The 165,642-nt window shown below is 60.9% G+C and carries 151 protein-coding genes and 2 tRNA genes (1 of these 153 running past the window's edge); 83 read left to right on the forward strand and 70 right to left on the reverse strand.

Features of this window, described 5'->3' with window-relative positions; all coding sequences use genetic code 11:
* A protein-coding gene (locus TRM7557_RS17350) for an ABC transporter permease subunit (RefSeq protein WP_235811505.1) crosses the window boundary here: on the forward strand, positions 1-700 show its 3' portion. It extends 155 nt beyond the left edge of the window; only the last 700 of its 855 coding nucleotides appear in the window; the start codon falls outside the window, past its left edge; its stop codon occupies positions 698-700.
* Between the two features lie 17 nt (positions 701-717).
* Here TRM7557_RS17350 and TRM7557_RS17355 read toward each other — a convergent pair whose 3' ends face one another.
* Entirely contained in the window at positions 718-1,941 is a 1,224-nt protein-coding gene (locus TRM7557_RS17355) for a cytochrome b/b6 domain-containing protein (protein ID WP_058291467.1), read from the reverse strand.
* Between the two features lie 282 nt (positions 1,942-2,223).
* Here TRM7557_RS17355 and fabD point away from each other — a divergent pair, with 282 nt between their 5' ends.
* The 24 genes from fabD (at position 2,224) to TRM7557_RS17480 (ending at position 22,915) form a co-directional block, all read left to right on the forward strand.
* Positions 2,224-3,159 carry an ACP S-malonyltransferase gene (fabD, locus tag TRM7557_RS17365; RefSeq protein WP_058291469.1) on the forward strand — a complete coding sequence of 312 codons (936 nt, stop codon included), beginning with the start codon at positions 2,224-2,226 and terminating at the stop codon, positions 3,157-3,159.
* A gap of 17 nt (positions 3,160-3,176) precedes the next feature.
* The gene (gene fabG, locus TRM7557_RS17370) at positions 3,177-3,914 is read left to right on the forward strand and encodes a 3-oxoacyl-[acyl-carrier-protein] reductase (RefSeq protein ID WP_058291470.1); all 738 of its coding nucleotides are present in this window, start codon (positions 3,177-3,179) and stop codon (positions 3,912-3,914) included.
* A 407-nt stretch (positions 3,915-4,321) separates the two neighbouring features.
* A complete protein-coding gene (locus tag TRM7557_RS17375) occupies positions 4,322-4,555 on the forward strand; it encodes an acyl carrier protein (protein ID WP_058291471.1) in 234 nt (77 codons plus the stop codon).
* A 159-nt stretch (positions 4,556-4,714) separates the two neighbouring features.
* Entirely contained in the window at positions 4,715-5,458 is a 744-nt protein-coding gene (locus TRM7557_RS17380; protein ID WP_058291472.1) for a 1-(5-phosphoribosyl)-5-[(5-phosphoribosylamino)methylideneamino]imidazole-4-carboxamide isomerase, read from the forward strand.
* A 329-nt stretch (positions 5,459-5,787) separates the two neighbouring features.
* A complete protein-coding gene (gene fabF, locus TRM7557_RS17385) occupies positions 5,788-7,053 on the forward strand; it encodes a beta-ketoacyl-ACP synthase II (protein ID WP_058291473.1) in 1,266 nt (421 codons plus the stop codon).
* 1 nt (position 7,054) lies between these two features.
* Positions 7,055-8,209 (forward strand): endolytic transglycosylase MltG, encoded by a 1,155-nt coding sequence (gene mltG, locus TRM7557_RS17390; RefSeq protein WP_058291474.1) that lies wholly within the window; start codon positions 7,055-7,057, stop codon positions 8,207-8,209.
* 319 nt (positions 8,210-8,528) lie between these two features.
* A complete protein-coding gene (locus TRM7557_RS17395; RefSeq protein WP_058291475.1) occupies positions 8,529-8,885 on the forward strand; it encodes a hypothetical protein in 357 nt (118 codons plus the stop codon).
* Positions 8,860-10,155, forward strand: coding sequence for a DNA-packaging protein (locus TRM7557_RS17400; RefSeq protein ID WP_235811506.1), 1,296 nt, complete (start codon positions 8,860-8,862; stop codon positions 10,153-10,155). Before TRM7557_RS17395 ends, TRM7557_RS17400 begins: the two co-directional genes overlap by 26 nt.
* Positions 10,156-10,322: 167 nt before the next feature.
* Positions 10,323-11,537, forward strand: a complete 1,215-nt coding sequence (locus TRM7557_RS17405) for a phage portal protein (protein WP_058291476.1) — start codon at positions 10,323-10,325, stop codon at positions 11,535-11,537.
* Complete coding sequence (locus tag TRM7557_RS17410; protein WP_058291477.1) at positions 11,530-11,763, forward strand: GTA head formation protein, RCAP_rcc01685 family; 234 nt, start codon at positions 11,530-11,532, stop codon at positions 11,761-11,763. Before TRM7557_RS17405 ends, TRM7557_RS17410 begins: the two co-directional genes overlap by 8 nt.
* Before the next feature lie 20 nt (positions 11,764-11,783).
* Positions 11,784-12,338, forward strand: a complete 555-nt coding sequence (locus TRM7557_RS17415) for an HK97 family phage prohead protease (protein WP_058291640.1) — start codon at positions 11,784-11,786, stop codon at positions 12,336-12,338.
* A 24-nt stretch (positions 12,339-12,362) separates the two neighbouring features.
* Complete coding sequence (locus TRM7557_RS17420) at positions 12,363-13,538, forward strand: phage major capsid protein (protein ID WP_058291478.1); 1,176 nt, start codon at positions 12,363-12,365, stop codon at positions 13,536-13,538.
* Between the two features lie 155 nt (positions 13,539-13,693).
* The gene (locus TRM7557_RS17425; RefSeq protein WP_058291479.1) at positions 13,694-14,308 is read left to right on the forward strand and encodes a head-tail connector protein; all 615 of its coding nucleotides are present in this window, start codon (positions 13,694-13,696) and stop codon (positions 14,306-14,308) included.
* Positions 14,305-14,655, forward strand: a complete 351-nt coding sequence (locus tag TRM7557_RS17430; RefSeq protein ID WP_058291480.1) for a head-tail adaptor protein — start codon at positions 14,305-14,307, stop codon at positions 14,653-14,655. The genes TRM7557_RS17425 and TRM7557_RS17430 overlap by 4 nt, the downstream gene beginning before the upstream one ends.
* Complete coding sequence (locus tag TRM7557_RS17435; protein WP_058291481.1) at positions 14,652-15,056, forward strand: DUF3168 domain-containing protein; 405 nt, start codon at positions 14,652-14,654, stop codon at positions 15,054-15,056. Before TRM7557_RS17430 ends, TRM7557_RS17435 begins: the two co-directional genes overlap by 4 nt.
* A gap of 42 nt (positions 15,057-15,098) precedes the next feature.
* Positions 15,099-15,512: a phage major tail protein, TP901-1 family gene (locus tag TRM7557_RS17440; RefSeq protein ID WP_058291641.1), complete on the forward strand. Its 414-nt coding sequence runs from the start codon at positions 15,099-15,101 to the stop codon at positions 15,510-15,512.
* 4 nt (positions 15,513-15,516) lie between these two features.
* Entirely contained in the window at positions 15,517-15,855 is a 339-nt protein-coding gene (locus TRM7557_RS17445) for a gene transfer agent family protein (protein WP_058291482.1), read from the forward strand.
* A complete protein-coding gene (locus TRM7557_RS17450; protein WP_058291483.1) occupies positions 15,852-16,058 on the forward strand; it encodes a rcc01693 family protein in 207 nt (68 codons plus the stop codon). The genes TRM7557_RS17445 and TRM7557_RS17450 overlap by 4 nt, the downstream gene beginning before the upstream one ends.
* A 3-nt stretch (positions 16,059-16,061) precedes the next feature.
* A complete protein-coding gene (locus TRM7557_RS17455) occupies positions 16,062-16,718 on the forward strand; it encodes a phage tail tape measure protein (RefSeq protein ID WP_058291484.1) in 657 nt (218 codons plus the stop codon).
* Positions 16,719-16,755: 37 nt separating this feature from the next.
* Positions 16,756-17,388 (forward strand): DUF2460 domain-containing protein, encoded by a 633-nt coding sequence (locus TRM7557_RS17460; protein ID WP_058291485.1) that lies wholly within the window; start codon positions 16,756-16,758, stop codon positions 17,386-17,388.
* A complete protein-coding gene (locus TRM7557_RS17465; RefSeq protein ID WP_058291486.1) occupies positions 17,388-18,269 on the forward strand; it encodes a DUF2163 domain-containing protein in 882 nt (293 codons plus the stop codon). The genes TRM7557_RS17460 and TRM7557_RS17465 overlap by 1 nt, the downstream gene beginning before the upstream one ends.
* Complete coding sequence (locus tag TRM7557_RS17470) at positions 18,266-18,688, forward strand: NlpC/P60 family protein (protein ID WP_058291487.1); 423 nt, start codon at positions 18,266-18,268, stop codon at positions 18,686-18,688. The genes TRM7557_RS17465 and TRM7557_RS17470 overlap by 4 nt, the downstream gene beginning before the upstream one ends.
* 4 nt (positions 18,689-18,692) lie before the next feature.
* A complete protein-coding gene (locus TRM7557_RS17475) occupies positions 18,693-22,601 on the forward strand; it encodes a baseplate multidomain protein megatron (protein WP_058291488.1) in 3,909 nt (1,302 codons plus the stop codon).
* Positions 22,601-22,915, forward strand: coding sequence for a DUF7742 family protein (locus tag TRM7557_RS17480; RefSeq protein WP_058291489.1), 315 nt, complete (start codon positions 22,601-22,603; stop codon positions 22,913-22,915). Before TRM7557_RS17475 ends, TRM7557_RS17480 begins: the two co-directional genes overlap by 1 nt.
* Positions 22,916-22,955: 40 nt before the next feature.
* On the opposite strand, the gene TRM7557_RS17485 is transcribed toward TRM7557_RS17480, so the two are convergent.
* Positions 22,956-23,162: a cold-shock protein gene (locus TRM7557_RS17485; RefSeq protein ID WP_058291490.1), complete on the reverse strand. Its 207-nt coding sequence runs from the start codon at positions 23,160-23,162 to the stop codon at positions 22,956-22,958.
* A 424-nt stretch (positions 23,163-23,586) separates the two neighbouring features.
* On the opposite strand from TRM7557_RS17485, the gene cysE reads away from it, so the two are divergent.
* Positions 23,587-24,396 (forward strand): serine O-acetyltransferase, encoded by an 810-nt coding sequence (cysE, locus tag TRM7557_RS17490; RefSeq protein WP_058291491.1) that lies wholly within the window; start codon positions 23,587-23,589, stop codon positions 24,394-24,396.
* A gap of 66 nt (positions 24,397-24,462) precedes the next feature.
* On the opposite strand, the gene TRM7557_RS17495 is transcribed toward cysE, so the two are convergent.
* From TRM7557_RS17495 to TRM7557_RS17520, 6 genes are all read right to left on the reverse strand, one after another.
* Positions 24,463-26,223, reverse strand: coding sequence for a methyl-accepting chemotaxis protein (locus TRM7557_RS17495; protein WP_058291492.1), 1,761 nt, complete (start codon positions 26,221-26,223; stop codon positions 24,463-24,465).
* A gap of 268 nt (positions 26,224-26,491) precedes the next feature.
* On the reverse strand, positions 26,492-27,796 hold the full coding sequence (locus tag TRM7557_RS17500) for a pyruvate dehydrogenase complex dihydrolipoamide acetyltransferase (RefSeq protein ID WP_058291493.1): 1,305 nt from the start codon (positions 27,794-27,796) through the stop codon (positions 26,492-26,494).
* Between the two features lie 12 nt (positions 27,797-27,808).
* Positions 27,809-29,182: a pyruvate dehydrogenase complex E1 component subunit beta gene (locus tag TRM7557_RS17505; protein WP_058291494.1), complete on the reverse strand. Its 1,374-nt coding sequence runs from the start codon at positions 29,180-29,182 to the stop codon at positions 27,809-27,811.
* 22 nt (positions 29,183-29,204) lie between these two features.
* Positions 29,205-30,194 carry a pyruvate dehydrogenase (acetyl-transferring) E1 component subunit alpha gene (pdhA, locus tag TRM7557_RS17510; protein WP_058291495.1) on the reverse strand — a complete coding sequence of 330 codons (990 nt, stop codon included), beginning with the start codon at positions 30,192-30,194 and terminating at the stop codon, positions 29,205-29,207.
* 164 nt (positions 30,195-30,358) lie between these two features.
* Positions 30,359-30,658 (reverse strand): FtsB family cell division protein, encoded by a 300-nt coding sequence (locus TRM7557_RS17515; RefSeq protein WP_058291642.1) that lies wholly within the window; start codon positions 30,656-30,658, stop codon positions 30,359-30,361.
* 330 nt (positions 30,659-30,988) lie between these two features.
* Positions 30,989-32,179 carry a phosphoglycerate kinase gene (locus tag TRM7557_RS17520; RefSeq protein WP_058291496.1) on the reverse strand — a complete coding sequence of 397 codons (1,191 nt, stop codon included), beginning with the start codon at positions 32,177-32,179 and terminating at the stop codon, positions 30,989-30,991.
* Positions 32,180-32,345: 166 nt separating this feature from the next.
* On the opposite strand from TRM7557_RS17520, the gene TRM7557_RS17525 reads away from it, so the two are divergent.
* The 3 genes from TRM7557_RS17525 (at position 32,346) to TRM7557_RS17535 (ending at position 34,875) form a co-directional block, all read left to right on the forward strand.
* A complete protein-coding gene (locus TRM7557_RS17525) occupies positions 32,346-32,852 on the forward strand; it encodes a peptidylprolyl isomerase (protein ID WP_058291497.1) in 507 nt (168 codons plus the stop codon).
* Positions 32,845-33,426: a peptidylprolyl isomerase gene (locus tag TRM7557_RS17530; RefSeq protein ID WP_058291498.1), complete on the forward strand. Its 582-nt coding sequence runs from the start codon at positions 32,845-32,847 to the stop codon at positions 33,424-33,426. The genes TRM7557_RS17525 and TRM7557_RS17530 overlap by 8 nt, the downstream gene beginning before the upstream one ends.
* A 177-nt stretch (positions 33,427-33,603) precedes the next feature.
* Positions 33,604-34,875, forward strand: a complete 1,272-nt coding sequence (locus TRM7557_RS17535; protein ID WP_058291499.1) for a VPLPA-CTERM sorting domain-containing protein — start codon at positions 33,604-33,606, stop codon at positions 34,873-34,875.
* A 208-nt stretch (positions 34,876-35,083) separates the two neighbouring features.
* Here the strand turns inward: TRM7557_RS17535 and TRM7557_RS17540 are convergent, their stop codons facing one another.
* The 4 genes from TRM7557_RS17540 to TRM7557_RS17555 form a co-directional block, all read right to left on the reverse strand.
* Positions 35,084-35,584: a bactofilin family protein gene (locus TRM7557_RS17540; protein WP_058291500.1), complete on the reverse strand. Its 501-nt coding sequence runs from the start codon at positions 35,582-35,584 to the stop codon at positions 35,084-35,086.
* The gene (locus TRM7557_RS17545) at positions 35,574-36,905 is read right to left on the reverse strand and encodes a DUF5930 domain-containing protein (protein ID WP_058291501.1); all 1,332 of its coding nucleotides are present in this window, start codon (positions 36,903-36,905) and stop codon (positions 35,574-35,576) included. The genes TRM7557_RS17540 and TRM7557_RS17545 overlap by 11 nt, the downstream gene beginning before the upstream one ends.
* Positions 36,906-37,107: 202 nt before the next feature.
* Positions 37,108-37,938, reverse strand: a complete 831-nt coding sequence (locus tag TRM7557_RS17550) for a ferritin-like domain-containing protein (RefSeq protein ID WP_058291502.1) — start codon at positions 37,936-37,938, stop codon at positions 37,108-37,110.
* Between the two features lie 418 nt (positions 37,939-38,356).
* Complete coding sequence (locus TRM7557_RS17555) at positions 38,357-38,818, reverse strand: peroxiredoxin (RefSeq protein WP_058291503.1); 462 nt, start codon at positions 38,816-38,818, stop codon at positions 38,357-38,359.
* Between the two features lie 49 nt (positions 38,819-38,867).
* Here TRM7557_RS17555 and TRM7557_RS17560 point away from each other — a divergent pair, with 49 nt between their 5' ends.
* The 5 genes from TRM7557_RS17560 (at position 38,868) to lpdA (ending at position 47,363) form a co-directional block, all read left to right on the forward strand.
* Complete coding sequence (locus TRM7557_RS17560; RefSeq protein ID WP_110590798.1) at positions 38,868-42,410, forward strand: YhdP family protein; 3,543 nt, start codon at positions 38,868-38,870, stop codon at positions 42,408-42,410.
* A 73-nt stretch (positions 42,411-42,483) separates the two neighbouring features.
* A complete protein-coding gene (gene queA, locus TRM7557_RS17565; protein WP_058291504.1) occupies positions 42,484-43,536 on the forward strand; it encodes a tRNA preQ1(34) S-adenosylmethionine ribosyltransferase-isomerase QueA in 1,053 nt (350 codons plus the stop codon).
* Positions 43,537-43,718: 182 nt separating this feature from the next.
* Positions 43,719-44,993: an MFS transporter gene (locus TRM7557_RS17570; RefSeq protein WP_058291505.1), complete on the forward strand. Its 1,275-nt coding sequence runs from the start codon at positions 43,719-43,721 to the stop codon at positions 44,991-44,993.
* 149 nt (positions 44,994-45,142) lie between these two features.
* Positions 45,143-45,721 carry a DUF924 family protein gene (locus TRM7557_RS17575; RefSeq protein ID WP_058291506.1) on the forward strand — a complete coding sequence of 193 codons (579 nt, stop codon included), beginning with the start codon at positions 45,143-45,145 and terminating at the stop codon, positions 45,719-45,721.
* A gap of 235 nt (positions 45,722-45,956) precedes the next feature.
* Positions 45,957-47,363 (forward strand): dihydrolipoyl dehydrogenase, encoded by a 1,407-nt coding sequence (gene lpdA / locus TRM7557_RS17580; RefSeq protein WP_058291507.1) that lies wholly within the window; start codon positions 45,957-45,959, stop codon positions 47,361-47,363.
* 56 nt (positions 47,364-47,419) lie between these two features.
* Here lpdA and TRM7557_RS17585 read toward each other — a convergent pair whose 3' ends face one another.
* Complete coding sequence (locus TRM7557_RS17585) at positions 47,420-47,734, reverse strand: hypothetical protein (protein ID WP_058291508.1); 315 nt, start codon at positions 47,732-47,734, stop codon at positions 47,420-47,422.
* A gap of 3 nt (positions 47,735-47,737) precedes the next feature.
* Positions 47,738-48,124 (reverse strand): hypothetical protein, encoded by a 387-nt coding sequence (locus tag TRM7557_RS17590; protein ID WP_058291509.1) that lies wholly within the window; start codon positions 48,122-48,124, stop codon positions 47,738-47,740.
* 108 nt (positions 48,125-48,232) lie between these two features.
* On the opposite strand from TRM7557_RS17590, the gene TRM7557_RS17595 reads away from it, so the two are divergent.
* The 3 genes from TRM7557_RS17595 to uvrA all read left to right on the forward strand — a co-directional run bounded on the left by TRM7557_RS17595 (position 48,233) and on the right by uvrA (position 53,414).
* Complete coding sequence (locus TRM7557_RS17595) at positions 48,233-49,165, forward strand: LysR family transcriptional regulator (protein ID WP_058291510.1); 933 nt, start codon at positions 48,233-48,235, stop codon at positions 49,163-49,165.
* A 106-nt stretch (positions 49,166-49,271) separates the two neighbouring features.
* The gene (locus tag TRM7557_RS17600; protein WP_058291511.1) at positions 49,272-50,459 is read left to right on the forward strand and encodes an MFS transporter; all 1,188 of its coding nucleotides are present in this window, start codon (positions 49,272-49,274) and stop codon (positions 50,457-50,459) included.
* A 93-nt stretch (positions 50,460-50,552) separates the two neighbouring features.
* Entirely contained in the window at positions 50,553-53,414 is a 2,862-nt protein-coding gene (gene uvrA, locus TRM7557_RS17605; protein WP_058291512.1) for an excinuclease ABC subunit UvrA, read from the forward strand.
* Between the two features lie 100 nt (positions 53,415-53,514).
* Here the strand turns inward: uvrA and TRM7557_RS17610 are convergent, their stop codons facing one another.
* Complete coding sequence (locus TRM7557_RS17610; RefSeq protein ID WP_058291513.1) at positions 53,515-53,958, reverse strand: hypothetical protein; 444 nt, start codon at positions 53,956-53,958, stop codon at positions 53,515-53,517.
* Positions 53,959-54,084: 126 nt separating this feature from the next.
* Between TRM7557_RS17610 and TRM7557_RS17615 the strand changes: the two genes are divergently transcribed.
* A complete protein-coding gene (locus TRM7557_RS17615; RefSeq protein WP_058291514.1) occupies positions 54,085-54,846 on the forward strand; it encodes a helix-turn-helix domain-containing protein in 762 nt (253 codons plus the stop codon).
* On the opposite strand, the gene TRM7557_RS17620 is transcribed toward TRM7557_RS17615, so the two are convergent.
* The 4 genes from TRM7557_RS17620 to TRM7557_RS17635 form a co-directional block, all read right to left on the reverse strand.
* Positions 54,834-56,417, reverse strand: a complete 1,584-nt coding sequence (locus tag TRM7557_RS17620) for a Hint domain-containing protein (RefSeq protein WP_058291515.1) — start codon at positions 56,415-56,417, stop codon at positions 54,834-54,836. The two genes, TRM7557_RS17615 and TRM7557_RS17620, sit on opposite strands and share 13 nt — an antisense overlap.
* Before the next feature lie 168 nt (positions 56,418-56,585).
* Entirely contained in the window at positions 56,586-57,458 is an 873-nt protein-coding gene (mmsB, locus tag TRM7557_RS17625; RefSeq protein WP_058291516.1) for a 3-hydroxyisobutyrate dehydrogenase, read from the reverse strand.
* A 4-nt stretch (positions 57,459-57,462) separates the two neighbouring features.
* A complete protein-coding gene (locus TRM7557_RS17630; protein ID WP_058291517.1) occupies positions 57,463-58,506 on the reverse strand; it encodes an enoyl-CoA hydratase/isomerase family protein in 1,044 nt (347 codons plus the stop codon).
* Between the two features lie 10 nt (positions 58,507-58,516).
* Positions 58,517-59,659, reverse strand: coding sequence for an acyl-CoA dehydrogenase family protein (locus TRM7557_RS17635; RefSeq protein ID WP_058291518.1), 1,143 nt, complete (start codon positions 59,657-59,659; stop codon positions 58,517-58,519).
* A 218-nt stretch (positions 59,660-59,877) separates the two neighbouring features.
* Between TRM7557_RS17635 and TRM7557_RS17640 the strand changes: the two genes are divergently transcribed.
* A complete protein-coding gene (locus TRM7557_RS17640; RefSeq protein ID WP_058291519.1) occupies positions 59,878-61,722 on the forward strand; it encodes an O-linked N-acetylglucosamine transferase, SPINDLY family protein in 1,845 nt (614 codons plus the stop codon).
* Positions 61,723-61,780: 58 nt separating this feature from the next.
* Here the strand turns inward: TRM7557_RS17640 and TRM7557_RS17645 are convergent, their stop codons facing one another.
* Positions 61,781-62,413, reverse strand: coding sequence for a L,D-transpeptidase (locus tag TRM7557_RS17645; RefSeq protein ID WP_058291520.1), 633 nt, complete (start codon positions 62,411-62,413; stop codon positions 61,781-61,783).
* A gap of 164 nt (positions 62,414-62,577) precedes the next feature.
* On the reverse strand, positions 62,578-64,077 hold the full coding sequence (locus tag TRM7557_RS17650; RefSeq protein WP_058291521.1) for a CoA-acylating methylmalonate-semialdehyde dehydrogenase: 1,500 nt from the start codon (positions 64,075-64,077) through the stop codon (positions 62,578-62,580).
* 193 nt (positions 64,078-64,270) lie between these two features.
* Between TRM7557_RS17650 and TRM7557_RS17655 the strand changes: the two genes are divergently transcribed.
* From TRM7557_RS17655 to coaD, 3 genes are all read left to right on the forward strand, one after another.
* A complete protein-coding gene (locus TRM7557_RS17655) occupies positions 64,271-65,167 on the forward strand; it encodes a LysR family transcriptional regulator (RefSeq protein ID WP_058291522.1) in 897 nt (298 codons plus the stop codon).
* Positions 65,168-65,221: 54 nt separating this feature from the next.
* Complete coding sequence (locus TRM7557_RS17660; RefSeq protein WP_058291523.1) at positions 65,222-65,656, forward strand: CBS domain-containing protein; 435 nt, start codon at positions 65,222-65,224, stop codon at positions 65,654-65,656.
* A gap of 152 nt (positions 65,657-65,808) precedes the next feature.
* Positions 65,809-66,303, forward strand: coding sequence for a pantetheine-phosphate adenylyltransferase (gene coaD / locus TRM7557_RS17665; protein WP_058291524.1), 495 nt, complete (start codon positions 65,809-65,811; stop codon positions 66,301-66,303).
* Between the two features lie 78 nt (positions 66,304-66,381).
* Here coaD and TRM7557_RS20125 read toward each other — a convergent pair whose 3' ends face one another.
* On the reverse strand, positions 66,382-66,525 hold the full coding sequence (locus tag TRM7557_RS20125) for a hypothetical protein (RefSeq protein ID WP_058291525.1): 144 nt from the start codon (positions 66,523-66,525) through the stop codon (positions 66,382-66,384).
* Between the two features lie 78 nt (positions 66,526-66,603).
* Complete coding sequence (gap, locus tag TRM7557_RS17675; RefSeq protein ID WP_058291526.1) at positions 66,604-67,605, reverse strand: type I glyceraldehyde-3-phosphate dehydrogenase; 1,002 nt, start codon at positions 67,603-67,605, stop codon at positions 66,604-66,606.
* 285 nt (positions 67,606-67,890) lie between these two features.
* Between gap and TRM7557_RS17680 the strand changes: the two genes are divergently transcribed.
* On the forward strand, positions 67,891-68,868 hold the full coding sequence (locus TRM7557_RS17680; RefSeq protein WP_058291527.1) for a DUF808 domain-containing protein: 978 nt from the start codon (positions 67,891-67,893) through the stop codon (positions 68,866-68,868).
* A gap of 126 nt (positions 68,869-68,994) precedes the next feature.
* On the opposite strand, the gene tkt is transcribed toward TRM7557_RS17680, so the two are convergent.
* Positions 68,995-71,016, reverse strand: a complete 2,022-nt coding sequence (tkt, locus tag TRM7557_RS17685; RefSeq protein WP_058291528.1) for a transketolase — start codon at positions 71,014-71,016, stop codon at positions 68,995-68,997.
* Positions 71,017-71,259: 243 nt separating this feature from the next.
* Between tkt and TRM7557_RS17690 the strand changes: the two genes are divergently transcribed.
* The 3 genes from TRM7557_RS17690 to TRM7557_RS20440 all read left to right on the forward strand — a co-directional run bounded on the left by TRM7557_RS17690 (position 71,260) and on the right by TRM7557_RS20440 (position 73,967).
* Positions 71,260-72,297, forward strand: coding sequence for a coiled-coil domain-containing protein (locus TRM7557_RS17690; protein WP_058291529.1), 1,038 nt, complete (start codon positions 71,260-71,262; stop codon positions 72,295-72,297).
* Positions 72,297-72,734 carry a cell division protein ZapA gene (locus TRM7557_RS17695; RefSeq protein ID WP_058291644.1) on the forward strand — a complete coding sequence of 146 codons (438 nt, stop codon included), beginning with the start codon at positions 72,297-72,299 and terminating at the stop codon, positions 72,732-72,734. The genes TRM7557_RS17690 and TRM7557_RS17695 overlap by 1 nt, the downstream gene beginning before the upstream one ends.
* Positions 72,735-72,968: 234 nt before the next feature.
* A complete protein-coding gene (locus TRM7557_RS20440) occupies positions 72,969-73,967 on the forward strand; it encodes a calcium-binding protein (protein ID WP_058291530.1) in 999 nt (332 codons plus the stop codon).
* A 127-nt stretch (positions 73,968-74,094) separates the two neighbouring features.
* On the opposite strand, the gene grxD is transcribed toward TRM7557_RS20440, so the two are convergent.
* The 6 genes from grxD to TRM7557_RS17730 form a co-directional block, all read right to left on the reverse strand.
* Entirely contained in the window at positions 74,095-74,460 is a 366-nt protein-coding gene (gene grxD, locus TRM7557_RS17705) for a Grx4 family monothiol glutaredoxin (protein ID WP_058291531.1), read from the reverse strand.
* A 115-nt stretch (positions 74,461-74,575) separates the two neighbouring features.
* Complete coding sequence (locus TRM7557_RS17710) at positions 74,576-74,812, reverse strand: BolA/IbaG family iron-sulfur metabolism protein (RefSeq protein WP_058291532.1); 237 nt, start codon at positions 74,810-74,812, stop codon at positions 74,576-74,578.
* A gap of 64 nt (positions 74,813-74,876) precedes the next feature.
* A complete protein-coding gene (locus tag TRM7557_RS17715) occupies positions 74,877-75,416 on the reverse strand; it encodes a hypothetical protein (protein WP_082626646.1) in 540 nt (179 codons plus the stop codon).
* Between the two features lies 1 nt (position 75,417).
* Positions 75,418-77,583, reverse strand: a complete 2,166-nt coding sequence (gene purL, locus TRM7557_RS17720) for a phosphoribosylformylglycinamidine synthase subunit PurL (RefSeq protein WP_058291533.1) — start codon at positions 77,581-77,583, stop codon at positions 75,418-75,420.
* A gap of 629 nt (positions 77,584-78,212) precedes the next feature.
* Positions 78,213-78,824 (reverse strand): class I SAM-dependent DNA methyltransferase, encoded by a 612-nt coding sequence (locus tag TRM7557_RS17725; protein WP_058291646.1) that lies wholly within the window; start codon positions 78,822-78,824, stop codon positions 78,213-78,215.
* A gap of 121 nt (positions 78,825-78,945) precedes the next feature.
* Positions 78,946-79,851, reverse strand: a complete 906-nt coding sequence (locus TRM7557_RS17730) for a LysR family transcriptional regulator (RefSeq protein ID WP_058291534.1) — start codon at positions 79,849-79,851, stop codon at positions 78,946-78,948.
* Between the two features lie 165 nt (positions 79,852-80,016).
* On the opposite strand from TRM7557_RS17730, the gene TRM7557_RS17735 reads away from it, so the two are divergent.
* The 11 genes from TRM7557_RS17735 to TRM7557_RS17785 all read left to right on the forward strand — a co-directional run bounded on the left by TRM7557_RS17735 (position 80,017) and on the right by TRM7557_RS17785 (position 92,255).
* Positions 80,017-83,430 carry an indolepyruvate ferredoxin oxidoreductase family protein gene (locus TRM7557_RS17735; protein WP_058291535.1) on the forward strand — a complete coding sequence of 1,138 codons (3,414 nt, stop codon included), beginning with the start codon at positions 80,017-80,019 and terminating at the stop codon, positions 83,428-83,430.
* A gap of 180 nt (positions 83,431-83,610) precedes the next feature.
* Positions 83,611-84,489, forward strand: a complete 879-nt coding sequence (locus TRM7557_RS17740) for a lysophospholipid acyltransferase family protein (protein WP_058291647.1) — start codon at positions 83,611-83,613, stop codon at positions 84,487-84,489.
* 25 nt (positions 84,490-84,514) lie between these two features.
* On the forward strand, positions 84,515-85,324 hold the full coding sequence (gene murI / locus TRM7557_RS17745; protein ID WP_058291536.1) for a glutamate racemase: 810 nt from the start codon (positions 84,515-84,517) through the stop codon (positions 85,322-85,324).
* A gap of 57 nt (positions 85,325-85,381) precedes the next feature.
* Positions 85,382-86,410, forward strand: coding sequence for an N-acetyl-gamma-glutamyl-phosphate reductase (gene argC, locus TRM7557_RS17750; protein ID WP_058291537.1), 1,029 nt, complete (start codon positions 85,382-85,384; stop codon positions 86,408-86,410).
* Between the two features lie 30 nt (positions 86,411-86,440).
* Entirely contained in the window at positions 86,441-86,881 is a 441-nt protein-coding gene (ccmE, locus tag TRM7557_RS17755) for a cytochrome c maturation protein CcmE (protein ID WP_058291538.1), read from the forward strand.
* Between the two features lie 148 nt (positions 86,882-87,029).
* Complete coding sequence (locus TRM7557_RS17760; RefSeq protein WP_058291539.1) at positions 87,030-87,653, forward strand: holin-associated N-acetylmuramidase; 624 nt, start codon at positions 87,030-87,032, stop codon at positions 87,651-87,653.
* A 1-nt stretch (position 87,654) separates the two neighbouring features.
* On the forward strand, positions 87,655-88,185 hold the full coding sequence (locus tag TRM7557_RS17765) for a holin family protein (RefSeq protein WP_058291540.1): 531 nt from the start codon (positions 87,655-87,657) through the stop codon (positions 88,183-88,185).
* Between the two features lie 74 nt (positions 88,186-88,259).
* Complete coding sequence (locus TRM7557_RS17770) at positions 88,260-90,221, forward strand: heme lyase CcmF/NrfE family subunit (protein ID WP_058291541.1); 1,962 nt, start codon at positions 88,260-88,262, stop codon at positions 90,219-90,221.
* On the forward strand, positions 90,218-90,685 hold the full coding sequence (locus TRM7557_RS17775; RefSeq protein ID WP_058291542.1) for a cytochrome c-type biogenesis protein: 468 nt from the start codon (positions 90,218-90,220) through the stop codon (positions 90,683-90,685). The genes TRM7557_RS17770 and TRM7557_RS17775 overlap by 4 nt, the downstream gene beginning before the upstream one ends.
* 199 nt (positions 90,686-90,884) lie before the next feature.
* Positions 90,885-91,400, forward strand: a complete 516-nt coding sequence (locus TRM7557_RS17780) for a DUF2087 domain-containing protein (protein ID WP_058291543.1) — start codon at positions 90,885-90,887, stop codon at positions 91,398-91,400.
* Positions 91,401-91,469: 69 nt separating this feature from the next.
* The gene (locus TRM7557_RS17785; protein WP_058291544.1) at positions 91,470-92,255 is read left to right on the forward strand and encodes an enoyl-CoA hydratase-related protein; all 786 of its coding nucleotides are present in this window, start codon (positions 91,470-91,472) and stop codon (positions 92,253-92,255) included.
* Between the two features lie 138 nt (positions 92,256-92,393).
* On the opposite strand, the gene gltA is transcribed toward TRM7557_RS17785, so the two are convergent.
* A complete protein-coding gene (gltA, locus tag TRM7557_RS17790) occupies positions 92,394-93,689 on the reverse strand; it encodes a citrate synthase (protein WP_058291545.1) in 1,296 nt (431 codons plus the stop codon).
* A gap of 126 nt (positions 93,690-93,815) precedes the next feature.
* Positions 93,816-95,216: a glutamate--tRNA ligase gene (gltX, locus tag TRM7557_RS17795; protein WP_058291546.1), complete on the reverse strand. Its 1,401-nt coding sequence runs from the start codon at positions 95,214-95,216 to the stop codon at positions 93,816-93,818.
* Between the two features lie 78 nt (positions 95,217-95,294).
* On the opposite strand from gltX, the gene TRM7557_RS17800 reads away from it, so the two are divergent.
* Positions 95,295-97,367, forward strand: a complete 2,073-nt coding sequence (locus TRM7557_RS17800; RefSeq protein WP_058291547.1) for a ComEC/Rec2 family competence protein — start codon at positions 95,295-95,297, stop codon at positions 97,365-97,367.
* Between the two features lie 41 nt (positions 97,368-97,408).
* On the opposite strand, the gene lexA is transcribed toward TRM7557_RS17800, so the two are convergent.
* The 8 genes from lexA to TRM7557_RS17835 all read right to left on the reverse strand — a co-directional run bounded on the left by lexA (position 97,409) and on the right by TRM7557_RS17835 (position 103,379).
* Positions 97,409-98,110, reverse strand: a complete 702-nt coding sequence (gene lexA, locus TRM7557_RS17805; RefSeq protein ID WP_058291548.1) for a transcriptional repressor LexA — start codon at positions 98,108-98,110, stop codon at positions 97,409-97,411.
* Between the two features lie 125 nt (positions 98,111-98,235).
* A complete protein-coding gene (locus TRM7557_RS17810) occupies positions 98,236-99,408 on the reverse strand; it encodes a molybdopterin molybdotransferase MoeA (protein ID WP_058291549.1) in 1,173 nt (390 codons plus the stop codon).
* Positions 99,405-99,752: a DUF4357 domain-containing protein gene (locus tag TRM7557_RS19670; protein ID WP_074941829.1), complete on the reverse strand. Its 348-nt coding sequence runs from the start codon at positions 99,750-99,752 to the stop codon at positions 99,405-99,407. The genes TRM7557_RS17810 and TRM7557_RS19670 overlap by 4 nt, the downstream gene beginning before the upstream one ends.
* On the reverse strand, positions 99,753-100,223 hold the full coding sequence (gene moaC, locus TRM7557_RS17815; protein WP_058291550.1) for a cyclic pyranopterin monophosphate synthase MoaC: 471 nt from the start codon (positions 100,221-100,223) through the stop codon (positions 99,753-99,755).
* Between the two features lie 11 nt (positions 100,224-100,234).
* Entirely contained in the window at positions 100,235-101,047 is an 813-nt protein-coding gene (gene trpC, locus TRM7557_RS17820; protein ID WP_058291551.1) for an indole-3-glycerol phosphate synthase TrpC, read from the reverse strand.
* A gap of 60 nt (positions 101,048-101,107) precedes the next feature.
* Positions 101,108-101,758: a uracil-DNA glycosylase gene (locus TRM7557_RS17825; protein WP_058291552.1), complete on the reverse strand. Its 651-nt coding sequence runs from the start codon at positions 101,756-101,758 to the stop codon at positions 101,108-101,110.
* The gene (trpD, locus tag TRM7557_RS17830) at positions 101,755-102,801 is read right to left on the reverse strand and encodes an anthranilate phosphoribosyltransferase (RefSeq protein ID WP_058291553.1); all 1,047 of its coding nucleotides are present in this window, start codon (positions 102,799-102,801) and stop codon (positions 101,755-101,757) included. Before trpD ends, TRM7557_RS17825 begins: the two co-directional genes overlap by 4 nt.
* Positions 102,798-103,379, reverse strand: coding sequence for an anthranilate synthase component II (locus tag TRM7557_RS17835; RefSeq protein ID WP_058291554.1), 582 nt, complete (start codon positions 103,377-103,379; stop codon positions 102,798-102,800). Before TRM7557_RS17835 ends, trpD begins: the two co-directional genes overlap by 4 nt.
* A 254-nt stretch (positions 103,380-103,633) precedes the next feature.
* Here TRM7557_RS17835 and TRM7557_RS17840 point away from each other — a divergent pair, with 254 nt between their 5' ends.
* From TRM7557_RS17840 to TRM7557_RS17850, 3 genes are all read left to right on the forward strand, one after another.
* Positions 103,634-105,214 (forward strand): divergent polysaccharide deacetylase family protein, encoded by a 1,581-nt coding sequence (locus TRM7557_RS17840; protein ID WP_328586556.1) that lies wholly within the window; start codon positions 103,634-103,636, stop codon positions 105,212-105,214.
* A gap of 192 nt (positions 105,215-105,406) precedes the next feature.
* The gene (locus TRM7557_RS17845; RefSeq protein WP_058291556.1) at positions 105,407-107,299 is read left to right on the forward strand and encodes a PhoX family protein; all 1,893 of its coding nucleotides are present in this window, start codon (positions 105,407-105,409) and stop codon (positions 107,297-107,299) included.
* Positions 107,300-107,460: 161 nt separating this feature from the next.
* Positions 107,461-109,278 (forward strand): methyl-accepting chemotaxis protein, encoded by a 1,818-nt coding sequence (locus TRM7557_RS17850; protein WP_082626647.1) that lies wholly within the window; start codon positions 107,461-107,463, stop codon positions 109,276-109,278.
* A gap of 68 nt (positions 109,279-109,346) precedes the next feature.
* Here the strand turns inward: TRM7557_RS17850 and trpE are convergent, their stop codons facing one another.
* From trpE to fabI, 5 genes are all read right to left on the reverse strand, one after another.
* A complete protein-coding gene (trpE, locus tag TRM7557_RS17855; protein WP_058291558.1) occupies positions 109,347-110,858 on the reverse strand; it encodes an anthranilate synthase component I in 1,512 nt (503 codons plus the stop codon).
* A gap of 45 nt (positions 110,859-110,903) precedes the next feature.
* The gene (locus tag TRM7557_RS17860; protein ID WP_058291559.1) at positions 110,904-112,721 is read right to left on the reverse strand and encodes a peptidylprolyl isomerase; all 1,818 of its coding nucleotides are present in this window, start codon (positions 112,719-112,721) and stop codon (positions 110,904-110,906) included.
* Between the two features lie 191 nt (positions 112,722-112,912).
* The gene (locus tag TRM7557_RS17865; RefSeq protein ID WP_058291560.1) at positions 112,913-114,100 is read right to left on the reverse strand and encodes an aminotransferase; all 1,188 of its coding nucleotides are present in this window, start codon (positions 114,098-114,100) and stop codon (positions 112,913-112,915) included.
* 169 nt (positions 114,101-114,269) lie between these two features.
* Positions 114,270-114,797 carry a xanthine phosphoribosyltransferase gene (gene gpt, locus TRM7557_RS17870; RefSeq protein ID WP_058291561.1) on the reverse strand — a complete coding sequence of 176 codons (528 nt, stop codon included), beginning with the start codon at positions 114,795-114,797 and terminating at the stop codon, positions 114,270-114,272.
* Positions 114,798-114,812: 15 nt separating this feature from the next.
* A complete protein-coding gene (gene fabI / locus TRM7557_RS17875; protein WP_058291562.1) occupies positions 114,813-115,619 on the reverse strand; it encodes an enoyl-ACP reductase FabI in 807 nt (268 codons plus the stop codon).
* Positions 115,620-115,759: 140 nt separating this feature from the next.
* Here fabI and pdxH point away from each other — a divergent pair, with 140 nt between their 5' ends.
* The 5 genes from pdxH (at position 115,760) to TRM7557_RS17900 (ending at position 122,079) form a co-directional block, all read left to right on the forward strand.
* Positions 115,760-116,365, forward strand: coding sequence for a pyridoxamine 5'-phosphate oxidase (gene pdxH, locus TRM7557_RS17880; protein WP_058291563.1), 606 nt, complete (start codon positions 115,760-115,762; stop codon positions 116,363-116,365).
* A gap of 190 nt (positions 116,366-116,555) precedes the next feature.
* Entirely contained in the window at positions 116,556-117,092 is a 537-nt protein-coding gene (locus TRM7557_RS17885; protein WP_058291564.1) for a cold-shock protein, read from the forward strand.
* A 95-nt stretch (positions 117,093-117,187) separates the two neighbouring features.
* Complete coding sequence (locus TRM7557_RS17890) at positions 117,188-117,583, forward strand: DUF192 domain-containing protein (RefSeq protein WP_328586557.1); 396 nt, start codon at positions 117,188-117,190, stop codon at positions 117,581-117,583.
* Between the two features lie 44 nt (positions 117,584-117,627).
* Positions 117,628-117,704, forward strand: a tRNA-Pro gene (locus TRM7557_RS17895).
* Positions 117,705-118,440: 736 nt separating this feature from the next.
* Entirely contained in the window at positions 118,441-122,079 is a 3,639-nt protein-coding gene (locus TRM7557_RS17900; RefSeq protein WP_058291566.1) for a vitamin B12-dependent ribonucleotide reductase, read from the forward strand.
* Between the two features lie 288 nt (positions 122,080-122,367).
* Here the strand turns inward: TRM7557_RS17900 and TRM7557_RS17905 are convergent, their stop codons facing one another.
* On the reverse strand, positions 122,368-123,912 hold the full coding sequence (locus TRM7557_RS17905; protein WP_058291567.1) for a trimethylamine methyltransferase family protein: 1,545 nt from the start codon (positions 123,910-123,912) through the stop codon (positions 122,368-122,370).
* 506 nt (positions 123,913-124,418) lie between these two features.
* On the opposite strand from TRM7557_RS17905, the gene TRM7557_RS17910 reads away from it, so the two are divergent.
* From TRM7557_RS17910 to TRM7557_RS17925, 4 genes are all read left to right on the forward strand, one after another.
* On the forward strand, positions 124,419-125,000 hold the full coding sequence (locus TRM7557_RS17910) for a hypothetical protein (RefSeq protein WP_058291568.1): 582 nt from the start codon (positions 124,419-124,421) through the stop codon (positions 124,998-125,000).
* 285 nt (positions 125,001-125,285) lie between these two features.
* A complete protein-coding gene (cysS, locus tag TRM7557_RS17915; RefSeq protein ID WP_058291569.1) occupies positions 125,286-126,653 on the forward strand; it encodes a cysteine--tRNA ligase in 1,368 nt (455 codons plus the stop codon).
* Positions 126,653-128,266 (forward strand): citramalate synthase, encoded by a 1,614-nt coding sequence (cimA, locus tag TRM7557_RS17920; RefSeq protein ID WP_082626648.1) that lies wholly within the window; start codon positions 126,653-126,655, stop codon positions 128,264-128,266. The genes cysS and cimA overlap by 1 nt, the downstream gene beginning before the upstream one ends.
* Before the next feature lie 2 nt (positions 128,267-128,268).
* The gene (locus TRM7557_RS17925) at positions 128,269-129,045 is read left to right on the forward strand and encodes a squalene/phytoene synthase family protein (RefSeq protein WP_058291571.1); all 777 of its coding nucleotides are present in this window, start codon (positions 128,269-128,271) and stop codon (positions 129,043-129,045) included.
* A 36-nt stretch (positions 129,046-129,081) separates the two neighbouring features.
* Here the strand turns inward: TRM7557_RS17925 and TRM7557_RS17930 are convergent, their stop codons facing one another.
* Positions 129,082-130,308, reverse strand: coding sequence for an MFS transporter (locus tag TRM7557_RS17930; protein ID WP_058291572.1), 1,227 nt, complete (start codon positions 130,306-130,308; stop codon positions 129,082-129,084).
* 85 nt (positions 130,309-130,393) lie between these two features.
* On the opposite strand from TRM7557_RS17930, the gene TRM7557_RS17935 reads away from it, so the two are divergent.
* Both TRM7557_RS17935 and TRM7557_RS17940 read left to right on the forward strand, forming a co-directional pair.
* Complete coding sequence (locus tag TRM7557_RS17935) at positions 130,394-131,029, forward strand: DNA-3-methyladenine glycosylase family protein (protein ID WP_058291573.1); 636 nt, start codon at positions 130,394-130,396, stop codon at positions 131,027-131,029.
* Entirely contained in the window at positions 131,026-131,691 is a 666-nt protein-coding gene (locus tag TRM7557_RS17940; RefSeq protein WP_058291574.1) for an alpha/beta hydrolase, read from the forward strand. Before TRM7557_RS17935 ends, TRM7557_RS17940 begins: the two co-directional genes overlap by 4 nt.
* A gap of 15 nt (positions 131,692-131,706) precedes the next feature.
* Here the strand turns inward: TRM7557_RS17940 and TRM7557_RS17945 are convergent, their stop codons facing one another.
* Positions 131,707-132,129: a VOC family protein gene (locus tag TRM7557_RS17945; RefSeq protein ID WP_058291575.1), complete on the reverse strand. Its 423-nt coding sequence runs from the start codon at positions 132,127-132,129 to the stop codon at positions 131,707-131,709.
* A 9-nt stretch (positions 132,130-132,138) separates the two neighbouring features.
* A complete protein-coding gene (locus tag TRM7557_RS17950; RefSeq protein ID WP_058291576.1) occupies positions 132,139-132,831 on the reverse strand; it encodes a pseudouridine synthase in 693 nt (230 codons plus the stop codon).
* A gap of 234 nt (positions 132,832-133,065) precedes the next feature.
* Here TRM7557_RS17950 and TRM7557_RS17955 point away from each other — a divergent pair, with 234 nt between their 5' ends.
* Positions 133,066-133,653, forward strand: a complete 588-nt coding sequence (locus TRM7557_RS17955) for an HNH endonuclease (protein WP_058291577.1) — start codon at positions 133,066-133,068, stop codon at positions 133,651-133,653.
* 66 nt (positions 133,654-133,719) lie between these two features.
* Here TRM7557_RS17955 and TRM7557_RS17960 read toward each other — a convergent pair whose 3' ends face one another.
* Together TRM7557_RS17960 and rocF are read right to left on the reverse strand one after the other, a co-directional pair.
* Entirely contained in the window at positions 133,720-134,766 is a 1,047-nt protein-coding gene (locus TRM7557_RS17960; RefSeq protein WP_058291578.1) for an ornithine cyclodeaminase, read from the reverse strand.
* Positions 134,763-135,692 carry an arginase gene (gene rocF / locus TRM7557_RS17965; RefSeq protein ID WP_058291579.1) on the reverse strand — a complete coding sequence of 310 codons (930 nt, stop codon included), beginning with the start codon at positions 135,690-135,692 and terminating at the stop codon, positions 134,763-134,765. The genes TRM7557_RS17960 and rocF overlap by 4 nt, the downstream gene beginning before the upstream one ends.
* Positions 135,693-135,795: 103 nt before the next feature.
* Here rocF and TRM7557_RS17970 point away from each other — a divergent pair, with 103 nt between their 5' ends.
* Positions 135,796-136,227, forward strand: a complete 432-nt coding sequence (locus TRM7557_RS17970) for an Lrp/AsnC family transcriptional regulator (protein WP_058291580.1) — start codon at positions 135,796-135,798, stop codon at positions 136,225-136,227.
* 19 nt (positions 136,228-136,246) lie between these two features.
* Here the strand turns inward: TRM7557_RS17970 and TRM7557_RS17975 are convergent, their stop codons facing one another.
* Together TRM7557_RS17975 and TRM7557_RS17980 are read right to left on the reverse strand one after the other, a co-directional pair.
* Complete coding sequence (locus tag TRM7557_RS17975; protein ID WP_058291581.1) at positions 136,247-136,708, reverse strand: disulfide bond formation protein B; 462 nt, start codon at positions 136,706-136,708, stop codon at positions 136,247-136,249.
* Positions 136,709-136,771: 63 nt separating this feature from the next.
* Positions 136,772-137,398 carry an exopolysaccharide biosynthesis protein gene (locus TRM7557_RS17980; RefSeq protein WP_058291582.1) on the reverse strand — a complete coding sequence of 209 codons (627 nt, stop codon included), beginning with the start codon at positions 137,396-137,398 and terminating at the stop codon, positions 136,772-136,774.
* Between the two features lie 240 nt (positions 137,399-137,638).
* On the opposite strand from TRM7557_RS17980, the gene TRM7557_RS17985 reads away from it, so the two are divergent.
* Positions 137,639-137,724: transfer RNA gene (locus tag TRM7557_RS17985), tRNA-Leu, on the forward strand.
* A gap of 76 nt (positions 137,725-137,800) precedes the next feature.
* Here TRM7557_RS17985 and TRM7557_RS17990 read toward each other — a convergent pair.
* The 5 genes from TRM7557_RS17990 to TRM7557_RS18010 form a co-directional block, all read right to left on the reverse strand.
* The gene (locus TRM7557_RS17990) at positions 137,801-138,571 is read right to left on the reverse strand and encodes a class I SAM-dependent methyltransferase (protein WP_058291583.1); all 771 of its coding nucleotides are present in this window, start codon (positions 138,569-138,571) and stop codon (positions 137,801-137,803) included.
* Between the two features lie 140 nt (positions 138,572-138,711).
* Positions 138,712-139,761 carry a sn-glycerol-3-phosphate ABC transporter ATP-binding protein UgpC gene (gene ugpC, locus TRM7557_RS17995; protein ID WP_058291584.1) on the reverse strand — a complete coding sequence of 350 codons (1,050 nt, stop codon included), beginning with the start codon at positions 139,759-139,761 and terminating at the stop codon, positions 138,712-138,714.
* A 12-nt stretch (positions 139,762-139,773) separates the two neighbouring features.
* Positions 139,774-140,673 (reverse strand): ABC transporter permease subunit, encoded by a 900-nt coding sequence (locus TRM7557_RS18000; RefSeq protein WP_058291585.1) that lies wholly within the window; start codon positions 140,671-140,673, stop codon positions 139,774-139,776.
* A gap of 11 nt (positions 140,674-140,684) precedes the next feature.
* On the reverse strand, positions 140,685-141,566 hold the full coding sequence (locus tag TRM7557_RS18005; RefSeq protein WP_058291586.1) for an ABC transporter permease subunit: 882 nt from the start codon (positions 141,564-141,566) through the stop codon (positions 140,685-140,687).
* 124 nt (positions 141,567-141,690) lie between these two features.
* On the reverse strand, positions 141,691-142,992 hold the full coding sequence (locus TRM7557_RS18010; protein ID WP_058291587.1) for an extracellular solute-binding protein: 1,302 nt from the start codon (positions 142,990-142,992) through the stop codon (positions 141,691-141,693).
* Positions 142,993-143,256: 264 nt separating this feature from the next.
* Here TRM7557_RS18010 and TRM7557_RS18015 point away from each other — a divergent pair, with 264 nt between their 5' ends.
* The gene (locus tag TRM7557_RS18015; protein WP_058291588.1) at positions 143,257-144,285 is read left to right on the forward strand and encodes a LacI family DNA-binding transcriptional regulator; all 1,029 of its coding nucleotides are present in this window, start codon (positions 143,257-143,259) and stop codon (positions 144,283-144,285) included.
* Here TRM7557_RS18015 and TRM7557_RS18020 read toward each other — a convergent pair whose 3' ends face one another.
* From TRM7557_RS18020 to TRM7557_RS18030, 3 genes are read right to left on the reverse strand one after another with little or no spacing between them, the layout of a single operon-like run.
* Complete coding sequence (locus TRM7557_RS18020; RefSeq protein WP_058291589.1) at positions 144,286-145,344, reverse strand: lipocalin-like domain-containing protein; 1,059 nt, start codon at positions 145,342-145,344, stop codon at positions 144,286-144,288.
* On the reverse strand, positions 145,334-147,784 hold the full coding sequence (locus tag TRM7557_RS18025; RefSeq protein WP_058291590.1) for an FtsX-like permease family protein: 2,451 nt from the start codon (positions 147,782-147,784) through the stop codon (positions 145,334-145,336). The genes TRM7557_RS18020 and TRM7557_RS18025 overlap by 11 nt, the downstream gene beginning before the upstream one ends.
* Positions 147,781-148,467 carry an ABC transporter ATP-binding protein gene (locus TRM7557_RS18030; protein ID WP_058291591.1) on the reverse strand — a complete coding sequence of 229 codons (687 nt, stop codon included), beginning with the start codon at positions 148,465-148,467 and terminating at the stop codon, positions 147,781-147,783. Before TRM7557_RS18030 ends, TRM7557_RS18025 begins: the two co-directional genes overlap by 4 nt.
* A 131-nt stretch (positions 148,468-148,598) precedes the next feature.
* On the opposite strand from TRM7557_RS18030, the gene TRM7557_RS18035 reads away from it, so the two are divergent.
* The 3 genes from TRM7557_RS18035 to TRM7557_RS18045 all read left to right on the forward strand — a co-directional run bounded on the left by TRM7557_RS18035 (position 148,599) and on the right by TRM7557_RS18045 (position 150,276).
* A complete protein-coding gene (locus TRM7557_RS18035; RefSeq protein ID WP_074941832.1) occupies positions 148,599-149,090 on the forward strand; it encodes a potassium channel family protein in 492 nt (163 codons plus the stop codon).
* Between the two features lie 2 nt (positions 149,091-149,092).
* Complete coding sequence (locus TRM7557_RS18040; protein ID WP_058291592.1) at positions 149,093-149,944, forward strand: YihY/virulence factor BrkB family protein; 852 nt, start codon at positions 149,093-149,095, stop codon at positions 149,942-149,944.
* A 137-nt stretch (positions 149,945-150,081) separates the two neighbouring features.
* Complete coding sequence (locus TRM7557_RS18045) at positions 150,082-150,276, forward strand: hypothetical protein (protein ID WP_058291593.1); 195 nt, start codon at positions 150,082-150,084, stop codon at positions 150,274-150,276.
* A gap of 70 nt (positions 150,277-150,346) precedes the next feature.
* Here the strand turns inward: TRM7557_RS18045 and TRM7557_RS18050 are convergent, their stop codons facing one another.
* Positions 150,347-151,075 (reverse strand): RlmE family RNA methyltransferase, encoded by a 729-nt coding sequence (locus TRM7557_RS18050; protein WP_058291648.1) that lies wholly within the window; start codon positions 151,073-151,075, stop codon positions 150,347-150,349.
* 57 nt (positions 151,076-151,132) lie between these two features.
* Positions 151,133-152,245 (reverse strand): Ppx/GppA phosphatase family protein, encoded by a 1,113-nt coding sequence (locus tag TRM7557_RS18055; RefSeq protein WP_058291594.1) that lies wholly within the window; start codon positions 152,243-152,245, stop codon positions 151,133-151,135.
* A 359-nt stretch (positions 152,246-152,604) separates the two neighbouring features.
* Between TRM7557_RS18055 and TRM7557_RS18060 the strand changes: the two genes are divergently transcribed.
* From TRM7557_RS18060 to TRM7557_RS18075, 4 genes are all read left to right on the forward strand, one after another.
* On the forward strand, positions 152,605-152,901 hold the full coding sequence (locus TRM7557_RS18060) for a virulence factor (RefSeq protein ID WP_058291595.1): 297 nt from the start codon (positions 152,605-152,607) through the stop codon (positions 152,899-152,901).
* A 25-nt stretch (positions 152,902-152,926) separates the two neighbouring features.
* Entirely contained in the window at positions 152,927-153,859 is a 933-nt protein-coding gene (locus TRM7557_RS18065; RefSeq protein WP_058291596.1) for a methylenetetrahydrofolate reductase, read from the forward strand.
* Between the two features lie 3 nt (positions 153,860-153,862).
* On the forward strand, positions 153,863-154,921 hold the full coding sequence (locus TRM7557_RS18070; protein WP_058291597.1) for a methyltetrahydrofolate cobalamin methyltransferase: 1,059 nt from the start codon (positions 153,863-153,865) through the stop codon (positions 154,919-154,921).
* A gap of 274 nt (positions 154,922-155,195) precedes the next feature.
* Positions 155,196-156,200, forward strand: a complete 1,005-nt coding sequence (locus TRM7557_RS18075; RefSeq protein WP_058291598.1) for a GlxA family transcriptional regulator — start codon at positions 155,196-155,198, stop codon at positions 156,198-156,200.
* Positions 156,201-156,275: 75 nt separating this feature from the next.
* Here TRM7557_RS18075 and TRM7557_RS18080 read toward each other — a convergent pair whose 3' ends face one another.
* The 7 genes from TRM7557_RS18080 to TRM7557_RS18110 all read right to left on the reverse strand — a co-directional run.
* Positions 156,276-156,836, reverse strand: coding sequence for a sarcosine oxidase subunit gamma (locus tag TRM7557_RS18080; protein ID WP_058291599.1), 561 nt, complete (start codon positions 156,834-156,836; stop codon positions 156,276-156,278).
* Positions 156,829-159,780, reverse strand: coding sequence for a sarcosine oxidase subunit alpha family protein (locus TRM7557_RS18085; RefSeq protein ID WP_058291600.1), 2,952 nt, complete (start codon positions 159,778-159,780; stop codon positions 156,829-156,831). Before TRM7557_RS18085 ends, TRM7557_RS18080 begins: the two co-directional genes overlap by 8 nt.
* Entirely contained in the window at positions 159,777-160,067 is a 291-nt protein-coding gene (locus tag TRM7557_RS18090) for a sarcosine oxidase subunit delta (protein ID WP_058291601.1), read from the reverse strand. Before TRM7557_RS18090 ends, TRM7557_RS18085 begins: the two co-directional genes overlap by 4 nt.
* Before the next feature lie 13 nt (positions 160,068-160,080).
* On the reverse strand, positions 160,081-161,331 hold the full coding sequence (locus TRM7557_RS18095; protein WP_058291649.1) for a sarcosine oxidase subunit beta family protein: 1,251 nt from the start codon (positions 161,329-161,331) through the stop codon (positions 160,081-160,083).
* Positions 161,332-161,591: 260 nt separating this feature from the next.
* On the reverse strand, positions 161,592-162,017 hold the full coding sequence (locus TRM7557_RS18100; RefSeq protein WP_058291602.1) for a universal stress protein: 426 nt from the start codon (positions 162,015-162,017) through the stop codon (positions 161,592-161,594).
* Positions 162,014-164,617 (reverse strand): TRAP transporter permease, encoded by a 2,604-nt coding sequence (locus TRM7557_RS18105; RefSeq protein WP_058291603.1) that lies wholly within the window; start codon positions 164,615-164,617, stop codon positions 162,014-162,016. The genes TRM7557_RS18100 and TRM7557_RS18105 overlap by 4 nt, the downstream gene beginning before the upstream one ends.
* 111 nt (positions 164,618-164,728) lie before the next feature.
* On the reverse strand, positions 164,729-165,642 hold a 914-nt coding region (locus TRM7557_RS18110; RefSeq protein WP_058291604.1), incomplete at its 5' end, for a TAXI family TRAP transporter solute-binding subunit.

Below are 165,642 nucleotides of genomic sequence, written 5' to 3' on the forward strand. Positions count from 1 at the left end.
GTTGGTGGCAGGGCTGTCGATAGCGCAGATCGGGCAGACCTTTTTGGATCTGTGGCGCGACGGGCTGGGCAGCGTTGGGATCAGCGGTGCGGCCATGATGGCCAATTCGCTGGTGCTGGCCTTTGGGGTGGCGGTGGTCAAGCTGTGCCACGCGCTGCCTGCCGCCTATGCGCTGGTCTGGTTTCGCCTGCCAGCGCCGGGGCTGATCTATGGGGCGATCCTGATTGCCATGTTTTTCCCGGTGGAAACCCGCGTGCTGCCGACCTTTCTGGTCACCGCGAAACTCGGGCTTTTGAACAGCTACACGGGCATGATCCTGCCGGTTGCCGCCAGCGGTCTCGGCGTGCTGGTCTTTACCCAGTTTATGAAACAGCTGCCGCCCGCGCTGATCGAAGCCGCGCGTCTGGACGGGGCAGGGCCGTTGCGTATCTTGTGGGACATTGTCATCCCGATGAGCGCGCCAATGGCGGCCTCGCTGTTCACCGTGCTGTTTGTGCTTGGCTGGAACCAGTATCTGTGGCCCCTGATGGTGGCGACCACCAGTGTGGAACATGACACGCTGGTGCGCGGGATCTCTTATGCTGGGGCGGGCAGCCGGGCGGGGCTGGCGCTGGCGCTCTTGGCCATGCTGCCGCCGGTTCTGGTGCTGATCTGTGCGCAGCGCTGGATGCTGCGCGGATTGACGGTCGGGATCCACTGATCCCGACCGACGGGTCTCTACTCGGCCTTGCGCGCCTCAAGCTGCACCTGAATGGCCACCGCATAGGCCAGCGAGCTTTCGTCCTTTGTGCCAAGGCCCACGTGATATTCCATTCGGTTGACCTCCGCCGCGCCAGACATGCGCGCCAGATCCCCTTCCTGCTCCAGCGTGAACGGCAGGGTCAGCGGCAGGGTCTGGTCGCGAATGGTCAGCGTGCCGCGCGCCTCGTAGCCGTCGTCCAACTTGAAGATCTCGGCTTTGAACAGCGCCGTGGGCCAGGTTTCCGCGTCAAAGTAATCGGCTCCCATGGCCTGATCCGTGACCGAACCCAGCTCGAGCGAGGGGATCGAGATGGTCACTTCTACATTTCCCGCAGGGCCGGGGGCGGCGGGTTCCTCAAAATTGATGGCGGCAGACCAGTCGGTAAATTGCCCGCTCACATCCGCGCCCATCTGCACCACGGTGATGCCTAGCGTGCCGGTTTCAACCGCCCAGCCAGACCCTTCTGCCGTTTGGGCCACAGGGGCTTGGGAATGTGGTCCATGATCCACAACATAAAGCGCGCTCGCCCCGATCAGGGTCATCACCCAGACCGCAAAGGCGGTGACAAAGGGGATGGCCGAATGGCGCTGTGCGGGCGGTTGCGGCAGATTGCGGCTGCCCGGCAACATCCGCACCAGCGTGCTGTCATGGTCAATCACATGGTGCTTCACCGCGCCGCCCACATGGGCCAGAATGGTCAGGCCCAACAGGATCATCGCGTAGAAATGCACATAGCTGAACAGATGCGAGAGGTATTCTGATTTCGGCACCAGCGGCAGGTTTTGACCAAAAGGCCACCAGATCGGCGCAAAACCTTCGGAGGCCGCGTGGTGGATCCAGCCCGACAGCGGCACAATCAGCATCGCGCCATACAGCACCCAATGCGCGGTCTCTGCCGCCCAGGTTTCGAGCTTGCGGTCCGGGTGCAGCAGCCCCGGCTTGTCCTGGCGCAGCGCCCACAGGATGCGCAGAAGCGCGGTAAAGAAGGCGGCGACGCCAATGGTTTTATGCAGCGAGAACAGCAAAACCGCGCGGTCCAGCACCGCCTGCGATCCGTCAAACGCGGCGCTTTGAATGTACTGCGCTGTCTCTTGGGCAAAATATCCAACCGGGAAGGCCGTCAGGATCAACAACGCGGTGAGCCAGTGAAAGCTCTTGGTGATCGATCCGTAAGTCGTCTGTGTGTTCTGGAGGGGCATGGTGTCATGTCCTTGGGTGAAGTGGCTTTTCTCTTTGCTATCTTGTCTTAACACCCGAATACGCAATCTAATTCACATAAATCGACGTTCACATTCATTGTGCGTTTCTGCACTTTGAAGGGCCGGGCGGACGCAACGTCATCCAAGTGCTTGAACGCGCGGGCCACCCCGTCTAAAGACGCCGCAAACCGTACAGACCATAGGCCTTGCGCCATAAGGCTGGTAAACAGCCCCCTAAATTGGGTAAGTACGTCCAAACGACTTGAAAAGACGAGGACATCCATGTCGATCGCATTTGTGTTTCCGGGCCAGGGCGCCCAGACCATTGGAATGGGCAAGGCCCTTGCAGACAGTTACCCGGCGGCCAAAGCTGTCTTTGACGAGGTAGATGCGGCGCTGGGGGAAAAACTGTCGGACCTGATCTGGGAAGGCGATATTGAAACCCTGACCCTGACCCAGAACGCCCAGCCTGCGTTGATGGCGACGTCGATGGCGGCGATGGCGGCCTTGGCGGCCGAGGGCATCACCGTCGACAAAGCGGCGTTTGTGGCCGGTCACAGCCTTGGTGAATATTCCGCACTGGCCGCATCCGGCGCGCTGACGATTGGCGACACCGCGCGCCTGCTGCGCACCCGCGGCGAAGCCATGCAATCCGCTGTGCCGGTCGGCGTTGGCGCAATGGCGGCGCTGCTGGGGCTGGATTTTGCCACCGTCAAAGAGGTCGCGGCTGAGGCTGCTGCGGACGGCGAGGTGGTTCAGGCCGCAAATGACAATGACCCGACGCAAGTGGTGGTCTCTGGCCACAAGGCGGCCGTGGAACGCGCCGCTGAGATCGCCAAAGCCAAAGGCGCCAAGCGCGCGGTGATGCTGCCGGTGTCCGCGCCCTTCCACTGCGCCCTGATGCAGCCCGCCGCCGATGTGATGGCCGAAGCCCTCGCGGCGGTCGAAATCAAAGCGCCCGCCGTTCCGCTGATCGCCAATGTGCGCGCCGACGCCGTGACCGACCCGGCGCTGATCCGCGAGCTGCTGGTCGAACAAGTCACCGGCTCCGTGCGCTGGCGCGAAAGCGTCGCAGCCATGGCCGCCAAAGGCGTGACCGAGTTCTGGGAAATCGGCGCGGGCAAAGCACTTTCCGGCATGATCCGCAAAATTGACCGCTCGCTGGCCTCGCGCCAGGTGGGCACCGACGCGGACGTCAAAGCCGCGCTTGACGCATAAACAATAGGACCCTCATCATGTTTGATCTGACAGGTAAGAACGCGCTGATCACTGGCGCATCCGGTGGCATCGGTGGCGACATTGCGCGCGCGCTCCACGCAGCGGGCGCGACTGTTGCGCTTTCCGGCACCCGGCCTGACCCGCTGCACGCCCTCGCGGCAGAGCTTGGCGAACGGGCGCATGTTGTGACGTGCAACCTCTCTGACGCCGAAGCGGTCGAGGCCCTGCCGAAACAGGCGGCCGAGGTCATGGGCTCTGTTGATATTCTCATCAACAATGCGGGCATCACCAAAGACAACCTGTTCATGCGCATGAAAGACGAGGAATGGCAGAGCGTTCTGGACGTCAACCTGACCTCCACCATGCGCCTGTGCCGCGGCGTGCTGCGCGGCATGATGAAAGCCCGCTGGGGCCGCATTGTGAACATCTCTTCTGTTGTGGGCACCACCGGCAACCCCGGTCAGGGCAACTATGCCGCCTCCAAGGCAGGCATGATCGGCATGTCCAAATCGCTGGCCTATGAGGTCGCAAACCGTGGCATCACCGTCAACGCCGTGGCGCCGGGCTTTATTGCCACCGCCATGACTGAAAAACTGAACGACAAACAGAAAGAGGGCATCCTGACCCAGATCCCCGCAGGTCGCATGGGGGATTCGAAAGAAATCGCCGCTGCGGTGCTCTATCTGGCGTCCGATGAGGCGGCTTATGTCACCGGCACAACCCTGCATGTCAACGGCGGCATGGCTATGATCTGATAGGGCTCTGCCAAGTGGGGCAGCCCTTTCAAAAACCGCAGAAAGCCGCGCATAAAGCGCGGCTTTTTTCTTTTTTCGCTTGAACTATTGACCTTAGGGCAGTTTAAGCCGCGCCAAGACGGGGACCTTGGTGTTTGCCTGGGCTTTGCATCAGGACGGATAGAAATCGTTCAAATGCGACGCATCGGGCTTCTGCTTTAACCGAATGGAAAACATTTGCGTAAGCTTGCGACTGTGCTATAGGCCCCCCATCTTTGCTGTTGTGCGAACGGAAATTCGTTTGCGCACACATTTACCCCGTATCGCGCGGGGACCAACCGCTGCTACATACTGTGGTGGCAAAACCATCCTACCCCGCGCGGGCAAGGGCAGAAACGGGCAGTGGCCCTGAAAAACGAGGAAGAGATATGAGCGACGTCGCAGAGCGCGTGAAGAAGATCGTTGTTGAGCACCTGGGTGTTGAAGAAGAGAAAGTGACCGAGAGCGCGTCCTTCATCGACGATCTGGGCGCAGACAGCCTCGACACCGTCGAGCTGGTCATGGCTTTCGAAGAAGAGTTCGGCATCGAGATCCCGGACGACGCAGCCGAAACCATCCAGACCTTCGGCGACGCAGTGAAATTCATCACCGAAGCCTCCTAAGCTTTCGGCGGTGATCCGCTCGAAGCGGCGCTTTCCATCCGGAAAGCGCCGCTTTTTGTTTGATGACGCAGAATAGTCGTCAAAACCCTCCGGCTTTCCTTGACCCCGCATTGTCTCGCCGTGCTAGCCTGCTTCTACAACCAGAAGGAGGAACGCCCGATGATGATCTATCCGACAATGGAACTCCTGGATGGAAACTGCGTGACGCTCGACAAGGGCAACCTTGATGCGCCGCAGATCTGGCATGTAGACCCGATCGAGACCGCCCGGTCCTGGGCCGAAGCAGGCGCAGAATGGATGCACCTCACCGATTTCAACGCGGTGCAGGGCGACAGCAGAAACGCAGACCTTGTCGAAGACATTATTCGTCAGGTCGGCATTCCCGTCCAACTTGGCGGCGGCATGCGGTCACGCGAACAAATCGAACATTGGATCGGCCTCGGGGCAGGGCGCATCGTGGTGGGAACGCTCGCGGCCTATGATCCCGCACTGGTGTCCGAACTGGCCAAACTGCATCCCGACCAAATCGTCCTCTCTGTAGACGTCTGGCAGGGGCAGGTGATGACCGAAGGCTGGCGCAAAGCTGGCGCGATGGAGCCGGACCGCTTTATCAAGGCCTTTGATGACGTCCCATTGGCGGGGGTGATTGTCACCGATATTGACAGCGATATGGTCGATGTCGAAGCCCAGCTGGGGCTGATTTCGGGCCTGGCCGCAGATTGCCGCTGGCCGGTGACCGCTTCGGGTGTGGTGCGCAAGGGCGATGATATTTCGCGCCTCAAATATATCCCCAACATCGAAGGCGCGCTGGTCGGACGGGCGCTGTTCCGCAAGACAACCTCTTTGGAAGACGCGCTGGAACTGGCCAAAGCCGAAGCAGAACCGGTGGCTGAATTCCTCTGACCCGTGCCGTGACGCCTCCCGCTGCCAGGGGCGGGCCGTCCGGCTTTCATCTTTTTACAAATATCCTCGCCGAAGGCAGGCAGTGTCCCACAGGACGCTGCCTTTTTTACATCGCAGTTTTTCGCGGGTGCGTGCCATCGCGCCCCCCAGATCAGCACAGGGTAAGAAAATTCCCATGTGTCAAACCCCACGCAACGGCAAGCCCTTGCCGAAAGATGCCCCTTCAAAGGGCAGGGAAAACCCGCATCCAGTTAACCCGCACTTGAACCTGATGGTCTTTCCAAGCTATTTGGACAGATGATTTGCCAAAGGCTAAGGAGAGCAGAAAAATGCGTCGAGTAGTTGTTACCGGTCTGGGCCTCGTGACCCCGCTGGCCACCGGGGTCGAGGACAGCTGGTCCCGCCTTCTGGACGGTGAGTCCGGTGCAGGCCCGATCACGCGCTTTGATGCCGAAGCAAGCGGCGTGGCCACGACCTACGCCTGCGAAGTCAAACGCGGCGACGGCAGTGATGGCACCTTCAACCCTGATGACTGGATGGCCAAGAAAGACCAGAAAAAGGTCGATGATTTCATCCTCTACGGCGTTGCTGCGGCTGACCAGGCGGTCAAGGACTCTGGCTGGATGCCCGAAGATGACGAAGGCCGCGAACGCACCGGGGTGATGCTCGGCTCCGGCATCGGTGGTCTCAGCTCCATCGCCGACACTGCCGTGATGATCAAAGAAAAAGGCGTGCGTCGCGTATCGCCGTTCTTTATTCCCGGCGCGCTGATCAACCTGATCTCTGGTCAGGTGTCGATCCGCTATGGCTTCAAAGGTCCGAACCACGCGGTTGTGACTGCGTGCTCCACCGGCGCCCACGCCATTGGCGACGCGGCCCGTCTGATCAAATCCGGCGACGCTGATGTGATGATCGCAGGCGGCGCGGAATCCGCGATCTGCGAGATTGGCATTGCGGGCTTCAACGCCTGTAAGGCGCTGTCGACCAAACGCGCGGATGATCCGAAATCCGCCAGCCGCCCCTATGACGCCGACCGCGATGGCTTTGTCATGGGCGAAGGCGCAGGCGTTGTGGTGCTCGAAGACTATGAGCACGCAAAAGCACGCGGTGCAAAGATCTATGCCGAGGTGCTGGGCTATGGTCTGTCGGGCGACGCCTATCACATCACCGCCCCCTCCGAGGACGGCGAAGGCGGCGAACGCTCCATGAAAGCGGCGCTGAAAAACGCAGGTCTGGAGCCGTCGGCGATTGACTACATCAACGCACATGGCACCTCCACCATGGCCGATACCATTGAACTGGGCGCGGTTGAACGCCTGCTGGGCGACCACGCGGGCAATGTGACCATGTCCTCGACCAAATCCGCCACCGGCCACCTCTTGGGCGCTGCGGGCGCGATCGAGGCGATCTTCTCGATCCTCGCGATCCGCGACCAAGTTGTGCCGCCGACCATCAACCTCGACAACCCGGCTGTGGAAACCGCCGTGGATCTGGCGCCGAACGCGAAACGCGAACGCAAAGTCGAGGTCGCCCTGTCGAACTCCTTCGGCTTTGGCGGCACCAACGCCTCTGTGATCTTCGGCAAGGTCGACTGAGATGTGGCGTGCTTTGGCCTCGAACATGCTGACCTTTCTGGTGGTCGGGGCCTTTCTCTTTGCGGGGCTGCTCCTTTGGGGGCAGTCTCAGTACACCGGCAACGGGCCGCTGGCGCAGGCGATCTGCCTGCGGGTCGAGCGTGGCTCTAACATGAGCCGCGTCAGCCGCGATCTGGAAACCGAAGGCGCGATCTCCAATGGCGCCATTTTCCGCGCGGGCGTCAAATACAGTGAAAAAGCAGGCGACCTGAAAGCCGGCAGCTATCTGGTGGAACCGGGCAGCTCCATGGCGGGCATTGTCGATCAGATCACCCGTGGTGGGGCATCGACCTGCGGCACGGAAATCGTCTACCGCGTTGGTGTGACCCGCACCCGCGCGCAGGTGCGCGAACTGGACCCGGCCTCTAATACCTTTGTGGAGGCTGCGAATTTCGTCGTCGGCGAGGGCGAGGTGCCCGCCGCCTATACCGAAAAGCGCGGTGAAACTGACACCCGGTATCGCATTGCGGTGGCCGAAGGCGTGACCAGCTGGCAAGTGGTCGAAGCGCTTAAATCCATGGATGTGCTGGACGGCGACACCGGCGACCTCCCGGCCGAGGGCAGCCTTGCGCCGGACAGCTACGAGGTGCGCCCCGGCGACACCCGCCTGTCAGTCCTGACCGACATGCAGGCCCGTCAGGCAGAGCGGATCGCGGATGCGTGGGACGTGCGCAGCCCGGATGCAGCCGTGCAAAGCCCCGAGGAAATGCTGATCCTTGCCTCGATTATTGAGAAGGAAACCGCCCTCGCGGAGGAACGCGGCTTGGTGGCCTCGGTCTTTACCAACCGTCTGAACCGCGGCATGCGCCTGCAGACGGACCCCACCGTGATCTACGGTGTGACCGAAGGCAAAGGCGTGTTGGGTCGTGGCCTGCGGCAAAGCGAACTGCGCCGGGCAACCCCTTGGAACACCTATGTGATCGAAGGGCTGCCGCCGACCCCGATTGCCAATCCGGGCCTCGACAGTCTGATTGCTGCGGTGAACCCCGAAGACAGCAAGTTTGTGTTCTTCGTGGCAGATGGCACCGGCGGGCATGCGTTCGCGGAAACGCTGGCAGAGCATAACCGCAACGTGGCCAAGTGGCGCCAGATCGAAGCGGACCGTAACAACAACTAAACACATCTGAGGGGGGCGCTGCCCCCCTCGGTCTTTTTCAAAGCCCTTCACCCCCCGGAGTATTTGGGGCCAAAAGAAACATGGGGTCTCCCGCTTTTCTTTTGGCGCGAAATACTCCGGAGCACGAGGCAGAGCCTCGTTGAAAACATAGGCGTTGCCATAGCGCCGCGCGCTGCATTCTGTGAAGTTTAACGTCCGTGCGGCTATTCTCCATCTCGCAGCTGGAAAACGTGGAGGTGGGATGCGGAGCGCTCGGACGGGCCGCACCGATCCTCCTCCCGTTTCTCTTTCGGATTGTTTGAAAGAGGAGCTGCCAGACATGGCTTCCCCCAAAACACCCTCTGACATGCCTGCGACCTATGAAGGGCGCTTGGACCGGCTGCGATCGCTTTACGGCACGATCCAGCGCGCCCGGCGGTCGACAGAGGCCTATATCGACGAGCTTGAAGCCGAAGAGGAGGCCAATCCTGACACCACCCATCTGCGCGCCCGAATAAGCAAACTTGACGGCGTGCTGCGTGATTTTCAGAAATTGGAGAAGCTTCTTGACCCGGAAAACGCCGACGAACCGACCCGTGCCAAAGGCATCTTTGACCTCACCTCAGCGCGTGCCGAAATTGAACGCCGCCTGGCTGGCCTCGCAGAGCTGCTTGAGCCGGGAGATCCTGCTGAATGATCTGCCCGAACACGATCTGGCGGCCTGGCCGTGGATCTTTGACCATTGGGCGCTGCCGCATCAGGCGGCCCCTCCGGGGGACTGGCGCACATGGGTGATCCTCGGCGGGCGCGGGGCAGGCAAGACCCGTGCAGGCGCGGAATGGGTGCGTGCGCAGGTCGAAGGTGCGACGCCGCGCGCCGTGGGTCGGGCGCGGCGTGTGGCCTTGTTGGGCGAAACCTATGATCAGGTGCGCGATGTGATGATCCGGGGTGACAGCGGCATTCTGGCCTGCACCCCGCCGGATCGCCGTCCAGACTGGCGCGCGGGCGAACGGCGTCTGGTCTGGCCCAATGGCGCAGAAGCGCAGGCGTTTTCTGCCTCCGATCCCGAGGCCCTGCGCGGGCCGCAGTTCGACGCCGCCTGGGCGGATGAGCTGGCCAAATGGCGTCAGGGCCAAGAGGCTTGGGACATGCTGCAGTTTGCCCTGCGGCTGGGGCAGGAGCCGCGCGTCTGTGTCACCACCACGCCGCGCAATGTGGATGTGCTGCGCCGTCTGCTCGACAGTCCTTCGACCGTCATGACCCACGCCCCGACCGAGGCCAATCGCGCCAATCTTGCGCCATCTTATCTGGCCGAGGTCCGTGCCCGCTATGAAGGTACGCGGCTGGAACGCCAAGAACTGGATGGGGAGCTGTTGGGCGATGCCGACGGCGCGCTCTGGACCCTTGCGCAGCTTGAGGGGCTGAAAGGCGCGCCCTTCGACTTTGACCGGATCGTTGTCGGGGTCGACCCTTCGGTGTCTGCTACGGGGGATGCCTGCGGGATCGTGGTTGTGGGCGCACAGACGCGCGGGGTCATCACCAGTTGGCGCGCCCATGTGATTGCCGATTGCACGCTGCAAAAGGCCACGCCGCTGACTTGGGCCAAGGCGGTGGTTGCCGCCCGCGACCGCTTCCAGGCCCATCTGGTTGTGGCCGAGGTCAATCAGGGTGGCGGGCTGGTGCAGGACCTGTTGCGCCAGATCGACCCGACAATTCCATATCAGGGGGTGCATGCAGGCGCAGGCAAGGCGGCACGCGCCGAACCGGTGGCGGCGCTTTATGAACAGGGGCGTGTCACCCATGCGCAGGGGCTTGGTCGGCTGGAGGCGCAGATGGTGCAGATGACCGCGCAGCGGTACTGCGGCACCGGCAGCCCCGACCGGGTGGATGCGCTGGTTTGGGCGCTGTGGGCGCTGATACTGGAGCCAATGCAGCGCAACCGATGCCCCCGCGCACGGCAACTCTGACCCGCAAATGCCCGGCCCAAGTGCCGGGCATTTTTGTTTTTAAACAGAAGCTTGGAGCTGGTGTTGCATCCCCGCCGCGCGCTCTGGTCGGGGGCATTTAAATCTCCGGCGCGATACTGCTTCCCAACGACGAAACATGAACCCTCAGCTTTCAGAAGGTGACGCCCATGGTCCTGAATGTCCTGCGCCGCAAACCCGTGCCCCAGCCACAGGGTGCGGAGGTCAAGGTCTCTGCCGCTGCTCAAATTGCGAGCCGCGTTCTGCCCACCGGGGGTGCGCAGGCCGTGTGGGGTGCGCGCGATGGGGCGACGCTGACCCGGTCTGGCTTTCTGGGCAACCCCGTCGGCCATCGCACCGTCAAACTGATCGCAGAGGCCGCCGCGAGCCTGCCGCTGGTGTTGCAGGACGACGCACGCCGCTATGACAGCCATCCGCTGCTGCGGCTTCTGGCGCGTCCCAATGGCGCGCAGGGCCGGGCCGAGCTGCTGGAGGCGATCTATGCGCATCTGCTGCTGTCCGGCAACGCCTATATCGAGGCAGTCGCGGGGGACGCGGGCCTGCCGGTTGAACTGCATGTGCTGCGCCCGGACCGGATGCGGGTGGTGCCCGGTGCGGATGGCTGGCCCGTGGGCTATGACTATACTGTCGGGGCCAAATCGCACCGTTTCCCCAATGATCCCATGCGCCCGGCGGTCTGCCATCTGCGGGCCTTTCACCCGCTGGACGACCACTATGGCGCAGCGCCGCTGCAGGCGGCTGCCACTGCGGTCGAGGTGCATAATGCCGCCGCGCGCTGGTCGAAATCCCTGCTGGACAATGCGGCGCGGCCGTCCGGTGCCTTGGTCTGGCGCGGCAATGACAATCAGGGGCTGCTGGCGGACGATCAGTTCCGCCGCCTGAGCGAAGAGATCGAGGCCAATTTTCAAGGCGCGCGCAATGCCGGCCGTCCCATGGTTCTGGAAGGGGGCCTGGACTGGAAACCCATGGGCTTCAGCCCCTCGGATATGGAGTTTCACCGCACCAAGGAAAGCGCCGCGCGCGAGATCGCGCAGGCGTTTGGCGTGCCGCCCATGTTGCTCGGCATTCCGGGGGACGCGACCTATGCGAATTATCAGGAAGCCAACCGCGCCTTTTACCGCCTGACGGTGCTGCCCCTGGTGGCGCGGGTAACGGCGGCCCTTGCGGATTGGCTGACGCTCTATTCCGGCGAGGTGCTGGAGCTGAAACCCGATCTTGATCAGGTGCAGGCGCTGGCCAGTGAACGCGATGCGCAATGGCGCCGTGTGGCCGAGGCAGAGTTTCTGACCGTCGCCGAAAAACGCCGCCTTCTGGGCCTGCCTGCCTTGTCCGAGGACAGCACAGAGGGGGGCGCGGATGTCTGAGCTGCCGCCTTTTGCCCCGCCACCGTTTGACTGCGCGCCGGGGCTGCGACTGGCCGCCCATGAACGTGTGGCCGAGGCCCGCCGCGAGGCCATGCTGCGCCGTCTGGCGCGTCTGGAGGCCGCGCAGGAGCTGCTCGAACGGCGTCTCTGGCTGACCGTTTACGGCGTGGCAGCTGTGGTTCTGAGCCAAGCTGTGCAGGGCTTTCTTTCCACGCAAACACAATGAAACCAATGGGATGCAATCATATGTTAATCAAAGGTGAACCCGTGTTTGAACAGAAGTTCGCACGCTTCGGCAATGATCTTGCGCTGGAAGATGACGCCCGGATCGAAGGCTATGCCAGCCTGTTCAATGTGGCCGATGAAGGCGGCGATATTGTCCAGCCCGGCGCCTACAGCGCCTCTCTGGCGCGCCATGCGGCGCGGGGAACAGCGGTAAAAATGCTGTGGCAGCACCAGCCCGACCAGCCGATTGGCGTCTGGGACCGGGTCCTTGAGGACGAGCGCGGCCTGAAGGTCACTGGCCGGCTTCTGACCGAAACCAGACAGGGCGCAGAGGCCGCCGCACTGGTCAAGGCCGGCGCAATCGAGGGGCTGTCGATCGGCTACCGCACGGTCAAAGCCAGCCGTGACAGCCAGGGCCGCCGTTTGCTGACCGAGGTCAGCCTCTTCGAGGTCTCGCTGGTGACATTTCCCATGCTGCCCACCGCCCGCGTGGCCGCCAAGGCGGAGGCAACGGCCGACCCCGCAGCCCCGCTGCGCGCGCTGGTGGCAGAACTGCGCGCCGCCTGCCGCAGCTAACCCGACCCCTCCAGGAGACCCCAAATGACCGACCAACCAAACACCGAGGTTCCCCGCGAAGATCTGGCCCATGAGGTGAAACAAGCTGTTTCCGAATTCGTAAGCCACTTCAAAGGGTTCAAGGACGACGTCACCCTGAAACTGCAACAGAACGAAGAGCGTATGACCATGCTGGACCGTAAGACACACATCACCGCCCGCCCGCATCTTGCGGCATCTGAAACTGAAACCGCGCCGCATCAGAAGGCCTTTGATGCCTATCTGCGCTCTGGCGATGAAACCGCGCTGCGCGGCCTGGATCTGGAAGCCAAGGCGCTGAGCACGGCTGTGAACACGGATGGCGGCTTTCTGGTCGATCCGGTCACCTCGGACACGGTGAAATCGGTGCTGACCTCCACCGCGTCTCTGCGCGCTGTGGCCTCTGTGGTGTCGGTCGAGGCGACGTCCTATGACGTGCTGATCGACCACGGCGAATTGGGCGCAGGCTGGGCCACTGAGACCGGCAGCCTGACCGAAACCGCAACCCCGCAGATCGACCGGATTACCATCGCGCTGCACGAATTGTCGGCGCTGCCCAAGGCCTCGCAACGTCTGCTGGATGACAGTGCTTTTGATCTGGAAAGCTGGCTGGCAGGCCGGATTGCGGAAAAATTCGCCCGCTCCGAGGCGGCGGCCTTTATCAATGGCGACGGCATCGACAAGCCCATGGGCATGATGACCCATCCGGCGGTGGACAATGACAGCTGGACCTGGGGCAACCTTGGCTATGTGGCGACCGGCGTGGACGGCGGGATTTCCGGCGGTGATGCGATTGTTGATCTGGTCTATGCGCTGGGGGCGGAATACCGCGCCAATGCAACCTTTGTGATGAATTCCAAAACCGCAGGCGTGGTGCGCAAGCTCAAGGACGCCGATGGCCGCTTCCTGTGGTCCGATGGTCTGGCCGCGGGCGAACCTGCGCGCCTGATGGGCTATCCGGTGCTGGTGGCCGAAGACATGCCCGACGTGGCCTCGGACAGCTGTTCCATTGCCTTTGGCGATTTTGCCGCCGGCTACACCATTGCAGAACGCCCGGACCTGCGCGTGCTGCGCGATCCGTTCTCTGCGAAACCGCATGTGCTGTTTTATGCCTCCAAACGGGTCGGCGGAGATGTCAGCGACTTTGCGGCGATCAAACTGCTGAAATTCGCCACCAGCTAAGCGCTGTGTGACGGATGACGTGCCCGGCAGCCCGGGCGCGTCGGCGGGCACGCGCCAAACCAGCCTGTCGTCCAGCTGCTCCCTCCGTCCGAGCGGCAGGCCAGGCGCGTGCTCCCACCTGAGGGGGGAGAGGTTTTTCAAAGCGGAGAGTTGGCATGACCCTGACCGAGACGACCCAATTGCCCGATGCCGCCCTGCCGCTGGCGCCGTTTCGCGCGCATCTGCGCATGGGCACTGGCTTTGGCGATGACACCCTGCAGGACGAGGTTCTTCTGGCCTTTCTGCGCGCCAGTCTGGCCGCCATTGAGGCCCGCACCGGCAAAGTTCTGCTGGCCCGCGCGTTTCAGTGGCAGACCGAAAGCTGGGGGACCACCGCCCAGGCGGACGGCGCTTCCGCGCCGCTGCCGGTGGCGCCGGTCTCTGCTGTGTCGGAGCTGGCGATTGTGCCACTGACCGGCGCCGAGACCGTGGTGGATGTGGCGGCCTATCGGTTGGTGGCCGATGCGCAGGCACCGAAACTGGCCGCTGTGGGGGCGGCGTTGCCGGTGATCCCAACCGGCGGCGCGGCGCGGGTCACATTGACCGCTGGCATGGCTCCGGACTGGGAGGGGCTGCCTGCGGATCTGCGGCAGGCGGTGCTGATGTTGGCCGCGCATTACTATGAATACCGCGAGGATCGCGGGCTGGACGCGGGCTGCATGCCCTTTGGCGTATCCGCACTGCTGAGCCGCTATCGCCGCCTGCGGCTGAGCTTTGGGGGCGCGGCATGAGACGGTCCCGAGTGACACCGCGGTTGACCCGGCGTCTGCGGCTGGAAGAGGTGAACCGCGTGGCGGATGGCGCCGGAGGCTTTACCGAGGTCTGGGTGGAGAAAGGCCGGCTCTGGGCCGAGGTGCGCAGCCTGACGGGGCGCGAAACCACGCAAGGCGGCGTGCCGCTGTCGGTGCAGCGCTATCGGATCACCCTGCGCGCGGCCCCGGACGGCAGCCCCGAGCGGCCCCGCGCCGATCAGCGGTTTCGCGACGGCAGCCGGATCTTCCGCATCACCGCCGTGGGCGATGCCGACCCCGAGGGGCGGTTTCTGACGGCCCAGGCCACAGAGGAGACCGCCACATGACCTATGCATTGGCGTCCAGTTTTCAGACTGCAGTCTATCAATGTCTTCTCGGGGATGCGGAGGTTCAGGCGGCGGTCGGCACGGCGATCTATGACGCGCTGCCCACGGGCACGCTGCCGGACCTTTATGTGACGCTCGGCGCCGAAGAGGCGCTGGATCGGTCGGACAGCAGCGGGGCGGGCGCGCTGCATATGTTCACCGTGACGCTTCGGGCGGAAAGCGCGGGCTTTGCCCGTGCAAAGACAGCGGCGGCAGCCATTTGCGATGCGCTTCTGGCGGCGGATCTGACGCTGGAGCGGGGCCGGGTCGTGGGCCTGTGGTTTGACCGGGCCCGCGCCGAACGGATGAGCGATGGCACCCGGCGGATTGCCCTGCGGTTCACCGCGCGGCTCGAGGCGTAAGCAACAGCGTAAACCTAATCTTTCAAACGAATGGAGGCCAAGATGGCAGCCCAGAACGGCAAGGATCTGTTGATCAAAGTGGATATGACCGGTGGCGGCAGTTTCACCACCATTGCGGGGCTGCGCGCAACGCGGATCGCGTTCAACGCCGAAAGCGTCGATGTCACCAGCCTTGATAGCCAGGGGGGCTGGCGTGAACTGTTGGGCGGTGCGGGCATGCGGTCGGCCAATATCTCGGGCTCGGGCGTGTTTCGCGACGCCGACACCGATGAGCGCGCGCGTCAGTTGTTCTTTGATGGGCTGACGCCCGCCTTTCAGGTGGTGATCCCCGATTTTGGCACCGTGGAGGGGCCGTTTCAGGTCACCGCACTTGAGTATTCCGGCAGCTACAATGGCGAGGCGACCTATGAGCTGTCGCTGGCCAGCGCCGGTGCGCTGACCTTTACGGCGGCGTGATCCGATGGCGAACCCACATCGCGGCGAGGTGGCGCTGGTTCTGGATGGGGAAACCCATGTGCTGCGCCTGACATTGGGCGCGCTGGCCGAGCTGGAGGCCACGTTGGCCGAGGACAGCCTTGTGGCGCTGGTGGAACGGTTTGAAACCGGCGCGTTCTCCGCCCGCGATCTCTTGGCGCTGCTGGCCGCAGCGCTGAAAGGGGGCGGGTCCAGCGTCACGCCTGCGGCCCTGGCGGCGGCAGAAATCGCCGGCGGCGCGCAAGAGGCCGCCCGTGTGGCCGCGCGGCTGTTGGCGCTGAGTTTTGCAGGCGTCCCGGATCCCGCGCCTGTTTCACCGTCATGACCGGGTTCAACTGGCCCGTGCTGATGCGGGCGGGGATCGCCGGGCTGCGGCTGAGGCCGGATCAGTTCTGGGCGCTGACGCCTCATGAACTGCGGCTGATGCTGGGCCTGACTGAGACAGCCCAACAGGCAATGGATCGCAGCCGGCTGACCCAGCTGATGCGGGATTTCCCGGATGTGAGCGACCTCAAGGAAGGAAGTTAACCCATGGAAGAAGCAGATTTTTCGGCCCTTGATGCGGAAAGCGGATCGCTCGGCGATGCGCTGGGGACTGCCGCCGGAATGGCTGCGAGTTTCCGCGCAGAGCTGAGCCATCTGTCGCGCGGACTGGCCAGCACAAGCCAGGGCGCGGGGCGTCTGGAACGGGGGCTGAGCCGGGGGCTGAGCCGGGCTTTCACCGATCTGGTGGTCGACGGCGATGGTCTGTCGGATGTGCTCGAAGGGCTGGGCCGGTCGATGATCCGAAGCACCTATAACGCCGCCATTCGCCCGGTGGCGGATCAGGCCGGCAGCGCCCTTGCGAGCGGGCTGTCGGGGCTGGTGGGGGCGGTCCTGCCTTTTGCCGATGGGGCGGCGTTTTCGGCCGGGCGCGTTGTGCCCTTTGCCCGTGGTGGGGTGGTGAATGGCCCGACCCATTTCCCGATGCGCGGCGGTGTTGGGCTGATGGGCGAAGCCGGACCAGAGGCGATCATGCCGCTGGTGCGCGGCGCGGATGGTGCGCTTGGCGTGCGGTCGTCGGGCGGCGCGGCGCCAACCGTAGTGATGAATATCACGACCCCGGATGTGGCAGGATTTGCCCGCGCGCGTGGACAGATCGCCAACCAGATGAGCCGCGCCCTGTCGCGTGGCAACCGCAACCGCTGATCCCGGCGGTGGCGCCTGAATGAAAGAGGGCAAGCCTATGAATTTTCACGAAATCCGATTCCCTGAAACCCTGTCATTTGGATCTGTCGGCGGCCCCGAACGGCGCACCGATGTGGTCACGCTGGCCAATGGCCACGAGGAGCGCAATGCGCCCTGGGCCCATGCGCGCCGCCGCTATGATGCGGGGCTGGGGCTGCGGTCGCTGGACGATATTGCGGCCCTCATCGCGTTTTTTGAGGCCCGTCAGGGCCGGCTGTTTGGGTTTCGCTGGAAGGATTGGTCGGATTTTCGCAGCTGTCTGCCCTCGGGTCAGATCAGCTTTGAGGATCAGGTCATTGGTCTGGGCGATGGCGCGGCAACCGGATTTCAGCTGACCAAGACCTACCGGTCGGGGGCGCAGTCCTATGGCCGTCCGATTTCCAAACCTGTGGCAAGCACGGTTCAGGTCGGGATCGAACAGGAGATCCTGCAAGAGGGCGTGGATTATACGCTGGATGCCGCGACCGGCGTGGTGGAGCTGTCTTACGCGCCGGAAATCGGTCAGCGCGTGGTGGCGGGGTTTGAATTTGACGTGCCGGTGCGGTTTGACACCGACCGGATCCAGACCTCGGTGGCGTCTTTTCAGGCCGGTGAAGCGCCGAATGTGCCGGTGGTTGAGGTGCGGGTCTGATGGCAGAGCTTGACACAGCGCTGCAGGCGCATCTGGACAGTGGGGCCACAACGCTGGCGCGGGCCTGGGCGGTGACGCGGCGCGATGGGGTGACCTATGGGTTTACCGATCATGATTGCGACCTCAGCTTTGACGGCGTGACCTTTCGGGCAGGCACCGGCCTGACCGCGCGGGTGCTGGCGCAAAGCACAGGGCTGTCGGTCGACAACACCGAAGCGCTGGGTGCGCTGACGTCCTCTGCGGTGACAGAGGCCGATATTGACGCGGGCCGCTTTGATGGCGCCGAGGTGCTGGCCTGGCTGGTGAACTGGCAGGATGTCCGCCAGCGGGTGGTTCTGTTTCGGGGCAGTTTTGGCGAAATTCGCCGCAGCAATGGGGCCTTTGAGGCCGAACTGCGCGGGCTGACCGAGGCGCTGAACCGGCCGCTGGGGCGGATTTATCAGAAGGGCTGCACCGCCGTTCTGGGCGATGGAGCCTGCCGGTTTGATCTGAATACAACCGGCTATGCCGTTGAAACCCCATTTGAAATCATTGATGGCGACCGGCTGGAATTTGCCGCGCTAGCGGGGTTTGCCGAAGGCTGGTTCGCCCATGGCCGCCTTGAGGTGCTAAGCGGCGCGGGCGCGGGGCTTTGGGCGGCGGTCAAAGGCGACCGGGGCAGCAGCCCCCGCGTGCTGGACCTGTGGGCGCCGCTGCCGGCGTCTGTGCTGCCGGGGGATCTGCTGCGCCTGACGGCGGGCTGTGACAAACGGTTGGAAAGCTGCCGGTTGAAGTTCGACAATATTTTGAACTTTCAGGGTTTTCCGGACATTCCGGGCGAAGACTGGATGGTGGCGGTGCCCAAGTCCTCGGGGCGCAATGACGGCGGGAGCCTCAGATGAACGCGGTGGTGGAGGAGGCACGGCTGTGGCTGGGCACGCCCTATCGCCATCAGGGCGCGGTGCGCGGGGCGGGCTGTGACTGTTTGGGCCTGATCCGCGGCATTTGGCGCGCGCGCTATGGGGCAGAGCCGGAAGCCGTGCCCCCCTACAGCCGTGACTGGGCCGAACGGGGCGGCGAAGAACACCTGTGGCGCGCGGCGCTGCGCCATATGGCGCCGGGCACGGGCGCGGCCGGCGATGTTTTGCTGTTTCGGATGCGCAGGGGCGCGGTGGCAAAACACCTTGGTATCCAGTCCGACGACGGGCGGTTTATCCACGCAATGAGCGGTCAGGGCGTGGTGGAAAGCGCGCTGACCCCGCTGTGGCGGGCCCGGATTGTGGCGCGCTTTTCGTTTCCGTTGAATGGCTTAGGGAGTTAACTTCATGGCAACCATTGTGCTTGCAGCAGCGGGGTCTGCAATTGGCGGAGCGATCGGGGGAACCGTGGCGGGCCTGTCTGCGGCGGTGATTGGCCGCGCGGTGGGCGCGACGCTGGGCCGGGTGATCGATGCGCGCCTCATGGGGGGATCGGACGCGGTTGAAACCGGCCGCGTGGACCGGTTCCGCCTAACCCAGGGCAGCGAAGGCGAACCGGTGGCGCGGGTCTTTGGCCGCATGCGCATTGGCGGGCAGGTGATCTGGGCCAGCGATTTTCAGGAAACCCGCTCCACCACCCGGCAAGGCGGCAAAGGCAGCGCGCCGGGGCAGGATGTGACCTCTTACAGTTACACGGTGTCGCTGGCGGTGGCCTTATGCGAAGGGGAGATCACCCGTGTCGCCCGTGTCTGGGCGGATGGTGAGGAACTGGACCTGAGCAGTATTGCCATGACCACCTACCGTGGCAGCGCCGATCAGCTGCCCGATCCGCTGATCGAAGCCATTGAGGGCGCGGGTCAGGTGCCCGCCTATCGCGGCACCGCCTATGTGGTGTTTGAAGATCTGCCGCTGGGTCCGTTTGGCAATCGGGTGCCGCAGCTGTCCTTCGAGGTGCTGCGCGCAGAGGACACCGACAGCGGAACCCATGATGCGGATCTGGCGCAGATCGTCGAAGGCGTGGCGCTGATGCCGGGCACCGGGGAATATGCGCTTGCGGCCTCGCCTGTTTACATGAACCGGGGGCCGGGGGATGCACAGGCGGTGAACCTGTCGTCGGCGTCTGGTGGCAGCGATCTGCAGGCCTCGCTCGCGGCGCTGGAGGAAGAGCTGCCCAAGGCGCGCGCGGTGTCGCTGGTGGTCAGCTGGTTTGGCGATGATCTGCGCTGCGGCGACTGTCGCCTGCGGCCAAAGGTGGAACAGAAGCTGGCCGATGGATCGATGCCCTGGGAGGTGTCGGGCCTGACGCGGGCGGCGGCGCTTAAGGTGGCTGTGACTTCGGATGGGGACGAAGACGCCCCGGTCTATGGCGGCACCCCTGCGGATGCGGCGGTGGTCGAGGCGATCCGCGACATCCGCGACCGGGGCCAGCGGGTGATGTTCTACCCCTTTATTCTGATGGAGCAGCTGGCGGGCAATACGCTGCCCAACCCCTGGACGGGCGCGGAGGGCCAGCCGGTGCTGCCCTGGCGCGGGCGGATCACCACGTCCCTCGCGCCGGGGGTGGCGGGGTCGCCTGATGGCACCGCGCTGGCTGATGCAGAGGTCGCGGCGTTTCTGGGCACGGTTCAGGCCAGTGATTTCACCGTTTCGGATGGCACGGTGTCCTATACGGGCCCGGAGGAATGGAGCTTTTCGCGGTTCATTCTGCACTATGCGGCGCTCTGTGCGGCGGCGGGGGGCGTTGATGCGTTCTGCGTCGGCTCTGAACTGCGCGGGCTGACCCAGATCCGGGGCGCGGCTGGCTTTCCCATGGTGGCGGGCCTGCGGGCGCTCGCCGGTGAAGTGCGCGCGCTTTTAGGGCCAGATTGCGATCTGGGCTATGCGGCGGACTGGTCGGAATACTGGGGCTACCAAAGCCCCGAGGGCGACCGGTACTTCCACCTTGATCCCCTGTGGGCGGATGCGGAGATCGATTTCATTGGCATCGACAACTACATGCCGCTGAGCGACTGGCGCGAGGGCGAGGATCATCTGGACGCCGCTGCGGCGGATGCGATTTACGAGCTGGCGTATCTGCAATCCGGCATCGAAGGCGGCGAGGGCTTTGACTGGTTCTACCCCAGCCCAGAGGCCCGCGACGCGCAACGCCGCGAACCCATCACCGACGCCGCGCACGGGGAGCCGTGGATCTGGCGGTACAAAGACCTGCGCAGTTGGTGGGGATTGGAACATCACGAACGCATTGGCGGCATCCGGCAGGAGATGCCCACCGCATGGCAACCCGAAAGCAAGCCGATCTGGTTCACGGAACTGGGGTGTGCTGCGATTGACAAGGGCACCAACCAGCCAAATGTGTTTCTGGACCCAAAAAGCTCAGAGAGCTTTTTGCCATATTATTCAAACGGTTTGCGCGACGACCTGTTGCAGCAGCAATACTTGCGCGCGCAGCTGACCTATTGGTCGGACGACGCGCGCAATCCGGTGTCAGCCGTCTATGACGCGCCAATGCTGGATCTGTCGAACGCCTATGTCTGGGCCTGGGACGCGCGCCCCTATCCGGCTTTTCCGACGCGCGGCGATCTGTGGAGTGATGGCCCGAATTACCTGCGCGGCCATTGGCTGAACGGGCGCGTCGGGCAGCGCACGCTGGCTTCGGTCGTGGCGGAAATCTGCGCCGATGCGGGGCTGCGCGACATTGATGTCAGCGATCTGTGGGGCGTGGTGCGGGGCTATGGGCTGCGCGATGTGGACAGCGCGCGCGCCGCGCTGCAGCCGCTGATGCTGCGCCACGGGTTTGACACCATCGAACGCACGGGCCAGCTGGTGTTTCGCCCACACAAGGGCCTGGGCGCGGTGGATCTGGTCGAGGACCAAATGGCCGAGCACGAAGACCTTGAGGGCCGAATTGAACGGCTGCGCGACTCCGAGGCCGAGCTGTCGGGGCGGGTGCGCGTCAGTTTTGTTGAAGCAGGCGGTGATTTCGCAGTGCAAAGCGAAGAAGCCGTGCTGCCGGATGAAGCCACCCATGCGATCAGCCACTCGGATCTGCCCATGGCGCTGACCCGCGGCGAGGGCCGCCAAGTGGTGCATCGCTGGCTGGCAGAGGCTCGCGTCGGCCGGGACCGGATGCGCTTTGCCCTACCACCGTCGAAGCTGGGCCTTGGGGCCGGGGATATTGTGGCGGTAGATGGCGCGTCCTATAGGATCGATCGCGTAGACCTGGGCGCGGGCCAGCTGATTGAGGCTCAGCGGATCGAGGCCGGCGTTTATGACCCGGCGACCATGCCCGAAGACATGGCCGAGACACAGGCTTTTGCGGCGCCTTTGCCGGTTCTGCCGCTGTTTTTGGACCTGCCGCTGATCACCGGGGATGAGGTCGACCATGCCCCGCATCTGGCGGTGACGGCGGCCAGCTGGCCGGGCACGGTGGCGGTCTATGGCGCCGATCTGGGCGCGGAATTTGCGCTGGAAGAGATCATTGCGACGCGGGCAACACTGGGCCAGACGCTGGGCGATCTGCCCTCTGCGCCTGCGGGGCGCTGGGATCTGGGTGCGGATCTGGAGGTCCAGCTGATTGCCGGCGCGCTGGAGACGCTGGAGCCGGGCGCGGTTCTGGCGGGCGGCAATCGTCTGGCCATTGGCGATGGCAGCCCGGAAAACTGGGAGATTCTGCAGTTCCAGGAGGCAGAGCTGATCGGCCCCAATCGTTACCTGCTGCGCAACCGGCTGCGGGGGCAATATGGCACCGACGGGCTGATGCCCGAGGTCTGGCCTGCGGGGTCTTACGTGGTGCTGCTGGATGATCGGGTTGGCCAGATTGATCTGGCCGCCAGCCAGCGCCGTGTGGCGCGCAATTGGCGGATTGGCCCGGCGCGGCGGAGCTTTGAGGATCCGTCGTATGTGGCGATCGAAGCCGCGTTCGAGGGCGCGGGCCTGCGCCCCTATGCGCCTGCGCATCTGGCGGTTGATGGGGCGCTGGGGGGCGCGATGCAGTTCGACTGGATCCGCCGCACCCGCATTGACGGCGACGACTGGACCGCGCCCGAGGTGCCCTTGGGCGAGGAAAGCGAAAGCTATCTGCTGCGGGTGATCTCGGGCAGCACGGTGCTGCGCGAAGAAATTCTGACCACGGCGGCGTGGACCTATGACCCTGCCGCACAGAGCGCGGATGGGGTGGTGCCGGGCGACCGGGTGGAGGTGGCGCAGCTGTCGCGACGCTTTGGCGCGGGGCTTTTTGCTGCGGTGGCGCTGGTCTGATGCGCAGGCCGGTGCTGCCAAATGACATCATCACCTGCGCCCGCGCGCTGCTGGCCTGTCGGGCCGAAAAACGGGGGGCGCGGGCCAGAACCATTGCCCAAGGCGCGCGGCGGGCGGGCCGGTATGCGCAAGTGACCGGTCGTCTGCATCCGCGCTGGGGCGACGGATCGCTGGATGCCGCGGCGCGTCGGTTTGCGCTGGCTCCGGAGCCGTTCTGGGATGATCCAGAGTACATCGCCTGTCTTCAAACGGCCTTGGCGGTCGTTCAGCAGCAGCTGCCCAAGCGCATCATAGAAAAAGCCCCGGAAGCCTGAGGCATCCGGGGCTTCTGTAATCCTGACGGATCGGGGTCGATTATTCGACCACCAGATCCACTGCGGATTCGCGACCATCGCGGCCTTCACGCAGTTCGAAACTGACGGCTTGGCCATCGGCCAGACCGGTCAGGCCGGAACGCTCAACTGCAGAGATGTGCACGAATACATCGTTGGGGCGGCCTTCAACTTCAATGAAACCAAAGCCTTTTGTGGTGTTGAACCATTTCACGGTGCCTTTGGGCATGGTGGAAACTCCTGTCTTTCCGTAGTCCGTTGTGCCTGCCGCGGGACGCGGCGGAGCGCTATGTTCGCCGCCCGCGGTCGGGCCGGCCTGCAGCGTCGCGTCGAAAGCTGGTCTTAAGGAACAGGGTTTCGATGGTCAGATTGCAAGAGAATTGGTGGCACAGGTCTGGATCAAAACCAACAAAAATCGGAACTTTCTTTTGGGCAGGCGTTCTTAGCCCACGTTGATGTAACGTTCTGCCGCAAAATCGGCGCTTGTAGCGTCCGCAGACCTGACGTAAAGGGCAGGGCTTGCAGCGATCGAAAACTGCAATACATGCCATCACAGGATTGCGTTTGGCGAATGTGCACTTAGATGGGTAAGATGGGACTTACCGAGCGCAGCGACCCATAAATGTGGCGCGACGAGAGAAAGGGATAGCCCGATGCTGGACACGCATAAAGCTGTACGGAAGATCGACCCGGTCTGGGGTCAGATCACCGAAGAAGCCGAAGAAGCCGTTCACAAGCAGCCCCTGATGGGGGGGCTCATTCATTCCTGTATTCTGCACCATAAATCGCTGGACCGCGCGCTGAGCTATCGGATTTCGGCCAAGCTGTGTTCCAATGAAATGTCGATGGTGATCCTGCGCGAGATCGTCGATGCGGCCTATGAGGCCGCGCCCGATCTGGTTGAGGCCGCGCGCAGCGATCTGGTCGCGGTTTATGAACGCGATCCGGCCTGCCACCGTCTGCTGCAGCCGATCCTGTATTTCAAAGGCTATCAGGCCGTACAGGCCTATCGTGTTGGCCATTACCTGTGGGAACAGGGCGATTATGATCTGGCCTATTTCTTCCAGATGCGCGTCTCTGAAATCTTTGGCGTCGATATTCACCCGGCCGCAAAGATCGGCAAGGGCATTATGATCGACCACGCCCATTCCATTGTGATCGGCGAAACCGCCGTGGTGGGCGACAATGTGTCGATGCTGCATTCGGTGACGCTGGGCGGCACCGGCAAGGAAGAAGAAGACCGCCATCCGAAGATCGGCAATGGCGTGCTGATTGGCGCAGGCGCCAAGGTGCTGGGCAATATCAAAGTGGGCGATTGTTCGCGAATTGCGGCTGGGTCCGTGGTGCTGCAGGAAATCCCGCCGTGCAAGACCGTGGCCGGTGTGCCTGCAAAAATCGTCGGTGAGGCGGGCTGTGATCAGCCCTCGGTGTCGATGATCCAGGTGCTGGGCAAAGACGACTGAGCCGCAAAGACTGTTTCAATTCAAAAACACTCCGCCAGCGAACTGGCGGGGTGTTTTTTTTGATAATCACGCCGCGTCGCGGGTGTCGTCGATGCTGTGCGGGACTGCGTCGCCAAAGCTGAACTCCCCGACCAGCGCATTGAGCGACCCGGCATCGCCGCGCAGGGCCTCCACATCACTGACCTGACCCTGCAGGATCGTGGCATTGTTGCTGGTGGTCTGACCCAGCTCGCTCAGATCGCCGGTGAGCTGCGAAAGCTTCTGGCTGTCATGGGCAAAACTGGCGGCAGAGGCCTCGATCCGGCTGGAAATCTCGCCGAGAGAGGCAATGACATGGGTCAGCGCCGCGCCGGTGTTGTTGACCTCTTCAACGCCGTTCTGGATATGCGAGGTGGCATTGGTGATCAGCGCTTTGACCTCGGTGGCGGCGTCCGTCGTGCGCTGCGCTAGCGCCCGCACCTCGGAGGCGACAACGGCAAAGCCCGCACCGGCCTGACCGGCCCGCGCGGCCTCAACCCCTGCGTTCAGCGCCAGGAGGTTGGTCTGGAAGGCGATGTCGTCAATGACGGCAATAATGGTTTCAATTTTGCCGGCGCTTTCCTCGATCTCGGTCATGGCGGCGATGGCTTTTTCCACCACCTGTTCATTGTCGCGCGCATCCGTCACCGCGCGATGGGCGAGGTCATTGACATGGGTTGCGCCTTCGGCCGCGGCACTGACCGAGGCGGTCAGCTGGGTTAATGCGCCCGAGATCTGTTCGAGCGTTTCAGACTGGCTTTGAATACGGTCATTGAGGTTCCCGGCACCGCTTTCAATATTGGAAGATCGCGTCAGGATTTGACCCGCTGTGCCCAGCACCTTGTCCATCGCCTGCGCAATGGAGGCGATGGCAGAGTTGAAATCCGCCCGCAGCGGTTCGTAGGTGCCAGACAGACGGTGTTCGATCCGGGCCGACAGGTTCTGATCTGCCAGTTGCCCCAGTCCGGTGCGCAGAAGATCAATCGCATGGGCAAGCTCTGTCTGGTCGGCTTCGCGCTGCTGGCTGGCCTGTTGGCCGGTGCGCAGGGTGTCCTGCAGGGTGAGGATGCGTCGCGCCATACGGCCCAGTTCGTCGCGTCGGGACGACAGGGAAAGGCGGGTGTCATATTTGCCGCTGTCGATGCGTTCCAGCGCCTTGACCAGCTGCGCCATGGGATTGCCAAGCGAGCGTTTCAGAATGGCAAAGCAGATCCCGAGCGAGACCACCATCAGCCCCAATGCGATCAGCGCGTCCCGGATCAGCGCCCCGGTGACCTTGGCCTGCACCGGGGCAGGATCCCAGACCATGACCAGAACGCCGCGAATTTTGCCCTTTTTGGAGGTCACCGGCTGCACCAGCGAGAACCCATCCGCAGAGGCGTAGAATTCACCGGTTTCCAGGGCTTTGGCGGCCTCGGCCTCGAGCGTGGCTTTGGCACTGTCATCAAGCGTGCCCAGATCGGCCATGACCACACCATCGGATTTGATCACCTTGGTCCAGGCAAAGCTGTCGCCCGCGCGGTCTATGACATAGTTCAGGCGTTTTTCCACGGTGCCGGAAAAGCCGAGCTTCAGCGGCTGTTCCACCTGCGTGGCGGCAAGGTTTGTCAGTTCCAGCTGGAGGGTGCGCAGCGCATCCATGGACTGCACCTCGAGCCGCCCACCGGCCAAAATGCCAATGGGAAGGGCCACAATAAGAGAGAAGAGGGAAACCAGCGCCGCGATGCGGATGTTCATCGAAGCAAAGAACTCTTTCGACGTCACAGCAGAGACCCCAGGGGCAACCTGTTTGGGCTTGGATGTCGACATGTTGGATCCTGTATGTCGGGAGGGAGAAGAACTTTCGCCTCCCGTTTAGGATGTGAAGCTTTGCGAAAGGTAAATCCGCGTCTACGCAAAAGGCGAAAACTGCGGCCTTCAATAAAGATTTACAAAACTGTCACATTTGGACCCGTGGTCCCTTGGCGCAGCAGACGTCACCGCGGCCGGGGCGGTTGTGGGCGGCCAAAAAAAGAGGCCGGGATGATCCCGGCCTCCTTTCAACATTGATAAATAGACCCGTTCAGGGGCTGCCGGATCAGGCGAGCATCACCATCGGGTTTTCGAGGTTCTCGACAATTGCCTTCAGCAGATCTGCCCCCAGCGCGCCGTCGATGACACGGTGGTCGACGGACATGGTCACGCTCATCACGGTGGCGACGGTCAGTTCGCCATCCTCGCCCACAACCGGTTTCTTGACGCCAGAGCCGACGGCCAGAATACCGGCGTGCGGCGGGTTCACAATCGCGTCAAAGTTGTCGATGCCGAACATGCCGAGGTTGGAGATCGCGAAAGACCCGCCCTGGTATTCATGCGGCGCGAGCTTGCGGTCGCGGGCGCGTTTGGCCAGGTCTTTCATTTCCGCCGACAGCGCCGACAGCGATTTCAGGTCGCTGTCCTGCAGAACCGGGGTGAACAGGCCGCCCTCGATCGCGACGGCCACGGCCACATCCGAGGATTTCATCTTCAGCACCCGGTCGCCAGCCCAAACGGCATTGGCATCCGGCACCGCCTGCAGCGCCAGCGCCACCGCTTTGATGATGAAGTCATTGACCGACAGCTTCACGCCGCGCGGCTCCAGCTGCTTGTTCAGCTGCGAGCGGAACTTCAGCAGCGCGTCGAGCTTGATGTCGCGGCGCAGGTAGAAATGCGGGATGGTCTGCTTGGCCTCGGTCAGGCGGGCAGCGATGGTCTTGCGCATACCGTCGAGGGTGACTTCCTCGTAGTCGCGACCTTCGTACATCTTGGCAACCATATCGGCGGAAGGACCCGCAGGCGCGGCAGCGGCAGCTGCCGAGGCAGGTGCTGCGGCTTTCGGGGCCTCTTTCGGGGCGGCAGTTGCGTTTTCCACATCGACCTTGATGATGCGACCCTTGGGGCCGGAGCCTTTGATCGCGGAGAGGTCCAGACCCTTCTGCGCCGCAATGCGACGGGCGAGGGGGGAGGCAAAGATGCGCGACCCATCGGCCGCTGCCGGGGCGGCAGGCGCAGGCGCCGCCGCAGGGGCGGAAGCTGCCGCTTCAACGGCCGCAGGGGCCGCCTCAGCCGCAGCTGCGGCAGGCGCCGCGGTGGCACCTGTTGCGATGTCGTCGGCGCTTTCGCCGTCTTCCAAGAGGACCGCGATCAGGGAGTTGACTTTCACCCCTTCGGAGCCTTCGGGCACAACGATCTTGCCAACAACACCTTCGTCCACGGCTTCAAACTCCATGGTGGCTTTGTCGGTCTCAATCTCGGCAATCAGGTCGCCAGAGGAGACGGTGTCGCCTTCCTTGACGAGCCATTTGGCAAGGGTGCCCTCTTCCATCGTGGGCGAGAGGGCGGGCATGAGGACTTCAATAGGCATCAGGTCGCTTCCTTACCGGTAGGTCACTTGTTTAACGGCGGCGATCACTTCGTCGGTGGTGATCAGCGCGTGCTTTTCGAGGTTTGCGGCGTAAGGCATCGGCACGTCCTTGCCGGTGCAGACCGCAACCGGCGCATCCAGATAGTCAAACGCCTGTTGCATGACCTCGGAGGCGATGTAGGAGCCAACAGAGCCCTGCGGCCAGCCTTCTTCCACGGTCACCAGACGGTTGGTCTTCATCACCGATTTGATCACGGTCGGCAGGTCCATCGGGCGCAGGGTGCGCAGGTCGATGACCTCGGCGGAGATACCCTCTTCGGCGAGCTTGTCTGCCGCTTCGAGCGCATATTGCATGCCAATGCCGAAGGAGACGATGGTCACATCCTCACCGGCGCGCCAAATCTTTGCCTTGCCGAACGGCACGGTGTAATCATCCAGCTTCGGCACCTCGAACGAACGACCATACAGGATCTCGTTTTCGAGGAAGATCACCGGGTTGTTGTCGCGGATCGCGGTCTTCATCAGACCTTTGGCATCCGCCGCAGAGTAAGGCATTGCCACCTTCAAGCCGGGGATCTGCATGTACCAGGCGGCGTAGTCCTGAGAGTGCTGCGCGGCCACGCGGGCGGCAGCACCGTTGGGGCCACGGAAGACCATGGGCGCGCCCATCTGGCCGCCGGACATATAAAGCGTCTTCGCGGCAGAGTTGATGATCTGGTCAATCGCCTGCATGGCGAAGTTGAAGGTCATGAACTCCACAATCGGGCGCAGACCGCCAAAGGCCGCGCCGGTTGCGATGCCGGCAAAGCCGTGCTCGGTGATCGGGGTGTCGATCACGCGCTTGGAGCCGAACTCGTCCAGAAGGCCCTGGGAGATCTTGTAAGCGCCTTGGTATTCGGCGACTTCTTCCCCCATCAGGAAGACGTTTTCGTCACCGCGCATCTCTTCCGCCATAGCGTCGCGCAGGGCTTCGCGGACGGTGGTGGTGACCATTTCGGTGCCTGCGGGGTAGTCGGGGCTTTCGTCCACGACCGGCATGTCCGGGGCGGCGGCAGCAGCGGCGGGCGCTGTGGGCGCCGCAGGTGTCCCGGCGGCCGGCGCTTCCTCTGCGGCGGCAGGCGCGGCAGCGGCGTCATAGGTTTCGCCCTCTTCGACCAGCACGGCGATGGGGGTGTTTACTTTGACCCCTTCCGATCCTTCGGGGATCAGGATCGCGCCAACAATGCCTTCGTCCACGGCTTCAAATTCCATGGTGGCTTTGTCGGTTTCAATCTCGGCCATGATGTCGCCGGAGTTGACGGTGTCGCCTTCTTTGACCAGCCATTTGGCCAGCGTGCCTTCCTCCATGGTGGGGGACAGGGCGGGCATCAGAATTTCGGTTGCCATTGTCGTCTTTTCCCTTGTCAGATCAGGCGTAAATGTCGGTCCACAGCTCTTCCAGAGCCGGTTCCGGGCTGGTTTTGGCGAACTCGGCGCTTTCGTTGACGATCTCTTTGATCTCTTTGTCGATCGCTTTGAGGTCGTCTTCGGTGGCGTGTTTGCCGGTCAGCAGCATGTCGCGGACCTGTTCGATCGGATCACGTTCGTCGCGCATTTTCTGCACTTCGTCGCGGGTCCGGTATTTTGCCGGGTCAGACATGGAGTGGCCGCGGTAGCGGTAGGTCTTGACCTCGAGGATGTAGGGGCCTTTGCCTGCGCGGCAGTGGGCCACGGCGCGTTCGCCGGCTTCTTTGACAGAAAGGACGTTCATGCCGTCCACTTCTTCGCCTTTGATGCCATAGGCTTCGCCGCGCTTCCACAGCGCCGGGGATTTGGTCGACCGGGCGACCGAGGTGCCCATGGCGTATTGGTTGTTCTCGATGACGAAAACCACCGGCAGCTCCCAGAGCTGGGCCATGTTGTAGGTCTCGTAGACCTGACCCTGGTTTGCAGCACCGTCCCCAAAGTAGGCGAAGGTCACGCGGCCGTTGCCTTTGTATTTGTCGGCAAAAGCCAGACCGGCACCCAGCGGCACCTGCGCGCCCACGATGCCGTGGCCGCCGTAGAAATGCTTCTCCTTGGAGAACATGTGCATGGAGCCGCCTTTGCCTTTCGACAGGCCGCCCTCGCGACCGGTCAGTTCGGCCATGACGCCATTGGGGTCCATGCCGCAGGCCAGCATGTGGCCGTGGTCGCGGTAAGAGGTGATGCGTTTGTCACCCTCTTCGGCTGCGGCCTCGAGGCCAACAACAACAGCTTCCTGACCGATGTACAGGTGGCAGAAGCCGCCAATCAGACCCATACCATAGAGCTGACCCGCTTTTTCTTCGAATCGGCGGATAAGAAGCATTTCACGGTAGTACTCTGTGAGTTCCTCGGCAGAAACGTTTGGTTTCTGAGCGCTTTTTCTCGTAGCCATAGCGGCGGGCTCCCCCTTCAGGCCAAATAGTTTAGTGTTAAACTATCTTCTAAATCATTTTCTCGCCGCTGGCGAGACCTAATGTGACGCAAGGTTCAACACGCAAAAAAGCGCGCGTGAAAAATCACGACACGCTTTGTAAAAAGGCGATCTGTTGTGAAGATTTAGTGAATGACGATCTCATCGGCGCGGGCCAGCCCCAGTACCGAACGGGCCTGTTCGTCCAGCAGGTCCAGATCAAGATAGCTGTCCGACAGCCGGTGGGTCAGGTTTTCCATCTCGGCGATTTCATCGCGCAGGCGCTGAAGGTCTGCCATCAGAAGATCCGCTTCGGCCTGAATTTCCACGCGCCGGAATAAGCCAAAGTCGCCCTGAACGGCGGCAAAGGTGAAATACGCGCTGAGCAGGAAAGCGATCGCAAAGAACAAGATCGTGCCAAGGGAGGGTGTGGTGCTGCGTGTCACGTGCAAGCTGCCTGTGTTTGCCACCGCTGGGCGCACCTCAACTGTAAGGTGGATCATCGGGGGCGAGGTTAAAAGTCTGCTCAAGGTCTCGAACGAGCCGATTTGTTCGGCTTCTGTTAAGATGATGCCACAGCAACAGCGATGTGGGTATACCTAAAATTGTCTTCAAAGGGTGTTTAATTGCGGAAATCGACGGGGAAAATTCCCCAATGTTAACGCATTGTTAACCTTCGCGCCGCGGGAGGTGCGAAAACGCCCGACACTCAATCTATTCGAGTGCCGGGCGTCGCTTGGTCGTGAGGGGCCCTGGGGGGCGTGGGCAATCGGGTCTTAGCCTTGCAGCGCCGCGACGCCGGGCAGGGTTTTGCCCTCCATCCACTCCAGGAAGGCACCGCCAGCGGTGGAGATATAGGTGAAGGCCTCTGCAGCGCCGGCCTGGTTCAGCGCCGCGACGGTGTCACCGCCCCCCGCAACCGAAATCAGAGACCCCGCTTTGGTCAGCTCAGCCGCTTTTTGGGCCGCTGCATTGGTGGCGGCGTCAAAAGGCGTGATCTCAAAGGCGCCCATCGGACCGTTCCAGATCAGGGTTTTGCATTCCGCCAGTGTCTCGGACACCACGGCCACGGTTGCAGGCCCTGCATCCAGGATCATGGCGTCAGACGGGCAGGCGTCTGCGGCGACGGTTTCATTTGCGGCATTGGCTGCAAACTCGCGCGCCACAACGACGTCGGTGGGCAGGATGATCTTGCAGCCTTCGGTGTCGGCCTTGGCCATGATCTCGCGGGCGGTGTCGGCCATCTCGTGTTCACAGAGCGATTTGCCCACGTCGATGCCTTGGGCTGCGAGGAAGGTGTTGGCCATGCCGCCGCCAATGACCAGACGGTCCACTTTGCCGACCAGATTGCCCAGAAGGTCCAGCTTGGTCGACACTTTGGCGCCGCCAACAACGGCGACCACGGGGCGTTCGGGTTCGCCTAGTGCGCTTTCCAGCGCCGACAGCTCTGCCTGCATCAGACGACCTGCACAGGCGGGCAGTTTTTTGGCCAGACCTTCGGTCGAGGCATGGGCGCGGTGGGCGGCAGAGAACGCATCGTTGCAGTAGATGTCACCCAGCGCCGCCATCTCGGTTGCGAGGGCGTCGTCGTTTTTCTCTTCCCCGGCATGAAAGCGGGTGTTTTCGGCCAGCAGAACCGAACCTTCGGGCAGGGCGGCAACCGCAGCCTCTGCCGCCGGGCCGCGGCAGTCGGCGACAAAGACCACGGGCGCGCCAAGCGCGGCTTCGAGTGCAGGCACCAGCGGAGCCAGCGACATGTCCGCGACCACTTTGCCTTTGGGGCGGCCAAAATGGGCCAGCAGCACCGGCTTGCCGCCTTGGGCGAGGATGTCTTTGAGGGTGGGCACAATGCGCTGGATGCGGGTGTCATCGGTGACGCGACCGTCTTCCATTGGCACGTTAATATCGACGCGAGTCAGGACCGTTTTGCCTGCCAATTCCATATCGTCGAGTGTTTTCCAGCTCATCGCGAAACTCCATGTCATCGGCCGCGTCTTGTGCAGCCGCAGAAAATATCATCCGTTGTCTCGGCGGTTTTGGGCCATAGGTCAATGGGCTTGTGGCGATCTATGCTTGGCAATCTGAGGGATCTTCCTTAGGTATCTGCCCAATATCTAATGACAGGAGGGCCCTATGGCCGAGATCAAGGATCCCGAAAACACCATTATCGTTGAACTGAAGGACGGCAATGTCGTCATCGAGCTGCTGCCCGACGTGGCGCCGATGCACTGTGATCGGATGAAAGAGCTTGCCCGTGAAGGCCAGTACGACAACGTCGCCTTCCACCGTGTGATCGACGGTTTCATGGCGCAGACCGGCGACGTGCAGCATGGCGATATGGAAGACGGGTTCAACATCCGCATGGCGGGCACCGGTGGCTCTGACAAAAAAGACCTGCCGGCCGAATTCTCTGGCGTGCCCCACGACCGTGGCACCCTGGGTGCGGCGCGCTCTGCCAACCCGAACTCTGCGAATTCTCAGTTCTTCATCAACTTCAAAGACAACCACTTCCTGAACCGTCAGTACACCGTGTACGGCCGTGTGATCGAAGGCATGGAGCACGTCGATGCGATCACCCGTGGTGAGCCGCCTGCGAGCCCGGACCGCATGATCTCTGTCAAAGTGGCTGCTGATGCGTAAGGCGCTGGCAGCTCTGGCCCTGCTTGCCGCAGGGCCCGCTTTTGTTGTGCTGGGTGGCGCACCTGCTGGTGCGACTGGTCTGGAGATCCAGGTCGAGGGCGAGGGCGCCAATGGCACCATCAAGATCGACCTGCTGGAAGAGGTTGCACCGAAACATGTTGAGCAGATCACCGCGCTGGCGGCCGATGGCAAATATGACGGTGTGGTCTTTCACCGGGTGATCGATGGCTTTATGGCGCAGACGGGCGACGTGCAGTTTGGCCGTCTGGGTCAGGACATGCGCCGCGCGGGCATGGGCGGATCTGAGCTGGGCGATATTGACGCCGAGTTCTCGGATCTGCCGTTTGAACGTGGCGTTGTGGGCATGGCGCGCTCTGCCAACCTGAACTCTGCCAATTCGCAGTTCTTCATCATGTTTGAACCCGGTTATTTCCTGAACGGTCAATACACCGTTGTGGGCACCGTGACCGAGGGCATGGATGTGGTGGATGCGATCAAGAAGGGCTCTTCTGCGCGCAATGGCGCAATTGTCGGCCAGCCCGACGCGATGACCAAGGTCACCGTCACCGAGTGATCGCTTTGACATTGGTAAATTAGAAAGGGGCTGCCTATTTGGGCGGCCTCTTTTTTCGGCGCGTTCGATTTTACGCTGGTTTTCAGCCGATTTGTTCTTCTCCCTGCATCGTGTCGCTAAGGTTTTATCGAATTTTGGTCGAACGATTGTGATGTTTGTTTTGAGGGAGATTTACCAATGCAACGTCTATTTGTGTCTACGGCGATTGGTGCGTTGAGTTTAATGGTCACAGGTACTGCGCATGCGGATTGTGATGCCGTGACCGGCATTGCCGAATGGCAGTCTGTTACCTGCGATAGCACCAGTGTATTCGATGGCCCCGATGCGGTTGAAACGCGTGGGATAAGCGCTGAGAATGATGATATCTTCGTGCGGGTTACTCCTGGTGCTGTGATCAACACCCAGCAGTCCGGATCGAGCGCAATTGACCTTTCGGACAGTACGGGCGGGTTTGTGGAAAACGAGGGCGAAATACTTGCCGGGAGTCAGGGCATACAAGGCGGGTCCGTTTATGTTTTTAATTCGGGGGACATTGCCGCCGTAGAGCAGGCTATCCAGGCGAATGAGAGCGCGGCAGGCGTCTACAACAGCCAAAATTCGACAATTCAATCATCGACCAATAACGCAATCGAGGCTGAGGGATATGTGACTCTGGAAAACAGAGGGGCGGTTTTGGGGTTCGGCGGCGTGATTCAGGCTGAGGGCGCCGACATAGAAAACTATGGGCTGATCGAAAGCACGCAAACTGTTGAGGATCTTTCCTCAGGCCCTGCGATAGAGACACAAGATGCCATCAATCTTGACCATGGTAGAATCTACAACGAAGGAACCATCACTTCGACCACTGGATCCGCAATTGATATCGGTGCTGGTGTGTACTCAACACGGGTCCTCAACGAATTTGGGCTTATATCTGGCACAATTGGTATCGCAACTGATGCGGAGAACACTGCTCAGCAAGAAGTTGAGAATATCTTTGGCACCATCGCCGGTACTTCGGGCACCGCTCTTTCTTTGGGGCGGGGGGCTGATTGGTTGTTCCTCGTCGGCGGATCCATAATTGGCGATGTCGATATGGGGCAGGACGACGATTTATTAACAATCTACAACTTGTCTGAATACACGTTGAGCGGTGCAAATGAGATATATTTTTTTGGCGGTGAGGGATACGATACTTTGTGGCTGCAAGAATTACCACATCGTCCATTTTCGGAGTTTGACATTCGAGCACAGGGCGAGGATCTCTATTCCCTGAACTATGGCGGGGAGAGTACCCTGTTCTTTGGCGGTTTTGAGAGCATTCGGCTTAACGAAGGTGAGTTCAGCTTTCACGATTTCGCCATGTCTTCGGTGCCAGTGCCTGGCGCAGGTTTTTTGTTGTTGGGAGCTTTGGGCGCTGTTGCGGGGTTAAAGCGCAAGAAACGACGGCTTCGGATGTTGTTATGCTAACCAAAAGAGGTCGTTCCCTTGCGTGCGCCTCGGCGTCTTGCCCCGCCCCATGATGTGATGTTTGCCTTTGCCTTTCATGCTTTCTGGCCGGATGGGACATGGATGCTGGGGCAATAAGGATGCCTGATACCGCTTTGCCGTTCATATAAAAACGCCGCCGATGCGATCTGCACCGGCGGCGTTTTTAATCTGTTTTACGGTGTGACGATTAGCCAGCAACCGCCGGTTTCGGCGCGGCTTTGCCCGGGTTCAGCGGGTCATCCTGACGCTGAACGGAGCCTTCAAAATGGGCGCCGGATTCAATCGCGATGGTCTTGTGAATGATGTCGCCTTCCACCCGTGCGGTGGAGGTCAGGCGGACTTTCAGACCACGGACGCGGCCCACGATGCGGCCGTTGATCACGACGTCATCAGCGGTCACTTCGCCTTTGATGGTTGCGCTTTCGCCGATGGTCAGCAGATGCGCGCGGATGTCACCTTCGACGGTGCCCTCGACCTGGATGTCACCAGAGGTCTTGATGTTGCCGGTGATGGTCAGATCAGAGCTGATCAGAGAGGCAGCAGGTTTTGCTTTGGGGGCCGCAGGCTTCGGAGCTGCGGCTTGTGCCGGTGCAGACTGGGCCGGAGCGGCCGGTGCAGGGGCAGGGGAGGTCGAGGTGGCGTCGGTTTGCTTCGGGCCGGGCTCGTTGATTTTGCTCTTAGAAAACATTTCTCGCAGCCTTGATATAGATCATGGGGTTTACGGGTTTTCCGCCGACCCTAATCTCGTAATGGAGATGGGGGCCAGTGGACCGTCCTGTGCTACCCATATCAGCAATATGCTGACCGCGCGAGACCCTTTGACCGGCCTTTACGCGGTTGTTTGTATTATGGGCATATCGGGTTTCAATCCCGAAATCGTGCTGGATGATTACAATGCGGCCGTAGCCGGATTGCCATCCGGAAAAAGTGACAACGCCATCGGCGGTTGCAAAGATATCTGTGCCGGTGGGGCCTGCCAGATCAATCCCTTTGTGCATCCGACGGCCACCCGTGATCGGGTGGCGGCGATAGTCAAAAGGGGAAGACAGGCGCGCCGCCCCGCGCACCACCGGTTCCGAGAAGGGCGCATGTTCGGCGGCCACCCGGTAGGTGTTCAGTTCGCGCATCTGCGACAGCAGCGCATTGGCGCGCTGTTCATCCGCGCTGGGGCCGTCTCCGCGGGTGGAAAAGGGCAGAGGTTCCAGCGGGCCACCGCCCTGACCGTTATAGCCCCGGCGCACCTGTTCCAGAATGCGATCCGGCGGCAGACCTGCATTGCGGAACATTTTGGTCAGCGGTTCAACCGAGACTTTCATCGCCTCTTCCAGCTGGCGGAAGATCTGGTCATTGCGCTGTTCGGTCAGGCGCAGCTCCAGTTCGAGCGCGTCGCGCTGTTCCAATGCGTCGCGGGCGTCGGTTAGGATCTGGTCGCGTTCCTCGGCGGTATCGCTAAGCGCCTCGGCCAGAAGTTCAAACTGTTTCGGGTCGCTCAGATGCGATTGGCCTGCGCCGTTTTCGGCGTTTTCAGCCTCCATCGCGGCGAGCTTATTGCGCAGACTGTCACGTTCCTTCAGGCGGTCGCGCAGGTTGGACTGCACGATCTCGAGCCCGGTTTCCAATTCGCGCAGGCGCGTTTCAGAGGCCAGAAGTTCCGACTGCATGACCGAGATCTGTTCAAGCGCGGCATTGAAGCGCCCCTGAGCGGCCAGCGCTTCGCTGGCGCGGGCGTCGCGTTCGTCGGAGATCTGGTTCAGGCGGCTGCGATAAATGGCTTGATCACGCTTGGCCTGCTCGCGGAAATTGCCAGAGCCAATGCTGTCCATCAGCACGATCGAGGTGGCGACAATGGACCAGGAGACAAACAGACCCGCGCCCAGAATGGCGGCAAACTGGCTTTCCGGGGTCAGTCGGATAAAGCGCGTGTCGCTGTCAGATTTGAGAAAAACCCGGCGTTCCGGAAGCTTGCGCTCCAGAAAGGCATGAATCTTGATTGCCAGTCCCCGTCGCAAAGTGCCCAGTCCCGTTCCTTGCCGTTGCCATAGTGCAGCCTGAGATGGGTCTTTTGCAGAATGCAACGTGCCCCGGCCTTGATTGGAACAGGAAATACGCGTTGTGTGTCCTTCGAGCAACCCTAATCGGTTCGCTCGGCTGTAAGTCTCTGGTTTAGCGGTAGGATCGGCGATTTCCCGCCGATCTGCGGTTGAGTGAGCCTCAGCGCGCGTAGGCGGGGGCCTCGCCATCGGCAAGCGGCCAGTAGAAGTCTGGCGGAAGCCCCGCGTCTGCGCGCTTTTCTTCATTAAACGGTGGTTTCAGCGCGCCGTGGAAATAATGGGTCACAAGGCGGTGGAATTCGGCCTTAGGGTCAAGGTTGTCGCGTCCACAGAGGAAGTTGAACCATTTGGAGCCATAGGCGACATGGCCGACCTCTTCGGCATAGATCAGCTCCAGCGCGGCGACAGCGTCCTTGTTGTCGGCGCGTTTGAAAATCTCGATCATGCCGGGGGTGACATCCAGCCCGCGCGCTTCAAGCACCATGGGGACCACGGCGAGGCGCCCCATCAGGTCATCCACCGTGTCTTCCGCCGCGCGCCACATGCCTGCATGAGCCGGCAGAGCACCGTATTGCGAGCCGAGCGCTTCGAGGCAGTCGCACATCAGGTTGAAATGCTTGCTTTCTTCGTCGGCCGATTTGACCCAGTCGTCGTAAAACCCCAGCGGCATCGGCACATCGGTGAAGCGCGCAATAATGTCCCAGTGCAGATCCACGGCGTTGAGTTCGATATGGGCCACCGCATGCAGGAGCGCAATGCGCCCCTGCGGGGAGCCGGGCTTGCGTTTGGGCACGTCGCGCGGGTTCAGAAGTGCGGGGCTCTCGGGGCGGGCGGGATGCAGCGGCGGTGTGGCAGAGCCGACCTCAATTGCGGCGGCGTCCCCGCTGCGCGACGCGCGCCATTCGGCGGCATATTGGCGCGACAGTGCGGTCTTTTGGCGGCCATCTGCGGTGGTCAGAACATCAGTGGCCATTTCGGCAAGGGTTTTCATCAGCCGCTCCGCGCGTTTGGGGGCAAGGGTTTGGAGGTGCCGGTTCGATAGTCAAAGGCGGCCGGGTTCGCAAGGCTTCTCTGGGGCCACGCGCGGTTCGGTCTGGGTCCGTTCTGGGTCTGGGCCGGGTCGGGGCCGGGTCTGGGGCTGGCGCCCCGCGCCTGCGGCGGGCGGGCGGGCGGGCGGGGCTCCCGCAGGGGCCAGCGGCATCATAGATGCCACAGGTCCCTTTTGGGCCAAGCGCCCTGCTGCGCAGGCCGCGTCACCGCAGAACTGTGACCTGAACAGAAGCCGCAAACGGTGCCGCAGCGCGCCCCCACGCGGGGGCGCGCTGCCATGCCCAACAGGCCAGGTCGCATCTTTGATGCGGGCGCAGCCGGCGGGAGCGCCCCGCCCGCCGCAGGCGCAGCGTCCGGGCTCAGAGCGCTTTTACAGCCTCGAGCACCTCATCCACATGGCCGGGCACTTTGACCTTGCGCCAGATCCGGGCGATTTTGCCTTCGGCGTCGATCAGGAATGTGGAGCGTTCGATGCCCATGCTTTTCTTGCCGTACATGTTCTTTTCGACCCAGGTGCCGTAGGCCTCGCAGACCGTGGTTTCGCCATCGGACACCAGCGGCACGGTCAGCCCGTGTTTGGCGATGAATTTTTCATGCTTTGCGACCGTGTCGCGGGAAATGCCCACAACTTCGGCCCCTGTGGCCTTAAATGCATCAAGCGCTTCGGAAAATCCGATGGATTCCTTGGTGCATCCCGGCGTATCATCACGCGGGTAAAAGAACAGGACAACCGCCTTGCCGCGCAGAGCAGACAAAGACAATTCCGTTCCGCCATCGCGCGGCAGGGTGAAATCAGGGGCGAGGTCTTGCGGTTCCAGCATGTTTGGTCTCTCCGGTGGTTATCTTGTTCTCCCGAAACGTAAATAGCCCATGTCTGACAAAGTAAAGCCGGATAAGCCCGATCAATCGCCTGATCCTGCGGCGGCCGACCCTGCAACGGGCGGGGTCACCAGCGCTGCACAGGCCGTAGATGCACAGCCGGCAGATGCACAGGCGGCAGATGCAGAGGCGGGATCTGATGCGGGTTCTATTGCGGGGCTGGCGGTGTCAAAAGGGCGCGCCGGGGGGGCGGTGATCGGGATGCTGGGCTTTCTGGGCAAAGCCGCGATGCGATTGATCGGGTTTCTTTTGGCGCTGGCAGTTGCGGCTGCGGTGATGCTGTACCTGATGCTCGACCGTCAGGTGGACATGCCGGATTGGGTTCGGGGTGAAGTGGAGCGGCGGCTGGAACATAACCTTGGCGGTCTGCAGATCGACTTTGGGGAAATTTCGGTTCTTGTCAGCCAGGGGTGGCGGCCCAGCGTGTCGCTGCGCGATGTCACGCTGAGCTACCCGGATGGCACATCGGCGCTACAGGTGGCGGATGCGCAAGCGGCTCTTGCCATGCGGCCCCTTCTGAAGGGGCAGGTGCGGCCAAAAACCATTTCCCTCAGTGGGTTGTTTGCCATTCTTGAACGCGGCGAAAACGGCGCGGTGGCGTTGCGCTTTGGCGATGGCAACACGAATTTCCGTCAGGCGGACAGTTTTGCGCTGCTGATGGAGCAATGGGATCAACAGCTGACCCTGCCAATATTGTCGGCGCTGACACAGGTAGAGACCCATGCGCTGACGCTGCGGCTCGAGGATCTGCGGCTGGGGCGCGGCTGGACGCTGGACGGCGGTGCTGTCACGCTGTCGCGCAGCCAGGGCGATGTGGAGTTTGACGCAGGCTTCTCTGTCCTCAGCGGTCGCGACTTTGCCAGCACGGTCGAGGCCAACTACCGGTCGCGGATCGGCGACACGGCGGCGGAATTTGCGCTGGTGATCACCGAGGTCCCGGCCGAAGATGTGGCCGTGCAAAGTGCGGCGCTTGGCTGGCTGTCGGTTCTGCGTGCGCCGATTTCCGGCGCGGTGCGCGGGGCGGTGGACAGTGACGGAGGGCTGATGCCCCTGCAGGCGGCGCTGGAAATTGGCGAAGGCGTGATCCAGCCGGAAGAGGCCGCCAAACCCGTGCCGATCCGCGGCGCGCAGAGCTTTTTCACCTTTGATCCCGGCGGCGAAGAGCTGACCTTTGACAGTCTGAGCATCGACAGCGGCTGGGGCAGCGGCAATATGCAGGGCACCGCCTCTTTGGTTGGGGTAGAAAACGGTCAGCTGCGCGAACTGGTTGGGCAGCTGGCGTTTTCAGACCTGAAACTGAACCCGCGCGGGTTTTATGACCAACCGCTGGAGCTGACCGGGGTCAATGCGGATTTCATGATGGAGCTCAACCCCTTCCGGCTGCGTCTTGGGCAGATGCTGGTGGAACGGGACGGGATGCATATTCTGGCCAAAGGCGAGGCACGAGTGGGCGATGCGGGGTGGGATTACGACCTCAGCGTCAGCTCGGACCGCCTGAGCCCAGAGCTGATCAAGGCGCTCTGGCCCACCACAACCCCGCCCAGGCCACGCCAATGGGTGCAGGACAATGTGCTGCGGGGCACGATCTATGACGCCGAAGTGGGGCTGCGCGGGCGTGGCGGCCAAAAGCCCTTTGTGTCGGTGGATCTGAACTTCCGGGACGGGGAGGTCAAATATCACAGGACCCTGCCCAATGTGGTGCAGGCTGCGGGGCAGTTGTCCATTCACGGCCACCGTCTGGTTGTGACCGCGACCGAAGGTCTGCTGCTGCCGCCTGAAGGCGGGCCGCTGGATATGAGCGGCACCTCTTTTATTATCCCGGACACCTCGCTTCCGCCGGGCGAAGGCTTTGGCATTCTGCGCGCCGATGCAACGGGCGCGGCCACGGCGGCGCTGTCCCTTTTGAACCTGCCGCCGCTGTCGCTGATGGATAAGGTGGACCTGCCGGTGGCCCTTGGTGACGGGCAGGTGGCCGCACAAGGCACCATGACGATCCCGCTGCGGGACCATGTCGATGCCAGCGATATTGAATACCACTATACGGGCACGCTGGCGCAGCTGCACAGCGATAAACTGCTGCCCGGCCATGTGCTGGAGGCCGAGGCGCTGAGCCTGCGCGGCGATCAGAGCTTTGTCGAGATTTCCGGCCCCGGTCAGCTCAGCGGCATTCCCTTTGATGCGGTCTGGCGACAGGAGATCAACCCGGAGGATCCGCAGGCGGGCCGCGTGCGCGGCACGATCGAAATCAGCGACGCTACGGTCAAAACACTTGGCATCGGTCTGCCTGACCGCAGTGTTTTTGGCCGTGGCGAAGGGGTGTTCGATGTTACCCTGCCACCGGGCGGCGCGGCGCCGCGCCTGTCCTTTACCAGCGCGCTGGCAGGGGTTGGGCTTCGTCTGCCGGATCTGGCCTGGTCCAAGTCCGAACGGTCGCAGGGGCGTCTGCGCGTTGAAGCGCGCCTTGGCGACAGCCCCGTGGTCGAAGACCTGCAGCTCGAGGCGCCGGGCCTGGCCGCGCGGGGGCGGGTCACCACCAAAGCGGACGGCGGCCTGAACCGGGCAGAATTTTCCAGCGTATCCCTTGGCGGCTGGCTGCGCGGGGCGGTCACGCTGGAGGGGCGCGGCGCAGCGGCCCCGGCGGTTTTTGTCCGGGGCGGGCGTATTGATCTGCGCAATCTCCCCTTTGACAGCCAGTCCAGTGGCGCAGGCGGGTCCAGCAGCGGTGGCAATGTGCCGATTGATCTGCAACTGGATCAGCTGCAGGTCACCGATGGATTTGCGCTGAGCGGGTTTCAGGGGCGGTTTTCCACCCGTGGCGGTTTCAACGGAGAGTTTTCGGGCCGCCTGAACGGCAAGGCCCCGCTGACAGGCGTGGTGGTGCCGCAGCAGACGGGGCTGGGCATACGGCTGAAGGCCAAGGACGCCGGTGCGGTGCTGCGCGCGGCAGAGATTATCGACAACAGCTTTGGCGGTGATTTTGAAATGACCCTGCTGCCAACCGCGAAGCCCGGCGAATACACCGGTCAGGTGCGGGTTGGCCGCATTCGGGTCAAGCAGGGGTCGTTGATCACGGCGCTGCTGAACTCCATCAGTTTGGTGGGGCTGGTGAATGAGCTGGCGGGCCAGGGCATCCAGTTCAACTCGGCAGAGGCCGATTTCCGGCTGGGGCCGGAATATCTGACGCTGACAAATATGTCGGCGGTGGGCGCGTCTATTGGGATGTCGATGGAGGGGCTTTATAACCTCAGGACCGATGCGCTGGACATGCGCGGGGTGCTGACGCCGGTCTATGCGTTGAATGCCATTGGCAGTGTTCTGACGCGACGGGGCGAGGGGCTGTTTGCCTTTGCCTTCCGGCTGCGCGGAACCGGGGCGGATCCGGATGTCTCAGTCAATCCGCTGTCGGCGCTGGCGCCGGGGTTCCTGCGCGAAGTGTTCCGGGGCGAAAAGCCCTTGAAACCCGGCGAGCAGCGCAAACGCAAAACCGCAGAAGAGCTGCGGGAGGAGCGGCGCCAACGGATCGAGGACCGCTGAGTGCAGCCGTCGCCCGTGGGCTCTTGCTGTGGGCTCTGGTCTTGGCGTGCAAAGCGGTGTAAGGCCGCTCCCCATGAAGCTCAGTGATTTTGATTTCGACCTCCCCGATACCCTGATTGCGACCCGTCCTGCGGTGCCGCGGACCTCTGCGCGGCTGCTGGTGGCCGAAGGCGATGCGATCCATGATGCTCGCGTGGGGGATCTGCTGGACTGGCTGCGCCCCGGCGACCGGCTGGTGCTGAACGACACCAAAGTGATCCCCGCCCGGCTGAGCGGTCAGCGGCATCGCGACAGCGCGCAGGGGCCGGTGTCGGCCAAGATCGAGGTCACCCTGCTGGAGCCGCAGGCCGATGGGGCTTGGGCTGCGCTGCTAAAGCCGCTGAAGAAGATCAAAATTGGCGAAACCGTGGTGTTCAGCGACGATCTGTCCGCTGAGCTGGTCGAGATTGTGGACGGGCAGGGACGGTTGCAGTTCAACCTGTCCGGCGATGACTTTGACGCCGCGCTGAACGCAGCCGGCGCCATGCCGCTGCCGCCCTATATTGCCGCCAAACGCGCCGCGGATGAGCAGGACAAAACCGACTACCAAACGGTCTGGGCCAAAAATTCGGGCGCCGTTGCAGCGCCCACCGCGAGCCTGCATTTTGACGAACCGCTGCTGAAAGCGCTGGCCGAGAAGGGCGTGGACTTCACCCATGTGACCCTTCATGTGGGCGCGGGGACCTTCCTGCCGGTGAAGGTCGATGATGTGACCACCCATAAAATGCACGCCGAATGGGGCCGGGTGAGCGAAACCGCCGCAGCCGAGATTGCGGCGACCAAAGCCGCTGGGGGGCGGGTGATCCCCGTGGGCACCACGGCGCTGCGCCTGATCGAAAGCGCCGCACGTGTCGGCGCCATCGCCCCTTGGGAGGGCGAAACAGATATCTTTATCTATCCGGGCTTCACCTTCCATGTGGCCGATGCGCTGATGACCAACTTCCACCTGCCCAAGTCGACGCTCCTGATGCTGGTGTCAGCGCTGATGGGGCAGGACGAGATCCGCCGCGTGTATGACCACGCGGTGCGCACGGGCTATCGGTTCTTTTCTTATGGCGACGCATCGCTTCTGCTTCCCAAGCGGTAATTTTTCAGCCCACGGCCCGCTTTCTGCGGTCTGAAAACGACCACAAGTCGTTTCCGAGGTATCGCGCGAACGCGGCTCTGCTAGGGTCGCGAATGCGCGCTAGGGTGTCGTCAGGTGAACGGCAGAGAATCCTGCCCCATGAGAGAGGGCGCGCGAGGCTTTCTGCGAAGGAGACGCGTGCCATGTTTCAGGTTCTATCAAACGCCTGGGCCCTGTTGATGGGTGTCGGATTGCTGATGCTCGGCAATGGGTTGCAGGGCACGCTTTTGGGCGTGCGCGGATCGCTGGAAGGGTTTTCGACCTTTACCATGTCGATTGTCATGTCGGCCTATTTTGTCGGTCTTCTGCTGGGCAGTTACTTTGCGCCCGGAATGATCCGGCGTGTGGGGCATGTGCGGGTCTTTGCGGCGCTGGCCTCGTTGATTTCGGCGGTGATGATCCTCTATCCCGCACTGGCCAATCCGGTGGCTTGGGTCTTTGGCCGTCTGGTGGTGGGGTTCTGCTTCTCTGGCGTGTATGTCACGGCGGAAAGCTGGCTGAATGACGCAACCGACAATGAAAACCGTGGCAAGGCGCTGTCGCTTTATATGATCGTGATGACCCTGGGTCTGGTTGCGGCGCAGGGTTTCATTCTGATCGGCGATCCCGGCGACTACCTGCCGTTTGTGATTGCTTCGATTGCGGTTTCGATTTCTTTCGCGCCCATTTTGCTGTCGATTTCGCCCGTTCCAGCGTTTGAGACCTCTAAACGCATGGAGATGCGCGAGCTGTTCAAACTCTCGCCGCTGGGCTGTGTGGGCCTGTTCCTGCTGGGCGGGATCTTCTCGGCGCAGTTTGGTATGGCTTCGGTCTATGCGACGTCGGCGGGATTGGATATTCAGCAGATTTCCATGTTCACCGCCTCTTTTTATGTCGGCGCCTTGTTCCTGCAGTTCCCGATTGGCTGGCTGTCAGATCGGATGGAGCGTCGCCGTCTGATTATGTTTGTCGCACTGATTGGCGGTGGCGCCTGTATGGCGGCGATGATGCTGGGCGGGAACTTCTACCTGTTGCTCGCGTCGTCCTTCCTGACCGGTGGTCTGGTGAACCCGCTTTATGGTCTGCTGCTGGCCCATGCCAACGACTATTTGGAGCATGACGATATGGCGTCGGCGGCCGGGTCGCTGCTGTTCATCAACGGTCTGGGCGCATCGCTGGGCCCGGTGGTGATCGGCTGGATGATGTCGGACGCGGCCTTTGGTCCCTCTGGGTTCTTCCTGTTTATGGCCATTCTTCTGGGTCTGATGGCCTTCTATGCGGCCTATCGCGCGACTCAGCGGGCGGCGGTTCCGGTCGAAGAAACCGGCATTACCCCGGTTATGACCCCAACCGCGACCCCGGTCGCGGTGGAGTTTGCCCAAGAATACGCCATTGAATATGACCTCGAAGAGCAGGAAACCGCCGAAGGGAACGCATAAGAAACGGATGTTTCCGATAACGGCGCCATTCTTCACGGAAATGTCGCAACCGATACGAAATGTGACCGAAACTATCCTTGTGTTACCCCGCGTAACTAAGGTTCATTTAAGTGTCACATATTCAAACAACGCCCTTGGAGCGATTAGCTATGGCAGGCCCTGAAGAGATTCTTGAATTCTGGCTCGACACCGTCGAGGAGAAAGACTGGTATCTTCAAAACGATGCGCTGGATGCGCGGATCCGCGAGAAATTCCTCAAGACATGGGAGGAGGCTAGCGAAGGCGCCTATTCCATGTGGCTCACGTACCCAAGCGGCGCGCTGGCCTATATCATTCTGATGGATCAGTTCCCGCGGAACATGTTCCGCGGATCCGACAAGGCCTTTGCCACCGACCGTGCGGCGCTGGCAGCGGCCAAAGCGGCGGTGGATCGCAAGTGGGACCTGCGGATTGATGAACCGGCCCGCCAGTTCTTCTATCTGCCGATGATGCATTCCGAGAGCCTTGCGGATCAGGAACGCTGCGTGCGTCTGATCAAGGAACGCATGCCCAAATGCGGCGCCACCAACCTGCTGCACGCCCGTGCGCACCGCGAGGTGATCCGTCTGTTTGGCCGCTTCCCTTACCGCAACGAGGCGCTGCACCGCCCGTCGACCGGGCCGGAAATGGCCTATGTCCAGTCCGGTGGCTACGGCGAGACGGTGCGGGGCCTGCAGGCTGCCCGCTAAGGCAAAAACCTGCCAATCCCCGCATCTCGCGACGATTTATTGCGGCCCTTATGGGTAAAAACGGCTCCTGACCCTTGGGGGCCGTTTTTCTTTTGCGGGTTAAGAATCTGAAATACATGCGAAATATGATCGCCCTGCGGCGCTGTGCCCCTAGGTGAACTGTCTGATTGCAGTGCTGCGGAAATTAGTTTAACGGTAAACTAGTTTTTGGATCTTTGTTCGTGAGGGACCACACATGGCGGCGACTTCCTATGACGTGATTGTAATTGGTGCGGGGCCGGGCGGCTATGTGGCTGCCATCCGCGCAGCCCAGTTGGGCCTGAAGACCGTGGTGGTCGAACGTGAACATCTGGGCGGCATCTGCCTGAACTGGGGTTGTATTCCCACCAAAGCGCTGCTGCGGTCGTCGGAAGTGTTTCACCTGATGGAACGCGCCAAGGACTTTGGCCTGAAGGCAGACAACATCGGTTATGATCTGGATGCAGTTGTCAAACGCTCGCGCGGGGTGGCCAACCAGCTGTCCGGCGGCATTGGCCATCTGCTGAAAAAGAACAAGATCGACGTGGTCATGGGCGAGGCGACCATTCCCGCCAAGGGCAAGGTCACCGTGAAAACCGCCAAAGGCACGGAAGAGCTGACCGGCAAGAACATCGTTCTGGCCACCGGCGCCCGCGCCCGCGAACTGCCGGGTCTTGAGGCTGACGGTGATCTGGTCTGGACCTACAAACACGCGCTGCAGCCGTCGAAGATGCCCAAGAAGCTGCTGGTCATCGGCTCTGGTGCGATCGGCATTGAATTTGCCAGCTTCTACAACACACTGGGTGCCGAGACGACCGTCGTTGAAGTGATGGACCGCATCCTGCCGGTGGAAGACGCGGAAATTTCCGCATTTGCCAAGAAGCAGTTCGTGAAGCAGGGCATGAAGATCATGGAAAAAGCCATGGTCAAGCAGCTGGATCGCGAACCTTCTAAAAACGGCGGCAAAGTCACCGCTCATATCGAAGTGAACGGCAAGGTCGAAAAGCAAGAGTTCGACACCGTGATCTCTGCTGTCGGCATCGTTGGCAACGTCGAAGGGCTGAACCTCGAAGGTCTGGGCGTGAAAATCGACCGCACCCATGTTGTGACCGATGAATACTGCCGCACCGGTGTTGATGGGCTCTATGCGATTGGCGATATCGCCGGCGCACCGTGGCTGGCGCATAAAGCGTCCCACGAGGGTGTCATGGTGGCCGAGCTGATCGCAGGCAAACATGCGCATCCGGTGAAGCCCGAAAGCATTGCTGGCTGCACCTACTGCCACCCGCAGGTCGCATCGGTGGGCTATTCCGAGGCGAAAGCCAAAGAACTGGGTTACGAGATCAACGTGGGCCGCTTCCCCTTTGTCGGCAACGGCAAGGCGATTGCTTTGGGCGAACCCGAGGGCATGGTCAAAACCATCTTTGACGCCAAAACCGGCGAACTTCTGGGCGCGCATATGGTTGGCGCCGAGGTGACCGAGATGATCCAGGGCTATGTGGTTGGTCGCCAGCTGGAGACCACCGAAGAAGACCTGATGCACACCGTCTTCCCGCATCCGACCCTGTCGGAAATGATGCATGAAAGCGTGCTGGACGCCTACGACAAGGCCATCCACTTCTGATTTCTCAGCACTTTGCTGCAAAAGGGGGCCAATCGGCCCCCTTTTTGGGTTCACGGTCAGCTCATCCGCGCGGTCAGCAGGATTGTGGCCTGTTCCAGATCAAACAATTGATCCCGCCGCGCCATCTGGCTCTGATACTCCGGATCCTCTGACATCCCCTTGAGTGAACTCTCGGGGTCTGCGGTCTGAAACAGATTGACCAGATTGGCCGGAACCGCCCCCCGCAGGGCTTTTTCGGCGCGCAGGGGCTGGTCCAGACGTTGCAGCCCGTGGCGTTCAAACACTGGCTTTAACCCGTCGAAATAGGCCACGGCCTCTTCGAGCGTCGCGCCGGGCTTCAGGGGCAGGATGTCGACAAGAACAAAGCTCATGGCTCAGCCCTCTTTCCGTTCGGTGACCATAATGGTGGCCCGTTCCAGGTTGAAGATTTTGTCGCGGGTGGCGACGTATTGCAGGTAGTCTTCGTCCGAAAAGATGCCGTTGAAGGCCTTTTGCGGGTCGTCGGTCTGCCACAGGTTCACCACCTGCGCGTCGATCGTGCCGCGGACAATGTCCACCACCTGAAGCGGCTGATCTGATCGTGTCAGCCCATAGCGGGCAAAGATCGGCTCTACGTCAGTGAAATAGGCCTGCGCCTCGGCCGAGGTGCGGCCATGGTGCAGCGGCAGAATGTCGAGGATCAGGAAGTCTTCGGCCAGCGCGCTGAGCGGCAGGCTGTTGAACGCCACAAGAACAGTGGTCAGCAGGGTTTTGCGTAACATATGCGGTTTCCTTTGCAAATTTGGGCAAGGGCCTTTTGCCCTTGTGGCAAAAGATGGCGTATCGTAGCTGTGACACAATTGGCCGAAATGAGACATGGCGGTGCATGAATGGAACAAAGCTCTTGGGATGATGTGCGCCTGTTTCTGGCGCTGGTGCGTGGGGGCAGCATGCGGGCCGCCGCACAGGCGCTGGAGGTGAGCCATTCCACCGTCGCCCGCCGCATGGAGCAGCTTGAACGCCGGGCGGGCACGCAGCTGGTGGCACGGGTCGACGGGGCGCTGACGCTCAGCGATGCGGGGCAGGATCTGCTGGCGGTTGCGGAACGGATGGAGGGCGAGCTGCAGGCGCTGGAGCGGCGCAGCTTTGGGCGCGACCATGCGCTGTCCGGCCCATTGGTTCTGGCCATTCTTGATGCGCTGATGGTGCCGCCGGTGCTGGCGCTGCTGGCCGCGTTTCGCGCCAAACACCCGCAGGTCGAGCTGGAGCTGAAGGTCGGAATGGACCTGAGCGACCTTGAACGCCGCGAGGCGGATCTGGCGCTGCGGTTTGGCAATAGCCCGTCGGACGCGCTGGTGGGGCGCCGGATCGCAGAGACCGGGCGCGCCGTCTATGGGGCGGCAAGCTATGTTGCGGCGCATTGGCCTGATCCGGTGGCGCGGGGGGCAGGGTGGATCGGATTTACCCCGGTGGGCCAGGCCGAGACCTGGAAGCGGAAGACCGGGTTTGCCGCGCTGCCGACCCACTATAGGATGGCCGATATGCGCAGCCAGGTCACCGCCATGAAGGCGGGCATGGGGATCAGCCTGCTGCCGTGTTTCCTGTGTGATCCGGACCCGGATCTGCGGCGGATCAGCGCGGTGGATTTTCCCAGCTACCAACAGCTTTGGCTGCTGCGCCATGCGGATGCGCGCAACAATGCCCGCCTCAAGGCGCTGAGCGATCATCTGTACGACGGGTTTCGCGGGCTAGAGCCGCTGCTGCGCGGGCAGACGCAATCGCAGTTTGACCCGTCTGAACTGTCCGCGAACTGCGGCGGCTGACCTGCTTTACCTAGGGTGGATTGCCATTCGCCTCTTGCAGGTCTAACGAGGAAGCCTGGCCCCGTCTTTGGACTGAATTTGCACTTGGGGCCGAGGAGGCAGAGCGATGGCACAGGCACTTCAGCCCCGGACAAAGACCCTCTGGGGCGCGGTTCTTGCGGTTTGGGCTGCGGGCCTTGGCGCAGCGGCGCAATATGGCAAGATTTCGGTTGTGTTTGACCGCCTGCCTGAATTGTATCCCGAGGCCGGTGCCGGGCTGAGCTGGACCGTGTCGCTGGCCGGGGTTCTGGGCATCCTGCTGGGCGTGGTTGCCGGGCTGTTTGTGGCCTCCTTCGGCTTTCGCCGCACGCTTGTGTGGTCCCTGTGGCTGGGGGCGGCAATGTCGCTGTTGCAGATGCTGCATCTACCGTTTGGACTGTTCCTGACAACCCGGCTGATCGAAGGTCTGTCGCATCTTGGGATTGTGGTCGCCGCGCCGACGTTGATGGCGATGCTGGGCACCGATGACACGCGGGGGCTGCTTTTGACGATCTGGAGCACCTTCTTTGGCGTGTCCTTTGCGTTGCTCAGCTGGTTCGGCCTGCCGTTTGTCGCCTCGCAGGGGGTGCTGGCGCTGTTTGGTCTGCATGGGGTCATTATGGCCGCACTCGCCGTGGTGCTGGGAGTCGCCCTGCGCAATGTGCCTGTCCCGCCGCGCGCGCCTTTGCCGGGGCTGGGGGCGATGCCGGGGCTGCATCTGTCGATTTACCGCTCGCCGTTCAAAATGGCGCCGGCTGCGGGCTGGCTGTTTTACACCTGCTGCTTTGTGGCGATCCTGACCGTGCTGCCGCCTTTTGTCGCCGAGGAAAACCGCGCGCTGGTCATGGGCGCCATGCCGCTTGTCAGCATGGGCGTTTCGATGACCTTTGGCGTGGCGCTGTTGCGGCTGATGCCTGCGGTGCGTCTGGTGCAGCTGGGCTGCCTGCTGGGCGCGGGTGCAATGATGTGGCTTTGGGCGGCAGAGGCCGGTGCGGTGGCCTGTATTGCCGTGGCGGCGGCCTTTGGGCTGATCCAAGGGGCAAGCTTTGCATCGGTGCCGCAGCTGAACGCTGATCCCAGCGCTCAGGCCGAAGCCAATGGCGCGATGAGCCAAGCGGGCAATGCCGGCAATGTGATTGGCACCCCGCTTTTGGTGTCCATGCTGGCAGTGGGCGGCTTTGGCGGCATGGCCCTAACGGTGGCGGTGCTGCTGCTGTCGGCGCTATTGGTGCATGAAGTTCTGGCACAACTGCGCCGCCGCGCGCAGCGTGCTTGACGAAACTTGGGTTTGTTCCCTAAAAGTTCCTTAATTTTTCTTGGCGCATTTGCTCGGGGCACCTATGTCTAGGGCAACATCCCCGGGGGCAGTATGGCTGAGCTGAAAAACATCGAAGTGCGCGGTGCGCGCGAGCATAATCTCAAAGACATTGACGTGGACATTCCGCGCGACGAGCTGGTGGTGATCACCGGCCTGTCCGGCTCGGGCAAATCCTCACTGGCCTTTGACACCATCTATGCCGAGGGGCAGCGCCGCTATGTCGAAAGCCTGTCGGCCTATGCGCGCCAGTTCCTCGATATGATGGAAAAGCCCGATGTGGATCATATCTCGGGCCTGTCGCCCGCGATTTCCATTGAGCAGAAGACCACGTCGAAAAACCCGCGCTCGACCGTGGGCACGGTGACAGAGATTTACGACTATCTGCGTCTGCTGTTCGCCCGCGCAGGCACGCCCTATAGCCCGGCCACCGGCAAGCCGATCGAGGCGCAGCAGGTGCAGGATATGGTCGACCGGATCATGGATCTGGACGAGGGCACCCGTGGCTATTTGCTGGCGCCCATCGTGCGCGACCGCAAGGGCGAATACAAAAAGGAAATGCTGGAGCTGCGCAAGCAGGGCTTTCAGCGGGTGAAGATCGACGGGGCGTTCTATGAACTCGACGAGCCGCCGACGCTCGACAAGAAATACCGCCACGACATTGATGTGGTGGTGGACCGTCTGGTGGTGAAGGAAGGGATCGAGACCCGTCTGGCCGACAGTCTGCGCACCGCGCTGGATCTGGCCGATGGGATTGCCATCTTGGAAACTGCCCCCCGCGAAGGCGACCCGGAGCGGATCACCTTTTCCGAGAATTTTGCCTGCCCGGTCAGCGGTTTCACCATCCCCGAGATCGAGCCGCGCCTGTTTTCCTTTAACGCGCCCTTTGGGGCCTGTCCGTCCTGTGATGGTCTGGGCAAAGAGCTGTTCTTTGACGAACGTCTGGTGGTGCCGGATCAGTCCCTGAAGATTTACGACGGAGCCCTGGCGCCCTGGCGCAAGGGAAAATCGCCCTATTTCCTGCAAACGATCGAGGCGATTGCCAAGCATTACGAATTTGACAAGAACACCGCCTGGAAGGATCTGCCGAAACATGTGCAGCAGGTGTTCCTGCATGGCTCGGGTGATGAAGAAATCCCCTTCCGCTACGACGAAGGGGGCCGCGTCTATGAGGTGACGCGGGTGTTTGAAGGCGTGATCCCCAATATGGAGCGCCGCTATCGCGAGACCGATAGCAATTGGGTGCGCGAAGAGTTCGAAGCCTACCAGAACAATCGCCCCTGTGGTGACTGCGGCGGCTACCGCCTGCGCGAAGAGGCGCTGGCGGTCAAAATCGGCGGCATTCACATTGGGCAGGTGGTCGAAAAATCCATCCGCGAGGCGTTGGAATGGATCGAGGATGTACCGAACCATCTGACCGCCCAGAAACAGGAAATCGCCCGCGCCATTGTCAAAGAAATCCGCGAACGGCTTGGGTTCCTGAACAATGTGGGTCTGGAGTATCTGACCCTGTCGCGGAACTCCGGCACGCTGTCGGGCGGCGAAAGCCAGCGGATCCGTCTGGCGAGCCAGATTGGTTCGGGCCTCACCGGGGTTCTCTATGTTTTGGACGAGCCGTCCATTGGTCTGCACCAGCGCGACAATGACCGGCTGATCACCACGCTGAAAAACCTGCGCGATCAGGGCAATACGGTGATTGTGGTGGAACATGACGAGGACATGATCCGCCAGGCTGATTATGTCTTTGACATTGGGCCGGGCGCCGGGGTGCACGGTGGGCAAGTGGTCAGCCATGGCGTGCCCGGCGCTGTGCAGGCCGATGAGAATTCGGTGACCGGGCAGTATCTTGCGGGCACCCGCGAGATCCCAATTCCGGCCAAACGTCGCAAGGGCAATGGCAAGAAGATCAAAGTCACCAAAGCGACCGGCAACAATCTGAAGAACGTCACCGCTGAATTCCCGCTGGGGAAATTTGTCTGTGTGACCGGCGTGTCGGGGGGCGGTAAATCGACCCTGACGATTGAGACGCTGTTCAAGACGGCCTCCATGCGCCTGAATGGCGCGCGCCAGACCCCTGCGCCCTGCGAAAGCATCAAGGGGCTGGAGCATCTGGACAAGGTCATCGACATTGACCAGCGACCAATCGGTCGGACGCCGCGATCAAACCCCGCGACCTATACCGGCGCCTTTACCCCGATCCGCGACTGGTTTGCGGGTCTGCCCGAAGCCAAGACCCGCGGCTACAAGCCGGGCCGGTTTTCCTTCAACGTCAAAGGCGGGCGCTGCGAGGCCTGTCAGGGGGACGGGGTTCTGAAGGTGGAAATGCACTTCCTGCCGGATGTCTATGTCACCTGCGAGACCTGTAATGGCGCGCGCTACAACCGCGAAACGCTGGAGATCAAGTTCAAGGGCAAATCCATCGCCGATGTGCTGGATATGACGGTGGAGGACGCGCAGGAATTTTTTGCCGCCGTGCCGCCGATCCGGGACAAGATGGACGCGCTGATGCGGGTTGGTCTGGGCTATATCAAGGTTGGCCAGCAGGCGACGACGCTTTCGGGAGGGGAAGCGCAGCGGGTGAAATTGTCCAAGGAACTGGCGAAGCGATCGACCGGACGGACGCTCTATATTCTGGACGAGCCCACGACTGGCCTGCATTTTGAAGATGTGCGTAAACTGCTGGAAGTGCTGCACGAGTTGGTGGAGCAGGGCAACACGGTGGTGGTGATCGAGCACAATCTGGATGTGATCAAGACCGCCGACTGGATCATCGACATTGGCCCCGAAGGCGGCGATGGCGGTGGGGAGATTGTCGCGGTGGGCACGCCCGAGCAGGTTGCGGAAGAGCCGCGCAGCCATACCGGGCGGTATCTGAAGCCCATGCTGGACGCGGCGCGGAAAGTGGCGGCGGAATAGAGACCGGAGGGGCGCTGCCCCTCTGGCCCTCCGGGCCATTCACCCCGGAGTATTTCCGGCCAAAAGAAGAAGGCGGGCCGTTTGGCGCGCCTTTTTTGTTTTAACGCAGAGGGTTTTGCGCGGCGCGCAGGCGGGTCGCCCGGTACATCAGCGCCAGCGGCCACACCAGCAGCGCCAGAAAGCCTGTGTTCATCCCCACATTGAACCAGGCGCCAGACAGGTAAGAGCCAAGACTGTCGGGAATGTACCAGGCCAGCGCGCCGGTCAGCAGGATCTTTCCCACTGCCTGAGGGTGGCTGTGGCCAAAACAGGTTGCGAGGGCGGCAATGGTCATGCCCAGCCCACAACACAGGCCGCCCGCAATGGCGAGCAGCAGGTATTCCGTTTCAGTTGTGATGGGCTGTAACCCGTCCAGCGGCAGATGTGCGACGTCCAGAAAAACCGCAACCAGCGGTGCCAGGGGCGTGAAGGCGGCGAGCGCCAGAAGTAGACCAAAGGCCGCAAACCCATAGCCGACGGTTTTGAGAAGGGTGACGGGTGACATAGGAGAGCTCCTGTCGCTGTTGATGTCGGCGGTATTGTCGGGAGAAGCTGCGGCGTTTCAATTACCTGTGAGGTAAGTGACCTTGGGTGGTTTTGCCGTATTCTGAGGCGCAGAGGAGGACAGGCGATGCAGGCAGGCTTTGGGGCGGCGTTGAAAGAATGGCGCGGTTTACGACGGCTGAGCCAGATGGAGCTTGGGCTGGGGGCGGGCGTGTCTGCGCGGCATATTTCGTTTCTGGAAACCGGTCGGGCGCGGCCGTCGCGGGGTATGATCCTGCGGCTGTGCGAGGCGCTGCAGGTGCCCGGCGCGGGCCGCGATCAGATGCTGGCGGCGGCGGGGCTGGCGCGGTTTGGCGGTGTTGCCGCCGCAGAAGCGGCGCAGCTGCAGCCCCTGTGGGATGCAACAGCGCGGATGCTTGCGGGCCATATGCCCTATCCGGCGATGGCGCTGGACCGGCACTGGAAGATTGTGAAGATGAACCCGGCGGCGAGCGCCTTGCTTGCGGGCGCGGGTGTGGCAGAAGGCGACAGTGTTCTGGAGGCGCTGTTGGAAAACGCGGTGCTGCGCGACGCGCTGGTCAACCGCGTTGAGGTGGAGCAGCACATGCTGTCCCGGCTGCGGGCGGAGCAGGTGTATTTTGGCCAGGACGCTGTGCTAGAGGCCGCCATTGCCCGCTTGCAGGACCGTGGCCTCGACGCGTTGGAGGCCCCAACCGAGGCCGTGATTCCCGCCCGCTACCGGCTGGGCGATAAGGTCTGTTCGTTTTTTTCCACCATCACGCAGTTTGGCAGCACCACGGATGTGGCCCTGTCAGAGCTGAAGATTGAGATGTTCTTTCCCGCAGATGACCAGACCCGCGCGATTTTTGAAGGCGATCAGGCCAGATGAGAGGCCAGAACGCGGCCCTCATAAGCCTTGAGGGACAGGCGCGCGGCCGGGCCGTAGCCGCTTCCTGTGGTCAGATCCAGTTCCGGGAACATGTGCAGAAGCTCGTCCTGCGTGTCGGCATCAAAACCGGTCGCGGTCTCGGGTCCGGGTTGGTAGCTTTCGGTGAGCGCGCCATCTGACCAGAGGATTTCGTGGTCGCCGAACAGAAGGTGGAAATATTCGACCTCGGTCTGATCTGTTGCAGGGCGGATGGTCAGGTCATTGACCAGATCCTTGGCGCGCACCAGAACCTCGTCTTCGCCAAACAGAAGCTCGGCAAACTGGCCGGTGATCAGCATCCGGTGCTGCGGGGAGACCAGAAGATCCTTGTGATTGCCCAGCACGCCCTTGGCAAAGCGGATCGGGGTTGTGCGGGGATCACAGGCCATTTTGCGACGGCCCACCCACAAGAGTTTGCGCGGCCCATGGTCAAGCGTCATCACCGCCATGCCGGGGCGCAGGTCTTCGACGGCGCATTCACCACCAAGGGTGCGGATCAGGGTGCCACGGGTAAAACAGGGGGGCGTGATCGCATTGAACTCGACCAGTGCCGTGTCGCTGTGGCCGTCGTCATCGGTGACGGTGTAGTTGAAATAGGCGGTTTCAACATCGCCGTTGCCCTCAATATTCAGCGTGCCATCGTCATTCAGGGTAACAAACTGACCGCTGGCGAGTTCGACCGTATCGCCGGGATAGACGCGGACCTCGTTGATATGGGTGATGGTCAGCACGCCGGAGCCATCGCCATCATTGGACAGAACGTCCAGATTGCGCGCAGCGCCTGCGGGCATTTCGATTTCATCGTCCTGCGCCACAAAGGCCGACTGGACCGAACCGCCTGCGATCAGCAGGTTGGTGTCATAGGCTGCATCTGAGGTGTCCGCGACGCCGATCTTGATGGTGTTGATCTTGTCTCGTTCCACGGGGGCGACGAAGGTCAGGGTGATGGTGAACCCGTCCATCTCTGTGTTGAACTGGTCCTGGGTGTTGTCAACGTAGATGTTTTCGGAGCCCTGATTGATGTTCCCAATCGAAGCAGAGCCGTCGCCAATGGTCACTTCGGCCAGCTGGCCGTTGACCCAGACCCCCACCACGTCGTTGTACTGGCTGTTTGAAAATTCGGGGTATTCTTCCGAGGACAGGACAAAGTCGAGGGTGATGAAGTCGCCCTCGGGGATGAAGGTCATCTCCAGAAAGGCCGCGTCCTGAGTGTTGCCGGGAGTCAGGCTGTTGAAATCCACATCGCCGTCAATGCCATTGACATTATCCGTGGTCCGACCGCCCACCTGATTGGTGTTGGTGGTGCCATCGCTGTTGGTAAAGTCGACCGCGCGCCCGGTGGACAGGATCACACCGCTGTCCGCAGGGGCGACACCGGGGGTGGTGGTGTCCGCGCCGGAATAGATGCCAGAGGCCGCAGTGTCGCCGGAATAAGATGAGGTCAGAACCTGAATGCCATCGCCAAACAGCTCTGCGGCCATTTCATCCGCAGTGGCGTCTGTGTTGATGTTCAGCTCGTTTGCCGTTGCCATCTTCTGCTGTTCCCCATTTCACCCTTGTCCGGGCGTTTTCGACCTGTTGTCTCGAAATGGAGGTCAATTGGGGCAGAAATGAGGAGATGGTTAACAAAGCGTAAATGCCCAAGGGGAAGCTGTTGCAAATCTGCAATTGCCCCTTGGGGTCTGTTTGTTTGGAATGGCTTAGTCGCGGTTGCGCGCCTCGAACCGGGGCAGCATGGCTGAAAAATCGCGCCCAAGACCGTCTTCATCTTCGACAAAACGGGCATAAAGGGCTTCGGCCAGTTGCCCCATGGGGGTGTCGGCGTCGGCGCTGGTGGCGGCTTCCTGGCTCAGGCGCAGGTCCTTCAGCATCAGTTCTGCGGCAAAGCCGGGGGTATAGCCATTGTCAGCCGGGCTTTGCGGGCCGATGCCCGGCGCCGGGCAATAGGCGTTCATGGTCCAGCTGTAGCCCGAAGAGGTCGACACCACGTCAAACATCTTCTGCCGGTCCAGCCCCAGCTTATCGGCCAGCGCGAAAGCTTCGCAGGTGGCAATCATGGTCACGCCGAGGATCATATTGTTGCAGATTTTGGCGGCCTGACCCGCGCCCGCATCCCCGCAGTGCACGGCCTTCTGGCCCATAATGTCAAACAAGGGCGCAGCAATGGCGAACCCCTCTTCCGCGCCGCCGGCCATAAAGGTCAGCGTGCCCGCCGCCGCCCCCGTGATGCCGCCAGATACCGGCGCATCCACGGACAAAAGCCCCGCCGCAGCGGCATCCCCAGCCACCGCACGGGCGCTGTCGACGTCGACGGTGGAGCAGTCAATGTGACAGGCGCCTTTGGTCATGGCGGGCAGGATGTCTGCCGCGACAGAGCGCAGGATCGCGCCATTGGGCAGCATCGTGATGACGGCGTCGGCGCCGGTTGCGGCCTCCACTGCGGATCCCGCCAGGGTGACGCCTTCGACCGTGACATCTGCCATATCAAAGCCGGTGACGGTGTGACCTGCTTTGGCAAGGTTGGCCGCCATGGGCGCGCCCATATTTCCAAGGCCAATAAACCCGATTTTCATGTGACTACTCCTCCTCCTCAAAAGTCAGCCCTTTGGGGCCAAGCGGCGCAAGCAGCGCGTCGACCTCGGCCTTGGGGACTGGCACGCCTGCGTGTTTCCAGCGGGGTGCTTTGTCTTTGTCGATGATCAGGGCGCGAATGCCTTCGAGGAAATCCGCCTGTTCCTGCGCGCGGTAGGTAAAGCGGTATTCCAGCTTTAGCGCCGCGCGCAGATCGCCATCGGTGCGGCGCAGGTCGCGCAGGATGGCCAAAGTGGCCGCCATGGCGAGGGGGGATTTCTCGGACAGGGATGCCAGCGTCGCGGTTGCAAAATCACCGGGATCTGCGCGCAGGCTTGCGGTGATCGCTTCCAGATCATCAGACGCAAAATGCGCGGTGATGGAGTCGGCAAGGGCAGGGAGCTTGCCGTCGGGCGCTGGGATGGTGGCGCCGGCGAGGGCAGAGACATCGCCGGTTTCTTCCAGCGCAGAGATCAGCGCGGGCCATTGGGCTTCGGGGATGTAGTGATCGGCAAAGCCTGCAAGGATTGCATCCCCTGGACCCATGCGAAATCCGGTGAGGCCAAGGTAGTCGCCCAACAGCCCCGGCGCTGTGGCAAGAATATGCGACCCCCCCACATCCGGCACCAAGCCAATGCCGACCTCGGGCATGGCAATGCGGCTGGCTGCGCCGACAATGCGGTGGCTGCCGTGACAGCCAAGCCCGACACCGCCGCCCATGGTAAAGCCCTGCAGGAAGCTCACCACCGGTTTTGGGTATTCGGAAATGCGGGCGTTCATGCGGTATTCGTCGCGCCAGAAGTCCTGCCCATGGGCGAAATCTCCGGCGGTTCCACGCGCATAAAGTTCGGCAATGTCGCCGCCCGCACAGAAGGCTTTTTCGCCATCAGCATCCATGACAATGCAGGTGACGCGCGCGTCGTTGCGCCATGCTTTCAGCGCCGCGTCTACCGCCAGACACATGTCATGGGTCAGCGCGTTCAGTGCGCCTGCGCGGGTCAGGGTGATGCGGCCGGCATGGCCGATCACCCGAATGTCGATGTCAGACATATCCCTATCCTTACCGATCGTTCAGAAGGCTGCGCGCAACGATCACGCGCATGATTTCATTGGTTCCCTCAAGGATCTGATGCACCCGCAGGTCGCGGGCCAGTTTTTCGATCCCATAGTCGGCCAGATAGCCATAGCCTCCATGCAACTGCAGGCAGCCGTCAACAATTTTAGAGCCCGCCTCGGTCACAAATTTCTTGGCCATGGCGCAGTGTTTGGCGGCGTCCGGCGCGCCCTGATCCAGCTTCCACGCCGCCTGTCGCAGAAAGACGCGGGCGGCCTGCAGTTCGATCTCCATATCTGCCAGCCGGAACTGCAGCGCCTGAAACTGGTCGATGCTTTGGCCAAAGGCCTTGCGTTCGGACATATAGGTCAGGGTCTGGGTCAGTGCGGTTTGCGCAGCCCCCAGCGAACAGGCGGCAATGTTCAACCGGCCACCGTCCAGCCCCTTCATCGCATAGGTGAAACCGCGGCCTTCTTCGCCGACTAGATTGTCCGCCGGCACCGCGCAATTGTCGAACTGCACCTGCGTTGTTGGCTGGCTTTTCCAGCCCATTTTCTGCTCCAGCGCGCCAAAGCTGAGGCCGGGGGTGCCGTCCTCTATATAAAGGGTCGAAATCCCTTTGGGGCCGTCGTCCCCGGTGCGCACCATGCAGACATAGGCGTCCGAGTAGGAACCGCCTGAAATGAAGGCCTTGGTGCCGTTGACCAAATAGCCATCGCTCGTTTTCTCGGCCCGGCTGCGCAGGGCGGCGGCGTCTGAGCCTGATCCGGGTTCGGTCAGGCAGTAGCTCAGCACGGTGTCCATCGCCAGAACCTGCGACATGACACGGGCCTTCAAGGCGTCACTGCCAAACATATCCAGCATTTTGGCGCACATATTGTGGATCGACAGAAAGGCCGCGACCGATGGACAAGCCATCGACAGGGCCTCGAAGACCAGTGTTGCGTCCAGATGGCTGAGGCCTGCGCCGCCTGCGTCTTCGGACACATAGAGCCCGCCAAACCCCAGCGCGCCAACCTCGGGCCAGAGCGTTTTGGGGATGGTGCCTGCGGCCTCCCAATCGCGGGCATGGGGGGCAATGTGATCCTGGCCAAAGGCATGGGCCATGTCGAATATTGCCGTTTGTTCCTCGGTCAGGGCAAAATCCATCGGCTCCTCCTCGCGTGCGGATTTAATTGAACGTGTGTTTAATTATTGCCGACTGCGGCCGGTGTCGCAAGAAGATTTGCGATGAAATCAGCAGGTTTGCGCCGGTGTTCAGGGCTTCTTTACCACTGTCTGGCAAGACTGCAGCAAAGCCTGACCGGGAACCGGTCTGCCCGGAACAGGGCACGGGCAGAAGACAGCTTTGGAAGGAGCAGAAGGTCGTGACGCAGCAAAATGCCAATAACATCCTGTCACAGCGCAAGAAACAGGCGGGCGCCAACCCGGAATTTGCCGCCTTTGCGGATAAGGTTCAGGGGCAGAAAATGGCGCAGATAGCCTATGAGACCAAACATGGTCTGCGCAATCACAAATTTGCTGATGCTGATCCGAAAGAACAGGCTGCGAAGCTTCTGAAAGAATGTCGCAAGCTGTCCTTACGCGGCGAACGCAAACAGGCCATGGTTCTGCTGCGCAAAGCGATCGAGCTGGACGAAAAAAACGTCGAACTGCATCTGCAGATGGGCGATATGCTGGGCGACAAACCTGAAACCCGCGTTGAGGCGATGAAAAGCCTGATGATTGCGCTGCGGCTCGCCCCCAAGGACAGTAAGGTTTACCTGTCGCTGGGCAGTCTGCTGATGCAGATGGGCCGCGAAGCCGAAGCGATTGACTATTTTGAGCTGGCCGCGACCTTTAACCCCAAGAACGCGCTGGCGCTGTCGCGGATGATGCACCTGAAAGCGCACCGTCAGGACTGGAGCTTCTGGCCCAAGGTCAACCAGTATCTGAAGCCCTTCCGCGGCACCAAGCTGATTGCAGACCCTTTTGTGTTCCTGCCGCTGGTTGATGATGGCCAGTTCCAGAAGGAACGTTCGATTGCGCTGGCGAACTTCAGCTTTGACAACCGCAACACCACCAAGCTGGACCGTCCCGCGCGCGAACCGGGGGCGAAGATCCGGATTGGCTATTTCTCGAGCGATTTTTATGACCATGCGACCATGCACCTGATGGGTGGGATCTTTGAAAACCACGACCGCGATCAGTTCGAAATCTATGTCTATGACTATGGCTCCGCGTTCCGGGATGCGGAAAATCAGCGGGTTCGCGATACGGTCGATGTGTTCCGCGATGTGCGCAATGTGCCCGGCGAAACCATTGTCAGCCTCGCGCGCCGGGACATGCTGGACATTGCCATAGACCTCAAAGGTCACACGCGCGGCGGACGTCTTGAGATGTTCAACAAGCGCGTCGCCCCGGTGCAGATCGCCTATCTTGGCTATCCCGGCACCACAGGCGTGCGGGCGATGGATTACATGATTGGGGATGAGGTGACGATCCCCAACCGTCTGCAGAAACACTACTGCGAAAAAATCCTCTATATGCCGAACTGTTATCAGCCGACCGATGAAAACCGCTATATCGCGGAAACCGGCAAGACCCGCGCGGATCACGGCCTGCCGGAAGACGCCTTTGTCTTTGCCAGCTTTAACGGCGCCTATAAGGTGACGCCTGCGGAATTCGACATCTGGATGGAGCTGCTGAAAGAGGTCGAAAACTCTGTGCTGTGGTTCTATGTCGGGGAACGGGATCACTCCGACAGGCTGCGCGCGGAGGCCGAAAAGCGTGGCGTTGACGGATCGCGGATTATTGCAACGGGACGGTTTTCACCGGCCGAACACCTTGAACGGATGAAGCATGCGGATCTCTTCCTTGATGCGTTTGCCGTGAACGCGCACACAACCGCGTCTGAATCGCTGTGGGCTGGGGTGCCGATGGTCACCAAACTGGGCGATCAGTTCGCCGCGCGGGTTGCGGGCAGCGTCCTGACCGCTGCAGGACTTGAGGAACTGGTCGCCAAAACCCCACAGCAATACAAAGCGATTGCCCTGCGTCTGGCGACGGACCCGGATTATTTTGCCGAGGTGAAGGAAAAGCTGGAAACCTGCCCGCAGGACAGCGCGCTGTTTGACACGGTGGGATACACCCGCGATTTCGAGGCGCTTTTGGAGCAGGCCCATGAACGTCACATGGCCGGGAAATCCCCGCGCCACATGAGACTTAGCTAATTCCCCCAAAAACACGCACACACCCCGGGCCCTGATTGGACGCCGGGGTGTTTTGCCTTTACAGGATGCGCACCTGCGTGCCGATTTTCACCATGGGGAACAGGGCTTCAACGTGTTGATTGTAAAGCCCGATGCAGCCGGATGAGCTTTGGCGGCCGATCTTGCGTGTGTCATGGGTGCCGTGGATCAGATAGGCGGGCCAGGTCAGATACATGGCGCGGGTGCCCAGCGGATTGCCATGGGCGCCACCTTCGATGCGTTCCGGCAGGCTCGGGTCGCGTTCGCGCATGCTGGAGGTCGGGGTCCAGCTGGGATTCTCACGCTTGCGCACCACTTCGGTATAGCCGCGTTTCGTCAACTCTTCGTTCATCGGCACCGACGACGGGAACAGGCGATAGGTTTCACCGTCACCGCCCCAAAAGTGTAGCGCGCGGCTGTCAATATCGGCCAGCAGACAGCCAACACCCAGCGTTTCAAAATGGTCCTGCCAGTTCTGCTGACGGAAGGCCGAGGTGTTGCGCGTCACCGGAACCTGCGTGCGGATTGCGGGTTCGTTCTGCGGAAATGCGTCCGTGGATTGCGCCAGCAGCAGATTTGGGGCGGCCAGTGTTGCGCCAACGCCAGCGCCAAGGCCGGTCAGCAGGTGGCGACGCGACAGGGACGACAGCGCGGGTTTGGACGGGCGGGACATGGGAACTCCGGTCGAAAAATGAACACAGGCAACATATTGCCACCGGCTGCCCTTGGCCAGAGGGCGCGTTCTGACGGTTGCGTGATCAGCGGGTGAACGCGCAAACGGAAACGGGCCGCCCTAAACTGGACGGCCCGATGACTTTACCGATTTAGGGCAGGGGGTTAGTCCATCGCCTTGAAGTTGAACTCGCCACCGTCCTTAATGCCCGAGAACCAACGCGAGGTCACGGTCTTGGTGCGGGTGTAGAATTTGAAAGCATCGGGGCCGTATTGGTTCAGGTCGCCAAAGGCCGATTTCTTCCAGCCGCCAAAGGTGTGGTAGGACAGCGGCACCGGGATCGGGAAGTTGATGCCGACCATGCCGACGTTCACACGGTGGGCAAAGTCCCGCGCGGTGTCGCCATCAGCGGTATAGATCGCCGTGCCATTGCCATAAGCATTGTCCTTCACGAGGTTCAGCGCGTCCTCATAATTGTCCATGCGGACGGTGGACAGAACCGGACCAAAGATTTCCTCTTTGTAGATGTCCATGTCGGCGGTCACATCGTCAAACAGGGTCGGGCCCACGAAATAGCCGTTCTCGTAACCTTGCAGGGACAGGCCGCGACCGTCGGTAACCAGCGTTGCGCCTTGTTCGACACCGCTGTCGATCAGACCTTCGATGCGCGCCTTGGCTTGCGGGGTGATGACGGGGCCATAGTCGATGTCCTCACCAGCGGTGTAGGGGCCAACCTTCAGCTTCTCAATCCGCGGGATCAGGCGTTCGATCAGACCATCGGCGGTTTCTTTGCCCACGGGCACAGCCACCGAAATCGCCATGCAGCGTTCGCCAGCCGCGCCAAAGCCTGCGCCAACCAGCGCGTCTGCCGCTTTGTCGAGGTCCGCGTCGGGCATGATCAGCATGTGGTTTTTCGCACCGCCAAAGCACTGCGCGCGCTTGCCGTTGGTGGCCGCGCGACCATAGATGTACTGCGCGATGGGGGTGGAGCCGACAAAACCCACCGCCTGAATGGTTTCATTGTCGAGGATCGCATCCACGGCTTCTTTGTCGCCATTGACAACCTGCAAAACGCCGTCCGGCAGGCCTGCTTCTTTCAGCAGTTCTGCAAGATAAAGCGAGGTGGAGGGAACGCGTTCCGACGGCTTCAGGATCATCGCATTGCCGCAGGACAGGGCGGGGGCCATTTTCCACAGCGGGATCATCGCCGGGAAGTTGAAGGGCGTGATGCCTGCAACCACACCCAGCGGCTGGCGCATGGAGTAGAGGTCGATGCCCGGGCCACCTGCGTCGGTGTATTCGCCCTTGAGCATATGAGGCGCGCCCATGCAGACCTCGACCACTTCCAGACCGCGCTGCACGTCGCCGCGTGCGTCCGGCAGGGTCTTGCCGTGTTCACGGGCGACCAGCTCGGCCAGCTTGTCCATGTTCTCGTTGATGAGCGCGCCGAATTTCATCATCACGCGAGCGCGTTTCTGCGGGTTGGTGGCCGCCCAGATTTTCTGCGCCTCGGCCGCTTTGGCAATGGCGGCGTCCATTTCGTCCTTGGTGGCCAGCGGCACACGCGCTTGCACTTCGCCGGTGGCGGGGTTCAGAACGTCGGAAAAGCGGCCAGATGTGCCAGCAACCAGTTCGCCGTCGATGTAGTGGGATAGATCCTGCATGGGAAATCCTCCAAAAAGTAGTGACGTTGGCCCTAGCTTAGGCTTGCAAAAATCCCAGATGAACAGAAAAGTTCTCAAATGGGGTTTGCAAAAACGCAATGGCTAACGGCTCATTAACGAATTAAAGGCTAGGGTCGCGTTGTCTCGCAAAAGAGATGTCCGCTGAAGAATTTGGCAGGAGAGGTCCACGAAGATGGATGCACAATGGGATGATATGAAAGTTTTCCTCGCGGTTGCGCGGGAAAGCAGCCTGTCGGGGGCTGGGCGGATCCTGAAGATGGACCCCGCCACCGTGGGGCGCCGGGTGCAGCGGTTTGAAACCGCAATGGACACCACATTATTTGTGAAATCGCCGCAGGGCTACGCGCTCAGTGCGGCCGGGGACCGTCTGCTGGCCCATGCAGAGGCCGCCGAACAGGCCATGCGGGCCGGGCGCGAAGCGCTGAGCGGCCCGCGCGAAACCCTGTCAGGCCAGATCCGCCTTGGCGCACCGGATGGCTGTGCCAACTATCTGCTGCCACAGGTTTGTGCTGAAATTTCAAAGGCTAATCCGGATCTGGATATTCAGATTGTGGCGCTGCCGCGGATGATCAACCTCAGCCGTCGCGAGGCGGATATGGCCATCACCGTGTCGGCGCCAACGGCCGGCAAGCTGCTGGTGCAGAAGATCACCGACTACAAACTCCACCTCGCGGCCTCGCGGCACTACCTGCGTGAACGCCAGGAAATCACTCAGCTGGAACAGCTGAAAGATCACAAGATGATCGGTTATATCCCCGATATGATTTTTGACCGGGAGCTGGATTACCTGGCCGACCTCGGGGTGGAGCGGGTGCAACTGGCATCCAGTTCGGTCTCGGTGCAGGTGCGGATGGCGGCCGAGGGCGCAGGCCTCAGCGTGATGCACGATTTTGCGCTGCCTTCACACCGCGTGTTGCGCAAGGTGCTGAAAGATCAGGTAAGCTTAACCAGATCGTTTTACCTTGTCCGACACCAGGGGGATCAACGCAGCGAACGTCTCAACCGTTTTGCAACCGCTCTGACCCGCGGCATTCGCGACGAAGTGGCACGACTGGAAGGCTTGACTTGAGGGGATGTTGCGGCAACGCTTGGAATTGGGACATAAAATTTCAAAGGTGTGCTCATGCTCGTGAAGTCTATTCTGAATTCCAAGGCCATCGCCGAGATCGTCACGATCGAGGCCGGCGCCACCATCTCTGAGGCCGCAGCGCTGCTGGCCAAACATGGGATCGGCACCGTTGTGGTGTCCTCGGATGGTGTCAAAGCCGAAGGTATCCTGTCGGAGCGTGATATTGTCCGGCACCTCGCCAAGGTGGGATCTGCCTGTCTGGACAAGACCGTGGGCGATTACATGACCAAGAAGGTGATCACCTGCACCTCGGAATCCAATGCCGAAGCCGCGCTGCAAACCATGACGGACGGTCGGTTCCGCCACATGCCGGTGGTGGATGATGGCAAACTGGTGGGCCTGATTTCACTGGGCGATGTGGTCAAGGCGCAGCTCTCTGAGGTCGCGATGGAGAAATCCGCGCTTGAAGGCATGATTATGGGTCACTGACCGTCAATTTGGGGCAGGGGCGGTGGCCAATCCGCCCTGCTTCATTCTGACGCTGGGTCTCTTGTGAGCTTCCGTATTTTCACGTACTTGCAATAGACTGCGCAAAATGGTTGCGTGCAGCCCAGACAAATCTGAGCCAGGAGGGCGCCCATATGCGCACCGGTCTATACCCCGGAACCTTCGACCCGATCACATTGGGTCATGTCGATATTATCCGCCGCGCCGCGGCGCTGGTGGACAAGCTGGTGATCGGTGTTGCGATCAACCGCGATAAGGGGCCTTTGTTCACGCTGGAAGAACGCGTGGCGATGATCCAGGCCGAATGCGCCGAACTCAGCGCGCAGACGGGGACCGAGATTGTGGTGCACCCCTTTGAGAACCTGCTGATCGACTGTGCCCGCGATGTCGGGGCAAACATCATTATTCGCGGCCTGCGGGCTGTGGCGGATTTTGAATATGAATTCCAGATGGTTGGCATGAACCGCGCGCTCGACGCGGAGATCGAGACCGTGTTCCTGATGGCCGAAGCGCGCCATCAGGCGATTGCATCGAAGCTGGTGAAAGAAATTGCCAGACTGGGCGGGGATGTGTCCGGTTTTGTGACACCGCTGGTCGATGAAAAGCTGAAGGAACGTTTGCGCGGCTAAGCGTTGTGACAGCTCAAAGACAGTCAAAGCCGGGCAGTGTCCCGGCTTTTTGCTTTGATCGCAGGGCGGCCCCCTGCCTCAGCGCCAGAAGGCCACCCAGTGCAGCAGGTCAATGAACTTTTTGCCCAGAAACACAATGTGCTGGTCGCCAAACAGCAGCACATCCAGCGTGAGGGCAAGACAGAGGAAAAGGCCAATGCCGATTGCAATACGATTGGTCATATTCGTCCCGGAAAAGGAAAACGCCCGGTCAGATATGCCTGACCGGGCGAAAATTCTCAAGGCTTGTGGGGCTGATGATTAGTTCAGGCGGCCCATCGCGGCCGCAACGTCAGCCATCCGCACCGAGAAGCCCCATTCATTGTCGTACCACGACAGCACGCGGACCATGCGGCCTTCGACGACGCGGGTCTGGTCGGGCGCAAAGATAGAGCTTTCTTCCGAGTGGTTGAAATCAGTGGAGACCAGCGGCGCGGGCTCATAGCCCAGCACGCGGGACATATTGCCACCGGCGGCTTCGGCGACAATGGCGTTCACTTCCTCGGCGGTCACATCGCGCGCCGCACGGAAGGTCAGGTCCACGGCAGACACATTCGGGGTCGGCACACGAATAGCAGAGCCATCCAGACGGCCTTTCAGGTTCGGCAGCACCTCACCCAGCGCTTTGGCGGCACCAGTGGAGGTCGGGATCATCGACATCGCGGCCGAGCGCGCGCGGTAGAGATCGCTGTGGCGGCGGTCCAGCGTCGGCTGGTCACCGGTGTAGGCATGGATGGTGGTCATAATGCCGGATTCAATGCCGATGCCTTCGTCCAGAACCTTCGCCAGCGGCGCCAGGCAGTTGGTGGTGCAAGAGCCATTGGACACCATCTTGTCCTGCGCGGTCAGCTGGTCGTCGTTCACACCGTAAACAATGGTCTTATCGACGTTTTTGCCCGGCGCGGACAGCAGGACCTTGCCTGCGCCACGCTCGAGGTGTTTTTGGGCTTTCAGACCGTCATTGAATTTGCCGGTGCATTCCAGAACCACATCACAGCCTTCCCAGTCCAGCTGATCCATGTCGTAGGTGGAATACATCTGCATGTCACCGCGGCCCAGGTTCATGGTGTTTTCGGTGAAATCGACGGTGCCGGGAAAACGGCCGTGGACACTGTCGTATTTGATCAGATGCGCCGCGGTCTCGATCGGACCGGTTGCGTTTACCTTGATCACTTCGATGTCATTGCGCAGGGACCCTGCGATATGTGCCAATGTGCAACGGCCGATGCGACCAAATCCGTTGATGCCAACTTTGACGGTCATGTCTGAACCACTCCAAAAAAGATGTGTCTTAAGGGCAGCCTATAGTGATCCTTTAACGATTGAGAAAGGAAAAAAGATAGTAAACACAAACTGTTAGCGCAAAACATACATGTTGGCGTTAACGGATTGCGGGTGGTGGCGATAACAATTGCAGCTCCGCGCAAATGGTTGCGTTAACAGCGCAAGAGACGCCCCACGCGCAGAGTTCCCCCTGATCCGCCCTTGATCGCACCTGTGGCCTTGGGGCAGAAACAACGCGCGAACACTTTTAAGACGGGGAAAGATATGAGCGGTCTTCTGGCGCTTTTGGATGATGTGGCGGGGATCGCCAAAGTGGCGGCGGCCTCGGTTGACGATGTAGCGGCTCAGGCGCTGAAGGCGGGCTCCAAAGCCGCTGGCGCGGTGATTGATGATGCCGCGGTGACGCCCAAGTATCTGCAGGGGTTTGCACCCGCACGCGAGCTGCCGATTGTCTGGCGGATCGCGCGTGGGTCGATCAAGAACAAGCTGCTGTTTCTGCTGCCCGCAGCCTTGCTGCTGTCGTCTTTTGCGCCCTGGTTGATTGCGCCTTTGCTGATGCTGGGCGGCGCTTACCTGTGTTTTGAAGGTGCGGAAAAAATCGACCACGCGCTGTTTCCGGGCGAAGATCACGCGGCCCATCATGTTTTCCCCGAAGACGAAGACGGCGATCCGACCCATCTGGAGGAAAAGAAAGCCGCAGGTGCCATCAAGACCGATTTCATTCTCTCGGCCGAAATCATGACCATTGCGCTGGCCGCGATCCCAACGGGCAATATCTGGATGCAGGCGGCGGTTCTTGCCATGGTCGGCATTGGCATCACCGTTGCGGTCTATGGCGCGGTGGCGCTGATCGTGAAGGCAGATGATGTCGGTCTCTATCTGGCACAAAACGCCCGCACCGGCGCCATCAAAGGGCTGGGGCGCGGCATTGTGCGGTTCATGCCGTGGTTCATGAAAGCCCTGACCATTGTCGGTACGGCCGCCATGCTCTGGGTCGGCGGCGCGATCATTATCCATGGGCTGGCGGAAATGGCCTGGCACTGGCCGGAACATGTGGTTCATGACTTCCAGCACATTGCCCAGCATTATGTGCCGACCGCACTCTCTGGCTTTGGCGGCTGGCTGGCCAAAACCGTGGTGGAGGCAACCCTTGGCCTGATCTGCGGCCTGTTGCTGCTGCCGATCGTGGCAAAAATCATTGCGCCTCTGATCAGCCGCTTCACCGGCAAATCGGCGCATTAAACCGCTACACCGACCCACAACACTAAAAGGGAGCCCGCAAAGGCTCCCTTTTTCTGTTTCTTTTGGCTGTAAATACTCCGGGGGACGCCCGAAGGGCGGGGGCAGCGCCCCCAAACCCCGGCCGAATTAGCCCAGCAGGTCTTTGACGGTCGCCACGGTGTTGTCCGCAGTGATGCCGAACTTCTCGAACAGCTCGCCTGCGGGGGCCGAGGCACCAAAGCCTGCCATGCCCACAAAGCCCGCTTTCTTTTCCTGGCCGCGCTCGCCCATCAGCAGGCGATCCCAACCGCCGTCGCGGACAGCGGCTTCAATACCAACGCGCACGGGACCTGCGGGCAGGACCTTGCGGCGGTAGGCTTCGTCCTGCGCCAGGAACAGCTCCATGCAGGGCACAGACACAACGCGGGTGCCGATGCCTTGGGCTTCCAGCTTGTCCTTGGCGTCCATCGCAACAGAGACCTCAGACCCGGTCGCCAGCAGGATCACCTGACGCTTGCTCTCGGCCTCGGCCAGCACATAAGCGCCTTTCTCGGTCAGGTTCGACAGCTTGTGCTCGGTGCGCAGCGTCGGCAGGTTCTGACGGGTCAGGGCGATCACGGACGGCGTCTCTTTCGAGGTCAGGGCGATTTCCCAGGCTTCCGCGGTCTCTACCGCATCCGCCGGGCGGAAGGTGTAGGTGTTCGGGGTCGCGCGGCAGATGGCCAGATGCTCAACCGGCTGGTGGGTCGGGCCGTCTTCGCCAACACCGATAGAGTCGTGGGTCATCACAAACACGGTCGGCAGTTTCGACAGGGCCGCCAGACGCATGGCAGGACGCGCGTAGTCGGTGAAGCAGAAGAAGGTGCCGCCATAGGGGCGGATACCACCGTGCAGCGCCATGCCGTTCATTGCCGCCGCCATACCGTGCTCGCGGATGCCCCAGTACACGTAACGACCTTTGCGGTTGTCGGTGTCAAAGATGCCCAAATCACCGGTTTTGGTGTTGTTGGACCCCGTCAGGTCGGCAGAGCCACCCACGGTTTCCGGCATGATCGGGTTGATCGCCGCCAGCGCCATTTCAGAGGCTTTGCGGGTCGCAACAGAGGGTTTTTCCTCCGAAACCTGCTTTTTCAGCGCCTTGACGGTCGCAGACAGTTTCTTCGGGGCCTCCAGCGCAAAGGCGCGGTTGAAGCGGTCCTGCTTCTGGCTGGAGATCTCGGCGAAGCGGGCTTCCCATTCGGCGCGGGCTTCGGCGCCACGGCTGCCGATGGCTTCCCACTGGGCTTTGATGTCGGCGGGCACCTCATAGGGGGCGGCGGTCCAGCCATAGGCGGCTTTGGCGGCGGCCATCTGCTCCGCATCGGTCAGCGCGCCGTGACCTTTGGAGGTGTCCTGTGCCGCGTGACCCAGTGCGATATGGGTTTTGCAGGCGATCATGGACGGCTTCTTGGTCTTCTTCGCGGCCTCAATGGCGGCGTCGATCTCTGCCGGGTTGTGGCCGTCGATTTCCTGCACATGCCAGCCAGACGCTTTGAAACGCTGAACCTGGTTGGTGCGGTCGGACAGGTCAACCGTGCCGTCGATGGTGATGTTGTTGTTGTCCCAGAAGACAATCAGCTTGCCCAGCTGGTGACGACCGGCCAGACCGATCGCTTCCTGAGAGATCCCTTCCATCAGGCAGCCGTCGCCTGCGATCACATAGGTGTTGTGATCAACAATCTTGCGGCCGTATTGCGCGCGCAGCATTTCTTCGGCCATGGCAAAGCCAACCGCGTTGGAGATCCCCTGACCCAGCGGGCCGGTGGTCACTTCAACCGCGTCCAGCAGGAAGTTTTCCGGGTGGCCTGCGGTCAGCGCGCCGGACTGGCGGAAGTTCTTGATCTGGTCGTGGGTGACTTGCGCGTCTCCCATCAGGTAAAGAAGGGAATAGATCAGCATGGAGCCGTGGCCCGCCGACAGGATGAAGCGATCGCGGTCGGCCCATTTGGGGGCGTTGACGTCAAACTTCATGTGCTTTTCAAACAGCACGGTTGCGACGTCAGCCATGCCGATCGGCATGCCGGAGTGGCCGGAGTTCGCGCCAGCAACGGCATCCAGCGTCAGGGCGCGGATTGCCGCGGCTTTGTTCCAATGGTCGGGGTTTTCTGTGCGCAGGGCTGTCAGATCCACTGAACTGTTCCTCTTTGGGGTTTTGTGGTTTGCCGCTGAATAACAGCCTTGCCGCAATTATCAAGCACTGACGCGTTTCCTGAGGGGATCGAAGCGAAGACTCTTCCTCAGGTGGTTGAAAGCGCAATAGCGGTGTTTTAGTGCTTGATGAGCTAACATAGACCCGAAAAGGGCAGTGATTCGTCGTGGTAAAGCCCGGGTTCGAATTGCAAGTCGTTTCGAAAAGAGGCAAAGGTTGCGCCCATGGAGCAGATGGAAGAATTGCAGCGCCGCATTGAAGGCGCGCTAGAACGGATCGGATCCGGGGTCGGCACCTTGCAATCCGGTCAGGCCAGTGCCCTTGCGGCAGCCGAAGAGGCGCGCCAAGCTGCCGAGGCGGCGCTTGCGGACGCACAGGCGCAAGCGGCCGAGGGGCCCGAGGTCGATCCAGCCGAGCTTGCCGATTTGCGCGAGCAGCTGGAAGATGAACAAACCGCCAATGCGCAGCTGAGCGCCCGCAATGATCAATTGCATGGCCGTGTCACCGAGATGGAGCAGAAGGTTGCTGCCGTCGACAAGGTTGACCAGATCGTCGCCATGGAGGCCGAGCTGGAGCTGTTGCGCCATGAGGCAAACAAGGCGCCGGAACCGTCCCCCGAGGCCGAGGCCCTGCGTCAGGAAGTGGCCCGCCTGAAGTCCGACCAGGAAGTCGCGCTGAATCAGGCAGCTGCGGATCGCGACATTCAGCAGGACCGCATTGATGCGTTGGAAGCCAAGCTGCGCGAAGCGGAAGCTGCGATTGCTGAGGCAGCCTCTGCCGGTGAAGAAGCCCCCTCTGATGAGGGCGGAAATGAAATTCTTCTCAATGAAATCAGCGTCCTGCAGGAGCAACTTGCTGCGGCCAATGCCGCGGTTGAGGCCACGCAGGCAGACCCACAGGCGCAGCCTGTTGCAGATGCGGACCCGCTGCATTCAGAGGCGCTGGAAGCGAAGCTTTCGGCGCTCGATGGTGAACTGCAGGCACTGCGCGCGGCCAATGACCAGTTGCGCACCGCCAATGCGGCCTTGCGGGCGGCCAATGCCGAAGGGGTGGGTCAGCCAGAGCTGATCAATCAGGGCCTGGAGGCCGAACTCGAAGGTCTGCGCGCCGCACGTGCCGCCGACAAGGCCGAGGTCGACGCCGTGATTGCCCGGCTGTCGCCGCTGCTGCCCATCTCTGACGCGCCGCATGCGCTTGCGCCCGAAGGGGACACAGAGCTTGCCGCCGTCACCGAAGACCATTCCGCAGGGGAGACTGCATGATGCCGGAAGTAACGATCATGATCGGCGGGCGCGGGTTCGAAGTCTCCTGTCAGGAAGGCGAAGAAAGCTTCCTGCACATGGCGGCCAAGATGCTGGATGATGAGGCGCAGGTTCTCTCGGACCAGATCGGGCGCATGCCCGAAGCCCGGATGCTGTTGATGGCCGGTCTGATGCTGGCCGATAAAACCGCCGCAGTCGAAGACCGAATTCAACAGGTCGAGGCCCAGCTGGCCGAACGCGAGGCCGAAATCGCAGAGCTGCGCGCCGCACCGACACCCGAACCAGAACGGGTTGAAGTTGCGATTGTGCCACCGCAGGTGGAAGAGGCCCTGGCCGCGCTGGCCGAAAAGGCCGAAGCGCTGGCAGAGCAGATTGAGGCAGAGACCGCAGGCTCCCCATCCGCAGATGCCTCCGAAACGGCGGTTGAGTCGGCGTGATTCAGTCGCCGAGTTAGGCGATTTTCTGATCCTGCGCGACAAGTATTGTTTCCAAAATCAGGCCGATCGCAAACGCGGTCGGTCATTGTTTTTTTGACCAACGTCCGCAGCGCGTTAAACCGGTTGCCCCCTCAGAAACACTGACGAAAGCGGGATATATTCTATCGAAACTGTTTGAAGTCAGTTGGATTTGCGGCATATTTGCGGCAAAATTTTGTTAAAGGACTTTCAAATATGGGACCGCTTTTCTTCCTGAGCCTCGCGCTGATCGGCGCAGGCGTCGTAGCTGCAACCAATGATGATGAAGATACATCCAGTTCTGTAGACTCTTCTGATCCCTCAGCAGATCGCGACGTTCGACAGATCGAAGGCAGCAGCAACGCGGACTTTCTGGCAGGCACCGATGGCAGCGAGCGGATCGACGGGCGGCAGGGCCATGACACGATTGTTGCTGGGTGGGGGGACGACACCGTAAGCGGTGGTTTTGGTCAGGACCAATTGTTTGGCGGTGACGGCGACGACTGGCTGAATGGTGATGACTGGCATGACACGCTCGAAGGCGGCAACGGGGGCGACATTCTGGAAGGTGGGAACGGCAATGACTCTCTTCTGGGGGAAAGTGGTGACGATATCCTTTTGGGTGGCAATGGTCTCGACACACTGGAAGGTGGCTTTGGTGAAGATTTCCTCGAGGGGGGTGTTGGCGCTGATGTCTTGAATGGCGGCGAGGGTCGCGATTTTGTCTTCGGAGGCGCGGGCTCTGACACACTGAATGGTGGCGATGACCGGGATCTTCTCTTTGGTGGTGAAACGTTGCGTGAGCTGACGGTCGAAGAAATCAATAGCGTTATGGCCGGAGGTGACTTTCCCTTAGATGCAACCGAAAACCCCCTGGATACAACTCCGGACTCGTTGAACGGTGGGAATGGTGACGACGTGATGCTGCTGCAAATTGGGGATACAGCAACGGGTGGCGCAGGCAGTGACCTGTTTATAAGCACAATCAACGGGTCGCTCGAGGATCTGGAAGCGATTACCGTCACTGATTATAATGTGTCAGAAGACTTCATCCAGATCGTAATGGCATCGACAGACGTGGCCTCAGACTACACAATCGAGGCTGACGGAGCGACGGGTAATGCCAACGTTATCTTTGATGGTCAGGTGGTTATGGTTGTTGAAGGCGGTGCTGCGACACTCACCAATGTGGCGCAATTGAACCTGATCTATTGATCTGCTCAAGATGCCCCGGTTCCCCTAAAAAAGGGGGAAGATGGGGTGCTGATGAAACAAAGGCCCACCAATTTGGCGGGCCTTTTTCTGTTCTTCGAAGCGGTGTTTCAGGCCGCGTGCCTTTGCCTTACTGGGCGTTGGCTTCGCGGATTTTGTCAGCGGCGTCTTTGTTGAAAGCAACGCCATTGTCTTCGAACATGGTGTCCAGTTCGCCGGAGAGGGTCATCTCGGTGACAATATCGCAGCCGCCGACAAATTCGCCTTTGACGTAAAGCTGCGGGATGGTCGGCCAGTCGGAGTAGTCCTTGATGCCCTGGCGGATCTCTTCGTCGGCCAGAACGTTTACATCAGAGTAGTCCAGCCCGATGTAGTTCAGAACGCCAGCCACACGCGAGGAGAAGCCACATTGCGGCATGTCCTTGGTGCCCTTCATAAACAGCACAACATCAGCAGCTTTTACGATTTCGTCGATACGATTATTCACGTCGGTCATGTTCTTTCCTCTCGGTCTCGGCGCCGTTTTCTTTCGACCCGGATATAGGGGAGCAGTTTTAGAAATGTAAGCCCGGCAAGCAGAGCAATGGCAGTGATTGCCGTAAAGAAGTTGCTCATTCTGGCGCTTTGGTGGTCAGGGCCAGTGCGTGGAGCTCGCCATCCGAGCCGTCCATCTTGCCTTTGAGGGCTGCATAGACCGCACGCTGTTGTTGCACGCGGTTTTTGCCACGGAAGCTTTCATCCACCACAACGGCCGACATATGCACCCCGTCGGAGCCGCCGACCTGGATGTCTGCATCTGGGAAGGTTTCGCGCAGCAGCGCTTCGATTTCATGGGCCTGCATGGGCATCTGTTGTGTCCTTATAACTGGTTGGTCAAAATGTAGGGCCCATGCGCGGCCTCTGCAAGCCGGATTAGCGTGTGCGCGTCACGTAAGGGGCCAGTTGCGGGACGAACTCTGGCACGCGGGCCAGGGCGTCTTGCACCTCGGGTTCTTCAAAATCCCAGATCGAGCCATCCTCTTCCGGACACAGCGCCCGCATCAGCGCATGGCATTCTGCGCGCAAGTTATCGGGGATTGGCAGGCTTGCGGCCTCGCGCAGGATCAAGAGCGCCTCGTGGATGGGGCGCAGCACGCGCAGGGCGTGGGTCATATAGGTCAGGAGGTCTTCGTCCTCGCGCCAGGTTTCGCCGTCAAACAGCTCTTGGGTCACCCGCTGGCCAGCGCCAGCGCAGGAATAAGCCACGCAGCCGGAAAAACCGCGTTTGGTCAGGTCGCAGTGCTGGGAACAGCCAAAATCGGCGTCATTGAGATGCGGGCAGGGCGCGTCTGCATCTTTGTTGATGGCAAACTCGTCCCCTTTGTCAAAAGGGTAGGCCACGCAACACAGGCCCGCACAGCGGGCGCAGTCATGGGCCAGCTCGGGGAGATCCGGCTGGCCCAATGGTGTCATATCAGGCAACTGCAGCCTGGAAGCTCTGGCGGAAGATCTGGCTCAGCTCTTCCAGCGGGGCTTCAGAGGTGCCGAACTTCACCGCATCACCGCCGAACTTGCCGACTGTTGCGATGGTCACGCCCGCCTGACCGGCTGCGATCATCAGCGCTTCGGCCTGATCAAAGTTACAGGCCACAAGATAGCGCGCCTGATCTTCGCCAAACAGGGTGGGCGTGTCGCCTGCATCCAGCTGGACGCCAACGCCTGCGGCTTCGGCCATTTCAAAGGCCGCCAGCGCCAGACCGCCGTCACCAAGGTCGGTGCAGGCTTTGATGTTCTGGACGTTGTTACGGATGAAATCACCGTGCAGCTTCTCGGCCGCCAGATCGACGGCAGGTGCGTCACCTTCTTCGCGGTTGAACACCTCGGCCAGCAGGGCGGATTGACCCAGATGACCTTCGGTGGTGCCAACCAGCAGCGCCACGTGGCCGTCGCGGACCTCGCCCAGGATCGGCTCTTCGTCTGCCGCCACCAGACCCACGGCGCCAATGGTCGGGGTCGGCAGGATGCCTTTGCCGTCGGTCTCATTATACAGAGACACGTTGCCGGACACGATCGGCATGTCCAGCGCGGCCACGGCCTCACCAATGCCTTTCAGCGCGCCGACGAACTGGCCCATGATCTCGGGCTTCTCTGGGTTGCCAAAATTCAGGTTGTCGGTGGTCGCCAGCGGCTTTGCACCAACTGAAATCAGGTTGCGGTAGGCTTCGGCCACGGCCTGTTTGCCCCCCTCAACCGGGTTCGCCTTGACGTAGCGCGGGGTCACATCCGAGGTGAACGCCAGCTTTTTGTCGGTGCCATGGACGCGGATCATACCGCCGCCCAGACCGGGTCGGCGCGCGGTGTCGCCCATGACGGTGGTGTCATATTGTTCATAGACCCACTGTTTGGCGGCGTAGTTCGGCGTTGCGATCAGCGCCTTCAGACCGTCAATCGCATCAAGGCCCGGCACGGAGTCGGGATCCAGCGGCTCTTGCGCCGGGGTTTCGACCCAGGGGCGGTCGTATTCGGGCGCGGAGGAGGACAGCTTGGACAGCGGCAGGTCGGCTTTGACCTCGCCATTGTGGACGATCAGGAAGCGGTCTTCGGCAATGGTTTCACCGACGATGGCGAAATCCAGATCCCATTTGACAAACACGGCCTTGGCTTCGGCTTCGAGTTCCGGCTTCAGAACCATCAGCATGCGTTCCTGAGATTCCGACAGCATCATCTCGTAAGCTGTCATGTTCTCTTCGCGCTGCGGCACGTCTTCGAGGTTCAGCTTGACGCCCAGACCGCCTTTGTCGCCCATTTCCACGGCCGAGCAGGTCAGACCTGCGGCGCCCATGTCCTGGATCGAGATCACAGCGCCGGTCTGCATCAGCTCCAGCGTGGCTTCCATCAGGCGTTTTTCCGTGAAGGGGTCACCAACCTGAACGGTGGGGCGTTTTTCCTCGATGGTGTCGTCAAATTCTGCCGACGCCATAGTCGCACCACCCACGCCGTCACGGCCGGTTTTGGCGCCAAGGTAGACCACCGGCATGCCAACGCCGCTTGCGGCCGAGTAGAAGATGCTATCGGTTTTTGCCAGACCCGCCGCAAAGGCGTTGACCAGACAGTTGCCATTGTAGGCCTCGTGGAAGCGCACTTCGCCACCGACGCAAGGCACACCAAAGCAGTTGCCATAGCCGCCGACACCTTCGACCACGCCGTTCACAAGCTGGCGGGTCTTATGGTGCTCGGGCACGCCGAACGACAAAGAGTTCATGGAGGCCACGGGACGTGCGCCCATGGTGAACACATCACGCAAAATGCCGCCAACACCGGTGGCGGCACCTTGGTAGGGTTCAATGTAGGAGGGGTGGTTGTGGCTTTCCATCTTGAAGACGACCGCGTCGCCATCGCCGATATCCACGATGCCTGCGTTCTCGCCCGGACCACAAATAACCTGCGGGCCATCGGTCGGCAGAGTGCGCAGCCATTTCTTGGACGACTTATAGGAACAATGTTCGTTCCACATAGCCGAGAAAATACCGAGCTCGGTGAAGGTCGGTTCGCGACCAATAATATCGAGAATGAGCTGGTATTCATCGGGTTTCAGCCCGTGATTTTCAATCAGCTCGGGCGTGATGGCTGGATCCTGCATGGCGCTTGGCGGCCCCCTGGTAATTTGGGATGTCGTTGGTGACATCGCTTGATACGTGCGCGCCTTCTAGAGGAAAGATGCCCGCGGGGGAAGATGGTTTGAAAAACCTATGTGACAGTAAGGGGTTGATTTGCGTTTCGCCTGAAATTTGATCATTTGCGTGGTATTTGCGCACTTCTACCAAATGGTAAGGCCGGAAACCCGCTCTTTACGCAGGGGGAGGTCAATTTTCTGGGGCGATGTGCTTGCGCCCCGCAGCCTGTATCGGTTTTGTGACACCGAACAGCGGCCCCTTTGGTTTTGCCACAGAAAAACAACGCGCCCGTGACATCAGTCCGCAAGCGCGCAATAGGCAAAAAAAAGGCCGAGCACTAAGCTCGGCCGAAGTCCAACAGGGAGGTATGAAGAGCAGCGCTAGCTGCCGTCTTCAAAAATGCATTTAGGCATTCCCTTTGCGCCTCGCAAGGTTTTCCAGCCCATGAACGCGTCATTCCTGCTATGCGTTCTGCGCATGGCACACGTGGGGCAGCCCAGCATTGGCTGCATGGCTGCGGCCGAGGCGCGTGCTTGTGGGCGTGAGACCCGCTCGGAACGGCAGCGTGCGCCTTCTTTTGTGTCCGGCAATTGCGTCAGGTGGTATTGGTCGATCGCGCAAGCCACACCGTGGCGCCGCCACAGCGCGCATCTTCGACCACGTGCTGGACAACCTCGAAGCCGTATCGGTGCAATAAAGATCGGTATTCGGCGGCATCAAGGCTGGCGTGGTACAGGGGCTCTCCTGCCAGGTCTCCGATGGCCTCGCCCTGTGCTGGGCCGCTGGTGAACATCAATGCAGCGCCCGGTGCGGCGTGTTGCGCAAAGACGTCAAACATCCGCCGCTGGTCGTCTGGGGTAAGGTGAAAGAAGCTGTGCCAGGCAAGGACGCCATCAAATCGCCGATCCAGCCGCAGGGTGCGCATGTCCGCGATCAGCCATTGCGCATCGGGGAGCGTGGTGCCTGCGATTGCGATGAGCTCTGGTGACGTGTCGACCCCAGTTACACAGGCCCCTTGCCCTGACAGATATTCCGCCATCGGAGAACCGGACCCGCAGCCGATGTCCAAAACCGAAGGAGAGGGCGGCAGGAGGTCCAGAAAGGGCGCAAGCCAAACACGTTCCCAAAGCGACGTGCCACGTTGGCCGACCCATGTCAGCGCGTGGGTCTGGTACAGTTCAATGATACGGTCAGCGTCTTTCGTCATGGTTTGGTCCATGCGATGAGGCTGCGCAACCGGTCAAAGGATCCACGACAGGCTCCGCGAAACAGCGCCGCCCACCAACAGATCGAAACGCAACTCTGTGATCGAGGGGAAAAGGGGAAGATCAGATCTTCCCCAGTTCTTTCATATGCTTGCGGTGTGCGATGATTTCGTTTTGCACAAAATCCCGGAACGCGGCGATGCGCTGTGAATGGCGCAGCTCTTCTGGGTAGGCCAGATAGACCGGCACCGGGTTGGTGTCCTCTTCGGGGAAAACCTGAACCAGATCCGGGAAATCTTCGGTCACATAATCGGGCAGAACGCCAATGCCGAGGTCATGGATGACCCCCTGAAGCACGCCGAAATAGTTGTTCACCGACAGAACCGACCCCGGTTTGTGGGTCATCAGCTTCTGCACCAAGGTCGAGGCAGACCCCACCTGCGCGGCCTGAAGGCTCTGGCTGATCAGGCGGTGGTTTTTGATTTCCTCGACGTCCTGCGGATGGCCATGCTTGTCCAGATAATCCTTGGACGCATAAAGGCGCATCTGCACGGTCATCAGCCGCTTGCGGATCAGGTCCGCCTGGCTGGGTTCCTTCATGCGGATCGCCACATCGGCCTCGCGCATGGGCAGGTCCAGCACCCGTTCTTCCAGCATCAGATCGATTTTCAGATGCGGGTATTGTTCATAAAGCTTGGTCAGGCGCGGGGCCAGCCATAGCGTGCCAAAGCCGGTTGTTGTAGTCACACGCAGTTCGCCAAACACACCTTCTTCGCTGTCGCGAATACGGGCAGAGGCGCTTTCCAGCCGTTTGGACATGGTCTGGGTGGCCTCGAACAACAGCTCGCCCTGTTCGGTCAGGATCAGACCGCGCGCATGGCGATGGAACAGGGTGGCGTTGAGGCTTTCCTCAAGTCCCCTGATTTGGCGACTCACCGCCGATTGCGACAAGTTCAACTTGTCGCCTGCATGAGTGAGGCTACCCGCGTCCGCCACCGCGTGGAAAATCCTCAGCTTGTCCCAATCCATCTCTGCCTCTTTTGCTGCTTGGATCAAAGTATATGATTTTCATGTAAACTTTCAAACCCAACCGGCGCTTTGACGCGCGTCAGGAGAGAATTTTCTAGACAGGTCAACAATTGTGACCCATATTGGATCCAATATAGCGCGCACATCACGGCAGAGGAGGGCCCGATGAGCAAGCCAGAGATTACACTCAATGACCGATATGATTTAGGCAAAGACCATATTTTGCTGAACGGCACGCAGGCGCTGGTGCGCTTGATGTTGATGCAGAAGGCCCGCGACGTGGCCGCCGGGCTGGACACCGCAGGGCTGGTGACCGGCTATCGCGGATCGCCGCTGGGTGCGGTGGACATGCAGATGCAGCGGGCCCAAAAGCAGCTGACAGCGTCCAATGTCACTTTTCAGTACGGGCTGAACGAAGACCTTGCCGTCACCTCGATCTGGGGGGCGCAGCAGGCGGAAATCCGCGGCGAGGGCAAACACGACGGGGTTTTTGGCCTGTGGTATGGCAAGGGGCCGGGCGTGGACCGATCCGGCGATGCGCTGCGCCATGCGAATATGGCGGGCTCGTCCAGACACGGCGGCGTGCTGGTTGCGATGGGCGATGACCACACCGGCGAAAGCTCTACGGTTTTGCACCAATCCGAATGGTCGCTTCTGGATTGCTATTTGCCGATCCTCAGCCCCGCTGGGGTGCAGGAAATTTTGGACTACGGCATCTATGGCTATGCTTTGTCTCGGTTTTCCGGGCTTTGGGTTGGGCTGAAGACGATGAAAGACACGGTGGAGGTCACATCCGTTGTCGATGGCCGCCCGGACCGGGTTGAGCTGGTCACGCCGGAATTTGACATGCCCGAAGACGGGCTGAACATTCGTCTGGACGATGACCGCTTCCGACAGGAAGCCCGCATTATCGATTACAAACGCTTTGCAGCCGAAGCCTTCAGCCATGCCAATAAGATGGACAAACGCGTCTGGGGCAAGCCCGGTGCCAAGATCGGTTTTGTGGCGGCGGGCAAGAACTGGCTGGATCTGGTTCACGCGCTAAGCCTTTTGAACATCGACGAAAACATGGCCGAACGTCTGGGCATTACCACCTATAAGGTGGGTCAGACCTGGCCGATGGACATGAAGGGCTTCCACGACTGGGCCGAGGGGCTCGATCTGATTGTGGTGGTCGAAGAAAAGCGTAAATTGATCGAGATCCAGATCAAAGAAGCCATCTTTGATGACCGCCGCGGCCGCCGGGTCTATGGCTGGTACAAAGGCGGCGCGGGGGCCATGCACCGCGAGGAACTGTTCCCAACCAAATACGCGCTCGACCCCATTATGATCGCTGAAAAATTGGGCGGCATCCTCATCGAGGAAGGCCGCGACAGCGAGGCGATCCAGGCCGGGCTTGCGAAACTCTCCGAGGCGCGCCGCGCCGACAATGCCGAAGAAATCGCCGCGCGGATGCCGCATTTCTGTTCGGGCTGTCCGCATAATTCCTCGACGCGCCTGCCGGAGGGCAGCCGCGCCTATGCGGGGATTGGCTGTCATTTCATGGTCCAGTGGATGGACCGCGACACGGTGGGCTGCACCCATATGGGGGGCGAGGGCGTCAATTGGGTCGGCGAAGCGCCGTTTTCCAAACGCAAACATGTGTTCCAGAACCTCGGGGACGGGACCTACAACCACTCGGGCGTTCAGGCCATTCGGGCCGCTTTGGCCGAAGGCACGAATATCACATACAAAATCCTGTTTAATGACGCGGTTGCCATGACCGGCGGGCAGGGCAATGAGGGCGGGCTGACCGCTGACCGGATTGCCCGCGAACTCAAAGCGATGGGCGTTGCCCATCTGACCGTAGTCTACGACGAAAAAGAAGACATCGATCAGACGCAGTTCCCCAGCGGTGTGCCGTTCAAAGAACGCGCCGATATGCTGTCGGTCCAGCGCGAGATGGAGCAGGTGGAGGGCGTGTCCGTCATTCTCTATATCCAGACCTGCGCGGCCGAAAAACGCCGCCGGCGTCGCAAGGGGCTGTTCCCGGACCCCGACCAGCGCGTGTTTATCAACACGGACGTCTGCGAGGGCTGTGGCGATTGCGGGGTGCAGTCGAACTGCGTGTCGATTGTCCCCAAAGAAACCGAACTGGGCACCAAACGGGCCATTGATCAATCCAGCTGCAACAAGGATTTCTCCTGCGTCAACGGGTTTTGCCCCTCGTTCCTAACGGTAGAGGGGGCGAAGGTGCGCAAGGAAGCCACGGCAAGCCTTGACCTGCCAGAGATGCCAGAACCCACCCTACCGACGATCACTGGCACCCATAATGTTGTGCTGACCGGCGTGGGCGGCACGGGCGTTGTGACCATTGGTGCGGTGCTCGCGCAGGCCGCACAGATTGACGGCAAAGGTGTCGGCATGATGGAGATGGCTGGCCTTGCCCAAAAGGGCGGCGCGGTGCACATCCATTGCCGCATTGCCAATGCGCCCGAAGACATCAGCGCCATTCGCGTGGCCACCGGAGAGGCGCACGCGCTGATCGGTGGGGATCTGGTGGTAAGCGCAGGGGCCAAGACCATCGGCCTGATGGCCACCGGCCAGACGGGGGCTGTGGTGAACAGCCATGAAATCATCACCGGCGAATTTACCCGCAACCGTGATTTCTCTTTGCCGAGCGACCGTTTGCAGCTGGCGCTTCAGGCGCGGCTGCGCGATCGGCTGGCTATGTTTGATGCGTCGGAACTGGCCCGGATCACCATGGGCGACAGCATCTTTTCCAATATGATGATCTTTGGCGCGGCCTGGCAGCAGGGGCTGGTGCCTGTCACCGGCGACGCCATCCGCGACGCGATCACTTTGAATGGTGCTGCTGTAGATCGCAATCTGCGCGCCTTTGAGATCGGTCGCTGGGCGGTGCTTTACCCAGAAGAGGCGGCAAAAGTGCTGGCGCCGTCAGTGCTGGAGTTGCCCAAAACCATTGATGACCAGATCGCCTTCCGCCGGGATCAGCTGATCCAATACCAGGGGGGCGGGCTTGCCCGTCGCTTTGACAGGCTGCTGGCCAAAGTCAGCGACCCGGATCTGCGTCTGTCCGTGGCAAAAGGCTACCACAAGCTGTTGACCTATAAGGATGAATACGAGGTCGCGCGCCTGCTTCTGAGCAGCCGTGAAAAGGCTGAGGCGGAATTTGAGGGGGATCTGAAAATCTCTTTCAACCTTGCGCCGCCGATGCTGGGGGGCAAGGACGCCAATGGGCGGCCGAAAAAGCGCCGCTTTGGTCCGCGCACGGAAACCCTGTTCAAACTGCTGGCGCGCCTCAAGGGGCTACGGGGCACGCCGCTTGATATTTTCGGCTACACTCAGGAACGCAAGATGGAGCGCGCGCTGATCAAACAGTTCGAGGCCGACATGCAGGAATGGCTGGACAAGGCCAAAGATCCCGAGGCCTTGAAAGCGCTGGCAGAACTGCCGCTGCAGATCCGTGGTTTTGGCCCGGTCAAACAGGCGTCGGAACTGGAAGCCGCCAAACGTCGTGAGGAAATTCTGCTGCGTTTGCGAACACCTGCCAACCCCTTGCAGGAGGCCGCAGAATAACAAATTGGGACCCCAAAGGTTAAGGGTCCGGTCTGGTGGGATTGTGGACTTCCCATAGTGTCATCTTTATATTACATGGACCGGAAAGCGCCGCCGCCTGTGCTGTTTGTGCGGGCGGCGCATGCCATTACCTCGGTTGGTTCCACCGTGTGCCGCCGCCTTTACGGAGACAACATCCAGATGCCTTCGGGTCGCCAGATCGCTCGCGAAATCTCATATGCTCACTCCGCCGCAACCCGGCCCGGGCGTTTCATGATCCGCCTGATGGAGAACTCCACCGGGCGTCTGCGTCTTATCAAACGGGCCAGAGGCTATGAAAAAGAGGTCGCGGAAGGCGGGGATTTCTGGGAAATCATCATTCGCCGCTATGGTCTGACACTGGATGTGATCGGCGGCAGCCTTGACAATATCCCCAAGGACAAGCCGGTCATTCTGATCGCAAACCACCCTTATGGGATTTTGGATGGCATGATGCTGGGCTATATTCTGTCCAAGACCCGCCCTGATTTCCGCATTCTGGCGCATCAGGTGTTTCGCAAGGCCGAAGACCTGAACAAGGTGATCCTGCCGATCTCTTTTGATGAGACCAAAGAAGCCATGCGCACCAACCTTGCCACCCGCAAGGAGGCGCTGAACTATCTGGCCGATGGCGGCGCGATCGGGATCTTTCCGGGCGGCACGGTGTCGACCGCGGCCAAGCCGTTTTCGCATCCGATGGATCCGGGCTGGCGTGGCTTTACCGCGCGGATGGTTGGCAAATCGGATGCCGTTGTGGTGCCGCTGTTCTTTGAAGGGCACACCTCGCGCCTGTTCCAGATCGCCTCGCATCTGCATTCGACCCTGCGCATGGGTCTTCTGATCAAAGAGTTCAAAAAACGCGTCGACACCCCGGTCAAAGTGGTGGTGGGCGAGCCCATCGGCCGTGACGTTTTGGACCCGCTGGCCAAGGACAGCAAACAGATGATGGATTTCCTGCGCAAAGCGACGTATGACCTGTCCCCGAAACCGCTCAAATCCTATGACTACGGATACGAGTTCGAGGACAAGCACCGCGCCTGAGGCGGGGCTTCTGAAGGCAGATAAAATGGCAGTTGGTATTTTTGATTCCGGCCTCGGGGGGCTTACGGTCCTCGACGCGGCCCAGAAACATCTCCCGGATGTGGATTTCCTCTATTACGGGGACAATGCCCGCGCGCCTTACGGGGTGCGGGACGCCGAAGACGTGTTCCAGCTGACCAACCAAGCCGTGCATCAAATGTGGGACATGGGTGCCAATCTGGTGATCCTGGCCTGCAACACCGCCTCTGCCGCCGCCCTGCGCCGGATGCAGGAAGCCGGCGTGCCCGAAGGCAAGCGGGTTCTGGGGGTGTTTGTGCCCCTGATCGAGGCGCTCACCGAGCGCAACTGGGGCGACAACTCCCCCCCGCGCGAGGTCGAGGTCAAACATGTGGCGCTGTTTGCCACACCGGCAACCGTGTCCAGCCGGGCGTTCCAGCGCGAACTGGCGTTCCGCGCCATTGGCGTGGACGTCGAAGCCCAGGCCTGCGGTGGTCTGGTGGATGCCATTGAAGATGGCGATATGATCCTGGCCGAAGCGCTGGTCAAAAGCCATGTGGACGCGCTGCTGCGCAAGATGCCAAAACCGCAGGCGGCCATTCTTGGCTGCACCCATTACCCGCTGATGGAAGAGGCCTTCCAGAACGCCCTGGGCGACGACGTCAAAGTGTTCTCGCAGGGCAACCTCGTGGCCCAAAGCCTTGGCGATTACCTCAAACGCCACCCCAACATGCTGGGCACCGGCGAAGCAGGCTATTACACCACCGGTGACCCGACCCGGGTCAGCACCCGCGCGACCCAGTTTCTGCGACGAGAAATCACCTTTAAGAAAGCCTGAATAAGGCCCTTTAAGGACCTGATTTTGAACGATATTCCCTCAAGTGAGGATCCCGATATGACCCATAATGTGGCAATCCTTGGCGCTTCTGGCTACACCGGCGCTGAACTGGTGCGGCTGATCAGCCAGCATCCCGACATCCAAATCGCAGCGCTGGCCGCAGAACGTAAAGCGGGCATGGAAATGGCCGATGTCTTCCCGCATCTGCGCCACCTGAGCCTGCCGACCCTGTGCAAAATCGGTGAGATTGATTTCTCCACGATCGATCTGTGTTTCTGCGCGCTGCCGCATAAGACCAGCCAAGAGGTCATTTCGGCCCTGCCTGCGGATCTGAAGATCGTCGATCTGTCCGCCGATTTCCGTCTTTCCGACCCCGAGGAATACGAGAAATGGTACGGCAACCCGCATTCCGCAGTCGAGATGCAGAAAGAAGCCGTCTACGGTCTGACCGAGTTTAACCGCGAGGCCATCGCCAATGCACGTCTGGTGGCGGGCACCGGCTGTAATGCGGCCACCGGTCAGTTCGTGCTGCGCCCGCTGATTGCAGCGGATGTGATTGATCTGGATGACATTATCCTCGACATGAAATGCGCCGTCTCTGGCGCCGGCCGCGCGCTCAAGGAAAACCTTCTGCACGCCGAACTGAGCGAAGGCTACAACGCCTATGCGCTTGGCAGCACGCACCGGCATCTGGGTGAATTTGACGAACAGTTTTCTGCGATTGCCGGCCGCCCGGTAAAGGTGCAGTTCACCCCGCATCTGCTGCCGGTGAACCGGGGCATTCTGGCGACCACCTATGTCAAAGGCGACGCCAAGGCGATCTATGCGGCGCTGGAAGCGGCCTACAAAGACGAACCCTTTGTGGAACTGCTGCCCTTTGGTCAGGGCCCCAGCACCCATAATGTGCGCGGATCGAACTTTGTCCACATTGGGGTGGCTGAAGACCGGCTCGAGGGCCGCGCGATTGTTATTGCGGCGCTGGACAACCTGACAAAAGGTAGCAGCGGTCAGGCCTTGCAGAACGCAAACCTGATGTTAGGTCTAGAAGAGACCGCGGGCCTGATGATGGCGCCGCTGTTCCCCTAAACCCGCATCAGCCAGCGAAAGGCGCGCCAGATGAAGACCCTCAAAAAGCAACGCCGCATTCAGGTTCTGGCTTTGACAGCGGTGGCGCTGGTCACGGCGACGGTTCTGATCGGCTATGCCATGCGGGACGGCATCAACTTCTTCCGCTCGCCCTCTCAGGTGATGGAAGAAGCGCCGCAGCCAAACGAGGTCTTCCGCCTGGGCGGTCTGGTTGAGGAAGGTTCGATCATTCGCGGGCAGGGCGAAACCGTGTCTTTCTCTGTCACCGATGGTGGGGCGACGGTTGCGGTGACCTTTACCGGCGTGCTGCCCGATCTCTTTGCCGAAAACCAGGGCATGATCGGCACGGGGCGCTATGTGAATGGTGTCTTTGAGGCGACCGAGATCCTCGCCAAACATGACGAGACCTATATGCCCAAAGAGGTCGCGGACGCGTTGAAAGAACAAGGCGTGTTCAAGCCCGATAGCTAATCGCCATCTCAGCTACACTTCGGCGCCTCGCACATTGCGGGGCGTTTTGCGTTTTGACGTGTTGCGGGGGCAGCGCGCGGGCTGGTGACGGGGCTTAAGGCGGAATTTGGCAGACTGCCGGGCAGGGAGCCTGTCAGGAGCCAAACAGATGTCAAACCCCATAGACCCACGCCAGATCGCACAGGAGATCATTGCCCGTGAAGGTGGCTATGTGAACGACCCCGATGATCCGGGCGGGGCGACCAACCACGGCGTGACCATTCACACGATGCGGCGGCTGGGTCTGGATCTGACGCGCGACGGTCAAATCGATGCGCGCGACGTGCGGCGTCTGACCCGCAAACAGGCCGAGGAGATTTTTCTGCGTGACTATTTCTTTGCGCCGCGTCTCGACCTGTTGCCAGAACCGCTGCAAGCGACGGTGTTTGACATGCAGGTCAACGCAGGTCGCCAAGCGGTGCGGCTGCTCCAGCGATTGTTGCGCGACATGGGCTATGACCTTGCGATTGATGGCCAGATGGGTCCGCAGACCGCGCGCGCTGCCCATGCAGCGGCAGGGGTGGATGCGATGGCTTTGGTGGATGCCTATGGGATTGCCCGGCGGAACTATTACTTTGACCTCGCCGACCGGCGCCCGCCGATGCGCAAATACGCCCGCAGCCGGTCCGGGGGCAAAGGGGGCTGGATTACGCGTGCGGAAAGCTTCATCTCCGACCGCTATCACCTGAGCAAGCCCGCCTTTGATCAACGCGTCCGCAAATGGGGAAGTTAACATGTTGTCAATGATTTGGAAGGCGTTCTTGGGGCAGGAGGCGCAGGGTTTGCGCCAGACCATTGAGGTCTTTCGTGAAAACGCCGAACAGGCCGCCGGTCGCGATCATGCCCTGCAACAAGCCGCGCTTGCGCAGCTGGCGGCAGAGTTCACCCACCCCCGCAAAGGCTGGTTTGAACGGCTGATGGACGGCATAAATCGTCTGCCGCGTCCGATGATGGCGCTGGGAACGCTGGGGTTGATGGTGGCCGCGATGGGCGACCCGCATTGGTTTGCCAGCCGTATGCAGGGTCTTGCCTTGGTGCCAGAGCCGCTGTGGTGGTTGCTGGGTATCGTGGTGTCGTTTTACTTTGGCGCGCGGGTACAGGTGAAATCACAGGAATTTCACCGCAGCATGGCCGCCGATCTGGCGCGGGCACCCCGGGTTCTCGCGCAGATTTCACAGGCGCAAGAGAACCGCAGAGCTGTGTCAGAACCTACGCAAAACCCCGCGCTAGAGGACTGGAAAACGGCAGCCGGGGAAAGCCATTAAAAGACACCCCTGCGGCTGCAGGACGCAAGCAATTGCCATTGGCGGTCTTGGCCCAACGGGATATATCTCGATTTATGATTACAGAATTCGGTCACTTCGCCCTCATCCTCGCCTTTATCATTGCGATTGTGCAAATGGTCGTTCCAATGGTCGGCGCGCAGATGCGCTGGCCCGGCTGGATGGCTGTGGCCGAACCGGCGGCCCAAGCGCAGTTCCTGTTCACCGCCTTTGCCTTTGGCGCGTTGATGTGGGCCTTTGTCACCTCGGATTTCTCGGTGCAGCTGGTGGTGCTGAACAGCCATTCGGCCAAGCCGATGCTTTACAAGATCTCTGGCACATGGGGCAATCACGAGGGCTCCATGCTCTTGTGGGTGCTGATTGTCAGCCTGTTTGGCGCAGCCGCCGCCATGACCGGGGGCGGTTTGCCGCCGCGCCTGAAAGCGCGCGTGCTGAGCGTGCAGGCCGCAATTGGCGTGGCGTTTTTTGCCTTTATCCTGTTCACCTCCAATCCCTTTGTGCGCGTGGATGTGCCGCCCTTTGACGGTCAAGATCTGAACCCGCTGTTGCAGGACCCCGGTTTGGCCTTCCATCCGCCGTTTCTGTATCTGGGGTATGTCGGGCTTTCGATGGCGTTCTCTTTTGCCGTGGCCGCCTTGATCGAAGGCCGTGTGGACGCCGCTTGGGGCCGTTGGGTGCGCCCGTGGACGCTGGCGGCCTGGGTGTTTCTGACCATCGGTATCGCGCTGGGGTCGTGGTGGGCCTATTACGAGCTGGGCTGGGGCGGGTTCTGGTTCTGGGACCCGGTCGAAAACGCCTCTTTCATGCCCTGGCTTCTGGCCGCTGCGCTGCTGCATTCGGCGATTGTGGTGGAAAAACGCGAAGCCCTCAAAAGCTGGACCATTCTGCTGGCGATCCTCGCCTTTGGCTTTTCGTTGATCGGCACGTTTATTGTGCGGTCGGGTCTGCTGACCTCGGTCCACGCCTTTGCCAATGACCCGGAACGGGGGATTGTTATTCTGGTGATCCTCGCCGTCTTTACCGGCGGGGCGCTGACCCTGTTTGCCATGCGCGCACAGGCGATGGAGGCCAAGGGCGTCTTTGGCATGGTCAGCCGCGAAAGCGCGCTGGTGGCCAATAACCTGCTGCTGGCCGTCAGCTGCTTTGTGGTCTTTGTTGGCACGCTCTGGCCGGTGGTGGCGGAAATGGCCTTTGGCCGCAAACTGTCGGTGGGCGCGCCGTTCTTTGATGCGGCGTTCACACCCTTCATGGTGCTGCTCGGTCTGCTGTTGCCGGTTGGGGCAATGATCCCGTGGAAACGCGGCAAGCTGGGGCAGACCGCGTGGAAGCTGCGCTATGGCTTTATGCTGGCGCTGGCGCTTGCGGGTCTGGCTTGGGCGATGCAGTCGGGCCGCAGCCTGCTGGGGCCTGTGGGCCTGTTTCTTGGAGCTTGGGTGACCTTTGGCGCGCTGCTGGATCTGTGGAGCCGCACCGGAAAATCCGGTGCCGCGCGTCTGCTGCGTCTGCCGCGTGCCGACTGGGGCAAAGCCACCGCGCATATTGGCCTTGGCGTCACCATCTTTGCCATTGCGGGCCTGACCGCCTGGCAGCAAGAGGACATCCGCGTCGCCATGCCGGGTGAACCGTTCGAGGTCGGCGGTTATCAGATGACCCTGCGCGATGTGGTGCAGGAACGCGGGCCGAACTATTTCTCGACCAAGGGGATTGTTGAGGTCACGCGAGGAGGGCGCGAGGTGGCGGTTCTGACCCCCGAAAAGCGCGTCTACCCGGTGGCGCAGATGCCCACCACCGAGGCCGCGATTGATTATCGCTTTAGCCGCGACCTTTACGTGGTGATCGGGGATGCGCAGGACAACGGCGGCTGGACCATGCGCACCTATATCAAACCCTTTGCCAACTGGATCTGGGGTGGATGCGCGCTGATGGCGCTTGGGGGCTTCCTGAGCCTCAGCGACCGCCGCTTTCGCGTTGCCGCTGGTGCGCGCAAAACATCGGCCAAAGGGGTGCCTGCGGAATGAAACGCTTTGTACAAACGTTTACCCTCACCCTCACCATGGGGCTGAGCGTGGCCATGCCGGCCTTCGCGGTGCAGCCCGATGAGGTGCTGGCGGATCCCGCACTGGAAGCCCGCGCGCGCGATCTGTCCAAAGACCTGCGCTGTCTGGTCTGCCGCAATGAGAGCATCGACGAAAGCAACGCAGAACTGGCGCGTGACCTGCGCCTGCTGGTGCGCGAACGTCTGGTGGCCGGGGACAGCAATGACGAGGCGATGGCGTTCATTGTCGACCGCTACGGCGAATATGTGCTGCTGCGGCCAACCACCGGTGGCGCCAACTGGATCCTTTGGGCGGCAGGCCCTGCCATGCTGCTGCTGTCTTTGGGTGTGGCCGGGGCCTATCTGCGTGGGCGCTCCAAACCGGAGGGGGCAGCTGGGCTCAGCACGGAAGAAGAAGACCGGCTCAAAGAAATTCTCGACCGGTAAACCTTTTTTGTGTTACGTGGGCCTTGGTCCGCAGTTCACCAAGGCTCCGCCACGGGATGTCCCGATGCTAAACCTGCGATTGAGACGTATCGACTTCGGATTTCATCCTGACGGATACCGGAGGACAACGGCGGGCATCCCGCACGCGGCCGTGGTTTAAGGTCTGCGTGTCATGGTATCCGACAAAGGAGAAAATCCTATGTCTCGTGACGTGTTGCGTTTGACCATTGACGACCTGTCCCAGTTCACCAAAACCCTGCGCGGGGCGCTGCCCGCGGCGCCAGGGCAAAGCGAAATGCTGGGCCATATTGCCCGCGCGGCGGGCTATCGAAACTATCAGCATCTGAAATCCCGCCTGACACCGGAACCGGCGGCGGACCAGAAACGTGTGGCCCGCGCGCTGCGCTATTTTGCCCCTGACGGACGTTGGGAAAACTGGCCGCTGAAACGCGGTGTGCGCGAGCTGTGTCTGTGGGTGATCTGGTCCCGACTTCCAGCGCGCGACGTGCTGACAGAGCGCCAGATCAGCGCGGTGATTGACGAAGAAACCGTGTTCCGCGACCCCGCGCAGATCCGCAGGTCATTGGTGGAAATGCAGTTGCTGACCCGCAATATCGATGGCAGCGCCTATGAACGGCTGGAACGTCCAATGCCGCCCGATGCCCAGGCCCTGCTGCGGGCGATCAAAGAACGCGCCCAAACCCCGAAATCTTGACGCGGCGTTTGCCTTTCCTGCGGGCACGGCTTGGGCCAATGTGCGCAGGACAGGCGCCCGGAGGACCCCATGGAATATCGCGACATTCAATACACCGTCGAAAACGGCCTGGCCGTTGTGACGCTCAACCGTCCAAAGGCGATGAATGCGCTGACCGGGCAAATGCGCGCCGAAATGGCCCATGCGATGAAGCGCGCAGGCCAAGAGGCACGCTGTGTGGTGATCACTGGCGCAGGTGCGGCTTTTTGCACCGGGCAGGATTTGAAGGACGCCTCCAGCGCGGGCACTGACCGGCCGCTGGATCTGGAACGCACCCTGCGCGAAGAATACGCGCCCATGCTCGAGGCGATTTATGACTGCCCGGTGCCCACCATTGCCGCCGTCAACGGCCCGGCAGCAGGGGCAGGCGCAAACCTTGCGCTGTGTGCAGATGTGGTGATCGCCACGGAAAGCGCCTATTTCCTGCAGGCGTTTTCGCGTATTGGCCTGATGCCGGATGCGGGCGGCACCTGGTTCCTGCCGCGCAAAATCGGTCTGGCCAAGGCCATGGGCGCGGCACTTTTTGCGGAAAAACTGACAGCCCGCGATGCGGAAAAACTGGGTCTGATCTGGGAAGTCGCGGCCGACGCAGAGTTTGAGGCCACCTGGCGGGCGCGCGCGACCTATCTGGCCGAGGGGCCGACCAAAGCTTTTGCTGCGATCAAGACCTCGCTGCGCCAGAGCCTTGATAATTCGCTGAGCGAACAGCTGTCGCTTGAGGCGCACAAACAGGGCGAGCTCGGCCGTAGCCGCGACTTCATGGAAGGGGTCACGGCCTTTGTCGCCAAGCGCCCGGCCAAGTTCGAGGGGCGGTAAGCCCCTTTATCTTTGTAATATTCAAAAGCCGTCTCAGTCCTGAGGCGGCGTTTTTTGTGGTCCTATGCCCACCCGATAAGGCAAAAGAAAACCCCCGCACATCGCTGTGCAGGGGTCTTTTTGTCAATGTGCCGTGGATCAGCGGTTCTCAATGTCCACGTAGTCGCGCAGCGCAGCACCGGTGTAGAGCTGGCGCGGACGGCCGATTTTCATGCCCGGATCAGAGATCATCTCTTTCCACTGCGAAATCCAGCCGACGGTGCGCGACAGCGCGAAGATCGGGGTGAACATCGAGGTCGGGAAGCCCATCGCTTCCAGGATGATGCCAGAGTAGAAGTCAACGTTCGGGAACAGTTTCTTCTCAATGAAGTAGGGGTCGTTCAGGGCGGTCTGTTCCAGCTCTTTTGCGACCTGCAGCAGCGGGTTGTCTTCGACGCCCAGCAGCTCCAGAACTTCATCCGCGGATTGCTTCAGCACAGTCGCGCGCGGGTCGGTGTTTTTGTAGACGCGGTGACCAAAGCCCATCAGACGGAAGGGATCTTCCTTGTCTTTGGCGCGGGCGATGAATTCCGGAATACGGTCGACGGTACCGATTTCCTTCAGCATCTCCAGGCACGCCTGGTTTGCACCACCATGTGCCGGACCCCACAGACATGCGATGCCAGCGGCAATACAGGCAAATGGGTTTGCACCGGAAGAAGACGCCAGACGCACGGTCGAGGTCGATGCGTTCTGTTCGTGGTCTGCGTGCAGGGTGAAGATACGGTCCATTGCGCGGGACAGGATCGGGTTCACTTCGTATTTCTCTGCCGGAACAGAGAAGCACATGTGCAGGAAGTTTGCGGCATAATCCAGATCGTTGCGCGGATACACAAACGGCTGACCGATGGAGTACTTATAGGCCATCGCGGCGATGGTCGGCAGTTTTGCGATCAGACGGATCGCCGCCACTTCGCGCTGCCACGGGTCAGAGATGTCGGTGGAGTCATGGTAGAACGCAGACATTGCGCCAACCACGCCAACCATCGTCGCCATCGGGTGGGCGTCGCGACGGAAACCACGGAAGAAGTTGTGCATCTGCTCGTGAACCATGGTGTGGTTGGTCACGCGCGATTCAAAGTCTTCGAGCTGTGCTGCGGTCGGCAGTTCACCGTAGAGAAGCAGGTAGCAGACTTCGAGATAATGGGATTTGCCAGCCAGCTGGTCGATCGGGTAACCACGGTGCAGCAGTTCGCCCTTGCCACCGTCAATGAAGGTGATGGTGCTGTCACAGCTTGCGGTAGAGGTGAAGCCCGGATCGTAAGTAAAGACGCCCGCCTGGCCGTAGAGTTTGCGGATGTCCAGAACATCAGGCCCGGCGGTCGGCGAGAAAATGGGAAGCTCGTAAGTTTCGCCATTCAGGCTGAGCTGGGCTGTTTTCTGAGAGTCGGTCATAGATGTCCCTTCCTGTTACAGGCGCGAGGTGATGTTTCCACCCCGCGCACGGGGCGCCTGTGCCACCACTGGCGGCGCAGGCGTAGTGCTAGCGGATCAGGCTTACCTACAACTTAACGTCGCAGGTCAGCCCGTCACGTCTTTGAGCCGGGCCAGAGTTTCCTCGCGGCCCAGAATGATCATCATGTCAAAGACCGAGGGCGTGACCGCTCGGCCCGACAGCACGGCCCGCAAGGGGCCTGCTAGTTTGCCAAATTTGGTGTCCTGCGCGGCTGCAAAATCATTCAGCACGGCCTCAAGATCTTCTCGGGTCCAGCTAGCATTTTGCAACTGCGGCGTCAATTCATTCAGTATACCTTGGGATACAGAATTAAGCGCTTTTTCCGCCTTTTCGTCGCGATCCAGCGGACGTGACGCAAGGGCAAAGCGCGCCTTTTCGATCAGTTGCGGATAGGTGCGGGCCGACCCCTTGAGGCAATAGAGTGCACCTTCAAGCGCCTTGGCTTGCCCCTCGGACAGCGCCGGTTCGCCTGCGGCGTCAAGATAGCCCGCGACTTCGCGCATGATCTCGGAATCTTCTGTGATCGCAATATGTTGGCCGCAGATGTTTTCCAACTTTTTGAAGTCAAAACGCGCCGGGCTTTTGCCAATTCCACCCAGATCAAACCACTCACGCGCCTGCGCATCGGTGAAGAATTCATCGTCCCCGTGGGACCAGCCAAGGCGCGCCAGATAGTTGCGCATGCCTGCCGAAGGGTAGCCCATCGCCTGATATTCTTCGGCGCCGGTTGCACCGTGACGTTTCGACAGTTTTTTACCGTCCGATCCAAAAATCAACGGAATGTGAGCGTAAACAGGGACCGGCCAGCCCATTGCCTCGTAGATCACCATCTGACGCGCCGCATTGTTAAGGTGATCATCGCCCCGGATCACATGGGTCACCCCCATGTCGTGGTCGTCCACCACCACGGCCAGCATGTAGACCGGCGTGCCATCCGAGCGCAGCAGAACCATGTCGTCGAGCTGCTCATTTTTGATGGAAACTTCACCCTGAACTTCGTCGCGGATCACCGTTGTGCCGGACTGCGGCGCCTTGATGCGCACCACATAAGGTGCATCGGGGTGGGTGTCCGCTGAAGCATTGCGCCAAGGGGAACGATAGAGGGTGGATTTGCCTTCGGCTTTGGCGGCCTCGCGGAAGGCTGCGATCTCATCCTGGGTGGCAAAACACTTGTAGGCTTTGCCCTCAGCCAGCAGCTGGTGGGCCACTTCCGCGTGGCGGTCTGCGCGCTCGAACTGGCTGATGACGTCGCCATCATGATCCAGACCCAGCCATGCCATGCCTTTCAGGATCGCATCTGTGGCCTCGGGGGTCGACCGCTCGCGGTCTGTGTCCTCAATGCGCAGCAGGAATTTGCCGCCACGGCCGCGGGCATACAGCCAGTTGAACAGCGCGGTGCGGGCGCCTCCGATGTGGAGATAGCCTGTGGGCGAGGGGGCAAAGCGGGTGACGACCGGTTGGGACATGGGTGGATTTACCTTTTGGAAACCATTGCTGGCATAGATTTGATGCCTGTCTACCGAGCCAGAAGGCGAGGAGCAAGCATGCGCATTTCCAAGACCCTTTATGGGATGGTGCATGACCTGGTGGAACGCCAGCGCGGCCATCTGTTTTCCTGGGTGCCGGTCTGTTTCGGGACCGGCATTGGGGTCTATTTTGCATTGAAGTTTGAACCTGAGACGACAGTTTACGCGCTGTGCTGTCTGGTCTCGATGGTGGCCCTGTTGATCTATATGCGGTTTCGCGAGGGTCTGGCGATCCTTTGTGCGGGGCTTGCCATTTGTTTGCTGGGGTTTTGCCATATGGGCCTGCGCAGCCAGATGCTGGCGGGGCCCGTGCTGGAGTTTCGGTATTACGGCGTGGTCGAAGGCCGGGTGATCGCCACGGATCGGTCGGCCAGCGACCGGATGCGGATCACGCTGGATCAGGTTCGGCTGGATGGCGTGCGAAACCCGCCCGCACAGGTGCGCCTGTCGTTGGAGGGGGACGTGCCGGACATTGGCGCTCGGGTGATGACAACCGCCCACCTCATGCCGCCCCAAGGCCCGGTAGAACCCGGCGGTTTTGATTTTCGACGGCATATGTATTTCCTGCAGATCGGCGCAAGCGGTTATACAAACGTGCCGATTTTACATCGGGCAGAGGGTGCCGCGCCCTGGCTGGCCGCGCTGCGCGCGCGGGTGTCCGACCATGTGCGATCCGCGCTGCCTCCCCGCAGCGCCGGGGTTGCGGCTGCTTTGGTTGTCGGGGACCGGGCCCATGTGTCGACGGACGTGCTGCAGAACCTGCGTGACAGCAATCTGGCGCATCTTCTGGCGATTTCGGGCCTGCACATGGGGTTGTTCACCGGCGTGGTGTTTTCCCTGCTGCGGCTGGTTCTGAACCTGATCCCCGCCTGGCGCCTGCATGTTCCGGTGAAAAAGATCGCGGCCCTCGGCGCGCTTGCGGCAGGGTTTGCCTATCTGCTGCTGTCGGGCGCGGGCATTGCCACCGAACGGGCCTTTGTCATGGTGGCGGTGATGCTGGGGGCGGTGCTGCTGGACCGTCAGGCGATTTCCCTGCGCGCGCTTGCGCTTGCGGCGCTGATTGTGCTGATCCGACGCCCTGAAAGCCTGCTGAGCCCCGGCTTTCAGATGAGCTTTGCGGCCACATTGGCGCTGGTGGTGTGCTTTGCCGCCCTGCGCGGATGGCGTGGGTACTGGCACCACCCGGCGTGGCTGCGCTGGTGTGCTGGCTTGGTGCTGTCTTCGCTGGTGGCTGGGCTTGCCACCGCGCCTTTTGGGGCGGCGCATTTCAATACCGTGTCGCACTATGGTCTGATCGCCAATCTTCTGGCGGTTCCGGTGATGGGCTTTGTGGTTGCGCCTGCGGCGGTGTTGATCCTGTGTCTGGAGCCGGTGGGGCTGGGTTGGATCGGTTATTGGATCGTGGACCTTGGTCTTGCGCACATCTTGGGCGTGGCAGACTGGGTGTCCCATTGGCCGGGGGCCAAGGCTGTTGTGGTCATGCCTGCGACGCATGTTCTGGGGATCCTTGCCTTCGGTGGGCTGTGGATCTGTTTGTGGCAGGGGCGCGGGCGTCTGGGCGGGCTTGTTCCGATCATCTGTGCGCTGTGGATTTGGGGCCAGACCGACCGGCCGCTGGCCCTGATCTCGCAGGGAGGGGGGCTGGTCGGCGTGCTGACAGAGAAGGGACGCGCGCTGTCCCGTGACACAGCCCGTGGGTTTGTCGCCCGCAATTGGCTGGCCCATGACGGTGACAGCGCCCATCAAGCCGAAGCCGCCGGTCGCTGGCCCGCAGGAGATCACGCGCGGATCTTTACGGCGCATGTTGAAACCACAGCTGGTGCCCTGAAAATCCAGCATGTGATTGGCAAAACGGGGCAGGCCAGTTTGACCTCTTGTTCGCCGGGAACGGTGTTGGTGTTCAGTGTCGCCGCCGGGGATTTGGGCGATCGCCTGCGCGCCGGTGGCTGCACGGTCTATGACCCCAGAACGCTGCGCGATCTGGGCAGCCTGTCGATTGATCGGGAGGGGGCGGTGACCTCGGTGCGTCAGGTCACCGGCGCCAGACTGTGGAGCGGCGCGCCCCCAATAAACAGGCAGGCACGGTTCTAGGCGCGGAGTCCAGGCGCGGAGCGCGCCCGCGCCAAACCGCCTTAGTAGGTACGGATCAGACCGACCAGAACCCCTTGGACCTCCACCTTGCCAACAGGGAAGCTGCGGGTTGGGAAATCGGGATTGGCGGCTTCCAGCTCGACCGTATTGGCCTTGCGGAAGTAACGTTTCAGCGTGGCTTCATAGCCGTCTACCATGGCCACGACGATTTCGCCATTCTGCGCGGTGCTGGTTTCGCGGATCACCACAACGTCGCCATCGTTGATGCCCGCTTCGATCATAGAGTCACCCTTGACCTCCAGCGCGTAATGCTGCCCCTGCGAGGCCAGCATCGCATTGGGCACCGACACATGCTGCGCCCCTTCGCCAATGGCCTCAATCGGGATACCTGCCGCAATGCGACCCATGACTTCCAGATCAATTGCGCCACTGCTCAGCGGGGTGGGGGGCTCTTCGGTGTCAGTCTCGGCTTTGCCGCCGGGGATGACCTTGGGGGTAAAGCCCGCAGCCTCGGACGTGCCGCCCATGCTTTCGGGAAGTTTCACAATTTCGATCGCGCGGGCGCGGTGCGCAAGGCGGCGGATAAAGCCGCGTTCTTCCAATGCGGTGATCAGGCGGTGAATGCCGGATTTGGACCGCAAATCCAGCGCCACTTTCATTTCATCAAAGCTGGGCGGAACACCGTCCGCCTGAAGACGTGCATGAATAAATTCCAGAAGTTGCAACTGCTTCTTGGTCAGCATGACCTGTCCCCTTTTCTGAACGGAGTGCGCCCATCGGGGCGCCTACCTTTCTTTTCGTTCTAATTCTGTTCCCGTTTTGTGTCAACGGCAGAACAAGGGGGGAACGTCAGGAAAACAAAAAAACTTCAGATCGGCAGGAACTGCACCAAGGCCCCGGCCTCAAGCGCGTCATCATGGGGCGGGCGCACCAACAGGGCATTGGCGTCGGCCAGAACGGTCAGAAGCGAACTGTCCTGGCTTTCAAAGGCGCGGATGCCGTCGGCTGTGACCTGCGCGCGCATGTAATGTTCGCGCGGTCCGTTTTTGGCCAGCGGCGCGATCAGGCGGGCGCTCTGCAAAGGCGGTTGTTCTGCGGACAGACCCAGCATTTTACGGATCATGGGCAGCAGAAAGATCTGGCCGCAGACCATCGAGGACACCGGATTGCCGGGCAGGCCCACCATGGCCATGTCGCCCATGCGACCTGCCATCAGCGGTTTTCCGGGGCGCATGGCGACCTTGTAGAATGACCGCTCCATCCCCAAAGACACCGCCACATCGCCGACCAGATCATGGTCACCGACCGAGGCACCGCCAATGGTCACCACCAGATCGGCGCCTTTGGCCAGTTCAAACGCGGTGGTCAGGGACTGCACCGTGTCCTGCGCGATGGGCAGCATGCGCACCTCGGCGCCAGCGGCCTCGCACATGGCTTTCAGGCCAAAACTGTTGGAGGCAATGATCTGATCGGGTCCGGGTGTTTCGCCGGGCATGACCAATTCGTCACCGGTGGACATCACCGCCACAACGGGACGGCGCGCGACGGGCACTTGCGCGATGTTCATCGACGCAAGCAGCGCCACATCCGCCGGGGTGAGGGTGCGCGGGGCAGAGACCGTGTCGCCAATGGCAAAGTCGCCGCCTTTGGGGCGGATGTTTGAATTGGCGCCCGGCTCGTCCAGAATGGTGATCAGATTGCCTTTGCGGTCGACGTCTTCCTGAATGACCACAAAATCCGCACCTTCGGGTACCGGTGCACCTGTGAAAATGCGCACCGCTTGGCCTGCGCCGACCTTGCCGTCAAACCCGTGGCCTGCGGCGGCTTCGCCGATGACCTTGAACATAGCGTGCAACTCGACCTCGGTGGCATTCACCGCATAGCCATCCATGGCCGAGGCCGAAAACGGCGGCTGGTCGCGCCGGGCCGAGACGGGGTCTGCCAGAACACGTCCAGCGGACTGCGCCAGTGGCACGGTTTCAGACGCAAGCGGGTCAACCAGCGCCAGCAGCGCGGCGCGGGCGTCAGAGACGGAGATCACTTAACGTCTCCTAGTTGTTCGTCGAGCCATGTTCTTAGTGTTTTAGTGGAACCGCAGACTTTCCAAGCTTGCGTACCGCTAGTTGGGTGTCCATTCACAACATCGGCAGCGGGAGTAGGCTTGTTAAATTCATAGTCTTTTGAAAACACGTAGCAAGCCTCGCTTTGAGAAAGCTCTAGGTCACCATTTCGTATCATGACGTTTCTTATGTTGATGCTGTTGCTTCGGTCTGTAGTTGAATTAGTGGTCGCCCAAGTAAGGCTTGCTTTTGAACCTGCTAGCACAACAAACTTGTCGCCTCGGAAACAGGCGCGCGCGTCTTTCAACACAAAAATCTCGCTCATTTAAGCCTCATACCGGCCGGATTTGCCGCCGTCTTTCAGGATCACACGGATGCCGCCGATCTCCATCGCCTTGTCCACGGCTTTTGCCATGTCATAGACGGTCAGCGCGGCGGTGGAGACGGCGGTCAGCGCCTCCATCTCGACGCCGGTCTGGCCGGTGGTCTTCACGGTGCCCTCAATGCGCACGCCGGGCAGGTCCGGGTCCAGCGTCAGTTCAACGGCGACCTTGGTGATCGGCAGCGGGTGACACAGCGGGATCAGATTGGCGGTGTGTTTGGCCCCCATAATGCCCGCAAGGCGGGCCACGGACAGCACGTCGCCTTTTTTGGCGCGGCCTTCTGCGATGATCGCATAGGTTTCAGCCGCCATTTTCACATGGCCTTCGGCAACGGCAATGCGGGAGGTGACGTCCTTGTCCGAGACATCCACCATATGGGCGTCGCCCTTTTGGTCAAAATGCGTGAGGCTCATCTTGGGTGTCCTTACATCGCGCCGGGGATCAGCGGGTTGGCCAGCAGGTCGTGGGTTGCTTTGGCCACATCGTCCTGCCGCATCAGGCTTTCGCCGATCAGGAAGGTGCGCGACCCGTAACGGGCCATATCGGCCAGATCATCAGGGGTGAACAGACCGCTTTCACAGACAATCATCCGACCCGCAGGCACCATGCGCGACAGGTCGCGGGTGGTGTCGAGCGTGACCTCAAAGGTTTTGAGGTTGCGGTTGTTGATGCCCATCAGCGGCGACTTCAGATGGCTTGCGCGCTCCAGCTCTTCGGCGTCGTGCACCTCGAGCAGCACATCCATGCCCCATTCAAAGGCACAGGCTTCCAGTTCTTGCGCCTGCGCGTCCGAGACAGAGGCCATGATGATCAGGATGCAGTCCGCCCCCAGCGCGCGGGCTTCGGCCACCTGATAGGTGTCATACATAAAATCCTTGCGCAGCGCGGGCAGGCTGCAGGCGGCGCGGGCTTGGACCAGGAATTCCTTGGCCCCTTGGAAGGACGGGGTGTCGGTCAGCACAGAGAGGCAGGTGGCACCGCCGGTCTCGTAGGCCTTGGCCAGTTCCGCCGGGTTGAAGTCTTCGCGGATGAGACCTTTGGAGGGGGAGGCTTTCTTGATCTCGGCGATCAGGCCATAACCATCGCGCGACGCCAGCTTCAGCGCATTGGCAAAGCCACGCGGGGCAGAGGAGGCGCGGGCCTCTTCTTCGACGTCATGGAGGGATTTGACGGTCTTGTCGGCCGCCACTTCCTCGAGCTTATAGGCCTTGATGCGGTCCAGAACGTTTTCAGCCATGGCTGCGCCTTTCTTTATTCTTGTGTCGGGCCGCAGGACCCGAAGGGAAAAACCCCGGATTTATGCCCAAATGATCGGTGTTTCGCCGCGCGATGTAAGCCAATCATTGACCTTTGAGAAGGGGCGCGAGCCAAAGAACCCGCGATTGGCCGAGAGCGGCGAGGGATGCGCTGTTTTCAGGATCAGATGATCGCCAGCGGTGATGTATTTTTCAAGCGCCTGTGCCTGACGCCCCCAGAGCACAAAAGCGGTGGGCTGTTCTGACGCCTTGGTGACGACCTGATGGGTCAGCGCCTGCCAGCCAAAGGTTTTGTGCCCATTGGCTTCGCCTTCTGGCACCGACAGAACCGTGTTCAGCAACAGCACACCCTGTTTTGCCCAGGGGCGCAGGTCGGCGGTGTCGGGCGCGGTGCCAATATCGTCGCGCAACTCGCGGTAGATATTATAGAGCGACCGGGGCAGGGGCTGCACATGGGGTTCAGCGGAAAAGGCCAGCCCATGGGCGTGGCCTTCGGTGGGATAGGGGTCCTGACCAAGGATCACCACCCGCGTCGCATCCGGCTGCGTCAGCTCCAGCGCCGCATAGCGCTGGTGGTCCGGCGGCAGGATTGTGCGGCTGTCCTCGGCGATCTTGGCCTCAATCGCGGCAAGGCTGCCGTCCTGAAAGAACGGCAGCTCTGCCCAGGCCCCCAATCCCTCCGGTAGGCTCATCCAGCAGCCTCATTCGTGGCGGCGGCGGCTTCGGTGGTGATGCGGGCGACGGTGTCCAGCTTGGCTTTGGCCGCGCCGGTGTCGATTGCTTCTGCTGCACGCGCAACACCGGCTTTCAGATCGTCCACACGACCGGCCACCAGCAGTGCCGCGGCGGCGTTCAATAGAACCGCATCGCGATACGCCGAAGGCTTCCCATCCATCACCGCGCGGAAGGCGGTGGCGTTTTCTGCCGGCGTGCCGCCGGTGATATCGGCAAAGGAATGGGTCGGCAGCCCTGCGTCATCGGGGTGGACCTCGAATTCCGACACGGTGCCGTCCTCATTCAGCGCAGCCACCCAGGACACGCCGGTAATGGTCAGCTCATCCGTGCCGTCAGAGCCATGCACCAGCCATGCCTTTTCAGAGCCAAGCTTGCCGAGCGTTTCCGCCATTGGGCGGATCAGGTCGCGAGAGAACGCGCCGGTCAGCTGGCGTTTGACGCCGGCCGGGTTGGTCAGCGGACCAAGAATGTTGAAGATCGTGCGCGTGCCCAGCTCCTGACGGGTGGGCATCACATGTGCAATCGCCGGGTGATGCATCGGCGCCATCATAAACCCCATGCCGGCCTCGGACAGGGATTTTTCAACCACCTCGGGGCCGACCATGGTCTGCACACCCAGTTCCCCCAAAGCATCAGCCGAGCCAGAGTTCGACGACAGTTTGCGGTTGCCGTGTTTCGCGACCGGCACGCCACAGGCCGCCACCACAAAGGCCGCCGCGGTGGAGATGTTCAGGGTTTTCTTGCCAGAGCCGCCGGTGCCCACAATGTCCATCGCGCCCGCAGGTGCGGTGACGGGTTTGCATTTGGACCGCATCACCGCAGCGGCGGCGGCGTATTCATCCACCGTTTCACCGCGCGTGCGCAGGGCCATGAGCAAACCGCCGATCTGGCTGGGTGTGGCGGCGCCGTCAAACAACACGCCAAAGGCCGCTTCGGCCTCTTCGCGGGTCAGCGGGCGATCTGCGGCAGCGCCGATCAGCGGCTTCAGCGCGTCGCTCATGCGTCCACCTTCATCACGTCGAGGAAGTTTTTCAACAGCGCGTGCCCGTGCTGCGAGGCAATGCTTTCGGGGTGAAACTGCACGCCGTGAATGGGCAGCTCTTTGTGCTGCAGGCCCATGATGGTGCCATCTTCCAGTTCAGCGGTGACTTCCAGACAGTCGGGCAGGGTTTCGCGTTCCACGATCAGCGAATGATAGCGGGTCGCTTCAAACGGGGTGGGCAGCCCGGCAAAGACGCCTTTGTCCTTGTGATGCATCAGCCCCATCTTGCCGTGCACAATTTCGTGGCAGCGGATCACATTGCCGCCAAAGGCCTGACCAATGGTCTGGTGACCAAGGCAGACGCCCATCAGCGGGGTTTTGGTCTCAGCCGCGGCTTCGGTCAGGGCGAGGCAAATGCCCGCCTGCGCCGGATCACAGGGCCCGGGAGACAGCAGAATACCGGCGGGGTTCATCGCCATGGCCTCTTGCACGTCTATGGCGTCATTGCGGCGCACTTCGATCTCGGCGCCCAGCTCTCCGAGGTAGTGCACGAGGTTGTAGGTGAAGGAGTCGTAGTTGTCGATTAGCAGCAACATCTTGGCAGGCTCTTTTAAGGGCTGGTGGCGCAGGGCGCCGCCGCAGTATAGTGGTCGCAACATACATGTTCAGGGATGATGGGCAGCGTCAAGAGCAGTTCGGCCAATTGCGCTGGTCAAAGCCCTGCGACAGTGACAAACATAGCCAATAATTCGGCGATAAACGCACGAAACTCCTCGGTCGGGCCGGGGCGGCAGAAACAGGACAGAGACGGGGCAAGAAGCGGATGCGAGGTTTCCTTGGTGGAGTGAGCGTGGGCGCATTGGTGGCCATGGGCGGGGCGGCAATGGTGTCCCTGTCGGTGCCCCTGCCGAAATCGGTCGAGGTCAGCGACATCAAAGCGCCGCAAACGCCGGTTGAACTGGAGGCGGGTGCGCAGCCGGAAACGGATGGCACGCCGGATGCCGATCTGGTGGAAACCGCCCCCCGCAGCCCGGCAGGCGACAGCGCCGCAGGGGCCGACCAACCGGCGGAATTCGACACCACAGCGGTCAATAAACCCGCAGCCGGAACCGAAGCCTCGGCTCTGGAGGGTGGCGACAGCGCCACCGCCGTTCAAAGTCCTGACTTGCAAGACACCGTGCAAGACACTGGGCAGGATACTGGGCAGGACACCGCAAACGCTGGCGCGCCAGACAGCGCGCTACAGCCGCTGCCCGAACCTGCCTCAGAGGCCGTGCCAACGGTGAACACCGACACCGCAGCGCCTGTCCCCCTGCCAGAGGCACCCGCCACCACACAGGAAACCACACAGGCGCCTGTCTCTGCCGAAGTCCAGTCGCCGCAGATCCCGCAGATCAGCGACGACAGTGGCACCGGGCTGACGGATGTGGCGGCGCTGCCGGATGCGCCTTCCGCACCGGACAGCGGCCTTGGCAATGATGCGACCCAGCCGACACCGCTTCCAGAGGTGTCAGATCTGACCCCGGAAGAAGATAGCATTGCAGCGCCCTCCGAAACCCCGGCGCCCACCGCCGCCGATCTGGGCGATGGTTCTGGCGACGGCGTGCGCATGGCAGACCTGCCTCAGGCCGGGGCGCAGGAAGAAGAAGACACCACCACCGTGACACCACGCCTGGGCACGCCGGTGAAACCGCTGACCGAACGCGACACCGCAGAAAGCGCCGCGCCGACTGTTGCGGGAACCGACAGCCTGCTGCCGCCGTTTGAGGCCAATTCTGCGCCCTCGAAACTGGTCGAGGGCCAGCCCTATATGTCGATCATTCTGATCGAGGAAGAGGGCTCTGTTGGGGCCGAAGCGCTGGCCGATTTCCCCTATCCGCTGACCTTTGCCATCGACCCCGCCCTGCCAGACGCGGCAGAGCGGATGGCGGCGCGGCGGGCGGCCGGGTTTGAGGTCATGGTCCTTGCGGATCTGCCACGCTCTGCCTCGGCGCAGGATGCGGAAACCGCACTGCCGGTCTGGCTGGGGGAATTGCCCGGCGCCATGGGGATCCTTGAAGGGGTCGAAACCGGCGTGCAGGGGAACCGCCCGCTGGCCAGTCAGGTGGCCGCGCTGGCCCGCGACATGGGCTATGGTCTGGTGATGCAGGACAAGGGGCTCAATACCGTGCAAAAGCTGGCCCACCGCGAAGGCGTGCCGTCTGGCGTGGTGTTCCGCGATTTTGATGGCGCAGGACAGGATCCGCGCGCGATCCGGCGTTTCCTGGACCAGGCGGCGTTTCGTGCCGGGCAGGAAGGGGCGGTTCTGATGCTGGGTCGCCTGAAACCAGACACCATTTCGGCGCTGCTGATGTGGGGTCTGCAGGACCGGGCCAGCCGCGTGGCGCTGATGCCGACCTCTGCCAGCCTGCGGCTGCTTCTGACCCGCTGACGCTGCTGCTGTCGCAAAACCTACAGGAATTGACGCCCTGGAATGGATGCTGGCGCGTTGATCAAGAAAGCCTGACAAAGCGGCCAAAATTTGCCCGCTCTGTCGCATGTCTGTCATACCCGTAGACTACCTGCTGCCGCGTATTAACCTTCGACACAATATCGAAGGAATGTCAGCTTAGGGAGCCAGCACATGACTGATAATCGCACTGACCTGTCTTGGGATGAATGGGACGAACTTCACGATCCTCGCCCGTCTGAAAATGATTTTGACCGCGTGGTCGAGAGCGCTCTGTCGCGTCGTGGCTTCCTCAGCGGCCTTGTGGCCTTTGGTTCTGGCGCAGCGGCCATGGGCACTGGCGCCACCGCAGCGCTGATGTCCTCTGCCGCCTCGGTCGAGGCCGCAACCACCAAGCGTTTCGCGTTTTCTCCGATCGAAATCGCCACCGACGCAACCGTGCATGTGCCCGAAGGCTACACCTGGGAGATCCTCGCACGTTGGGGTGATCCGCTGTTCTCTGACGCGCCGGAATTCAGCCACGAGACCGGTGGCGACGCCGTGTCCGACCGTATCTTTGGCGAAAACACCGACGGTATGGAGCTGTTCGAGGTGGGCGACAAGCAGCTGATCGCTGTGAACCACGAATACCTGAACCCCAAGCTGAACCTGCCGCAGAACGAAGATGGCAAGCCGACATCCGCGGCTGACGTTCTGAAAATGCAGAACCTGCAAGGCGTGTCCGTGATGGAAGTCGCCGAGGGCGAAAACGGCTGGAACATCGTCGTCGACAGCCCCTTTAACCGCCGCATCCACCACAACACCCCGATGCGCATTGCAGGCCCGGCCGCCGGTCACGACCTGCTGAAAACCGCAGCCGACCCGGCCGGTGTTGAGGTTCTGGGCACCATGAACAACTGTGGGTCCGGTAAAACGCCCTGGGGCACCTATCTGACCTGCGAAGAAAACTTCAACGGCTACTTTGGCTCCACCGACGCGGCGTTTGAACAGACCCCGGGCTTCAAGCGTTATGGCATCAAAGGCGAAAGCCGCTACGACTACGAGAAGTTCGACGACCGTTACGACCTGTCGAAAAACCCCAACGAGCCGAACCGTTTTGGCTACATCGTTGAGATCGACCCGACCGACCCGGAAAGCAAGCCGGTCAAGCGCACCGCGCTGGGTCGCTTCAAGCACGAAAACGCCGAAGTTGTGATCGCCAAAGACGGCCGTGTTGTTGTCTTCCTCGGCGATGACGAGCGCGGCGAATACCTGTACCGCTATGTTTCCAACGGCGTGTATCAGCCGGGTGGCGACACTGAAAACCTGCTGAACGAAGGTACGCTTTATGCCGCCAAGTTCAACGCAGACGGTCGCGGCGAATGGCTGGCGCTGACGCCGGAAACCACCGGCATGGACGAGATCGAAATCTACGTTCACACCCGTATGGCCGCTTCCGCTGTTGGCGCGACCACCATGGACCGTCCCGAGTGGGTCGCCGCCAACCCGATCGCGGTTGAGGCTTACTGTGCGCTGACCAACAACAAAAACCGCGGCGTCAAGCCGAACGCCGGTGGCGATGACACCGCGGCCAATGCGGTCAACCCGCGTGACGCGAACAACTACGGTCAGATCGTGCGCTGGCGCCCGGCAAACGAAGACTACACCGCCATCGGGTTCGACTGGGACCTCTATGTGATGTGCGGCAACCCCAATGTTCACAACGACGAATACGCGGGCTCTTCCAATGTGCATCCGGGCAATATGTTCAACAGCCCCGATGGCATGGCCTTCGACACCTCTGGTCTCTTGTGGATCCAGACCGACGGCAATTACAAAAACGAAGGCGACTTCGAAGGTCAGGGCAACAACCAGATGCTGGTTGGCGATCCTGTGACCGGCGAAATCGTCCGCTTCATGACTGTGCCTTACGGCGCAGAGGTCACCGGCCTGTGCTGGTCTGCGGACCGTCGTTCGATGTTTGTTGGCATCCAGCACCCCAAAGCGCCGTTCCCCGATGGCGAAGGCAAACTGGCGCGCTCTGCGGTTGTGGTCGTCAAACGCGAAGACGGTGGCATCATCGGCTAAGCCGACACCTATAAGTTTTGATAGGGCGTCCCATTTTTGGGGCGCCTTTTTCATAATTATCAAAAAAAAGCCGAAAAAATGTGGAATTGGCGGTGTAGGTTTTGGTCTCGTTAATAAGTGTAGCCACAACCTGAGGGGGATTTTCGCAGCGAGAGTTCCCAATGTTCAGAACCGTCCCCATGAAGTTCCGGCTGAATTTTGCCGCTTTCATCTCCATCTTCACCGTGAGTGTGATGGCCTGTCTGTGCGTCTACAGCCTCTGGCAGAGCGAGCTGGAACTGGAACGGCAGATCCACATCACCAATGTCCTGAAACAGGAAATGACTGTGGACATGATGCATGACGCGGTCGAAGCAGGTGTGGTCTATGCGCTGCTTCTGGGCGAAGGGGCAGATCCGGAAAAACGTCAAAAGATCGAAACTAAGATGGACAAGGACGCGACCCGTTTCCGCGAGGCCATCAAAACGCTGCACGATCTGGAACTGCCAGCCGAGGTGGCGCAGGCCCGCGCCGTTGTTGAACCCATTGGCGAGGCATATATCGCATCTGCCGAAATCCTCATGGTCGAGGCCTTCACTGACGCGCAACTGGCAGCGCAGGATTTCCCGCATTTCATCGACGTCTACGATCAGTTGGAAGCAGCCCTAGAGCCTCTGGAACACGCGATTGTCTCCCTTGCAGAGGAAACCGCGGAGGCCGCGCGGGCGCATGACATTCAGCTGCTTTACACCAACCTGGCTTTTTCCTTTGTGTCGATTGTTGTGGTCGCGCTCAGCTCTCGCAGTGTCACGCGCACGATCTTTAACCCAATCGCACGGCTTCGCGAGCAGCTGCGTCTGGTGGCCGAGGGCGACTTTGGCATCAAAATCGCCGACCGCATGCGGGCCGATGATTTTGGCGAAATTGCCCGCGACATTGATGCGGTGTCTGAACGGGTGGTGATCGCCCTGCAGGAACAGAACGCACTGCGCGAAGAAGGCGAGAAAGTCATTGAACGCCTGCGCAAGGGGCTGACCCAATTGGCCTCTGGCGACCTGACCGAACGGATTGAGACACGGTTTAACGAAGACTACGAACCGCTGCGGGAAAACTACAATGAAACCGTGGACCGTCTGAATGCGCTGCTGAGCGATGTGGTCCTTGCCTGTGGCAAGATCCAGCACAAGTCTGGCGAAATCAATCAAGCGTCCAATGATCTGGCGACCCGGTCCGAAGGGCAGGCGGCGACCCTGGAAGAAACCGCAGCGGCGCTGGAGGAAATGACCCGCAGCGTGAATACCACGGCCAAAAACGCTCAAAGCATCGAAGACGCTGTGAATGTTGCCCGCCGCAATGTCGATGAAAGTGGCCGGGTTGTGGAAAATGCGATTGCCGCCATGACCGAGATTGAATCAAGCTCCAACCAGATTTCGCAGATCATTTCCGTGATCGACGACATTGCCTTCCAGACAAACCTTCTGGCGCTGAACGCCGGTGTCGAAGCTGCGCGGGCGGGTTCTGTGGGTAAAGGCTTTGCTGTGGTTGCACAGGAAGTCGGGGTGCTGGCGCAGCGCTCCTCGCAGGCGGCCAATGAGATCAAATCTCTGATCACCGGAAGTGTGGAACATGTCAAAGACGGGGTGGAACGCGTCGGCGGCGCGGGTCGGGCATTGACCGAGGTGGTCGCCAACGTCAATGAAATCTCGACCATGATCGAAGGGATCTCGCGCGAAACCGGCGAACAGGCGCGGGGGCTGAACGAGGTCAATCTGGGTGTGTCGCAGCTGGATAAGGTCACCCAGCAGAACGTGTCGATGGTCGAAGAGTCGAGCCGCTCGATTGAAACGCTCAACAGCGAAACCAACGGGATGACCGATCTTCTGGGCCAGTTCACCCTGCGCTCCGGCGGCGGAGCACCCGCAGCGGTGGCCCCGCCGCCGCAAGAGGTTCACGCCGATTTCGACAGCTTTGATGAGCAGCCGCTAGAACAGGCCAGCTGATCCACCGACCAAAAAAAGGGGGAGCGATCAAACGCTCCCCCTTTGTCACGTCTTGAGGGGTAAACCCGTTAGCGGTTGCCATTGCCTGTGAAGCGGGCCGCATCTGCCGCCGCACGGCGGATGGCATTGGATTTGTGGACGGTCTCCATATACTCGGCCTGCGGGTCGCTGTCATAGACCACGCCGCCACCGGCTTGGATATAAAGCTTTTGATCCTGCACAATTGCCGTGCGCAGGGCGATACACATATCCATGTCGCCGCCGGCGCTGAAGTAGCCCACACCGCCGCCATACACGCCGCGTTTTTCCGGCTCCAGCTCGTCGATGATCTCCATCGCGCGGACCTTGGGCGCGCCAGAAACGGTGCCTGCGGGCATGCCGGCAAAGAAGGCATCCAGCGCGTCTTTGTCCTCGTGCAGTTCGCCCACCACATTGGACACAATATGCATCACATGGCTGTAGCGTTCGATAATGAATTCTTCGGTCGGTTTTACCGTGCCGATCTTGGCGACGCGACCGACGTCATTGCGGCCCAGATCCAACAGCATCAGATGCTCTGCCAGCTCTTTCTTGTCGGCCAGCAGATCCAGTTCATTGGCTTTGTCTTCTTCGGGCGTCGCACCGCGCGGGCGGGTGCCGGCGATCGGGCGAATGGTGACCTCCTGGCCAAAGACACGCACCAGAATTTCCGGCGACGCCCCGATCACCTGAAACCCGCCGAAGTTGAAATAGAACATGAACGGCGAGGGGTTGGTGCGACGCAGCGACCGGTACAGCGCAAAAGGCGGCAGCGGAAAATCCTGCGTCCAGCGCTGTGCGGGTACGACCTGAAAGATATCGCCTGCGCGGATGTAGTCCTTGGCCTTCTCAACAGCCGCTTTGTAGCCTTCGTGGGTGAAGTTCGAGGTTGGCTCGCCGATCTCATGGGCCTCGCCCAGATCACGGCTTTCGCCCGGCATGGCGCGTTCCAGATCACGGACCGCATCCATCACCCGCTCAGCCGCCTGCGCATAGGCCGCTTTGGCGGTCTGGCCGTCATTGGCCCAGACGGGGGACACAACGGTCACCTCGCCCTTGACCCCATCCAGAACCGCAATCACCGACGGGCGCATCATCATCGCATCCGGCAGGCCCAGCGGGTCCGGGTTCACATCGGGCAGATGTTCCACCAGACGGATCATGTCATAGCCAAGATAGCCAAACAGACCGGCAGAGGCCTGCGGCAGGTCCTCTGGCAGATCAATGCGGCTTTCGGCCAGCAGCGCGCGCAGATTGTCCAGCGGTGCGCCGGGCTGCGGCTCAAACCCGTCGGCGTCAAACCGTGCCGCGCGGTTCAGTTCGGATTGTTCACCGCGGCAGCGCCAGATCAGATCGGGTTTCATCCCGATAATAGAGTAGCGACCGCGCACTTCGCCGCCGGTCACACTTTCCAGTATGAAGGCATCCTTCTGCGCGCCGGTGAGTTTCAGCATCAGGGACACGGGCGTGTCCAGATCCGCCGCAAGACGGGTATAGACCACCTGGTTTTGCCCAGCGTCATAGGCGCGGGCGAAGGTGTCAAATTCGGGTGTCAGAGCCATTGTTCGGGCTTTCGTAATCTTGTCGGTTCCGCCGTTTCGGGCGACTTAGTGGAAAGAGGCATGGACCGCTTCGACGGCCTGGCCATTGACCTGCGGCGGGGTCTTGGCGCGCAGCGCTTCGACGTAGACCTGAAACAGTTCGGTCGCGAGGCTTTGGTTCAACTGCTCAGACAGCGCATCCGCCAGGAAGGTCATTTCTTCGTTTGCTTCCGGGGCCAGAATTTCGTCCAGACGCACGACAACGGTGGCGTCGCGATCAGAGACAACGCGCAGGTCGCCCAGGTCCATTTCGAACACCGCGTTCAGCAACTCGGCCGGGGTTTCGTCAATATAGGCGGTGCGGCGCAGGCCGGTTTCAACGCGCGCATCTTTGGCGGCTGTGAAAGCGGTGTCATTGGCAAGCGCTTGGGCGGCGGCAAAAATGGCCTGATCCAGCTGATCCGCCTTGAAGGCTGCAACAACCGCCGTGCGGGCGTCCTCAAAGGCTTCGGGGCGGGGCGGCAGCACGGCGTTCAGGCGCAGCGCAAACAACGAACCATCCTCGAGGAAGGCCACTTGCGGGAAATCATCGACAGTCACAGCTGTCGCGGCTTCGCGGAACCCCTGATAGGCGGCGATCTCATCGGTGCTTTCGCTGTTCCAGTCGATCTGACCCAGCTCCAGCTCTTGTTCTTCGGCCAGTTCTTCCAGCGTGGCGCCCCCCGCCAGCAGGTCATCAATGTCCTCTGCGCGCGCTTCAATAACGCGGCGGGCACGGTCTGCGGCCAGCTCGTCACGCAGCTCTGCTTCGGCTTCCTCAAGAGAGGTCGCACGGGCGTCCAGAATACCGTTCACACGGAACAGGGCAGGGCCAAATTCGGACGGGAGCGGGCCAACAACGCTGCCCACTTCGGCGGCGAACACCGCGTCGCCGGCCTCGCCCAGACCGTCGATCGCCAGATCGCCAAGGTCAATATCGCCAAGGCTCAGGCCACGTTCGGTGACCAGTGCCTCAAAGGTGGTGTCGCCTGCATCCAGCTTCGCCATGGCGCTTTGTGCGGCGTCTTCGGATGGGAACACCAGACGCTCTACCAGACGGCGGGCGGGAACCTGATATTGATCCGCGCGGTCCTCATACAGCGCGCGCAGAGCCTCGGCGTCGACGTCTACGCTGTCCAGCAGGGCTTCGGGGCGCAGGATCACATAGGTGATTTCCTTGGTTTCAGGCAGGGTGAAGGCGGCGATATTGGCGTCGTAGAAGGCCTTGAGCTCTGCATCTGTCGGCTCAACCGTGGCAAGGGCCACATCTGCGTCCGTCACCGGCACATAGGTAAAGCTGCGGCGCGCGCCGATATAGTCGGTCATGGTTTTGCCCAGCGTTGCGGGCATTTCCGCACCGGTCATGATCGCGCCCTGTGCCAGAATACGGGCCGCTTCCTGACGCATGTCACGTTCAAATTCCGCCTCGGAGAGGTTTGCGTTCTGCAGGGCAAAGGCATAGGCCTCGCGGTCGAATTTGCCCGAGATATCCTGAAACGCCTGAATCTGGGCGATCTGGCTCAGCAGGGCTTCGTCGCCAATGGACAGGCCGACGTTTGCCATTTCATTGTCCAGCGCCGCAGTGGTCACCAGGCGGGACAGAACCGCACGGTCCAGACCCAGCGCAACCAGCTGCTGCAGGGGCAGGGCCTGACCGCTCTGGGCCTGCAGGGCGCGTTGCTCCTGCTGCAGGGCGCGGCCGTAATCCTCTACAGTGACGGTGCTGTCGCCGACGCTGGCAACAGTGCGGTTGGCGCCCGAGCCGCTCACTACACCAAAGCCGGCCAAGCCGACGATGAGCAGCGCCATCAGGATCCAGATAAAGCTCTTCGAGAGGTTCTTCATGCCGTAGGGCCCTTATGTCTTGTGCAGGCTGGCGCCCTTTGCCGGGCGTATGGGCCGGGGCGCGGGGCGCAGTCTGCGGAAATCTTCCTGAGAGTGCATAGGACACACGAGGGGGCGGGGCAAGTTCTGTCGCAGCGACCAAGGGCTGTGATTGCCCAATGCGCCCATCAATCCCGCGTGTTCCTTTGAGATTAAGGGGTGAAGTCGGCGAGGCGACGCAGCACCTCTTGGATGCCTGCGCGGTCCACATTGGCAAAGGCAATGCGGAACTGGCGTGGGGCATCGGCGTCATCGCGCGGGGCAAACATCGCGCCGGGCAACATCAGCACGCCGACCTCGTTCAGCAACCTGCGGGCAAGGGCGGTGGAATTGTGGTGGAACGGGTGTTCGACATAGGCGAAATAGGCGCCAGCCCCCAACAGCCGCCAGCCGCGCGCTGCCAATGGGGCAAAGCCTGACTCGATCGCGGCGCGACGGGCGAGAATTTCGTCCCGCTCACCGGCCAGCCAGTCGCCAAGGTGTTCCAGCCCCCATTCCGCGCCAATCTGACCCAGCTGCGACGGGCAGATGGTGACCGTGTCGAGGAATTTTTCAATCTCCAGCAACCGCGCGGGCGCAGTTGCAATGGCGCCGACGCGATGCCCGGTCAGGCGATAGGCCTTGGAGAACGAATAAAGATGCACCAGCGTGTTGTCCCACCCAGGGCGAGCGAACAACTGATGCGGCGGGCCAGAGCGGCTGTCGAAATCGCGGTAGGTTTCATCCACAATCAGCGTCAGGCCGCGCGCCGCCGCAAGGTCATAGAACTGCGCAAGCAGCCCGTCCGGGTATTCCACGCCGCAGGGGTTGTTCGGCGTCACCAGCACAATCGCCCGCGTGCGGTCGGTGATCAGCGCCGCGCAGCTTTCGACATTGGGCAGCATATTGTCCTGCACCTTGAGCGGAACCGTATTGATCCCCTGCATGTCGAGCCACATTTTGTGGTTGAAATACCAAGGGGTTGGAAGGATCACCTCATCCCCTTCGGTGCAGAGGCTGGACAGGGTTGCGGCAAAGGCCTGATTGCAGCCCGAGGTGATGGCCACCTGATCCGAGGAAACCTCAGCCGCGTAATGTTTGGTCATCTGCCGCGCCAGCGCCGCGCGCAGGGGCATTCGGCCCAGAACCGCGCCATAAAGATGGGCGTTGGGTTGGTTCATCGCAGCCTCTGCCAGCGCCCGGCGCAGCCCTTCGGGCGGCGGGTCGGCGGGGGCGGCCTGGCTGAGGTTCAACAGCGCCAGCCCCTCGGGCAGTTGGGCCTCCTGCAGCCAGCGGCGGCTCTCCACAATCGGGGAGGCAAAGGTGGCTTCGGTGCGGGACGTGGGGCGCGGCGCGGACATGTCTGGAAATCCTGTCTGTTGCAACCTGAGAAAGCGACTGCCCGCATTAGGTCGCGAAACCTGCCCGCTGGCAAGCCGGATTTCACCAGGGCCGCCCACAAGCCTCGAGCCACGCACAAAAAAACGCGCCCCGACCGGAGCGCGTCTTTCAAATCACATCGCGTGGACCTTAGTCCTTGCCGCGGTAGGGCTCTACGTATTGCAGGGCCATATCCCAGGGGAAGAAGATCCAGGTGTCCTGGCTGACGCCGGTGATAAAGGTATCAACCTGCGGCTCGCCCTGTGGTTTGGCATAGACGGTGGCCAGATGCGCGTTCGGATACAGCTCGCGCACCAGTTCCAGCGTTTTGCCGGAATCGACCAGATCGTCGATGATCAGAACGCCAGTGCCGTCGCCCATCAGATCCGCATCCGGGCTTTTCAGCACTTCGGCTTCGCGGCGCTGGTCTGCGGCACCACCACCCGAATGGTAGGATTTGACCGAGATGGTGTCGACGGTGCGCACATCCAGTTCGCGCGCAACGATCATCGCAGGCGCCATGCCGCCACGGGTGATGGCGACGATTGCGCGCCAGGCGCCATCATCGGGGCCTTTGCCATCCAGACGCCATGCCAGGGCACGGCTGTCACGGTGGATCTGGTCCCAAGAGATGTGAAAGCCCTTCTCATGGGGCAGGCGGGTGTCTTTAGAGCTCATAACGCGTGTTCCCTCTTAGCCTTTGTCGATATCAGGCGCATCGACCGCCTTCATGCCAACAATATGATAGCCCGAATCCACGTGGACATTTTCGCCGGTGACACCCGAGGACAGGTCAGACAGCAGATAAAGCGCGGATTTGCCCACATCGTCGATGGTCACATTGCGACGCAGCGGCGAGTTGTATTCGTTCCACTTCATAATGTAGCGGAAATCGCCAATGCCAGAGGCCGCCAGTGTCTTGATCGGACCGGCCGAGATCGCGTTGACGCGAATGCCGTCTTTGCCCAGATCTTCGGCCAGGTATTTGACCGACGCCTCAAGCGCCGCCTTTGCCACGCCCATGACATTATAATGCGGCATCACCTGCTCGGCACCATAATAGGTGAGGGTCAAGAGCGAGCCGCCTTCGCTCATCATCTTCTCTGCGCGCTGTGCAACCGCGGTGAACGAGAACACGGAAATATCCATGGTCATCGCAAAGTTGTCGCGGCTGGTGTCGACGTAACGGCCACGCAGCTCGTTCTTGTCCGAGAAGCCAATGGCGTGAACAACAAAGTCCAGCTTGCCCCATTTTTCCTCGAGCGACGCAAACAGCGCATCAATAGAGGTCTCGTCGGACACATCGCAAGGCAGGACGATTTCGCTGCCCAGTTTTGCTGCCAGCGGGTCCACACGTTTCTTCAGTGCGTCGCCCTGGTAAGAAAACGCCAGCTCTGCGCCCGCGTCGGCACAAGCCTTGGCAATGCCCCAGGCAATCGATTTGTCATTGGCCAGGCCCATGATAAGGCCACGTTTGCCAGCCATGAGTTGACTAGTCATGCAGGTTCTCCGCCTGTGATCGGTTAATTTAAGCTCCTTTAGTACGCCCAGTAAATTGCTTCAAGGGCAGAGGGGCTTGTTGTGGCCGCTTTGGCGCACTAGCTTGCGGAAAAGTCGACATTCTAGTTGAAAGAGGCCCAATGTCAGAGCGTGACGGAATTTTTGCAGGCGATGACCCTTTTGTCATCGCACGCCGCTGGCTGGAAGAGGCCCGCGAAACTGAAATCAACGACCCCGATGCCATTGCCCTGTCCACCGTGGACGCGCACGGCATGCCCAATGCGCGGATGGTTCTTCTGAAAGACATCGAAGACGCGGCCTTTGTGTTCTACACCAACTACACCAGCGCCAAGGCACAAGAGCTCGACAGTGCTGGCGCGGCGGCCTTTGTGATGCACTGGAAATCTCTGCGTCGGCAGGTACGGGTACGCGGCCATGTGACCCGCGAGGACGGGCCGCAGGCGGATGCCTATTTTGCCAGCCGGTCGCTGAAAAGCAGACTTGGCGCTTGGGCGTCGCAGCAGTCGCAGCCGCTGTCCAGTCGTGGCGCGCTGATGGCAGAAGTGGCCAAAGTGACCGCGCAGCAGGGCCCAAACCCCAAACGCCCGCCGTTTTGGGGCGGTTTCCGCATTGTGCCCACCGAGATCGAGTTTTGGGCCGATGGGGCGTTTCGCCTGCATGATCGCTTTCGCTGGACGCGACCCGACGTCACTGCGACGTGGGACGTTGTCCGGCTTAACCCGTAAAAAATAGAATTACAGATCATAAAAGGTGCAAAAAGTGGCAAGCCATACGCAAAAGCCTTTGCTATTGTTTATGTACGACATAGATTTTGGATTTCCTGATGCATCTTGTCGTTTTTTGCTCTTGAACTACCTATACAAAATCGCGCAGGTAGTGGCATCACGAAGAAAAAGAATACGGTGGTAATCGCAAGTGGCGGAAGATCTGAGCAGTTTGCAACACATCCGTGGACAAGTGAAATGGTTCGACCCTGCGAAAGGGTATGGCTTCATTCTGTCCGATTTGGGCGGTCCAGACATCCTGTTGCACGTTAATGTGCTGCGTAATTTTGGACAAAGCTCTGTTGCGGATGGTGCGGGCATTGAAGTTGTGACCCATCGTACGGATCGCGGCGTACAGGCGGTTGAAATCATCTCGATTACGCCGCCCGAACGCGACGACACACCTGTGTTGTCCGATCTTGCCGATCTGGATATCGAAGACCTGGATTCCCCGCTGGAACCGGCGCGCGTGAAGTGGTTTGACAAGGCCAAGGGTTTTGGTTTTGCGAATATCTTCGGCAGCGACGATGATGTGTTCCTGCACGTTGAAGTGCTGCGTCAGTCCGGCCTGTCCGACCTGCAATCGGGCGAGGCGCTGGCCATGCGGGTGATCGATGGCAAACGCGGACGTCTTGCCGTGGAAGTCCACGCATGGGAAGCGGCGGTCGACGAAGAATACGAGGATTGATGCTGCGGCGTCTCCGACATACGGGGTGGCGCAGCCTCCTCGCGACAGCCCTCTTCATGAGCGGCGCATCAGGGGCCTTTGCGGGCCCCTGTTCTGTGTCCAAAGTCTCGGTTCGGGGCGATTTTGGCGAACTTCAGTTCAATGTTGAAATCGCCGACACCTTCGATGAACGCGCGCAGGGGCTGATGCATCGCGCCAGCATGCCGCGCATGGCGGGCATGTTGTTTGTCTATGAAACCCCGCAGCCGGTGTCGTTCTGGATGAAGAACACATTGATCCCGTTGGATATGTTGTTTGTTGATGTCCGGGGTGAGGTGGTCCGCATCCACGAAAATGCCGTTCCCGGTGATTTGACCGCCATTCCGGGCGGCGACAACATCTTTGCGGTGCTCGAAATCAATGGCGGATTGAGCAAAGATTTCGGCATTCGGGCCGGTGCGCAGATGCGGCACAAAAGTTTTCCTCAAAATCATGCAATTTGGCCATGTTAGGGCTTTTCATTCCCGAACGAACTGTCTAATACCACGCCATGGTCCGGGGCGTGGCGCAGTCTGGTAGCGCACCTGTTTTGGGTACAGGGGGTCGTGAGTTCGAATCTCGCCGCCCCGACCATCTCCACACAAGTTGGCAGTAACGGCAGTGCGACGCGAGTCGCGGCCGCTTTGCCTGTGGGGGATGTCAGGCGGGGCATGGCGCGAAATCGCGCCGAAGTCTTAAGATCACGAGACCCCCAAGATCTAGCGTTAAGACCTTCGCAACCATTGTTAACACGGCGGCGGCGTTCTGATGTGTCTTTGCCGGGGGTCCGATGGATTTTTACGCAGTGATTTGCGATGTGCTTGCGCCGTGACCAAACGTCAACGCGACGCGTTATTTCAACGAACGTTGAAAGATAAAACCCGCAAGACCGCCGGGCGGCCGGCAAAGAGTTCCAACCAACTGCTTGCAAGCACAGCCAATTTTTGAGAAGAGCACGCAGCGCCAGCCGATCCGGGTTCGACAATCTGTTTTTGGGGGCTTTTGCGCGCAAACCCATGCGACACCTCGATTTCCCGAGGTCAACAAAAAATAACGGGATAAAAGACAAAATTTGGCGTTGACCGTATATGGTCAGATACGTCAAATTGTAGATGCTCACGGGGATCACACAACATCTTGTATGTAGTTGCGTGAAAACCCCAAGGCCGAGATCAAAAAATCAAGCGAAACAAACCCTTAGATAGGGCACGTTGTCTGGCGCATGCCATGCGTCGACACGCGGAAGTTTTTGTCCTTGGTCTAACGGGCAAAGCAGCGCCAAAACGGGGCCTGCGGGATAAAAACGGGACAGCCAAGGAATAGCGTTGCTATGAAAATCGAACGCAAATTTACCAAAGCCGGGCAGGACGCCTATGCCTCTCTCACTTTTGTTGAGGCGACATCGGAAATCCGAAACCCCGACGGTACAATTGTGTTCCACCAGGACGGCATTGAAGTTCCCGAAACCTGGAGCCAGGTCGCAAGCGATGTGATCGCGCAGAAATATTTCCGCAAGGCTGGTATCCCGTCCAGCCTGAAGAAAGTGCGCGAAAAAGGCGTTCCCGAATTCCTGTGGCGCTCTGTTCCGGCCGACGGTTCGGTCGAGATCGGCGGCGAGACCTCCTCGAAGCAGGTGTTTGATCGTCTGGCCGGCGCCTGGGCCTATTGGGGCTGGAAGGGCGGTTACTTCACCACCGAAGAAGACGCGCGCGCCTACTATGATGAAATGCGCTTTATGCTGGCGGCGCAGATGGCCGCACCCAATTCGCCGCAGTGGTTCAACACCGGCATCCACTGGGCCTATGGCATTGATGGCCCGGCGCAGGGCCACCATTTTGTGGACTACAAGACCGGCAAGCTGACCAAATCCAACAGCGCCTATGAACACCCGCAGCCCCATGCCTGCTTTATCCAGTCCGTTGAGGATGATCTGGTCAATGAGGGCGGCATTATGGACCTTTGGGTCCGCGAGGCGCGTCTGTTCAAATATGGTTCTGGCACCGGCACCAATTTCTCGCATCTGCGCGGGGAGGGCGAAAGCCTGTCTGGCGGCGGCAAATCTTCGGGCCTGATGGGATTCCTGAAGATCGGCGACCGGGCAGCCGGCGCGATCAAATCCGGCGGCACCACGCGCCGCGCGGCAAAGATGGTCATTGTCGACGCCGATCACCCGGACATCGAGGACTTCATTCAGTGGAAAGTGCTGGAAGAGCAGAAAGTGGCGTCCATCGTCGCGGGCTCCAAAATGCACGAGAAGATGCTGAACGGAATTTTCGAGGCGATCCGGTCCTGGGATGGTCTGGCTGAGGACGCCTATGATCCCAGCGAAAACGACTCGCTGAAGAAGGCGGTGCGCGAAGCCAAAAAGGTCGCAATCCCCGAGACTTATATTAAACGCGTGCTGGATTATGCCCGTCAGGGATATGACAGCATCGAATTCCCCACCTATGACACTGATTGGGACAGTGAGGCCTATTCCTCGGTGTCTGGTCAGAACTCCAACAACTCCATCCGGGTGACCAATGCCTTCCTGCATGCGGTCGAAAAGGATGCGGATTGGGAGCTGACCAACCGCGTGGATGGTTCGATTGCAAAGACCGTAAAGGCGCGCGATCTGTGGGAAAAGGTCGGCCACGCCGCGTGGGCCTGCGCTGATCCGGGCATTCAATTCCACGACACCGTCAATGAATGGCACACCTGCCCGGCAGATGGGGAAATCCGCGGATCGAACCCGTGCTCGGAATATATGTTCCTTGATGACACGGCCTGTAACCTTGCCTCGCTCAACCTGCTGACCTTCCTGCAGGACGGCCAGTTTCAGGCGCAAGACTTTGTCCACGCCAGCCGTCTGTGGACGCTGACGCTGGAAATCTCGGTGCTGATGGCGCAGTTCCCGTCCAAGGAAATCGCGCAGCGGTCCTATGACTACCGCACGCTGGGTCTGGGCTTTGCCAACATCGGCGGGTTGTTGATGAACCTGGGCTTTGGTTATGACAGTGACGAAGGCCGCGCGCTCTGTGGTGCGATCAGCGCCATTATGACCGGTGAGGCCTATGCAACTTCGGCCGAGATCGCCAGCGAGCTGGGCGCGTTTCCGGGCTATGCCAACAACGCCGACCACATGCTGCGCGTCATGCGCAACCACCGCACTGCCGCCTATGGTGAGGCAGAGGGCTATGAGGGTCTGACCGTCACCCCCGTTCCGCTGGATCAGGTGAACTGCCCGGATCTGTCGCTGACCGAGCTGGCCAAAACCACTTGGGACAAGGCCGTCGCCCTGGGCGAAGAACACGGCTATCGCAACGCGCAGGCCACGGTGATTGCGCCGACCGGCACCATTGGTCTGGTGATGGACTGCGACACGACGGGGATCGAGCCTGACTTTGCACTGGTGAAGTTCAAGAAGCTTGCGGGCGGTGGCTATTTCAAAATCATCAACCGCTCGGTGCCTGCCGCGCTCGAAGGGTTGGGCTATGGCCCCGCAGAGATCGCCGAGATCGTGTCTTACGCGGTCGGCCATGGTTCCATCGGCAATGCGCCGGGGATCAACCACACCTCGCTGACCGGCCACGGCTTTGGCCCCGAAGAGCTGTCGAAAATCGACGCCGCACTGGAGAGCGCCTTTGACGTGCGCTTTGTCTTTAACCAGTGGACGCTGGGCGAAGAGTTCTGCACCGGGGTTCTGGGCATCCCGTCCGAGAAACTGATGGACCCGACCTTTGACCTGCTGCGCCACCTTGGGTTCACCAAGCAGGACATCGAGGCGACCAACGACCACGTCTGCGGCACCATGACCCTCGAGGGCGCGCCGCATCTGAAGCCCGAGCACTACAAAATCTTTGACTGCGCCAACCCCTGCGGCAAAAAAGGCAAACGTTATCTGAGCGTTGACAGCCATATCCGCATGATGGCGGCGGCACAGTCGTTTATCTCGGGGGCGATCTCCAAGACCATCAATATGCCCAATGACGCCTCGATCGAGGATTGCCAGAAAGCATACGAGCTGTCCTGGTCGCTGGGGGTGAAGGCCAATGCGCTCTATCGCGATGGCTCGAAACTCAGCCAGCCGCTGGCCGCAGCTCTGGTCGAAGACGACGATGAGGCCGCAGAAATTCTAGAGACCGGATCGGTCCCCGAAAAGGCCGCAGTGATCGCCGAGAAAGTGATCGAGAAGGTCATCGTCAAAGAAATCGTTCGCAGCCACCGCGAAAAGATGCCGCAACGGCGCAAGGGCTACACGCAAAAGGCCCAAGTGGGTGGTCACAAGGTGTACCTGCGTACCGGTGAATACTCCGACGGCACGCTGGGCGAGATTTTCATCGACATGCACAAGGAAGGCGCGGGCTTCCGCGCGATGATGAACAACTTCGCCATCGCCGTGTCCGTAGGCCTGCAATACGGTGTGCCGCTCGAGGAATTTGTCGATGCCTTCACCTTCACCAAGTTCGAACCGGCCGGCATGGTGCAGGGCAATGACTCGATCAAGAACGCGACCTCGATCCTGGATTACGTGTTCCGCGAACTGGCCGTGTCCTATCTGGACCGCACCGATCTGGCCCATGTGAAACCCGAAGGCGCCAGCTTTGATGATCTGGGCCGCGGCGAAGAAGAAGGTCTCGCCAACCTCTCCGAGGTCAGCGACAGCGCGGCGACAAAATCGCTGCATGTGCTCAAGCAGATTTCCTCCACCGGCTATCTGCGCAAGCGTCTGCCGCAGGACCTGATGGTGCTGCAAGGCGGGCAAGGCAACCTTGATGTACCCACAAACGGCACCGATCCGGTGCAAGCGCTACAAACCCTGGTCCCCGAAACCAACGAACCAGCGCCCACCGGAATGGATGCCCGCACCAAGGCCAAAATGCAGGGATACGAAGGCGATCCGTGTGGCGAATGTGGGAACTACACGCTGGTGCGCAATGGCACCTGCATGAAGTGCAACACCTGCGGCGCGACCTCGGGCTGTAGCTAAGGCATGTCGGCGCAAGGGGATACCACCCCTGCGCCGATCCAGAACCGCGCCTAAGACGGGGCGCGTAGGGAGGGCGGCCCGCAACGCCACCTCCCGACGATATCGGAAGCCGTCCACTGTCGGGCGGGCCTTCTGAACCAAGTCTGGGGCGGGTGCGCTTGCCCCATACGCCGTGAAGGACCAGGCAAAAAAACGTAGGGCAGTCAACGAGAACGAGCCTGATCGGCGAAACTAAAACCCCCTCGAGTCCCCGAGGGGGTTTTTTTCTGTCTGCAAATCCTTGGGCCGCTATTGCGGCAGGTGGATATTGAACTTTGCCCGCAGCTGCGCATCCAGATCAGCGGGGAACCGGGCAGGCGACCGTTTCGCCAGCAGCTCTTCCTTCAGCGCGCGGGCCTTTGGCAGCAGCTCCTGCTTGCCTTTCTCCTCCCATTCCTTTGGAGAAGAGCGGCTTCCGAGCGTGGGATAGACAAAATCCTTCTGCATCCGCGCCAAGGTCTGTTCGGTGCCCAGATAATGGCCGGTGCCCGACAGGCAGACATCGGCGATTTCCTTGACCGAAAGGGTTTCGTCGTTGACCTCAATGCCGCGCACGCAGCGCTGGACCTGACCCAGCATATCATTGCCCAAAATCAGGCTCTCGTGGCAGAACCCCAAAAGCGACGCATGCATGCCTGCGGCCTCATAGACCATATTCAGCCCCGAAAGCCCGGCCATGACATTGGAACACATCTGTTCCCAACCGGCCTGCATGTCGGGCAGCTTGCTGTCGGAAATCCCAGCCGCCGCGCCGCCGGGCAGATCATAGAAGCGGTGCATCTGCGCGCAACCCGCGGTCAGCAGCGCCTGTTCACCCGATCCACCTGTCATTGCCCCGGTCCGCAGGTCCAGACCAAAGGGCCAGGTGCCAAAGACCGCCGGATGCCCCGGGCGCAATGCATTGACATAAACCAGCCCGGCCAGACATTCCGCCACCGACTGCACAATCGCCCCGGCAATGGTCGACGGCGCGGTTGCACCGGCCATACCAGCCGACAGCAGCAGAACCGGCATGCCGCCACGGATGCATTCCTCCATGACCTCGCAGGCTTCGGTGGCAAAGCGCATCGGGGGCACCACAAAGCAGTTGGTATTGGAGACAAAGGGGCGGTCGCGCCAGGCATCCTCGCCGCCGGCAATCATATGCAGCATCTCTAGCGCCGGGGCCACATGATGCGGTTCGGTGAAAGAGGTTCCAATGTGTTTATGGGTGCCCGCACAGCAAGCGTAGACGGTATTGAGGTCCATCTCTAGGTTGTCGTGCACATCGCGGGCCACCATTGGGCGCTGGACAAAATGGATGTTTTCAAGCGCCTCGCACAGGCGCGCGGCGTCATGAAGATCCTGCAAGGTGCTGTCACGATAGGTTTTTCCGTCGACCTCGACCATATGCACAGCGGCGCCAGCCGTGCCGAAATGAACTCGTGTGCCGGACAAATCGAGGTCGTTTTTGGGATCCCGCCCGCAGAGCACGGGCGTGCGGTTGGCAATCGCCAGCGTGTCTTCAACCAGCGAGGGCGGGAACCGCAGACGCCCGTCTTCATAGGTGCAGCCCTTGGCGGTCAGCAGGTCCACGCCAGACTGCGGCGCGCCGGACAGGCCCACGGTTTCCAACAGCTCCAGCGCGGCATGGTGAATGGACTGGACTTCGCTGTCGCTCAGCGGGCGGTAAAGCCCACCCTGAAGGCCGGGCGAAATAGGGGATTGTTCGGGTGCAGGCGCAGCCTGACGCGCAACGCGACGGGCAGTGCGTCCGCCTTTGCGCGTGCGCGCAGCAGGAGAGGCATCGGTCATGAATAAGGGAATCCTAAAGTTGAGTGAAAACTGATGTTCAGCGGGTTTCACTCTGACTTGGTCGACCTCGGGCCGCACGGCCGCGCATCGCACCGATGGTGCGTAGAACGATCACGACAGTGCACTCCACGTTCTGCATGCAGCTCCTCCTTGCGTATAGGTTCGCCGCGAGTCGCTGTTCTGTCCCGCTCAAAACCGACTTTTTGTCGAAAAGCGACATTTTTCATTCGAAAGTCGCCAAGATTCATCCCAGATACGCCTTTGCGCCTGCAAATTTTCCGCTGGCGGAGCGGGGGGTAACAAGATGGTTAAAATACTCCCTAAAACTTGATTAAAAATTCTCAAGAACTTGGCGCAAAGTTCTGTTTTAAATCATAAAATCAGCATTCTCAAATTAACCAAAAGGAGGCAATCTCTCTTGTAGATTGCGGTTATGCAAAATGCAGAGCCGGGTTCGGGGGCGAATGAACCGCGCTGAAGGCGCAGAAGTCTAAAGGACGTGAACTATGTCGATCTCTGGTGAAACTTTGGGGGCGCCCACTCTCGCCCCTGCAAGCAGAGGCCGCTCTGGCAAACAATTTGCCGGTCTTGCCGTGGCGGCCGCATGTGTGGTTGCACCGCTCAGCAATAGCCCGGCTGAGGCCGAAGGCTGGGGCCGGGCCTGGCTTGGCGAATTTGGCGCGCTGGCCCTCAATCCATCGTCACAGGTTTCAGACTTTCAAAACACGCTGGCGCAAACCCCGCTGATAAATGACACACCGCAGGCCGATCCGGACGCCGATTATGGTGTTTTCCAAAATGAGGCACGGGTGTTCAATCAACGCCCCGTCGCCCAGACGCGCAGCCTGCGGCTTTGGATCGGCAACAGCACCTTCTATGACGATGACGCAGCTTCCCACGACAGCGACTATTTCCATGTCACCACCCAGACGCTTGAGCAGGAACCCATGACCCTTGGCGTTGGCTTTCAGGTGCCACTGGGGGAGGGCATGGACCTCAGCGGTGCGCTTTTGCGGGGGGAGGCAGACGGCCACAGCAACCTTGGGCGCGACAACCGTGTGACCCTTCGGGCCGCCTTTCGGTTCTGAGGCGCAAGCCTGCCTGATTTAACATCCCGGCCAAAAGCGGTTTTCTGCGGCAAAGCCCTTGGCCGGGTCGCTGCTTCGTGCTAGTCAGGCGCCATGAAACGGATCGAAAACCAGATTTCCCTCTGCATTATTTGCTGTATTACCTGCTGACACGTTCAGCGGGCTGCGCCTTTCGTCGTTTTACACTCCGAGACAAGCTGCTAAGCCCGCTGCGCAAGCGCAGGGCAGGCGTGCGCCCATACCAAGTCGCGCCGGGAGATCACACAGTCGTCGACAGGAGCTGATATGACGATCAAACTGCACAACACGGCAACCCGTCAAAAGGATGTCTTTACGCCGATCGACCCCAAGAATGTGCGGATGTACGTCTGTGGCCCAACCGTTTACGACCGCGCCCATCTTGGCAATGCGCGCCCCGTCGTGGTGTTTGATATCCTCTATCGTCTGCTGCGCGAAACCTATGGGGCGGATCACGTCACCTATGCGCGCAACTTCACCGACGTCGATGACAAGATCAACGCCCGCGCCGCAGAAACGGGCCGCGAAATCAGCGAGATCACCGAACAGACCATTGGCTGGTTCCTCGAGGACATGGGCGCGCTTGGCGCGCTGGAACCCAATGTGATGCCGCGCGCGACCCACTACATCACCCAGATGATCGACATGATCGAAGTGCTGATGGCGAAGGGCCACGCCTATGAGGCCGAAGGCCATGTGCTGTTCTCGGTCGACAGCTGGCGCGAAGACTACGGCAAACTGTCCGGCCGTTCGGTCGATGACATGATTGCTGGCGCCCGTGTCGAGGTTGCGCCCTATAAAAAGAACCCGATGGATTTTGTCCTCTGGAAGCCCTCGACGCCGGATCTGCCCGGTTGGGACAGCCCCTGGGGCCGCGGGCGTCCGGGCTGGCACATTGAATGCTCGGCCATGAGCACCGAACTGCTGGGCCAGTCCTTTGACATTCACGGCGGCGGCAACGACCTGATGTTCCCGCACCATGAGAACGAGATCGCCCAGAGCCGTTGCGCCAATCCGGATGGCAATTTTGCCAAGTTCTGGATCCACAACGAAATGCTGCAGGTCGAAGGCAAGAAAATGTCCAAATCGCTGGGCAATTTCTTCACCGTGCGCGATTTGCTGGATCAGGGCTATCCGGGCGAGGTGGTGCGACTGGTGTTCCTGCAGACCCATTACCGCAAGCCGATGGACTGGACCGACAAAAAAGCCAAAGAGGCCGAAGCAACCCTGCGCAAGTGGCGGGCGTTGACAGAGGGCGTCGAACCCTCTGCCACCGCGGCTGCCGCGGTCCTAGACGCGCTGTCTGATGACCTCAACACGGCCGGTGCGATCACTGAGCTGCACAAAATGGCCAGCGAAGGCGACGCCGCAGGTCTGTTGGCGGCGGCCAATCTGCTGGGGCTTCTGACCCCGGAACTGGGCGCATGGGCCGAAGGCCCCAATGTCGATCTGTCCGGGTTTGAAGCGCAACTGTTTGCCGCCCGTCAGGCCGCCATGGAAAGCAAAGACTTCTCCGAGGTCGACCGCCTGAAAGCCGCCTTCACAGACGCAGGGCTCGAGGTGCGCATGTCCAAAACCGGGGTCGAACTGGTGCCCGGTGCGGGCTTTGATATGGCGAAACTGGACGCGCTTTGATGGAGCGACTGTACCTATATGACACCACGCTCCGCGACGGGCAGCAGACCCAGGGCGTGCAGTTCTCGACCGACGAAAAGAAGGTCATTGCCCAGGCGCTTGACGACCTAGGTGTGGACTATATCGAAGGGGGTTGGCCCGGCGCCAACCCCACCGACAGCGCGTTTTTTGAAACAGCCCCTCAGACGCGGGCGACGCTCACCGCCTTTGGGATGACCAAACGCGCCGGGCGGTCGGCAGAAAATGACGAGGTGCTGGCGGCGGTGCTGAATGCAGGCACACCTTCGGTCTGTCTGGTTGGCAAATCCCATGACTACCATGTGACCGCCGCGCTTGGCATCACGCTCGAAGAGAACCTCGACAATATCCGCGCCTCTATCGCACATATCCGCGCGCAGGGGCGCGAGGCGCTGTTTGATGCGGAGCATTTCTTTGACGGCTACAAGGACAATGCCGACTATGCCGTGTCCTGCTGCCGCACGGCGCTCGAGGCGGGCGCCCGTTGGATTGTCCTGTGTGACACCAATGGCGGCACCATGCCATCCGAGGTATCGCGGATTGTGGCAGAGGTGATCGCGGCCGGCATTCCCGGCGCAAACCTGGGCATTCACACGCATAATGACACGGAAATGGCGGTGGCCTGTTCGCTGGCCGCTGTGGAGGCTGGCGCGCGCCAAATTCAGGGCACGCTGAACGGCCTGGGCGAGCGGTGCGGCAACGCGAACCTCACCACGCTGATCCCGACACTGTTGCTGAAAGAGCCCTACAAAAGCCAGTTTGAGACCGGCGTAAAGCCCGAGGCGCTGACCGGTCTGACGCAGCTCAGCCGCACGCTGGACGACATTCTGAACCGGGTGCCGACCAAACAGGCGCCCTATGTGGGCGCATCCGCCTTTGCCCATAAGGCCGGTCTGCACGCCAGCGCGATCCTCAAGGATCCGTCGACCTATGAACACATCGATCCGGGCGAGGTCGGCAATGCGCGCATTATCCCCATGTCCAATCAGGCCGGTCAGTCGAACCTGATCAAACGTCTGAAAGAAGCGGGACTGAGCGTCGAAAAGGGCAACCCCGCACTGGCGCGCATTCTGGATCAGATCAAAGAGCGCGAGGCACAGGGTTACGCCTATGACACCGCGCAGGCCTCTTTTGAACTGCTGGCGCGCGAAGAGCTGAACCTGTGTCCTTCGTTCTTTGATATTGAACGCTACAAGGTCACGGTGGAACGGCGCAAAGGCGCCAGCGGCCAGTATTACACCCAGTCCGAGGCGGTGGTTGTTGTCTATGTGGACGGCGAAAAACACATGTCGGTCAGTGAATCGCTGGACGAGGACCGCAACGATCGCGGCCCCGTCAACGCGCTGTCGCGCGCGTTGATCAAGGATCTGGGGCGATACTCCAGCGTTCTGGAGGACATGCGTCTGGTCGACTTCAAGGTGCGCATCACGCAAGGCGGCACAGAGGCGATCACCCGCGTCATTATCGACAGCGAAGACAATCATGGCCGCCGCTGGTCCACCGTCGGTGTCAGTGCAAACATCATTGATGCCTCGTTCGAGGCACTGCTGGATGCGATCCGTTGGAAACTTCTGCACGACAGCACCGAGGCCTGAGCGTGCAGTTTGACGACGACCTGATCGCCTGCGCCGAAGCCGTCCAGAAAGGCGATGCGGACCGGTTTCAATCCGTGATGGCCGCACCGGTTCAGGCGCGTCCGTTTCTGTTTGCGCTTTATGCCTTCAACCTCGAACTGTCGCGCGCGCCCTGGGCCAGTCAGGAAAGCATGATCGCCGAAATGCGGGTGCAGTGGTGGCGCGATGTGGGTGCGGAAATCGCAGAACAGCGTCCCGTCCGACGGCACTTTGTTGCAACGCCGCTGGGGCGTTTGCTGCCTGCGGCGGCAGCGTCGTGCATTGATGCAATGGCCGAGGCACGCCGCTGGGACATCTACCGCGACCCGCATACGGATGAAGCCGCCTTTGACGCCTATATCGACGCGACCTCTGGCGGGCTGATGTGGATGGCGGCAGCGGGTCTGGGCAGGGCTGAAGAATCCGTCGTGCGCGATTTTGCCTATGGGGCAGGGGTGGCACGCTATCTGGCGGCAATCCCCGAGCTGGAAGCCCAGCACCGCGTGCCGCTGTTGGATGGGTCACCTGATGACGTCCGCGCCCTTGCGGCCAAAGCCCGCGTCCGGCTCCGCGCGGCCCGCAGACGGCGCGCGGATATCTCGCCCGAGGCCCGCCCTGCGCTCTTTGCCGGCTGGCAGGCTGACGCCATTCTGGCGCAGGCCGAACGCGAACCACAGCGCGTGGCCGAAGGTGCATTGGGACTGAGCGAGTTTCGAAAACGCAGCAGCCTTTTGCTGCGCAGCACATTTGGACGTTGGTAAACAAAAAGGGGCCTCAGGAGGCCCCTTTTTCGTTGGTTAGGCGCGGCTTTCCTGCGGGCGCAGAACCAGCCAGATCAGGGCACCGCCCGACAGCATCAGGAAGGGCGCCATCGCCATATTGACGGCGGTCCAGCCCTCGATCGGCGACCCACCAGAACAGTTCATCAGACCTCCCGAAGCCAGCGACGCAACGGTCACGCCGCCAAAGACAAACAGGTCGTTCATCCCCTGAATACGGCCGCGTTCTTCGGGCGTGTGGGCGCTGGCCAGCATGGTTGTTGCGCCAATAAAGCCAAAGTTCCAGCCCAGCCCCAACAGGATCAGGGCGGCAAAGAAATTCGCCAGATCCACCCCCTGCAGCGCGACAGCGCCCGCAGCGCCGAGGATCAGAATGCCCGCGCCCATGATCTTTTCCACGCCAAAGCGCGCGATCAGATGGCCGGTAAAGAACGAGGGCACAAACATCGCCAACACGTGGAAGGTCACCACATCCGCCGCATTGCCTTGGGTGAAGCCGCAGCCAACCACCGCCAGCGGGGTTGAGGTCATCACCAGGTTCATCAACGCATAAGCCACCATGCCGCAGATAATCGCCACGGCAATGCGCGGGGTTCTCAGCATTTCTGTCCGGCTGCGCCCTTTGGGGGCATCCGCGCCCGGTGCCGCAGGCGCGGGGATGCGCAGGAAAGCAAACAACAGGGCGCCGACCACATTGATTACCACCACCGCCAGATAACTGCCAAAGAAGGGGATCACATAGGCATCCGTCGTGGCCTTGACCAGCTGCGGGCCAATGATCGCGCTGATAAGCCCCCCGGCCATCACATAGGAAATCGCCTTGGGCCGGAAATCTTCGGAGGCGGTGTCGGCAGCCGCAAAGCGGAAAAACCCCTGCGAACACATATAGATACCAGTGAAAAAACTGCCCAGAAGGAACACCGGGAAGGAATTTAAATATAGTCCATAAGCCCCGATAATCCCACCAAGCGCGCCGCCCATGGCGCCAATGACAAAGCCCACGGTGCGGCCCCAGCGCTGCATAATCGCGGACAGGGGCGTGGCCGACACCATAGACCCCGCCACAATCAGCGAAATCGGCAAGGTCGCCCAGCAGGGGTTCGACGCCAGCGATTGCCCGGCAAGCCCGGCAATGGTGAACAGCATCGGCATCTGCGCGCCCAGAAAGGCCTGCGCCAGAACAAGGATGGCAACATTGCGGGTGGCCGTACGATCATCGGGTGTGGGGGCGTCAACTGTGGTCATAGGCAAAGCGGTAATTGCGCCGGAGGCTTACGGCAAGCATGATGTTCGTAACCGTACAATTCGTGATGAGGCACAGCAGAACAGAATGTCCAGGATTGGCAGAATTATAGAAACCCCCGACTGCGTGGCCGAAGGGGCAGCATGGCTGGCAAACCACGAGCCCCGCTTTGCCCAAGCGCTGGCGCTGACCGGTCCTTTGCCGCTGCGCCGCAAACCCGACGGCTTTGCCGAACTTTTGAGTGCGATCGTCAGCCAGCAGGTCAGCGTTGCCTCGGCGGCCGCGATCTGGGGCCGGATGCAGGACGCAGGGCTGACCACGCCTCAGGCCATTACGGCCGCTACCGATGACGATCTGCGCGGCGCGGGCTTGAGCCGCCAAAAGATGAAATACGCCCGCGCACTGGCAGGTGAAGGCATTGATTTCAATGCCTTGCGCGACATGGCTGATGCAGAGATCATGAAGACCCTGACCAAAGTTTCAGGCATCGGCATTTGGACCGCCGAGATCTATGCGATGTTCTCTTTGGGCCGCGCCGACGTCTTTGCCCCCGGCGATCTGGCCTTGCAGGAATCGGCGCGGATCCTCTTTGATCTGCCCGAACGCCCCAAAGAACGCGCGCTGCGCCAGATGGCCGAAGACTGGAGCCCTTGGAGGTCGGTTGCAGCGCGTGCGCTCTGGGCCTATTACCGGGTGGCAAAGGACAGGGAAGGGATCCGATGACACGTGTTTTGACCGCCGGGCGCAAAGAGCCGCTCTCCGGCGATACCCGCTCTATTGTGGTGTTTCTGCATGGCTATGGCGCCAATGGCGCTGACCTGCTGGGGCTGGCCGACCCGCTGGCCGAACATCTGCCCGATACGCTTTTTGTCGCCCCCGATGCGCCCGAGGCCTGTGCCGGCGCGCCGATGGGCTATCAGTGGTTCCCGATCCCGTGGATCGATGGATCGTCAGAGGAAGAAAGCATGCGCGGCATGAACGCCGCCGTCGAAGACCTGAACGCCTTCCTCGATGCGCTGATGGTGGACGAAGATGTGCTGCCCGAACAGGTGGTTCTGTTTGGCTTCTCGCAGGGCACAATGATGAGTCTGCATGTCGCCCCGCGCCGCGAAGATCCGATTGCGGGCATTGTTGCCTTCTCGGGCCGTCTGCTGTCGCCCGACACGTTCAAGGACGACGTGGTCAGCAAAATGCCGATCCTGCTGGTGCATGGCGACCAAGACGATGTGGTGCCGCCGCAATCGCTGCCCGAGGCCGCAGAGACCCTGCAAGAGGCAGGCTTCCGCGATGTCTTTGCCCATATTATGAAGGGCACCGGCCACGGCATTGACCCCGATGGGCTGGGCGTGGCGCTGGCCTTTATGCGCGATAAGTTGAGCCTGTAAGGTTCTGTTAACGCGTTAGAAATCCCACAGCCGCGGCTCTGCGATCTCGACCGAGTTTCCCGCAGGGTCGCGGACATAAACCGATCTGGCCCCATTGGGCCAGTCGAACTCTGCTTCGATCTCAATGCCCATCGCGATCAGATGATCCCGCATGGCCATCAGGTCATCCCGTGTTTGCGAAAAACACAAATGCCCCGGACCTCGCGCCCCATGGGGCGGCACCGGCAGCGCCGGGTTGCCCGGTGGCTTCACGGTCTCATCCGCGTTGAACAGCAGCAAAACGGATGGCCCGACGCGGTAGAAGATATGCCGGTTGCCAACGCGCTGGATCTGCGAAAACCCCAAGACACCGCCATAAAAAGCCGCCGCCGCGTCAAGGTCATCGACATAAAGCGCGGCTTCTAGGACGCCGGTTGGAGAGGATGGTTTGCTATTCATCCCTCAAACTTACTTGTGGCGTGGCTTCCTGTCACCTTTTGCAGGGGCTTTGGCCGCACCATCCTGCGCGCGCGGCTTGCGCGGCGTCTTGGGGCGGCGCGGGGGTTTGTTTGACGGCTTGGGCGGACCGGGCACGCGCGGCGGCTCCAGATCATCCCATTTGCCCTGCGCCAGCCCGTCCAGGGTCCAGGAGCCGATGGCATAGCGGATCAGCCGCAGGGTCGGACAGCCCACCGCAGCCGTCATCCGGCGCACCTGTCGGTTTTTGCCTTCGGTGATTTGCAGCTCTAGCCAAGTGGTGGGGATCGCCTTGCGTTCGCGGATTGGCGGGGTGCGCGCCCAGAGCCCTTCGGGCGTGTCGATAATGCGCGCTTTGGCCGGGCGGGTCAGCCCGTCCTTCAGCTCCACCCCCTGACGCAAGGCGGTTAGGGCTGTGTCATCCGGCACCCCTTCGACCTGCACCCAATATGTCTTGGCCAGCTTGTGTTTCGGGTCCGAAATCCACGCCTGCAACCGTCCAGTGTTGGTCAATAGCATCAAACCTTCGCTGTCGCGGTCCAGACGGCCGGCCGGGTAGACGCCGGGACAGTCGATGAAATTCGAAAGCGTCGGACGCGGGTTTCCCTCCATGCTGCGGTCGGTGAACTGCGGCAGGACGTCAAAGGGTTTGTTAAATCGGATCAATCTGGGCGCGGATGTCATGACCCTGCCTTAGGGGCTGGGGCCAGTGTTGGCAATATGCAGCGCAAGCCCCCCGCGCGCGGCCCCCTTGTGGATAAATGTTACGCACTTGTCATGGAATCATCCTATCCCCACAGCATCTGGTGGCGCCTTGGGGCTTGTCAGGCGTCGACCACGATATATAGTTGTATATAAGTTGGGGCGGGTTCCCCGCTCTGACCTCACTTGAGGATAGCAGGGCGAGGAAGACGTTCCATGGACGGAGACTTTAGGACTGAATTTGTGCGCGAACCAAGCGCACTGAAACAACACCCGGCGCTGGTGCTGAACGCGGATTACCGCCCCTTGTCCTATTATCCTCTATCTCTATGGCCCTGGCAGGACGCGGTGAAAGCGGCCTGGCTGGATCGGGTGGCCATTGTGGCAGAGTATGATGAGGTTGTGCGCAGCCCCTCGACAGAGATCCGAATACCCTCTGTTGTTGTACTGAAAGACTATGTGAAACCTCAAAAGCGCGTGGCCTTCACGCGCTTTAATTTGTTTTTGCGGGATGAATTCAGCTGCCAGTACTGCGGCGCCAAGGGCGATCTGACCTTTGACCATGTGGTGCCCCGCGCGGCGGGTGGCATCACCAGCTGGGAAAACGTGGTGGCGGCCTGTTCCAAATGTAACCTGAAAAAAGGGTCCAAATCGCTGCACCGCGCAGGCATGTCGCTGCGCAAACCCCCCCGTCGGCCCGCCGCCGAAGAGCTGCGCAATATGGGCCGGAAGTTCCCGCCAAACCATCTGCACGAAAGCTGGATGGATTATCTCTATTGGGACAGCGAGCTGGACGAAATCTGAGTTTTCTGACCTGAAATCAAAGACAAAGCGCGCCCTGTTCAGGCGCGCTTTACGTCTTCTGCCCGTTTAGCCGGCCCGTTGTAGCATGCCGAACAGATCGCGCGGATCATCGGGGTCGGCAAGCATATCCAACTCTTCATAGAAGGCGGTTTCGCGGATCTGATCGCGAATATAGCGCAGCGCGCTGAAGTCCTCGATCGCAAAGCCGACGCTGTCGAACAGGGTGATCTGCTGCGCGCTGGTGCGTCCCTCGGCCGCGCCCGTCAACACCTGCCACAGTTCGGTCACCGGAAACTCCGGATCCATCTGCTGGATTTCACCTTCGATCCGGGTCTGTTCGGGAAACTCCACAAACACGTCGGCGCGGTCCAGAATGCCCTTGGCCAGTTCGGTCTTTCCGGGACAGTCGCCGCCAATGGCATTGATGTGGACCCCGCTGCCAACCATATTGTCAGTCAGGATTGTGGCCAGTTGCTTGTCCGCTGTGCAGGTGGTCAGGATCTGCGCGCCCTCAATCGCGGCTTCGGGCGTGCGGCAGGTTACCACCTCAACCCCTTGATTTTGCAAATTTCTTGCGCATTTCGTGGTGGCCTCTGGGTCGACATCAAACAGGCGCACCTGCTTCAGGCCAAGGATCGCTTTCATCGCCAGAGTCTGAAATTCGGACTGCGCGCCATTGCCGATCATGGCCATGGTGTCAGCCCCGCGAGGCGCCAAGGCCCGCGCCGCCATGGCCGAGGTCGCCGCCGTGCGCAGCGCCGTCAGCAGGGTCATTTCGGTCAGCAGCACCGGATAGCCAGTATAGACATCGGCCAGCAGCCCAAAGGCGGTGACGGTCTGCAAGCCTTCGGACGTGTTTTTGGGATGCCCGTTCACATATTTGAACCCATAGGCTTCGCCGTCCGAGGTGGGCATCAGTTCGATCACGCCGACCTCCGAATGGCTGGCGACGCGCGGGGTTTTGTCAAAGCGCTCCCAGCGTTTGAAATCCGCCTCAATATAGGCGGTCAGGTCGCGCAGCATGGTCTCGAGGCCAATGTGATGAACCAGCCGCATCATATTGTTAACACTTACAAAAGGCACCAAAGCTTTGTCGGATGGGGGCAGGGTCATGAAAAGCTCCTTGTGGGGCGGTCAAAGACGCGGCGACCCAGCGCCGAGGCACAAAGATCCACCATCAGCGACGCCGTGCGGCCGCGTTCATCGAGAAAGGGGTTCAGTTCAACCAGATCAAGCGAGGTCAAAAGCCCACTGTCATGCAGGATCTCGCAGACCAGATGCGCCTCTCGCACGGTGGCGCCGCCGGGCACGGTGGTGCCCACAGCCGGGGCCACGGCGGGATCCAGAAAATCCACATCCAGCGACACATGCAGCATGCCATTGTTGGCGGCCACGTCCTGCAAAAACGCCTGCAAGGGGCGCGCAATCCCATGTTCATCAATGTCGCGCATATCGTGACGGCGGATACGCGACGCCTCCAGTGCCACCCGCTCGGCCCCATCCACCGACCGCAGCCCGATCATGCAGATATTGTCCGCCGGAACGGGCGCTGTGACCTCGGGAAAGCCGTCGAACCCCGCATGCCCCGTGACATAGGCCACGGGCGTTCCATGCAGATTGCCGGTCTCCGTGCTGTCGAGTGTGTGAAAATCGCTATGGGCATCCAGCCACAGAACATAAAGCGGGCGGCCCTGCGATTTGGCATAATTGGCCACACCCCGCACGGTTCCCAGCGCCAGCGCATGATCGCCGCCCATAAAGACAGGCAGCCCCTGCGCCATGGCCGCCTCTGCCGCATCCGACAGCGTTTCCACCCAGGAAATCACCTCATTGCGCGCATGGATCTTGTCGCCCGCTGGCTCCTGCGGGTATGCACGCGGGGCAAGGTTGCCTAGATCGGTGACGCTGTGACCAAGACCCGCAAAGGCCTCTGCAATGCCGGCGGTGCGATAGGCATCGGGCCCCATCAAACAGCCCCGTCGTCGCTTGCCACAGTCCATCGGCACGCCAAGAAGGACCATATGTTCAGATTGGTTCATCCTGCTCTCCTAGATATTTTCTCTAGTTAGGTTCCAATTTGGGATGGAATCCAGCAGGCATTTTGGTCAATAAGAGCAGTGACTGAACATAACGGAGGCAAATATGGACCAAACGGATCAAAAGCTGATCGCAGCCCTGCGCCATGACGCACGGGCGTCGCATTCTGATCTGGCCACCAGCCTCGGGTTGTCACGGACCACCGTGCGCAGCCGGATTGAACGTCTGCAGGACCGCGGCGATATTCTGGGATTTACCGTTGTGCTGAAAGAAGACGTGCTGCGCGATCCGGTGCGCGGCATGATGACCATCGCCATCGAAGGGCGCGGCACCAATCGCATTATCCGCCAGCTCACCGGTCTGGCCGAAGTCCGCGCCGTGCATTCGACCAATGGCCGCTGGGATCTGATTATTGAACTAGGGACAGAGACGCTCGAGGATCTGGATGACGCGCTGTCCAAGATCCGCCTGTTCGAAGGGGTTGTTTCCTCGGAAACCAGCCTGTTGCTGGCCACAAAGAAAGACAGCCGCAGCTGAAGCGCTGCGGCTGTTGAAATTAACGTGTCGCGCTACGGGCGGCGGCTATCCAGATCGCAGCCAAGCCCAGCGACACCACCGCGTTCCAGCCCGCCATGGACAGGCCGAACATCTCCCACGGGATGTCATCGCAGCGCACCACTGGGGCCGACAGGATCTGGTTCAGCAGCTCATCCGCGCTGAGCCCTTCGATCGACTGCGAGGTACAGGTGGTTGGACCTTCCCAGATCCCCTGTTCAACGCCTGCGTGGAAAATCCCAATGCCTGCGGTGACCAGCAGCGCCAGCGCGCCCAGATAGGGCAGGATCGCACCGGGGATCATCAGCGCCAGAAGACCAATTCCCACAGCCGCCACATGCGGATAACGCTGCCAGTAACACATCTTACAGGGCGGCATGTCGCCAATGTACTGAAACCCCAGCGCCCCCAGCAGCAAGGCGGCAGACCCGGCTGCGGCAATGGCGGTCAAAAGCTTGCTCATGTCGTGATCCTCAAAAAGTCTTTGCGCCAACTAAAGCGCCGCGCGGCTCGATTTCAACCGCGCTCAAAGCCCGAGCCAGGCTTTGATCAGACTGGCCAGCGTGGCGCCCGCAAACAGCAGCGTGCCGATCCAGGCGGTGCCGATGACAGAGCCGGCAATCACCAGCAACCCATCGCGCTGCAACAACCCCATGGCAACAACCACAACGGCAAAGCCGGGCACAGTGTTGGTGCCGGGTAGGGGCACCAGAATCGACGCGCTGAACAGAACCAATGCCGCGCCGAGCAGACGATCGGCGGGCGGTTTGGTCAGAAAACTCAGCCGCGGCCGGCTGACGGCTTCGATCCGACGCAGCCAAGGGCCTGCGCGATCAGACAGGCCCCGAAGGCCGGTCGCGGCGACAGTCCGCGCGCCCAGGTTTTGCGGCAACCAGGGCACCCGTCGCCCGATCAGGATCTGCGCTGAAACAAACATCAACGGCAAGGCCACGATCTGCGGAATGCCGTACAGAAACGGAATGCAGCAAGGCAGCGCAAGGATCAGAAGGAACAGGCCAAAAGCCCGTTCATGCAGACGTTCGAGGATCCAATGCAACGAAACACTCTCGGCATTGGCGTCCGAAACCAGCTGCTCCAAACGATCAGAAATCGCCATATCTTCATGTGTTTCAGGGGATGTGGTCGCGGTCATTCTGTGGTTTCCTTGCCCAACTGCGATGTGGTTTTGCCTGTCTTCGGGTATCAAGTCCCGCGCCTTCGCGCCAGCGTTATAGCGGCTCGGGTGGGGGATAAGATGCGGGTGGGGCAGGCACTGACCCAGAAAATGGGCGACTTCCGGCGCAAGCGTCCTAGGGCCTTGGAAAATATCCGCAAATAAGTGCAACTTCCGCCCTTGTCCTTCCCGAAATACTTGGATAAATAACCCGAACGTGCCCAAGTGGCGGAATGGTAGACGCAGGGGATTCAAAATCCCCCGACCGCGAGGTCATGTCGGTTCGAGTCCGACCTTGGGTACCACACCGCAAATCCCGTAATTTTCAAAATGCCACCCGACCTAACCGGTAAACTGGCGTTATGCCGGTTAGCTAACCGTCTAAAGCGGCTTTTGCAGGTGCCAGACCTGTTCCATCGGGTAGGACTTGGCCCAGTCGGCCGGGATGGCGGCGCGCACACCTTCGGCCCAATCGGGGGCATAGAGTTCCTGATAGCGCTCCACTGTAAATCCAATCTGCAAAAACAGCGCCATCCAATCCGCCATGGTCAGATTGAAACAGATGCCGCTGGGTTCAAATTCCACCTCGGTCCAATCCGCGCCCCACATCCCCCGATAAGGGCGATGCAGCGTGTCATCGCAGGGCGCGCCGCTGGGGGGCGAACAGATCAGCGACAGCGGGTGATTGCCCAGAAACACCAGACGCCCACCGGGGCGCAGCAGGCGAAAGGCCTCTGCCAACCAGAGCGAAGGGCGGCACCAGATCGCTGCGCCATATTCCGAGATGGCGAAATCAAAGCTCTGATCGGGCAGGGCGGTGTCCTCGGCATTGGCCTCAAGGAACTGCACATCCGCGCCGTGTTCCTGCGCAAAACGGCGGGCCGATTTCAGCTGTTCGGCCGAGACATCAATCCCTGTGACCCGCGCCCCGCGCTTTGCCATCCAGCCCGAAACATAGCCGGTGCCGCAGCCCAGCTCGATCGCATCCAGATCGGACATGTCTTCGGGCAGCAGGCCCAGCCCGTCGTCGGCGTTGTTCCAATTGCCCCAAACCGGTTCCGGGCTGGCCCAAAGGCGCGCGCCAATCTCCGCCCAGTCGGCGGCCTCCGCATTCCAGAGATCGCGGTTGATGGTCACATAGTCCTTGGTCATCTGATGCCCCTTCCGGTGTCCGGTTTGACGCCACCATAGACCGGGACACCAAAGGGCCCGAACAAAAAAGACCCCCGCACGGACGATGCCTGTGCGGGGGTTCGATCTTGGGGGATCGTAAAGTGCGGCTGTCTTCCGATTTAAATCCGGGTGCCGCGGTCCGGATGGAAGTAGTGCACGCGATCACGCGGCAGCGTGACCGGTTGCGCGCCCAGTTCGCAGTGGGTGTCTTTGCCAACAGCGATCGAGAAGGCCTGACCGCCGAAGGTGCCGTGCAGCAGACGCTGGGCGCCCAGTTCTTCGATGATCTGCACATCAAAGACCTCAGAGCCATCGCCACCGATCTGCACGTCCTCGGGGCGGAAGCCGACGAGAACGGTTTTGGTGCCAACTTCGGGCGCTTTGAAGGCAATGGAGGTCTCTGCATCTAGGTGCAGCGCGTCGTCTTTGACCTCGGCTGTCAGAATGTTCATCGGCGGGGCGCCCATGAAGCTTGCCACAAAGGTCGACGCGGGCGCCTCGTAGATTTCCGCCGGAGAGCCGACCTGCTCAATACGACCCGCGTTCAACACGATAATGCGGTCCGCCATGGTCATGGCCTCGACCTGATCGTGGGTCACATACATAGAGGTCACGCCCAGACGACGCTGCAGGGCGCGGATTTCGATGCGCATCTGGTTGCGCAGTTTTGCGTCCAAGTTCGACAGCGGTTCGTCAAAGAGGAACAGATCGGGGTTGCGCACAATCGCACGGCCCATGGCCACACGCTGACGCTGCCCCCCAGAGAGCTGGCTGGGGCGCCGTTCGAGATAGTCTTCGAGGTTCAGAATGCGCGCGGCTTCTTTCACCTTCTCTTCGATCTCGGCCTTGGAGGCGCCACGGTTTTTCAGGCCGTAGCCCATGTTTTTTGCAACGGTCATATGCGGATAGAGCGCATAGTTCTGGAAAACCATTGCGATATTGCGGTCCGCCGGGTCCAGATCATTGACGACATTTGCGCCAATGCTGAGGTTGCCGTCGGTGATGTCCTCGAGACCCGCAACCATCCGCAGAAGTGTGGATTTGCCGCAGCCAGAGGGGCCAACCAGCACCACGAATTCGCCATCGGGGATGTCCAGAGAGCAGGGCTGCACCGCTTCAAAACCGTTTGCGTACGTCTTGCGGACCTGGTCCAGTTTTACCTGTGCCATGATTTAAATTCCTTATTTATCGGATTCCGTGAGGCCCTTAACGAACCAGTTCTGGAAGAAGATCACGATGGCCACCGGCGGTGTCATTGCGATGATTGCGAGCGACATGGCGACGCCATAGTCGGGGATGTTTGCGCCAATCCAGACCTGCATGATCTGTTTGATGCCGCGCACCAGGGTGAACATGCTTTCATCCGTGGTCATCAGCGTCGGCCAGAGATACTGGTTCCAACCGTAGACAAACATGATGATGAACATCGCCGCGATCATGGTGCGGCTGAGCGGCACAAGGATGTCGATGAAGAATTTCACCGGACCTGCACCGTCAATACGCGCCGCTTCCAAGAGCTCTTCGGGCACCGCGCGGAAGAACTGGCGGAAGTAGAAGGTGCCAGTGGCCGAGGCGATCAGCGGGATGATCAGGCCAGCGTAGGTGTTCAGCATGCCCAGGGACTGCACCACCTCGTAGGACGGCAGAATGCGCACCTCGAGCGGCAGCAGCAGGGTGGTGAAGATCATCCAAAACGCGATGGTGCCAAAGCGGAAGCGGAAGTAGACAATCGCATAGGCCGCCATCATGGCGATGACGATCTTGCCGACCGCAAAGCCAATGCCAAGGATCAGGGAGTTCATCAGCATTTTAAAGCCATCGACGGTCTGGGTGAAACCGCCTTTTTCAAACATCGCCCGGTTGTAGTTTTCAGCGAGTTGGTCGCCAAAGAACCACTGGATGCCTTCTTTGTGGATGGTCACATTGTCATAGCTTGATGTGGTCAGCGTCAGCATGACCGGCAGCAGCATGAACAGCGCGCCCGCGATCAGGATCGCATGATCGCCAACGGCGCGCCATTTGATCTTGCGAGGGCGGCGGGCTGTGGCCGTGGATGCGGAAGAGATCTGTACGTCAGTCATCTCAGAACCCCTTAGGTGTAGTGAACGCGGCGTTCCATCATGCGGAACTGCACCACGGTCAGGCCAAGGACGAGGATCATCAGGATCACGGATTGCGCAGAGGAGCCACCCAGGTCATTGCCGCGGAACCCATCGAGGAACACCTTGTAGACAAGGGTCGTCGGGTTGTTGCCGGGCTCGCCTTTGAACATGATGTCAAAGATGCCGAAGGTGTCAAACAGCGCATAGGTGATATTGATGATCAGCAGGAAGAACGCGGTCGGGGCCAAAAGCGGCAGGGTCACGGTGAAGAACCGGCTGATGCCCGACGGGTTGTCGATCAGGGCCGCCTCGCGCACGCTGCGCGGGATGGACTGAAGACCTGCGAGGAAGAAGATGAAGTTGATCGGGATCTGTTTCCAGACCGACACGATCACAATTGCGGTGGTGGTGTCGTAGTAGTTCACACCCAGTTTGAAGTCATGGCCGAAGAGCGCCATCAGATGGGTGAACGGGCCAAGGCTTTGGTCAAACAGCAAGATGCCCATCAGACCGGCCACCGGCGGGGCAATCGCATAGACCCACATCAGCAGGACACGGTAGGTTTTTGCACCTTTCAGGACCGCATCGGCCTTGATCGCCAGCAAGAGCGACAGCGACAGCGACAGGAAGGCCACAAGCGCCGTGAACCAGACGGTGAAGGTCGCCACATTGACGTATTCCGAACTGGTCACCGCATCGCGGTAGTTGTCGAGGCCCACGAAGGTAGAACCAAAGCCAAACGGATCTTCGAGAAAGAACGAAGACCGGATCGCCTCGGCGGCGGGCCAGTAGAAGAAGACGGCGATAATCGACAGCTGCGGTATCAACAACAGATACGGAAACAGCGGCCGCGAGAACTGCACTTTTTTCATGCTTATGTGTCCTTGCAGGTCAAAGAGACCAAAGTGATCGGCGTGGTGGGGAGGAACCAGGCGTTCTAAAGAGCGACGACGGGCCCCGGTGAGAGGCCCGCCATCCTAAGATTATATCACAGGATTAGCCCTGAGTTTTTGCGAAGCGCGCCAGCAGTTTGTTGGCGTCGGATTCGATGGTTTCGAAGGCTTTTTCTACAGTGGTTTCGCCGGACATGATCTTGCCGTACTCGCGGCTCATGACGTCACGGATCTGTACGTAGAAGCCCATGCGGTAACCTTTGGTCCAGTCACCACCCGGCAGGTTCAGCTGCTGGATGCCAACTTCGGCCGCCGGGGAACGCTCGTAGTAGCCGTCTTCCTTCGCCATTTCGTAAGCGGCGTTGGTGATCGGAACGTAACCGGTTTCTTTGTGCCAGAAGTACTGAACCTCGGCAGAGGACAGGAACTTGAAGAATTCGGCAGTTGCCTTGTTTTCTTCAGCAGATTTGCCGGACATCGCGAACAGCGCTGCGCCACCGATGAAGGTGTTGGTCGGCTCGGGGTTTACGCTTTCCCAGTATGGCAGGTAAGTCGCAGAGAAGGGGAAGTCGACGGTTGCGGTCAGACCACCGAAGGAGCCGGAAGACCCCAGCCACATTGCGACTTCTTTCTGCTCGAACGGCTTCTGGTTGTCGGACCAGCCGGAGCCGTAGTAACCGAACATGCCGCCATCGATCCAGTCTTTGACAGCAGAGAAGTGCGCCTTGATGCCGTCGTTGTTGATCAGGATCTTGGTTTCGCCTTCGGCGTAGCCGTTGTCATTGGTTGCGAACTGGATGTTGTGACGCGAGAAGAAGTTCTCGGTGAAGATCCAGGGCAGGTGGGACTGGGACATCGGGGTGTAGCCCGCTTCCTTCAGTGCCGGTGCGGTGACGGACTGGAACTCTTCCCATGTCTTCGGCGGGGTCACGCCTGCTTTGGCCAGCGCGTCCTCGTTGTAGTACATGATGGGGGTGGAAGAGTTGAACGGCATGCCGATCATCTTGCCTTCGGTGTCAGCATAGAAGTTGCGAACGCCGGCAATGTAGTCGTTTGCGTCAAACGCAACGCCATTGTCGATCAGCAGGTCCTGTGCCGGAACAACAGCACCTTTGGCGCTGATGATGGTTGCGGCGCCAGCGTCAAACACCTGGATGATGTCGGGCTGTTCGCCACCACGGAAGGCTGCGATACCCGCGGTCAGGGTCTCTTCGTAGTTGCCTTTGTAGACCGGGGTCAGCTTGTAGTCGTCCTGAGACGCGTTGAAGTCTTCGGCGATTTTGTTGACGGTTTCGCCCAGCTGGCCGCCCATCGCGTGCCAAAGGGTGATTTCGGTTTCTGCATAGGCAGCGCCTGCCATCAGGGCAATTGCAGCCACGGTGGTGGTGAGTTTGGCGGTGTTCATTTTCAACTCCGGTTGTCAGAGGCCCTGTTGGGCAAATTTGATTTGGCCGCGCGCAACATCTGGAATCTTCTCCTCCCATAGATGCGTCACAGTTGAGCAATGACTTGACGTCAGCTCATGACACGAGAGAGACAATCACATGAAGTTTCCACATTTGTCACGCGCTTTCTGCACACGTGTTCACATAGGGGTTTTTCATGACAGTTCTGTGTAGGTTTTATTGGAATCTTGACAAAATTGGCCCCGCTATAAAAGAGATAGGGCGTGACTGATGAAAACAATATACCCGCCAAACCGCGCCGCAGAGTGACGGCAAAGGCCGTAGCAGAACGCGCAGGTGTGTCGCGGTCCGCTGTCAGCCGTGCCTTTACCAAAGGGGCCTATCTGGACCAGGAAAAGAAGGCCCGGATCCTCGAGGTGGCAGAAGAATTAGGCTATCGTCCCAATGTCTTCGCGGCCTCTCTTCAAGCGGAGAGCACCAATATTGTTGCGGTTCTGACCGGCAATATGAAGTCCCATTTTGACACCGAATTGGTCGAAGAACTGCTGGGGCGTCTGACCGCTGAAGGCAAGTGGCCAATTGTGGTCAATGGCGAGAAGGTCGCCAATGCGTCCTCGATCGAAGGCCTGTTTGGATTTCCTGTAGATGCGATGATCCTGCGCGGTGGCAGCATGGATAAATATGTAGTCGAGTCCTGCGCCAAACTGCATATTCCGCTGATCGTTTCCGGGGTCACGGTGAAATCGGAGCGGGTGGATTCCGTGGCCTGCCGCAACGCTGACGGCACCTATGCGCTGACGCAACTGCTGCTGGAAAAGGGGCGTCGGCGGTTTGCCTGGATCGATGGTCCGACGCGGGTCGTCACCCAAGAGGCGCACCGCCGCGAACGCCGTCAGGGCGTGGAGCGCGCGCTGGCAGAGCGGGGGCTCGAGATCATCGCGACGCGCGATTCGGATTACACCTACGAAGGCGGCCTTGCCGCGGCCGAGGCGATTTTGCGCGAACAGGATGTGGATGCGCTGCTCTGTGCCAATGATGCGATGGCGGCCGGCGCCTTGTCTTATGTCCGGGAGAACCTGGGGCTGAAGGTGCCGGAAGATCTGGCGGTGACCGGCTTTGATGACATCGACATGGCGTCCTGGCCCTGCTTTAACCTGACCACCGTGCAGAACCCCAAAAGCGAGATTGTCGATCATATCATCCGTCTGCTGCATGAACGGCTGGCCAATCCCGCAAAGGCCGGAGAGGTGGTGCTGGTCGGCGCCGATCTGGTGCCGCGCGGCACTCACTGATCACTCGGACGTGTTGCGCCCGGTCATTTCCAGATAGCCGACCCCATGATGGCTGCCCGACACGCGCACGGGGCCTTCCCAATAGCTGAACGACAGGTCCATCCATGCTGCTGGGTTCAGGACCTCGACCTCCAGATCCACCGAAAATTCAGGCACCTTTACGCGCCAGAGGGCGGGAATGTCGCCCTTGTCTGTCGGGACCGTGCGGAGCGGCTCTGCGGTGAAGGCGCCATTGGCGAGCGGCGTTGCCGCGCCATCTGCGGTAATCCAGGTGCCAGAGGTGAAATCCTCTGTCGCGCCGCGTAGAACAAAGCCCATCAGCTGATCGCCGCTGTCAAAGCTGAGCGAGAACCAGTCCCAGCCCGCCTGATCCGCCGCCAGAGGTTGGCTGGACCATTCGCGATCCAGCCAGGCGGTGCCGGTGACGGTCACCGGGCCTTCGGGCAGTCTGAGCGTGCCTGCGACCTCGTATTTCGGCTGCGAGTAGTAGTGACTGGCCTGACCGGCGCTGGATTTGACGGAATAGCCACGATCGCCATGAAACACCAAAGGCCCCTGCGCCGTGAGGGTCAGGTCATAGGAAAATTCATCGGTTTCGGCGGCAAGATTCAATTTATCGAACCCTGCGACGGGCTCTTGGGCTGCCAGTTGCCAGCTGTCGATCCAGGCGGCAAAGGGGGCGGCCGTGACGCCTGCTTGCCCGATGCCGCCCCGCGCAAACTTTTCGGCTGCGATGTGAAAGGACTGCCCGGTCACAGCCGCGTGGGCCATCCAGATTTGCGGGCTGTTCCAGCCGCTGGCGGTTTGCGGTGCGAGAGCCGAGCGAAACAGCGTCCATTGAATCCCAAAGGGGCGGCCAGCGGCGTCCTGAAGGTTTGCCGTGATATACCACCATTCGATCCGGTAATCGGGATGGGCCCCGTGGTCGCGGGGAAAGCTCAACTCATATGTGGGTTCAGGCACCGCGAAGCCTTCGGCCTCGGATCCCAAACCGGCATAGCCCTGACCCAGTACCGGCGTGGCCAGTGCAAGAAACACCCCACAAAGCCTAGCGATCATTCCCAAAACTCCCCAGAAGTGCAGCAGGTGAGACGCGCAGCAGGCGCAGCGCCGGCAGAAGGGCGGCCAGAAGGGCCGCGACCAGACACAGCCCCCAGACTCGCAGGATCAGCAGCGGAAAGACCTCCATCGGCAGGCGCCAGCCAAAGGCTTCGAGGTTCACCACCCGCAGCAGCACCCACGCCAGCACCAGACCAAGGGGCAGAGCGGCGAGGGCGACAAGACCCGCAACCAGCGCGCTGCGGATCAGATCCAGTGCGGCCAGACGCCGACGGGACAGGCCCATTGCCCATAGGGGCGCAAGCTGGGGCAGGCGGTGGCGCCATTGGGTCAGGAAACTGGTCAACAGGGCAAAGCCCGCCACGCCTAGGGTCAGGATGTTCAGCGCCCCGGTGATGACAAAGGTTTTTTCAAACACCGACAAAGCCACCTGACGAATATCTTGCGGGCGCACCAGCCTGTCGGCGGTCAGGCCGAACTCTGCCTCCAGCTGTGGGCGCAGGGCTTGCGGATCAGGGGTCAGCACTGCGATCTGACGTGGCCAGGCCTCGGGTGCAAGGCGTTGAAACGGCGTCTCTGACAGCAGAACCTGCCCGGTTGGATTGCCGTAATCGGCAAAGACACCCGCGATCACAGGCGCAAACCCATCGCCCAAGGGCAGCAGATCGCCCGGCCCAAGGGTCAGGCGATGGGACAGCTGTTCATTGATCATCACGCCTGTGTCGTCAAACACCTGCTGCCAGCCAGCCTGCGGCGGTCCCAATGCCGCGCTCAGCGGCCAGCTTTCCGGCTGTCGGGTTCCCGGTGCCACACTGCGCAGGGTGGCAGGCAGCCCGCCAATGGTGGCCTCTGCCCGCAGGACCGGCGCCGCAACCGCCCCGTGTTCACGCAGCCAGTGCTGGATGTCACCGGCCATTGTCGCATCCGACGGGCTGACGTAAAGATCCGCCGCCAATCGCTGGTCAAGCCAGCCTTCAAACGTTGTCCGAAAGCTGGCCACCATCGTGCCAACGCCGATGTTTGTGGCCACCGCAAGGAACAGCGCCATCAGCGACAGGGACAAGCCCGGCAATTGCGACCGCAGGTCCGACAGCAGCAGAACGGCTGTGGTGCCATCGCGGATCCAATGCGTGACGCAGACTTGGGCGAAGGCAAGCGCGCGGGTTAGCACGATCGGCAGCATCAGCGCAGACCCCAGCATCACGCCGCCCAAAAGCACGTAGCCCCCCTGCAATCCGGGATCAGGGGATAGCAGAAACACCGCTGTGGCGGCACCGATCAGCGCCAGCCCAACACCTGCCAAAAGCTGCTCGGGCGCGTTGCGCATCCGCGGGGCTGTGCGCCCGAACCGGGTCAGGGCGCCGGTCGCCTGATGCAGCTTGAGAAACGCATGCAGGCTGGCAAGACCCGCCCCCAGCAGGGACATCGCAAGACCAGACAGCACCCAGGACGAGCGCAGTTGCAATCCGCCCGGCACCTCTGCCCCATATAGCCCGGCCAGCGTCAGGCTCACATCCTCCAGCAGCGCCGCCGCCACCACATAGCCAAGCGCCAAACCGAGGCCAGCAGACAGGACCGACAGAACCAGCACCTCGAGAAACAGGGCGGCAAAGACATCCCGGCGGCTGGCCCCGATCAGCCGAAGCGTGCGAATGGCGCCATTGCGCTGCTCGACTCCCAGCGCGAGGCTGCCCTGAACAATGAACAGACCCACCGCAAAGGACAGAAAGCCAAAGGCCGTAAGGTTCATATGGAAACTGTCCGTGAGCTGGCCGACGTCCCCGGTCAGCAGGGCACCGGCGGGCACCTGTTGCAGGCGAGGCGCAAGGGTCGACAAGGCCAGCGTCGGGTTGGGTGCATTTGGCGGCGGGGCGATCACCAGCAAGCGGCTGAGATGCGCCGGGGCCTTCAGCAGCTGCGCGGCAAAGGACAGATCGGCAAACAGCGTGCCGCGCGGCAGCTGGGGTGTGGCGACGACCTCCCAGTCTGGCATGGCGGCAGAAAGAGCCGGGACGGTCTCCGGATGCGCCCAGACAAGGGCAGCGCCGGTCAATGCGTCCAGCGGCGCGGCGTTCACATCTTCGGTCCCGCTGGGAAGTTCCGCGAGCAAGGGCGAGCTGAGCAGGTCAAAACCAATGACGGTCAGGCTCAGGTCGTTCGCACGCCAGCGCCCCTCCAGCACCGGTGACAGATTCCAACCGGCCCGGCGCAGGCGCACATAGGTCTCCACTGGAATCACGCCGTCCGGGGCCACCAGCCGGTCAAAGTCGCGCTGGCTGAGGCTATCGGCGGCTTCGGCATAGGCGATCCGGGCCTGACCGTTGATCGCCTGAACCGCGGACCAGAGCGCTGTCGCCAGACTGAGGCCAAGGATCATCAGCACCAGCTGCAACGGATGCAGGCGCCAGTGCGACAGCAGGGTTGTCAGGGCGATCCTCACTCTGCGACCTCGGGGCGGTCAGCGCGGGACAGCTCAGTGACGACGCCAGACTGCAAATGAAGATGGCGATCCAATTGCCCTGCGATCTGGGTGGAATGGGTGACCAACAACAGCCCGCTGCCTGCATCGCCCACCAGACCGAGCATCAGCCGCAGGACGTCCTGACTGGCCTTTTCATCCAGATTTCCGGTGGGTTCATCCGCCAGCAACAGCGGCGGGCGCAGGGCCAGCGCGCGGGCGATTGCCACCCGTTGCTGCTGCCCGCCAGAGAGTTCTTCGGGAAACCGGTCCAGAAACTCCGACAGGCCGAGGTTCTGGATCAGATGGCTGGTCCATGTGGCATCCAAGCGCTGGCCCAGTTTGGCATGAAGGTCAATGTTCTGACGCACGGACAGCGAAGGGATCAAGTTGAACTGCTGGAACACCAGGGCGACCTGCCGGCGCCGCAACTGGCTGGCGTTGCGGTCATCGAGGTCCGACAGCGACAGGTCATTGACCAGCACGCGTCCGGCATCCGCCTGGTCGAGGGCTGCCGCAAGATGCAGAAGGGTGCTCTTGCCGGATCCGCTTTCGCCGGTCAGCGCCACGGTTTCGCCCGGCGCGACAGAGAAACTGACCTCCGTCAGGACCGGCCGGGCCTGTCCGGAGTAGCGTTTGGAGACGTTTTCAAAAGAAAGCAGCATCACAGGTCATGGGTTAACTGGACTTGGGTTAAGGGCGAAGGGTTTTCGCGGTTGGGCGTCACACATCGATTGCATGTCGGCGGGCGCATTTCTAATCTGATCCTCAAAGAGAGTTTGAGCAGGCCACGATTATGACCCTCCCACAACAACTGATATGGGGCAGCCTTTTCCTTGGTGGCAGCCTTCTTCTGGAAACTGCAATACTTTTGTGGTGCGTCAAGACCCTGCGTCGGCATGAACGCAAGCTCTTGCGGCATGGGCATAACTTTGGCCATCTGCTGGTGCTGCTGATCGCCATCGGCTTTACCGTGCTGGGCCATACCTGCCAGATCTGGATCTGGGCCGCCGCGCTTATGGGCCACGAGATTTTTGCCGATTGGAACACGGCGATCTACTTCTCGCTCGCGACCTATACGACGCTGGGCTATGGCGACATTATACTTGAACCGGACCTGCGCATCTTTGCGGCCTTTGCGGCGATCACAGGCATGCTGGCCTTTGGGGTGTCGACGGCGTTCCTGATCGCGGTGATGCGGCCAATGTTCCCCACCAGCCTGTCCGAGGTGCAGCAGCCGTCGGAAACCACCGAACGGGTGCTGAAACGAAAACCCGAAGATTTCTGACCATGCGCCGGATATTCAAAAACCTGTGGGCAGTGCTGCGCATTGCGGTTGGCAGTTTTAACCGGAAATCGTCCTGGGTTTTGTCGAGCCACATTGCCATGTCGATGATGCTGGCGCTGTTTCCCTTTGTGCTGTTCACTGTTGCCCTTGGCGGTGCAGTGGCGGATATGTTCACCGACCAGCTGGACATGGGAGAGCTGATTGACCTGATCTTTGCCGCCTGGCCACAGAATGTCGCAGCGCCGATCAAGGACGAAGCCTTTGCCGTGCTGAGCCAGTCCGGGGGCGGTTTGATCACGCTGGGCGCGTTGCTGGCGCTGTATTTTGCCTCCAATGGGGTGGATGCGATCCGGGTGGCGATGGTTGCGGCCTATGGGCAGGAGGAAACACGGCCCTTCTGGCAGCGCAAAATGATCTGTTTTGCGCTGGTGATCTTGGGCGGGCTGGGGCTGTTGACGGTGGCAGTTTTTGAACTGCTGCTGCCGCTGGGGGCGCTGTTTGTGGCGCGATATCTGCCGGACAATCTGATCCTGACACAATGGCAAAGCGGGATGAATGGCCTTTTGGTTGCCTCTGTGCCATTGGCTGCGGTGGTCCTCTACCATCTGGTATTGCCGGTGCGCCGTTTGCGCCTGCAGGACATCTGGCCCGGCATCCTGATCACCTTGGTCGGCTGGTGGGGGCTCGCCTTTGGATTTGCACTCTATATCGGCCAGTTTGCCAGCTATTCCGCCACCTATGCCGGGCTTGCCGGCGCGATGGCGGCGCTGGTGTTCCTGTACCTCAATGCGGCGCTCCTGATCTTTGGAGCAGAGGTCAATGGCGCCATCATCAAAAGGCGAGGAAGGCCCTGACCCTTTGGTGAAAAATGTATACAAAACAGAAATTTATAGCACCCAATTGCGGCGAACCTGCCCAAATTCCGCCGTGCATCAGCCCCGGAGTTCCCGCAGGTTGAGGACATTCAGTTAACTCAGTGGGAGTGGTCCTCATGTGCTATATTAAGAATGTCTCTCGTCACTTTAAGGTCGACGAAACTGCCGCAAAGAATACTGATCCTGAAACTGTGCGTCTGGAAGATAAACTTCTGTTTGCCCGCACCGACACCCGGATCGAAGACCCGCTTTTTGCGAAATCAAAGGCTGTTATTCACGCCGAGGCGCTGCTGCCGCGCGATCAGATCTAAGCCCTCTCCGCAGCGCAGAACAATGATCAAAGGTCGCCACATCCGGCGACCTTTGATCGTTTTGAAGGGATCATTCCGCGTCGTTGCCACGGAAGCCTGTGGCGACCACGAATTTCTCGGAACTGTCCGACCGCGAGCTTGGCGGCTTCATGTTCGCAACCTTGGTGAACTTCTGCTTCAGCAGCTTCTGCAGTTCCCCTTCGGCGCCACCGGCCAGAACCTTGGCGACAAAGGTGCCGCCTTCTTCCAGCACATCAAAGGCGAAATAGGCCGCGGTTTCACACAGCGAAATGATCCGCAGGTGGTCGGTCTGTTTGTGACCCGAAGAGGCCGCTGCCATGTCGGACATGACCACATCGGCCTTACCGCCCAGCCAGCCTTTGACCAGATCATCAGCGCCTTCGTCCAGAAAGTTCAGCTGATGAAATTCCGCACCCGGAAGCGGTTCGACTTCCTGCAGGTCGACGCCAATAATACGGCCGACGTCTTTGCCCTTTTTCTCACCCAGCGCATTGATGCGGGGGACGGCGACCTGGCACCAGCCACCCGGCGCGCAGCCCAAGTCAACGACACGGGCGCCCGGAACGAGGAAGCGATATTTATCGTCCAGCTCCATGATCTTGAACGCCGCACGCCCGCGATAGCCTTCGGCCTGCGCGCGTTTGACATAAGGGTCGTTCAGCTGCCGCTGCAACCAGCGGGTCGAGGACAGCCTCCGCCCACGGGCGGTTTTCACTTTCACTGTCAGGTCGCGCTGACCGCGGCCCGACGTGTTTTTTCCGGTCGGTTTCTTCGCCATGTCGTCACCATGTCGCGCCAACGTCCGGCGCTGTCATTTCCTGTGTCTAATGCGGCCTTAGAACGGGCCGTCTTCGAGAACGCCGTCGGCGCTCATCTGTGAATACAAAAGCCCCTCGCGCAGGCCACGATCCGCAACCGAAAGCCGGTCGGTGGGCCAGCAGCGCAACAGGGCCTGAAGGATGGCAGCGCCGGACATAATAAGCGCCTGGCGGTCTTCGCCAATGCGCGGGTCCTGTCGGCGCCCCTGAGGGCCGAGTTCTAGATAAGAACGTATGACTTTGTCAATCTGATCCGACGTCATCCGCAAACCGTCCACTTTGGTCCGGTCATAGCGTTTGAGCCCCAGATGCGAGGCGGCCACCGTGGTCACCGTGCCCGAGGTGCCAATGATCTGGAACCCGGCGCGGGCCTGTTCGTCTTTGTAGGGGGCAAAATCCGCGAGGTTTTCTTCGAAATACCAGCTCATCAGGGCAAAACGCGCCGCGTCGTCTTCCACGTCCGAGAACTGGTCGCGCAGGGTTGCGACCCCAAGGGGAACGGAGATCCAGTCCACAACCTTGGCCGAAGGGAAGGGGGTGTCATCACCCTGAAAACCGGTGCGCAGCCGCATAATCGCGGCCGGGCGATCACGGCGCGGCACCGACGACAGGTCGATCCAGACCAGTTCGGTCGACCCCCCGCCAATATCCACCACCAGAAGCTGTTCGGTTTTGGTCGACACCAGCGGCGCGCAGGAGACCACGGCCAGACGGGCTTCTTCCTCGGGCTGGATGATTTCCATCGAGAGACCCGTTTCGCGGCGGATCTGGCGCATGAAATCGCGGCCGTTTTTGGCGCGGCGGCAGGCTTCGGTTGCGACCAGACGCATCCGGCGCACGCGGTTTCGCTGAATTTTCTGCTGACAGATCCGAAGCGCCTGAATGGTTCGGCTCATGGACGACCGGGACAAACGCCCCGTGCGTTCTAAACCCGACCCAAGCTGGACGGATTTGGAAAAGCTGTCCAGCACATGGAAGCCGCTGCCCTTGGGTTGGGCAATCAGCATCCGGCAACTGTTTGTGCCAAGATCCAGCGCCGCATAAAGCGCATCAGGATCCGGCCGGGCTGGCGCCGCTGTCTCTACCGCTCGGGGAAACGCGCGTGCACCTTTCGAACGCCTGGGCGCCATAGTTTCACGCCCTCCGATTATCGTGTTACCTTGCACATTAAGGACAGGGGTCGGCCGACGCAAGGGAACAACCGCGCAGTTGCGAAGTTATCCTGTCCCCCCAAGGACAAAGACCAAACGGCGGGGCCCGCGCGCCGGAGTGGTCCCCAGTGCGCGCCCGGTTTGTTCATCATGTTGTTGAGAATTTCGAAGGTCGCCGAACCTAGCCGTCCCCTCCAATAGGGCGTAAACCCTGTGCCACGTGCCCGCGACGGGCTGCCGCACGTCGCTGTGGCGCCATGGCGTGTCGAAAATCGACAGTTCTATGCCGCATAGGCACACTAAGAATTACTTTACGACAGGTTCAGGAAGGAGGACCCATGCCCGACGTCACCATCGTTTATTGGCGCGACATTCCCGCACAGGTTATTGTGGGGAAGGGACGCCGCGGCGCGAAACGCCAGCTCGAGGAACGCTTTGAGCAGGCCATTGATCGCGCGGCCATGAAGGTCAACGCAAAGGACGCGGACGCTTATCTCGCCGAATGGCGCAAAGCGGCCCCTTATGCGGTGGACGGTGATGCGGGCGAGGTTGCCGAAGCAGAAGCCCTGCGCCTGGAACGAGAATACGATCAGGACAAACTCAAACACCTGATTGCAAATGACGGCTGGGCGTAACGTCCAACGACTATTGGAGGCTGCTATGGCTTTGCTTAACTTCAAAAAACGCGACGCGGATACCCCGACGACCGCGACGCCCGAAATGGAAGCCTTTCTCAAAGGTTATTCCATTGAGGTCATGCCGCGCACAGCCGCCAAGGTTGACGATTTCCGCGCGCTTCTGCCCGAAGGCACGCGCGTCTACATTGCCCATATCGAGGGCACCCCAATCGAAGAAATGGTCGCCACCGCCAAACGTCTGAACGACGAAGGCTATCCGGTGATGCCGCATTTCCCGGCGCGGATCATCAAGGATGAGGCAACCCTGAACGATTGGATCAACCGCTATCAGGGCGAAGCCGACGTCAAACAGGCGCTGCTTCTGGCCGGCGGTGTCGATAAACCCCACGGCGATTACCACTGCTCCATGCAGCTCTTGGAAACCGGGCTGTTCGACAAGGCGGGGTTCACCAATCTGCACGTTGCAGGCCACCCCGAAGGCAACAAAGACATCGACCCCGATGGGTCCTACAAGAATGTCAACGAAGCCCTTCAGTGGAAACAGAAATTCTCTGAGCGCACGGATGCGCAAATGGCACTGGCCACCCAGTTCGCCTTTGAAGCGAAGCCGATCATCGAATGGGCCAATGGTTTGAAAGAGGCGGGCATTGATATTCCCGTGCACATTGGTATCGCCGGTCCTGCGAAACTGCAGACCCTGATCAAATTCGCCATTGCCTGCGGCGTTGGGCCTTCCCTGAAAGTGCTGCAAAAGCGCGCAATGGATGTTACCAAGCTGCTGCTGCCCTATGAACCAACCGAGGTGCTGACCGAACTGGCCGCCCACAAAGCTGCCAACCCGGACTTCAATATCACCAACGTTCACTTCTTCCCGCTGGGCGGCATCAAAACAAACGCCAACTGGGCGATCAACAATGGCGGCGCTTCTGCGCAGCCCAAGTCTCAACAAGGATAAGCCATGACCCGTACAGTCGTAGAATCTAAGACAAAAACAGCCGTACTGGGATTTGACGAACCCTTCTGCGTGATTGGCGAGCGGATCAACCCCACCGGCCGCAAGAAGCTCGCCGCCGAGCTGGAAGCAGGCGATTTCTCCACCGTGGAGAAAGACGCGCTGGCGCAGGTGATGGCGGGGGCAGATATCCTCGATATCAATGCGGGTGTTGTCTATAACTCCAACCCGAACCCGAACGAAACAGAGCCGCCCTTGATGACCAAGATCGTCGAGCTGGTGCAGGGCCTGACCGACACGCCGCTGTGCATCGACAGTTCGGTGCCGGGGGCGCTGGAAGCGGGTCTTCAGGCCGCTGAAGGCCGTCCGCTCCTGAACTCTGTCACCGGGGAAGAAGAGCGTCTTGAACACGTTCTGCCGCTGGTGAAGAAGTACAATGTTCCGGTTGTGGCGATCTCCAACGATGACACCGGCATCTCGGAAGATCCCGATGTGCGTTTTGCGGTGGCCAAGAAGATCGTGGAACGCGCCGCGGACTTTGGCATTCCGGCCCATGACATCGTGGTTGACCCGCTGGTGATGCCGATCGGTGCGATGGCAACCGCCGGTCAGCAGGTGTTCGCCCTGGTGCGTCGTCTGCGCGAAGAGCTGGGCGTCAACACCACCTGTGGTGCGTCCAACGTGTCCTTTGGCCTGCCGAACCGTCATGGCATCAACAATGCCTTCCTGCCGATGGCCATGGGCGCGGGCATGACCAGCGCGATCATGAACCCGGTGGCGCTGCCGGTGACGCAGAAGGCAATTGCCGCCAAGAAAGAGCAAGTCACCGCTGCTGGCATTATCCTGCCCGAGGGCATCGATGACGAGACCTTCGTGACCCTGTTTGGTCTGGGCTCGACCAAGCCGCGTCCGGGCAAGGAAATGGAAGCCATCCGCGCGGCCAACCTGTTGACCAACAATGACCCGCACGGCGGGGCTTGGATCCAGTTCAACAAGGCGCCGGATGCGGCTGGCGAAGGCGAAGGCCGGGGCCGTCGCGGGGGTGGTCGCCGCCGCCGCGCCTAAGGGCGAGTGATTCGTTTCTGGCAAAGCCGGGCACCTTTGGTGTCCGGCTTTTTCATATGACCTTGCGTGTTTTTGGTCAAAAATGTCGCAAATGAGGCTTCACATGATCTCAGATCAACCCTGCCCGAAGCGGGGTAAGTCAACGGTTGAATAAGTGCGGCAAAAGCCGAAATGCGCTATTATTCGGGATTGTGATTTTAAGGCACATGCCCTTTATTGCCCCATCGTAAATCGCATATGCACTAACTTTGGTGCGCCGTTATAGGATGGGATCATGTCCTCCGTCACGCCTGTTCACCTTGGGTTTCTTGTGTTTCCCGGCTTTCCGATGGCCGCTTTGACCTCGGCCATTGAACCGTTGCGGGCCGCCAATGAGATTGCTGGTAAAACGGCGTTCAGCTGGACCGTCATTGGCGAAGAAGACGGGCCGCTGAACGCGAGTGCCAATGTTGTCTTCCAACCCGATCAGATCCTCGATGACGCCGAGGGGCTGGACTATATCTTCCTGCTCTCGAGCCCGCAGGGCGGCTTTGAAAACCCACGCAAAGGCAATGGCCGTCTGCGCCATCTGGTGCGCCATGGGTCGGCAATTGGCGCGGTCAGCGGCGGGATTTTCCCGCTGGCAGCTTCCGGACTGATGGATGACCGGCTGACGTCGACCCATTGGTGTTACAAGGCGGCTTTCCAGACCGAGTTTCCGGAACTGGAATGCAGTGACGATGTGCTGGTCATTGACCGCGGCCGATACACCGCATCCGGTGCGGCGGCCATGTTTGATATGATGCTGAAGCTGATTGACGAACAGCTGGGATCTTCGGTGATGACCGAGGTGGCCTGCTGGTTCCAGCACCCGCTGGTGCGGGCCGAGGGCGTGCAGCAGAGCGTGCCCGCCTTCAAGACCGATGGTCTGGCCCAGGACACCCCGCGCCCCATTGCGCGGGCAATCACGCTGTTTTCTGAGAACCTTGAAAACCCGCTGCCGATCGGCGACGTGGCAGCCGAGGTCGGCGTGTCCGTGCGCCAGCTGGAGCGCGGCTTCCGGCAGGTTCTGAACCAAAGCCCGCTGCAGTACTATCGCACCCTGCGGATGAATGCGGCGCGGCAGATGGTGATCTATTCGCGTGACAGCCTGACCGAAATTGCACAGTCCGTGGGCTATGTCAGCTCCTCGACTTTGGCGCGGCACTACCGCGAGGCTTTTGGGGTCACCCCAAACGAAGAACGCCGTCGCGCCAACCGCTTCCGGGTCGAAGACAACCGGCCGCTGCCGTCGGTCTGACGGGATTTCAACGCACCAAAGTACAAAGGGCCGGGAAATTTCCCGGCCCTTGTGGTTTTTACGACGCTGACGGGGTCAGGCGACGGAATAGGCCGCCTCAATCAGCGCATGATGCAGCGACCGCGCAGAAGAGCGCGGGCCAAAGACGCTGGCGCCTGCGTCTGTACGCACCACAAGGCAGCCCAGATGGTGGATGGTGGTGCGGTTGGCCTGACCCGGCTGCATCTGGGCAAAATCCAGCGCGCACAGGCGTTCAAACGCGGCCACCAGCTGTTCGCCTTCTACATCAAAGCAGCACCAGCCGTCGGTCTGTTCAGTGACGGACCCGGCATCACCCACGATGGCTTTCAGGTCCGACGCCAGCAGCGCATGGGTGCCGTATTCGGCATTGACCATCCACTGATCCGGGCCAAGCCAGATCGCCGCATAATCTCCGGCTGCTGCCCAATGAGCAGGAGCGAGCAGGGACAGCGACAGTGCGTCCTTCAGGCGGGCCGCCACGGTGTCGCCAGCCCCGTGACGCGCAGCCACAGAGGCCAGCGCGAGATCAGGGTTTTCGCGGATGGTGAGCGTTGCGATGGTGTCCACCGCAGCGCTGTCACCGTTCAGGGCGGTGATGGGTTTCAGATCAGTCACGCAGGCGTCCTCCCTCGGGATCGACGAAATGGGCCGAGACAACTTCGGCCAGAAGTTCAGTGCCCTCAAGCGGGTTCACCATGCGCAGGGTCTCGCCCATACGGTTGGCGCCATCCTTGAGGAAGCCCAGAGCAATATAGCTCTCGAGGCTGGGCGAATAGCAGGCAGAGGTCACATAGCCCTGATCGCTTGCCGCATCGACGGACCCGGTCTGCGACATCATATGCGCGCCCGCCGGGATCATCTTTTGCGCCTCTTTCGGTTTCAGGCCGACCAGACGGTAATCGCCCTCGCGGTTCAGACCGTCGCGTTCGGACAGGGTGTTGCCGATGCAGTCCTTCTTCTTGGACACCATCCGCGCCATGCCAAGGTTCGCAGCCGTGGTTGTGCCGTTCAGCTCATTGCCGACCGCGTGGCCCTTTTCAATCCGCATCACGCCGAGCGCCTCAGTCCCATAGGGGGTGACGTTGAACTCTTCACCTTCCGCCATCAGGCGACGGATCAGCGCATCACCATAGCGGGTTGGCACGGCGATCTCGTAAGCCAGTTCGCCCGAGAAAGAGATCCGGAACAGACGCGCGCGCAGGCCACCGCAGACGGTGATTTCGCGACAGCCCATGAAGGGAAAGGCCTCGTTCGAGATATCAAACTCAGGGTCCACGATCTTTTGCAGCAGTTTGCGCGAATTGGGACCGGCAACCGCATATTGCGCCCAGGCTTCGGTGGTGGAGATGATCTGCACGTCCAGCCCCGGGAACAGGCACTGGCGTGCAAATTCCATATTGCGATAGACCAGAACCGCATTGGCAGTGGTGGTGGTCACGACAAAATGGTCCTCGGCCAGACGGGCGGCGGTGCCGTCGTCATAGGCAATGCCATCTTCACGCAGCATCACACCATAGCGCACCTTGCCAACGGCCAGTTTCGCAAAGCCATTGATATAAAGCTTGTTGAGGAATTCTGCCGCATCCGGGCCTTGGACGTCGATCTTGCCCAGCGTGGTCACGTCACAGACGCCAACGGATTGACGCGTGGCGGTGACTTCGCGGTCGACGGAGTCTCGCCATGTGGTTTCGCCCGCCTTGGGGAACCACTGCGCGCGCAGCCAGTTGCCGACCTCGACGAAAACCGCGCCCTGTTCTTCGGCCCATTTGTGGCTGGGGGTCAGGCGGGTCGGGTGGAATTCCTTGCCCACAGACCGGCCAGCCAGCGTGCCCATCGCGACGGGAACATAAGGCGGGCGGTAGATGGTGGTGCCGGTTTCGGGGATCGATTTGCCGGTCAGTTCGGCCATCACAGCCAGACCGGTGACATTCGATGTTTTGCCCTGATCGGTGGCCATGCCCAATGTGGTGTAGCGTTTCAGGTGTTCGACCGCGCGGAAGCCTTCCTGATGCGACAGCTTCACATCCTTGACGGTGACGTCGTTCTGGAAATCGACCCAAGCGCGTTTGGCGCCTTTGACGTGCCAGAAGGGGGTCATCGCCCGCGGGGCGTCTTCCGCCTTGGGCAGGTCACCGACAGAGGCAGTGATGCCCAGATCCGCCAGCGCCGCAACGGCCTGTTCTGCGCCGGTGGTCAGCGCCGCATGGGTGCTGAACTGGCCCGCAGCCGCGCCCGCGACCAGCTGGCCAACCGGCAGATCGGCGCCGGGGACAAAGGCGTGGATATGGTCATTCCAGGTCGGACGACCGCGCTGATGGCAGGTCAGACCCAGGTTCGGGTTCCAACCGCCAGAGTTCGCAACCGCACCACAGGCGATGGAGCGGGTCTGACCGTTCGCCAGACGCACGGTGACGGATGTCACGCCAAGCCGGCCTTTGGTGTCGATGATCTGCGCGCCTGCCAGAACCTCGGTTCCGGGCAGGGCGGGGGCGTCGGCCCGGATATCAACAATCGCCGGAACCTCGATGCCTTTGGCCATCAGATCGGCGGCGGTCTTGTGGCCATCATCGCTGTTGGCAAAGACGACAACAGACTGCGCAGGCGTCACCGCCCAACGGTTGGCATAGGCACGGGTGGCCCCGGCCAGCATCACGCCGGGGCGGTCGTTGTTTTCAAAGGCGATCGGGCGTTCCAGCGCACCGGCACAGACCAGCGCCCGTTTGGAATAAATCCGCCAGAAACACTGGCGCGGCTTGCCGGCTTCGGGCACGGCCAAGTGATCGCTGACCCGTTCAACCGCGCCGTAGATGCCGTGGTCATAGGCCCCCGCAACCGTGGTGCGCGGCATAATGCGGACATTGTCCATCGCAGACAGTTCGGCCTGTGCCTGTGTGACCCAACCCAGACCGGATTGATCTTCCAGACCGGAGGTCTCGGCCAGCAGGCGACCGCCCAGCAGGAAATCCTCTTCCGCGAGGATCACACGGGCGCCGGCACGGCCCGCAGTCAGCGCCGCCGCCAGACCCGCAGGGCCTGCGCCGATCACCAGCAGGTCGCAATGCAGGAAGCCCTTGTCATAAAGATCCGGGTCATCTTCAAACGACACAGAGCCCAGACCGGCGGCATTGCGGATGATGGGTTCGTAGATCTTTTCCCAGAAGGCGCGCGGCCACATGAAGGTCTTGTAATAGAACCCTGCCGACAGGAAGTTTGCGAACAGGTCGTTCACTCCCATCAGGTCGCGTTCGAGCGAGCCAATGCGGTTCTGGCTGTTGGCGGTCAGACCGTCAAACAGCTCTACCGTGGTGGCGCGGGTGTTGGGTTCCTGACGGCCCCCTTCGCGCAGTTCGACCAATGCGTTTGGCTCTTCCGAGCCGGCGGTCATCACACCACGGGGACGGTGGTATTTGAACGACCGGCCCATCAGGCGGCGGCCATTGGCCAAAAGCGCAGAGGCCAGCGTGTCGCCTGCCAGACCCTGATAGGTCTTGCCGTCGAAGGTAAAGTTCAGCGGCGCGCCGTGGTCAACAAGGCCGCCTTTCAATCGATTGATGGTCATTCTTTGCCTCTCCCACGTGCGAGGGCCACATCGCGGGCCAGCTCAACGGAGGTGATCTCATGCGTCAGCGTATTACGGGTCACCACCAGCCAGGAGCGGTCGCCCTGTTCGTGGAACCACAGCTCGCGGTGCAGACCTGCGGGGTTGTCGCGCAGGTAAAGATAGTCGTGAAAGGCCTCGGCTGCGTCGTCGGCCTGCCAGTTGGGGCGGTCGATCAGGGCAGCGTCGCCCAGATAGGTAAACTCGGCCGCATCCCGCGGCCCGAGGATCGGGTGGTTGATCAGCATATCTCGGATCCCCTCAGTGCAGGTTGGGCTGGGCGCCCTGGCCTTTTTCGTCGATGATCAGACCGCTGCGGAAGCGATCCAGGCGATAGGCGGTTGCGGTTTCATGGGGCGTGTCGGTGGCCAGAAGATGCGCCAGGCACCAGCCCGCGGCGGGGGTGGCCTTGAACCCGCCATAGCACCAGCCGCCATTGAAATAGAGGCCTTCGATATGGGTCTTATCGATAAAGGGCGAGCCGTCCATGGACATGTCCATAATGCCACCCCAGCTGCGCAGCAGGCGCACGCGACCCAGCGCCGGGATCAGCGACACGCCGCTTTCGATCACGTCTTCGACCACCGGCAGGTTGCCGCGTTGGGCATAGGTGTTGTAGCCGTCGATATCGCCGCCAAAAACCAGACCGCCCTTGTCGGACTGGCTGCAGTAGAAGTGACCCGCACCATAGGTGATGACGCCCGGAATGGTGGGTTTCAGACCCTCAGACACAAACGCCTGCAGCACGTGGCTTTCGATTGGCAAGCGCATGCCGGCCATACTCATCACCCGCGAGGACGAGCCTGCCACTGACGAGGCAACCTTCTTGGCGCCGATGTAGCCACGGGTGGTCTCAACGCCTTTGATCTTGCCGCCGTCAATACGGAAACCGGTGACTTCGCAGTTCTGGATAATATCGACGCCGTGTTGGTCCGCGCCGCGTGCGTAACCCCAAGCGACCGCATCGTGGCGCACGGTGCCGCCGCGACGGTGCAGCAGGCCGCCTTTGATCGGAAAACGCGCATTGTCGAAGTTGAGGAACGGATACATCTTGCGCACGCCGTCTGCATCCAGCAGCTCTGCGTCTGATCCGTTCAGGATCATCGCATTGCCCCGCCGCCGCGCCGCATCGCGCTGCGCATCGGTGTGGACGAGGTTCAGAATACCGCGCTGCGAAACCATCGCATTGTAGTTCAGCTCCTGCTCCAGATTTTCCCAGAGCTTCAGCGAGAACTCGTAGAAGGGCTCATTGCCATCCAGCAGATAGTTAGAGCGGATAATGGTGGTGTTGCGACCCACATTGCCACCGCCAATCCAGCCTTTTTCCAGCACCGCGATTTTCTTACCGCCGAATTGTTTTGCCAGATAATAAGCCGCCGCTAGACCGTGGCCGCCGCCGCCGATAATGACATAGTCATATTCGGCCTGAGGCGCCACATCGCGCCAAGCGGGTTTCCACCCACGGTGGCCGGTCAGGGCTTCCTTAATCACTCGAAATCCGCTGTAGCGCATTTTATCCTCGTTCGTTTGCGACAAATAGAGCCGAAAACCCCCGTATTTCCGAGGTGCAGAATGGACAAAGGCTGCGCCATTTCCGTCAAATGCAGGGGCGATTTCCGCCGGCATTGGCACCAAATGCGCCATGTGCGCGCATGGATCGCGACAGTTGACTGTCGTCGAAGTGTTGCGGAATGTCGAAAAAGCACCCTCCTAAAGATGAAAAAACGCGCCCCGAAGGGCGCGTTTGGCGATTTCAGACCTGTGGCGCAGGCTTACCGCGCGATCAGCACCGAACATTTTGCATGACGCGCCACGCGCGCCGCGTTCGGCCCCATGAGGTAATCGGCCAGATCGGGGCGGTGTGCCCCCACCACGATCAGATCCGCGCCCAGCTCTTTGGCGGTCTGCAGGACTTCTTCGTAGACATTGCCCATGCGCACGATGTGTTTCACATCATCGTCATGGCCAAGGGTCTCCAGTACAAAGGCATGCAGCGCCTTGCGGGTCTCTTCGGCCATGTCATGGGTGTGCTGGTCGGAAAAGAAGGTGCTGACCATGCTCATCTTGAAGTCGGGCAGGACGGTGACCACGGCAAGCGTGGCCCCATCCAGATCCGCCATCTGTTCCGCCCGCTTCAGCAGCGCGGCCTGATCTTCGCGGTGGGCCAGATCGACGGCGACAAGAACCGTTTTGGTCATGCGGGCACCCCTTCGATCACAGCGTCCTCTTTCGTTTTGCGGCGACGCTGGATGCCCCAGACACCCGCCAGCAACAACAGAGCCGGGATGTAGAAGATCTCTTGCGGCGGGCGCTGTGCCGCCACGTCGATTTCTACCACTTCCCAGTCAAAGTCGATCTTCAGCTGTTCGGCGGGGCCGCCAAAGTTGAGGTTGTCGACATAAAGCTTGCCGTCTTCATCACGGAACTCAATACCCGCGCCCTCCAGAAGACGGGTTTCGCCATCTGCACCTGCAGTGCCCAGCGGCAGCAGGTAGCGTGCATCGACAATATCCCCTTCGAGGTTTTCCCCAGACAAGCGCACCCGCAGGCTTGCATTGTCGTCGCCCGCAGCCGCCAGCGCATAAATCTCGGACGCGGGGCGCGCCTCGAACTCATCCGCGAGCTGGTTGAGGAAGAAGTCGGGGCGGAACAGGATAAAGGCACAGAGCACCAGCGCCGCACTTTCCCAGATCTTCGAGCGGGTCACAAAGTAACCCATGGTACCGGCTGCAAACAGCAGCATCGCGATCAGCGCGGTGATAAAGACCAGAACCGCCTGATAGGGGCCCACGTCAATCAGCAACAGATCGGTGTTGAAGATGAACAGGAACGGCAACAACGCGGTGCGGATCGAATAGAAGAACGCCTGGAAACCGGTGCGCAGCGGATCCCCTTTGGAGATCGCCGCCGCTGCAAAGCTCGCCAGTCCCACAGGTGGCGTCACATCCGCCATAATCCCGAAGTAGAAGCAGAACATATGCACAGCCACCAGTGGCACGATCAGACCGTTCTGCGCGCCCAGCTCCACCACAACGCCCGCCATCAAAGACGACACAACGATGTAGTTTGCGGTGGTCGGCAGACCCATGCCCAGCACGATCGAAATCAGCGCCACAAAGAACAGCATCAGGATCAGGCTACCACCGGACAGGAATTCGACGAACTCTGCCATCACCTGACCAATGCCGGTCAGCGTCACGGAGCCAACAACAATGCCCGCCAGGCCCATGGCAGCGGCCAGACCGATCATATTGCGCGCACCAATGATCATCCCATCCAGCGTCTGCGCGACCGAGAATTTGAAGGCGGCCGTGATTTTGTCCTGCTGACGGAACATCGCCTTCAGAACGTCCTGCGTCAGCAGCACCATCAGCATGAACATCGACGACCAGAAGGCCGACAGACCGGGCGATTTACGCTCGATCATCAACAGATACATCAGCAGGAAAATCGGCAGCAGATAATGCAGGCCGGTCTTCAGGATCACCCCTGCGGGCGGCAGGTTTTCCATGCTCTCGAGGCTATTGTCCAGATCCGGGTGCAGCGCTGCGTAGTAGACGGCGGCGACATAGGCCGCCAGCAGACCAGCAACCAGAACCGGTGTGGACATCGGCCCCACCAGACCTTCGGTCAGCTGCACCAGCTGGCCCACGCCCCACAGGGTGCCGCCACCAATGACGATGGAGCTTGCGATAATGAAGATCGCGCCCAGCATGAATTTGACCGGGTGCATGCGGGACGTGCCCTTCATGCCCATTTTCAGCGCTTCGAGGTGAACGATGTAAACCAGCGCCATGTAGGAAATCGCTGCCGGAATGATCGCGGTTTTGACAACTTCCACATAAGAGATGCCGACATATTCAGTCATCAGAAACGCAACAGCGCCCATAACGGGCGGGGTCAGAACACCATTGATCGAGGACGAGACCTCAACCGCGCCTGCTTTGGCCGGCGAAAAGCCCACCTTCTTCATCAGCGGAATGGTGAAGGTGCCGGTGGTCACCACGTTGGCAATCGCCGAACCCGAAATCAGGCCGGTCGCCGCCGACGCAATCACCGCGGCCTTCGCCGGACCACCGCGCAGGTGCCCCAGCGCCGAAAACGCCAGTTGCAGGAAGTAGTTGCCCGCACCCGCCTGGTTCAGCAGAGCGCCAAACAGCACGAACAGGAATACAAACCCCGAAGACACGCCAAGCGCCACGCCAAACACACCTTCGGTGGTCAGCATCAGGTGGCTCATCGCTTTATTAAAGGACGCACCCTTCCATTGCAGCATTTCTGGCAGACCCGACCAGGACCCAAAGAAAACATAGGCGAGGAAGAACAGCGCCACGCCCATCAACGGGAACCCCAGCGATCGGCGCGCGGCCTCCATCAGCAATACCATGCCCAGACCCGCCATGATCAGGTCGGTCTGACTCGGCGCGCCAGTGCGATAGGAGACACCGGCATAGTCCCACGCCATATAAGAGGCCGCAATCGCGCCGGCGATTGCAATCAGCCAGGTCAGCGCAGGCACACGGTCGCGCGGGCTGGAGCGGAAGGCGGGGAAGGCCACAAAGGCGAGGAACACCGCAAAGCCAAGGTGCACAGCGCGGGTTTGCGTGTCATTCCAGACGCCAACGCCCAGCATATACGGCAGGGGGGACGCGATCCAGAGTTGGTAGATCGACCAAAGAAGGGGGGTCAGCCACAGGATGGATTTAGCCAGACCGTTCGTCGGCGCGCGGGCACCGGTGTCGGTCTCGGCGACAATATCATCCAAATCGCCAGTGGCGGTATTTTGGGAAGTTGTCATAGTCGCGGAGCTACTCATTTTGCAACCCAGACGGGATGCGGGGTTCATAAATCAGAAGCGCTCACCCGAGGACCGGGTGAGCGCCAATTTTAAAGAAACCAAGAGTTTGGATTACATCCAGCCTTGCTCTTTGTAGTATTTGACCGCACCGGGGTGCAGGGGCGCGGAGAGACCGTCTTTGACCATCTCTTCCTGGGTCAGACGACCAAAGGCCGGGTGCAGCTTTTTGAAGTCGTCGAAGTTTTCAAAGATGGATTTCACCAGCACATAGACCACTTCATCAGAGGCACCCGCATCGGTCACGAAGGTCGCTTTCGGACCCCAGGAGGCAATGTCGCCCTCGTTGCCCGGGTACAGGCCGCCGGGGATGGTGGCCGCGGCGTAGGCGGTGTTTTCCGCCAGAACCTTGTCGGTGCCCGAGGTGGTCAGGTCCAGAACTTTGACGTCGCAGGTGGAGGTCGCTTCCATGGTGGAGCCATTGGGCAGGCCCGCCGCCCAGATCGCCGCGTCGATTTTGCCGTCACACAGCGCTGCGGCCTGCTCAGAGGACTTCAGCTCAGCGGCCAGACCAAAATCATCCGGGGTCACGCCAGCGGCATCCATCAGAACATTGGCCAGAACGCGGGTGCCGGAACCGGGGTTGCCGATGTTGACGCGTTTGCCCTTCATGTCCGCGACAGAGTTGATGCCCGCATCCGCGCGCACCATCACGTGCAGCGGCTCGGGGTGGACGGAGAAGACAGAGCGCAGGCCGTCATAAGGCGCGTCGTCTTTGAAGGACCGCTGAGAATTCATCGCCTGAACCTGCACGTCGGACTGCACAACACCAAAGTCCAGCTCGCCTTCGCGGATGGTGCGGGTGTTGTAGACGGAGCCGCCGGTGGATTCCACAGAGCAGCGCACGCCATGTTCTTTGCGGCCCTTGTTCACCAGACGGCAGATCGCGCCGCCGGTCGGGTAATAAACGCCGGTCACACCGCCAGTGCCGATGGTGATAAAGGTCTGGTCCGCAGCTTGTGCTGCAC

The sequence above is a fragment of the Tritonibacter multivorans genome, from assembly GCF_001458415.1.
In the GTDB taxonomy this organism is placed as follows: Bacteria; Pseudomonadota; Alphaproteobacteria; order Rhodobacterales; family Rhodobacteraceae; genus Epibacterium; species Epibacterium multivorans.

What these genes read in the sequence shown, in the direction of transcription:
- TRM7557_RS17355 (WP_058291467.1), bottom strand. Translation starts at nt 1,941, where the DNA reads ATGCCCCTCCAGAACACACAGACGACTTACGGATCGATCACCAAGAGC.
- fabD (WP_058291469.1), top strand. Translation starts at nt 2,224, where the DNA reads ATGTCGATCGCATTTGTGTTTCCGGGCCAGGGCGCCCAGACCATTGGA.
- fabG (WP_058291470.1), top strand. Translation starts at nt 3,177, where the DNA reads ATGTTTGATCTGACAGGTAAGAACGCGCTGATCACTGGCGCATCCGGT.
- TRM7557_RS17375 (WP_058291471.1), top strand. Translation starts at nt 4,322, where the DNA reads ATGAGCGACGTCGCAGAGCGCGTGAAGAAGATCGTTGTTGAGCACCTG.
- TRM7557_RS17380 (WP_058291472.1), top strand. Translation starts at nt 4,715, where the DNA reads ATGATGATCTATCCGACAATGGAACTCCTGGATGGAAACTGCGTGACG.
- fabF (WP_058291473.1), top strand. Translation starts at nt 5,788, where the DNA reads ATGCGTCGAGTAGTTGTTACCGGTCTGGGCCTCGTGACCCCGCTGGCC.
- mltG (WP_058291474.1), top strand. Translation starts at nt 7,055, where the DNA reads ATGTGGCGTGCTTTGGCCTCGAACATGCTGACCTTTCTGGTGGTCGGG.
- TRM7557_RS17395 (WP_058291475.1), top strand. Translation starts at nt 8,529, where the DNA reads ATGGCTTCCCCCAAAACACCCTCTGACATGCCTGCGACCTATGAAGGG.
- TRM7557_RS17405 (WP_058291476.1), top strand. Translation starts at nt 10,323, where the DNA reads ATGGTCCTGAATGTCCTGCGCCGCAAACCCGTGCCCCAGCCACAGGGT.
- TRM7557_RS17410 (WP_058291477.1), top strand. Translation starts at nt 11,530, where the DNA reads ATGTCTGAGCTGCCGCCTTTTGCCCCGCCACCGTTTGACTGCGCGCCG.
- TRM7557_RS17415 (WP_058291640.1), top strand. Translation starts at nt 11,784, where the DNA reads ATGTTAATCAAAGGTGAACCCGTGTTTGAACAGAAGTTCGCACGCTTC.
- TRM7557_RS17420 (WP_058291478.1), top strand. Translation starts at nt 12,363, where the DNA reads ATGACCGACCAACCAAACACCGAGGTTCCCCGCGAAGATCTGGCCCAT.
- TRM7557_RS17425 (WP_058291479.1), top strand. Translation starts at nt 13,694, where the DNA reads ATGACCCTGACCGAGACGACCCAATTGCCCGATGCCGCCCTGCCGCTG.
- TRM7557_RS17430 (WP_058291480.1), top strand. Translation starts at nt 14,305, where the DNA reads ATGAGACGGTCCCGAGTGACACCGCGGTTGACCCGGCGTCTGCGGCTG.
- TRM7557_RS17435 (WP_058291481.1), top strand. Translation starts at nt 14,652, where the DNA reads ATGACCTATGCATTGGCGTCCAGTTTTCAGACTGCAGTCTATCAATGT.
- TRM7557_RS17440 (WP_058291641.1), top strand. Translation starts at nt 15,099, where the DNA reads ATGGCAGCCCAGAACGGCAAGGATCTGTTGATCAAAGTGGATATGACC.
- TRM7557_RS17445 (WP_058291482.1), top strand. Translation starts at nt 15,517, where the DNA reads ATGGCGAACCCACATCGCGGCGAGGTGGCGCTGGTTCTGGATGGGGAA.
- TRM7557_RS17450 (WP_058291483.1), top strand. Translation starts at nt 15,852, where the DNA reads ATGACCGGGTTCAACTGGCCCGTGCTGATGCGGGCGGGGATCGCCGGG.
- TRM7557_RS17455 (WP_058291484.1), top strand. Translation starts at nt 16,062, where the DNA reads ATGGAAGAAGCAGATTTTTCGGCCCTTGATGCGGAAAGCGGATCGCTC.
- TRM7557_RS17460 (WP_058291485.1), top strand. Translation starts at nt 16,756, where the DNA reads ATGAATTTTCACGAAATCCGATTCCCTGAAACCCTGTCATTTGGATCT.
- TRM7557_RS17465 (WP_058291486.1), top strand. Translation starts at nt 17,388, where the DNA reads ATGGCAGAGCTTGACACAGCGCTGCAGGCGCATCTGGACAGTGGGGCC.
- TRM7557_RS17470 (WP_058291487.1), top strand. Translation starts at nt 18,266, where the DNA reads ATGAACGCGGTGGTGGAGGAGGCACGGCTGTGGCTGGGCACGCCCTAT.
- TRM7557_RS17475 (WP_058291488.1), top strand. Translation starts at nt 18,693, where the DNA reads ATGGCAACCATTGTGCTTGCAGCAGCGGGGTCTGCAATTGGCGGAGCG.
- TRM7557_RS17480 (WP_058291489.1), top strand. Translation starts at nt 22,601, where the DNA reads ATGCGCAGGCCGGTGCTGCCAAATGACATCATCACCTGCGCCCGCGCG.
- TRM7557_RS17485 (WP_058291490.1), bottom strand. Translation starts at nt 23,162, where the DNA reads ATGCCCAAAGGCACCGTGAAATGGTTCAACACCACAAAAGGCTTTGGT.
- cysE (WP_058291491.1), top strand. Translation starts at nt 23,587, where the DNA reads ATGCTGGACACGCATAAAGCTGTACGGAAGATCGACCCGGTCTGGGGT.
- TRM7557_RS17495 (WP_058291492.1), bottom strand. Translation starts at nt 26,223, where the DNA reads ATGTCGACATCCAAGCCCAAACAGGTTGCCCCTGGGGTCTCTGCTGTG.
- TRM7557_RS17500 (WP_058291493.1), bottom strand. Translation starts at nt 27,796, where the DNA reads ATGCCTATTGAAGTCCTCATGCCCGCCCTCTCGCCCACGATGGAAGAG.
- TRM7557_RS17505 (WP_058291494.1), bottom strand. Translation starts at nt 29,182, where the DNA reads ATGGCAACCGAAATTCTGATGCCCGCCCTGTCCCCCACCATGGAGGAA.
- pdhA (WP_058291495.1), bottom strand. Translation starts at nt 30,194, where the DNA reads ATGGCTACGAGAAAAAGCGCTCAGAAACCAAACGTTTCTGCCGAGGAA.
- TRM7557_RS17520 (WP_058291496.1), bottom strand. Translation starts at nt 32,179, where the DNA reads ATGAGCTGGAAAACACTCGACGATATGGAATTGGCAGGCAAAACGGTC.
- TRM7557_RS17525 (WP_058291497.1), top strand. Translation starts at nt 32,346, where the DNA reads ATGGCCGAGATCAAGGATCCCGAAAACACCATTATCGTTGAACTGAAG.
- TRM7557_RS17530 (WP_058291498.1), top strand. Translation starts at nt 32,845, where the DNA reads ATGCGTAAGGCGCTGGCAGCTCTGGCCCTGCTTGCCGCAGGGCCCGCT.
- TRM7557_RS17535 (WP_058291499.1), top strand. Translation starts at nt 33,604, where the DNA reads ATGCAACGTCTATTTGTGTCTACGGCGATTGGTGCGTTGAGTTTAATG.
- TRM7557_RS17540 (WP_058291500.1), bottom strand. Translation starts at nt 35,584, where the DNA reads ATGTTTTCTAAGAGCAAAATCAACGAGCCCGGCCCGAAGCAAACCGAC.
- TRM7557_RS17550 (WP_058291502.1), bottom strand. Translation starts at nt 37,938, where the DNA reads ATGAAAACCCTTGCCGAAATGGCCACTGATGTTCTGACCACCGCAGAT.
- TRM7557_RS17555 (WP_058291503.1), bottom strand. Translation starts at nt 38,818, where the DNA reads ATGCTGGAACCGCAAGACCTCGCCCCTGATTTCACCCTGCCGCGCGAT.
- TRM7557_RS17560 (WP_110590798.1), top strand. Translation starts at nt 38,868, where the DNA reads ATGTCTGACAAAGTAAAGCCGGATAAGCCCGATCAATCGCCTGATCCT.
- queA (WP_058291504.1), top strand. Translation starts at nt 42,484, where the DNA reads ATGAAGCTCAGTGATTTTGATTTCGACCTCCCCGATACCCTGATTGCG.
- TRM7557_RS17570 (WP_058291505.1), top strand. Translation starts at nt 43,719, where the DNA reads ATGTTTCAGGTTCTATCAAACGCCTGGGCCCTGTTGATGGGTGTCGGA.
- TRM7557_RS17575 (WP_058291506.1), top strand. Translation starts at nt 45,143, where the DNA reads ATGGCAGGCCCTGAAGAGATTCTTGAATTCTGGCTCGACACCGTCGAG.
- lpdA (WP_058291507.1), top strand. Translation starts at nt 45,957, where the DNA reads ATGGCGGCGACTTCCTATGACGTGATTGTAATTGGTGCGGGGCCGGGC.
- TRM7557_RS17585 (WP_058291508.1), bottom strand. Translation starts at nt 47,734, where the DNA reads ATGAGCTTTGTTCTTGTCGACATCCTGCCCCTGAAGCCCGGCGCGACG.
- TRM7557_RS17590 (WP_058291509.1), bottom strand. Translation starts at nt 48,124, where the DNA reads ATGTTACGCAAAACCCTGCTGACCACTGTTCTTGTGGCGTTCAACAGC.
- TRM7557_RS17595 (WP_058291510.1), top strand. Translation starts at nt 48,233, where the DNA reads ATGGAACAAAGCTCTTGGGATGATGTGCGCCTGTTTCTGGCGCTGGTG.
- TRM7557_RS17600 (WP_058291511.1), top strand. Translation starts at nt 49,272, where the DNA reads ATGGCACAGGCACTTCAGCCCCGGACAAAGACCCTCTGGGGCGCGGTT.
- uvrA (WP_058291512.1), top strand. Translation starts at nt 50,553, where the DNA reads ATGGCTGAGCTGAAAAACATCGAAGTGCGCGGTGCGCGCGAGCATAAT.
- TRM7557_RS17610 (WP_058291513.1), bottom strand. Translation starts at nt 53,958, where the DNA reads ATGTCACCCGTCACCCTTCTCAAAACCGTCGGCTATGGGTTTGCGGCC.
- TRM7557_RS17615 (WP_058291514.1), top strand. Translation starts at nt 54,085, where the DNA reads ATGCAGGCAGGCTTTGGGGCGGCGTTGAAAGAATGGCGCGGTTTACGA.
- TRM7557_RS17620 (WP_058291515.1), bottom strand. Translation starts at nt 56,417, where the DNA reads ATGGCAACGGCAAACGAGCTGAACATCAACACAGACGCCACTGCGGAT.
- mmsB (WP_058291516.1), bottom strand. Translation starts at nt 57,458, where the DNA reads ATGAAAATCGGGTTTATTGGCCTTGGAAATATGGGCGCGCCCATGGCG.
- TRM7557_RS17630 (WP_058291517.1), bottom strand. Translation starts at nt 58,506, where the DNA reads ATGTCTGACATCGACATTCGGGTGATCGGCCATGCCGGCCGCATCACC.
- TRM7557_RS17635 (WP_058291518.1), bottom strand. Translation starts at nt 59,659, where the DNA reads ATGGATTTTGCCCTGACCGAGGAACAAACGGCAATATTCGACATGGCC.
- TRM7557_RS17645 (WP_058291520.1), bottom strand. Translation starts at nt 62,413, where the DNA reads ATGTCCCGCCCGTCCAAACCCGCGCTGTCGTCCCTGTCGCGTCGCCAC.
- TRM7557_RS17650 (WP_058291521.1), bottom strand. Translation starts at nt 64,077, where the DNA reads ATGCAGGATCTATCCCACTACATCGACGGCGAACTGGTTGCTGGCACA.
- TRM7557_RS17655 (WP_058291522.1), top strand. Translation starts at nt 64,271, where the DNA reads ATGGATGCACAATGGGATGATATGAAAGTTTTCCTCGCGGTTGCGCGG.
- TRM7557_RS17660 (WP_058291523.1), top strand. Translation starts at nt 65,222, where the DNA reads ATGCTCGTGAAGTCTATTCTGAATTCCAAGGCCATCGCCGAGATCGTC.
- coaD (WP_058291524.1), top strand. Translation starts at nt 65,809, where the DNA reads ATGCGCACCGGTCTATACCCCGGAACCTTCGACCCGATCACATTGGGT.
- TRM7557_RS20125 (WP_058291525.1), bottom strand. Translation starts at nt 66,525, where the DNA reads ATGACCAATCGTATTGCAATCGGCATTGGCCTTTTCCTCTGTCTTGCC.
- gap (WP_058291526.1), bottom strand. Translation starts at nt 67,605, where the DNA reads ATGACCGTCAAAGTTGGCATCAACGGATTTGGTCGCATCGGCCGTTGC.
- TRM7557_RS17680 (WP_058291527.1), top strand. Translation starts at nt 67,891, where the DNA reads ATGAGCGGTCTTCTGGCGCTTTTGGATGATGTGGCGGGGATCGCCAAA.
- TRM7557_RS17690 (WP_058291529.1), top strand. Translation starts at nt 71,260, where the DNA reads ATGGAGCAGATGGAAGAATTGCAGCGCCGCATTGAAGGCGCGCTAGAA.
- TRM7557_RS17695 (WP_058291644.1), top strand. Translation starts at nt 72,297, where the DNA reads ATGCCGGAAGTAACGATCATGATCGGCGGGCGCGGGTTCGAAGTCTCC.
- TRM7557_RS20440 (WP_058291530.1), top strand. Translation starts at nt 72,969, where the DNA reads ATGGGACCGCTTTTCTTCCTGAGCCTCGCGCTGATCGGCGCAGGCGTC.
- grxD (WP_058291531.1), bottom strand. Translation starts at nt 74,460, where the DNA reads ATGACCGACGTGAATAATCGTATCGACGAAATCGTAAAAGCTGCTGAT.
- TRM7557_RS17710 (WP_058291532.1), bottom strand. Translation starts at nt 74,812, where the DNA reads ATGCCCATGCAGGCCCATGAAATCGAAGCGCTGCTGCGCGAAACCTTC.
- TRM7557_RS17715 (WP_082626646.1), bottom strand. Translation starts at nt 75,416, where the DNA reads ATGACACCATTGGGCCAGCCGGATCTCCCCGAGCTGGCCCATGACTGC.
- purL (WP_058291533.1), bottom strand. Translation starts at nt 77,583, where the DNA reads ATGCAGGATCCAGCCATCACGCCCGAGCTGATTGAAAATCACGGGCTG.
- TRM7557_RS17725 (WP_058291646.1), bottom strand. Translation starts at nt 78,824, where the DNA reads ATGACGAAAGACGCTGACCGTATCATTGAACTGTACCAGACCCACGCG.
- TRM7557_RS17730 (WP_058291534.1), bottom strand. Translation starts at nt 79,851, where the DNA reads ATGGATTGGGACAAGCTGAGGATTTTCCACGCGGTGGCGGACGCGGGT.
- TRM7557_RS17735 (WP_058291535.1), top strand. Translation starts at nt 80,017, where the DNA reads ATGAGCAAGCCAGAGATTACACTCAATGACCGATATGATTTAGGCAAA.
- TRM7557_RS17740 (WP_058291647.1), top strand. Translation starts at nt 83,611, where the DNA reads ATGCCTTCGGGTCGCCAGATCGCTCGCGAAATCTCATATGCTCACTCC.
- murI (WP_058291536.1), top strand. Translation starts at nt 84,515, where the DNA reads ATGGCAGTTGGTATTTTTGATTCCGGCCTCGGGGGGCTTACGGTCCTC.
- argC (WP_058291537.1), top strand. Translation starts at nt 85,382, where the DNA reads ATGACCCATAATGTGGCAATCCTTGGCGCTTCTGGCTACACCGGCGCT.
- ccmE (WP_058291538.1), top strand. Translation starts at nt 86,441, where the DNA reads ATGAAGACCCTCAAAAAGCAACGCCGCATTCAGGTTCTGGCTTTGACA.
- TRM7557_RS17760 (WP_058291539.1), top strand. Translation starts at nt 87,030, where the DNA reads ATGTCAAACCCCATAGACCCACGCCAGATCGCACAGGAGATCATTGCC.
- TRM7557_RS17765 (WP_058291540.1), top strand. Translation starts at nt 87,655, where the DNA reads ATGTTGTCAATGATTTGGAAGGCGTTCTTGGGGCAGGAGGCGCAGGGT.
- TRM7557_RS17770 (WP_058291541.1), top strand. Translation starts at nt 88,260, where the DNA reads ATGATTACAGAATTCGGTCACTTCGCCCTCATCCTCGCCTTTATCATT.
- TRM7557_RS17775 (WP_058291542.1), top strand. Translation starts at nt 90,218, where the DNA reads ATGAAACGCTTTGTACAAACGTTTACCCTCACCCTCACCATGGGGCTG.
- TRM7557_RS17780 (WP_058291543.1), top strand. Translation starts at nt 90,885, where the DNA reads ATGTCTCGTGACGTGTTGCGTTTGACCATTGACGACCTGTCCCAGTTC.
- TRM7557_RS17785 (WP_058291544.1), top strand. Translation starts at nt 91,470, where the DNA reads ATGGAATATCGCGACATTCAATACACCGTCGAAAACGGCCTGGCCGTT.
- gltA (WP_058291545.1), bottom strand. Translation starts at nt 93,689, where the DNA reads ATGACCGACTCTCAGAAAACAGCCCAGCTCAGCCTGAATGGCGAAACT.
- gltX (WP_058291546.1), bottom strand. Translation starts at nt 95,216, where the DNA reads ATGTCCCAACCGGTCGTCACCCGCTTTGCCCCCTCGCCCACAGGCTAT.
- TRM7557_RS17800 (WP_058291547.1), top strand. Translation starts at nt 95,295, where the DNA reads ATGCGCATTTCCAAGACCCTTTATGGGATGGTGCATGACCTGGTGGAA.
- lexA (WP_058291548.1), bottom strand. Translation starts at nt 98,110, where the DNA reads ATGCTGACCAAGAAGCAGTTGCAACTTCTGGAATTTATTCATGCACGT.
- TRM7557_RS19670 (WP_074941829.1), bottom strand. Translation starts at nt 99,752, where the DNA reads ATGAGCGAGATTTTTGTGTTGAAAGACGCGCGCGCCTGTTTCCGAGGC.
- moaC (WP_058291550.1), bottom strand. Translation starts at nt 100,223, where the DNA reads ATGAGCCTCACGCATTTTGACCAAAAGGGCGACGCCCATATGGTGGAT.
- trpC (WP_058291551.1), bottom strand. Translation starts at nt 101,047, where the DNA reads ATGGCTGAAAACGTTCTGGACCGCATCAAGGCCTATAAGCTCGAGGAA.
- TRM7557_RS17825 (WP_058291552.1), bottom strand. Translation starts at nt 101,758, where the DNA reads ATGAGCCTACCGGAGGGATTGGGGGCCTGGGCAGAGCTGCCGTTCTTT.
- trpD (WP_058291553.1), bottom strand. Translation starts at nt 102,801, where the DNA reads ATGAGCGACGCGCTGAAGCCGCTGATCGGCGCTGCCGCAGATCGCCCG.
- TRM7557_RS17835 (WP_058291554.1), bottom strand. Translation starts at nt 103,379, where the DNA reads ATGTTGCTGCTAATCGACAACTACGACTCCTTCACCTACAACCTCGTG.
- TRM7557_RS17845 (WP_058291556.1), top strand. Translation starts at nt 105,407, where the DNA reads ATGACTGATAATCGCACTGACCTGTCTTGGGATGAATGGGACGAACTT.
- TRM7557_RS17850 (WP_082626647.1), top strand. Translation starts at nt 107,461, where the DNA reads ATGTTCAGAACCGTCCCCATGAAGTTCCGGCTGAATTTTGCCGCTTTC.
- trpE (WP_058291558.1), bottom strand. Translation starts at nt 110,858, where the DNA reads ATGGCTCTGACACCCGAATTTGACACCTTCGCCCGCGCCTATGACGCT.
- TRM7557_RS17860 (WP_058291559.1), bottom strand. Translation starts at nt 112,721, where the DNA reads ATGAAGAACCTCTCGAAGAGCTTTATCTGGATCCTGATGGCGCTGCTC.
- TRM7557_RS17865 (WP_058291560.1), bottom strand. Translation starts at nt 114,100, where the DNA reads ATGTCCGCGCCGCGCCCCACGTCCCGCACCGAAGCCACCTTTGCCTCC.
- gpt (WP_058291561.1), bottom strand. Translation starts at nt 114,797, where the DNA reads ATGAGCTCTAAAGACACCCGCCTGCCCCATGAGAAGGGCTTTCACATC.
- fabI (WP_058291562.1), bottom strand. Translation starts at nt 115,619, where the DNA reads ATGACTAGTCAACTCATGGCTGGCAAACGTGGCCTTATCATGGGCCTG.
- pdxH (WP_058291563.1), top strand. Translation starts at nt 115,760, where the DNA reads ATGTCAGAGCGTGACGGAATTTTTGCAGGCGATGACCCTTTTGTCATC.
- TRM7557_RS17900 (WP_058291566.1), top strand. Translation starts at nt 118,441, where the DNA reads ATGAAAATCGAACGCAAATTTACCAAAGCCGGGCAGGACGCCTATGCC.
- TRM7557_RS17905 (WP_058291567.1), bottom strand. Translation starts at nt 123,912, where the DNA reads ATGACCGATGCCTCTCCTGCTGCGCGCACGCGCAAAGGCGGACGCACT.
- TRM7557_RS17910 (WP_058291568.1), top strand. Translation starts at nt 124,419, where the DNA reads ATGTCGATCTCTGGTGAAACTTTGGGGGCGCCCACTCTCGCCCCTGCA.
- cysS (WP_058291569.1), top strand. Translation starts at nt 125,286, where the DNA reads ATGACGATCAAACTGCACAACACGGCAACCCGTCAAAAGGATGTCTTT.
- cimA (WP_082626648.1), top strand. Translation starts at nt 126,653, where the DNA reads ATGGAGCGACTGTACCTATATGACACCACGCTCCGCGACGGGCAGCAG.
- TRM7557_RS17930 (WP_058291572.1), bottom strand. Translation starts at nt 130,308, where the DNA reads ATGACCACAGTTGACGCCCCCACACCCGATGATCGTACGGCCACCCGC.
- TRM7557_RS17935 (WP_058291573.1), top strand. Translation starts at nt 130,394, where the DNA reads ATGTCCAGGATTGGCAGAATTATAGAAACCCCCGACTGCGTGGCCGAA.
- TRM7557_RS17940 (WP_058291574.1), top strand. Translation starts at nt 131,026, where the DNA reads ATGACACGTGTTTTGACCGCCGGGCGCAAAGAGCCGCTCTCCGGCGAT.
- TRM7557_RS17945 (WP_058291575.1), bottom strand. Translation starts at nt 132,129, where the DNA reads ATGAATAGCAAACCATCCTCTCCAACCGGCGTCCTAGAAGCCGCGCTT.
- TRM7557_RS17950 (WP_058291576.1), bottom strand. Translation starts at nt 132,831, where the DNA reads ATGACATCCGCGCCCAGATTGATCCGATTTAACAAACCCTTTGACGTC.
- TRM7557_RS17955 (WP_058291577.1), top strand. Translation starts at nt 133,066, where the DNA reads ATGGACGGAGACTTTAGGACTGAATTTGTGCGCGAACCAAGCGCACTG.
- TRM7557_RS17960 (WP_058291578.1), bottom strand. Translation starts at nt 134,766, where the DNA reads ATGACCCTGCCCCCATCCGACAAAGCTTTGGTGCCTTTTGTAAGTGTT.
- rocF (WP_058291579.1), bottom strand. Translation starts at nt 135,692, where the DNA reads ATGAACCAATCTGAACATATGGTCCTTCTTGGCGTGCCGATGGACTGT.
- TRM7557_RS17970 (WP_058291580.1), top strand. Translation starts at nt 135,796, where the DNA reads ATGGACCAAACGGATCAAAAGCTGATCGCAGCCCTGCGCCATGACGCA.
- TRM7557_RS17975 (WP_058291581.1), bottom strand. Translation starts at nt 136,708, where the DNA reads ATGAGCAAGCTTTTGACCGCCATTGCCGCAGCCGGGTCTGCCGCCTTG.
- TRM7557_RS17980 (WP_058291582.1), bottom strand. Translation starts at nt 137,398, where the DNA reads ATGACCGCGACCACATCCCCTGAAACACATGAAGATATGGCGATTTCT.
- TRM7557_RS17990 (WP_058291583.1), bottom strand. Translation starts at nt 138,571, where the DNA reads ATGACCAAGGACTATGTGACCATCAACCGCGATCTCTGGAATGCGGAG.
- ugpC (WP_058291584.1), bottom strand. Translation starts at nt 139,761, where the DNA reads ATGGCACAGGTAAAACTGGACCAGGTCCGCAAGACGTACGCAAACGGT.
- TRM7557_RS18000 (WP_058291585.1), bottom strand. Translation starts at nt 140,673, where the DNA reads ATGACTGACGTACAGATCTCTTCCGCATCCACGGCCACAGCCCGCCGC.
- TRM7557_RS18005 (WP_058291586.1), bottom strand. Translation starts at nt 141,566, where the DNA reads ATGAAAAAAGTGCAGTTCTCGCGGCCGCTGTTTCCGTATCTGTTGTTG.
- TRM7557_RS18010 (WP_058291587.1), bottom strand. Translation starts at nt 142,992, where the DNA reads ATGAACACCGCCAAACTCACCACCACCGTGGCTGCAATTGCCCTGATG.
- TRM7557_RS18020 (WP_058291589.1), bottom strand. Translation starts at nt 145,344, where the DNA reads ATGATCGCTAGGCTTTGTGGGGTGTTTCTTGCACTGGCCACGCCGGTA.
- TRM7557_RS18030 (WP_058291591.1), bottom strand. Translation starts at nt 148,467, where the DNA reads ATGCTGCTTTCTTTTGAAAACGTCTCCAAACGCTACTCCGGACAGGCC.
- TRM7557_RS18035 (WP_074941832.1), top strand. Translation starts at nt 148,599, where the DNA reads ATGACCCTCCCACAACAACTGATATGGGGCAGCCTTTTCCTTGGTGGC.
- TRM7557_RS18040 (WP_058291592.1), top strand. Translation starts at nt 149,093, where the DNA reads ATGCGCCGGATATTCAAAAACCTGTGGGCAGTGCTGCGCATTGCGGTT.
- TRM7557_RS18045 (WP_058291593.1), top strand. Translation starts at nt 150,082, where the DNA reads ATGTGCTATATTAAGAATGTCTCTCGTCACTTTAAGGTCGACGAAACT.
- TRM7557_RS18050 (WP_058291648.1), bottom strand. Translation starts at nt 151,075, where the DNA reads ATGGCGAAGAAACCGACCGGAAAAAACACGTCGGGCCGCGGTCAGCGC.
- TRM7557_RS18055 (WP_058291594.1), bottom strand. Translation starts at nt 152,245, where the DNA reads ATGGCGCCCAGGCGTTCGAAAGGTGCACGCGCGTTTCCCCGAGCGGTA.
- TRM7557_RS18060 (WP_058291595.1), top strand. Translation starts at nt 152,605, where the DNA reads ATGCCCGACGTCACCATCGTTTATTGGCGCGACATTCCCGCACAGGTT.
- TRM7557_RS18065 (WP_058291596.1), top strand. Translation starts at nt 152,927, where the DNA reads ATGGCTTTGCTTAACTTCAAAAAACGCGACGCGGATACCCCGACGACC.
- TRM7557_RS18070 (WP_058291597.1), top strand. Translation starts at nt 153,863, where the DNA reads ATGACCCGTACAGTCGTAGAATCTAAGACAAAAACAGCCGTACTGGGA.
- TRM7557_RS18075 (WP_058291598.1), top strand. Translation starts at nt 155,196, where the DNA reads ATGTCCTCCGTCACGCCTGTTCACCTTGGGTTTCTTGTGTTTCCCGGC.
- TRM7557_RS18085 (WP_058291600.1), bottom strand. Translation starts at nt 159,780, where the DNA reads ATGACCATCAATCGATTGAAAGGCGGCCTTGTTGACCACGGCGCGCCG.
- TRM7557_RS18090 (WP_058291601.1), bottom strand. Translation starts at nt 160,067, where the DNA reads ATGCTGATCAACCACCCGATCCTCGGGCCGCGGGATGCGGCCGAGTTT.
- TRM7557_RS18095 (WP_058291649.1), bottom strand. Translation starts at nt 161,331, where the DNA reads ATGCGCTACAGCGGATTTCGAGTGATTAAGGAAGCCCTGACCGGCCAC.
- TRM7557_RS18100 (WP_058291602.1), bottom strand. Translation starts at nt 162,017, where the DNA reads ATGACCAAAACGGTTCTTGTCGCCGTCGATCTGGCCCACCGCGAAGAT.
- TRM7557_RS18105 (WP_058291603.1), bottom strand. Translation starts at nt 164,617, where the DNA reads ATGACAACTTCCCAAAATACCGCCACTGGCGATTTGGATGATATTGTC.